The sequence below is a fragment of the Nonomuraea sp. NPDC048901 genome (assembly GCF_040649695.1).
Classification (GTDB): domain Bacteria; phylum Actinomycetota; class Actinomycetes; order Streptosporangiales; family Streptosporangiaceae; genus Nonomuraea.
Window position 1 is genome coordinate 169,861 of record NZ_JBEZFW010000003.1, and the last position, 230,686, is coordinate 400,546.

Consider the following 230,686-nt stretch of genomic DNA (forward strand, 5'->3'; position numbering starts at 1 on the left):
ACCCCGGACGACTTCTGACCCACGTCAGACCGCTTCCCTTTTCTCTCCCCCGAAGGGGGTATCTCTCAAAGGACCCCAGCCACCACGGACCGTCACACGGATCGAGACGGTCGGATGACGAGACAGCCGGGGTCCTAGGAGAACAGCTCGCGGATCTTGCCGATGACCTCGACGATGACCGACACCTCGCCAGCCCTGAGCGAGAGCCGCTTCAGGGCGTCGAGGATGCGCGACCGGTCCGGCTCGGCCTCGGCCAGCTCCCGCCGGACGTCAGCCGCGTCCCGCCGCGCCTTTCCCGGCTCGTCCACGACCGACTCGTGCTCCCCGAGCAGCCTCTCCAACTGATCCAGCAGCATCTCGGCCGTACCAGTCCCCGAAGAGCCCAGGTGGTTGACGGTGGCGCGGGCGTGCGCGCCCATCGCGATGGGCCCATTGACCTGCCCACCGGTGATGTGCAGGCCGTATTCCGTTCCCATCGAATCCTCCCCGCTAGTCACGTGTCTGGCCGTAGGTCGCCGACGCGTGCTCGCCGAACGCGATCGGCCCGTTCACCGTGCCGCCGGGCCCCACCGACATCGAGTACGAGGTCACGCTGGCCGCCTGCAGCCGGTAGGCGCCGGTCTCCACCTTCCGCTCCTCCAGGAAGTCGAGGACCGCCTCGGTGAGCCGCTGCTCGATCATCTTGATGTACTTCGTGACGTCGAGCACCTGGATGTGGGTCTGGAGGCGCTCGCTGGCGCCCAGTTCGCGGACGCTGAAGCGGGCCCCGTACGGATAGACGATGTGGTCGCGGGGGTTCGGCGTCATCGAGCTCTGCCGTACGCTCTGCACGATCGTCCGGACGACCCGGACCGGAGCCGCCAGCACGTCGCGCAGCAGCTGGAGCTTCAGGACCTTGACCGCCTCCCAGGTGATCCGCCCGCTGGTCATGGCGGGCAGGCTGTCGACTACGTGATAGAGGTCGTGGGCCGGCGGGAGCACGGTGACCACGAACTCCGTGTAGAGCATTCGGCCTTCGACGGCGAGGTAGATGAACGCGGATGTCAGCGCCTCCTGGTCCTCGGCCGGCGCGACCAGGTTGCCGTTGAGGTCGCGGATCTCCTGGCCGGCGTTGTTGATGGTGACGCGCTGGTAGTACCGAACGCCGCCCTGCGGATGGCGGGCGATTGCCGCGATCTCCTCGGGGGTGGCCAGGTAGCGGGGCAGGCCGTTGCGGTCGATCATCGGATGCGGCCCGGCCGCGCGGTCGCGCTGCCCGTCGGCGACGGTGAAGATCCCGCGCGTCACCACGTGGTCTCCGATGTCGAGCCGCTGGATGCCCTCGTTGGGCCGGAGTACGCGGTCACGCATGTCGATGAGGCGGCTGCGGACGAAGCCGTGCAGCTCGACCGGGTCGATGTCGACGGGGTCCGCCCGTCGTGCCGGCCGGTGATTCTCGCGTACGCGGTCGAGTTCGACGGCGATGGACCAGTTCCGCTGGATCGTCCCGGCGCCGAGGAACGCGTCCTCGTTCGCGTACATGGTGATGTTTCCCCACTGCGCGCCGCGGATGTAGTCGAGGCGGCGGGCCAGCTTGGGGTGCGTGGTTCTGATGATGGGTTCCGGCGCGCCCGGCTTGAGGCTCCCGACGAGGGTCAGGTAGATCGCGATCCGGTACACGAGCGCGACGCCGAGCGTGACGGCCGGAACCATGAGCGCCTGCAACAGGGAGCCGGTGCTGTCGCTCACGACATCCGGAGCAGCAGGCTCAATTCCGTATATATCGGGAAATGATGAGCGGCGTGAGGTGAGCAACCCCGTAGCCGCGGAGAAGAGCGCGCTGAAGATCGCTAGAAAGAGCAGCGAGAAGGCCGAGTAGCCGGCCCAGAGCCAGATCAGCGCCCGCAAGTACAGCGGCCCGCGCCGGATCCCGTCCACGGTGAGAAGGGCGAACGGGATGAGGGCCGTCACCCATGCGAATGTGCTCAAAGGGGCGATGAAACAGCCGATGGCGAAAAACCCGGTGATCAGGGCGTCGCGGACCACGAGCATCGTCCGGGATCGTCGGCAGTGATAGATCACCGGCATCAGGTCGAAACCCCCGTAAGAGGGAGGGATCGCCCGATACTGGTCGAACAGCAGCTCGGCCAGAACTTTGTCGCGGAAGCCACTATCCAGGTAGGCGGCGCCGCAAAGGTAACGCGTCACATTGCCCATGCGAGACGTTTTCACATTCGCGGTCCGCGTGTGCGGGGAATCCGTTCCGGAGCTGTTGAGCATCGTGGCCGCCTCCCGCTCATTCGTGCGTGGCGGTGAGCCTATAGTGGGCGAATATCTCAAGAGTGGCTCGTTATCAAATAGTCTTCTTTCGGTAATGCGGGCGGCTGTCGACACGACGAATCAGCAATAAAGCATTTGTCCTGGTTTTTCGGGATTAATTAGGGAGAGGTGCATTGGTGGATGAATCGGGCTCCGGCCGCCTTTGTGGGCGATGCGGGGCCGACGCCGGGAACCTCGACCGGTGCCCGAGGTGTGGAGCGGCCCTCGCGGAGCCACCGGCGCCAGCGGACGGTGGGGAATGGGACCCCTGGGATCGGCCGCGGCCCTGGACGTCGCTGGTCTTCCTCGGCTTGATCCTGCCGGCGCTCGCCCTCGGGCTGGTCTGGTGGCTCGCCTCCGGCCTCCCCTGGCCCTCCGGTGAAGGAGACACCCAGGCGCGGCAGGACGAGGTGCCCGTGCTCACCGATGCCACCGGCGCGACCTCAGCACCGGCGACCGACACCGGAGCACCGGCGGCCGACACCGACCAGGCCGCCCGGCAGGCCACCGGTCTGGATGATCTGCTGACCAACAGCCACTCGACCCGCGCCAGCCTGTCGGGCGCCATCGCCCGCGCGAGCAAATGCGAGCGGAGCGGCGTGAACGCCATCCAGAACATCACCGTCAACCGGCGCGACCAGCTGACCATGGCCCAGGCACTCGACCTGACCGCCCTGCCGGAGGGACCGGCGCTCAAGGAGTCCCTCGTCGCCGCGCTCCACGCCTCCTACTCCGCCGACGCCGCCTTCCTCACCTGGTCCCGGCGCCACCTGGCGAAGGGCTGCACAGGACCCATCGCCGCGGATCCCGACTACCAGCGCGGACTCGACAAATCGGGCGACGCCCAGACGGCGAAGGCCCGATTCGTCGAGGCGTGGCGCCCCATCGCGGAAACCTACGGCCTGACCCACTGGAAGGCCGACGACATCTAGACGACATCTAAAGGGGCAGAGGACCGTCCCGAAGCCCGGCGTCCGCATCGTCGAGACGAGGGGTTCGACGATGCGGACGCCGGAGTCGTCAGCGCACGCGGACCTGTGAGGCCAGCGTGCCGCCGCTCGTGGCCTGCCATCCCGCCACCACTGTCGGGTGGCCGCCCGTCGCACGGGTCAGGGGTACGGTCACGGTCGTGGTGCCCTTACCGGAGACGGTGACGACGCGGCCGCCCGCCGTGCCCTGGTCGTCGCGGACGAACAGGTGCGCCTTGCCGGCGGCGTTGGCGCGCAGCGTCACCTTCACCGCGTTCCGTCCGCTCGTGGCGGAGACCACCCGGCCGCTCTCCGACTCCTTCGCCGCGGGACCGCCGGCGAGCGGGAGGTGGACGCGGACCGCCTGCTCCAGTGACTGCGGCGAGTCCAGGCTGGACAGCCCGGTGTCGGGGATCACCGGGTCTGGTGGGGTGGTCGGCCGATCGGCCGGCGGCTGGTAGCCGGGCAGTGTCGCGACGCCCCACCGGTACGGGTCACCCTGGACGCCGCCCCAGGTCGACCAGCCGATCCGGGTCTGGCCGGTCTTGTCCTGGGTGTCGGAGTCGTACACCAGGATGTTGAGCCCGAGATGCGCGGGATCGACCGCACCCGGCAGGGTCTCCATCGGGATGGCCATCTCCACGTCGTACGCCCCGGCGGAGACCTTCGAGGCCACTCGCATGCCGGTGGCGGGTCCCTGGTGGTTGTCGGCGTCGCGCAGCGCGCAGGGCGGGCCCTCGGCCGTCACCGGCAGCACCGCGGCCTTGAACGTCGTGGAGGTGTTCTCCGACGTGCCGCGCGGGTCGAGGGTCACCTCCACCGAGTCGGTACGCCAGTGCCGCTTGCAGTCGGAGGCGGGCAGGCGGGTGCCGACGACGTCGTCCTTCACGTGGACCATCAGGAACAGCGTGTCGTCCCGCCAGGTCACCTTGGCCGTGCCGGAGCAGTCCGCGGCCGACGAGCACGCGGTGCCCTCCCACAGGCGGGAGATGTCGAGGGCGGGGCCGGCGTATTCGCCGTCGCCCTCCACGCCGTCGACGGCCGGCGCCGCCGTGGCCTGCGGGATGGCCGCCGCCGGGACCAGTTCGAGCGCGGGCTTGCTCACCGACGATCCGTCCGCGCTGGTGGTGGTGATGGTGTACGCGTAGTCGCCGCCCTGGTTCGAGGTCTTCAGCGCGGGGTCGGAGTTGGTGACGGTGAACGGCACCGTCGTCGAGGCCCCGGCCGCCAGCCCGCTGTAGGGCGCCTCGGCTCGGTCGGCGGTGAAGCCCGCGGGCAGGTCCAGCCGTACGGTGCCGGACTGGGTGGTGCCGCTCACGTTGGTGACCACGACGCCCACTTGGCGGGAGCCGCCGGACGGGAGGGTGAGCACGGGCGTGACCAGGCCACGCAGCTGCGGTACGCCGAGTTCGGCGGTCCACTTCTCGTACTGGGCGACCTGGGGGAGCAATTGCTGCCCACCTCGTACGGCCGGGCTGACCTCGACCTGCCGGTCGGTGTAACCGCGTCCATGCTCGGTGGTCAGCGTGGCCGCCAGGCGAACCCGGTCACCGGCGCTCACGCCCTGGGGCGGCGTCACCGTGAAGGTCGCGGATCCGGTACGCCCCTGGGCGATCCTGCCGAGGTCACCGGAGCCGCTGACCACCCAGCCCTGGGGGGCGCGCAGCGCGGCGGACGATCGGCCGAGCGGTTCGCCGGATGGGGCGGTCGCGGTGACCTTGACGGTGAAGGCCGTTCGCGGGCGGACGTCGAACGTACTGGGCCGCAGGTCGAGCAGGGTGCCGAGCGGCACGGTGCCGGCCGCGCGGGTCAGCGCCCCGTCGAGGATCGCCGTCGGCGCGGCCGCCGCCGCGCTCCCCGGCTCGGGGAAGGGTACCCGCGAGTCCACCTGGGTGAAGAAGTCGCAGCCCAGCTGGGCCGGGTCGGACGGCACGTCGGGGAAGACGGCCCAGCCCTGGGAGGCGTACGAGCGCTGGGCCTCGCGCTCGATGGTGGCCCAGGTCTTGCCGCCCTGGCTCTGGGAGGGGCGTCCGCTCCACACGCCGTACACGTTCTGGGCCGGGTTGGTGGGGCGGAACGTCGCGGCGCAGGCCGGACCGATCTGGGAGGTGCCGCGCCCGCCGCCGAGGAACAGCCGGGCGGGTGCGAAGGGCCGCAGCCCCTCACGGGTGAGCTGCTCGGGGAACGCCTTCGGGTCGGCCGCCGCGTAGAACGCCTCGACGGCCAGCCGGGCGGCCTGCTGGTGGTTGCCGTGGTTGCCGGGGGAGGGGGCGGGGTCCATGGTCAGCATGACCTCGGGCCGGGTCTGGCGGACGACCCGTACGACCTTCTCCAGGGTGTCGTCCCCCCAGATCTGGTCGGTGAGCGGGGCGCTGACCGTGTAGTAGAAGTCGACGTCGTCGAGGTTGAACACCTCCCGCACACCGGCCTTGCCGACCGCGGTCCGCTCCTCGGCCTCCCGCAGCAGGCCGAGCGCCGGGCCTTCCTCCGGCCCGACGGCGTTGCCGCCGCCCTCGCCCCGGGTGACGGTGACGACGCCGGTGCGGACCCGGTGGTCCTCGTTCCACTGGCCGAGCGTGGACAGGCTGAACGCCTCGTCGTCGGGATGGGCGCCGACGAACAGCGCGTCGAGGTCAATCGGGGGAGCGGGGGCATGTTCGGCCAGCGCGGGCGCCGCCGGTACGAAAGCCAGCGCGGCGGCCACCGCTACCAGCGCGTAGAGCGACCTCTTCAAGGGAACCTCCGGGGGGTTATTCGCGGACCGCCCCCTGGAGCAGTCCGCGGACGAAGTGACGCTGGAGGAACAGGTAGAAGATCACGACCGGGGTCGCGACGATGACCGACCCGGCGGCGAGGAGGGTGAAGCCGGAGGTGTACTGGCCCTGGAAGAAGGCCAGCCCCAGCGGCGCGGTCCGCAGCGACTCGCTGGTCACCATGATCAACGGGATGAGGAACTCGTTCCACGTCCACATGAAGACCAGGACGGTCAGGGTCACGACGGCGGGCCGGGCCGGGGGCACCAGCACCTGCCACAGGATGCGCCAGGTCGAGGCGCCGTCGATGCGGGCGGCCTCGACGATCGCCCGGCTGCTGGCGCGGAAGTAGGCCCGCATCCAGAACGTGCCGAACGCCACCGACAGCGCGACCTGCGGCAGCGCGACCGACCAGAAGGTGTCGATGAGGCCGAGCGAACGCAGGTCGAAGTAGAGCGGCACCGCGATGGCCTCACTCGGCATCATGATCCCGAGCATGAACAGGTAGAAGAGCACCGACTGACCGCGGAAGCGCATGGTGCCGAAGGCGTACCCGCTCATGATGGACAGCACGACGCTGACGACCACGACGAACGCCGACACCATCAGGCTGGTACGCAGGTAAGTGCCGAACCGCCCGATCTCCCACGCCGCCGAGAAGTTGCCCACGTGCAACCCCGCCACGCTGAGCCCCTGCCCGGTGGCGTCGGCGCTGTCGTCGGGGCCGAGCGCGGCGAACAGGATCGACAGGATGGGGAAGAGCGCGAACGCGGCAAACGCCGACAGGATGACGTAGTTGGCCAGCCGCTCCCCGCGCGAGATCACGAGGCCCCCCTGTCCGCGAAGCGGTTGATCATGAACGAGATCGCGAAGATGACGACCGTCAGGGTGACCCCGATCGCCGCCGCCGAGCCGATCTGGCTGAGCCCGAAGGCGCGGTGGTAGACCTCGTACGACGGCACCGACGTCGAGGTGCCGGGCCCGCCGCGCGTGGTGATGTAGACCAGGTCGAAGGTCCGCAGCGCGGCGATCACGGTCAGCGTCAGCGCGACCGCGATCTCCCCGCGCACCGAGGGCAGCGTGACCGCGAAGAACTCCTTGACCGCCCCGGCCCCGTCGAGCCGCGCCGCCTCGTACAGCTCCGAAGGGATGCGGCTCATCCCGGCCAGCAGCAGCACGGTCACCAGGCCGGTCTCGAACCACGTGCCGACCACGCCGACCGCCGGCAGCGCGAAGGTGTAGTCGCCCAGCCAGCCCCTGGTGAGCGAGTCGAGCCCGAGCGCGCCGAGCAGGCCGTTGAGTGTGCCGTCCGGGGCGTACACGCGCCGCCAGGCGACGGCCACCACGACCATGGCGACCACCTGCGGCAGGAACACCACCGTCCGGAAGAACCCGAGCCCGCGCACCTTGGCGTGGTTGAGTATCGCGGCCAGCATCAGCCCGATGGCCAGCGGCGCCAGGGCGTAGAACCCGACGAGGACCAGGGCGTGGACGAAGGCGTCGCGGAGCCCTTCGTCCGCGACGATCGCCGCGTAGTTGGACAGCCCCGCCCACGTGCCGACGGACAGCCCGTCCCAGTTGTACAGCGACAGCTGTACCGCCCGGCCGATTGGATAAAGGAGGAACGCCGCGTAGATGACGAATGCCGGAAGTATGTAAAGGTAGGCGACGCGTCTGGGCTCCCCGGGAGGTCGGCCCACGCTCACCCGTTGCTCTCCGCGAAGGTCTTGTAGTCCTTCTCCAGCGTGGCCAGGAACTCCTGCGGCGTCGCCTTCTTGGCCAGCAGGTCCTGCAGCGCCGCGCCCAGCGTGTCGGCGAAGGTCGGCGTCGCGTAGTCGAGGTAGGGCACCAGGCCGTCGTTCTTGGTCGCCGTGCCGAACGCCTTGAAGACGTCCTGCTGCGCACCCGCCGGCACGCTCTGCTGGTCCGTGTCGGCCACTGGCAGGTTGCCGGTGGCGGTGAGCACCTTCATGGCGTCGGCGTTGGTGATGAAGTCGATGTACGCGGCGGCCGCGTCGGGGTTGGGGCTCTTGGCGGTGATGGCGAACGGCAGGCCCGTGCCGCCGGTCGCGACGGGCGGCGCGTCGGGCGTGGCGCCGGGCGGCAGGATGAACCCGAGGTTCTTGCCCAGGACCTTCTCCATGTCGGCCATCAGCCAGGTGCCGCCGATCAGGAAGACGCCCGTCCCCTTGCTGAACGCCTGCCACGCCGGGTCGTAGCCCTGGCCGTTGAAGCCCTTGTTGAAGTAGCCCTTGTCGACCCAGTCGACGAGTTGCTGGGCGGCCTTGGTGTTCTCGGGGGTGTTCCAGGAGGCGCCCTTGCGGCCGAAGGCCAGCGTGCTGATCTGGGCGGCCGGAACGTTACGGCCCTGCACGGTGCCGAACACGTGGATGGCCGGCCACTTGTCGAGGTTGCCCAGCTGCATGGGCACCTCGCCGGCGCCCTTGGCCTTGGCCAGCGCGGCCTGGAACTCCTCCCAGGTCTTCGGCGGCTGCAGGCCCAGGCTGGTCAGCTTGGCGGCGTTGTAGTAGATGCCGACGACCTCGCCGACCTGCGGCAGGCCGTACAGGTTGCCCTCGCCGAACACCTTGCCGTCGGCGCTGTAGCTCGAATAGCGCAGGACGGAGTCCGGATAGCGCTTCTTCCAGCCGTACGCCTCGGCGTAGCCGTTCAGCGGAAGGAGCTGGCCGGCCTTGACGAACGCGCCCATCGAGGACCGGCCGTTGTTGGCCTCCACCACGTCCGGCGGTTCGTTGCCGCTCAGCGCCAGCCGCAGGGTGGTGTTGAGGTCGTCGAAGGAGCGGGAGACCCGCTTGAGCTTGATGTTGGGATATTTCGCCTCGAACGCGGCGTTGAGCTGCTTCATCTGGGCGGCCTGCCCCCCGCGTACCTCCTGGTCCCAGATGGTGAGCGTCACGTTGCCGAGCGCCGCGGCGTCGGTGCGCACCGCGCTGGGCGCGGCCGACGAGGCCGCCGGCGGTGGTGCTGAGGAGCCGGGCGCGCACGCGCTCGCGGCGAGAGCCACGGCGGTGGCGGCGAGTACGGCACGCGTGCGAGGCGTTGGGGGGATCATGGCGTTACTCCTTTTGCGCAGGCACGCGGGACGTGCTCGGACCCTCGGGCTCGTCGGGTGGACCGTCGGCCGTGGCGCCCTCAGGCCCGCCGGACGCCTCGGCGGCGGTCCTGGCCGGTGGCTTACCCGGCGTCCGCGGCGCCATTCCCACGTCGGCCTGCCGGGCGATGGTGGCGGCCGCCCGGCGTACCGCGCCCACCGGGTCGGTGGGCACCAGCTTGTCGAGGAAGCCGTAGCGGCGGGCCAGCGAGTCGCCGTAGGCGCCGCTGTGGCCGGCCGCCGCCCGCACCTCGTGCCACCAGTCGGCGATGTCCCCCCAGCCGGGCGCGGCCAGCGAGCCGCCGAACTGCTGTACGGCCAGCGCCGAGCAGACCCCGGCGAACGCCAGCCGGTCGGCCAGCGGCCAGCCGCACAGGGTGCCGAGCACGAGGCCCGCGCCGAAGACGTCTCCCGCGCCGGTCGGGTCCAGCGCGGTCACCCGCGGAGCCGGGACGAACGCCTCCTCACCCGTCAGGGAGTCGATGGCCATGGCGCCGTTCGCCCCGTCGGTGACCACGGCGAGGGGGACCCGGTCGGCGATCGCGTACAGCGCGTCCCGCGGGCTGTCGGTGCCGGTGTAGGCCATGGCCTCGACCGCGTTGGGCATGAACGCGTGACAGACCGCGAGCTGCTCCAGCAGGGCGGCCGACCAGGTGCCGGACGGATCCCAGCCCACGTCGGCGAAGATGAGGGCGCCGTCGAGCTGCGCCTTCTCGGCCCAGTTGCACTTGCCGGGCATGCCGAGCGGCTCCTCGGCCGACAGCGTCACGATCGCCGCCCTGGAGCGGGGCGGGGCGCCGATCATGTCCGAGGCGGCCATGGGAGCGGAGTGGCCGTGGGTCACCATGCTGCGGTCGCGGTCGACGGCCATGGAGACCGTCACCGGCGAGTGCCAGTTCTCGAAGCGCCGGGACCTGGACAGGTCGACCGATTCTTGCTCCGCGAGCGTACGCCAGCAGAAGTCGGCGTAGTCGTCGTCCCCGAACGCGGCGGCCAGCGAGGTGCGCAGGCCCAGCCGGCTGGTCGCGATGGCCAGGTTGGCGATGCCACCCGGACATGAACCCATGCCGTCGGCCCAGATCTCCGTGCCGGCCGCGGGCATGGCGGGCAGCCCGGTGAACACGATGTCGAGGAAGACCGTGCCCGCTAAGAAGACGTCGAACTGCGGCCCCTCCGGGGTTCGCTGATCGGCTAGAGGGTCATACGCCTGGGCAGACACAGAACAAGTCCTCCTCGGCAGAGCGAGATGTGCGCAATCTTGCATGTTTGCTCGCGCACTTCAAGTGTTTTGCGCGAGGTTTTGGTCAATGATGCTCACACATGAACAGATATGACTGATACGATTCCCGCGTGCTTCAGCGCCTCAGGCATGCCGAGATCATGCGCCGGGTCCGCCTCTCAGGCGCCACGAGCGTGAGCGATCTGGCCAGCCAGCTCGGCGTGAGCCCGTCGACCATCCGCCGCGACCTTGAGGTGCTCGACCGCGACGGCACGCTGCGGCGGGTGCGCGGCGGCGCTCTCGCCGAGGTCGACGCCGACGCCGACCGGCCCTTCGCCGAGGTGGCGGTGGTCGACGAGCGGGACAAGGAGGCGGTGGCCGGGCGCGCCGCGCAGCTCGTCCGCGACGGCGACGTGGTCCTGCTCGACATCGGGACGACGACCATGCAACTGGCCCGCCGGCTGCGTGGCCGCCGCGTCACCGTGGTCACCTCCAGCCTCGCCGTCCTCGACGTCCTCCGCGCCGACCCGGCGGTCGAGCTGCTGCTGCTCGGCGGCATGGTCCGCCGGCCGTACCACTCGCTGGTGGGCGTGCTGACCGAGGAGGCGCTGCGCCAGGTGTGCGCCGACCGGGTGTTCCTGGGCGTGAGCGGCGTACGTCCGGACGGCCAGCTCGTCGACACCACGCTCGCCGAGGTGCCGCTGAAGCGCGCCATGATCGCGGCTGCGGGCCAGGTGGTGTTACTCGTGGACCGGCACAAGTTCCCCGGCACCGGCGCGCTGCGGGTGTGCGGTCCGGAGGACATCGACGTGCTGGTCACGAACGCGGGCGCCGACGAGACGACGCTGCGCAACTGCGCGGCCGCGGGTGCCGAAGTGCAGGTCGTGTGAAGGGGTTTCCATGAGACTGACCGTGCTCGGTGGTGGCGGCTTCCGGGTCCCGCTGGTCTACGGCGCGCTGCTGCGCGACACCGCGAAGCCGCGCGTGGAGCAGGTGATGCTGTACGACGTGTCGGCCGACCGCCTGGCGGCCATCCGGCACGTGCTCCAACAGCTCGGCGCCGGGCACGACGACCCGCCCGAGGTGCTGACCACTACAGACCTGGACACCGCGCTGCGCGATTCCACCTTCGTCTTCTCGGCGATGCGCGTCGGCGGGCTGGCGGGCCGCACCGCGGATGAGCGGGTGGCCCTGGAGCTGGGCCTGCTCGGTCAGGAGACGACCGGGCCCGGCGGCATCGCCTACGGCCTGCGCACGATTCCGGTCGCCGTACGCGTGGCCGAACGGGTGGCCGCCCTCGCGCCCCAGGCATGGGTGATCAACTTCACCAACCCGGCCGGCATGATCACCGAAGCCATGCGGAGCGTGCTCGGCGACCGCGTGATCGGCATCTGCGACTCGCCCATCGGGCTGGTCCGCCGGGCCGCCGCCGCCCTCGGGCTCGACCCGTCCCGCGTGTCGCCCGACTATGTAGGGCTGAACCACCTCGGCTGGCTGCGCGGGCTCACCTACCAGGGCCGTGACGTGCTGCCCGAGCTGCTCGCCGACGACGCGGCGCTGGGGCGGGTCGAGGAGGCCCGGATCTTCGGCGGCGACTGGGTACGGACCTTGGAGGCGCTGCCCAACGAGTATCTGTACTACTACTACTTCACCCGCGAATCCGTCGCCGCCATGTCCGGGCAGACCCGTGGCGAGTCTCTGCTCGGGCAGCAGGATCGCTTCTACGAGGCCGTACGCGCCCGGCCCGAGCAGGCCCTCGCCGAGTGGGGCAGGACACGCAAGGAGCGCGACGAGTCGTACATGGCGGATACGCGGGAGATCACCGACGCCGGTGAGCGCGACGCCGTCGACCTGGAGGCGGGCGGCTACGAAGGCATCGCGCTCGCCCTGGTGGGCGCCATCGCGCGTGGCGAGCCCTCCACCATGATCCTCAACGTCCGCAATGGCGGCGCGGTGGCCGGGCTGCCCGCGGAGGCGGTCGTCGAGATCCCCTGCGCGGTGGACGGCTCCGGAGTCCGGCCCCTGGCCACCCGCCCGCTGCCCGGCCGTTTCCTCGGGCTCGTCCAGCAGGTGAAGGCGGTCGAGCAGACGACCATCGAGGCCGCCCTGTCGGGCTCGTCCCGCCTGGCCGTCGAGGCGTTCGCCCTGCACCCCCTGGTCGACTCGGTCGGGACGGCGCGCAAGCTGCTCGACGGCTACCGGGCCCGCATCCCGGAACTGGCCGCCGTCCTTCGCGGGTAGCACTCGCCCGCACACGTAGCACCCGCCCGCCCCTTCTTCGGTCAGTCGTGGCGCTCTTCGGGCACGTTTCCGAGCGCGCGGAGCGTGGGCAGGAGCCCGGTCAGGACGCGGGCGTAGGCGGTGAGCAGATGGGGCAATTCATCCGCCTGCTCCCACAGGGAGTCGACGAGGTCGCTCTCTTCTGACGATTGCGCACCGTCCCATTCATCGGACAGCTCCCAGGCGCGTTCCTTGGCCGCGACGGCGATCTCCACGGCCCTGGAGGCGAAGCGGACGTTGTCCACCATGGGCGGAGCGACACCGGCGGCGGTCAGGGCCTGGACGAGGTCGTCGCTCTCCGGCAGGAGCGGCATCCGGTGCTTACGCCACATCTCGCCCCACAGGCGCTGCCGCCGCCCCTCCGGAGTCCCGTCCTCGACGAGCATCGGATTGCCCTCATGGTCACGCTGGAGGATCAGCCCGAGCTCCGCCGCGAACGCCTTGCCGCCGACCGGGATGCCCTCCGGCGTCCAGCACTGATCCATGCTGCCGGCGAGCTCGGCCAGCCGGCGGTCGTCTTCGGGTATGGGGGGCAGACAGGCGAGTTCGGCCGGGCACATGCACGAGCTCGGATCGCCGGCCGCCGCGCGTCCACGGGTCAGCGGAACGCCGGTGAGCAGCGCCATCACCGCGCAGACCGCGAGGTCGACCCACCAGGCGATGAACTTCTGGGCGGCCTCCTCGTGCTCGTCGACCATGCTCTCGGCGAGGAGCACCCGTTGGACGATGAGCGACACCAGCGGTTCGAGCCTCGTCCCGCCGACCACCCGGCCGGACGAGGAGTCTTGCTGGCGCACCCGTTCGGCGAGGCTGTAGGAGTCGCGGTAGTGCTTTTCCGCGGTGGCGTGGTCGGTCACGGCATGCTCGGCGATCTCGGCCACGCCCTCGAGAAGCCGATCGATCGACTCGTCGGTCAACGGCTGCCGGGCGGGGGAGGAGTACACGGTGGGGGCCTCCTGGCAACTGGCTGTTGCCGGAAGATTACTCTCGGGCGCCGCCGCTCAGGGCGGATTCCGCTTTGATCAGCTCGACTTGCCGTGTACGACGAGCGCCCAGGCCAGCAGGCCGAAGGCGGTCGTGGAGCCGAGAACGCGGACGAGGTTCCAGCCCACCCACCGGGCCTCGTCGAACCGCGCGCGGACCGCGGCGAGGTCGGCGATGGAGTCGGGGTCGCCGGCCGCCTTGAGCGCGTCGTTGAGCGGCACGTTGATCGCGATCGTGATGACGAACGTGACGATGTAGAGGACGAGCGCGACCGCGACCCACGGCAGCTCGGGCCGCCCGATGTGGGTGATCGTGGCGACCACGGTGAAGATCAGCGCGCCCAGGAAGCCGCCGCCCATGAACCACGGGTTGATGATGGCCCGGTCCATGGCCTGGAACGCGCCGACGAAGGTGCGGTCGTCGGTCTTGGCCAGGCCGGGCATGACGGTGTGCGCGTAAAGGCCGAAGACACCGGCCACCAGCCCCATCGTCATCGTGGCGGCCATCAGCGAGACAACCCGCAACACGTCCATGGTGCTACTCCTGGGGAGACGGGGGGTTTGTGGCTCGTTGAGGATAACAAGCGGCCCCTGTCGCGCCCCTGTCGCGCGGCTGTCGTGGGGGGCGGCTGAACCCCGCGATACCCTCGAGATCGTGACGTTGTTCGGCATCCGTCCAGAACAGGGCGTACGACTCACCAACATCTTCGCCACACCCTGGCACGTGACGGACGGCGGGAAGGTGGCGTCGGCGGGCGAGCGGCCACGGCTCGGGCGGCCGGAAACCTACTTCACCGGCTCGGCGACCCCTCAGGTCCTGCACAAGCTGGCTCTCGACCATCACAAGGTCGAGTTCGAGAGCTGGGACCGGCCGCTCGCGAGTGCCCGGTTGTGGCTGTTCGCGGTGCCGTCCACGCAGATCGTGGCCGTGCTGACCCTGGACGTCGAGGACGAGCTGGCCGACACGGTCGATCTGCTGGAGGACTGCTTCTACGCCGACCTGAAGATCGACGGCCGCTCGCTGGAGGAGGTGGCCGCGGAGCTGGCGGGCGGCACCGGCGGGTTCTTCCCCGAACGCCACCAGCTCGCCTTCAGCTCCCAGCTTCCGCCCGAGACGTCCGACGACCTGGTCAAGCGGGTGATCTACCGTGGTGATCTCCCGGAGCGCGAAGAGTTCAGCACGATCACGTACCCGAGCGAGCTGAACCGGCGCCCGGAGACGACCGCCGCCGTGGGCCCGTACGTCAGCGTGCTCTGCGGTCAGCCGAAGTACGTGGAGGACGGCATCTTCCTCTCCGCCGTGCAGGGCGTGGCGAGCGCGGCGCGGCTGCGGGAGATCCGGTCGGTGGCCTACCAGGCGGTCGAGGCGTTCCGCGGCCGCGACCGGGGCTGGCAGGACACGCGGGAGCGGCGGCGGAGCCTGGAGTCACTGACCGACCAGCTCGGCGACCTGGAGCTGGACCTCAGCTACAGCGTCGAGGCGACGGCCGACCTCGGGATGATGGTGCCGTCGTTGCGGGTGGCGGGCTACCACGAGGCCCTGTACGCGACGATGGGGCTGGTGGGCAAGGCGGAGAACGTGGCACGCATGCTCGAACGGCTCGCCCGGGCGATCAGGGCCGAGCTGACCTCGATCGAGAGCCTGGAGCGGCGGGCGGACGAGGACCGGCGGCTGCGGTGGACGGTGGCGGTCGGGTTCGTGTCCACGGTGGCGATACCGGTGACCCTGGTGCTCACCTTTTTCGGGGTGAACGCGCATGAGGTGGATGCGCGGGTGTCGATGTTCGCCGGCCGATACTGGGGGATCTACGGCTTGACGGTGGCCGTGGTGGCGGTCGGGGTGGGGCTGCTGCTCGGCCTCTATCTGCGGCAACGCCACGAAATGCGCCGAGACCGCCGCTGAACCGCGGTTGGGGTCTTCCGCGGCAACCCCGAGGTTTGGGGATGCCGTCGCGCACGCTGTCCGGGTGACTGTGGGGGCTGACAGGGCGGATCACCGCCAGTTCGGCGGATGACCCCCGGGACTGCATTGGAGAGCAAGATGCGCAGATCCACGATGTTGGTGCTCCTGCCCGTCGTCACCATGCTCGGCGGGCTCTGCATCACGTCGTCCGCTTCGGCGGTGTCAACGGCGGCCCCCTCGCCGCGTACCGCTGCAGCATGTCCCCAGTCCAGGCTGTGCTTCTACGACGACACCGACTTCAACGGAACTTTGGATGTTAATCGGTCAGTTCCACTTCACCTTTGCCTCGGTAGCTCATTCGCCGCCAGATCGGTGATCAACAACACATTGTTCGCACACAACATTTGGCGAGAAAGCGGATGTGAGGGGGAAAGCATCCACGTCGGTCCAGGCGAAAGGGTTACCGACATCGGATTCGACGCTCACTACGCGTCGAGGGCCTGAACACGAGCTCCACCAGCCTCTGTACGATGGCGGTTCTGGGCATTACGGCGCCCGCCTCTGCCGAATGGCATACCCGCAACCCCCGAACAGGGCAAAGATCGGCCGAACGGCACATGGGCCGCGTCGACCCAGGCCAGCAGGCTGGTCGTATGGCAACGACAACCCCACGATCCCTGATCTCGCGCTGGCCCGCGTGGTCGGCCTACGCGGCGGCCCTGTGGTCTCTGAGCTACGGCCTGCTCGGCGCGGCCTGGGCGCTCGGCGCGCCCGGCTTCCCCTGGGGCGCCTCCGACCCCGATCTCGACGGGAAGCTGTCCATCCTCGCCGGCGCCACCCCACGGCCCGGCGGCTGGTGGATCGCCGCGTTCGGCGCGCTCGGCGCGATCCTCGCACTGACACTGACCCGTACCGGACGCGGACGCGGTCCGGCCTCTCTCACACCCCTGCTCCTGGCCTGGCCCATGGCGGCAGTACTGATCGTCGTGATCCCCGACTCCCGCCTCATGATGGGCGTGGCCTATTCACCGCTGCTGGTTGCCGCGCCGCTCTTCGACCTGAACGTGGGCGGCACCACCCTGGCCGATGCCTGGCCGTGGCCGGTGGTCAACCAGCTCGTGTGCGTGCTGGGCGGACTGCTGCTGGCCGCCGCGGCGCTCGCCTATCAGCGGCGTCGCCGTGACGCCTGCCGTACGTGCGGGCGTACCGGCCAGGACGGCTGGACCGCGCCCGAGGCGGCGGCTCGGTGGGGACGCCGGGCCGTCTCCATCGCCGCTACGGTGCCGCTGGTCTACTGCGCGACCCGGTGGTGCTGGGCGCTCGGCGTCCCGCTGGGGGTGAGCAAGGAGTTTCTCGTCGAGGGCGCGCGCGATGCTCCCGGCATCTGGCTGGCCGGTGCCTACCTCGCCACCTTTGGCGCCGGCGGCGGCCTGCTCACTCTCGGGCTGGCGCAGCGCTGGGGCGAGGTCTTCCCGCGCTGGATCCTCGGCCTGAGGGGCAGGCGTGTGCCGCCGCTGCTCGCCATCATCCCGGCGACGCTGGTCGCGATCATCATCACGGTGGCCGGCATGACGTACATCCGTGGGGCGATCGCGGGCCGGTTCTCCATGTCGGAGTGGGGCGCCTGGCTGCCGGAGACGTTGTGGCCGGTCTGGGGAGGAGCGCTGGCAGCGGCGGCCCTCGCCTACCACCTGCGCCGCCGGGGCCAGTGCCGCCACTGCGGCCAAGGCGCCGACCGCCCGTCACCTCAGCTGGTCTCCTGATCGTGAGTGCGGCGGGTGTAGGCGGGGTGGCGAGCGATGGTGCCGGGTTGCCGCGTCGTCGCGTTGCCGTTCAGAGCCGCTTGCCGAGGCGTCGCGTTGCCGGTCAGAGCCTGCACGAGCCGATCTCGTACGGCGCTCAGCTCGGCGATCCGCTCCTCCAGAGCCGCGACTTTCCTGCTCACCGCTTCCACACTGGGCGGACAGGCCGGTCCCAGCGACACCTCGCCGTCGTCCAGGCAGGGCAGGAAGCCGCGTACGTCCTGGGCGGTGAAGCCGTTCGACAACAGGAGCTGAATGTTGCGGACCTTGGCCACCGCGCTGCCGTCGTAATGCCGGTACCCGTTGACGGCCCGTTCCGGCTCAAGCAGGCCCTGCTGCTCGTAATAGCGCAAGGCCCGGACGGTGACGCCGCTCGCGCGCGCCAGCTCCCCGATCAGCACTACTGCAGCTTATGCCTTATGCTCCCGCTGCCACGGAGAGGCCGCCGTCGACGCGAACCACCGTGCCGGTGAGGTACCCGGCCTCGGGCCGCGTCACGTTCACGATCCACCAGGCGATCTCACCGGGCTGGGCGATGCGACCGAGCGGAATGCGTCCGACGAGTCCCTTGCCCGCGGCGGCGATCTGCTCCTGAGTGAATCCGGCGTGCGCCATCACGGGTGTGGCGGTGATGCCGGGCGCCACGGACACGACCCGCACACCCTTGGGCGCGAGCTCGACCGCCCAGGTGGCCGTCAGGAAGTCGAGGGCGACCTTGGTCGATCCGTAGACGGAGTTGTCCGGCCAGCCGTACGAGGGCGGGTTGGAGGACACATTCACGATCGTCCCCTTCGCGGCGGCCAGGTACGGCAGGGCGGCCTGGGCCAGGAAGAGGGGCGTGAGGAGGTTCGTGGCGATCTGCTCTTCAGCGGTGTGGCGATCGATCGTCCCGAGCGCGGCGGGCCGAGTGATCGCGGCATTGTTGACCAGGACATCGATCCTGCCCAGGCGCTCCACCGCCGCCGCGACGATGCGCTCGGGCCCATCGGCTGCCGCGCCGTCCGCGACGAAGGTACTGATCGAGGGGTACGCGGCAGCGGTCTCCTCCAGACGCGCGGCGGTGCGACCGACCACGAGCACTCGCGCGCCCTCGGCGGCGAACTGGTGAGCCGTGGCACGGCCGATCCCCGTGCCGCCTCCGGTGATGACCACGCCCTTGCCTGCCAGGCCGTCCATGAGTGTCCTCTCTGTCCACAGGTGAGTGACCGCGACGCTAAAGGCTGACCTGGGGGTCAAGGTCAAAATGGGGGCTCCGTCCTCGAGTTACGACGCGGGCGGCTGGGAAAGGCCCCCAGACGGAACGCTGCGGCGGATGCGCGTCTGGGGGCCTTCTCCTCCCTGGGGGCAAGGGAGGTCTGCACCCCACGGCAGGTAGAGGCACCGTCGTACCGACCGTGGGGAGGTCTAGCGAGGCAGCAGCGCCCACACGACGCGCTCGCCAACCGGACTGCGGTGGGTATCCCATTGGCCGTTGGTGAGGGCGTCCACGACCAGGAGTCCGCGGCCTCCGGTCTCGTTCGGTCGAGGCCGGCGCGCGCGTGGAGTTTCGCCGGAGTTGCCGGGGTCGGTGATGGTCAATCGCCAAAACCCCGACTCGGGGGTTAGGTGCATTCGGACCCATATGGCGTTCGCGTGAATGATGGCGTTGGTGAGCAGTTCTGAGGCTATTTCCTGAAGGTCGAGAAGGGTGGGATGGTCCGGGCCCACCCATTCCACGAGTTCTCGGCGGGCCAACGAGGGAATCCGGCGGGATTCCGTCTCGCCCGTCGTCCATACCTTGACACCTGCGTACGGGGGGTTAGACACAGCTGCTCGCATGGCCACCTCGGAACGTACGGATCTCTTGCGATTGTGCGGTTGCAGATCCCAAGCATGGCCATGGTCAATGCGGATGTCTTCCGGAATCCCCCTCCAAAAGCTTCACAACCTGTGGTTGTCTTTGTGCGTACGGGTGTGCACGCGGCGGTGAAAGGGTGTGATATGTCGGAAGATGGGAATAAAGCTGCGAGAAACGCCAGCGAGGAATACCGGGCACGAATGCTGAAGTATCGAACAGCAAAGGATATCACTCACGCCCGTCTCGCACCGCTCCTTCCCTGCAGTGAGAGTTTGATAGGCGCGGTTGAGCGAGGCACCCGGCTGCCCACCGAACCGTTCACCCGGCAGCTCGAAAAGGCATTGGGGCTGCATGGCGAGCTGCTGGAGCTGCTGCCCCCGATCAGAGGCTTGGGTCCGAAGTGGTTCAGGAAATGGCCGGCGGCCGAGCAGGCCGCGCGATCCATCCGGCTCTACGAGGTGGCGCTGATCCCCGGTCTCCTCCAAACTCCTGACTATGCGAGGGCGATCTTTCAAGGCGAGCCAGGCGCGCTTCCGGACGAAGTAGATGAGGACGTAAAAGTCCGGCTTCAGCGACAGACCATCCTGTCCCGACACACTCCGCCCACGCTCTCCCTCATCCTGGATGAGGGCGCCCTATGGCGGAAGATCGGTGGACAGGAGGTGATGCGGGCACAGCTAGCAAATCTGCTTGCTCTGATGGCCCGTCCATGCATTACCGTTCGGGTTGTCCCCCTGTCCTCTGGGTCTACGGCTGGGCTGGGTGGCGCATTTGCGATCGCCGAAACTGGCGATGGCACGCAGATTGGCTACATCGAAAGTGCCGATACCGGAGAGATCACGCACCACACAGACATGGTCCGGAAGCTACGCGAGCGGTGGGAACTACTGTCCGCCCTTGCCCAGCCCACCTACGAAACCGAAAAGATCATTCGGAAGGTGATGGAGTCATGATCGATAAGGAGTTCGCCACCGCTGCCTGGCGGAAGGCGACGGCCAGTAGCGGAAATGGGGGCAACTGCGTGGAGGTTGCCCCGCTCAGCGACGGACGTGTGGGAGTGCGGCACAGTCGGCATCCGGAAGGTCCTGTCCTGGTCTACACGCAGGCTGAATGGGATGCCTTCCGGGATGGGATGTCCAAGGGAGAGTTCGACTTCTAGTCGGACCGGCGGGGGCCTGCCCGGTCGGGTGGGCCCCTTGTGGGCACGGCTTGGACTTCGTCATTGCCTGGCTACTTCACCTGGAAGCCCCCGCACATACGCTTCCACATCGCCTTGATTCAACGAACTACCGCTGGGCCAGAACAAGCCGAGGTCGTGGGTCTTCACCGCCACCAAGACAGCGAGCAAAACGAGCATCGCACCCATCGCGGCAAGGTGGTATTTGCGCGGCAGATAAGCCAGAGCGAGCGCGGTGGCGCCACCCACGATGAGCCCACCGAGATGTCCCTCCCAGGAGGTGAACCCGGCCGAGATCACCAGCCAGATCAGGAAGAACATCATGAGCCGACCGCCCCCGAGCGGGTCGTGGCCAAGCCGCCGGCTGAAAACGAAGTACGCAGCCGCCAACCCGAAGATCGCTCCCGACGCGCCGACCGCTTCCGTGTCAGGGGAGATGAGGTACTCAAAGACCGAACTGCCCACGGCCGCCAGCAGGTAGAGCCCGACGAAGCGCAGCCTGCCCAGCATCTCCTCGACCGCCCGGCCCAGGGTCCACAACCAGTACAGGTTGAAGACGATGTGCAGGATGCCGAAACCGCCCTCAGTGGGTTGCAGGTGCAGGAAATTGGCCGTGATGAGCCGATACCACTCGCCGGCGGCCACACCAATGGGCGTCAGGCCGGTGTCGCTCTCGTAAACGTAGTACTGTCCGTCCGCACCCAGTAGTCCGATGCCCAGGCCGTCCAGCCGGTCCACGAGCGAGGGCATGGCGATTTCCCCGGCGTAGGCCAGGACGATGATGACGATCAGAGCGTAGGTGACCACCGGAACGGCGGACACTTTGCCACCGAAGACGGTCCTGGCCTGCCGTACCGACTTGTTGCCCTCACGTACGCATTCGACGCACTGATGACCCACGGCCGCGTCCCGCATACAGTCAGGGCAAATGTAGCGGTCGCAGCGCGTGCAGCGGACATAGGTCTCGCTCTTGGAGTGCCTGTAGCAGGTCGGCACCTCGGAAATCTGCTCTTCCACGTCACTCCACACCTTCGACGGTTCCGGCGGAGAGCGAGAGTATCGAATTACCGGTATATAGGCGTTTCATTGATCAAATCGATTGTGATCCGATTCGGCCCCGAGTTCGGTCGTTTAGCCTCCTTGCGTGGGCGTCGCGCATCTTGTCCGCGGCCATGACCACGGGTCAAGATCCTTGCGGAGTGGGCCCGTCCTGTCCTGGAGGAGGAGGGTAAGAGGCTAGCCGGGGGTCATGGTCTGGGTGCCGATGGCGCCGAGCAGGGCGAGTTTGGTCTCCGATTCGCTGCCCGGCTGCGCCGTGTAGATCACGATCCGCAGGTCGCCGTGCTGGCTGGTGAGGATGTCGCAGTCCAGGTCGATTCTGCCCACGTCGGGGTGGTCGACGCTCTTGGTTGCCTGGTGGCGGTCGGAGACCAGATGGGCGTCCCACAGCGTGCGGAAGGAGTCGCTGTGTTCGCGGAGCTGCTGGACGAACGCGTGCAGCCGCGGGTCGTCGGGATAGCGGGCGGCGGTCCGCCGGAGGTCGGCGACCATCGAGCGCCCGAAGTCCGTCCACTCGGCGGGTGTCATGATGATCCGGTGCGGCTGGCCGGTGAAGGCGAGCCAGAGCACATGGCGTTCCTGCTCGTCGAGGGCCGACGGGTCGCCCATCAGCGCCGCCCAGGGCCGGTTCCAGAGGATGAGCGTCCACATCGCGTCGTACACGGCGATCGGGTGGTCATCGAGCCGGTTCAGCAGCCTGCGTACGCTCGCCGGGATCAACTGGCCGATCCGCCCGCTGCCGACCGCGTGGCCGGCCAGCAGGAAGAGATGGGTCTGTTCGGCGTCGTCCAGTTGCAGCGCCCGCGCCAGCGCGGCGCACACCTGCGCCGACGGCGTCGAGGCGCGGCCCTGCTCAAGGCGCACGATGTAGTCGGCCGACACGCCCGCCAGCATCGCGAGCTCCTCGCGCCGCAGGCCCCGCGTGCGCCGTTGTCCGTTGGCGGGCAGGCCCGCCTGTGCGGGGGGCAGTCGCTCGCGCCAGACTCGCAGGATCGTCGCCAGTTCGCCGTTGCCACTCACCCCCTCATCGTCGCACCACCCCGCCGCTCGTGCCTGGTACGGGTGTTCCCAGGAAGACCCTTCGCTGGTACGACCTGCGACGACGGTGTGAGGCTGGAGTCATGACAACAACAGTGATCACCGGGGCCAACAAGGGCCTCGGCTTCGAGACCGCCCGCCAACTCGTCGCAGCGGGCCATACCGTCTACATCGGCGCACGCAACGAGGACAACGCCCGGCGGGCGGCGAAGGAGCTGGGCGCGTTGCCGCTGCTCATCGACGTCACCGACGAGGCGTCGGTCCAGGCGGCCGCGGAACTCGTGGACAAGGAGCAGGGCGGCCTGGACGTCCTGGTCAACAATGCGGGCATCGCCGGTGGTGCGCCTCCGGCGAGCGAGTTCACCGGGGCGGACCTGGAGACCGTCCTGAACACCAATGTCGTGGGCGTCGTCCGGGTGACCCACGCGTTCCTGCCGCTGCTGCTGCGCGGCGGGCATGGAGTCGTGGTCAACGTCGGCAGCGGCCTCGGTTCGTTCTCCCGGGTCCACGACCCCGAGCGCATCGAGTCCAAGGTGCCCGCCTTGGCCTACACCGCCTCCAAGGCCGCGCTCGCCATGCTGACCGTCCAGTACGCGAGGCTCTGCCCCGAGCTGCGGGTCAACGTGGTCGACCCCGGCTACACCGCCACCGATCTCAACGGCTTCAGTGGGACCCAGACCGTCCAGGAAGGCGCGGCCCCGATCGTACGAGCCGCGCTGCTCGGCGCCGACGGGCCCACCGGCGCGTTCTTCGACCCCGCCGGAGTGGCACCCTGGTAACGCCTGAACCGGTCGGCGGGCAGGTGACGTCTCACCTTTGTGAATCTCCGTCACGTGGCCGTCGTCGTCACAGCGATCTGCGCGGTCACCGTCCTGACAACATCCTCGGCGAGCAGCCCGCCAACCGTCCCGACGTCGTGCCCGCGACAGTGGGGAGGCCACCACGCCGGTGGCTGGGTGCCTGCCGCCGGGCAGATCGACGGGGCCGGAGACTACCTCGTACCCGGCAGGCCGGTCACCGCGATGATCTGCGCGTACCCGGGCGACAACACCCGCATGGGCGGCGAGCGGCTGGCCGGAACGCGGACCCTGACCGGGGACGCCGAGGCCATGGCCCGCGACCTCGGCTACCTTCCGGTCAGCACGGAGGAGCGCGATGTCATATGCACGCTGATGGGCGGCCCGATGACCAACTACCTCATCCGGTTCGCCTACCCTGGCGGCGGAGGGCTCTGGGTGGGCAGCGCCGAGGAGGCCAACGGCTGCGTCCGGACCACGAACGGCACGGTCCAATCCCGCTCGTACGTAGGCCGGAGCCTCACCGCCGCCTACCGGACCGGAACATGGCGGCTCGTACACCCCGACGACCCCTGCCAGATGCCCGGCGAGCGCCGGGGCCAGGACGAGCGGATGGTGCCCGACGAGCCCATCTCCGTTCTGGTGTGCAGGCGTGCGACCAGGGCTGGTGAGAGGGATCCGCGGCGTGAGCACGGCAGTCGGACGGCAGGACCTCTGGCGGAAACGCTGAACGCCCTGGACGCTGGGGGGAAGGAGATCCTTAATGAGATCAGCTGCAACCCGGCCGACTGGTTCGATCTCCTGTTCGGATACGCGGAAGGGCCACCTGTCCGGGTGTCGATCGTGCTGGGCTGTGATCATGGCATCGACAACGGGTTTCTCAATGCGGCCCTTGATGATGCCCTCCGCGACCAGATCATCCGTCTTGCCCCGCCGGGCTAGCGCTGTTGCGCGAGCCACTCGTCGAAGGTGGTCGGCGCGATGCGGGCGTCCTTGCCGGGCAGCAGCGCGTTGCCGGCCGCCTCCGGGCCGAGTGCCGCCGACCACGTGGGCACGAGCTTCACCGTACGGCCGCGCGCCTTGTTGGTGCGCCGGGCCATGTCCACCAGGTCCTGTGGGTCGGGACCGGCGACGTCGACGTAACGACCCCGCGGCTCGCCCACCGCGATCTCGGCGAGGATGTCGGCCACGTCCGCGGGCGCGATCGGCTGTACGAGCAGCGGCGGGATCGTCGCGACACCGTCCTGCTCGGTCCAGCTCGTCAGCAGCGCGGCGAAGTCGTGAAACTGCGTGGCCGGGACGATCGTCCACGGCACCGCTCCCTCGGACACGAGGCGCTCCTGCTCCCGCTTGCCGGCGTAGTGAGCGTTGCCCTCGATGCCATGGATCCCGACGATCGAGAGCAGCACATGGTGACGGACGCCGGCTCGTTCCTCGGCGGCGAGCAGGTTTCGCGTGGCGGCGCCGAAGTAGGCCACCGTCTCGGCCTCGTTGGTCGCCGGTCCGTTGGTGGCGTCGATGACCGCCTCGACGCCGGCCAGCGCGTCGTCGAGTCCGTCACCGGTCACCAGGTCCACGCCCAGCGAGCGGCTGATCCGGACGACCTCGTGCCCGCCGCGTTCGAGGGCGGCGACGGTGAGGGCTCCGATGTTCCCGGTCGCACCGGCGATCGCGATCCGCATGATGATCTCTCTTTCTCTGGCTGACCCGCGAGAACGCTATCACGGACTAAACAGGTCCATAATATCTGCGATAGGCTCGGAGGCGTGAAGCTGCCGGTGAGCACTGAATGGGTTCTGCACTGCGCCACGACGCTGGCGCAGCTCGATGCGGGAGCCAGTGCGTCGGCGGCACAGCTCGCGCAGTACTACGACCTTCCGGCGCCCTATCTCACCAAGCAGCTGAAGGCACTTGTCAGGGCCGGCCTGCTGGGCGCGACCACAGGTCCGCGAGGCGGGTTCCGGCTCGCGCTGCCCCCTTCCGAGATTACGCTCCTGCGGATCGTCGAGGCCGTCGACGGCACGTCCCCTCCGTACGAGTGCCGTGAGATCCGCCAACGAGGACGGGGCGCGCTGCCTGCCGAGGACTGCCGCCGCACCTGCGTCCTCGCCGAGAAGATGGCCGACGCGCACGAGGCATGGCGAGGCAGCCTTGCCGGGGTCACCCTCGCCGACATCCTCGCCGAGCTGCCCCCTTCGGCGCCGGCCCGCACCCGGCGGCTCCTGGCGGGGACGGCGTAGGCCGCCCCCGCAGGACGGCGAGCCGGCGCAAGCTCAACAATCTCAAAGCGCAGGTGAAGGGCTAGGCGATCGTGCCCGAAGCGGCGGGCAAACTCCCTAGCAGCGCGTCCCTGGAGGCCGCCGCGGCCTCCTCGGCTGTCGTGATCGCCGCGAGGATGGCGGCGGCCAAGCCCGTCGCGTCCAGTCGCCTCCTGCTCCGCGGGGAGATCTCCAACCGCGTGATGGTGCCGAGCGCGTCGGTGACGGCCACAATCCCACCCTCGTCGGCCACGCCGGCGAACTCGGCGGCACTCCACTCCTCCACCCTCGCCTCCGCCTGCTCGGCGGCGGCGATCAACGCCTCCAGCCGCGCCTGCGCCTCCTCCATGCCCTCCATCGCTCACTCTCCTCGCAGCACGTTGCGGATGTGGCCGTCGAGCGGGTCGGCGGCGCCCTCTGCGCTCGCGGTGTCAGGCGCTTGTCCCGTCAGATCCTGGACGACCTGAGTCAGCCGCTCCCCCATCGCGAGGTGGGCCGCGGCGATCGCCTCACAAACGGCCTGGGCGAGCTGGACGTGGTCCAGGCCGCCCAGCCCGCGCGGGTCGATGGACAACCCGCGCAGGCGGCCAGTGCCGGACACCTCCGCGCGGACGACCTCGGACGGGTCGGCCCCCGCCAGCCGTTCCTCCTCCAACTCGCCCAGCGCCCCGGCCAGGGTGCGCGCCCAGCCGTCCGTCTCGCGCAGCAGTCCGTCGACGTCGTCCTGCCGACCCCCGGCGAACGCCTCGACACGCCTCATGAGGCTTCCTTCGACATGGGAACCCAGTAGTTTTCCAGCTGGGTGGGGTCCGCGATCGCAGGAGTGAGGTGGAGATCGCGTGGCCCCAGCGCCGGGTTGCCGGACCGGTAGAAGGCGCCCCTCAGATCGTTGAGCTTGAGTTCGAGCTTGTTGAGGGTGCCCTCGTAGGAGTTGTACACGTCGGCGAACTGCTTGACCAGATTTCCTGCCGCGCTCATGAACAGGCCGACCTGGGTCATCAGGGCGACCCTCCCCACCGGGTGTGCGCTCATGGCGGCGACGGCGCGCAGTATGGGGGCCGAAGTGGCGTAGAGCCCGAACACCGACAGGTCGTACTCCAGTACCTCTTTGTACTGGCCGTGCATGGCGCCGCTCATCTCGTCAGTGATCTTGCCAAGCTGGCCGTACAAGCCGTTGACGTTAAAGCGGACGTACTGCTGGAGCGTATCCCTCGCTTGACCCTTCCAGTTGGGGGAGATGTCATCAAAAAAGGCACGCCACAAGTCGGACCGGCTGCCTTCCAGCAGTCCGGCCATGCTCTTCCACTGCTCACGCCGATCGTAGAACAGGAACGGGTTGCCCAGGTTGAGGGTGGCCGCCACGTCCAGCGCGAGCGCGGCGATGCCGAGCCCCGAAACAGCCATCGCGGCCCTGTTGGACTGGCGCAGCGGATTCAGCTCCGTGATCAGCCGCTTGTAGAAGCCGGGGTCGGTGCGCGGCTTGGGAGCGACTGTGACGGTCCGCTGTACGGTGCCGCTGGCGTTGGAGATATAGAGCTGCTGATTGGCCACAGGGGTGGTGCTGCCCGGCACGATCAGCTTCGGCGGTTCTCCAGACGGAGTCGACATCGCGAATCTCTCCTCACTCGGCGGTGCTGGCCCGCGCGGCGGCGACGTAGTTGTCCGCGGCTTTGTCAATCTTGCCGCTGTCGGTGCGCAGCACTTCGGAGAGGATGCCCGCGCTGTCCCGCCAGGTGTCGGCGATGGTGTTCAACCGGTTGACGAACATCAGCCCGACAATGGGCACTCCGGCCATGGGGGCCAGATTCCAGCCCTCGAAGCGAGGAGTCCACTGCTTGACGGTGTCCACGCCGGTGGCCGAGTCGTCCATGGTGCCGGCGAACTTCCGCACGTACCCCGCGTCGGTCTCGTAGCCTTTCGCGGGGCCGTCGGTGTCCTCGAGCAGTGGCGCGGACTTGGCCAGTGAGGCCTGCACCGGCTGCGCGCGTAGCCGCGACGGGAGGCACAGGGGCGGCGGGCACGCGGGGACGTGCGGACACGGGCTTACCAGCGACGGCGAGGGGCCGGGCGTCCCGAACGCCGGCGAGCCCGGAGAGGTGGTCGGCGAAAGGTTGCCGGGCGGTTGACTGGCCATGGATAAAGGTTTATCGGACGACACGGGACATTTTTACCACGATCATGGTCATTGTCCGCGCGAGCCCCCGTTTCCGCGGGGTGGGGGGTTTGTGTCGGTAGTGATCTCTATGGTCCCTGTCATGACGAGCTGGGTCGAGATACGCGGACCAGTTGACCAGGCTCGTCCCCGGCCAGGCCGGAAAACCAGGTGCGGCGACCGGCGGGCCGGGGGTAGAAACGGCGTCATGGACGAGCAGCCCCTGCCGGGTGGCAGGCATGTCGGCGGCGTACGCATCGGCGATACCGTCCATCGGCCCGCCAACCCGTGGACGCGCACCGTCCACACCGTGCTGAACCATCTGGAGGCGGCCGGGTTCGAGGGGGCGCCGCGGGTCCTCGGGTTCGACGAGCGAGGGCGCGAGGTGCTGACCTACCTCCAGGGCGACACGATCGGGGAGCAGGCTCCCTGGCCCGCGTGGCCCTGGTCGGACAGCGCGCTCAAGCAGGTCGGGGCCTGGATGCGGCGGCTGCACGACGCGACGGCGACGTTCGTGCCCGAGCCGGACGCAGTCTGGTTCACCGGGCGTCCCTGGCGGCCGGGGCTGGTCATCGGGCACCACGACGCCTCTCCTTACAACGCGGTATGGCAGGAGGACGACCTGGTCGGGTTCGTCGACTGGGACACGGCCGGGCCGTCCTCGCGGGAGCGCGATCTGGCCTACAGCGCGTTGACGTGGGTTCCGCTGCACGCTCGGCGGGTCGTCACGGAGCAGGGGTTCACGGCGTTCGAGGATCGCTCCCGGCGGCTGCACCTGCTGCTCGACGCCTACGGCTACGAGGGCGACCGTACGGCGTTCCGCTCCGAGGTGGTCGACCGGGCGCGGATGAACGCCGAGGTCATCCGCCGGCTCGCCGAGGGCGGTGAGCCGGTCTACCAGGCGCTACTGCCGTTCGCCGCGAACCTCGAACAGGCCGTGGTCGAGATCGAGGCGCTGCCGGAGGCCTTCTGGGAGCGCGGCTGAGGGGCCGCCCGCGGGATGCGTGACCTTTTTGTGATCCCGCGGGCGTGACATCTCCGGAAAATAGGAGATAATGAAAGCGAAGTCCAGCAGAGGGCTTCGTCTCGTGTTATCGAGGCGTGTCTCTGTCTGGGCTTTTGTCTTTGGACGGGACCGCCTGCAGTAGATATGAGGAGCAGGAATGACCGTCCAGCAGGCTCACGCTCAGCCTCAGGCACTCGTGCTCGACGAGATGACCGCCGAACAACTCCTGGTCGAAATGGTCAAGCCGGAGACCTCCGAGCTCGACAGGGTACGGATCCGCGAGCGTCTCGTAGCAATGCACGAGTGGCTGGCCAACGACATCACCCGCCGCTACCGCTACCGCGGCGAGCCCATCGAAGACCTGCGCCAGGCCGCCTACGTCGGCCTCATGAAGGCGATCAACGGCTTCGACGCCGAGCTCGGCCACGACTTCAGGGGCTACGCGGTCGTCACCATGACCGGCGAGGTCAAGCGCCACTTCCGGGACCGTACCTGGGCCATCCGGGTGCCGCGCGTCTACCAGGAGCGCCGCTCCGAGCTCAACAAGCTCGTCTCCGACCTCAGCCAGACCCTCGGGCGCGCCCCCACGGTCGCCGAGCTGGCCGAGAAGATGAAGATCTCCCAGGAGGACGTGCTGCTCACGATGGACGCCTCGGCGGCCTACAGCACGCTCTCGCTCGACGCCCCGACGGGTGTCGACGACGACTCCGCCTCCCTCGGCGACGTCATCCCCGAACACGACGAATCGCTCGACTCCCTGGTCGACAAGCACGCCGTCAAGCCGCTCATCGACGCGCTGCCCGTACGGGAGAAGAAGATCCTGTTGCTGCGCTTCTACGGCAACATGACGCAGGCCGAGATCGCCGCGGAGTTCGGGATCTCGCAGATGCACGTCTCGCGCATCCTGCGCAAGGTCCTCGACGACCTGCGCAAGGGCCTGTCGGACTGAGGTCCGCGGCCGCACCGCTTCGGCCGGCGCCACATCGCGCCGGCCGAAGCGGCGTCACCACAGGCGCCACAACAGGCGTCACCGCAACTCGACACCGATCAGGCACGTGTCGTCGTCGGTGTCGGAGTTGCAGTGCGTCAGCAGGTGGTCCAGCCGCAGGTCGAGGGTACGAGCCGGCTGCCCGGCGATGACCAGCAGGTGGTTCTGGGCGTGCTGCAGGGCGCGGTCCCGGCGTTCGATGAGCCCGTCCGTGTACATCATCAGGGTGTCGCCGGCTTCGAGCTGCAGTTGCCCCTCCTCGTACGCCGCCTCCGACACCGCGCCGAGCAGCAGTCCCTGGACCATCGGCAGCTCCGACGCGTTGGTCCCTCGGACCAGGAGCGGCGGCAGGTGCCCGGCGCGGGCCCAGCGCAGGACCTTGGTCCGCGGGTCGTACAGGCCGCAGATCGCGGTCGCGGTCACGCTGTCGGTGAGGTGGTGGGCGACCAGGTTGAGCCAGGTCAGCAGCTGACCGGGCCCCGCGCCGGTGGCGGCCAGGCCGCGCAGGGCGTTGCGCAGCACGACCATGCCGGTGGCCGCCTGGATGCCGTGTCCGGCCACGTCGCCCACGGACAGGAGCACGTGCTTGGACGGCAGTACGACGGCGTCGTACCAGTCGCCGCCGACCAGGTGTTCCTCCTCGGCGGGCCGGTAGCGGACGGCGATCCGCAGCCCGAAGGCGTCCGTCGTCGCGTGCGTCGACGGCATGATGGCCCGCTGCAGTTGCAGGGCGAGGCGGTTGCGCTCGGCGGTCTGCTGCTCGCTGTGGGCGAGCTGGTCGCGGGTCGCGGCGAGCGCCACCTCGGTCCAGTGCTGTGAGGAAATGTCCTGATAAGCACCGCGTACGGCCAGCAACCGGTCGTCGGCTCCGAAAACCGGCTCCGCCACCACGCGGATGTGCCGGGCGATCCCGTCGGGCCGCTGAAGCCGGAACGCCGTCGAAGCCGAGCGCCGATGGTGCAGCACGGTGCGCAGGAACCGGCCGATACCGGTCTCGTCGTCGGGATGGGCGTGCTCGCGCAGCCGTTCGAGGGGGATCGGCTCGTCGCCGGGAGACAGGCCGTACAGGGCGAAGAGCTGGTCGTTCCAGGTGACCCGGCCGGTGAGCGCGTTCTCCTCGAAGCCGCCGATGCGGCCCAGGCGCTGGGCGTGCTGCAGGATGCCGGCCAGCCGCGCCCGTTCGTCCTGCGGCCGCCAGATGAGCAGCACGCAGTCGCCGTGGCGGGTGGCGCTGACGCCGGCCTCGGTGCTCAGCCGTACCTGGTCCACCAGGGTGTCGAGGGTCATGCGGTCGGTGCGGAACGGCTCGCCGGTCGCGTGTACGTGCTCGACCTTGGCGAACAGGCCGCCGTTCTCGGCCGCCAGCGGGTACGCCTCCAGCAGCAGCGCCCCGGTGACCCGGTGGTGCGGGCGCCCGGCCGGGTCGGCGAACCGGCCGTTGGCGTGCACGATGCGGAAATCGGTCAGTCTGCCGCGGCTGTCGAGGTGCGGGCAGAGCACCAGGGCGGGATCGTGCAGTCCGTCGGCCAGGTCGACGAGCTCGGAGAAGGCCGGGTCGGGCGACACGGGCCCGTCCGGCGCGAACGTGTCCAGGGTATGGGCGCACAGGTCCGCCAGCGCCTCGATCTGCCGCTCTATCTGCGGCGGCTGCGGCTCCAGGTCATGCGGCCAGCCGATCTCCAGGACACCCAGGATGCGGCCGCCCGTACCGGCGGGCACCGTCACCCGCCCGCCCTCGGCCGTCGGCCGGTGCCCGATGGTGGGCAGCCCGGCCTCGCGCAGGGCCGGGAACCAGACGGTCCGGCGCTCCGAGAGAGCCTGACGAGCCGGGGTGGCCACCCCCGGAGGGACGTACCGCCACCGCATGGCCTCCTCGGCGCTGAGCCCCGCGTAGCCGGCCAGGCTGAGCGAGGCGTCGGGACCGGCGGCCCACACGGCGACCGTCGTCGCGCCGAGCGGCACCAGCGCGTGCTCCAGGAGCGACTCGGCGACCGCCTGGGTGTCGCTCGCGCCGAGCGCGCCGCTCTCGGCGGCGCGCAGCCGCAGGGAGACGGAGTGGCGCGCACGGTCGTGGTCCGTCGTCGCCAAGCGCAGGAACTCGCCGGCCGTCTCGCTGATGCGGTCCTGCGCCGCCTGATCGATGATGACCGAGGCCAGCTCCAGCTGCGACATCCCGGCCTGCTCGGCGAGCGTGGTGAGCTGGCGGGCGGCTTGGGCAGGGCCGCAGCGCAGCCGCTCGACCAGGACGCCCTTGGCCAGCTCGATCAGGGCGCGTCCGTCGGCGGCCAGGTGGGCGTCCTGGATCTCCTTGCGCAGCCGTTCGATCGTGGCGGCCAGCCGCCCGACGTTCGCGTCATCGACTGAAGCCTCCGCATGGGCGGTGCCGGGCTGCTGTGCTGGTTGCAAGGTGGGACTCCTGGGGATGGACACGGGCTTGCCCGGGGGACTGCGCTAGGAGGTCATCCAGCGCTGGATCACCTCGATGAGATGGTCGGAGTCGACCGGCTTGGTGACGTAGTCGCTCGCTCCCGCCGCGAGCGACTTCTCCTGGTCGCCCGGCATGGCCTTGGCCGTCACCGCGATGATGGGCAGGCCGACGTATTGAGGCATGGCCCGGATCGCCTCCGTGGCGGCATAGCCATCCATCTCCGGCATCATCACGTCCATCAGGATGAGGTCGGTCTCCGGGTGGGCGATGAGCATGTCGATGCCCTTGCGGCCGTTCTCCGCGTGCAGCACGTTCATGCCGTGAATCTCCAGCATGCTGGTGAGCGCGAACAGGTTCCTGGCGTCGTCGTCGACCACCAGCACCGTACGCCCGGCCAGCGTGTCGTCGACCTCCCGCCCGGCGGGCACGCCCACGTTGGCCGGGCGGACCAGGGGGAGCACGTCGCTCGGCTGGTCGGCGGTCAGGTGCAGGGCGATGCGCTCGCGCAGCTCGTCGAGGCTGGAGAGCAGCTCCAGCGGCCGGTTGCTGGCGCGGGCCTGAAGGGTCGCCTCCTGCTGCGGGTTGGTGCGCCAGTTGTTGTAGGCCAGGACCGGCACCTGCTGGAGCGCGGGGTCGCCGTCCATGGCCTCCAGCAGGCCGTACGCCGCCATATCGGGCATGTCGATGTCGAGGACGATGCAGTGGCACGGCTCGGCGGCGAGCGTGGCGGCGGCCTCCTCCGCACCCGCGGCGGTGACCACCTCGACGGTCCCGTGGAGGTGGGCCAGGTCGCGGGTGTTGGCCAGGTCGGTCACGACGCTCTCGGCGACCAGGGACAGCAGCCCGCGCTGCCGCTCCTCGATGATCAGGAGCCGCCGTTGCTGCGGCACCACGGGCGCGGCGGGCAGGCTCTGCTTGGCGGCGGACGGCAGCGGCTTGGCCTCGGGGGTGGAGTAGTCCTCGAAGTCGGGGCGCGCGATCGGCAGGTAGAGCGTGAAGACGCTGCCCTGTCCCGGAGTGCTCTGCGCGGTGATGCCGCCGCCGAGCAGGTAGGCGATCTCGCGGCTGATCGACAGGCCCAGCCCGGTGCCGCCGTACTTGCGGCTGGTGGTGCCGTCGGCCTGCTGGAACGCGCCGAAGATCACCTCCAGCTGCTGCTCGGGGATGCCGATGCCGGTGTCGATGACCCGCAGGGCCACGGCCGCGCCGTGCGGGCGCGCGGGAACGGGCAGCTCGGCCGGGCTGGCCGGTTCGATCCGTAGCTCGACGCTGCCCGTCTCGGTGAACTTGACCGCGTTGGAGAGCAGGTTGCGCAGCACCTGGCGCAGCCGCGAGTCGTCGGTGAGCAGCTCGGTCGGCACGCCCGGCATGGTGGTGATCAGGAAGTCCAGGCTCTTCTGCGTGGTCATCGGCCGGAAGGTGGCCTCGACGTAGTCGAGCAGCTGGCGCAGCGACACGCGTTCGGGGTTGATGTCCATCTTGCCGGCCTCGACCTTGGACAGGTCGAGGATGTCGTTGATCAGTTGCAGCAGGTCGGAGCCGGCCGAATGGATGATGCCCGCGTATTCGACCTGCTTGGCCGTGAGGTTGCGGGTGTGGTTCTGGGCGAGCAGCTGGGCCAGGATGAGTAGGGAGTTGAGCGGGGTGCGCAGCTCGTGGCTCATGTTGGCCAGGAACTCACTCTTGTACTTGGAGGCCAGCGAGAGCTGCTGGGCCCGCTCCTCCAGCTCCTGCCTGGCCTGCTCGATCTCCAGGTTCTTGGTCTCGATGTCGCGGTTCTGGGTGGCCAGCAGCGTCGCCTTCTCCTCCAGCTCCGCGTTGGAGCGCTGGAGCTCCTCCTGCTGGTTCTGCAGCTCCGCCGAGCGGGTCTGCAGCTCGACGGTGAGCCGCTGCGACTCCACCAGCAGCTCGTCGGTACGGGCGTTGGCCACGATGGTGTTGAGGTTGACGCCGATGGTCTCCATCAGCTGGTCGAGGAACGCGCGGTGGACCGGGGTGAAGGCGTAGACCGAGGCCAGCTCGATGACGCCGAGCACCTGCTCCTCGGCCACGATCGGCAGCACGATCACCGAGACGGGGGCCGTGCGGCCGAGCCCGGAGGAGACAGTGATGTAGTCGGCCGGGATGTCGGTCATGGCGATGGTCTTGTGGGTACGCGCCGCCTGGCCGACCAGCGCCTCACCGATGCGGAACCGGATCGGCCGCTCGGGGTCGGCGGCGAAGCCGTACGCGCTGATGAGCTGCAGCTCGGTCTCCTCGGCCAGGAAGAAGGCGCCGTATTGAGCCGAGACCAGAGGTGCCAGCTCGTCCATCACCAGCTCGGCGACCGTGGCCAGGTCGCGATGGCCCTGCATCAGCCCGGACATGCGGGCCAGGTTGGACTTGAGCCAGTCCTGCTCCTCGTTGGCCCGGGTGGTCTCGCGCAGCGACTCCACCATCGAGTTGATGTTGTCCTTGAGGTCGGCGAGCTCGCCTTCCGCGTCGACGGTGATGGAGCGCGTCAGGTCGCCCGAGGTGACCGCGCTGGTCACCGCGGCGATGGCGCGGACCTGGCGGGTGAGGTTGCCGGCCAGCTCGTTGACGTTCTCCGTCAGCCGCTTCCAGGTGCCGGAGACCCCTTCGACCTCGGCCTGGCCGCCCAATCGCCCTTCGCTGCCGACCTCGCGGGCCACCCTGGTGACCTCCGCGGCGAAGGAGGACAGCTGGTCGACCATCGTGTTGATGGTGGTCTTGAGCTCCAGGATCTCGCCGCGGGCGTCGACGTCGATCTTGCGGGTCAGGTCGCCCTTGGCCACCGCCGTGGTCACCTGGGCGATGCTGCGTACCTGGTTGGTCAGGTTGTCGGCCATCGAGTTGACGTTGTCGGTGAGGTTCTTCCAGGTGCCCGCCACGTTCGGGACCCGGGCCTGGCCGCCGAGCTGGCCTTCGGTGCCGACCTCGCGGGCGACGCGCGTGACCTCGTCGGCGAAGGCGGACAGGGTGTCCACCATCGTGTTGATGGTCTCGGCGAGCGCGGCGACCTCGCCCTTGGCCTCGACGGTGATCTTCTGCGACAGGTCGCCCTTGGCCACGGCGGTGGCGACCTGGGCGATGCTGCGTACCTGGTTGGTCAGGTTGGAGGCCATGACGTTGACGTTGTCGGTCAGGTCCTTCCAGGTGCCCGACACACCGCGCACCGTGCCCTGGCCGCCCAGGTTGCCCTCGGTGCCGACCTCGCGGGCCACCCTGGTGACCTCGTCGGCGAACGCGGACAGCTGGTCGACCATCGTGTTGATGGTCTCCTTCAGCTCCAGGATCTCGCCTCGGGCGTCCACCCGGATCTTCTGCGACAGGTCGCCCTTGGCCACGGCGGTGGTGACCTCGGCGATGCTGCGTACCTGGGCGGTGAGGTTGTCGGCCATGACGTTGACCGACTCCGTCAGGTCCTTCCAGGTGCCGGAGACGCCCTTGACGTCGGCCTGCCCGCCGAGCCGTCCGTCGGTGCCGACCTCGCGGGCCACCCTGGTGACCTCGTCGGCGAAGGAGGACAGCTGGTCGACCATGGTGTTGAGGGTGTTCTTGAGCTCCAGGATCTCGCCTCGGGCGGCGACGGTGATCTTCTGCGACAGGTCGCCGCGCGCCACGGCGGTGGCCACCTGCGAGATGTTGCGGACCTGGGCGGTGAGGTTGCCGGCCATGAAGTTCACCGAGTCGGTCAGGTCCCGCCAGGTGCCCGCCACGCCCTTGACGTCGGCCTGGCCGCCCAGCTCGCCCTCGGTGCCGACCTCGCGGGCCACCCTGGTGACCTCGTCGGCGAAGGAGGACAGCTGGTCGACCATCGTGTTGACGGTGTTCTTCAGCTCCAGGATCTCGCCGCGAGCCGCCACGGTGATCTTCTGCGACAGGTCGCCCCTGGCCACGGCCGTGGTCACCTGGGCGATGCTGCGTACCTGGTCGGTGAGGTTGCCCGCCATGGCGTTGACGGACTCCGTCAGGTCCTTCCAGGTGCCGGACACGGCCGGCACCTCGGCCTGCCCGCCGAGCCGCCCCTCGGTGCCGACTTCGCGGGAGACGCGGGTCACCTCGGAGGTGAACAGCGAGAGCTGGTCGACCATGCCGTTGAAGACGGAGGCGATCTCCCCGAGCAGCCCGTCGGCGTCGTCCGGCAGCCGGGTGCCGAAGTCGCCGTCGCGGACCGCGGTCAGGCCGGCCAGCAGCTGCCGGAGCTCCGGCTCGCCGACCTCGCCGACGTCACGTGCCCGCTTGGGACGTCCGGACGAACGTGAGGCCCCCGCTGCGTCACTCATGTTCACCCCTGGTTCTGATCCTGCAGTTGTCAAAGCTTCACCAGGAGAATAGTCAAGCGTGCGAGCTCATCATGCTGATCGCCGAGTGTCGGTCAAGCAACTGTCTGAAAGGCTTGGTGGAAGGTCAGGATTTGCGGCCGACAGCGCCATATTGCGACACTTCCTGGCCGCGATATTGGGTGGTCGGCTCGGGGCGCCACTTCGGCAGCGACACCATGCCCGGCTCGACCAGTTCCATCCCCTTGTAGAACTCCATGAGCTGCTCGGTTGTACGGATCGTGATGGGCGTGGCGCCGCTGTCGTTCCAGATGGCCGCGGCGCGGTCCATGGCCGGGCTGCTCACGCTGGAGGCGATGGTCAGATAGCTGCCCGAAGGGAGCGCCCGCATCAGCTCGGCGACGACCGTGTACGCCTGCTCGTCGTCCGGCACGAACTCCACCACGCCCAGCAGCATCAGGCCGACGGGCTGCGTGAAGTCCAGGGCCTTGGCCGCGTGTTCCAGGATCGTCTCCGGGTCGCGCAGGTCGGCGTCAATGTACGTGGTCAGGCCCTCGTCGGTGCCGCGCAGCAGCGCGCGGGCGTGGGCCAGGACGATCGGGTCGTTGTCGACGTACACGATGCGCGCCTCGGGCGCGGCGGCCTGGGCCACCTCGTGGGTGTTGTCGGCCGACGGGATGCCGGTACCGATGTCGAGGAACTGGCGAACCCCCTCCTCCACGACCAGGTGCCGCACCACGCGGGCCAGGAACTCCCGCTCGGCGCGGGCGATGATGGCCAGCTCCGGCATGACCTGGAGGATCTGCTCGCCCGTCTCGCGGTCGGCGGCGTAGTGGTCCTTGCCGCCCAGCCAGTAGTCGAAGACGCGCGCCGGATGAGCCACCGAGGTGTCTATGCGGCTGAGCTGTTCCATGACGTCGTCGTTCGCGTCCTCGGTCATCAGGGGTCCCCAGGTCGTCGCGGTAATGGAGGGCTTATCTCGGCTCAGCCTAGAGGTCATTTCACTGGCAAATCGCAAGAATTACGACATGTGATCATTTGAATACTTGACACGGATCAAAGGCCACCAGGAAACTCTCCTGCACCACCGGACAGATTGTTCGGTAAACGTTTACAGGGAGCGACCGATGCCCTTATCTCGATGGAGCGGTGTCGGTGCGCTCATAGCCCTCGCCCTCGTCGTCCTGCTGGCCGTACCGGGAGAGGCACGCGTGCGGGCCGACCGGACCGGGACGATCACCGCGGCCGCCGCGCCCTCGGCGGCGCTGGGGGAGAACATCGCCTACAACCTGTATCTGCCGTACGGCTACGCCAAGGGCGCCGATCGTTACCCGGTGCTGTACCTGCTGCACGGGCGCGGCGACACGATGCAGGCGTGGACCCGGGTCAAGGACACGCTCGACGCGATGATCCGGACCCGGCGGATACCGCCGCTCATCGCCGTCATGCCCGACGCGCCGTGGAGCGAGCGCGGCAGCTGGTACGTGGACTCCCGCTACACCGGCTCCGACCTGCCAGGACGGCCGGTCGAGACCGCGCTGACCCGCGACCTGGTCGCCCACGTGGACGCGACGTACCGCACGGCGCCGATCCGCCAGGCCCGCATGGTCGGCGGCTACTCCATGGGCGGCTCGGGCGCGCTGCGCTTCGCGCTGGCCCACCAGGACCTGTTCGGCAGCGCCATCGTGCTCAGCCCGGCCGTTTATACGCCGCTGCCGCCGGCCGACTCCTCCACGCGTGACTACGGCGCCTACGGCCAGGGCGGCGACAAGTTCGCCGACGCGGTGTACCGGGAGTCGAACTACCCCGCCCTGCTCCCCAAGCTCGACCAGGACCTGCCCGTACGGCTGTTCGTGGCCGTCGGCGACGACGAGTACGCCAACCCCGACCCCGCCGACGCCCAGCACGACCTCGACTTCGAGTCCGCCGCGCTCTACAACGCGGCCCGGCGCTCGCCCGCGATCTCGGCGCAGCTGCGCGTGCTCGACGGCGGCCACGACTGGACCGTCTGGGCGCCCGCGTTCGAGCAGGCGATGGCCGAGCTCGGCCCGGGGCTGAGCGTCACGCCGCCGGCCGGGCTGCCCGCCCCGCTGTACGGCACGGCCGCCCCGGACTGGGCCGGTGGCGTCGCGGCCCACGCCGACGGCTCGCTGACCACCGGGTTCGCGGCGAGCGGACCCGTCGGCGGCCAGCCGTACGCGGGCCGCCTCGACGCGGTGCTGGTCCGCGGCGGCGCGGACGGCTGGACCAGGCAGCTCGGCAGCGCCGCCGACGAGCGGTTGTACGGAGTCGCGGCGCTGCCCGACGGCGGCGTCCTCGCGGCCGGCTACACCAAGGGCGACCTGGACGGTCACCACGTGGGCAACGCCACGGACGACGCGTTCGTGGTCCGGCTCGACGCGAAGGGCGCGGTCCGCTGGCTCACCCAGTTCGGCGCGCCCGGCGTGGCCGACCGCCTCTACGGCCTGGCCGCCGCCCCTGGCGGCGGCGCCTACGTGGCCGGCTACACCAAGGGCGCCCTCGACGGGGCCAACAGCGGGGACAAGGACGCGCTGGTCGCCCGCCTGTCCGCCGACGGCGCGGTCTCCTGGGTCCGCCAGTACGGTGGGGTGGGCGAGGACAAGGCGTACGGAGTGGCTTCGGACGGGACGAACCTGTACGTGACGGGCAGCGCGACCTCGGCTTTGCCGGGGACGACCGCGCTCGGCGGGCTCGACGGCTGGCTCGCCGCCTACGACCCGAACGGGGCCCGGAAGTGGGCCACCGCGGTGGGCGGCACCGGTGACGACCGGCTGAACGCGGTAGCCATCACCACGGCGGGCCTCGCGGTCGCCACCGGGGGCGTCGGCGGTGATCTGGTCGCGGCGGCGTACACGGGCGCGGGCAAGCAGCGCTGGCAGGCCACCGTCGCCACCCCGGCCGCCGACGAGGGCGCCGCCGTGGTGCCGCTGACCGGGGGCGCGGTCGCGCTGGCCGGATACACCCGGGGCCGGGTGGGCGTGGTGGCGGGCGCGGCCGACGTCCTGACGGTCCGGCTGGACGGTAAGGGGAAGCAGCAGGCCGCCGCCCAGCTCGGCACCGCCCGTGACGACGGCGTCGACCCGTTCTCCGAGGTCAACCTGTACGCCGCCGCCACCCCGTCGGGGCAGGTGGCCGTCTCCGGCCTGACCTACGGCACGCCGACCGGCGGCGAGGCGCCGGGCAACGGCGACGTCTTCACCACCACGATCGACCCGGCCACCGGCCTGCCCAAGGGGTGATCCCAAGGGGTGATGAGGTCAGGCCGGGGTGAGGAGGCCCGCGTCGACGATGGCCCGGCCGAAGGGGCGGGCCAGCTCGGCGAGGCGTTCGCAGCCCTCCTCGCCCAGCGCCGAGTAGGCGGGCAGGGCCAGCGCGTCGGTGCGGGCCTCGATGTGCTGGCGCAGCGTCTTGCCCTCGGCGCTGAGCGTGTGGCCGTCGAGGAGACCGCGTTCGCGCAGGCGTTCCCCGGCCGCTGCCCACTCCGGCTCCGGCCAGGCCCGGCTCAGCTTGAGGAAGTCCACCGGGACCTCCCCGCTGGCGGCGTGCAGCACGAGCGCGTCCAGCGGCCCGACGCCCTCGGCGACCAGCATGCTGATGTGCCCGTCGCCACGGAACTCGCGCAGCAGCGTCTGCGCGTGCCACAGCTGGAGCAGCGGGTCGTCCGGCCAGGCCAGCGCGGCGTGCGCGGCGAACAGCGGGCGGCCCTGCGGATGCTCGCAGGCGGCCTCGGCGGCGCGCCGGGCCAGCTCGAGGACCGTGTCCAGTTCGGGCTGCTCGTGGATGCCCGCCCGGCGCAGGGCCTCGTCGGCCGCCTCGTACCGCGCGGCCAGCACCTGCTCGGGCGTCGCCAGGTCCCAGGCGGCGGGCAGCGCCTTCCGTACGAGGTCGGGGTGGAAGTTGTAGAAGGTCGCGATGACCAGCTCGGCGGAGGCGCGGCCGAGCGCCGCCCCGCGCGAGGCGAAGTAACCGGAGCGGGCGTTCAGCCCCAGCGCGGCGTACCGCTTCCGGCCCTCGGGGACGAAGTAGATCATGCCGTGCACCGGCTCCAGCCGCCGCCAAGCCTGTCGCGCTGCCCTCATGTCAGCGTCCCCCTTCATGACAGTGAGTCCACGAACCGCGCCATCCCGGCCAGCCACCGGTCGGGATCGTCGGCTTTGCGGCGGGCGAAGTCGGCCACCTCGGGGTGCGGGAAGATGTGGAACCGCTCCGCCGCCAGCCCCTCGACCACCGTCCCTGCCACGTCGGCCGGGTCGAGGATCGCCCCGGACGCGCCGACCGCGCGGGCCGTCAGGTGGTCCTCCGCGACGCCGCGCTCCAGCATGGCGGTCCGTACGCCCTGCGGGCACAGCACGCTGACCTTGACGCCCTTGGTCGCGTAGTGGATCGAGACCCACTCGGCGAAGGAGATGGCCGCCGCCTTGGTCACCGCGTAGGGCGCGTCGCCGGGGCAGCTGATCAGTCCGGCCGCCGAGCAGGTGTTGAGCAGGTAGCCACCGCCCCGCTCGACCATGCCGGGCACGACCGCTCGCGCGGCGTACACGTGGGCCCGCAGGTTGACCGACCACAGGCTGTCCCACTCCTGGTCGGTGGCCTCCAGCCCGTGCCCGGCGATGACGCCCGCGTTGGAACAGAACAGATCGGGCGGGCCGAAGGGCGTCTCCGCCAGCGCGGCCACCTCGGCCTCCACCGACACGTCGGTCCGTACGGCCAGGGCCCGGTCGCCGATCTCCTTCGCCACCGCGCCCGCGCCCGCCTCGTCGAGATCGGCGACCACCACTCCGGCCGCCCCCTCGGCGGCGAACCTGAGCGCCATGGCCCGGCCGATCCCGCTCGCCGCCCCCGTGACGACGACGACCTTGTCCCGCACCCGCATGAAGCCACCTTCCTAACCGACCAGCCGGTATCCAGAACGTAGTTCTACTACCGGTGGCGAGTCAACGTCTCGATGGCGCGCTTGAGGACCTTGCCGGTGGGGCTCATGGGCAGCTCGTCGGCGAAGGTGACGTGCCGGGGATACTTGTACGCCGCCACCCGCTCCCTGACGAAGGCCCGCAGCTCGTCGGCCTCGACCGGCGCGCGCAGCGTCACCACGGCCGCGATCTCCTCCCCGAGCTCCGGGTGGGGGACCCCGATGACCGCCGCCTGCCGTACGGCGGGATGCTCGTACAGGACCTCCTCCACCTCGCGCGGGTAGACGGTGTAGCCGCCCCGGATGATCACGTCGCGGCGGCGGTCGACCAGGAAGAAGAACCCGTCCTCGTCGACCCGGCCGAGGTCGCCGGTGTGGAACCAGCCGTCGCGGATCGCCTCAGCGGTGGCGGCCGGATTGTTCCAGTAGCCCTTCATCACGTTGGGGCCCCGGACGACGATCTCGCCGATGTGGCCGGTGGGCACCTCGCCGCCGTCCTCGTCGACCACCTTCATCTGGACGTCCTTGATCGGGCGGCCGATCGACCCCGGCCGGGTGCCGTTGCGGCCCCGGTTGGACGAGGCGACGGGCGAGGTCTCGCTGAGCCCGTAGCCCTCCACGATCGAGCAGCCGAACCGCGTCTCGTACGCCCGCAGCACGTCCAGCGGCAGCGCCGCCCCGCCGGAGACCAGGATGCGCAGCAGTGACATGTCGGAGGCGCCCGGATGGTCGAGCAGCGCGATGTACATGGTCGGCACGCCTTGGAAGACCGTGACGCCGTCCCGCCGGATGACCTCCAGCGCCCGGCCCGCCTCGAAGCGAGGTAGCAGCGTGAGGCGCGCGCCGGCCTGGACGGTGGCGTTGAGCGAGCAGGTCTGCCCGAAGGAGTGGTAGAGCGGCAGTGCCCCGAGCACGACGTCGTCCACCCCGAGCGCGTGCATGCGGGCGACGGCCGCGGCGTTGCCGCCGAGGTTGCCGTGGGTCAGCTCGACGCCCTTGGCCCGGCCGGTCGTGCCGGAGGTGTAGTGGATGACCGCCGTCTCGCCGTCCGCGCGCGCGGTGACGTCGTGCTCGGCGGCCAGGCCGCGCAGCAGCCGCTGGAACTCGCCCGGCACGACGAAGAAGCAGTCGGTCAGGGTGCCGGCGGTGCCCGCCTCGGCGGTCTCCGCGAAGGCGTGCCAGGCGATCAGCAGGCAGGCCCCGCAGTCACCGACGTACGCCGCGATCTCCCTCCTGCGCAGCAGCGGATCCAGCGGAACGACGACTGCCCCGATCCGCAGCACCCCGTAGTAGACGACGGCGAACTCCGGAACGTTCGGCAGCATGATCGCCACCCGGTCGCCTGCGCCGATCCCGCGCAGCCGCAGCAGGGCGGCGACGCGGGCGCTCATCAGGTCGAGCGCGCCGTAGGTGAGCGCCTCGTCGTCGAGCGTGACAACCGTCCTCCCGCCGAGCCGATCGGCGACGGTGTGGAGCCGGTCAGCGAGATTCATGGAACGACCGTACGTCCCCGCTCCCACGTCGCTCATCGGTCACGGTGGCCAGTCTTTGCCCCCCGTGGTTGGTGTTGGGCGGCTGCTTGGGGGTGAGTGGCAGGGAGTCGTGGAGGGCGATGGCCACGAGCAGGTCGAGCAGGTCGCTGATCCGGCGCAGACTGCGACCGGTGCGCTCCTGGATGCGGCGCAGGCGGTACTGAGCGGTGTTGGGGTGGATCTGCAGCCGCTCGGCCGAGGCGCGCAGGTTGAGGTCGGCGGCGGCGAAGGCGCGGATCGTGGCGGTGAGCACGCCGCCGCGCGCCCGGTCCTCGGACAGGAGCGCGGTGATCCGCGGATCCACCAGATGGCGGGCGGTGTCGTCGGCCCTCAGCGCCAAGTACTGGAACGGCGAGAGCCGGGGGAGCGCCGCCACACCGCCGTCCTCCGGCAGGAACTCCAGCACGGTACGGGCCTCGTCGTACGCCTGCGGGATCCCGGCCGTCCCGGCGACGACCGTGCTGACGCCCATCGCCAGCACGATCCCCTCGCCCATGAGGCTCTCGCGCACGGCCTGCAGCCGCTCGCACAGCTCCTCCGGGTCGCCGCCGGGGCCGAGCGCGGGGATGGCGACGATCTCCGACTGCCGCACGACCGACAGCGTCCGCGCGCCGTTCGCCCCGGCCCTGGACAGGGCCGCGCAGGCCGCGTGCCGCGCGTCCACGCCGCGGTCGGAGTCCGGGTTCCCGCCGATCACGAGCGCGCGCGGCCCGAGCAGGACCGCGATCACCACCAGCAGGGGCGAGCGGGTGTCGGACCCCAGACCGTACGCCTGGGCCGCGGCCAGTTGCCCGCCGCGCGTGGGCGCGCCGCCGGCCAGCAGGGTCTCCAGCAGGTCCCTGCTCTCGTGTACGGCTTCCGCCGCGGCGTAGTGCTGGAACTCCATGTACGCGTTGGCCGCGTGCGTACTGGCGAAGTCGCAGTAACGCATGATCGGGCCCGCCAGAGAGAGGGCGGCCTCGTGGCCGGCGGCCGAGTGGCCGGCCCGCTCCAGCACCGACCCCCAGAAGACCCGCTGGCCGACGCGGAAGGCGTTGATGTAGTCGGCCAGGGCGAGCCCGGCCCTGGCCCGCCGCATGGCGGCCCGGCGCGCGAAGGCGATGTCGTCGACGGTGACCGTGCGGTCTTCGAGCATCACGGCCAGCTTGCTGCGGTAATGGCGGACCACCTGGTCGCGTACGTCGGCGAGGAAGTTCTCGTCCTGAGCCGCGTAGGCGGGGATCTCGGCCCGCATCGTCTGAACGGCCGTGTCGGCGAGGTCGGCTAGATGATCGAGGAGCTCGGAGAGGATGCGCGTGCGCTGGACGCGGACCGTCGCCGAACCGGTGAGCGTTTCCGTGCTGAAACCACCGGACATGCCGGGATGATCCATGCACTTTGCCGGGCGGTCAACAGGTCGTAACCGGTCCGAGACAGACCCTGTGCCCGGCGGACAACAGCCGGCACGCATCTTGGGTGACCGTGCCCAATGTGGTGTCGGACGGGTGACTTCTACGCTTTCAGCACGTTGTTCGCCGCTCACCGTCAGCGGGAGGCCGGAGTGCTGGAGGTAAGCGAGCTCACGGTCCGATTCGGTGGCATCACGGCGCTCGACGGCGTGGGCTTCTCGGTGCGGCGCGGCGAGATGGTGGGGCTCATCGGGCCGAACGGCGCGGGCAAGACCACGCTGTTCAACTGCCTGACCCGCCGCCACGACGCCGACGCGGGCCGGGTCGAGTACGAGGGGCGGGACCTGCTCGCCGTACCTCCGCACGCGATCGCGGCCTTGGGCATCGCCAGGACCTTCCAGAACCTCGGCCTGTTCCCGCGCATGTCGGTCCGCGACAACACGCTGGTCGGCGCGCACCACCGCGGCCGGGCCGGCTTCCTCACCGCGGGCCTGCGCCTGCCCGGCGTGCGCCGCGAGGAGGCCGGGCTGCGCGCCGAGGCCGACGCGGTGCTCGACCGGCTGGCGCTGACCGAGGTCGCCGACCACCCGGCCGCCGGGCTCCCGTTCGGCACGCTCAAGCGGGTGGAACTGGCCAGGGCGCTGGTCGGCCGCCCCGAGCTGCTGCTGCTCGACGAGCCGGTGAACGGGCTCAGCTCGGCGGAGGTCGAGGAGTTCGCCGGCGTCCTGCGCGCGATCCGCGACGAGTACGACCTGACCATGGTCGTGGTCGAGCACCACATGGGCTTCGTCATGGGAATCTGCGACCGGATCGTCTGCCTGGACTTCGGCCGCAAGATCGCCGAGGGAGCTCCGGCCGAGGTTCAGCGCGATCCCGGGGTCATCGAGGCGTACCTGGGGACCGCCGTATGAGCGAGCTGGTGGTGACGGACCTGGTCGCCGGATACGGTGACGCGAAGGTGCTGCACGGGCTGAGCCTGTCGGTCGGTCCGGGGGAGATCTGCGCGATACTCGGGCCGAACGGAGCCGGCAAGACGACCCTGTTGCGGGCGCTGTCCGGCATGGTCCGTGGGCGCGGCAGCGTCCGGCTCGGCGGCACCGAGCTGACCGGCCGCTCGCCGGACGCCATAGCCCGGCGCGGCGTCGCCCACGTGCCCGAGGGCCGCGGCACGTTCATGCCGCTCACCGTCGAGGAGAACCTGCGCCTGGGCGCCTACGTACGCCGGGGCAGAACAGGCGTGGACGCCGACCTCGACCGCATCTACACCTACTTCCCGGCGTTGAAGCCCAGGCTGCGGCAGGCGGCGGGCAGCCTCAGCGGCGGCGAGCAGCAGATGCTGGCCATCGGCCGCGCGCTGATGCTGCGCCCCCGGCTGCTCCTGCTGGACGAGCCGTCGCTGGGCCTGGCGCCGCTGGTCACCCGGGAGCTGTTCCGCATCGTGCGGGCGATCAACGAACAGGAGCGGACCACCGTGGTCGTCGTCGAGCAGAACGCCCATCTCGCCCTCGGCATCGCCCAGCAGGCGCATGTCCTGGAGACCGGCCGGATCGTGCTGTCGGGCACGGCGGAGCGGATCAGGGCAGACGAGCAGGTCGCCCAGTCCTACCTCGGATACCGGGTCTAGCCATGGCCGGCTTCCTGCAGCAGGTCGTCGAGGGGCTCGGCGCGGGCGCCATCTACGCCAGCCTGGCTCTCGCGCTGGTGCTGATCTACCAGTTCACCGGCATCGTCAACTTCGCCCAGGGCGAGCTGGCGATGTTCTCCACCTACCTGGCCTGGCAGTTCACCGCCGCCGGGCTGCCGTTCTGGCTGGCGCTGGTCAGCACGCTCGTGGTGTCGTTCGCGGGCGGCATGCTCATCGAGCGGGTGATCATCCGCCCGGTCGAAGGCGCCCCCGAGCTGACCGTCGTGATCGTCACCGTGGGGCTGTTCATCTTCGTGAACGCCGCCGCCGGGTGGATCTGGTCGTTCACCATCAAGGACTTCCCCAACCCGTTCCCCGAGGGCGCGCTCACGGCAGGGAGCGTCAGCGTGGGGTACTCGACGCTGGGCATCCTCGGCGTCGTCGCCGTGGTGATGGGCCTGCTGTACCTGCTCTTCCAGCACACCAAGATCGGCCTGGGCATGCGCGCGGTGGCCGCCGGCCCGCAGTCCGCCCGGCTCGTCGGCATCCGGGTGGGCTGGACGCTCGCGCTCGGCTGGGGCCTGGCCGCCACGGTCGGCGCGGTGTCGGGCGTGCTGGTGGCGCCGCTGCTCTTCCTGGACCCCAACCTGATGGGCGGGGTGCTCATCTACGCGTTCGCGGCGGCGACGCTCGGCGGGTTCGACAGCCCGCTGGGCGCGGTCGTGGGCGGCCTGATCGTCGGCGTGGCCGAGACGCTGGCCGGGGCGTACGTCGGCTTCATCGGATCGGATCTCAAGATCGGGGTGCCGCTGGTCGTCATCCTCGGCGTCCTGCTGCTGCGGCCTCAAGGGCTGTTCGGGCGAGCGGTGGTGGAGCGGGTATGAGCGAGTCGGCGGAGGCGACCGGTGCGCCGGTCGCGAAGGGGCCTGGCGGGCGGGTCTTCCGGCGGTGGCGGGTGCCCGCGAACTGGCGCTGGATCGTCGTGGCGCTGCTGCTCGCGCTGGCCTGCTACGCGCCCTTCCAACTGGTGCCGTTCCGGGTCTTCCAGTTCACCATGGTGCTGATCTACGCGGTGGCGCTGCTCGGGCTGAACCTGCTCGTCGGGCACGCGGGCCAGATCTCGCTCGGGCACGGCGCCTTCTTCGCCGTCGGCGCCTACACCACGGCGATCCTGCTGCACAGCTGGGACGTGCCGTACCCGGCCACGCTGCCGGCCGCCGCCGTGGTGGCGTTCACGCTGGGACTGGCGCTCGGCGTGCCCGCCGTCCGGCTGCGCGGCCTCTACCTGGCCCTGGTGACCCTGACCATCGCGATCTTCCTGGTACCGCTGCTCAAACGGTTCGAGTCGGTCACCGGCGGCTCCATGGGGCTGACGCTGGCCAAGCCGGCGCCGCCCGCGTGGACGGGACTGGCCGAGGACCAATGGCTGTACTTCCTCACGCTGGCCGTGGCAGTCGTGGCGTTCCTGGTGACCCGCAGCGTGCTGCGCTCGCGGGTCGGCCGGGCGCTGCACGCCATCCGGGACAACGAGGCGGCGGCCGAGGTCATGGGCGTGCGGCTGTCGTTCTACAAGACGCTCTCCTTCGCCTGGAGCGCGATGCTCGCCGGGATCGCGGGCTGCCTCTACACGTGGGTGATCGGGTACGTCTCGCCGGACTCGTTCGTCGTCACGCTCTCGATCACGCTGCTGGCGGGCCTCGTCGTGGGCGGCCTCGGCTCGTACTGGGGGCCGCTGCTGGGCGGGCTGTTCGTCATGTTCGTACCGAGCATCTCCCAGAGCGTGAACGACGCCGCGCCCGGCGTCGTCTTCGGCCTGCTGATCATCGCGGTGATGTACGTCGCCCCGACCGGCCTGGCCGGGCTGGCGGGCCGCGCGGCGTACTCGATCAAGAAGTCCCTCCGGAAGGAGTAACAGGCATGCGCGTATCCGTTATCGGCTGTACGGCGATGCTCCTGGCCGCGGTGGCGGCCTGCGGGGGGCGGGGCGGGACCGAGCCGGGCACCACGGCGTCGGGGCCGTGCCAGGGCCAGCAGACGACCGGCATCACCGACAAGACCATCAAGCTCGGCGGCATCTACCCGCTGTCGGGACCCGCCTCCGCCTACGGTGACATCCCCAAGGGCATCAAGGCGTACTTCGACTACATCAACGCCGAGAAGAACGGCATCGGCGGGCGCAAGGTCGAGTTCGTGGTCCGCGACGACGGCTACCAGCCGCCCAAGGCGGTCGAGGAGGCCCGCCGGCTCGTCGAGCAGGAGCAGGTGTTCGCGCTGTTCCAGACGCTGGGCACCCCCTCGACGACGGCGACCTGGGACTACACCAACCAGCAGAAGGTGCCGCAGATCTTCGTCGCGACCGGCGCTTCCAAGTGGGGCACCGACACCAAGCACCCGTGGACCATCGGCTGGCAGCCCAACTACATCTCCGAGGCGCGCGTCTACGCCCAATACCTCAAGAAGGAGAAACCCAACGCCAAGGTCGCGGTGCTCTACCAGAACGACGACTTCGGGAAGGACCTGTTCGGCGGCTTCAAGCGGGCCATCGAGGGCAGCGGGATCACCGTCGTCGGCGAGCAGAGCTACGAGGTCACCGACCCGAGCGTCGACCCTCAGATGCGCAACCTCGCCGGCTCCAAGGCCGACGTGTTCCTCAACATCACCACACCCAAGTTCGGCTCACAGGCACTGGCCGCCGACGCCAAGAACACCACCTGGAACCCGCTGCACATCCTCAACAACGTCTCCGCCTCGATCACCGTGCTCAAGCCGGTCGGCTTCGAGAACGTACAAGGCGTCGTGTCCTCCACCTACTACAAGGACCCCAGGGACGCGACGTGGAACGACGACGCGGAGATGAAGCTCTACAAGGCGAAGATGGCGCAGTACGCGCCGGGCACCGACCCGAACGTGCCGTTCTTCACCTTCGGCTGGGCGGTGGCCGACTCCTTCAACAAGACGATGTCGGCCGCGAAGTGCCCGACCCGCGAGGGGCTGCGCGACGCGATGCGCAGCCTGAGCAACGTGCAGATCAACATGCTGCTCCCCGGGGTGACGATGAACACCGCCGCCGATGACGGCTTCCCGATCGAGTCGATGCAACTCATGAAGTTCAAGGGCGAGAGGTGGGAGCTGTTCGGGCATGTGATCGACACCCGCAAGGAGTTCGGGCCGCTGACCGGCTGAACAAGCATGGGCCTTCGCTTTGAGGGCGCTTTCGCGCTGTCGGCTCCGGGCTGCGCCCAGTGGGGGGCAGTGCCCCCCACGCCCCCACCTTCACAAGCGTGGTCCTCGCTAATCGCTCGGGCGCCTTCCAGACGCAAACGGTCCCCTAACCGGAGCGAGCCCACTCAGCTCCAACAGGGAGCTCTTTCCATCCTGACCAGGACCGTCACGATGGAAAGAGCTCAGTGAGCCTTTCTCCCATATTCTGCCGAATTTGCTAGCTTGGAGTTTTCCCGTCCGGCAAGAGCATCTGAGTGCATACCCACTTCGGCACACTGCCTGAAAGTAAAGCACACGCCTTAGCTCCGATCCTGTAGCTGTCACTATGCGCCATCGGCGAGACAAGCCAGTCAGCTTGAAGCCGTTGAGTGGAAAAGAAACGCTGGGCATTGTGGCGGTCTGGTTCCACATAGGACTGGAAATAGACCTTTTCTCTGGGGCGTGCAGCTGCCCAGAAACTTTGGCAGCGTGAACTCCACCACAGCTTGACTTCAAGATGTACCTGGCTTGCCATCCCGCTGTTGCCGCCCCCAGGAACAACGACAGCATCTTCGGTGCAGCCTTGAGCAACTGGATCCTGGTTATCGCAACTCATACCACTCGGGTGGTCGCTACATTCTGTGGCATGACTTATTGTCTCAGGCGGAGGCGAGGAAGGTGTCGCCACGAGCGAGCCTCTAGAGTTCGGGATGAAATGCTCTGTTGATGGGCGATAATAATCGCCACTGACTATAATTAGTAGAAAAACTATCCCGCAAAAAATAACTAGACGCAGCGCAGCATGACGGCAAAGCGCAGAGGCTCGCGATGTCCAGGTCCAGATGAGGTGGGTTGACGGTCTAGACGTGGGAGCCGGGGGTCGTTCCAGCGAGGGCGGCGACGCTGTCTGTGAAGCGATGCCCACGCCCGCGACAGGCATCGACCCCTCCAACTCTTGGCGACGCTGAGCATGACTCGCCTTTGCCAAGGTATTGCTCAAATCTGATACTTGATTCGATTCGAGGTTGGTGATCTGGAGATACTCGGTCAGCGCAACAGCGGCAAGGTCGAAGAGCCAGCCATCAATGGGCCCATGCAAGTTAGGGATATCCCTGCCGAGGAAGACCAATGCTGCTGCAGCGAGCGAGAGGTGGCATTGGGGAACCCAGCGGTCTCCGTAGCTCTTACTCGCCGCCCACTTATATCCAGCGTGGAAGACAGATCTGATAACTTCATGTTCTTTCTCGAAATCAGGGTCTTCATTGTCAGCCTGGTGATTGGCCAGACACCGAATGAGTGATCTGGCCTTGGATGAACTGAGATCGATGTCACGGAGCCATCGCGTGGCTAGCGACACCAGCAAGTACATTTGATCCCATGTCAGCAGCCCGTTTGCATTAAACCCGCCATAATCGATAAATATGTAGTCTTCTGGCGAGACTTTGAGATAGGTCGGTATAAGAATGTTGCGTACGTTGAAGTCGCTATGCACCCGGCCGATAAACGCGTCAAAGCGGTGCGCCCCCAGGTATGAATCAGAAGACATAAGAGCGAGCGGGTTGACCAATTTCTGATCCCAACCCTCGCGGCGAAGCCATACGTCCTGCACGCTGATGTCTGCATCTTTCGCGTAGCGGATCAAGGGACTGTCCTCGCACAATCGCTTCTCACCAATGGAGTCTCTGAGGAACTCGGAGATGCTGACGTTGGACCGGAAATCAAGGATATCCCTGTTCCAGTCGTTCAGGAGGGATCCTGTGACTGTCTCGCAGATATTAGCAAGGACGGGATTACGTACATAGTCGTCCATCGGTCTATAGTTTTCGATATCTCCGCCAGCGATCTCCATAAAGATTACTGCCCAATTCTTTAGCCTTTCGGTGTCGCCGGACTTGGCCATGTGTTTGATTCGGTATTCCTGCGGAGTCGCATTGTACGCAGTTGATATTCTGCTTGGCTCGCTTGGATCTATACAGAATTTTAGGATTACCTGTCGATGCGGGGCTCGATCCAATTGATCGCGTACAACCATTACGGACGCTCCGCTGTGCCCATCTGCCAGCAATCGCAGAAAGGAAACTTTCCGAGGGAGGCGATCTAGATATCTGTCAAACGCGACCAACTCCTCCCTTGGAATGGCATCCCACGCCTCGTTCGGCTCCCTTGAACCCATGACACGCCCCCCGATTGGCTGACACGGCCTGAGACGGCCGGGATAGAGAGAAGGGATGTCGTCGCGACATTCACGACGCACGGCTGAAAGTAATCGATCAACCGTTCGATCCTTGACAGAGGATTGTTGTCCGTCATAATGAGAAGGATAAGGCAAGGCGGTACGGAAGAGGCGCCGTTCAGATGGTTCTTGCCGATCAGCTTGCGACCCTGCTTGCGGTGATTGTGGGCGCGATTACGTCGTTCACGGTAACGACCTTAAGTGACCGCTCCCGATTTCGCCGTGAGCAGGCACGGCACTGGACTGACAAGAAGCTAGAAGTATATGGCGCATACCTCAACGCTATCAAGCACATGAATCAGTTATCTCGTAGGATAGCCGCGAGTCGTGGCATCGGTGATGGGCGTGCCCTGAAGTTGGGCCGAGAGAAAGCGCACGCGCTTTTGGACGATGCGGAGAATAGCAGGGCCACTGCCAGCGAGATGGTGGCTCTCGTCGGGGACGCGACGGTTGTCGGAGCCGTCAGGGATCTGAATCGGGAGGTCTGGCGACTCGAATGGATTGCTCGCGGTCTGCTTCAGCCGAACAACGAGATGTGGGAGGCATGCAACCAGGCGTATGTCCGAGCGCTCAACGCCCTTCACGAGGGCATCAGACAGGAGCTTAAGATCCCTGGCGTTTTCCTGCCGCGGTCTCTGGAGCGTCACCCCAGGCCCATCCTGCCGACAGCCGATCTGCCTCCTAGCCTCGATCATTCGTGATCTTGGGATGGTCGGTCGAACGGCCCGCCTGGCCGCCGGCTTCGCCATCGGCACCACCACCGCCTGGCGCTACATCCGCGAAGCCGTGGACCTGCTGGCCGCCCTGGCCGACGAGTACACGCCGCCGCCGAGCGCGCATCCCATCGGCCTACACCATCCTCGATGGCACCCTCATCCCCATGGACCGCCTTGCCGACGACCGCCCGTACTACAGCGGCAAACGCGGTATTCACACCAAGATCGACACTCTGTTCGCCGAGAAGCGTCCGCTACCGGAAACCCTGGAGGAGCGTCGACGTTGGAGTTACAGCCACTGCGGTCTACGAACCCGCATCCCACGATCGGTGCGAACGTAGGCATCTGGGTTGGTGGTCAGCAGGTGGAGTTGTTCTTTGAGATACTGTCGCCGGGCGGGGGGCATGTCATGGCAGTCATCTAGCGCCTCATCCCACCCGGAAACGGGTTGGTAGCGCTCGCCGTTGTTGATAATCGTCAAGCAGGGCGGGACCGCCACAACCCGATATCCGTCCTGTTCCTTACGCACGCACGAGAACAGAACACTGTTTTTGGCTGGGGTGAGCCGGTCAAACGACATGAGCCGTTCGCCGTCGCGGGCGAGTTCAGCCCGCTTCCCCTGTCGACGTCGAGATCTTGCGTAGTTCTCTCGCCGCCCATAGATCAGCACGTATCGGGGCTCAAGGCGCCGTCTTGCCAGGTCGGGCGGTATCTCGTAGTGCTCCAAGAACGCTGACTGATTGTGTCCGATGTTGAACCAGTGGCGCCATTCGGCGAGCTGCCCTTGGGCGTGGGTGAAAGCGCTGTGAATCTCGGCGCGGTCACCATGGAACCACTTCTTGTGAGGAGTCTCAATTTCAATCAAGATCGGATACAGCGACCCGCTATCGGTGGCGATCCACATAAAGTCGGGTTCCCGATCGCTCAAACCGGGCAACTTCGGCCGGGTGATCACAGCCGAAGGGAATGCGGAATGACCCGAATCCCCATCGACGCTGTAAGCGCCAGGCAACAGTGACGGGTGACGTTCCAAAAAAGCGTGCACCAAACGTTCATCCTGCGACTCCGGGCTATCGAGTAGCAAACGCCACTGCTCCATCACAGCGGCGTCGTAGATCTCTTGCACTGGCCGCCCTGGCGCTGTCTCCTCACTCTCCGCCAAATAACCCGGCAAATGCCCAATAAAGGGCAACCGAAAATCTTCAGCCACAGCAGGAATAATCGCATCTGTCACGAGGGCAGCGTACGCCTGACGGGGTGGCCGTTGTGCAGGTACGCGACGGTGCCAGCGTCAGCGGCGGTGATCGCGGCCTGTAGGCGTGCCCACACGTACGGCCGGAGCCGCTTCCGCGCTTGGTTGGGAGTGCAGAACTCGAACGCGCCCAACTCGGTATCGGCAAGGCGTAGCGCGGCGGTTTGGTCGGGGGTGAGGACTCCGGCGTTGAAGATGAACATCACCGAGTCGTCCCATGGGCCGTGTGGTGGCACCCAGTCCACACACACCAACGCCATGTCCTCCGGGAGGTGGAGGCCGAGTTCTTCGGTCAGTTCTCGGCGGAGGGCATCAAGCGGTGGTTCGTTGGCTTCGGCCATGCCACCGGGGAGATCCCAATTGGGTTTGTAGGTGGGGTCGACGAGCAGCACACGGCCGTGATCATCACAAATGAGGGCGTCTACTCCCACGCGCTTGCGGGCCTGGCGGGCGTTGCCCTCGGTCAGATGCGCGCGGTAGGCGGCGGGATCGCGTTCGTAGAGCGGCCGGGTGTCGGGCTCGGTCATGGGGTTGGGCTGGTCCTTGGCTGTGTGGTGTCGGTGGTGAGCTGGTAGAGCCATTCACGCTGCCGCAGCGCCTCAGCCAGGTGGTCGAGGAAGCCCCGCGCGCATGCGGTGGCGCGGTGCGGCTGGAGCTGGTCGCGCAGATCGCGTAGTTGCTGAATCACCAGATACGAGCCTAGCGACCCGGTGGTATGAAGAACATCGGTCGCGACTGCACACGCCTGGTCCAACGCGCCGCGTTCGATGAGCACACCGGCCAGGGTGAGGTGCCCGAACGCGCGGGAGCGGGTGCGGCCGGCTGGCCGCAGCTCTAGAACTCGCTGGGCGTGGCGCTGGGCTGCGAGTAGGTCGCCGAGCTGCCGCATGCACCGGGCCGCGTCTCCGGCGAGGGACGCAGCATCAAACGGTGATACCCAGGGCGACGGGGCTGCGCTGTGGCTGCCCTGCAGGACGGTCTCAGCGCGGCCCAACAGTGCGCGCGTTTCCCGTGATCGTCCTGCGGCGGCGTGCCCGCGAGCCTGCAACGCCCACAGCCGCGCCGCCAGTTCGGGGTGAGCCGGTCCCGCCGTCAACTCGCGCTGTCCCTGAGCGGCGTAGCCGATAGCGTCATCGGGGTGGGCGCGATGGTGCGCGAGGTGGGCCAGGCTCGCGAGCACGTGAACCCTCAAATGGGGGTCGTCGCCCACGCCGGACAGGTCTCGCGCCCGCGCGAAATGCCGCCCGGCGCGGTCGTCGTCTCCGGCGTCATGCGCCATCCACCCGGCCATTTCTGTGAGTGCTGCGGCCGCGGTGAACACCTGCGTCCCCTCACCGCAGAACATGCGGGGACTGAGGTGGTCGCGTAGGTAGGTGGTGACGGTCGCGTACAGGTGAGCGCCGCCAATTTGGGCGTCCACCGCCCGCCACGCCGCCACTGCCGCCGCCGCATCCTCACCCTGCCCCGAGACGGTGGCCCGCGCCGAAACCGGAACAGGGACCGGGGGCGGTTCCGCGGCCGGGGCTGAGGCATGCACTGGTGGGCGCGCTGCGCGCTGCTGCGGTACCTGAAACCACAACCGGTCAGCCGGGATGTGCAGCAGTCGCGCCCACTGTGTGAGCCTGCCCAAGTCGGTTATCGGCGGGCCGTTCTCAATCCTGGACAGCTGGGGTTGGGTGATGCCCACCCACGCCGCCACCGTTTCCTGTCGTAGGGGGCGGCCGTGGTGCGGGTGGGCGCGATAGGCCGCGATGACCTTGCCCATGTGCCACTGGTCGAGCGCTGAGCGCATGCTGGGATGGGTCCAGAACTCCGGCGGCACCCTCGGCGGCCCGGCGGGCGTACCAGTCGCCTCACGTGCGCCCGTGGTGCATGCTGCGCACCGGCCGCTGGTGTTGTCGCGCGCTAGGCGTGTCCCGCAGCGGCAGCGCCGCGCCTGCGTGTCGGTCATCTGGACTCACCGCCACATCGGAGATCCCTGCACCCCGAATGTAACCACGCGATCACGTTGCGAATCCAGGTATTCGCTGGGGCGCATATCCATATGCGTTATTGGTCATGGCCGCATGTGCGGGCTGCTGGTCACTGTGGGAGCACCCCCAGCCGACCAGCGCGAAAGGCACACCGTGACCACACAACACGCAGCACCAGAGCCGGTGATCGGTTGGAACTACCTGGCGGTCTCGGGCCGCCCCATCGTCTGGGCCGGTCCGGTCACGCATCCGGGACCGCTGCCCGGATCGGCCCTCCCACCAACAGCACGACGCCGGGCGGTGGGGTACGTGCGGCTTCGACCCGACACCGACACCGCCGCCAGCGAGCAGATCACCGCGCGCCTGCGCGGGTTCGCGGCGCGGTCAGGGCTGGACCTGGTCGACATCTACACCGAGCACCCGCACCCGTACCGGCGATCGGCGTTTGGTGAGCTTCTCCAAGCGCTGTGCCGCCCCGACATCAGCACCGTGGTGATCCCCGCTCCGGAGCATCTGTCGGAGTTCGACGGCATCTATCAGGCCATGCGCGCCCTGATCGAGATAGAGACCGGCGCTGATGTCTTGGTGATGTCCCACACCACCGAGGCCACGCAATGACCCCGGCGCCTGTCCATGAGGTCCATGACCGGCGGCTGAAAGAGTTGCTCGGTCAGGTGATCGCGGCGGAGGTTCCCGCGATCGTTGTGGACCAAGCCACCGCCGAACGGTGGCTCCTACGGCTGGCCGGTGCCTTGCTGGGGATCAACGCCCGGCACCGCGTCGACCCGCGCGGGAGGTGCCGGTTGTGCCGCCCCGGATTCCTGCGGCGATGGTGGCCCCGGGGGGCGCGGCGAGCCTGCACTGTCCAACCGACGCTCGCGCACTACCTCCGCGACGCCGAACCGTTCCTATTGCCCACCGAGGATCACGGGGCCTCATGAGCGACCGGTTCGCGCCCGTGCCGCCCACCGTGCGCGCCTCCGAGGTCACCCTGTTGGCGCTGCACACCGCGATCACCATCGGCGCGCAAGTCGCCCGCATCAGCGCCCGAGTGTGGGGCCTGCCCTACTTCGAACGCCCTGCCGAACGGACCGCTGGCCACCTGCTCGCCCGCGCCGTCGAGAACACTGGCCACCCCAACCCCAATCCCCGATACTCCGACATCAACCCCGCCACCATCGCCGCCGTGAGTATCCGGGTCCACCGCCGCGCAGACGCCCTGATCATCGACGTGTGGGATACCGACCCCACCCCGCCAGACACCACCCCACCGGACCCCCACATGAGCGCCGTAGGCGCCCTGGCGCGCCGCTGGGGCACCTACCTCTCCCCGTGTGGCGGGAAGGTCATGTGGGCCGAGATAGGCGCAGACGATCACTCACCTGCCGGGCTGGCGCAGCCTGGCGGTTCTGACCATCTCACGCCGCGCCCCGATCCCAGCGCCGATGCGTGCCCATGCCACGCCGCATAACCCCCACCGAAAGCGGAGGCTTTACTAGGTTCGTCTCTCCGCACCGACGAACACCGGGACGGAGTGCTGGTCAGCGTCGTTGGCGTTGGGCGGCGCGGGAGTGGTCAGGTGCTGAGAGGCATGCGGCACGATGGAGCGCGAGTGGGGCGGTGACGGGACCAAGCGACCCTGGCCGCGGCTCGGGAGTAGGATGCCAAGCCGCCCAAGCTAGCTCGGCCGTTGCGCCAGGGTGCAGGCGGCTGATGGGGCGATCACAAATCAGCCGCAGGCCTTCGCAGTGGTGCCGCTGCCCTTGTTGACGCGGCCGACCCCGGCCGTCACGCTGCCCGTGGCCTGGGCGCAGACGCCGCTTGGCGCGTAGACCATGTCGCCCCAGTGGTGCCCGCCGTTCCCGGCGCGGTAGGTGAAGGAGATGCTCTTGCGGCTGGTGAAGACGGTGATGTGGCCGGTCGCGTTCTTGGGCACCGTCACCTCGCCCCAGTTGGTGCCGCAACGACGGGAGTAATACAGCCGGATCGTGCCCAGGGTGTCATCGATCTCGTTGCTCAGCGAGGCCTTCTTCCCGGTGTAGACCTTGCTGTTGGCGCACCCGCTTCTGTAAGGGTCCTTTCCGTCGTACGTGTGGGCACTCGCTGGGCCCGTGGTCAGCAAGAGCGTGCCAATCGTCGCTACGGACACCGCAGCCGCTGCTACGTGGATCTTCATATTGGTCGACTCCTTTGTGAGAGGCCCGGGGTATGAACTCAATTTCTCGCCCTTATCTCTCCGCGAGAAATGATCTCTGGAAGGAGGGAGACTTCCCGATAGGCGGGGGAGGCGAGAGCAGCTCCGACTATGCCGGGCGCCTCGAACGGCGGCAACGGACATCCGCCGGATAGCCGTCCAAACATTGTCCAGACGTCCGATTTGGACAAATAGCCCAGGCCGATGAGGGGTGGCCACAGGGCGCCGCCCGCAGCGACGAGGTCTCCGTCACCCGGCAATGAGATGAAAGGACATCACTTAGGGTAACGATATGGTGACGGGCCGCAGCTGGCGGCCTGGACGGTGCTCCGGGGGACGGCCGGCCCTGTGCGAGTGTGCATCGCCTTGTCTCGGCCGAGGAGTGTCATGTCACCCACCACCGTTGAGGTCTCGACCGCCTATGGCCCGGTATCGGGGCTGATCGAAAACGGGATCGCGTCCTTCCGCGGGATCCCCTATGCCGCCGCTCCCGTCGGGCCGAACAGGTTCGGCGCGCCTGTGCCGCCCGATACGTGGAGTGCGCCGTTGCCCGCTCACGAGTTCGGACCGACCCCGCCGCAGCCGCCGCTCAAGGGCAAGCTCGGCGAGCTGTTCCACAACCCGGTCATCCCCGGGGACGGTTACCTCAACCTGAACGTGTGGACCAGCGCCGCCGGCTCCGACGCCGCGATGCCGGTGCTGGTGTGGATCCACGGGGGCGCGTTCACCACCGGCTCCTCCGCGGTGACGACCTACGACGGCGCCACCTTCGCCCGCGACGGCGTCGTCTGCGTCACCATCAACTATCGCCTCGGGGTGGACGGCTTCGCCTACATCGAAGACGCTGCCGTCCCGGCCAACCGCGGCCTGCTCGACCAGATCTTCGCGTTGGAGTGGGTGCGGGACAACATCGCCGGCTTCGGCGGCGACCCCGGCAACGTCACCGTGGCAGGCGAGTCCGCCGGCGCGATGAGCGTGCTGACCCTGCTCTCCCTCGACCGGGAGCTGTTCCACCAGGCCATTGTCGAAAGCGGCACCGCGCACATCGGCCAGACCCTCCAGGACGCCGCCCTTGTCACCGCCGCCGTCGCCACCCGGCTGGGTGTGGAGCCGACCGCCCAGGCACTCGCCGCAGTGGACACCGCCGCCCTGATGACGGCGCAGGCCGAGGTGAGCGATGATGTCACTTCCGGCGCCGACCCCGTTCGGTACGGGGCGAGCACCATCGCCTCGTGCGGCATGTCGTTCATGCCGGTGATCGACGGCGAGGTGGTTCCGCGACTGCCGATCGACGCCATCGCCGACGGCCGCGGCGCTGACGTGCCGCTGCTGATCGGCACCACGGTCGAGGAGTTCAGGACCTTCGTCGTTCCCACCGCCATGGTGGGCTGGCCCGGAGCGGCGCCGTTCAGGACCAGGACCGAGGTCTACGGTGCCCCGGCCGGCTTCTACGACCGCTACGCCGATTCCAGCGTCGAGCCGTACGTCCGCAACGCCCCCTCCGGCATCGCCTGCGCGACGCTGACCGACCGCATGTTCCGCATCCCCACCTACCGCGTCGCCGAGGCTCGCGGCGACGCGCCTGCCACCACCCACGTCTTCGAGTTCGGCTGGCGGTCACCCGCCACGCCCAACACCCTCCGGGTCAAGCTCGGTGCCTGTCACAGCCTTCCGCTCCCCTTCGTGTGGGACACGCTCGACAATCCTGACAGCGCGGAGTTCACCGGCCCGAACCCGCCGCAGGGACTGGCGGACGCCCTGCACGGGCGCTGGGTCGAGTTCGTCAAGACCGGCGACCTCGACCAGTGGCCCCCCTACAACACCACCGAACGGCCGGTGATGACCTTCTACCGCGACAACCAGCCGGACAACGTCATCGTCCACGACCCGCGCCGCGACGAACGGGAAATCTGGAAGAACGATCTCAACCCGAGTTGACCGCCAGCACAGTCCCGGCCTCCGGCGTGCGCGCTGCGCGCCGGAGGCGTGCGGGTGACCTGGGCAGCCGCGCGAGACCTCCCGCTGGATCGAGGAGACCACCCGCGAGGCCGATGGCGTCGACTGGGGGAGGGCGTGGAACGCTGGGGAATGTCAGCTGCCGCCGACGCCCAGGGCGGAGAGCAGGACCAGGACTACGGTCACGACAGCGAACAGCCCGTGTGCGCCGACCACGGCGACCGGGAAATGCCGCTCGGCGGGGGCGGTCTGCTCGCCTGCCGCCGGGGCGGTGGTGGCGCGGGCCCGGTATACCGGGATCCACCGGCTCAGCATGACGAACCCGAGCAGGGCGACGGGCACCAGCAGGACGAGGGCGATCCAGGCCAGCACATCCAGGTCGGCGATGAGATAGGCGATCCAGACGATGAGGCCGATGGCGGCCAGCGCGAAATGGCCGAAGATTACCGGGACCGGGAGGTGGCTGCCGCCGCGGGCGCCGCCGCGCGAAAGCCAGGTGCCGAGCATGTAGAAACCGCCAAGAGCGGTGATCAGCCAGGTGATCAGTGCGGCGATGTTCATGGGAACTCCAGATTGATCATGGCCGCACCGGGACGGTGCGGCAGCCGGTGCGGGGTGTCAGTGGGTACGGCCGGCGGATATGAACCCTTCGGCCTGCGTCGTCTCGTCGGCCACGCGGACGCCGTAGCGGTAGGAGAGCTTGCCGCCCAGCCATCCCGACACGGCCAAGGTCAGGAAGGCGGCGGCGTTGAGCGTGAGCGGCCCGGCGGGGACGCTGCCGGTGACGGTCTCGGAGTGCCGCCACAGGAAATTGCCGAGGTAGGCGGCGGTCACCAGCAGGTTCAGGGTCATGTGGGTGAGCGCCAGCCGGAACGCGCGCGTGCCTGCGGGGATGGCGAACAGGTCCAGGAATCCTGCCATGGCCGCGCCCAGAGCGCCGATCACGCCGACCGCGATCAGCCACATCGCCCCCTGGGACAGGAAGCGTGGATCCGCCACGAGCTGTGAGGCGATGTCGAAGACCAGGCTGGCCGCCCAGGCGCCGATCGGGATCGTGACCAGCATGGGATGGAACGGGTGCCCGTACGGGCCGGCGAGCGCGGCGCTGACCGGCTGCTTGGCTTGATGCGGCTGGGTCATCACGGCCACCTCCTTTTCACCAATGGATTTTGGTCTTATTGGGGATGGCGGTCAAGTAGGGCCGTTCAATAGGCTGCTACCCATCGTCTGGCAATGCATGCTGGCGTTATCATGAAGGCGTGACCTCCGACATGAGCCAGCCGGCGTCTCCGGCGGATGCCGCGCTCGATTCCCTCAGCGTGCTCGGCGAGGGCACCCGGCGGCAGATCTTCGCCTTCATCCGCCGTGCCCGCCAGCCCGTCACACGCGAGGAGGCAGCCGCCGGCGTCGGCATCTCCCGCAAACTCGCCGCGTTCCACCTGGACAAGCTGGTCGACGTCGGCCTGCTCCGCACTCGGTACGTGTCCCCCGCCGGAGGGCGCAAAGTCGGCCGGCAGCCCAAGGTCTACGAGCCGACCGACAGCCCCATCCAGGTCAGCATCCCCGAACGCCGCCACGAACTGCTGGCCGGCCTCCTCCTCCAAGCCGTCCTGACCGAAGGCGACGACGAGAGCGCCGCGACCGCCGCCGTACGCACCGCCAGGCAGCACGGCCACGAACTCGGCGGGCAGGATCGCGCACGCCTGCGCCCCGGCCGGCTCGGCGCCGAACGCGGCCTGACCCTGTGCGAGCACATGCTCGACCAGCACGGTTTCGAACCCACCCGGCAGGCCCCCGACCGGCTACGGCTGCGCAACTGCCCCTTTCACCCCCTCTCCGCCCAAGCCCCCGACCTCGTCTGCGGCATGAACCACGCCTTCCTCACCGGGTACCTGCAAGGACTGCAAGCCACGGCCGTTCAGGCGGTCCTGGCCCCACACCCCGGTGAATGCTGCGTCCAACTGCAGCACGCGCAGCCACAGGACCCGCCCAAGGCCGGCTGACACCAGAGAAGGGCTCTTGCCTGTCCTGCGCGCCTGGGGAACGTCGGAAGGTGTGAAACAGCCCCGGCTTTCCCCGATCAGCCGCATGATGGTGGCACCATCGCCGGAATCGCGCTGGTGCCGGAGGTTCTGCGTTTGCTGACACCCAGCGCGGATCCGCTGTCGGTGTTGCGGGCGACGCTGTTCACCATCCCTCTCGCGTTACGGGGAGGGGCAGGCGGGCCGCGGGAACCCGGCCTGCCCCAGCGGGCGGACGTGATCACGCGGGACCTTCACGGGACCTTCATTGGTGCGACCATCCGGAGAACCGCAACAGTATGCAGAAGGTGCCAGGTTGGGCCAATGCCCGGAAGGTTCGGGGCACCTTAACCAGCCAATACCGGTGCAGTCGGCGACGATTGCCCAGGTCAACCCCCCGAAAGCATGGGATGCCGGGTGCGCTGGCCGTAAGCGCACCATCAGATGTGCCCTCACGAGGCGTCAGGCCACCCGACCGAGAAAAGACGCCGAGGAGCGCTCAGGTCCGCTCAGCGGATCGACCGAACATCAACGAAGGGATCTCCCATGCGCAGCAAGCTTGCCACGGCCGGCCTCGCTCTTGTTCTAGGCGGCGTTGGTCTCGCTCTGGCCCCTGCCGCCAGCGCCGCCAGCGTGTCCTCCGCTTCGCGGACGGCGGCCGTCACGGCGCCCGAGTTCTCCGTCAATGGCACGTGGCAGTTCATTCAGAGCGGCGGGATCACAGTCACGATGAACGTGACACAGGACAGCAGCGGGAGGCTCTTCGGGACCGCCTCCTGGTCCGGCGGCGTGGGGACGATCGAAGAAGGCGCGGTGGAAGGCCGGAATATCTTCTTCACCGTTGGGTGGTCGAACGGAGCCAGAGGCCGATACACCGGCTCGCTGGGCCCGGACAGGCGCCTGTCCGGGACCACGTTCGACCTGAATAATCCGTCGAGTCAGGCAAACTGGGTCACCACCCGCACCTTCTAAGACGAAGCCGCCCTCAGGCCGCCGGCCTCGGGCAGGCCCCGCTCGGATGGTGAGCTTGGTGGCGGTGGGCGGGGTGTATGGCTGGCCACCGGAGTAGCGGATGGCAGCACCGGGCTGGCCCTTGCCGGCGTGCAGACCGTAGATCCGGCGGAGGTCCGTTCCCCAAGCCGTGGAAGAAGCACCGGGCTCGGCGCAGGATGGGTACGCGCCGAGCCCGCTGAGATCTGCGGGTCACAGGGGGAGACCGCCGGTGGCTGCGGTGGTGGAGCCTGAGTCGCGGTAGGCGGCGATGGTCCGCTCGGCGATGCGCATCTGGTGGATCTCGTCGGCCCCGTCGGCGAACCTGGCCCAGCGGGCGTGCTGGAACATACTGGCCAGCGGGGTGTCGGTGGAGTAGCCGAGCGCGCCGTGCACCTGGATCGCCCGGTCGATGATGCGGTTGAGGCTGTTGGCCACGAAGTGCTTGGCCATCGAGACCTCCGTACGGAAGTCCTCGCCCTTGTCGATCTTGTATGCGGCGTGCAGGACCATCAGTTTGCACTGGTAGAGCTCCATGGCCGAGTCGGCGATGAGCCACTGCACCCCTTGTTTGTCGGCGAGCACGGAGCCGTGGCTGTATCTGCTGAGCGCGCGGTCGACCATCATGTCGAGCGCCGTCTCCGCCTGCGAGATCCAGCGCATGCAGTGGGCCAGCCGCGCCGGGCCCAGGCGGTATTGGCCGAGCCGGTGGCCGTTGCCCCGGCCGCCGAGCACCTGGTCGTCGGGCACCCGCAGGTCGGTGATGACGATCTCGCTGTGGCCCGTCGAGCCGTGCATGGTCTCGACCTCGCGGATGTCGTTCCAGCCCGGCGAGGGCAGGTCGACGAGGAAGGCCGTGTTGGCGCCCCGCGCCCCTTCTGGCAGGTCGAGTTCGGTCCTGGCGATGAGGATGGCGAAGCCCGCCCGGCGGGCGTTGGAGATGAACCACTTGTGGCCGTTGATCACCCACTCGTCGCCGTCCTTGACCGCCCGGGTGCGGATGAGCGTGGGGTCGGAGCCGGCGACCTCCGGCTCGGTCATCGCGAAGCACGACATCTTGCTCCCCTCAAGCAGAGGGCGCAGGTATTTCTCCTTCTGCGCGTCGCTCGCCCAGTGCAGCAGCGTGTGCATGTTGCCCTCGTCGGGCGCCATGCAGTTGAGCACCCACGGCCCGAGCCGGGTCTTGGCCGCCTCGGACTGCACCATGGCCAGCTCGACGTGGCCGAGCCCCATGCCGCCCCACTCCTTCGGCATGTGCGGCAGCCACAGCCCTTCAGCCTTGGCCTTCTCGCGCAGCCGGAAGATCGTCCGGAGATAGGCGGCGCGGTCGCTCTCCGGCACCTCGTCGACGGCCGGGATGACCGTGCCCTGGATGAAGGCTCGGACCCGGTCGCGGATCTTCTCGTGCTCGGGGGCGAGGGTGAAGTCGATGGCCATAGTGCTCCTTCGGGGGATGTCCGGCCAGCGGATGGGCCGGACGCCGGGTGGTGTCAGGCCAGCGGATGGGCCGGACGCCGGGTGGTGTCAGGCCAGCAGATGGGTCAGACGCCGGGTGAGGCCGGTGTTGCGGCGGTCGCCGAGCCGGGCGACCGCCAGCTCCAGGGCCTTGCGCTCGCCGACCAGCACCACCCACGACCGGGCCCGCGTGACCAGGGTGTAGAGGAGCCGGCGGCGCAGCATGATGCCGCCGGACTCGGCGACGAGCGGCGCGACCACGAACGGGTATTCGCTGCCCTGCGAGCGGTGCACGCTGATCGCGTAGGCGTGGGTCAGGTCGTCGAGCTCGTCGAAGCCGTAGGTCACCGTCTCGCCGTCGTCGATGGCGATCTCCACGAGCCGCTGCTCCTGGACGATGCCGGTGATCGTGCCCGTCTCGCCGTTGAAGACGCCCTTGTCGTAGTTGTTGCGGATCGGCATGACCCGGTCGCCGACCCGGAAGGCCGAGGCGCCCGACCAGTGCTCGGCCCGTCCTTCCTGGGCGGGGTTGAGCCGCTCCTGGAGTCGGCGGCCGAGCTCGGCGGTGCCCGCCGCGCCCTTGCGCATCGGGCACAGCACCTGCACCTGGCCCGGCTCGACGCCCTGCTTGCGGGGGATCGCCACCGTCGCCAGGTGGACGACCCGCTCGGCGACGGCCTCGGGGTCGTCGAGCTCCTCGAACCAGAAGCCGCCACCGCCCGGGATCCCGGGCAGCTGCCCGGCCCGGATGCGGTGGGCGTTGTGGATGATGCCGCTGCCGTCGGCCTGGCGGAAGACATGCGTGAGCCGTACGCGCGGGATCTCCTCGACCCGCAGCAGGTCGGCCAGTACGCTGCCGGGCCCGATGCTGGGCAGCTGGTCGCTGTCGCCGACGAGCAGCAGGTGGCTGCCCGACGGGATGGCCGAGGTGAGCCGGGTGGCCAGGTGCAGGTCGAGCATGGAAGCCTCGTCGACCACGATCAGGTCGGCCTGCGCGGGCGTCTGGTCGAACAGCGCGTCGGGGTCGGGCTCGTAGGCCAGCATCCGGTGGACGGTCATGGCCGGCAGCCCGGTGAGCTCCGACAGGCGCTTGGCCGCCTTCCCGGTGGGCGCGGCGAGTGTCACGCGGCCGCCCATCGCCCGCGCGGTGGCCGCGATGACCCGCACCGTGTGGCTCTTGCCGCAGCCCGGACCGCCGGTGAGGACGGAGACGGTGCTGGTCAGCGCCATGGTCACGGCCGCGCGCTGGTCGTCGTGCAGCTCCGGGTCCTCACGGAAGTCGCGCATGGGCAGCGTCGAGCGGGCCTGCCAGAGCCTGCCCAGGTGCTCGGCCAGCTTGAGCTCGCGGCTGTGCAGCTCCTTGCCGTAGACCACGATCTTGTCGGCAGTCGCCTCGACGACCACCCGCCGCTCGGCGGTGAGGGCGTCGATCATCGGCCGCACCACGTCCTGATCCTGCTCGACGAGCTCGGCGGTCTGCGTGAGCAGGGCGGTGAGTGACAGGTAGCAGTGGCCGCCCCTGGCGGCGGCCGTCTCCAGCCGGTCGAGCAGCGCCGCCTTGATCCGCTGCGGGCTGTGCTCGGGCACCCCCGACTGGAGGGCGATCTTGTCGGCCGTGCCGAACGCGATGCCCCGCACCCGGCCGATGAGCTGGTACGGGTCGGAGGTGACGAGCTCGGCCGAGTCGCGGCCGAAGACCTGGAAGATCTTGGCCGCGAGCAGCGGGCTGACTCCGAAGCCCTGCAGGACCACCATCAGCGCGGCGATCTCCTTCTGCTCCCGCCACGCCTCCAGGATCTGGCTCTGCCGGGCGGGGCCGATGTTGACGACCTCCCTCAGCCGCTCGGGCTCGGTGTCGATGACGGTCAGCGTCGCCTCGCCGAAGTGGCCGACGATGGCCTGGGCGAGCCGCGGGCCGATGCCGCGGATCAGGCCGGAGCCCAGGTAGAGCTGGATGGCCCGGGTGGTGGACGGCACGATTCGCTCGCACGCCGTCACTGTGAAGCGCCTGCCGTGACGGGGGTGCTCGCCCCACTCGCCGGTGAGCGCGAGCGTCTCGCCCGGCTGTACGCCGGCCAGCGCGCGGCCGGCGGCGACGAAGCTGAGCTCGCTGTCGGCGCTCGTGCGCGCATCGGCCATTCGGGCAACGGTGTATTCGTCCTCACGGACGTACACGAGCTGCTCGACGGAGGCCTCCACGGCATTTGATCCAATCATTCGTGCTTACTGGCCGCGTAGGCACACTAAGTGACGGGACCGACAGATTACCGAAGGTCCGCAGAAAGCCTCGGCCTTCAGGACTCCATTGCCAATTCGGTGGGTCATGCGGTGGGTGCCAGGTCGAGGCCCGCGAAGTGTGAGACTCGGGTCGCGCCGAAGGGTGTCTCGGTGAGCCAGGCGTCCAGGCGGACGAGGTTGATCGCGGCTGCTGTCAGCGCGTTGGCCAGGTGGGTCTTGTTCAGGCCGTGGTATCGAGTCCGGCGGATACCGGCGCGGACGGCTTGGGAGATGGTCTCCTCGACACCGGCCCGGATCTTATAGCGCTCTTTCCCATCGTCGGTGAGTTGCTCGCGGCGGGCGCGTTCCAGAGCCTCGTGCTGAGCCTTGGGACGGAGCTGGCGTAGCCCGATGGCAGCGGTGTGCATCGCGGACGAAGCGGGCAGGGGCCGCAGTCACGTTTGCGGAAGGCAAGGCGGATCAACGGCGCACAGCGACTGGTCTCCTCGCGCCACGTGCCGCTGGTGTGGCCTGCCGGTCAGCCGCAACCCGCCGGCCTCGTCCCGGGAACGGGCCAGCAGCTCATCGAGCTGCCGATCGTCGAGCAGCTCACGGATCGGACGCTTGACAGCCTCCGAAATCGTAGACGAACCATTACTCACAGTAATCGGCGATGGGCCGTCGACATCCTCGATCACAGACACGATGGTGCTTCTCCCCCCGAAGAAGTAGTGGGTGTCCCCACGAGTCACTTGTTTTCCAAAGATCACTCCTTACACACCTGTAGAGGCTCTGCCGCTGGCACCTGCTCAAGAACCTCAGTGAGGCGATCGAGAAACTCGCTCTGGCACACCGTGGCTGCTTCCGCGACATCGCCACAGGCCAGGGCCGCGACGATGGTCCCACCGTGCAGCGCACCCGCAGTCGGCATGCTGCCATACACGCCCTGCTGGGCCAGGGCCTGTCGAACAACGAGATCGCCCGCCGGCTCAATCTCGCCTTGAACACCGTCAAGAAGTATGCCCGCGCCCAACGGGTCGAGCAGCTGATCGGCGGCTCGAAACGGGGTGCCACGCTGGTCGACCCGTTCCGCGACTACCTGCGCAGCCGCCGGGTCGCCGAACCCGGCGTGACCGTGTGGGCCCTGCTGCGAGAGATCAAGTCGATGGGGTATCAGGGCGGCTTCGCGCGCAATCCAGGTTGATGCACGCCAAGCGTCGTAACCTTAGCTCGATCACTACCGGCAGCCCGTCCACCGGGCGGTCGGTCAGGCGGCGCCGGTGACAGCCGTGCACCTTACCCGTGGTCATCCCGCATGAGGGGCAGTGCACTGGGTCGCCTCGCGTGCGGGCCGTCACCCGGATCTGGCCGTCCACGGTCTATCTGCTCGATCTCCACCGCGGCCAGGTGCGGGAAGAACATGTTCACCATGTCACGGTTGCACACCGTTCACGGTCTCATCCAGAACAGCGGAGCGTGGATCGAACGGCACAATCTGTTACCACGGGAATCTTGGCAGAGCCCCTGTAGAGATATCCCCGGGATGAATGCGGTCCCGTCATGGATGGCCCGCCGGAGGCGGGACAGCCCGGGGTCGCGTAGTGCGGACCCAGAAGCGGTCAGGTGGGGTGGCGCTGTTGTTCGATGTACGTCTTGATGATGGTGAGTGGGGCTCCGCCGCAGGAGGCGGCGAGGTAGCTGGGTGACCAGAAGGGGCCGTGCATGATGGCGGGGTCGACCTGGCCGGTGAACTCCTTGCGCAGGTAGTGCGAGGAGACGCCCTTTAACGAGTTGACGAGTTTGCTGATCGCGACCTTGGGCGGGTAGCGGATGAGCAGGTGGACGTGGTCGTGTTCGCCGTTGAACTCGCGGAGTTCGGCCTCGAAACTGTCGCACACCTCGATCATGATGTCTTCGCAGCGGCGCAGCATCGCGTCGTTGAACACGTTTCTGCGATATTTGGTGACAAAGACCAGATGGACGTCCATCGCGGAAACCACATGCCTGCCTCGCCGATATTCCACTTCCTGGCTCATAGACCGGATGATAATGTGTTCGAGTCGATGACAGGTGTGGGTGTCGCGCGGAGGAGGGGGGTTCCCTCGTGCTGGCGGGTCGCAGGTACCGGCTGGAGTTCGACTTCGGGCAGCAGATCTTCGCCGAGCGGCTGGGCGGGATCTGCCGCAGCGTGTGGAACACCGGCCTCGAACAACGCCGCGAATACCGGCGGCGCGGCGCGTACCTCAGCTATGAGGAGCAGTGCGCGCAGCTGGCCGAGGCGAAGAAGGACCCGTACTGCGGGTGGCTCGCCGACGCCCCCGCCCAGGTCATCCAGCAGACACTGAAGGACCTGGACCAGGCGTGCCGACGGCACGGCACCTGGAAGGTGCGCTGGAAGTCCCGGACGAAGTGGAAGCCGTCGTTTCGGTTCCCCACCGCGAAACACATCCCCATCGAGCGGGCCAACCGCAAGTGGGCCCGGGTGTTCCTGCCCAAATTCGGGTGGGTGAAGTTCCGGATGTCACGCCCACTGGGCGGGGTGGTGAAGTCCGGGACCGTCTCCCGCGACGGCAGGCACTGGTTCATCTCCTTCCTGGTCGAGGACGGCATCAAGGAAGCCGCCACGCACGCGCGCCCCGAGCGGGAGTGCGGCGTGGACCGAGGCGTCGTCACCGCCGCAGTCACCAGCGATGGGGAGTTCTTCGACCGCCGCCACGCCGCAACCGGCGCCGTCTCCTCGATGCAACCCCCGCCGGCCAGGAAAGACGACCGGCAGGAGGACCTCGGCTACCTCAACCCCGGTGAGAAGGGGCGCTACCTGCGACTGCAGCGTCAACTCGCCCGCACCCGCAAGGGCTCCAAGCGGCGTAAGCAGGTCGTGGCCGCGCTGGGCGACATCATGGTCCGGGTCCGGTCCCGGCGGGCCGACTTCAACGCCCAAGCCGCCCACCGGCTCACCCGCCGGTACGGGGTAGTGGTCCTGGAGAACCTCAATATCGACGGCATGACCGCAGCGGTGAAGCCGAAACCCGATCCGGAGCTGCCCAGCCGCTACCTTCGCAACGGGGCCGCCGCGAAGTCCGGCCTGAACAAGGCAATCCTCGACAAGGGCTGGTACGGCCTGGAGCGCGCCCTGCGGAGCAAGGCCCGCTACACCGGGACCATCGTCGCGAAGGTCCCGGCCCCCTACACCTCCCAGTCCTGCCCGGACCCAGCCTGCGGGAAGGTGGATGACAAGAGCCGCGAGAGCCAAGCGGTCTTCTCCTGCACCTCCTGCGGGCACACCGAGCACGCCGACATCGTCGGGGCGAAGAACACGCTGGCCAGATATCGGGCGGCAGGGCTTGCCGTCCCAGGGCGTGGAGACCCATCCGGGTCAGTGAAGCGTCAAGCACCCCGTTCCACAGCCCGCGCCGCGTAAGCGGCACGAGCTGCCGCGTAAGCGGCACGGGAATCTCCGTCCTTAGCTTTAGGGCGGAGAGCAGGTCAACCGCCGGTCCCGCCGCGACTGATCAGCCTCCGGTCTTCCACTGGGCGATGAGCTTGTCGTAGTCCAGCGTCGCCGGCTTGCCGCGCTCGTCGGCCAGCTTCGGCGCGGGGGCGCCGGGCTGGTCCAGCCAGTATTGGGCGTCGCGCTCCGGGTTCAGCTTGGGCGCGCAGTTGCCGCCGCGGCGCTCCAGCCGCGACAGGATGTCGTCCTGCTGCTTGGCCAGGTTGTCCATCGACTGCTGGGCGGTGGTCTCACCGGTGACGGCGGTGGCGACGTTCTGCCACCAGAGCTGGGCGAGCTTCGGGTAGTCGGGGACGTTGGTCCCGGTCGGCGTCCACTGCTTGCGGGCGGGGGAGTTGTAGAACTCGATCAGGCCGCCGTACTTCGCGGAGTTGTCCTTGAAGTAGTCGCTCTTGATGTCGGAGTCGCGGATGAAGGTCAGGCCGGTGATCGACTTCTTCAGCGAGACCGTCTTCGACGTGACGAACTGGGCGTACAGCCAGGCCGCCGCCCTGCGCTCCTTGGGCGTGTTCTTGAGCAGGGTCCAGGAGCCGGCGTCCTGGTAGCCCAGCTTGTTACCTTCCTTCCAGTAGACGCCGTGCGGGCTGGGCGCGACGCGCCACTTCGGCGTCCCGTCGGCGTTGACGACCGGGAGGCCCGGCTTGGTCATGTCGGCGGTGAACGTGGTGTACCAGAAGACCTGCTGGGCGATGTTGCCCTGCGCCGGCACCGGTCCGGCCTCGCTGAAGTTCATGCCCGCCGCTTCCTTCGGCGCGTACTTCTTCAGCCAGTCGACGTACTTGGTCAGCGCGTACACCGAGGCGGGCCCGTTGGTGTCGCCGCCGCGGGTCATCGAGGAGCCGACCGGGCGGCAGTTCTCCACCCTGATGCCCCACTCGTCCACCGGCAGGCCGTTCGGGATGCCCGGGTCGCCGTTGCCGGCCATGGACAGCCACGCGTCGGTGAAGCGCCAGCCGAGCGAGGGGTCCTTGCGGCCGTAGTCCATGTGGCCGTAGACCTTCTTGCCGTCGATGGTCCCGTTGCCGTTGACCTTGTTGGTGAAGAAGTCGGCGATGTCCTCGTAGGCCGCCCAGTTGACGGGCACGCCGAGGTCGTAGCCGTAGGCGTCTTTGAATTGCTTCTTGAACGTCGGATTGGTGAACCAGTCGTAGCGGAACCAGTAGAGGTTGGCGAACTGCTGGTCGGGGAGCTGGTACAGCTTCTTGTCCGGCCCGGTGGTGAAGCTGGTGCCGATGAAGTCGTTCAGGTCGAGGGTGGGCGAGGTGACCGCCTTGCCCTCGCCCGCCATGTAGTCGGACAGCGGGAAGACGTAGTTGCCGCGGAAGTGGGTGCCGATGAGGTCGGAGTCGTTGACATAGGCGTCGTAGATGTTCTGGTTGCCCTGGATCTGCGTCTGCAGCTTCTCGATCACGTCACCTTCCTGGATCAGGTCGTGCTTGACCTTGATCCCGGTGATGTCGGTGAACGCCTTGGCGAGTTTCTGCGACTCGTACTCGTGGGTGGTGATCGTCTCGGAGACGACGTTGATCTCCATGCCGCGGTACGGCGCGGCGGCCTTGGTGAACCAGTCCATCTCCGCGAGCTGCTGATCCTTGGACAGGGTGCTCGGCGTGAACTCGCTCGACACCCACTTCTGTGCCGCCGCCTTCCCCTGGGCCTCGGTGAAATCGCTCTTGGGCTTCTGCTCGCCCGCTGAGCACCCGGCCCCCAGCAGGACGAGCACGGCCAGGCCAACGGCCGTGGTCCTGCCTCTTGGACGTCTCATCGCCTCATGCCTCCTTCGGTCAGCCCCAAATCCCGATCACGATGGTCACCAGGAGCGCGCACGCCAGAGCCAGCCACATGGACAGGTCGGTGACGGCGATCCAGCCGGCGAGTACGACGGCCGCGCTGATCAGGCCGATGTACAAGCGGTCGCCACGGTCGGTCTCGATGCGCAGGAAGCCGCGCCGGGCCACCGGGGGTGAGAAGTGGCCCCAGATCGCCATGCCGCACAGCAGCAGCGCCAGGCCGATGAAGACCAGGGCCGTGGGGAGGGTCCACACCATCCACTGCATCGTCAGACCCTTCCAAGAGCGAAGCCCTTAGCCACGTAGTTGCGCACGAACCAGATGACGATGGCTCCGGGGATGATGGTCAGCACGCCCGCCGTGGCCAGGAGGCCCCAGTCCACTCCGGCCGCGCTCACCGTCCGCGTCATCGTGGCGGCGATCGGCTTGGCGTTGACCGAGGTGATGGTCCTGGCGATGAGCAGTTCGACCCAGCTGAACATGAAGCAGAAGAAAGCGGTGACGCCCACCGCGGAGCGGATCATCGGCAGGAAGATGCGCAGGAAGAATCGTGGCAGGGAATAGCCGTCGATCGCCGCCGTCTCGTCTATCTCGCGCGGTATCCCGGACATGAATCCTTCGAGGATCCAGACGGCGAGCGGGACGTTGAACAGCATGTGCGCGATGGCCACGCCCAGGTGCGTATCGAACAACCCCACGCTCTGATAAATCTGGAAAAAGGGCAGCAGGAACACGGCCGGCGGCGCCATGCGATTCGTCAGCAACCAGAAGAACAGGTGCTTGTCCCCGGCGAACCTGAACCGGGAGAAGGCATAGGCGGCCGGCAGCGCCACGATGAGCGACATCACCGCGTTCAGCGACGTGTAGATGATGGAGTTCAGATAGCTCGAATACCAGACCGGGTCGGTGAAGAAGGTCCGGTAATTGTCGAGCGTGGTCCGCTGCGGAATGAGCGAGAAACTGCCGAGAATGTCCTCGTTCGGGCGGATGGACATGCCGAACATCCACAACAGCGGCAGCATCAGGGTGGCGGCGTACAACCAGAACACCGCCCGCGCCCATGGCAGCTGCCGCCCGGCCCGCCGCGCCACGGCGACCTGCCCCTCGGCCATCGCGGTTACCTCCCTGACCTGGTCAGCACGGTGAAGAAGACGTACGAGACGATCTGTACGACGAGGAAGTACAGCAGCGAGAAAGCGCCCGCCGGCCCCAGGTCGAACTGCCCGACGGCGACCTTCGACAGCAGGATGCTCAGGAACGAGGTGGCGTTGCCCGGTCCGCCCCCCGTCACCACGAACGGCTCGGTGTAGATCATGAAGCTGTCCATGAACCGGAGCAGGATCGCGATCGTCAGCACCCCGCGCAGGCGCGGCAGCTGGATGTGGCGGAAGGTCGCCCAGGCCGAGGCGCCGTCGATCTGCGCGGCCTGGAAGTAGGGGTCGGGGATCGACCGCAGGCCCGCGTAGGCCAGCAGTGCCACCAGCGGGGTCCAGTGCCAGACGTCCATGATCAGGACCGTGATCCAGGCGTCGGTGGAGTCCAGCGTGTAGTTGAAGTCGATGCCCAGGACGTTGTTGATCGTCCAGCCGCCCAGCCCGATGTCGGCGCGGGCGAAGATCTGCCAGATGGTGCCCACCACGTTCCACGGGATGAGCAGCGGCAGCGCGACGATGACCAGGGCCACCGACACCCAGACCCCGCGGCGCGGCATCGCCACCGCGAGCGCCACCCCGAGCGGGATCTCCAGCAGCAGCACCTGGGCCGAGAACAGCAGGGTCCGGACGAACGCGGCGCGGATCTCGGGGTCGCGGGCGACGGACCTGAACCATTCCAGCCCCACGAAGATCCGGTCGTCGGGGCTGAAGATGTCCTGGACGGAGAAGTTCACGACCGTCATCAGCGGGATCACGGCGGTGAAGGCCACCGACACGACGACCGGCAGTACGAGGAGCCAGGCGCGGTTGTTCTTCGGCTTGAGGCTCACCCGGGTGTCGGGCGTGCCGTCCTGGGGGGCGGCGCCGGTGACGATCTCGCCGCCCACCTGGCTGCCCGCGACGGTGACGCTCTGCTCGGTCACGATGCGCCCTCTCCGTCGAGTTCGTCGAGCCCGTCGAGCGGTGCGCCCTTTCCATCGAGCCCGTTGAGTGGTGCGATGGACCCGCACCTGACCGAGTCCCTGAACAGGAACGCGCGACCCGGTGCGAAGCGCAGGAACTCCACGGCGTCCGGCGCGAACCGGGCGTCCGCCTCCGTCTTGGCGATCACCGGGTGGCCACCGGCCTCGACGTGCACGAGGTTGTAGGCGCCCATCCGGTCCACCCCCGTCACCCGTACGGGCAGTCCGGGCGAGGCTCCCTCACCGCCGAGCCGGGCGAACTCCGGCCGCACCCCGATGCGCACCGGCCCCGGCTCCAGCTCGCCCTCCTGGTCGCTGACCGCCTGCCCGACGTCCGTCTCCGCCACTCTGACCACCCCGTCGGCGATTTCGGCGGGCACGACGTTCATGCCGGGCGAGCCGATGAAGTGGCCGACGAACTCGTGCGCGGGCGACAGGAACAGCTCCGTCGGCTCGCCCGCCTGCACGATCGCGCCCTCGTTGAGCACGACCACCTCGTCGGCGAAGGTCAGCGCCTCGGTCTGGTCGTGGGTGACGTAGATGAGCGTGTGCCCGGTGTCGCGGTGGATCTCCTTGAGCTTGCTGCGCAGCGTCCACTTGAGCGCGGGGTCCACGACGGTGAGCGGTTCGTCGAGGAGTACGGCGGCCACCTCGGAGCGGACCAGCCCGCGCCCCAGGCTGACGATCTGCTGCCGGCCCGGATCCAGCCGCCGCGACCTGCGCTTGAGGTGGTCGTCCAGGCCGAGGAGCTGCGAGACCCGGCGTACCCGCTGGTCGATCTCCGCCTTGGGATACTTCCGGTTGCGCAGCGGGAAGGCCAGGTTGTCGTAGACCGACATCTCCTCGTACAGCACCGGGAACTGGAAGACCTGCGCGATGTTGCGGCCCGCCGTCGGCACGGCGGTCACCTCGCGGTCGTCGAAGAAGATCCGTCCCACGGTGGGGGAGAGCAGCCCCGAGATGATGTTCAGTAGCGTCGTCTTGCCGCACCCGCTCGGGCCGAGGAGCGCGTACGCCCGTGAGCTCCGCCAGGTCCACGTCATCGGCCGCAGCGCCCAGGTCCGGCCGCCGTCGTAGCTGTGTCCCACGCCTTCGAGCCGGATGTCAGCCATGCAGGTCGACCTCCGCGGCGGAGGTGGCGAGCAGGCGACCGCCGGCCTCGTCGAAGACGAAGATGTGCGCCGGGTCCACGTAGGCCATGGCCCGTTCGCCGGGGGTGAAGAGCTGGGGGCCCGGCAGCTGGGCGACCAGGTGCCGCCCGTCGATCAGCTGCAGGTGCAGGAAGGTCGAGCTGCCCGTCACCTCCGCGAGCCTGATCTCCGCCGGGAACTCCAGCACGCCGGCTCCACTTCGTTGGATCGTCACCTGGTGGGGGCGTACCGCGAGCACCACGTTCCGTCCCGAGGCATGCGCGCCGGGGGAGGGGAACGAGCTGCCCAGGCACTCGATCCGGCCCTCGCGCACGACGCCGGGCAGCAGGTTGAGCGGCGGATCGCTGAGCGTCGCGGCGACGGCCAGCGTCGGCGGCTGGGCGTACATGTCCGCCACGTCGCCCACGTCCAGCACCCGGCCCTCGCCCAGGACCACCGTCGGCGAGGCGAAGGTCAGCGCCTCGGCCGGGTCGGCCGTCGAATAGAGGACCACGCTCGGTGAGTCGCGGAACATGTTCTTCAGATCGCCCCGCAACTGCTCGCGGAGCTTGAAGTCGAGGTTGGCCAGCGGCTCGTCGAGCAGCAGTACGTCGACCGGCCGGGCCAGCGCGCGGGCGATCGCGGTGCGCTGTTGCTGGCCGCCCGACAGCTCGGCGGGCCGGCGGTCGAGCAGGTCGCCGATGCCCATGATTTCGGCGACCTCGCGCACCCGCCGATCGATGTCTTTCTTGGGAAAGGAGCGCGCCATGCGCAGCGGTGAGGCGATGTTCTCGTAGACCGAGAGCGAGGGATAATTGATGAATTGCTGATAGACGAAGGCGACCGAGCGTTTGCGCACGGAAATAGCCGTTACGTCTTTTCCGTTCACCACGACCCGCCCCGCGTCGGGTGGAAGCAGTCCTCCGACGACCCGCATCAGGGTCGTCTTCCCCGCTGCCATCGGCCCGACGAGCGTGGTCATTCCATGGGATAATTCCAGGTGGATGTCGTGCAGCCAGGTTTCCCCGCGCTGCCGTACGCGGACGCCGTCAAGAACCAGCGCCATGTGCACGAGCCTCCTTGCCGGAGTGCGATCGACTGCCGCGCCGCCCCGAAGCGTGGCCGGTCAAGACCCCTCCATCTAACATCCTTTGCCAGGACGTGCAAAGGGGGAAGTTTCCATCGGTCCACTTATTAGCGAATGGGCATATATTTATCGATGTTTATTTGGCCGCGGTGAACAAGTACGGCCCGTGCGATCGGGCACGGGCCGTACCAGATCTCAGACCTTGCTGATGCGGACGGCGTCCGCGATGACGAGGCCGGTGCCGGAGGTCCACCGGCTGACTCCCACGACGTTGGCGGTGCCCGCCGCGAGGGAGAAGGTGCCGAGGCTCTTCCAGCTGCCGCCGCCGGAGCGTTGGTCCACGTACACCGTCTGGTTGCCGCCGGAGGCGGCCACGATGTACGGCGCGGAGCTGTTGTAGCCGGGATCGTCCGGATACCAGACCTCCACGCGGTAGGTGCCCGCGCTGGGGATGGTCGCCTGGTACCAGGCCGGGTCGCTGGCGGCCACGGGGTCGGCGAACCGGTAGTCGGCGCCGTAGCGCTGGGTGGAGTAGGTGGAGGTGCCCCAGTTCGCGCTGGCGGTGAACTGGCCGGAGGTGGTGTTGTCGACCGTGGTGGTCCACGTCGGGGTGCCGCCGCCACCGGTCACGTAGTTCATGTACGTGGTCCAGTTCCAGTACTGCCCCGGGTCGGTGTGGTCGGCGCCGGGCACCTCGGAGTGGCCGATGATGTGGCTGCGGTCCTTCGGGATGCCGTACTTGTCGCAGATGTACTTGGTCAGCGCGGCCGAGGAGCGGTACATCGCGTCGGTGAACCACGAGGCCTCACTGACGTAGCCCTCGTGCTCGATGCCGATGGACCTGGTGTTGTACGTCCAGTTGCCGGCGTGCCAGGCGATGTCCTTGTCCCGGACCATCTGAGTGATCGCGCCGTTGGACGACTTGACCACGTAGTGGGCCGAGACCTGGGCGCTGGGGTTCTGGAACCAGGAGATCGTCCCGGCGTAGGAGCCCTGCGTCACGTGGATGATCACCCGGTCGATGGCGTAGCTCGACTCGCGGCTGGAGGCGGTGTAGTTGCTGGAGCTGGCGGCCGCCCAGGTGGCGTCCGGGTAGTCGGGGCTGGCCGCCTCGGCGGCGCCGAACGAGCGCGTCTCGGCGTACTGGCCGCGATCGGCCGTCACCTCCTGCGGCGCCACGCGTACGTCCTTGGCCTGGATTCCGAGGCCGAGCAGCTCGTAGACGGCGTCGGCGTAGAGGCGGGCGAGCTGGGGCGAGGCGGTGTTGCCGTACTTCGCCACGGCCTCGTACCAGCGGCCGGGGTCCTTCCTGGCGGCCTCGTCGAGGCCGAGCTCGTCGGCGTCGGCGCGCAGCAGCGCGGCACCGCCGAGGATGTTGGCCGCGGTGTCGGCGCGCAGCTTCTTGACCGGCAGCCCCGTGAGCCCGGACGCCTTCTCCAGCGCCTTCGTGGTGGGGTTGCTGACCAGGTGCATCACGCCGTATCCGCCGCTGGCGCTGGGCTCGCCGTTGTGGCCGTCGAGGTGGGTCTCGGCGTAGGCGAGCGCGACGAGCAGGTCGCGCGGGACGTCCTGGGCCGCGGCGGCGCGGGCGAAGGCGTCTGAAAGCGGCGTGTCCTTGGCCGCGACGGCGGGCTGGCCGGCGAAGACCAGGAGGGCGGCGAGGACCGTGGAGACGAGAGCCGTTAATCGCTTGGGGGAGAGTGACATGGGAGCTCCCTCGTTAAGGGTCGACGGCTGCACAGTAAGCCGGTTCCTGACAGATGTCGATAATTGACATTACTGACGAGTTAGAAGAAACTTTCCGCCCGTACTCGGACATCTGGGGCGGAAAGTTGGGTCCCCCGGATTGGCTGAAGACTATTGCGCTCAGTTCGGGAGAAGATGAAACTTCTTTTCGTGACCACGCACCCCCTGCGCACCATCCTGGCCACGGTCGCCCTTGTGCTCACCGCTCTCGTCGTCCCCTCCACGACCCCCGCCGTCTCGGCGGCGGCGTGCGTGACCGATCCCGCGACGCCCAAGCGGCAGTTACGGGGCATGTGGGTCTCCTCGGTCGCCAACATCGACTGGCCGAGCAGCGCGGGGCTGAGCGTGGCGGCCCAGCAGGCGGAGTTCAGGGCGTGGCTGGACCTGGCCGTGTCCAAGCGGATGAACGCGGTGTTCGTGCAGGTCAGGCCGACGGCTGACGCGTTCTGGCCCTCGTCGTACGAGCCGTGGTCACAGTGGCTCACCGGCACCCAGGGCAAGGATCCCGGCTACGACCCGATGGCCTTCATGGTCGCCGAGGCACACGCCCGCAACCTGGAGTTTCACGCCTGGTTCAACCCGTACCGGATCGCCAACAACGCTGACCCGAGCAAGCTGGTGGCGACCCACCCGGCCCGTACGCACCCGGCCTGGCGGTTCGCCTACGGCGGCAAGCTCTACTACAACCCCGGCATCCCGGAGGTCCGCGACTTCATCGAGGACGCCATCATGGACGCCGTCACCCGCTACGACCTCGACGGCGTGCACCTCGACGACTACTTCTACCCCTATCCGGTCAGCGGTGAGACCATCCCGGACGCCGCGACATACGCCCAGTACGGCGGCGGGTTCGGCAACATCGCCGACTGGCGGCGCGACAACGTCAACCAGCTGATGCGCGAGATGGACCAGCGCATCCACGCCGCCAAGTCCTGGGTCTCCTTCGGCGTCAGCCCGTTCGGCATCTGGCGCAACGCGAGCACCGACCCGCTCGGGTCGAGCACCTCTGGCCTGCAGTCCTACGACGCGATCTACGCCGACAGCAGGCTCTGGGTCAAGCAGGGCTGGGTCGACTACCTCGCGCCGCAGATCTACTGGAACATCGGGTACGCCCCGGCGGACTACGCGGTGCTGACCGCCTGGTGGTCGAGCGTGGTGCGCGGCACCGGGGCCCAGCTGGTCGTCGGCCAGGCCGCCTACCGCGCGGGCGCCAGCGGCCAGGACGCGGCCTGGCAGGATCCCGCCGAGCTCAGCGACCACCTCTACGACAACAGGAAGCACCCCGAGGTGGCCGGCGACATCTACTTCAGCGCCAAGGACGTCAAGGCGAACCGGATCGGCGCCATCGCCGCGCTGGTCAACGCCCACTACGCCAAGCCCGCCCTGCCGCCCGCCCGCGGCACCGCCGCCGCACCGGCGGCCCCCACGAGCGCGGCGGCGACCAGGGGCTCGGGCGGCGTGGCGCTCTCGTGGCAGGGCGCCGGCGCCACGGCCTACGCGATCTACCGGGTCGACGGCTCCCGACCGGCGGCCGATCCGTGCGCGTACGCCGACGCCCGCAACCTGCTCGGCACGACCAGGAAGACCACCTTCACCGACGCCACGGCGACGGCCACCGGCGGCTACACCTACTACGTGACCGCACTGAACCGGACGCACCAGGAGAGCGCGCCGAGCGCGGGCGCGGTGGTGACGGGCACGGCGGCGTTCAGCGTCGTGGTCGACAACTCCGACGCCGGGTTCGCCGCGAGCTCCTCCTGGGGCACCTCGTCGTTCTCGGCGCAGCTCTACGGCGCCGACTACCGCTTCGCCGACCCCGTCGCGGCCAGCGACCCGGCGTGGTTCAAGGCGGCCATCCCGAGCGCCGGGAACTACCGGGTGGAGGTCTGGTACGCCGCCAACGCGGGCTACAACAGCGCCACGCCGTATCTCGTGGCGGCGTCGGGCGGGAACCAGACCGTGGTCGTGGACCAGCGCTCGGGTGGCGGCCAGTGGCGGACCCTCGGCACCTACACCCTCGACGCGGGCACCTACAACGTGGTCGGGGTGAGCCGCTGGACCTCCACGACCGGGTACGTCATCGCGGACGCCGTACGCATCACCAGGGTCACTTCATAGGAGCCTGTCACTTCTTGAGCGCCCGGCCGTCCTCGTCCAGGTAGTCGCGCCACGAGCGCTTGGGCGCCCAGCCGAGCATGCGCACCGCCTTGGCGCAGGAGATGCCGGAGGCGTCCGGACGGCTGAGCGGCCGCAGCGCGATGGCGTCGCCGTAGTGCTCCCGCAGGGCCGTCGCGAAGTCGTGGCCACCGACGTTGTCGGGCGAGGCGATGTAGAACACCTCGTGTCCCGGCAGGTCGGATTCGGTGGCCAGCACGATGGCGTCGGCCAGGTCGTAGACGTCGATGTAGCTCCACAGCCCGGCTCCGGGCTGTCCGTCGCGGATCTGCGGGCCCAGGTTGCGCTCGTAGTTGCCCTCGTGCTGCACCCAGCTCGGCCGGATGGAGACGCATCGGATGTCTGACCGGCGCACGGCCGCGTCCATGAGCTGCTCGCCGAAGTGCTTGGCAGTGGCGTAGGGGTCCTGCGGCCGGATCGGGTGCTCTTCGTCCACGGGCGCGTAGTCGGGCAGGAACGGCCGCTCGGGGAAGAAGAAGCCGGGCACGGTCTCGCTGGAGATGTTCACGAAGCGGGTCACGCCGAACCTGATCGCCGCCTCCAGCATGTTGAAGGTGGACATCAGGTTGTTCTGGAAGACCACGTGCGGCGGGTTGGTGCTGGGCTCGGGGATGGCGGCGGCGTGGACGACCGCGTCGGCGCCGCGCACCACCGCGTACGCCGCTCCGGCGTCGGTCAGGTCGGCCTGCTGGTAGCGGGGGGCGCCGGGCTCCGTCCGCTCCCAGACCGGGCGGGTGAGGTCGACGGCCGTCACCTCGTGACCAGCGTCGAACAGCGCCTGGGTGGCCGCACGTCCGACCTTTCCGTGGGCACCGGTGACGACGACGTGCATGGGAACTCCTTAGGCGCCAGGGGTCGGACGTCCAGGATAAGGGGACGGGTCGTCGGCGTTGAAGGCTTGAATCGTTTCGCTTCAGAGCGGAAGTTTGCGGGTATCCGGGCGGATGACACGCCTTGAGTCGCTGATACGTTTCCGTTTCGTTACCGCAGGAGAGCCTTGACGGCCCCGGAACGTAAAGCCTATGTTAACGCCCTAACGAGGCCATTGAAACGATTTAAGCTTCGAGCCCCAAGGGGTGTTATGAAGACCACGCTTCACAGACTCGGGGTGGCCTTCTCCGCCGCCCTCCCCCTCCTTTCCCTGGCGGCATGCGGCTCGTCCGGCAGCACGACGGCCGCCGACGGCAGCGTCACGATCTCCTTCCTCTACGACAACAACGAAGCCACGGTCAACGGGGCCAAAGCAGTCGTCCAAGCTTTCGAGGCGGCCAACCCGAAGATCAAGATCGAGTCGGAGACCCGCCCGGCGGGCACCGAGGGCGACAACATCATCAAGACCCGGCTGTCCACGGGCGAGATGAGCGACGTCTTCTGGTACAACTCCGGGTCCCTGCTCCAGGCCCTGAACCCCGGTCAGACCCTCGTCGACCTCACCGGCGACCCGGTCATGAAGAACGTGGAGGAGTCGTACCTACCCGTTGTCACCCAGGGCGGGAAGGCGTACGGCGTGCCGACCGGAACCGCCACCGGAGGCGGCATCCTCTACAACCGCAAGGTCTACGAGAAGCTCGGGCTGCAGGTGCCCAAGAGCTGGGCCGAGTTCACGGCCAACAACGACAAGATCAAGGCCGCCGGGCTGACGCCGGTGATCTCCACGTTCAAGGACACCTGGACCTCGCAGCTGTTCGTGCTCGCGGACTTCTTCAACGTGCAGGCCGCCTCGCCGACCTTCGCGCAGGACTACACGGCCAACAAGGCCAAGTACGCCACCACCCCGGCCGCGCTGACCGGCTTCAAGCGCCTGGAAGAGGTGCACGCCAAGGGGTACCTCAACAAGGGCTTCGGCTCGGCCAACCTCGACGCGGGGATCAAGCTGCTGGCCGAGGGCCAGGGCGTGCACTATCCCCTGCTCACCGGGGTGGTGCCCGGCTTCATCAAGAAGTTCCCGCAGGTGGGCACCGACGTCGGCTTCTTCGGCCTGCCGGGTGACGACGCCGCCAAGAACGGCGCCACGGTCTGGGAGCCGAGCGCCGCCTACATCCCCAAGACGACCAAGCATCTCGACGCCGCCAAGAAGTTCCTGGCCTTCATAGCCTCCCCGGAAGGTACGGCCGCCCTTGGCAAGGGCACCCCGCCGGCCGGACCGTACCGGATCAAGGGGGCCAAGCTGCCGGACGACGCGGTCCAGGTGGCGAAGGACCTGCAGGTCTACCTCGACAACAAGGCGTCCGCGCCCGCGCTGGAGTTCGTCTCCCCGGTCAAGGGCCCGTCCCTTGAGCAGATCACCGTCGCGGTCGGCTCCGGCCTGACCACGGCGGCCGAGGGGGCGGCCCAGTACGACAAGGACGTGGAGAAGCAGGCCAAGCAACTGGGGCTCGCGGGGTGGTGACCTCGTCGAGGCCGAGCACGGCCACGTCGCCCGAGCCGCCCACCGCGGCGGCCGGGCGGCGTGCCCGCGCGCGCAAGGGGAAGGGCGGGCGCGGCGGCAACCCGTACCCCTACCTGTTCTACGTGCCCGCGGGGGTTGTCTACACGATCGTCTTCCTGGTTCCGACGATCATGGCCTTCTACTTCTCGATGACCAGGTGGACGCTGTTCGACAGCACCTTCGTGGGGCTGGAGAACTTCACCGACTTCTTCGCCGAGCAGAACCTGCGGATCGGCTTCCAGAACACGCTGATCTACGCGGTGACCACCAGCGGGCTGAAGGTCGTGCTGGGGATGGCGCTCGGCGTGCTGCTCACCTCGCGGATCAAGCTGCGCGGCTTCCTGCGCTCGGTGGTGTTCTTCCCGGTGCTGGTGAGCACGGTCGCGGTCGGCATCACGTTCAGCGTGCTGCTCAAGCCCGACACCGGGCTGGTGAACAAGGCGCTGGCCCTGGTGGGCATCTCGGGCCCCGACTGGCTCGGCGACGCCAACACAGCATTGCTGTCGGTGGCGCTCGTGGACGTCTGGAAGGGCGTCGGCCTGGCCACCGTCATCTACATCGCCGGCATGATGTCGATCCCGCGTGACTACTACCAGGCGGTCGCGGTCGACGGCGGCGGCGCCTGGCACCGGTTCAGGTTCGTGACGCTGCCGCTGAGCTGGCCCGCCACCAACTCAGTGATCATCCTGTCCTTCATCGGCGGGCTGCGGTCCTTCGACCTCATCTGGACAATGACCCGCGGCGGACCCGGCTTCACCAGCGACGTCATCGCCTCGATCATCTACAAGCAGTATCAGGCGGGGTTCTTCGGCCTGTCGACCGCCGGGAACGTGATCCTGTTCATCGTGGTCACCGCGCTGGTCGTGCCGCTCACCCGCTTCCTGAGCGCCAGGGAGGTCGCCGCATGAGGGCGCTGCGCAGATCCGGGCCCGAACTCATCGTGGTCCTCCTGGCCGTCGTCATCTTCGTCGTGCCGTTCTCGTTCATGGTGCTCACGGCGGTCAAGGACGAGGTCCAGTCGGCGGAGCTGGACTTCGGCTGGCCGACGAGCTGGCCCATAGTCCAGAACTTCGTCGAGGTGATCGAGGCGCGCGACTACGTGCTGCTGCGCGCCTTCCTCAACAGCACGATCCTCACGGTCGTGGCGGTCACGCTGCTGGTCGTCTTCTGCTCCATGGCCGGGTTCGTGTTGCAGCGCCGGGCGGGCCGCATGCGGTCGGTGGTCAATTTCCTGGTGCTGTCGGGGCTGATCATCCCGCCGGCGATCGTGCCGACCATCTGGGTGCTCCAGACGCTCGGCCTGTTCAAGACGCTGCCGGGGCTCATCTTCGTCGAAGTCGCCTTCCACATGTCGTACTCGGTGCTGCTTTATCGCGCTTTTGTGGCGGCGGTGCCGCGCGAGCTGGACGAGGCGGCGATGATCGACGGATGCACCGGGTTCCGGCTGTTCTTCAAGGTGATCTTCCCGCTGCTCCGGCCGGTGACGATCACCGTCATCCTGACCACGTCGGTCGCCGTCTTCAACGACTTCGTCAACCCGCTCTACTTCCTGCCCGGTGACGAGAACGCCACCGTTCAGCTCACCCTGTACAACTTCCAAAGCCAATACAGCACGCAGTGGAACCTGCTGTTCATGGACATCGTGCTCATCACGATCCCGCCACTGCTCGCTTTCATCTTCTTCAACCGCAAGATCGTGGCGGGGATGACCGCCGGCGCGATCAAGGGCTGACGCTCAGAGGAGCCGCATGACCATCGACCTGCGTTTCGAGCACCACCGAGAGCCGCTCGGCATCGGAGAACCCAGGCCACGGCTGTCCTGGACGGTCCGCAACGACCGTCCAGGCTGGCAACAGCACGGCTACGACGTCGAGATCCGCGACTCGGAGGGCAAGGTCGTCTCCTCGACCGGGCGCTCCGACTCCGTGCTGGTCCCGTGGCCGGGTGACGACCTGCGCTCGCGGGAGCGCCGGGCCGTACGCGTGCGGGTCCGCGGTCAGGACGGCGAGGCGAGCGAGTGGAGCGAGTGGACCTCGGTGGAGGCCGGTCTGCTGGAGGCGGAGGAGTGGCGCGCGGAGGCGGCGGCGCCGCCCGCCGAACTGCTCGGCGCGCCGGACGGGCCCGCGACCATGCTCAGGCGCGGTTTCGCCCTCCGCGGGCCGGTCGAGCGGGCCCGCCTGTACGTGACCGGCCACGGCCTGTACGAGGTGGAGATCAACGGGCAGGTCGTGGGCGATGACGTACTCGCGCCCGGTTGGTCGAGCTACGACCACCGCCTGCGCTACCGCACGCACGACGTCACCGCGCTGCTGTCGGAGGGTGACAACGCCATCGGCGCCATGCTCGCCGACGGGTGGTACCGCGGCCGCGTCGGCTTCAAGGACGGCCGGGTCGAGACGTACGGCTCGCGCACCGCGCTCATCGCCCAGCTCGAAGTCGTCTACACCGACGGCTCGACCGACGTCGTGACCACCGACGGCTCCTGGCGCTGCGCGCGCGGCCCGATCCTCGCGGCGAGCCTGTACGACGGCGAGAAGTACGACGCCCGCCTGCTGCCCGCCGACTGGTCCGCACCCGGCTTCGACGACAGCGCCTGGCTGCCCGCCGACGTCGTGGACCACGACCGCGGCCTGCTCGTCGCCCCCACCGGCCCGCCGGTGCGCCGCTTCGAGACGCTGCGCCCCGTCGAGGTCATCAAGGGGCCGGCCGACGAGACCATCCTCGACTTCGGCCAGAACATCTCCGGCCGCCTGCGCATCCGCGTCCAGGGACCGGCGGGCCACACCGTCACCCTCCTCCACGCCGAGGTCCTGGAGAACGGCGCCCTGTCCCGCCGCCCGCTGCGCAACGCGGCCGCCCGGGACGAGTACACCCTGGCCGGCGGCGCGGAGGAGGAGTGGGAGCCGCGCTTCACCATGCACGGCTTCCGCTACGCCGAGGTGATCGACTGGCCGGGCGAGCTGCGCCCCGACAGCGTCCAGGCCGTCGTCTGCCACACCGACATGCGCCGTACCGGCTGGTTCACCTGCTCGGACCCGCAGCTCCAGCGCCTGCACGACAACGTGGTGTGGAGCATGCGCGGCAACTTCGTCGACCTGCCGACCGACTGCCCCCAGCGCGACGAGCGCCTCGGCTGGACCGGCGACATCCAGGTCTTCGCCCCCACCGCGGCCTTCCTCTACGACTGCGCGGGCACACTCGGCTCCTGGCTCGCCGACCTGGCCGCCGAACAGGACGAGTCGGGCATGGTGCCCTACTACATCCCGTGGGTCGGCCTCGAGTTCCCCGCCATGCCGACGGCGGCGTGGGGCGACGCGGCGGTGATCGTGCCCTGGGTGCTCTACGAGCGCTTCGGGGACCTCGGGGTGCTGGAGACGCAGTACGACAGCATGAAGGGCTGGGTCGACCACATCGCCGGCATCGCCGGGGACGACCACCTGTGGGACGAGGGCTTCCAGTTCGGCGACTGGCTCGACCCCGCCGCGCCGCCGGACCGGCCCGGCAAGGCCCGGACTGACCCGTACCTCATCGCCACCGCCTACCACGCGTGGACCGCGCAACTCGTGGCCGACACCGCCGAGCTGCTGGGCCGGGGCGAGGACGCGAAGAAGTACGGTGAGCTGGCCGCCGAGGTCCGGGCGGCCTTCCGCCGCGAATACCTCTCGCCGTCGGGCCGTCTGGTCAGCGACACCCAGACCGCCTACGCGCTGTCCCTGCACCTCGGCCTGGCGGAGACGCCGGAGCAGCGGGCGCGGGCCGGCAAGCGGCTGGCCGAGCTGGTGGACCAGGACGACTACCGCATCGGCACCGGCTTCGTCGGCACGCCGCTGGTCTGTGCCGCCCTGGCCGCGGCGGGGGAGCACGACACGGCCTACCGGCTGCTGACGCAGCGCGAATGCCCCTCGTGGCTGTACCCGGTGACCATGGGCGCGACCACGATCTGGGAGCGCTGGGACAGCATGCTGCCCGACGGCTCGGTCAACCCCGGTGAGATGACCTCGTTCAACCACTACGCGCTGGGCGCGGTCGCCGACTTCCTGCACGGAACGCTCGCCGGCCTGGCCCCCGCCGCGCCCGGCTACCGCCGCATCCGCGTCGCGCCGCGGCCCGGCGCCGGTCTCACCCACGCCTCCGCCGAGCACGAGACGCCGTACGGCCCGGCGGCGGTGGCCTGGTCCCGGACGGGCGGCAACCTCACGGTCACCGTCTCCGTACCGTCGGGGACGACCGCCGAGGTCGACCTGCCGTCCGGGGAGCTGGTGGAGGTCGGGTCGGGGATGCACACCTTCACCACGCCGTACCGCGATCCGGCGGACGACCCGGTGGCCTGAGCAGTCCGTGTCGTGGCCCCCAGGTCTGTTTCCTGGGGGTCCGGCCGGGCCACGATAAGGTGCATGGGGTGATCTAACGGGTACGACCGTTCTGGCCGCGAGCGGACACTCGCGCGAGGAGGTCATGTGGTATCCGGGTGGATCCTGCGCGGGTTCGCGGCCGTGGCGGTGCTGGCGGCCACCGTCGTTCCTGGGACGCGGGCCGAGGCCACGACGCCCTCTCCCGCTCCTGTTGTGACGCCGGTCGACGCGGGCTGTCCGGCACGGGACACCCGGGTCGACGCGCCGTACGCGATCACCGGTTACTGGCTGGTGCCTCGCTCGGACCCGTGTGTTACGCGGCGGACCGTGGAGGCGATCCACGGGGTCGGCGGTGACACGCTCATCACGTTCGGCTCGCGCCTGGTGCCCAGCCGGGTCGACCGGGCGGGGCGGCTGCTGAAGGAGGGCGCGCCCGACCCCGACTTCACCGGCTGCGTCGAGAACGGGAAGACGTGCTACCAGGCCGCTCGGGAGGCGGTTCCCCGCATCCGCCGGGTCTACGGCTATGCGGCGAACGAGCTGTTCGGCGACGGCCTGCTGCGGTGTCCGGGCCTGGACCGGCGGATCGAGAGCGGCGAGCGGATCTACTACCGGTTACTGCTGGGCAGATCCTGCTCACGCGGCCCGTACGACCTCGTGCTGATCGCCACCGACGGCGACGGGCTGGGCAACCTGATGACGGAGGCGGCCGGGTACGGGATGAAGGTGTTCCCCGGGCTCCCCGCCGCGCCGCAGGACGTCAAGCGGCCGTGGCTGCCCGACCTCACGCACCTCGGCGCCGTGACCGCGTTCACCGAGCGGGTGGTGACGGACTATCGGGGCAGGTACGGGCCGTCGGCGGCGTTCGCCGGGGTGTACCAGTCGTTCGAGCTGGCGGTTAAGTCGCGGCCCAGCGTCGATCCGACCATCGACCTGTACCAGGCCCAGCACACCGTCGTGGCCGCCACGCTGCCGGGGAAGAAGATCCTGGTCAGTCCCTACTTCGACGCGCGCAGGGACAAGGGCTTCCCACCCGAGCGGGTGGGGCCGGGGCTGCTCGCCATCGCCGCCACCGCGCACGGCGCGCCCATGATCGTCGCCGTACAGGACGGGCGCGGGACGGGCAAGGTGCCCGTGTACGGCCGCGACGAGGTGGACGCCAAAGTCGATCGCCGGCTGGTGCCGATGGTGGGAGACATCACCAACCGGAAGGCGTACTACGGCTCGACCTACGACTACCTCCAGGCGGCGGCGCGGTCCCGGCCGCCGGGGGTGGAGCTGTGGATGAACGCGGAGGCATTCGAGCCCGCCCCGGTGGCCGGCGAGTGCGGCCGGGCCGACCCGCTGCCGCTGCGCGGCCGGACGACCAAGAAGCGGCTCGACGCCCAGGTCATGGCGGCCGGGGAGGCCGTGACCAAGGTGATCTCCTACGGCTGGGACCCGTTCCTGACCTGCCGCCTCAACTGGATGACCCCGTCGTTGAGCGACGACCTCCACGCTTCCTGGAACGCGCCGCTCATCGTCGGCGCGACCAGGAACGCGGCCGGGATCGCGATCACCGGCCGCAACCTCGCGGGCGGGACGATCAAGGTCCAGTACGCCCGCGCCGGGGCGGGGATGAAGACGGTGACCGTCGCCCAGGGGCCGGACGAGGCCGGTGCCGCCTGGGTCCCCTTCACCGCGCCCACCGACGTCGATCCCCGCCGCCCGTTCCTCTACATCACCGCCGTGAACGGCACCGGCCGGTCGAGCACCAACGCGTACGTCATTCCCTCGTAGCGGACGCGCCCCGGCTTCTGAGGCGGGTCGCCTTGCTTTGAAGACCTGAGCGATATCCGGCGACGTCGCTCAGATGGGCCCTATTACTGCCAGTTCTCGCATACGAGCCCGTCTGTGGTTCGCATGAAGGCATGGGGCAGCCAAGCTGCCGCAGGCGAGGTCTGTGTGTTGGTGATGCCGATGCCCGCGTCGATGGTATAGCCAGTCGGATTCCCGTGATCCTCCCAGACCGGATGGGTGCCGTCCCACCGACAGGCCCAGACGGAGTTGTTGCCGTCGGTCACGAAGACCAGTGCGTATTGGGAGCCGTTGTTCATGTCCAGGACGCTTCTCGCACCCAAACCGATCTTGGCGTAGTGGTCACTCGGCGGGGCGCCCATGTTGAGCCAGGTGCCGTCCTGACAGGCCCAGAGGTCGCCGTGTGATGCGCTCAGAACGAAGCAGCAGGGCTGCGAGAGCACCTCCGAGGCGCCTATGATGATCGCCGCACCGGCCGATCCACTGATCACCGCGGGAGGCCCACCAAGGGCGGTCCATCGCGTGGACACCATGTCCGTGACACCGAGCCACAGCTGCCTGTCGCCGCCCCACACATAGACCTGCAGGCTCTCCCCGCCGGTTCTCTCGTCCGGGACGGCGAGAACTCCCATCGAGGAGGCGATCGCGACGCCGGGCGAACCCATGTTGTACCAGTTCCAGGACGACACGTTCCACCAGTTCACCCACGCATTGCCGTCGCTGCCGGTTACGACGGCGAAGGGGGCGAGATCCAGCGTCCGCTTCAGCGCGACCGTCACCGCGCCGAGGCCATCGAGAACGTCGACGCTCGCCGGCTGGCCCTGATCGGACCAGATCCAAGTTGTGCCGTTCCACCAGCGCACCCAGAGATGTCCATCTCGCACGACGAACGCGTAGGGTCGATTCCCATTCGGATCGTCGCCGAGGGCGATGACACCAACGGGTCGGTCGACCTTTCCCCCTTGGTCGACCCATTCCCATATGCCGGCGGGGGTTTCCCAGAGAATGTACAGATGACTGTCATCCCCTCGCACGAATACGAAAGGACGGGAGGCCATCGAGACTGTCGTGTCCTGGACCGCCACCGCGCCGATCCCGTACGTCACCCCAGGGCCGGGCTTGCCGTGAAGAGCCCAGTGCCATGACGTCGGGATGGGGGCGCCGGCCCAGGGCAGCGAGGCCACAGCCATGGCTCCGAGGCTGCTCCCCAGAAAGGTTCTGCGAGAGAGCTCCGGCACGACGACGTCTGCTGGGAATTGTCTGCCGCTGTTGCCGCCGTCGGATAACTCCGGCTGGTCGTCAGGACGTTGCTTGTTTGCTGACATCACTTCTTCCGCTCGCAATCTGAGTGCAAATGTCACGGCAATTTGAACGCCAGTCGCTTGATACGCGATTAGTAGCGAGTTGCAGCACCAAGACCGTCCAGTTTCGCGGTTTCGCGGGTGCCCGGGGTCACCCCGTTCGGGAGAAGCGCTCCGGGCGGAAGTCCGCCAAGAGCGGATGCCCGGTGCCGGTGAGCACCTCGTACGCGGTGAGCTCCCCGGCGATGAGCCCCAGCGTCGCACCCGAGTGGGTGAACGCCACATGGCAGCCGGGCACCGACTCCAACTCGCCGAAGACCGGCTCCCCGTCCGCCGGTATCGGTTTGCGGCCGAGCCGCCACGACGCCGCCCGGAGAGTGACATCACCCTGGAGCAGGACGGACGCCTCGGCGATGAGCTCCTTGACGTACTTCTCGTCGATCGAGCAGGAGCCGTTGGCGTGCTCGGTGATGTGCTCCTCGTACCAGCTGTGGTCGATCGCGAACGTCGATCCGGGGTTGGGGCGCATCGCCGCGCGCGGCGTGTTCAGCACGGTCACGACCTCGGTCTCGACCGGCTCGGTGATGACGAGCATGGACAGGGGGGACGCGTCCGGCAGGTCCACGCCGAGCTCCGCGAGCACCGCCGGGGTCTGCGCACCGCAGGCGGCCACGACGGCGTCGCCACGCCATGACGTGCCGTCGGCGCCGCGCACTCCCCGTGCCCGGCCGTCCTCCACGAGCACCGAGCAGCGGCCCGCGCCGGTGACGAGCCGTCCCCCACGACGGACCAGCTCGTCCGCGAGCTCGCGGATCAGGTGGGGGAGGGAGACCCAGCCGTCACCCGGATTGTGGATCGCGAGGCCCGCCCCCACCTGGACCCCGCTGACCCGGTCGCTGGTGTCCGCGCGGCCGATGAGGTGCGACTCGTAGCCGCGCGCGACCTCGTGCGCGTGCCGTGCGCGGGTCGCCTCGGCCCCGTCGGGGGTCGTCCACCACAGGCCGCCGTCGAAGCGCAGCCAGCACGTTAGCTTCCGGCGGCCGAACGGGGGCAAACCTGTCTCTTCGGCGGTGCGACCGGCAGTCCCTCTTGCGGATCTGTCACTTCCGCGGCCATGCTCGAATTTCCCAGCACGAGTCGATCTCGGGAGGCGCGTTGCACACCGACGATCCCTGCGTCTCCCGCCGGAGCGGGCCATGACGGTGACAGCGGCGCCTCCGGCCCGGCGCGAGAAGTCGGTCTCCGGGCGGCTGCGTACGCTGGCCGGGCTGTCCCTTCTGACGCTGGCGCTCCTGCTGGCCGCGATCCTGGCCGGCGCGGCGAGTACGGGCGCCGGCTTACGCACCATCGGACATGACGCCGGGCCCCAGGTGCTCGCCACCACCGGCCTGTATCGGCAGATGTCGGAGATGGACGCGCTGGTGGCCGAGACCCTGCTGCTGGGCAGCGAGTACGGCCCCCAGCAGCAGGCCGACCTGACCAACTATGACCAGCGGCGGCTGGAGATCTCCGAGAGCCTGCTCAAGGCGTACCGGCTGGCCCTGGACAATCCCGCCGAGCAACGCACGGTCGAGTCGCTGATCGAGGGGCTGGGCCGCTACGAGCGGCTGGCGACCCAGGCCCGGTTGCTGGACGTGCAGTCCAAGCACACCGCGGGACAGCCGCCCGACAATGTGGTCCAGGCCTATCAGAAGGCCACCGACCTCATGCACCGCGAACTGCTTCCCCAGGCCTACAACCTGACCTTGGAAACCGGGACGATCGTCCGGCGCGCGCACGTGGCCGAGCGCTCGACCACCTCGTTGGCCCGCGTCGCCGTCATCGTCGCCGGGCTGCTCGCGCTGGCCTGCCTGCTGGGCCTGCAGATGTACCTGACCCGCAGGTTCCGCCGGGTCTTCGCGCCGGCCCTGGTGGTCGCCACCGTGCTCACCGCAGCCGGTCTGGTGACGGGCACGGTCCTGCTCAACCGGCAGGGCCAGGCGCTGGACGAGGCCAAGCGCGGCGGTTTCGACGCCGTGCTCACCTTGACCAGGGCACGGGCGATCAGCAACAGCATGCACGGAGACCAGAACCGCTACCTGCTCGACCGCTTCCGCAAGGACACCTACGAACACAACTTCCTGGACGAGTCACAGACGATCGCGGCCGTCGACTCCACCAGCCTGCCCGACTACCAGAGCAAGCTGCGGGGCAACTTCCAGGGCCTGCTCGGCAGCCTGACGGGCCAGGACCGGGAACGCCTCTTCGCCGTCTACCAGAAGTTCCAGCAGGCGGACGCGCGAATGCGGACCATGACGGCCGAAGCGGCGATCAAATACTGGGACGGCGAGCTCACCCAGACCTACGAAAGCTACGACAAGATGCTGGAGGAGCTGGTCCGGCGGCACGAGTCCGACTTCGAGCGCGCCATCGACAGCGGCGACGGGGCCCTGGAGACGCTGTGGCGGTTGATCCCCGCCGGGCTGGCCGCCGGCGCCCTGCTCATCCTGGTCGGGATCTGGCCACGACTCAGGGAGTACCGGTGAGAAAGCTGCTGATCTGCCTGATGCTGCTGCTCACCGCCTGCGGCGCGGGGCGGCCGGAGTCCCTTGTGGACAAGGACGAGCTGATCGTCGCCATCCGCTCCGACGTCCCGCTGATCAGTTTCAAGGGGCAGAACGGTGGATACGACGGCTTCAACATCGACGTGGCCAAATATCTGATCTCCCGGCTGGGCAAGAAGATCCACTGGCTGGAGATCACCGCCGGAGACCAGCTCACCGTGCTCACGCAGGGGCGTGCCGACCTGGTCTTCGCCCACATGTCGGTGACCCCGGAGCGGAAGAAGGTGATCGACTTCGCCGGGCCGTACCACGTCGACTTCCAGGACATCGCGGTGCGGCCGACCGACAAGGACGTCATCCGCGACGTCCGCGACCTGGCGGGCCGCAAGATCTGCTGGGTGCGCGGCACGAACATCGCGCAGCGGATCATCGACGAGCGCCGGGTGAAGGCGATCGCCGTCCCCGCGCCCGACTACAACGTCTGCCTGCAGATGATCAAGGACGGCAGGATCGACGCCATCTCCACCAACAGCCAGATCCTGGCGGGGCTGCTCACCAAACCGGGCGTCGACCTGCACCTGGTCGGCGCGACCTTCAACGAGCAACGTACGGCGATCGGCATTCGCAAGGGTGATGTCGACGGCTGCGAGGAGCTCAACCGGGCCATCACCGAGATGTACCAGGACGGCACGGCGAACATGCTGCTGGACAAGTGGTTCGGCAAGTCGGGCATCGACCTGTCGGTGGTCTCCGTCCCGCAGTTCGAGGGCTGCTCCTAGACGGGTGGCCGGGCTATCTCCGCGCTGAACCTGTCGACGAGTGACTGTTTGGCGCGGCCGGCGACCTCCACGTCGTACGAGACCAGCTTGACCGTCGCCGGGTCGGCCGCCTTGGAGTGCGCCGGCACCGTGGTGTTGGTGGGCAGGGCGTAGAAGTTCACCAGCGGCCCCAGCCGCTGTGACTCTCCGCTCAGCGCCCAGTCGACGTACTTGCGTGCGCTGTCGGGGTTGTGGGCCCCGGCCAGTACGGCCAGGCCGCCGAGCTCGTAGCCGGTGCCCTCCTGCGGGAAGGTCACCTGCAGGTTCGGATAGCCCTGCTCCTGGGCGGCGACGCAATCGTGGGAGAAGACCACGCCGACCGCCGCCTCCTCCTTGGCGGCCTGCAAGGCGGCCGCGCTGCCGGAGGAGTTGTACCTCAGTACGTTCGGGTGGAGGCCGCGCATGTAGCCCAGTGCCTTGTCCTGGTCGCGGCCGTTGAGTTCCACCTGTGTCCACAGGGCGGTGTAGGCGGTTCCGGAGGTGGCCGGGTGGGCGATGGCGACGCTGCCGCGCAGTCGCTCGTCCAGCAGTTCCCGCCAGGAGTGGATCGGCTGCATGCCGCGCTTGGCCAGCTCCTTGGTGTTGTTGCAGAAGGCGAGCACACCGGCGTAGATCCCGCTCCAGGCATTCTCCGGATCGGCCCACCCGTGCCGGATTTCACTCGCTTTTTCGGATTTGTACGGCGCCAGCAGTCCCTGACTCTTGGCGGCCACGTAGGAGTCGGCCGGACCGCCATGCCAGACGTCGAACTCCTGCCGCGCCCTGGCCGCCTTGATCCGCTCCAGCGCCTCCCCACTCGACAGCCGGACGAATTCGGCCTCCACGCCGGTGGAGTCGGAGAACCTCTTGACCATCATCGCGCACCACCGCTCGCTCGCGCCGCACGCCACCGTGATCTTGTCCCGTCTCGGCGTCGAACAGCCCGCGGCCAGCAGGATCGCGATCAATGCGATGACCAACGGCCTCATCTGCCACTCCAAGCGGTTCGCCGACGTCGCGCCCACGTGCCGATCCCATTCGACACTCCGTCACGAGGTCACGCAACCGATCTCCACTTGAAGCCGCCCCGCTCACGATCGAGGCAGGCCTGCTCGCGATTGAGGCCGACCCGCTCATGCTTGGCTGACCAAGCGTGAACGGGCCGGTCTGCCATGTCTACGTCAGCGTGGCGGCGTGCGGGTCCCAGCCGTCGGGGAGGGGTGGCGGGGTGGGTGATGTGGTGTGCAGGCGGCGGGCCTCGCCGTCATCTCCGGCGTCGCCGATGGCGGTCATGATCTCGAGTACGTGCTGGGCGAGCGCCCCCGAGGCCCGGTGCGGGGTCCCGGTACGCAGCGCCCTGGCCATGTCCAGGACGCCCAGGCCGCGCCCGGCCGTCGTACCCGTGACGGGCAGTTCCCGCCACTCGGCGTCATGCGGACCGCGGGCCAGCAGTTGCCCGTCGAAGTTGTTGGGGTCGGGCAGCGACAGCGCCCCCTCGGTGCCGATGATCTCGATCGTCTGCCGGCGGATGGGCGAGTCGAAGCTGAACGTCGCGGTCGCGCTGGCGCTGCCCGCGAAGTCGATCAGCGCGTTGACGTGCGTGGGAACCTCCACCGCGAACGCCGTACCCGCCTTCGGCCCCGAGCCGATCACCCGGTGGTCGCGGGCCCGCCGGGTGCTGGCCGTGACGCGGGCCGCCGGGCCGAGCAGGGCGACGAGGGCGGTCAGGTAGTAGGGGCCCAGGTCGAACAGGGGACCGGCGCCACGCTGGTAGAGGAACTCGGGATTGGGGTGCCACGACTCGGGACCAAGACTCTGGAAGGCGGCTGCGGCGCTCACCGGGGTGCCGATGACACCGGAAGCGAGCGCCCTGGCCGCCGACTGGAGCCCCGCGCCGAGGAAGGTGTCGGGGGCGTTGCCGACGAGCAGGTTGAGGTTCGCCGCCTCCGCGGTGACCTTGGCCGCCTCGTCCATGTCCAGGGCCAGCGGCTTCTCGCTGTACACGTGCTTGCCCGCGCGCAGCGCCGCGAGCGCCACGGCGGCGTGCGCGGCCGGGATCGTCAGGTTGACGACGATCTCCACCTCCGGCACCGCCAGTACGGTCTCGACGGTGCCGGAGACCGGCACCCCGTGCTCGCGCGCGGCGGTCGCGGCCCTGGCCGTGTCGAGGTCGGCGATCCCGAGCACGCGGACGTCGGGGAAGGAGGTCAGCTGACGGAGATAGGTGCCGCTGATCACACCGGCGCCGACGATGGCGACGCCTACGGGTCCGGAGCTCATGAAGCGCTCAGCTCGGTGAGGTAGTCGTGGCTGCCGGCGAGCGCCTCGAAGATGTCGCCCGCGCAGCTGTCGAGCTCCACGATCCGCCAGGTGTCCGGGCTGGCCGCGAGGATCTCCGGCACCGGCATGACGCCCTGTCCCACGGCCACGTGCGGCTCCTCCTTGACGCCCGGGCCGTCCTTGACGTGCAGCGCCAGGATCCGGGAGGAAAGACCGCGCAGCAGGGCGGGCACGTCGGCGCCGCCCACGGCGGCCCAGTAGGTGTCGATCTCCAGGAACACCTCCGGAGCCAGCAGGTCGGCGAGGGCCTCCAGGGCGTGGCGGCCGTCGATCCGCGGCTCGATCTCCCACCAGTGGTTGTGGTAGCCGATCCGCATGTCGTACGCGGCCGCCTGCTCGGCCAGGCCGTTCAGCAGGTCGGCGGTCCTGGACAGGCCGTCGCGCGTGGTGAACTCCTCCTCCTTGATGCCGCCCGGGATGATCACGAGGTCGGTGCCCACGGTGGCGATGGCGTCGAAGACCTCGGCCGGCTCCTTGCTGAGCAGCGCGTAGGCGTGCGTGCTCGAAACGGTCAGTCCCAGATCGTCGGCCACCTGCCGGAAGCCTTTGGGATCGCCGGTCGGATCGAAGGGCTCGACGGCCCCGTAACCGATTCCGGCTATTCGGCGCAGCACGTCGTTACGGTCGGCGGCCAGTTGATCCCTTACGGAGTAGAGCTGCACGCTGAGCGGCTTGGTCACTTCGGCTCCCCTGACTGCTTTTAGTCCACAATCTGTACATAATCCTCCGAGGTGGATCAGGCATCGTCAAGGGAGTACGGCCCGTCGTCCCACCAGTCGGGACACCCGCACCGGACGGGTCATCGTCGTTCTCGATGGACGGGTAAGCCTCACCGATCCGTGGCGAGCGCCGTCGCTAGGACCTCCACGAGGAGGGCGGCCTGGCTGCCGTCCTGGTCAAGGTCGGGGTCGAAGATGGTGAGCTCCAGTCCGGCGACTCCCGGGAGGCTGAGCAGGCCACGGAGCAGCCCGGCCAGTCCGTCCGCGTCGGGTCCGCCGGGCGTGGGGGAGTCGACCGCGGGCAGTACCGCGGAGTCGAGCACGTCGGCGTCGACGTGGATCCAGAAGCCGTCGAGGTCGTCGCGGACCAGCACCTTCCTGGCGAGGTCGAGGGTGCCGGGGCCGAGGTCGGCGGCGGGTACGTACGCGAGACCGGACTCCTTGACGTCCCGCAGGTCCTCCTCATCGCGGACGCCGAGCACGATCACGTCCTCGTCGGCCACGTACGGGCGCAGACCGCCGATGTCCGTCAGGTAGTCGTCGCCACGTCCGGTCACCAGGGCGAGGCTCTCTCCGCCTGCCGAGCTCACGTACGGGGAATTGCCCAGGTTGCGGAAGTCGGCATGGGCGTCCAGGTACGCCAGGCCGTAGCGTCCCCTCTCGCGCAGCGCGAGGGCCGGGCCGAGCAGGATCGAGCAGTCGCCACCGAGCACGATCGGGAAGGCCCCCGACTCGCGTACGGCGGTGACGCGGTCGGCCAGCTTCCTGGCGTACGCGGCGATGGCCGGGCCGTTGCGGACCCCGTCGCCCGGCTGCCAGGTGGCCACATAGCGCGGCGGAACCACCGCGCCCGCGTCGTCCGCGCCGATCCGCTCCCGCAGCCCGGCGTCGCGCAGCGCCCATGGGGCCTTGTAGCAGCCGGGAACCGCGTCAGGGGCGGGCGGGCGCAGGCCGAGGTTTGAGGGAGCGTCGAGAATGGCGAATCTTGTGTCAGGGGTTATAGTGCTCATAGTCCTGACGGTAGCAGGAGGAAATCGAGATGCGCCAGTACGTCGATACGGGGTTGGTGGCGTTGGACCTCGCCAACACGTGGGATGAGTATCTGGACGAGCCGGAGCGGCTGCCGGACCCTGCGGCCCTGCGGCAGTTCTGCGCGGAGTTCGGCGAGAAGGAGTTCGGCGAATCGCCTGGTGAAGAGCCCGAGTCGCCTGGTGAGCAGCCTGAGCTGGCCGCTGTCCGGGAGATGCGCGGGCGGCTGCGGGCCGTGTTGGCCTGCGAGCCGCCGGAGCGGACGCGCGCGCTGGCCAGGTTCGCGGCCGGGCTGCCGACACGCGTGGCCGTGGAGGACATGGACGGGGTGCCGGTGCTACGGCTCGCGGCACCCGACGGCGCGGGGACGGCGGACCGGCTGGCGGTGCGCGCGGTGCGCGAGCTGCTCGACGTGGCTGCCGCAGGGGATTGGACACGGCTGCGGTTGTGCGCGGCCTCGCCGTGCCGTGACGCCTTCATCGACCGGAGCCGGCCGGGGCGGCGGCAGTTCTGCTCGACCCGCTGCGCCAACCGCGCCCACGCCGCCGCCTCTCGCGCCCGCCACCACACCTGACCGGCCCTCCCTGCCCGACATCGGAGGACTCCACGCGCCGGGAATCGAGACACCGAGATTGCGGGGCGAGCGGGGCTTCTCGTATGAGACGGCAACGGGTGGTGCTGGAAGGGATTCAGGGTTCGATGACGAGGCGTTCGATGAGGCCATCGCGGAGTGTGAACTGGTAACGCAGATCGACGGTCCCGCCGGGGAAGTCGCCCTCGAGGTGGTGGGTGGCGATGTAGCGGGTTGCGTCGGTCTGCTGGGCGCCGGTGAGGTGGATGGTGTAGGTGAATTCGGTGGCCGATCGGTCGAGCCACTCTCCGATGGCCTCCGTGCCCTCATAGGAGTTGCCGTCGTCGATCACTGTGGCTTCGCGGGTGAACGCCGTGATCGCGGTGACGGTGTCGTGGGCGTGGTGCGCTGCCAGGTAGCGGGTGATCACCTCGGGCAGGGGGCCCGGGGGGCTGGTTCGGGGCTGGTTGTCGTGCATGACGCTCCTTGGGGTGGTGGCGGGTTCAGACGGTGGGGGTGGTGCCGCCGTCGATGACGTGTTCGGCGCCGACGATGGCCGAGGCGCGGTCGGAGACTAGGAAGGCGACGAGCTCGGCGACTTCCTCGGGCCGGTTTGGACGGCCCAGCGGGATGCCGCCCAGGGAGTCCATGAGCCGGCCCAGCGCCGCTTCCTGCGTGATGCCTGCGTCGTGGGCGATCCGGGCGACGAGGTTGTCGGCGGCCGAGGTCTGCACGAAGCCGGGCGAGACGGTGTTGACGCGGACGCCATGCGGGGCGACCTCGTTGGCCAGGCCCTTGCTGTAGGTGGTCAGGGCGGCCTTGGCGGCGGCGTAGGCCAGGGTTCCGTTCCACAGCGGCATGCGGCGCTGGATCGAGGTGACATGCACGATTACGCCCTTACCTGTGGCGATCATGTGCGGCAGGAGCGCGCGGTCCAGGCGGACGGCGGCCAGTAGGTTCGTATTCAGCTCCCTGGCCCAGTCGTCCTCGCCGAGCGCCGCGAACCCTCCAGCCGGTGCCTCGGACCCGCCGAGGGTGTTGACCAGGATGTCGATGCCTCCCACGCGGGCGTCCACCTCGGCGGCCACGTGAGAGGCGCCCTGGGCGCTGGACAGGTCGGCGGGGATGAACGTCTTCTCCTCGACGCCGTCGGGGCGGCTGCGGGCCGTGACCAGCACGGTCGCGCCAGCTTGGGCGAGACGTCGGGCGATGGCGGCCCCGGTGCCCTTGGTGCCGCCGGTGACCAGAGCGTGTCGGCCTTCGAGGGATTCGCTGATGGATGTGGTCACGGTGTGCTCCGCTCCCGGGCGCGGAAGGCGCCGCTCCCGTCGTTGCTGCTAAAATAGAAGCTACTAACTTCGACTTTAGCAGCAACTGAGAGGATGGCTGCCATGGCAAGCCGGATCAGGCTGGAGGACAGGGAGTGCCCGCTGTCCACGACGGTGGAACACGTCGGCGAGTGGTGGACGCTGCTGATCCTCCACGACGCCTTCGACGGCTACACCCGCTTCGACCAGTTCCAGGAGAGCCTGGGCATCTCCTCCAGCATGCTCACCACCCGGCTGAAAACCCTCGTCGCCGACGGACTGCTGGAGCGCCGGCCCTACCAGACCAACCCCGTGCGTCACGAGTACGTCCTCACCGAGCTCGGGCGCTCCCTCCGACCGGTGGTCGTCGCCCTGGCCGCGTGGGGCAACTCCCGTCTCACACCGGCCGACCGCAGCATGATCCTCATCGACGCGCACAGCGGCGAGGAAGTCGAGCCCATCGTCGTTGACGCCAAGACCGGCCGTCGACTCGACGACAGCGACACCTACGTCTTCACCGCAGGTCCTGCGGCCAGCGACGCCATGCGCCACCGATACGCGACACGACCGACCACCCCCGCGCAGGCGTAGGGCCGCCCAAGCATCGCCATCATGGGTTGGGCCCCCGGAGCCCATCTGAGCTGGAGGGAGTCATCGGCGCGGCCCAACCCGGTGAACCTTCCCGGTCACAGCACCAACCGGTGATCGGCAAGATCACGATCAGGGGTGTTTGACGAACATTTCGAAGTCGTTGAAGCCGTCGGCGAATACGTGCACATACTGTTCGTTGAACAGCTCATGCCAGTTGTTGTCGAGGTCCTGCGCGGCGATGACCTCCTTGGTTATCTTCACGTTCTTCTGGCGCCCCGGCGGCGTGTTCGGAGTGGTCACCGTAAGTGTCAGGCTCGTGAGGTCTTTCCAGCGGAAGTGATGGGTCGGCTTCGGACCGGCCAGCAGGTGGACCGTGCTGTGGGTGTTTTGAAAATCACCAAATTTCTGCAGATGTTCCTGGTCGGGGTCGCAGCCGTTGGTGTTCGTCCTGATGAGCCGGGTCCAGGTGTCGCTACCGGACGCATCCCGGTAGCGTGCGGTCACCCACACGGGAATGCATTCGTTGGTGTTGGAGAGTTCGCCAACGTCGAACCACATGCTGAATGCCTTGAAGTCCTCGTCACCGGCGGCTGACGCGGGTGCCGCGTTGAACGGGGCGGCGATCAGCGTCGCCCCCAGAAGTACCGTGGCCGCCTTGCGGAATCCTCGAATGGTGCAAATGCCCATGTGACCCTCGTTCCTCTCTCCTGAGCTGCCCCTCCAGAATCCCGTGCGTAGCGCCGCAGGAAGATCCCCAGATTTGGGGGTGTCGCTGCTCCGCCGAGGTGAATATCCGTAAGCGCATGCCCCTTTTGGAGCCGATCGAGGGCCGTAAGGCCGGCGGCACGATCAGTAACCCATACCGCCGTCCTGCCCTCGCCACCCCGGCCGGACCTCGCCGAGGTTGCGTGGGGCGTCGATCAGGTGGTCCCGGGTGTCGGCGTAGTGGCCTAGGTGGGTGGTGTTCCGGAGCACCTCGATCTCGCTGATCCAGCCGACCCGCCGCCCGGCCTTGGCGCGGACCACATCGCCCTCCGACAGGCGGCTCCACTGCTCCTCGGCCATGCCGTACGCCTTGAGCTCGCGGCCCCGGCCCTCGTCGACAGCGCACCAGTAGACGTACTTCGGCTGGTTCTCGTTGCCTCCCGAACGGCGTCTGCGCAGGCGGACGATCTGGCCTTCGATCCAGGTCTGGCCGGTGAGGTCCAGGAGGGCGCGGCCGGCGGGCACGGCGGCGATCGCGAGGCCGACGGCGAAGCCGCCGGGCTGGGCCAGGGCCTGCGGCCACAGCTCGAACGCGGACAGGGCGATCAGCACGATCCACGTCCAGAAGCCGGCGAAGAACCCCGCCGCCAGGCCGCGGCCGATGGCGTGCAGCGGCGGCCTGCCCCAGATGAGCCGCGACGGGTAGCGTACGTCCACCGCGTGCCACATGCCGCCATAGTCGGACCAGGCCCGGCGGTCGTCGGCGGGCACGCTCACCGGCAGGCTGCGCACCGCGCGCGGCGCGAGCCCGAGGGCGGCCGCGTACGCCAGGGGGCGGCCCCAGATGGTCACGCTCGCCGCGGGCTTGTCGGCGAAGCGGGAGTTCGACAGGCTCTCGCGTACGGCCAGCCAGTGCCCCGCCGCCTGGACACCCAGGTCGGTGCCGCGTTCGCCGTTCAGCCGACCCGCCAGGTAGACCAGCGCGGCGTAGGCGAGGACGCCCGCGCCGATGCCCCCGTCACGGTCGGAGCCGGTGTCGGCCACGGTGACCGCGACGGCCACCAGCGCGGCGGGCACCAGCGCCGCCGCGAACAGCAGCGTCGCGTGTGCCCGGCTCCAGCGCGCCCGCGACAGTCCCCGCCGCCGGGCGTCGGCGATGACCTTCTTGCGGAAGCTCTTCCACCAGCGGCCCAGGTTGCGCGAGCCCTCGGCCAGCGCGCCGGTCGCCACGACGCCGTCGCGCGCGAGTGAGCGCACGTGCTCATAGACAAGCTGCTCGTACGGGTTCAGCCCCTCGGCCTTGCGCAGCCGTACCAGCGACAGCTCCGGTCCGACCTCCTCGATCTGGACGGCGCCCCGCGCGGCGAGGTCGAGCAGGGTGGCCGAGGCGGCCTCGTCGCACAGGCGCCAGCCACCGGTGATGAGGTCGACCACGGCGGGCGATTCGTCCGCGAGTGCCCCGCTGGGCGGGCCGGGAGTGATATCCGGGGTGCGGGTCGCGACCGCCAGGGCCAGCAGGAGCAGCGCCCACAAGGCGGTGGCGACGGCCGCCGCGGCGAACCAGACGGCCATCAGAACCGCACCTGTACGGGCCCGCGCTCCTCGCCGGGCGCCTGGAAGTATTCGCGGGCGGTGAACCCGCCCATGCCCGCGACGATGTTGGCCGGGACGGTCTGGATCGCGTTGCTGTAGGTGAGGACGGCGTCGTTGTAGTACTGGCGGGAGTAGGCGATCCGGTTCTCGGTGGTGGCCAGTTCTTCCTGGAGTTCGGCGAAGTTCTGGCTGGCCTTGAGGTCGGGGTAGGAATCGGCGACCGCTGTAGGGGGCACGAGCTGTTGCTGGCGCTCGCTATGCAAGTCGGAGGTTACCGGTAGAACTGTTGTTGGATTCCTTCGGCTGGCTTGGTTGCGACGGATGGTAGTCGTGCGGTAATTTTCTGTCACAGCCGGGTGTCTGACTGGCGCTCGGTCCCCGCCCTCGTTGGTGTTCGCATCAACGGGACAGTGTCCGGCGGGGCGGTGGCCCAAGAGGTGCACTCCCTCCAGCAGTGCGCAGTCAGGCCCTGACAACGCGGTTCTCAACCACGGTCCGCCCGGCTTGCCGGACGGACGCGGCTTCGGCTTCCACCGGATCACTGCCCGGCCTCGGTCGGGTGCGACGAGGCTACGCCGATGTCCGTTTTACTTAGGTAAACACAGGGAACCGAAGACGCTTGCAAGCGGCTGTACGACAGGCGTTGGGCGCGCGCCCAGTCAGGCGAAGAGCGCGCGTCCCCAGTAGTCACCCGCGTCCCGCATCCCCGGCGGGCAGGCCCACAGCCCGCTGGAGATGTGCTTGATGTACTCGTTGAGCGCGTCGCTCTTGGCCAGCCGCATCTGCACCGGCACGAACTGCTTGCGCGGATCCCGCTGGTAGGCGATGAAGAACAGCCCGGCGTCCAGGCGGCCGAGCCCGTCGGAGCCGTCCACGAAGTTGTAGCCCCTGCGCAGCAGGTGGGCGTCGCCGTTGGTGCTGGGGTGGGCCAGCCGGACGTGGGCGTCGGCCTTGATGAGCGGCCCGCCGTCGGCGCCCTTGGCCGCGAAGTCCAGCGGGTCGAACTCCGCCTTCTTGCCCAGCGGCGCGCCGGCGCCCTTGTCCCGGCCGAAGATGGCCTCCTGCTCGGCCAGCGAGGTACGGTCCCAGGTCTCGACCATCATGCGGATCTTCCGGGTGACCATGTAGCTGCCGCCGGTCATCCAGGCGGGGCCGTCCTGGGCGTCCACCCACAGCTGCCGGCGCAGCAGTTCGGCGTCCTCCAGTTTGAGGTTGTTCGTGCCGTCCTTGAAGCCCATCAGGTTGCGCGGCGTCGCCTGGGCGCGCGAGGTGGAGGACGTACGGCCGAAGCCGAGCTGGGACCAGCGGACCGACACCTTGCCGAAGCCGATCCTGGCCAGGTTGCGGATGGCGTGCACGGCGACCTGGGGGTCGTGCGCGCACGCCTGCACGCAGATGTCGCCACCGGATATTTCCGGAATGAGCGCCTCGCCAGGAAATTTCGGGAGATCGGCGAGGGCGGCGGGGCGCTTGTCCGCCAGGCCGAACCGCTTGTCGAAGAGCGACGGCCCGAAGCCGATCGTCAGCGTCAAGCCGGAGGCGGGCAGGCCGAGCGCCTCGCCCGTGTCGTCGGGCGCCGCCTCGGGAACCCCGCCGAGCGTGCCGAACGTGCCCGCCTCCTTGCCCTGCACCATTCTGGCGGCCGCGGCCGTCCACTCCTGCAGCAGCTCGACCAGCTCGGCCCGCTTGTCGGTGGTCACGTCGAAGGAGACGAAGTGCAGCCGGTCCTGGGCGGGCGTGACGATGCCCGCCTGGTGCTCGCCGTAGAAGGAGACGGGGTCGGAGATCGAGGCCGCGTGCGCGACCGGCGGCTCTTCGAGCAGCGAGCGCGTGGCCACGGCGCCGACGCCGACGGCCGCCGCCCCCGCCGCGCCCATGCCGAACAGCTTCCTGCGGCTCATGCGCTCGCTCATGGTCCTGCCTCTCCTACTTCGTCACGATCGGGGCGATCTTGCTGATCGGCTCGGCCAGCGCGTTGATCGCGTCCGACAGCGCCTTCAGCTCGGCCTTGGACAGCTCGTTGTGCAACTGCCAGCCGTCGCCCTTCTGGTGCTTGCCCAAGGCGGCCTCGGCCGCGGCGAACTTCTCGTCCAGCGTCTTGACCAGGTCGGGCGCGCGCTCGTCCAGCACCGGGCGGAGCGCCTGCACGGCGGCCTTGGACCCCTGCAGGTTGGCGTCGAAGTCCCACAGGTCGGTGTGCGACCAGGTGTCCTCCTCGCCGGTGATCTTGCCGGTGGCGACCTCGTCGAGCAGCTCCTTGGCGCCGTTGGCCAGGTTGAGCGGGGTCAGCTCGGCGGAGTTGGACTTCGCCACGATGGTCTTGACGTCGGCGATCAGCTTGTCGGCCACCGGGCCGTCCTTGCTGATGTCCTTGGTGATCCAGAGATCCTTCTCGATCTTGTGGAAGCCGGTCCACTTCTCGCCGGCCGCCAGGTCGGCCTCGCGGGCGTCGATCGCCGGGTCCAGGTCGCCGAAGATCTCCGCGACCGGCTCGATGCGCTCCCAGTACGTACGCGCGACCGGGAAGAGCTCCTTGCCCTTGGCGATGTCGCCCGCCTTGACCGCGTCGACGAACTCCTGCGTCTTGACCAGCAGCGTGTCGCTCTGCGTCTTGATGTAGCGCTTGTAGCTGGCGGTGGCCTCGGCCAGCTTGGCGTTGTCGGTGAGCGGCTTGTGCTCACCGGTCACCTTGAGCGCGTTGCGCAGGCCCTTGCCCACCATGCCGGGCTTGCAGGCCGTCTCGTACGACCCGGCGGGCAGTTCGGCGATGACCTCGCGGGTCAGCCCCGGCACGATGTTCTCCACCTCGGCCATGACGCGGTCGCCCGGCGCGTACACGTAGAACTCGGTGACCTTCGTGCCGCCATTGGTGATCGTGAACGTGCTGGTACCCGCGGGCACCTCGGCGGTGGCGACCTTGCACTCGGTGTCGGAGGCGGCGACGCTGATCTTCCCCGGCTTGGCGGGTGCGGCGGAGCCGGGCGTGGCGGGCGTACCGGAGCCGCAGGCGGCCAGGGTGAACGCGCCGAACACCAAGGCGAGGCCGCGGGCGGTGGAGTTAAGCATGACGCTCCTGTTCGGGCGCGGCGGTGGACTTCGCCGGGGCTGAGGTCGACTGGGGGCGGCGCAGGAAGAGGATGAGGGTCGGGACGAGGTAGAGGACCCAGGCCAGGGCCTCCAGCACGGTCGGCTGGGGAGTGATGTTGAGCATTCCGGCCAGCAGCGCGCCGTACCAGGAGTCGGCGGGCAGGATCGCGCTGATGTCGAAGGCGTAGGTGGTCAGGCCCGGCAGGATGTTGGCCTCCTGCAGGTCGTGCACGCCGTACTTGAAGATGCCGGCGGCCACCAGGATCAGCAGCAGGCCCGTCCAGGTGAAGAACTTGGTGAGGTTGATCTTCAGGGCGCTGCGGTAGATGCCCCAGCCGATCGCCACCGAGGTGAGCAGGCCCAGGCTGATGCCGATGAGCGGCGACGCGGTGGTGGTGGCGCCTTGGACGGAGGCGAAGAACAGCAGTGCCGTCTCCAGCCCTTCACGGGCCACGGCCAGGAAGGCCATCACGACCACGGCGAGCGAGCCCATCTCGAGCGCCTCCGTGAGCTTGCCGCGCAGCTCCTTGGAGAGCGCGCGGGCCATCCGGCGCATCCAGAAGATCATCCAGGTGACGAACACCACGGCCAGCAGCGAGGTGATCGCGTCGAAGAGCTCCTGCCCCGTGTGGCCGAGGTTGGCCGCCGTGAAGGTCAGCAGCGCGCCGAACCCGACGGCCAGCGCGAGGGCGGCCACGACGCCGATCCAGACGTGAGGCAGCTTGTCCTTTCGGTCACTTTTGACCAGGAAGGCGATCAGGACGGAGACGACGAGTGTCGCCTCCAGTCCTTCACGCAGTCCTATGAGGTAGCTGGCGAACACCGACACTCCCGCACGCTGTAGGAAAGGCTTACCTAAATTAGGGCAGGTGGAGCCTACATAATGCAAGCGCGCTGTCGCACAAAAGCGCGGCTCCCCCCTGCCAGGCAGGGGGGAGCCGCGGCTGAAAATCAGGCAAATGCCCAGGTGAAGATGTGCATCGCCCCCTCCTGGGCGGGCGAGAAGGTGATGCTCTTCACCCTCTTGGCCGGGTCGAGCGCGATCGGCTGCGCCGCGAAGACGTACGAGCCGAGGGGCCGCATCATCCACGAACCGTTGTAGAGCTGATACGGCGTCGAGGCCACGACCTGGTTGCCGTATCGGGGCTGGCCGCCCCCGAAGTCCAGCATCCAGTCACTGAGCCCGAGCTTGCCGGTGCCGGTGGAGCCGTCGGTGTAGGTGATCGTCGCGGTCACCTCCGACCAGCCGTTGGTGGTCGAGCCCAGGAAGGCGATCTTCGTGGCCCCGGCGGGCGCGGCCACCTCGATCGGCTGGGTCCCCACCTTGACGTTGTCCCATTCGCCGGGCTTGCGGTTCGGCCAGGTGAACTCGAAGCCGTTCCAGGAGACCTTGCCGCCCGGCTTGAGCCCGGCGGCGGCCAGGGCCTGCCCCGAGTAGCTGAAGGCCGCCGCGTCGAGGTTGGCCAGGCCCGACTCGGCGTCGTCCCCGATGCCCGCGAGGTTGTGCGACCACTCGGGCGTGCCGCGGGTGGCCACGTTCAGCCGCACGCTGGCCGTGAGGTCGCTGACGGTCGTGGCGCCGCCGGAGTAGGTCGGCGCGGTGACGGAGATCGGCACGGTGATGAAGCCGAGCGGGGTGCCCGACGCCACCGAGACCTGGACCGCCTGGGTGGCCTTGCCCAGCGCCGGGACGGTCAGCGTGCCGCTCGCCGGGGTCACGGTGATCCCGGCCGGCGGCTTGGCCTGCCACTTGACGGTGCCGGCGGCGCCCGTGGACTGCACCGCGAGCGTGGCCGCGAAGCTCCCGCCCGGCTCGACGGGCCCGCTGCCGGGGTTGAACCCGGCGAGGTAGGTCTTGGCGCCCTCGTTGAAGCTCGGCGGCGCGTTCGTCGTGCCGGTGCCGAACGTGGTGTTCGGGGAGGCGCCGAGGGTGAAGTCGAGCCGGCCGCCCTGCAGGGCGAACGACTCGGGCAGCCACGCCTTGCCGGACGTCGTCCCGTTGACCTTGAGCGACTGGATGTAGCGGTTGGTGGAGCCGGGGGAGTAGATGTCGATGTTGCCCTGGGGCCGCTTGATGCTGATCTTGTCGAACAGCGGGGTGTTGACCAGCAGCTCGGCCCGGCCGGGGATCGCCGGGAACAGGCCCATCGCCGACCAGACGTACCAGGACGCCATCGCGCCCAGGTCGTCGTTGCCGACCAGCCCGTCAGGTCCTGGTTTGAACAGCTCCTGCTGCACCCGCCGCACCAGGTCCTGGGTCTTGTACGGCTGCCCGGCCCACGCGTACAGCCACGGCGACGGCAGCGCGGGCTCGTTGCCGAGGTAGGCGTAGGGCTCGTTCGGCCCGGCGTTGAGCGCCTTGAAGTAGGCGTCCAGCCGGGGGATGGCCTTGGCGTTGCCGCCCATCGCGTCGAACAGCCCGCGCGGGTTGTGCTGGACCATCCAGTGGTACTGGGCGCCGTTGCCCTCGATGTAGGAGTCGGGGCTGGCGGGGTCGAAGGGCGAGGTGAACGACCCGTCCGCCATCTTGGGCTGGATCCAGGAGTTGGCCGGGTTGTAGGTGTTCTGCCAGGACTGCGAGCGCTTCATGAAGGTGGCGGAGACGTCGCGGTAGCCGAGCCGGGAGGCCAGCTGGGCGATGCCGAAGTCGGCGATGCCGTACTCCAGCGTCATGGACGGGTCCGAGACGACGTAGCCCTTGTTCATGAAGGCGGCGTTGCCCGGCCGCTCGTCGTACTTGATCTGCGGGTGGCCGATGTCCATCCCGCCGACCCGCTGGGCCGCCGTGACCATCGACTTCATCGCGTCGGCCGCCGGGAAGTTCCGGGCGCCGAAGGCGTACAGGCTGGAGACGATCGAGTGGTACGGGTCGCCGACCATGACGCCGGTGATCTCGTTCTGCAGCGACCAGCGGTCCCAGACGTCGCCGAGCAGGTGCGCGTTCTCGTACATGGTCTGGGCGATGTCGCTGCCCACGGCCGGGTCGAGCAGGGCCAGGAGCTGCACCTCGCTGCGGTAGACGTCCCAGCCGGAGAACGTCGCGTAGTGGTGGCGGCCGGCGGCGACGGTGTGGAGCTTGCCGTCCGAGCCGGTGTAGGTGCCGTCGGCGTCCTCGGCGACGTGCGGCTGCAGCAGCGCGTGGTAGAGGTTGCTGTAGAAGGTGCGCCGCTGGTCGGTGGTGCCGCCGGAGACCAGCACCTGGCTGAGCCGGTCGTTCCAGATGGAGGCACCGTTCAGGGCGACCGAGTCGTACCCGGTGGTGCCGACCTCCGCGTCGAGGTTCTTCTTCGCGCCGTCCACGCTCACGTACGACAGGCCGACCCGCATCTGCACCGGCTTGGTGCCGTCGAACTCCAGGTAGGCGCCCGAGCCGGGCCCGTTCACGACGACGTCGCCCGCCGTCACGGCCTCCGCCTCGGCGACCTTGGCGGCCGAGGCGTTCTTGACGGACAGGGCGCTCGGCTGGACGAGGTCGTCCTTCCAGGTGCCGTAGGACGTGATCGGCTGGTCGAAGGTGGCGTGGAAGTAGACCTTGTAGCGCATCGGCGTGCCGCAGAAGCCGCCGGTCTGCACCCAGCCCTGGACGGTGTTGCCACTGATCTTGGTCTCGCCGTCGTCCACGCCGTTGATCGAACCGCTGGTGTTGAGCAGCAGCGTGCCCGGCTTGCCGGCGGGGAAGGTGAACCGCCCGACGCCGGCCCGCTGGGTCGCGGCCAGCTCCGCCTTCACCCCGGTGTCGAGGGTGGTGGTGTAGGAGCCCGGCGTGGACTTCTCATTGTCATGCTTGTACGTCTGGACGTAGTCCATGCCATGCGTAGCAGGCGACTTATCGATTTTTCCGGAGATCGGCATCACGGGGAAGTCCTGCGCCCCGGTGCAGCCAGGGCCGTTGATGTGGGTCATGGAGAAGCCACGTAAGCGGTTGTCCTCCCACTTGTAGCCACCTCCGGCGTTCGCCACCGTGTCGGGGCTCCACTGCATCATCCCGAACGGCAGGACGGCGCCGGGGAAGTTCATCCCGGCGCCACCGCCGTGACCGAAGTCGGGACCCGCCTCCTGAGTGCCGAGGAAAGTGTTGACCAACGCGACCGGATACGGTTCTGGGGCGGTCCCCGGAGCGGCGGTAACAGCGGCGCCTGCCGGGATCGCCGTCGCGGCCACAAGGGCGGCGACCATCGGTAAAGACCACAGAGACAAGGTCGTCCTCCAGGGTTGAGACCATTTCATGGCAGCGTGAATCGCCCTCGCGCGTCAACGCGCAGAAGTTCCGGCCACAAGTTGCCACCGGCCTGACGACCACCGGCGGAGTTGCTAGGGGTTGGCTGATAACGGCGCCCTTGACAAATTCGGCGTTACTCCTGGTCGATTCACGACTTCTGATCGATTCACGGCAGCAGGGAAATGGCCCATGTCCACTGTTCTGGTCGAGCAATCCGCAGACACCCGATCGCCGTCCGTCCGCCTCGCGAGGCTGGCGGATCCCGGCTCTCTCATGCCGCTGCACGCCGCCGACGACAGCGGTGTCCTGGCCGTGTCCGGCCTGGTCGGCGGCTCGCCCGTCGTCGCCTACTGCACCGACGCCACGCGGATGGGCGGTGCCCTGGGCGCGCCGGGCGCCCGCCACATCGTGGCCGCCATCGAGACCGCCGTACGGCTCGACTGCCCGGTGATCGGGTTATGGCATTCGGGCGGGGCCCGGCTCGCGGACGGCGTTGAATCCATGGACGGCGTGGGCCGGATGTTCGCCGCCATGACGAAGGCGTCCGGTGTTGTTCCGCAGATCTCGGTCATTCTCGGGCCCGCCGCGGGCGCCGCGGCTTATGGCCCGGCGCTCACCGATATCGTCATCATGGCCGACGCGGGGCGCGTCTTCGTGACCGGTCCCGATATCGTGCGGAGCGTCACCGGCGAGAAAATCGACATGGCCGGGCTCGGCGGTCCGGAAGCGCACGGCGGTAAATCCGGGGTCGCCCACATCGTCGTCGGAAACGAGGACGAGGCATATGAGCGGGCCCGCCGCCTCGCCGGATTCTTCGCCCGCCCCGGCAGCTTCGACCTCGATCTGCTGCAGGACGACTGGGAGGACCTGGGCGCGCTGCTCCCCGAATCGCCGCGCCGCGCCTACGACGTGCGGCCCCTGGTGCGCGGCGTCATGGACCGTGACGAGCGCGGGCCGGTGTTCGAGGAGCTGCAGCCCCGCTGGGCGCCGAACATGCTGGTCGGCCTCGGCCGTCTCGGCGGCCGGACCGTCGGCCTGCTCGCGAACAACCCCCTGCGCAAGGGCGGCTGCCTCGACTCGCTGTCGGCAGAGAAGAGCTCGCGCTTCGTCCGGATGTGCGACGCGCTGGGCGTCCCGCTCGTCGTCCTGGTGGACGTGCCCGGCTACCTGCCGGGAGTCGGGCAGGAATGGGGCGGGGTCGTCCGGCGGGGCGCCAAACTCCTGCACGCCTTCGCCGAGTCGGTCGTGCCCAGGGTCACGCTGATCACCCGCAAGTCGTACGGCGGCGCGTACATCGCCATGAACTCCCGCTCCCTCGGCGCCACGACGGTCTTCGCCTGGCCCGACGCCGAGGTGGCGGTGATGGGCGCCGAGGCGGCGGTCGGCGTCCTGCACAGGAAGGCACTCGCCGCGGCCTCCGAGGTTGAGCGGCCCGAGCTGCTGGCCCGGCTGGTCGAGGAGCACCAGCGGATCTCCGGCGGGGTCGAGCGGGCGATGTCGCTCGGCGTGGTCGACGAGGTCATCGCGCCCGCGACCACGCGCTTCCGGCTCGCCGAGGCCCTTGCCCGCGCACCACAAACGAGAGGACGGCATTCGAACATCCCCCTGTGAAGCCCACCAGAACATCCCCTGTGAAAGCCCGCAAACCGGCACACGAGAAGCCCCCGAAAGGCGTGCGATGCGCTTTTAGGGGGCTTATACGCGCTTCTCGGGGCTTTCGCGTCAGCTGAGCACCTGCGCCCGCATGGACTCCTCGCCCGTGAGGCTGGCCGGCAGCTCGGTGCGCCGGGTGACATTGAGCTTGCGGTAGATCCGCGTCAGATGCTGCTCCACCGTGCTCACCGTGATGAACAGCTTGGCGGAGATCTCCCTGTTGGTGTAGCCCTCGGCCGCCAGCGCCGCCACCCGCCGCTCGGCGTCGCTGAGGATTCCCGTCACGCCGGCGGAGTTCGCGGCGCTCCGGTCGCCCTTGCCGCCCCGGTTGAGCGCCAGGGTCAGCGGCTCAGCCTGGCATTCCACCGCGAGCAGCCGGGCGCGCCTGCCGAACATGCCCGCCCGCCGGTACTCGCCGTTGGCGTGGTAGGCCGCCGTCAGGTCGAACAAGGTCCTGGCCAGCTCGTACCGGTCGCCGCCCGATTGCAGCAGGTCGGCCGACTTGCGCAGCAGCATCGGGCGGTGCCGTGTCTCGCTCACCGCGGCCAGCAGGCGCATCGCGATGCCCTGGACCCGCCTGGACTGCTGCCCGCACCGGGCGAGCTGCTCGTCGATCAGGCGGCGCGCCTCCTCGTGGTCGCCCAGGCGGATCAGCGCCTCGGCCGCGTCCGTACGCCACGCGATGAATCCCGGCACGTCCAGCTCCCACCTGCGCATGAGCTCGCCGCAGAGCTGGAAGTCGCGCAGCGCCTGGTGCGGCTGGCCGGCCATGAGGTTGAAGCGGCCCTTGCCGTGCAGGTACTGCAGGCCGAACCGGGTCTCCAGCATCGCCTCGGGCACCGGCTGGTTGAACTGCCGCACATGGTCGTCCAGCCGGCCCATCGCCGCGCCCGCCTGCAGCAGGCTGCCCAGCGGCCCGCCGACGGCCACACCCCAGCTGGTGGCCGGGATGATCTCCAGGGCCCGCTGCGCGTCGTAGGCCGCCGCGGCCAGGTCGCCCCTGCGCAGGCCGATCTCCGCCCGGATGGCGGACAGCCGGGCCTGCCTGCTCGGCGCGCGCCGCGAGGCCGCCTCGTCGATGAACGCATCGCACCAGGGCGCCGCCTTGCCCGGCCGGTCCGTGTACGTCAGCGCCAGCAGCGCGGTCTCCACCGTGTCCATCGTCATCTCGTCCAGCCGGGAGCCGCGCAGGATGCGCTCGGCCGTCGCCACGGTCTCCTCACGGGGACCCTGGGTCAGGACGCTGGCCAGCACCCCGGCCGACTCCATCCGGCGGCCGACGACGACGGACGAGGCGGCGCTGCTCGCCTGCTCACCGCTGACCTCCGGCAGATGCGGCAGGAACGAGGGGTACAGACTGCGGAACCAGGGGCGGGCCGCGGCCAGCTCGGCCACGGTCTCCTGGTCCAGCTCGGCCAGCTCGTTGAGGTGGGCCAGGACGTCCTTCGCGTCCGCCACGTGCCCGTGCCACAGCAGCGCCTTGGCCAGCACCACCGTGTCGCCGCCGCCCAGGTAGCCCTTGTGCAGGGCGTCGGTCAGCTCGGCCAGGTGCGTGGCGGGGGCACTCGGGTTGATCCGCCACTCCGCCCGTACGAGCGTGGTGGTGATCCTGGCCCGCCGCCGCTCGTCCACGCAGGCCCGCCAGGCGAGCTTGAGGTACTCGATGGCCGACTCCACGCCGTCGTCGCGGAGCGCCTGCCGCGCCGCCTCCTCCAGGACCGAGATGGCCCAGGGGTCGCCGGCGTGGCTGGCCTGCAGCAGGTGCTCGGCGACGACGGCCGCCGGGGCACCGCTCTCGTACGTCAGCTCGGCGGCCCGGCGGTGCAGGTCGATGCGCTCGGCGGCGTCGAGGTCGGCGAGCACGGCCGCCCTGGCCGCCGGGTGGCGGAAGTGACCGTGCTCCAGCACGCCCGCGCCGGTCAGCGCCTGGATCGCCTTGGCGACCGCCGCCTCGCCCTCGTCCAGCAGCCGGTCGGCCGCCGTCTCGCCGCCCGGAGACCGGCCGCCCGGCAGGTCGCCGCTGCTCAGCAGCTTGATGACGGCGCTCTCGCCACCGCCGAGCAGCGGGCCGATCGAGGCGGGTTCGCCCAGTACGGCCAGCGCCCTGGCGACGACCGTCATCCGACGATCGGCGCGGCGCAGGCAGGCCACCGTGCCCTCGCCGTACCTCGCGCCAGGGGCGCCGGTGGCCTGGAAGTCCTCCACGAGCGCGGTCACCAGCAGCCGGTTGCCGCCGCTCAGCGCGTAGCAGTCGGCCGCGAACCCGTCGGCGGCCGCGGCGCCCGCCCGGACGGTCACCCAGTGCGCCACCTCCTCGGCGGACAGGTGGGTGAGCCGGATGGGCCGGCAGTGCGGCTGCCGCAGCACCTCGGTGTGGAAGAGCGTCTGGACGTGCGCGCTGTGGTCCGGCGCGCTGAAGACCAGCATGACCTGGGCGAACTTGACCCGCCGCGCCAGATAGGCCAGGCAGAGCTGCGAGGCCCGGTCGGCCTGGTGGACGTCGTCCACGACGATCACCAGCGGGCAGCGCTCGGACAGTTCGAGCAGGGCCGCGCAGAGCGCGTCGACGATCTGCACGTCCATGTGGTCGATGGCCTCGGCCTGGGGGTCGCTCGACAGCTGCGAGCTCATGCCCTCGTGCAGCAGGTCCATGGTCGCGGCCCGCTGCTCCTCCGTCAGGGGCGCGTTGTGCAGCAGCTGGGCCAGTACGCCGAGCGGCAGGCCGCTCTCCGCCAGGGATCCCGTGGCGGTGAGCGGTAACGCGCCGTGCTCGAAGGCCTGTTCCGCGAACGCGTACAGGAGCTCGCTCTTGCCGGTCGCGATGGCGCCGGTCACCATGGCGATCCTGCCCTTGCCGGCCACCGTCTCGCGCAGCAGTTCCTCCAGGGAGGTCAGGCCCTCCCGCCGTTCGTCCATGGCCATGATCGGCCTCCCTTTTTCGTTCGTCGGATGTCAGAGTCGGCTGGGTGTCAGAAGGGCAGCCTGCGGCCGGACGGGGTGCGCAGGTCCAGACGGCCTCGGGTACGGGGGCCGCGCGGGCGCTGCCGGTGGATTCTCTTCAGCATCACGGGTCTCCTTCTCCTCGGTGGGTCGTGCGTCGGGGGTGAGGCGGGCGCGGGCGGCGCGGACGGCCGAGTAGGCGGCCGTGGCGATGTCGGCGTCGATGCCGGCGCCCCAGGTGACGGCGCCGCCCATCCGGCACTCGGCGTAGATCACGGTCTCGTCGCCCGAGCGGTCGCCGAGCCCGCTCGGCCGCTCGTGGTCGAGCGGGCGGCCGGTGCGGTGCACGACGCGGACCTGGATGCCCCAGGGCGCCAGCACCGAGCCGAGCGCGCGGCAGGCGTCCGCCCGGTCGCCGCCGACGTCGAACCGCCCGTCGATGTACAGCGCCGCCGTCACCGGCTCCCGCCCCACGGGCAGGGGCTCCGACGGGTCGCCGTGGAAGAGGTACTCGGTGCGGAAGATGGCCCCGATCCGGCTCGGCGACAGCTCGCCGCCCACCGCGTCGGCCTGCGCCTGCACCTTGGCCGACAGGTCGGCCTGCATCCCGCGTGGCAGGTTGAGCCCGTGCCAGGCGCTCATCACGTAGGCGACGCCGCCCTTGCCGGACTGGCTGTTCACCCGCACGACCGCCTCGTATGTACGGCCCACGTCCTTGGGGTCGACGGGCAGGTACGGCATGCGCCACGGCAGCTCGGCGACGTCGGCGCCGCTCTCGTCGGCCGTCCGCTCCAGGTCGTCGAAGCCCTTCTTGATGGCGTCCTGGTGCGAGCCGGAGAAGGCGGTGTAGACGAGGTCGCCGCCGTAGGGGTGCCGGGGATGCACCGGCAGCTCGTTGCAGAGCTCGACCGTGCGCCGGATCGCGTTGATGTCGGAGAAGTCGATGCCCGGGTCGATCCCGTGGGCGTACATGTTCATGCCCAGCGTCACCAGGCAGACGTTGCCGGCGCGCTCGCCATTGCCGAACAGGCAGCCCTCGATCCGCTCGGCGCCCGCCAGCAGGGCCAGCTCGGCGGCGGCCACCCCGGTGCCGCGGTCGTTGTGCGGGTGGATGGACAGGCAGACGTGCTCGCGGCGCGACAGGTTGCGGTCGAGCCACTCGATCTGGTCGGCGAACACGTTGGGCAGCGACCGCTCGACCGTCGTCGGGAAGTTGAGGATGATGCCGCGCCCCCGCTCCGGCTGCCAGACGTCCATGACGGCCTCGCACACCTCAAGGGAGAAGTCGAGCTCGGTCTCGTTGAAGAGCTCGGGGGAGTACTGGTAGCCCAGGTCGCAGTCGCGCAGCGTCCGCTCGGCGTACTTCATCATCAGGCGCGTGCCCTGGACGGCCAGGTCCTTGCACTCGGCGCGGCTCATGTCGAAGACCACCCGCCTGAAGAGCGGCGACGTGGCGTTGTACACGTGGATCATGGCGCGCGGCGCCCCTTCGAGGCACTCCACGGTCCGCTCGATCAGCTCGTCGCGGGCCTGCGTGAGCACGGTGATCCGCACGTCGTCGGGGATCCGGTCCCGCTCGATCAGCAGGCGGACGAAGTCGTAGTCGTTCTGGCTGGCGACGGGAAAGCCGACCTCGATCTCCTTGTAGCCGATTTCCACCAGGAGGTCGAACATCTTGAGCTTGCGCTCAGGCGTCATCGGGTTGGCCAGCGACTGGTTGCCGTCACGTAGATCGGTCGATAACCAGCGGGGCGCCGCCACTATCCGATTGCTCGGCCAAGTGCGGTCGGTCAGGTCTACGGGCGTGAATCCGGCGTAACGCTCAAAGCCTTTCATCGTCAGACGTCCTTTCCTGAATGACTTCCTGCTGGAGCGGTCAAATGGAGGTTTTGGATGTCGAAGGCGGGCTCCACACCCAGCTCGGCTTCCAGCAGCGCGCGCAGCCCTTCATAGGCGCGCCAGGCGTCGGCGCGCCGGCCCGCGCGGCCGAGTGCCGTGATGAGCTGGGTATGGAAGTTCTCGTTCAAGGGATAGGCGGCCACGAGCACGCGGAGTTCGTCGATGAGTTCGCCGTGCAGGCCCAGCCGGATCCTGGTCTCCAGGTGCATCTCCACCGCCCGCAGCCGCTGCTCGTCGAGCGCGGTGGCGCGCGGGCCGAGCACCGCGCCCCTCGGCACGTCGGCCAGCGGGGGGCCGGACCACATGGACAGCGCTTTCCGAAGGACCAGGTCGGCGGCCTCGTGGTCGCCCGCGCGGTGGTGCCCGGCGGCCCGCTCGACCAGCCGGGGGAAGACGAGCGCGTCCACCCGTCCCGGGTCTGCGCGCAGCAGGTAGCCGGGCGCTCGGGTGACGACCAGCTGGGCCACGGCCGGCCCCATTCTCAGCAGAATTCGGCGGAGGTGATAAATGTGCGTCTGAAGGGTCTTGACGACGTCTTTCGGCTCGTTCTCGCTCCACAATTCATGGATAAGGAGATCGACCTCGACGACCTTTCCAGCGTTGAGCGCGAGTAGCGCGAGAACCTGCCGGACCTTAGGCCCCACCGGGATATGGGACTGGCCGCGGTCGTCGACCATCTCCATCGGTCCCAGTAACTTGAAATCCGGCATCAGATTCCCTAACGTGAGGATTCTCAGTCCGGTGAGGTGGAAATTGGATTCCGTGCCCCGACCGGCGATCTCAAGCTATAGGGGCGGTCGTGACCGGACAAGGCGGATCCCCAGGAGTTCGGGGTGGCGCGCCGAGAGTAGTACGGGGGGTATCTAAAGTACCAATGCCGACTACAACTTTCGGATACCGCCCTTACCGGATCCCTTACCGAAGGCGACAATCCGGTCATGGTCAGCTTATCGGTGTCCAATCAAGCGCCAGGTGTCACCGCCCTGCGATCCAGTGCGCGGGTGCTCCGGCTGTGCTTCGTCGAGGCCCGTCCTGCCGTACTCGCCGTGTCCACCCTTCGATTCATGGCCGGAGCCGTGCTCGCCCTCCCGGTCTCGCCGGTGCCGGAACCGGCGAAAGTGCTGCAGGGGGCCGCGGCCTGGGTTCTGTCGATCTTCGCCATCTACCTGCTCAACGGCGTCACCGACGTCACGGAGGACCGGGTCAACGGGTCCGGCCGGCCGATCGCCCGGGGTGACCTCGCCCCGCGGACCGCGGCCGTCGTCGCCGCCGTCGCGGCCGCTCTCTCGATCGCCGCGACCGCCGGACTGCCCCCGGCGCTGACCTGGATCGTCGGGCTCAACCTGGTGCTCGGCTACCTCTACTCGGCGCCGCCGTTCCACCTCAAGAGCGGCTCGACCGGCACGGTCGTGGTGCTGTGCACGTCGGGGCTGCTGTCGTACTGGGGCGGGCTGACCGCCGTCACCGGCGGCGAGAGCCTGTCCACGCCGAAGGGCCTGATCGTGTTCGCGGTCGCCGCCACCTGCTGGATGGCCTTCGTGGGCGTACCCGCCAAGGATCTGTCCGACATCGAGGGAGACGCCGCGGCGGGCCGGCGGACCATCGCGGTGACCTGCGGAGAGCGGAAGTCACGTCATTGCATGTACGTCGCCGCGCTCACGCTGGCCGCCGCGCTCGGCGTGGCCGTCGTGTTCTTCCGCGTGCCGCTCGCCGGTGTATGCCTCGCCATGGCGGCGGGGACGGTCGCGGTGATCGCGGCGGGCCAATCAGCCGCCAAGGGCGGAAGTGATCAACAACGCCGGCCTTACAGGGCGTTCATGGTGACGCAGCACCTAGTTCACATTACCGCGCTGATCTCTAATATCTGACCTTATATGTTGCTTTGGTGAGGCACCTGCGAGATAGTTGGGGCACGCGCGTCCCATGGCCAAGGGGGCTCCTTGGATGCGGCATACGATGCTGAGAACGACCCTGCGAGATTCGTTGATGCTTGTCGAGAAGAAATCCTCAGGGAATTCGAGTCGCAGCTCCAGGCCACCGGCAACGCGCTCTCCGCAGATCCGCGCGCCACGCACCAAGCCGTAATGACCGCCGAGTTCGTCCTCGACGATGTGGCGGCCACGCTCCGTGCCGGAAAAGTGCAGGTCAACGAGCTCTATAAGTTCCACGCATGGGAAGTCGGCACTACTCGCGCCTCGACCGGAGTTCATCCGAAGGCCTCACTTGAGGCGGGCTCGCTTTTTTTCCGAGTAGCTCTGAGTCACCTCGCGCGGCTTATCGCCGTCGAGGCGGACTCGCCGGCCGAAGCATTCACACTCGTGGCCACCGGAATGGAGGAGAGCCTCTCCCGGCGAATCCGCGAGTCCGCCGAGAGCTATCACCGCTTCCTGCTCAACCAGGTGCAGGAGGCCCAGGGGGAGGAGCGCCGTCGCATCGCCCGTGAGCTGCACGATCGCATCGGCCATGGGATCAGCGTCGCGCACCAGCAGCTCGCTCTGTCGGAGGTGCACCGGGCCAGCGACCCGGCGCGGGCGGAGGTCAAGGTCGGGGTCGCTCAGCAGGCCATCCAGGAGACGATGGAGAACCTGCGGCAGATAACCTCCGAGCTGCATCCCCAGGTCCCCGTGAGGAGTCTGGAGAAGGCGCTGCTCGGTTTCCTGGAGGCGGTCGAGGACGATGTCGTGTCCGTCGGCCTCGATGTGAACGGTGACGAGTCATGGGCGGAGCCGAGGGTCCTCGACGAGGCGTTCCTCATCATCCGGGAGGCCGCCCGCAACGCGCTCAGCCACGCCGGGCCCTCGGTGATCCTCATGCGGGTGGACATCGCGCCGCACGAGCTCAGCGCGACCGTCCAGGACAACGGGCAGGGCTTCGACCCGTCGTGCGCCCGCGAGCGTGGCGGCGTGGGCCTGACGTCCATGCGGGAGCGCGCCGAGTTACTCGGGGGCACTGTGGCCATCTCCAGCGTCCCGGGCAACGGCTGTCTCGTCGAGCTCCTCATCCCTCTCAAGAGACAGTCCCATGAACCGGACCGACCGTAACACCAAGATCAGCGTCGCCATCGTGGACGACCATGCGCTCTTCCGGGAGGGCCTGCGCGAGATCCTTGAGGCTTCCGGAGAGATGAGCATCGTCGGCGAGGCCGGCGACTCCGCGACCGCGCTGGCCGTCGTCGTCGAGACCCGGCCCGACGTGGTCCTGCTCGACGTGGAGATCCCCGGTGACGAGGTGACCGAGACGGTCACCCGGATCCGGTGCCTGTCCCCGGAGACGCAGATCATCATCCTGAGCATGTACGACGGGCCGCAGCTCCTCACCAGGCTGCTGGCCGCGGGCATTCGCGGTTACCTGCTCAAGAGCGTCCATCGGCACGAGCTGATCGCGGCGATCAGGAGCGTGTACGAGGACCCGGCGCGGGTGGTGCTCGCGGTGTCGCGCCACAGCCTCGCGCACGTGGAGGGGCCGGCGCCCGGCGTGCTGTCGCAGAAGGAGCAGGAGGTGCTGCAACTGGCCGCGCAGGCGCTCAGCAACGGGCAGATCGCCCGCCGGCTGGGGCTCGCCGAGGCGACCGTGAAGCGGCACATGCGCAACATCTTCGTCAAGCTCAACGCCGTGTCCAGGATCGACGCCGTCAACAAGGCGCTCGCCGCGTCCCTGATCTCGCCCCAAAGCCGGAACGATCCCGACTGAGCCGCCTTGACCCCGTGCCCCGAGCCAATCGGGCCCCGAGGTCTGGGCGCTGAACTCGGCTGGGCGCCTGGGTCAGAGCAGGAGTGAGCCCGACTGGTTCGCGCCGCCGGCCGGGAGGATGCCGGCCAGCCGGTCGCGGGTTTCTGGCGTCAGGCGTACACCGGAGGCGGCCAGGTTCATCTCCAGGTGCACCTGGTCGCGGGTGCTCGGCACGGGCACCACGTGATCGCCGTGGGAGAGCAGCCAGGCCAGCGCCAGCCGGCCGGCGCCCAGGTCGAGCTGGGCCGCCGCGGCCTCGATCTGCCGCAGCGGACGCGTGCTCAGTCGCAGGTGTTCCTGCTGGAAGCGCGGGTCCTCGTGCCGCCAATCGGCGGCGCCGAGCTGGAGCGACGACCTGATCCGGCCGGTGAGGAAGCCGCGGCCGAGCGGGCGGGCGGCGACCACGCCGAGGCCGAGCCGCCGCGCCTCGTCGAGGAGCTCCGGCGGGGCGTGCGGGCCCCAGAGCGAGTACTCCAGGGCGAGCGCGGTGACGGGATGTACGGCATGCGCCCGCCGTACCTGGTCGACCGTGGCGTTGGTCAGCCCGAGATGGCGGATCTTGCCCGACCGCACGAGCTCCGACAGCCGGGACACGGCCTCCTCCACCGGGGCGCGGTCGTCCTGGCAGTGCAGGTAGTACAGGTCGACGCAGTCGACGCCGAGGCGTTGCAGCGACGCCTCGCAGGCCCGCGCCAGATGGTCGGGGCTCGCGTCGAACTCGATCGGCTCGCCGGGGGCGCCGCGGCGCACGCCGCCGCGCGTCGAGACCACCACCTCGTCGCGCCGCCCGGCGATGGCGCGGCCCACGAGGCGCTCCACCTCTCCGGCGGCGTAGAAGTCGGCGGTGTCCAGGAGCGTCACGCCGCCGTCCAAGGCCCGGCGAATAAGCCCGAGCGCCTCATCGCGGTCGATGGGGCCATAGGCGCCGCTGAGCGCCAGCGAGCCGAGTCCGATGTTCGAGATGTCCGGTCCATCTCGTCCCAGCCTCGTGTAACGCAATTGGGCCGCCTTAGTGTGCCAATCGCAGACTGCTGCATTTCTATTGATACCTAGCATCACTCAAAGCGCGGTCAAAGACCGGTCAAAGTCGGATCCAGCGTTACGGATCGGCTTTGCGCTGAGGTGGAAGCTAGGTATTTATCCTCTTGTATATACGTTTTGCGGGGCCCCCTGGATGACACGAGTTCCGCCCGTACCCGCTGACCTGGGAACTCCTTGAGATAACGCCCTGACCTGCGACAACCCCTAGGCGTCCCCCCTACTTCCGGGGATGGCGCCCCATAAAGTAGTTATGTCGGCTTTCGCAGAGATATGCTGCTGTATAAGCTGTGCTGGTGGTCGTTGGAGGGTCGGGTGGCGGGAGGTTGCTGGCGGTCAGCGACCTCCATGTGGCCTTCTCCGAGAACAGGACCGTCGTCCAGAACGTCTTTCCGTATTCGGCCGACGACTGGCTGCTGATCGCCGGAGATGTCGCCGAGCGGTTCGCCGACATCGAATGGGCGCTGACCCTTCTCAAGAGCCGTTTCTCCACGGTCGTCTGGACGCCGGGAAACCACGAGCTGTGGACACCGCGCGACGATCCGATCCAGTTACGGGGCGAGCACCGCTACCTCGCCCTGGTGGAGATGTGCCGGGGCCTCGGCGTGCTGACGCCGGAGGATCCCTATCCGGTCTGGACGGGACTCGGCGGTCCGGTGACCGTCGCCCCGCTGTTCCTGCTCTACGACTACACCTTCGGCGCGAACGGCGCGGGCAAGCGCCTGGCACTGGAACGCGCGCACGAGGCGGGCGTCGTCTGCACCGACGAGTATCTGCTGCATCCGGACCCCTACCCGACCCGCGACGCCTGGTGCCGGGCGCGGCTCGCGGAGACCCGGCGCCGCCTCGGCGAGCGGGATCCGCGCCTGCCCACCGTCCTGGTCAACCACTATCCGCTCGTCCGCGAGCCGACCCGGATCCTGCGGCACCCGGAGTTCGCCCTGTGGTGCGGGACCGAGCGGACCGCCACCTGGCCCCTGCACTATGACGCGGTCGCGGTCGTCTATGGGCACCTGCACATCCCTCGCACGACGTTCCACGACGGGGTGCGCTTCGAAGAGGTCTCTCTGGGCTATCCGCGCGAGTGGGTTCCGCGCGGGCGCACCGGCGGCCCGCTCAGGACCGTACTTCCAGCTCCGGAGTGAAGATGATCGAGCACATCCTGCCCGCGACGGTCAAGGCGTACGACACCTTCGACGACCCGCCCGGGACGATGCTCTTCCCGGAGGAGGAACGGCTGATCCAGCGGGCCGTGGACAAGCGGCGCAAGGAGTTCACGACGGCGCGGCTGTGCGCGCGCAAGGCGATGGAACGGCTCGGCGTGGCGCCGGTGCCCGTGCTGTCGGGGCTGCGCGGCGAGCCGCTGTGGCCGCTGGGCGTCATCGGGAGCATCACCCACTGCGCCGGCTACCGGGCCGCCGCGCTCGCCCAGGCGGCGGGGACGATCGGCATCGACGCCGAGCCCGACAAGCCGCTGGCCGCAGGCGTGGTGGAAGCCATCTCGCTGCCGCAGGAGCGCGAGATGCTCCGCGCTCTGGCCGCCGAGCATCCGGCCGTCTGCTGGGACCGGCTGCTGTTCTGCGCCAAGGAGTCGGTGTACAAGGCGTGGTTCCCGCTGGCGAAGCGGTGGCTCGACTTCCAGGACGCGGCGATCACGGTGGACCCGGTGCGGCGGACGTTCACCGCGCGCCTCCTGGTTCTCGGGCCCCGCTGGCAGGGGCAACGGCTGGGCGGTTTCACCGGCCGGTGGATGACCGGCAACGGCCTGATCGTGACCGCCATCGCCGTCCTGGCCCCGCAGCCGGCCGTCCAGAGCAGCGGCCCGGCCCGGTGAACTTCCCCCGGTGAGCTTCTTGCGCCGAGCACAATGCGGAAGGCCATCACACCGAATGGTGTGATGGCCTCTCGCGTTCCGGGGGTGCAACGGCGGAGAACTGTGCATCGCCTCCCGAGCGGACAAAGTGCCGGTCAATCCGTCTGAGTTGAATCCTAGGACTGCCGGAATAGGTTTCCGACCCCTAGGTGACCCCTGGAGACGGCCATGGGGTGCGGATTCGGCGGCACCCCTATCGAGTGGGTTCGGCCTTCCGTCAGGGGCCGCTTAGGGGTGACTCGGCCCGGGAGCCGTTACTAGCTTTGTGAGTAGTGCGTATCCCGAGTTATCGGCGGGAGAGATTCCCACATGGCGCGACATTATCTTTATCTGGCCGGGACGGAACGCTGATGGCACTCGAATTTCACGTCCTCGGCCCGCTCCGGGTGTTCGACGACGGCGAAGAGCTACAGATCTGCGCGAACAGGGAGCTGGCGATCCTGGCCAGCCTGGTCCTGAACGCCAACCGGGTCGTCAGCGTCGACCGGCTGATCGAGACCGTCTGGGCCGGCTCGGCGCCGCAGAGCGCAGGGCGGCAGATCGCCATCTGCGTGTCGCGGCTGCGCAGGACCCTCGGAGCCGCGGCGATCGAGACCTCCAGCCCCGGCTACCTGCTGCGGGTCTCGGCCGAGGACATCGACTGGCTGCGGTTCGGGGCGCTGGTGGCGCGGGCGCGCGGCCAGGCGGCGGGCGGAGCCCGCGAGGACGCCGTCCTGCTGCTGCGCGAGGCGCTCGCGCTGTGGCGGGGCAACCCGTTCGAGGACATTCGCGGCCTGCGGTACGACGTCGCGCGGATGGAGGAGTCCCGCCTTGAGGCGCTGGAGGCGTGCCTTGAGCTGGAGATCGACCTGGGGCACCACCACCGGGTGATCCCCGAACTGCTGGCCCTCGTGGCGGAATGCCCGTTCCGGGAGCGGGTCCGGGCCCAGCTCATGCTCGCGCAGTACCGGGCCGGCCGGCGGGCCGAGGCGCTGCGCACCTACCAGGAGACGCGCCGCTACCTGCTGGAGCAGATCGGCCTCGAACCGGGCCCGGCGCTGCGGCGGCTGCACGACCAGGTCCTCCGCGACGAGTCCGGGCTCATGCGGCCCGCCGCCCACCGCCCGTCCGGCGCGGGGCCGGTCGTACCGTCGCAGCTGCCCCCGCAGGTGCTGCCGTACGTCGGCCGCACGGGTGAGCTCGCCGCGCTGGACGCGGCGCTGCGGCCCGAGCCCGAGGTGGCGGTGCCGGGGACGATGGTCCTGAGCGGGCCGCGCGGGGTGGGCAAGTCGGCGCTGGCGCTGCGCTGGGCGCACGCCAGGATCGACTGGTTCCCGGACGGACAGCTGTACGCCGACATGCGCGGCGTGTCCGCCGGCGCGGTGGTCGACCGGTTCCTGCGGGCGCTCGGCGTGCCCGCCCAGGACATCCCCCTCGACCCCGCCGAGAAGCTGGCGCTCTACCGCAGCTGTACGGCGCGCAGGCGGCTGCTCGTGGTGCTCGACGATGTCAAGGACAGCGCTCAGGTGCTGCCGCTGCTCCCCGGCGGCGCGAACTGCCGGGTCATCGTCACCAGCGCCGACCCGCTCGACGACCTTGTGGCCAGGCAGGGCGCGCACCGCGAGTTCGTCCGCCCGCTCCCGGCCGAGGCGGCGCGGGAGCTCGCCGACATGCTCGTCGGCGCGCCCTACACGCCGACCGTGGCCCAGGCCGTCACCGACCTGGTCGCCACGTCGTCAGGCAACCCCCTGTCCGTACGACTCGGGGCGGCGCAGATGCGTTCGCGGGCCCGCCACCATCACGACCTGGCCAGGATGGCGCCCAACGCGCCGGCCAGCGCGTCCTGCGACGCCGCGCCGCCGGGCGAACGCCAGCCGACATGACCGTCAGGGCGGACCAGCACGGCCCCGGTGTCGCCGACGCCGTACTCCTCCGCCCAGGTCGGGGAGGTGAGCGGCGCGTCGGGCTCGCTCTCGCCAGCGCGGGAGATCTCGACGACGGACAGCGTGACGCCGAGCCGGTGCGCCGCCTCCTTGGCGGGCTGGACCCACCCGCTGCCGGTCGGGGTCATGAGCGTGAAGGCCGGGCCCAGCAGATCGAGCGTCGACACCCTGCCCTCCCGGGAGGCCAGCCAGACGTGGGGGGCGCGGTGGCCGGGGCGGGCGGTCGGGACGTAGGTCCGATAGGGATCCGCCGGTGCCGGGTCCGGTGTGCCGTCGGGCACCACGGCGGCCGACTCGTAGCGGAAGCCCAGGATCAGGCCCTCGGAGCTGCGGCGCTCGGCCTGCTGCTCGATCGCCTGGCTCATCGACAGCTGTCCCTGCATCATGCGCAGCGTGATCAGGGCGTTGGTCAGGCTCTCGTCCACCGTCCTGGCGGCTATGGGGCGGCGCTCGGCGTCGTACGTGGCCAGCAGCTCCGCACCGGCCGACCCGTTAAGGACGGCGGCCAGCTTCCAGGCGAGATTGTGCGCGTCCTGGATGCCGCAGTTCATCCCGAACCCGCCCTGCGGAGTGGTCGCGTGCGCGGCGTCGCCGGCCAGGAAGACCGGCCCGCCGCCGAACCCGGTCGCCACCACCGCCTGCTGCAGCCACGGCATGACCCCGACGATGGTGACGGGCAGGTCGGGCAGGCCGACGGCCGAGCGTACCGCCGCCACGCACGCCTCCTCGGTGAAGTCGGCCGCGCTGCCGCCGGTGCTCGGGTCGTAGCCGGTCTGGATCATCCAGCGCCGCTTGTTGTCGACCGCCTCCACCGCGCACGGCGGGTCGCTGCGCAGGAACGACAGCGCCACCCGGCGGTCGGCGGGCAGCTCGCCGAGGTCGGCGTCGAACATGACACTGACCATGTGCCCCAGCGGCGGCGGCCCCACGACCTCGATCCCGAGCCGTTCTCGGATCCCGCTGCGACTCCCATCGGCCGCCACGAGATAACGCGCCCGCACGAGCACAGGCCCGCTATCCGACGCGGCCGTGGGCTCGATCACCGCCTCCACGCCGTCGGCGGTGACGCGGAGGTCCGTCATGGCGGTCGCGAAGCGGACGTCGGACCGTGGGTGGGACTCGGCGACCCTGCGGAGGATCACTTCGAGGATGTCCTGCGAGCAGAGGTAGGTGTACGTGGGGCTCTGCGGCGCGTCGCGGTCGATCGCCGCCGCGGCCCGGACGAAGTCATCGGCGGCCAGCGAGGTGCCGACGCCGACCGCCAGCACGTCCTCGCGGGGCATTCCCGCGCCCTCCACCTCCTCGGCGATTCCCCAGGACCGGAAGATTTCCATGGTTCTGGTGGAAATGAGGCGCGCTTTCGGGAAAATCGCGGTCCCCGGATGCCTCTCCACGAGAAGGGAGGATATTCCGTGCCGGGAGAGCTCGATGGATGCCGCCAGGCCGACGGGCCCGCCACCGACGATAAGAACCTCAACATCGACCTCGTGCATGTTGTTAGCGTCGTATATCTGCTTATCGCCGTCAATGCATGGATAACCGGATGATACAGGCGTGATATCCGGCTTTAGTAGCTTTATCGGTGCAGGTACCAATTGTTTGGTATGCGCATTGTCAAACCCCTGGAGACGATGATGCTCTTTGCCGAAGGCTCCGTGGCCCTGGTTACGGGCGGGTCGCGCGGCATCGGCCGGGCGGTCGCGCTCGACCTGGCCCGGGAGGGTGCCCACGTCGTGGTCAACTACGCCCGTTCGGAGGCGGACGCCGAGGAGGTCGTCGCCCTGATCGGGAAAGAGGGCGGCAGCGCGACGGCCGTGCGCGCCGACGTCACGGACGAGGCCGAGGTACGGCGGATGTTCCAGGGCGTACGAGCCGAGCACGGCCGCCTGGACGTGCTGGTGACCAGCGCCGGCATCACGCTGGACCGCTATCTCGTCGCCATGAGCCTGGAACAGTTCCGCGGGCCCATCGACACCAACGTCACCGGCACCTTCCTGACCTGCCGGGAGGCGCTGCGCATCATGCAGCACCAGCGGCGGGGCGCGATCGTGACCGTGTCCTCGACCAGCGGGCTGGACGGCGGCTTCCCCGGCCAGACGAACTACGTGGCCTCCAAGGGCGCGATCATCGCCTTCACCCAGGCGCTGTCGAACGAGGCGGCCCCGCACGGTATCCGGGCCAACGTGGTGGCGCCCGGGTTCGTGACCACCGACATGACACGGAAGGTGCCCGCCAAGATCAGGAAGGACTACGAGACGCGCATCCGGCTGGGCCGCATGGGCCGGCCGGAGGAGATCGCGACGATCGTGAGCTTCCTCGCTTCCGACAAGGCGTCGTACATGTCCGGCGCGGTGGTGGTCGCCCACGGCGGCGGCCTCGGCTGACCCGCCGCGTCGCGAGTCCACCCGCCGCGAAACCACCCGCTGAGCCCCACTCGCTGAGTCCCCGCTTGCTGAGCCCACCCGCTGTGAGCCGATCCCGGCACGAACCGTGAACCAGTCCCCGACCGCAAGCCCCTGTCACGAGGCACATGGAGGATGGATGACCCTCGACCAGCTCCGCGCGAAGGCCGCCGAGCGCCGGCAGACGTGCACCCAGATTAAGAAGATGATCGTGTCCCGGCTCGACCTGGAGATCGAGCCGGACTGGATCACCGACGACCAGCCGCTCTTCGGGCGCGGCCTCGAACTCGACAGCCTCGACGTCCTGGAGTTGTACGTCGCCATCGAGGCCGAGTTCGGTGTGGCGCTGTACGACAGCGAGATGGCCGTCTTCGGCTCGGTGTCGCGGCTGGCGGACGAGGTCAATCCCGCTCTGCGGGCGACGCCATGACGATCGGCGCCACCCAGCTCGCCTCGGCCACGGCGACCGGGCTGAACCATGACCAGATCAGGCAGGTGCTCCCGCACCGCTGGCCGATGCTGCTGCTCGACCGGGTCAGCAGGGTGGAGCCGGGCGTCAAGGGCACCGCGACCAAGAACGTCGCCGGGACCGAACTCTGGTTCCAGGGCCACTTCCCGACCGCGGCCGTGCTGCCCGGCATCGTGATCATCGAAGCGCTGGCCCAGCTCGCCGGGGTGGTCTTCGCCCTGGCGGGCGCGAGCGAGATCAGCTACCTGGCCGGGGTCAGGTCGATGCGGTTCCGCCGTCCCGTCGTCCCCGGCGACCAGCTGACCCTGTCGGCCGAGCGGACCGGGGGCGGCGCCGGGTTCGCCGAGTACCGGGTGTCGGCGCGGGTGGACGGCCAGGTCGCCGCCGAAGGAAACCTCACGATCGCCGATCCGGCGGGTCAACGTTCCGTACGAAAGGTGTGAAGCATGGCTACCGTCCTCGCGAACCTGCATCCGGAGGGCACCGTCTACGGCGAGGTGGGTGACAGCTCGGTCCCGCTGCGCTTCTCCGAGTCGGCCGACGAGTACCGGGTGCTCAGGGAGCGCGCCGCCGTCCTCGACCTGGGCGGGAACCGCCTCATCGAGATCACCGGGCCCGCGGCCGTGGACTTCGCGCAGCGGCTGCTCGCCCGCGACGTGGAGTACCTCACCTCGGAGCGCTGCATGATGAGCCTGGTCCTGGACGAGTCCGGGCAGGTCGTCGACCAGGTGCTGGCCTTCGGCCGGGAGAACGGGATCCTGCTGGAGAGCTCCTGCGGCGCCGGTACGCGCCTGCTGGAGCACCTGGAGGAGCACAACGACGAGGGCGTGGTGATCACCGACCGGTCGGCCGACCTCACGGTCCTGGCCCTGGAGGGGCCGTATGCCTGGGGCGTGGTCGGGCGGCTGATCGACGGCGAGCTGGCCTCGCTGCCGTTCGAGTCGGTGGTGGAGACCGAGTGGAACGGCACCGAGATCATCTTCGCCCGGACCGGCTTTACCGGCGAGTACGGCTACCAGATGATCGTGCCCATCGAGTCCGCGGCCGAGCTGTGGTGCCAGGCGCTGGAGCACGCGGGAGCGGCCGGCCAGGAGGCCCTGGAGCTGGCCATGCTGGAGGTACGCCAGCCGATCCCGCGCCACGAGGCGACGGCGGGCGCGAGCGTGATCGAGATCGGCGCCAACTGGCTGGTCGACGTCACCAAGGACGAGTTCGTCGGCAGGGAGGCGGTGCTGGCGGCGTTCGAGTCGGGCCAGGGCCGCCGCACGGTCGGCTTCACCGGCGGCGACGCCATCCCCGAGGCGGGCGCCAGGGTGCTGGCGGGCGGCCAGGACATCGGCGAGGTGGTGCACGCGGTGCACAGCGCCGGTCTGGGCGCCACGCTCGGGCTGGCCAGGGTCGACGCCGAGCTGGCCGCCGCCGGTCTGGACTTCACCGTGGACGGCGTCGAGGTGACCACGCTGACCAGCCCGTACATCGTGCCCAAGAGCTGGAGCATCCCGATCATCTGATCGGCCTTCTGAGAAGGAGACAAGCATGGCGCTGCGGCCTGTCGTCGTCACCGGCCTGGGCATCATCTGTGCGATCGGCCGCGATCCCGCGGAGTTCTGGCAGCGGCTCGTGTCGGGCACCGGCGGCCTCACGCCGGTCCTGGACGAGAACTTCGCGGTGTTCGAGGCGCGGCACGCGGGCCAGGTCCCCGACGAGTGGATCGACGGAGGGCTACCGGACTCCGACGCCGGCCTGGACCGTACCGCCCGGCTCGCGCTGATCGCCGCCCGCCAGGCGATCGAGCAGGCGGGCCTGACCGGTGCGGACCCCGACCGGTTCGGCATCATCCTCGGCAAGTGCCAGGCGACCCCCGACGCCGTGGGCCGCTACCAGCCCATGCACCGCACCGAGGACGTGGTCGCGGACCGGCTCGGCATGCGCGGCCCGCGCATCCTGGTGTCCACCGCGTGCGCGGCGGGCGGCAACGCGGTCGGGCTCGCCAAGGACAAGATCCTCACCGGCGAGGCCGACGTCGTCCTGGCCGGGGGCGTGGATCCGCTGCTGTTCGGTACGTACGCGGGCTTCGCCGGGCTCAAGGCGCTCAGCACCGGCCCGTGCCGCCCGTACAGCCACTCCGACGGGCTCAACCTCGGCGAGGGAGCGGCGTTCCTGCTGCTGGAGCCGCTGGACCGGGCGCTCGCGAGAGGCGCCACGCCGCTGGCGGAGGTCGCCGGCTACGGCCTGTCGGCCGACGCCTACCACGCCACCGCGCCCGACCCCACCGGGCGGGGAGGGGCGAGCGCGGTACGGCGGGCGCTCGCGGACGCGGGCCTGACCACGGACGACGTGGGCTACGTGAGCGGCCACGGCACCGGCACCCCCGCCAACGACGCGATGGAGGCCAAGGTCATGCGGGTGGTGTTCGGCGAGCGGGCCGGACGGGTGCCCACCAGCAGCATCAAGTCGTTCGTCGGCCACACGCTGGGCGCCGCGGGCGCGGTGGAGGCCGTCGCGAGCGTGCTGGCCCTGCGGCACGGCACGGCGCCGCCCACCATCGGCTTCGACGCCGACGCCGTACCGGGTGACCTGGACTTCGTGCCCAACGTGGCACGGGAACTGCCGATCGACACGGTGGTGTCGAACAACTACGCGTTCGGCGGCAACAACGTCTCGCTCGTGCTGACGACGCCACGAGCCGCGCGGGAGTACGACGAGCTGCCGGAGGCGGCGGCCGTGATCACCGGGCTTGGACCCGTCACCGGGCTGGGCACCGGCATCGGCGAGGTGGCCGAGGCGATCGTCACCGGGCGCCAGGCGGCCGGGCAGGCGCCGTCGCTCGACGGGCGGACGTTCGCGCCGCGCTCGCTGTGGCGGCACATGAACCACCTGTCCAGGATGGCTATCGCCGCCTCCCGGCTGGCCTGGGAGGACGCCGGGCTGCAGCTGCCCAGGAAGGAGCTCGACGACGTCGGGCTGGTGTTCGCCACGGGCGCCGGGTCGGCGGAGAGCACCGGCGGGTTCGACGAGAGCATCGCCGCCAACCCGAACAAACCGGCCGTGCTGAGCTTCTCCAACGTCGTGCTGAACGCCACCGGCGGCGCGGTCTGCCAGACGCTCGGCCTGCGCGGGCCCACCACCACGATCTGCAACGGCGGCGCCTCGGCCTCGATCGCCCTCGACTGCGCGCTGGAGATGATCAGGGCGGGCAAGGCGGACGTGGTGCTGGTGGTCGCGGCCGACGAGACGGTCACCACGACCGTCGGGGACGCTGTGGTGTCGCCGTACGACCGGCGGCACTCCGGCACGGTTCCCGGGTCGGCGGCGGTGGCCTTCCTGGTGGAGTCGGCCGAGCACTGCACGAGACGCGGCGGTCGGCCGTACGCCCGGGTCATGGGGACCGGCCACGCGAGCGGCGGGGATCTGGTGGCGCGGGTGCTCGCCCGGCTGCCCGAAGCCCGGCCCGAGCTGGTGGTCGGCGCGGGCACCGGGGTCCCTGGCGACGCCGAGGAGTCGGCCGCCGTGCTGACGGCTCTGCCCGACGCCGTGCTCACCACGTCGGCGGGCCTCACCGGCGACTGCCAGGCCGCGACCGGCGCGATGAACATCGCCATGGCCGCCCTGGCGATCCGTGACGGGATCGCCCCCGCCCTCACCGGGCTCGTCGAGCCGCACGCGGGCGAGCCGACTTCGTACGTGACCAAGCCGGACCTGCCCGACCCGATCGGCCAGGCGCTGGTGCTGACCGCCGCGCCCGGCTCGGTGCGCGGGGCCGTACTGCTGGGGGCGCCATGACTGTGATCCTGAAGTCGGAGATCCTCGGGCCCGCGCAGGCACCGCCCTTCGACGTGGCCGAGACGGACCGGTTGCTGACCACCACCCGGTCCGTGCGGCGGCGGCTCGACCTGGACCGGCCCGTGCCCCGCGAGGTCGTACAGGAGGCTCTAGAGGTCGCCGTCCAGGCCCCGACAGCCAACAACCACCAGAACTGGCGCTGGCTGGTCATCACCGATCCGGCGGTCAAGGAGCGGATCGCCGAGATGATCTCGACGTCCTGGACGTTCCACCGCAACGACATGTGGACGAACGCGGGCAGACGCCGCAACAACCGGCAGGCCCGCAAGAACTACGACTCGGCCGAGGCGCTGGTCGAGACCATCGGGCGGGTGCCCGTCCTGGTCATGCCCTGTGTCCTGGGCCGCCCGCCGGACATCGAGGCCATCAACACGGCCTGGGACCGGCGGATGGCCGACAAGGTCCCCGAGGACCCGGGACACCTGGTCCAGCACGGCCCGATGCGGGCGAGCATCTTCTACGGCTCCATCTTCCCGGCGATCTGGTCGTTCCAGCTGGCACTGCGCAGCCGGGGGCTCGGCAGCACGATCACCTGCATGCACGTCCCCCACGAGCGTCAGGTGGGCGAGCTGCTCGGCATCCCGACCGGGGTCACCCAGGTGTGCCTGATCCCGGTCGCCTACACGCTCGGCACCGAGTTCCGGCCGGCGGATCGGTACGGGGCCCACGAACGTACGTACTGGGAGAGGTGGGAGGCATGACCGTCGACTACGCCGACGTCGTCATTGCCGGAGGCGGCATCGCGGGCGCCTCGGCGGCCTGCAAGCTGGCCGCCGGCGGGCTGTCCGTCGTGCTGCTGGAGAAGCAGGAGGAGTACCGGGACCTGGTCCGCGGCGAGTGGCTGGCCCCCTGGGGGATCAGGGAGGCGCAGCGGCTGGGCGTCTACGACTGCTTCGGGGCGGGCGGCGGCTGGGAGATCCGGGAGTGGATGACCTGGGACGAGGCCGTCACCGAGGACGAGGTCGAAGCGGTGGACATGACCCGCTTCATCCCCGGCATCGGCGGGCCGATGTCGTTCCCGCACCACCAGGTGTGCGAGCTGATGGCGGCGCAGGCCGTGGACAGCGGCGCCCGGCTGGTGCTGGACGCGGCCAGGGTCACCGTCACGCCGGGTCGCGAGCCGGTGGTGACCTACCAGACCGAAGAGGGCCCGCAGGAGATCCGGGCCAGGATGGTGCTCGGCGCCACGGGCCGGGGCAACACCGTCGGCCGTCAGATCGGCGTCCGGATGCGCAACTCCATGCACCACTGGGGCGGCGGCATGATGGTCGAGGGCATGGACGGCTGGCCCGCCGACGTCCAGGCCATGGGCACCGAGGGCGACGTCATGTTCATGGTCTTCCCCCAGGGCTACGGCCGGGCCCGCCTCTACCTGAACTTCCCCACGGTCAACAAGCTCCGCTACCGCGGCCCCGGCGGCGTCGAGCGTTTCCTGGCCGCCTTCGAGCTCGACTGCCTGCCCGACAGGGGCAAGGCGGTGACCGAGGCGGTCCCGGCGGGCCCGCTGTCGGTGTGGCCGTCGGTGTCCAGCGTTCCCGAGGGGCCGCCGCTGACCGAGGGCGTGGTGCTGATCGGCGACGAGGCCGGCAACGCCGACACCGTGCTCGGCACCGGGCTCTCCTGCGCCCTGCGCGACTCCCGTACCGTCTGCGACATCCTGCTCGGCGGCGACGACTGGTCGCCCGCGGCGTTCGCGCCGTACCTGGAGGAGCGGGACTTCCGCCTGGAGCGCCTCGACTTCGGCGCGTCGATCATCAGCAGGCTGCACGTGGAGTTCGGGCCCGCGGCCACCGAGCGGCGGCGCCGGGTCCGCAAGCTCATGGCCAAGAACTTCGCCGCGCAGGTGACCGGGCTGCTCAACATGGTCGCCCCCGAGGACGTGCCGGAGTTCGGTTTCAGCGAGTTCTTCGCCGAGCGGTTGTTCAGGGAGACGGCATGAACAAGAAGAGAGTCCAGGTCAACGACGTCGAACTCGCCTACGTGGACGAGGGCGAAGGCGATCCCGTCATCCTGCTGCACGGCTTCCCCGACTCCTCCTACCTGTGGCGGCACCAGATCCCGGCCCTGGTCGAGGGCGGTTTCCGGGTGATCGCGCCGGACCTGCGCGGGTTCGGCGACTCCGGCAAGCCGCAGGAGATCGAGGCGTACGGGATGCAGACGATCGTCAACGACGTCGTCGCCCTGACCATGAAGCTCGGCATCCGCCGGCCGCACATCGTCGGCCACGACTGGGGCGCGGCCATCGCCTGGATGTACGCCTTCCTGATGCCCCGCAGGCTCGACCACCTCGCGGTGTTGTCGGTCGGGCACCCGGGCGTCTTCGCCACTCCTTCGCTGGAGCAGCGGGCGGCCTCCTGGTACATGCTCTTCTACCAGTTCCCCGGCGTGAGCGAGGAGCTGCTGCGGCGCAACGGTTGGCGGCTGTTCAAGGAGATCATGGGCCGCGACGGCGACTACGACCGTTACCTGCGCGACCTGGCCCGGCCCGGCGCCCTGACGGCGGGCCTGAACTGGTACCGCGCCAACCGCTCGCCCGAGGCCGAGCTGCGGCCGGCCCGCCCCTTCCCGCCCGTGCTGGCGCCCACGCTCGGCATCTGGGGAGCGGGGGACAAGGCGCTGCTGGAGGAGGGCATGTCGGCCTCCGGCAAGTACGTGAAGGGGCCCTGGCGCTATGAGCGCGTCGAGGACGCGGGCCACTGGCTCCCGCTCGACGCCCCCGATGAGGTGAACAAGCTGCTCCTCGGCTTCCTCGGCACCGAGCAGGCCGCGCACGAGGAGAGGCGACCGCGCAGGCGGCTGTAGGCGAAAGGAGAGTTTAGGCGAGAGGGAGTTTAGGCGAAAGGAGTGCTGCGCAATGCTTGGATTTCTCTTCCCAGGACAAGGCACGGTCCGTGTCGGTATGGGTGCGTGGCTGCGTCGCAGACCCGTGGCGCGAGCGCGGCTCGACGAGGTTGACGCGCTGCTCGCACAGCCCATCACCCCGCTGTGCGCTCGCGGGCCGCTGGAGCGGCTGGTGGCGACCGAGCACGCGCAGGTCGCGGTGACCGCGTGCAACCTGGCGGCGCTGACCGTGCTGCTGGAGGAGGGATTCGAGCCGCTCGTGGTCGCCGGGCACAGCGTCGGCGAGCTGAGCGCGCTGCACGCGGCGGGCGTGCTCACGCTCGCCGACACTGTACGGCTGGTCGAGCTCAGATCCCGGCTGATGGCCGAGGTCGGCGACACGGGCGGGATGCACGCGGTGATGGGGCTGCCGGTCGAGGACGTCGAGGCGCTGGCCGCAGAGGCGGGCTCCGCGGACGAGCCGCTGGTCGTGGGCCTGGAGAACGCGCCCGGCCATGTGGTGGTCTCCGGCGCGCTGCCGGCCCTGGACCGGCTGGGCAAGCTCGCCACCCGGGCCAGCAAGATCGTGCCGCTGCGGGTGGGCAACGCCTTCCACTCACCGCTGATGGCGGCGGCCGTTCCCGCCTGGGCCGAGGCGGTGCGGGCCGCGCCGATGAGCGAGCCCCTCGTACCCGTGGTCCCGAACGTGACCGGCGAGCCCACCACCGACCTCGCCACGCTCAGGGACGCGCTGATCGCCCAGCTCACCGGCCGGGTCCGGTGGACGGACACGGTGAACGCGGTGGAGGAATTCGCCCCTGGCGTCGAGGTGGGCGACAGCAAGGTACTCGCGGGCCTGTCGCGCCGGGCGGGCGCGCGCTGCCTGAGCCTGGCCGAGCCCGCCACCCTCCGGCGATTGTCCAGGGAGATCGCGGCATGAACCGGTGGGGCAGCGCGATGGTCGGCTTCGCCGGGCTCTCCCGGCCTCAGGAGCTGGTCGGCGACATGCGCCTCGAAGAGGTGTACACGGCGGCCGAGCGCCTCAGGTCCGGGTACGGCCGCACGCTCCAGCACTGGGCCGGGCGTCTGGCGGGCAAGTACGCGGTGCTCCGCCTCCTCGGTGTCTCTCCTACGGCCGAGCACCTCGGCCAGGCGGAGGTGCTGCCCAGGCCCACCGCCAACTGCGCGAAGACCGCCGTCTGCCACACCGGGCACCCGCCGGCCGTCCGGCTCGCCGGGGCGCTGCGCGCGGCGGCGGGGTCCGGCCAGCAGATCCGGCTCTCGCTCAGCCACACCGACGGCAAGGTGCTCGCGGTGGCCGTCGCCTCCGCGCGCCTGCCCGAAGACGAAGACGAGGCATGACATGGACGCCAGGAAGGCCGCCGAGCGGCACCTTGAGGCGTGGCAGGCCGGTGACCCCGAGGCCGTGGCCGCCACCGCCGCCTCCTACAGCGACCCCGATTCCGGCGGTGAGTTGAGCGGGGCCGCGCTGGCCGCCCACGCCGCCGACACGCTGGCCCGCTTCCAGCGGCCGAGATTCCTGGTGGACGAGGTCGTCGGCGACGGCGAGGCCGTCACGCTCTGGTGGACGCTCCAGGCCGACCATCGGGCCCCCTACCTGGGCATGCCGGCGGTCGGCGGGAGCGTCGGCGTCCAGGGGAGCGACCTGGTGACCCTCGGCCCGGACGGTCCGCGCGTGCGGCGCCGCTTCGACCGGCTGGCGGTCGCGGAGGCGCTCGGCTACTCGGCCCGGTTCGTGCCGGCGGCCGACGCGGAGACGGGCGGGGTCAGGCAGTTCGGCGTCAGCGCGCGCGTCCCCAGCGGGCGCACCGAGCCGCCGGGCGTACTGACCCTGACCTGGCTGGAGGTCCGCGACGACGCGGAGGCGGCGGACGTGGACCTGCTCAGCGTGGAGGTCGTCAAGTCGCTGCGGGCCTCCAAGGGCTTCCTCGGCCTGGCGACGTTCGACGTCGGCGACCGCAAGTTCACCGTGACCGCCTTCGACCGGCCCGAGTCCGTCCGCGCGGTGCACGCCCGGCCGCACCAGCGGAGCATGCGCCGCTTCTTCAAGGGCGGCCTGTGCACCCGGGTGCTCACCAGCGTCTGGATCCCCTCCGACATCCGCGAGTACGCCCGCTGCCCCGACTGCGACACCGTCCTCCGGGTCGGACCGGACGCCGCCTGCGGCTGCGGGTGGATCCCGGGCGACGCCTCCCTACTGTGACTGGAGCCTTCATGTCCGACTTCACCACCGAGCACCGGCTCGGCGACCGCGAGGGCGGGCCCGCCGTGGTCTTCATGTCCGCGCTGTTCGCCGGCGGCTGGATCTGGGAGCACCCCTACCGCTACCTGGCGGAGGCCGGCGTGCCGGTGCTGCGTACGCACGAGGCGATCTGCGCGCTCGACCGCCGGGTGGCCGGCTCGATCGAGCGGCTCGGCGACGCGCTGCTGGCCGCCTGCGACGAGGCCGGCGTCGAGGACCTGGTCCTCTGCGCCAACTCGCTCGGCGGCCTGGTCGCCATCGACCTGGCCGGCCGCCGCCCCGAGCGGATCAAGGGCATCGTGGTGAGCGGCGCCCCCGGACTGACCCCCGACCCCGACGTCGGGCTGAGCTTCGACCGGCGGGCCAGCGTGCAGCCGTTCGGCGACGACTTCGGCGTCCGCATGGTGTCCGCGCTCTTCCACGGTACGGAGCCCTACTTCACGCGGGCGCAGATGGACGAGGTCGGCACCATGCTCCGGCAGCCGGAGTCCATGGTCAGCATGGCCCGCAGCCTCAAGGCCACCCGCCGCTACCAGGTGAAGCCGGCGCTGGACAAGGTCCGCTGCCCGTCCCTGTACGTCTGGGGCCGGCACGACCGGATGACGCCGGTCGGCCCTTGGCTGGAGCTGCTGGCCGACTATCCGGAGAACGACGTGGTGGTGGTCGAGGAGAGCGGGCACATTCCGATGATCGAGCGGCCGGACGAGTACAACGCGGTGCTCGAACCATTCGTGGCCCGCTGCGCGAAGGTCGCGGCATGACGCTGTCAGCCGGGCAACAGCTCATGCGGCCGGCCACCCCTCCCATGTTCCCTCCCGTGCTGGTCGGGGTGGACATTGTGGACGCGGACCGGCTCGCCAGGGCGGCCGGGCGCGGTGGTGCCGTGTTCACCGAGCACCTCACCACGCCCGCCGAGCGCGAGCTGGGCGCTGAGGAGGTGGCCTTCTCCGTCAAGGAGAGCTTCATCAAGGCGGTGGGCGGGCGTCCGCCCGGCTTCACCTGGCACGACTTCGAGGCCCGCGCCGGGCGGCCCGCCGCCTGGGCGCGGCGGCTGCTCGACGAGGCGGCCGCGGAGCTGACCGCCTCGACCGGGCTCGCGCTGACGGGCGGCTCGTCCTTCGCCGTCCGGGGTGCGAGCGAGCAGGCGGCCCTGGTACGGCTGGCGCCGCGCCGGAGCCGGGTGGCCGGGGCGGCCCGGTGGGGGATGGGCGCGGGGCTGCTCGTCTCCCTGGCGATCGTGTACGCCGACGGTCTCGGCGACGGTGATGGCGACGTGCATGCCGACAGCATCGGCGACGGATACGCCGACGGTGACGGCGACGTCTACGGCGGTTTCGGCGACAGGGAGGGAGACCCAGGATGTCCCAGGTGAAGCCCGGTGAGTCGATCCAGCGGGCGCTGGACGAGGCGGGCGCCGGAGCGACGATCGAGCTGGCGGCGGGCATGTACGCGGAGAACGTCTGGATCAGGCACCACGGCGTGACGCTGACCGGCGCCGGGGCGGGCCGTACGGTGCTGGTCCCGGGAGACGCCGTCCCGGCGGGGATCCCGAAGCTGCACGACGCGGCGGCGGACGTCGTCAGCGGCATCAGCCTGCACGGCGTCGGCGACGTCACGATAGCCGGGCTGAGCGTGCACGGCTCGACCGGCGCGGGGATCTACGCCCACACCGTGACCGGCCTGACCGTACGGAACGTCGAGACGGCCGGCAACGCCGTCTGGGGCGTCTACGTACGCGAGTCGAGCCGGTGCGAGGTGACCGGCTGCACCACGTCAGGCAGCCAATACGGCGGCATCGCGCTCAGCTTCTGCCCCGAGGCCGATGGCCTGGTGGCGGACAACGAGAGCTTCGCCAACGCCTTCGGCATCTTCGTCGACAACTCCTCCCGCGTCCGGGTGCTGCGCAACTCCTGCCACGGCAACGCCGCCGGGCTGCTGATGCTCAACCAGACCTACGAGGGCGAGCCCGACGGCGGCGTGCGCGACTGCCTCGTCTCGGGCAACGATCTGTACGGCAACGGCCTGGCCGCGGGCGGCGACGCCTCCGACGCGCTGGGGGCCGCGGGCCCGCCGATCTCCGGCGTGGGCCTGGCGCTGATCGGGACGCACCGGGTCAGCGTCGTGGACAACCGGATCCACGACAACCATCCCAGCGGCGAGTCGGTCATGGGCGCCGCGTTCGTCATGGGCTCGTCCAAGGACTGGGGAGGCGACGACGCCGTGGACAACCACATCCTGTGGAACCGGGTGACCGGCAACAGCCCGCTCGACCACCAGCTCGGCGTCGACCTGGAACGCCAGGTCTGCGCGGGCAACACCAGCGACAAGGGCGAGCCGGACGGGTGGGGCCGATGACCGCCACCCTGGCGTGTACCGGCCTGAGCAAGCGGTTCGGCGACGTGCTCGCCGTACAGGACGTGGGGTTCGCCATCGCCCCCGGCGAGGCGTATGGCCTGCTCGGGCCGAACGGCGCGGGCAAGACGACCACGATCTCCATGCTCGTCGGCCTGCTCAAGCCCGGCACCGGGAACGTGACGGTATGCGGCACGGACCTCGCCGCCGAGCCGCTGGCGGCCAAGGCGAAGATCGGCTACGTACCGCAGGAGATCGCGCTCTACCCGGAGCTGACCGGGCGGGAGAACCTGCGCTTCTTCGGCCGGCTGTTCGGCCTGCCGCGACGGGAGCTGGCGGCGCGCATCAGCGAAGTGCTCGACCTGGTCGGGCTTTCCGACCGGGCCGACGGCAAGCTCGGCACGTACTCGGGCGGCATGAAGCGGCGGATCAACATCGGCGCGGCCCTGCTGCACCGGCCCGAGGTGCTCATCCTCGACGAGCCGACCGTCGGCGTCGACCCGCAGAGCCGCAAGGCCATCCTCGACGGCGTGGAACGGCTGGTCGCCGACGGCATGGCCCTGCTCTACACCTCGCACTACATGGAGGAGGTCGAGCGGGTCTGCGACCGGGTCGGGATCATCGACCACGGCCGGATCGTCGCCGAGGGCACCCGCCACGAGCTCGTCGCCATGGTCGGCAGCGCCGACAAGATCGAGCTGATCCTGGACGGTGACGTGGACGGCGCGTTCGACAAGCTCCAGGCGCTGGAAGGCGTCGTCGAGGCGGTCAGGACCGGCACCGGCTCGGTGCGGCTGCTCGCGGAAGGCGGCCGGTACGTGCTGCCCGCGATCATCACCGCCGTGGACGGCCGCGCCACCGTGACCGCCGTCGAGGTCATCGAACCCGACCTGGAGGCCACCTTCCTCCACCTCACCGGCAGCAAGCTGCGGGACTGATCATGCTGAGACCCCTTCTGTCCGTCGCCGCGCTGGAACTGCCTACCCGCCTACGCGATGGAACGGCCCTGGTGGTCGCGCTGATCGTGCCCATCGCGCTGGCCACCCTGTTCGGCCTCGCCCTGGGCGGGGACGACCCGCCGCTACGGGCCACGATCGGCTTCGTCGACCTCGACCGCGGCGAGTTCTCCGCCAGTGTGCGGCGGGAGGTCATGTCCAACGAGCAGCTCAAGGGCACGCTGACGCTGCGCGACCTGCCCAGCAGGCAGGAGGCGCAGCGCTCGCTCGACGCCGGTGACATCGGGTCGGCCATCGTGTTCCCGCAGGGGTTCACGAAGAGCGTCGGCGCGGGCTCGGGCGGTCAGGTCGCGGTGCTCACCTCCGCCGAGTCGCCGCTGGCCGGCGTGGTGGCGAACGCCATCGTCGACCGCATCTCCTCGGTGGTGGACGCCCGCACGCTCGCGGTCCGCGCCTCGCTGGCGTACGGCGTGCCCGGTGACCGGGTGAAGGAGCTGGTGGAGCGTAACGGCGCCGCCGGGCCCGGACTGAGCCTGGCCGACGACCCCATGGAGGGCGGCAAGATCGACCTGTCGGTGTACTACGGCTCCGGCATGGCCGCCCTGTTCGCCTTCTTCGTGGTGGGCGCCTCGTTCAGGAGCCTGCTCACCGAGCGGCGGCAGGGCACGCTCGACCGGATGCGGGCCGGGCCGATCCCGCAGTGGACGCCGATCGCCGGCAAGGCCATGGTGGGGTTCGGGCTGGGCGTGGTCAGCGTCGTCGCCACCTGGGCGTCCTCCTCGCTCATCTTCGGCACCAGCTGGGGTGACCCGGTGGCGGTCTTCGCGCTGCTGGTCGCGCACGTGCTCGCCGCCGCCGCGATCACCATGCTGGTGGCCAGCCGGGCCAAGACCGACGCCCAGGCCGACGGGGTGACCATGGTCGTCTCGTTCGTGATGGCGTTCTTCGGCGGCAGCCTGGTGCCGCTGTACAACCTGCCCGGCTTCCTGCAGAAGGTGGCGCTGCTCACCCCGAACGGCTGGACGTCGACCGGGCTGATCCGGCTCGCGGGCTCCGGCGGGGGACTGACCACGGTGATCGTCCCGATCGGCGTGCTGTGCGCGATCGCGCTGGTGGCGGGCGGCCTGGCCGCGGCCGGCTTCAGGAAGGGGCTGCTCGGATGAGGCCACAAGAGGCCGTGCGGATTCGGATCAGGCCACGTCCCATCCTCGCGCTGGTGGCGGCGAACCTGCGCCGGCTCTCCCGCGACAAGGTCGGCCTGTTCTTCATGGTGATCATGCCGTTCGTCAACATCGTGTTCGTCGGCATGGCGCTCGGCGGAGGCGCCGTGGGGGCCGCCAAGCTGCCCGTCGGCGTCGTGGCCGACGGCTCCGACCCCGTCTCGGCCGCCGTGCTCAAGGAGCTGCGCGCGCACCCCGACCTCGCCATCACGACCGTGGCGACCAAGCAGGACCTCCAGTCGGGCGTACGCGAAGGGTCCCTCGCCGCCGGGCTGGTGATCCCGGCCGGCTCGACCAAGCTCGAACTCGTCATGACCCAGATGAACGGCAGCGGCATGGCGGCCCGCAGCGCCGTGGACGTCGCGGTCGGCCGGGTGGCCGCCGTACTCGAGGCCACCAGGGCCGTCGAGGCCGCGGGCGCCACGCCCGCGCAGGCCGCCGCGCGCGTGCGCGAGGCACAGGCCGACTCGGGCCGCGTCGCGGTCGTCGGCTCCGGTACGCCCGGCGCCACACCCAGGGGTTTCGCCTACACGGCCCCGGCCAACCTGCTGCTGTTCACCTTCATCAACTCCATGGCCGTGGCCGCCGCGCTCGCCGAGAGCAGGCGGCTCGGGATGATCCAGCGCGCGCTCACCGCCCCGGTCAGGCGCCGGTCGGTGCTCGCGGGGGAGGCGCTGAGCAGGTTCGTCGTGGCCGTCGCGCAGTCGCTGTTGATCATGGTGGTCAGCTCGCTGGTGTTCGGCGTGTCGTGGGGTGACCCGCTGGGCGTCGCCGCGGTGGTCGGCTCGTTCTCGCTGGTGGCGACCGGTGCCGCGATCCTGGTCGGCAGCCTCGTACGCTCGCCCGCGCAGGCGCCCGCCATCGGCCCGCCGCTGGGCATCGTGCTCGGCATGCTGGGCGGCTGCCTGTGGCCCAGGGAGTCGGCGGGGGACTTCCTCAACTCGCTCGGCTATCTGTTCCCGCACGCCTGGGGCATGGACGCGCTGCTGGCGCTGACCAAGCCGGGCACGGGCATCGGCACGGTGCTCCCCGAGGTCGCCGTGCTCTCCGGGATGGCGGCGGCGCTGCTCGGCCTGTCGCTGTTCCTGTTCAACCGCCGCACCCGAACCTTCACCTGAGAGTTCCGTTGAGTTGATGGGAGACCATGATGACGACTATTCCATTCTTTCCGGGAATGGCCCCCGTGGGCGGCGACCACGCCACCGACGTTTATCGTTACGCGGCCCGCAAGGGCGCGATCGAGGCGCTTGAGGTGGCCGCCGTCGATCTCGGCATTGGCCTGCATGAGATGCACGAGGCGGTGGCCCATCTGGTGGAGAACCGGCTGCTCATGATGGAGGACAGGGCGGGCCGCCGGTTCGTCCCCGTGGATCCCGAGGTGGCCGCGGCTTCGCTGGTGTCTTCCGTCGAACGGGAGATCTACCAGCGCCGGGAGCTGATCGACCAGATCCGCGAGCGGATCAACGTGTTCCGGCAGGACTACACCGGCAGGACCTCGGCGCCCAGCGCGATCGAGTATCTGGTGGGGTCGATGGAGGTCCGGGGCTTCCTCAAGACGGCCGGCGACTCGTGCCGGGACGAGGTGCTGGTGCTCCAGTCGAGCTTGACGGACGCGGACGAGCTGTCGCAGGCGTACTCACCGCTGCTCGGGCGGGGGATCACCGTGCGCATCATCTGCCAGCACCGCAACCGGGCCGATCTCGCCACCCGGATGCGGATGAAGAAGCTGACCGACGCGGGGGCCTCGGTGTGCACCGTCAGCCACATCCCGCGCTCGGCCGTGGTGTTCGACCGGTCGCTGGTGGTGCTGTTCGGGCTGTCGGACGGGGAGACCAACGTGGCGCGGGTGCACAACCATGGGGTCGCGCAGTTCCTGCTGGACCTGTTCAACCACCTGTGGGAGACGGCCACGCCGCTGGAGGGCGTCGAGGCCGGGTACGCCGACGTGGCCGACGACCTGCAGCAGGCCATCGCGGCGCTGATGGCCAAGGGCTACACCGACGAGGTCGTGGCACGCAAGCTGGGCATGTCGGTACGCAGCTGCCGCCGGCACATCGCCACCCTGATGCGCGACCTCGACGCGACCAGCCGATTCCAGGCCGGGGTGCAGGCGGCCAGGAAGTTCCTGCCCAACGGGGCATGACAAGTGTTCGGTCGTCTGTGCGGGCCCGCCCCCGGCGGGCCCGCTGCCGTACGTCATGTGGCCTGCATCGCGACCGACACCTCGGCCAGGTCCAGGGCCCGCTCGCAGACCAGCTCCACCCCCCGCACCAGCTCGTCGAACGCCATGCGCGGGTCGAGGCACATCCGGATGGAGCTGTTCGCGTCCTCGGCGCTCACCCCGATCGCCGTCAGGACGTGTGACGGCTCCTGGGAGTCGGAGTTGCACGCGGACCCGGTGGACACGGCCACGGTACGCAGGCTGGAGACCAGGCTCTCCCCCCGGACCCCGGGCAGCACCAGGTTGAGCACATGAGGCACTCCGTTGAGCGGATCGCCGTTGATCCGTACACCCGGAAGACGGGTGGTGATCAGTTCGAGGGCCGCCTCGCGCAGCCGTACGGCCCGCATCCAGTCGTCGTCGAGCCGCCGCAGCGCCAGCTCGCACGCCTTGCCCAGCCCGACCACGAGGTGCGTCGGGATGGTCCCGCTGCGCAGCTCGTACTGGCCGCCGCCGTACGTGATCGGCCGCAGGCGTACGCCGGGCCGCACGTATAGGGCGCCGATGCCCTTCGGGCCGCGCACCTTGTGCCCGGAAATGGACAGCGTGTCCACGCCGGCCTCGACCACGTCGATCGGGATCCGGCCGGCCGCCTGGGCGGCGTCCACGTGCAGCAGGCAGCCGACCTCGTGGCAGAGTGCGGCCAGCTCCGACATCGGCTGTATGGTGCCGATCTCGCTGTTGACCAGGGCGGCCGTGGCGACACGGGAGTGGACGTCGAGCTGGTCGGTCAGCCGGGTCAGGTCGATCAGCCCGTCCTGGCGTACCGCCATCGTGCGGGTCTCGATGCCCCGCCCGGCCAGCGCCCGGCCGATGGCCAGCGCGGACTTGTGATCGGTCGGGCAGAACAGCGCGTTGACGGGCGCGCGCTCCTCATGGGCGAACATGCCCAGCAGCGCGATGTTGTTGCTCTCGGTCGCGCCGGAGGTGAAGACGATGCCGCGCGGATCGGCGCCCAGGAGCTCGGCCACGGACACGGCGGCGAGGTCCACCGCGCGGCGGGCCCGCTTGCCGAGGACGTGCGGCGAGGACGGGTTGCCGAAGTCCTCTCTCAGGTACGGCAGCATCGCGTCGACCACTTCGTCGTCCACGCGGGTGGTGGCGCAGTTGTCCAGATAAATGATCTTCATGGGCGGCCCGTCACTTTCGGTGGTCCGTCTCGCGCCGCGTCAGCTCCTGAACGTGCTGACCGTCACGAGCTTCGAGTAGATCTCGTCCGTGGACATCTCCCCGCTCCCGCCGGGGTCGGCGATGATCACCAGCATGTCCGAGAGGCGGTAGAGCTCCAGGGCGATGTCGACGCCCGTCTGGACGGGTGCGAGACACTCGCCAGGCGCGAAGATGACGATCGCCCGGTAGCCGGCGTTGTGCACCTCGGAGATCATCTCGGTGATCTCGCCGGCGCATCCGGTGATGCCGCAGCTGATCAGCGTGCGGTAGTTGCCCTCGTCGTCGAGGAAGGCCACCTCGGTGTCCTTCGTACCCGAGTCGAGGAACCGCTTCTCCAGCCGCCCCTGCTTGACGAACCGGTCGGCGGCCTTCTGGAAGCGGTACTTGAGCCAGGTCTCGGGGAAGGCCAGCGGGTGCTTGCGGCTCGGCAGCACGCGGTCAGTCCCGAATCCGGCCTCGCCCAGGATCCGCTCGTACTCCGCTGGCAGTCCGGTGAAGCGCTCGAAGAACTCCGCCCGCAGCTCGCTCGCCGGGCGGCCCGACGTGGGGACGTACTGCCAGTCGTTGACCAGCAGGAGCAGCCGTGCGTCGGTGCGGGTCCGCGCGTACGACTTGAGGAGGTCGGTCGACAGCTGCCAGCTGTACTCCGGGAAGATCCCCACCCGGCCGGCTATCCGACGCCGCATCACCTCGGACTCTTGCGCCCCGATGACGCCGGGGACGAGCTTCCCCTCGTCCTCGAAAAGCATGAAATGGCCGCCCATGACGACCAGGTTCTCTATGCCGGAGGCGGTCAGCTCACGGTCTATCAGCCGGCGCAGCTCCTCTTCGGAGCCGACGAGCTGGTGGCTCTTGGATACTCGGGCGGCGAGCGCGTCTGTCATGGTGGACCACTCCAGGGTGGGTCAGGGCTGGGTGAGTACGTGCCTCGGAGACTCGATGACGGCTTCCGGGGTGATCTCAGGGGTCAGCTTGCGGGCCAGCGCCCGCAGCGGCTGGGGGCCGGTCAGGTGGTGGACGGAGGCGCCCGCCCATCCGTGGGCCGCCAGCAGGGCCAGGACCCGGGGGATCCGCAGGGCCCGGCCGCCGGCGAGCGTGTAGCTGTCGGACAGATCCACCTCGCCGAGCCCGTTCACCTGCCGGACGACCTCGGCGAGCGCCTGCTCGGCCTCGGGGGCGCTCTCGGGTGTTGTGCCGGGGGCGGGTGTGCTGCGGGTCGCCGGTGCGCTGAAGGCGGCGAGGCGCGTGACGTCGCTGATCCGGATGTCGGCACCGGCGAGCAGGACGGTCTCGTAGCCGCGCAGGAAGCGCTCCATGTCACCGGCTCCCATGACCGAGGACCGGGCGTGGAAGCCGACGACGACCGCGTCACGCCACTCGTCGATCCTGAAGTACGTGTCCATCTCCTCATACGCCCAGGCCGTCGGCACCGTCTTCCAGGCGAACGTGGTGCGCCGGGCCCGGGCCTCGCTGGAGCGCTGCTTGATGAAGTTGACCTCCGACCCGAGGCGTACCGGCCGGCCACGCCGCGATCCCTCGCGCGACACCAACTCCACGACCTGGTCGTAGGGCACGGACGAGTGCGTCCGGGCGAGCTCGAAACGCTCGGCCACCCGGCGCAGCAGCTCCTCGAACGTCGGGTCGTCGTGGCAGTCGACGGTCACCAGCATCGGCGCGAACATGCACGTCATCACGCCCGCGTACGGGCCGGGCTCGCGGTTGCCGGAGAACGACAGGTGCGCGACCGTCCCGAGGCCGGTGTAGGCGGCCATCATGGCGGTATAGGCGGTCACGTGGACCAGCGACGGCCACACCTGGTCCGCGGCGGCGATCCGCCGCACGGCGTCGAGCAGCGAAGGAGACGTCAGGGTCGCACTCCGCGCCACCGGCTCACGATCAGGCGTCAGCGGTCTGCCGTCGAGCGCGACCGGCTCGCGGTCGGGGAGCGTCGGGTCGCCGTCGGGGGTGCGTCGGGCGGCGAACGGGTCGGCCGGGAGACGGCCTATCTCCGTGCCCCAGTACGCCAGGGAGCGGGCCGCCACCGCGGTGGCCTCGGCCGACGACTCGTGCCGGGCCAGGTCCGACGGCTGGTTGCGGACGGGTTCCAGCGCGGCCGGTCGCCGGGAGCTGAAGCCGGCGCACTGGACGGTGAGCTCGCGCTTGATCTCCCGGACCGTCCACGCGTCCACGGCCAGATGGTTGAGCACCAGGACGATCTGCTTGGGGACGCCGCCCGTGGTGATGACGCAGGCGCGGATCGGCCAGTCGACGTCGAGGCGGAAGTCAGTGGTGCCGAGCCGTTCGACGATCTCGGCGGGAGCGGGGGTGCCGTCGCGTTCGGTGGTCGCCAGGAGGATCGGCAGCGCGGCCGGCGGGTGCACCTGCCGGCGCGGCTCCGGCCCGGGGTCGAGGTGGTACGTGGTCCGCAGCGACTCGTGGCGGCGCGTCAGGTAATTGATCGCCGCGCGGCAGTTCGCCACCGTGACGTCGTGCGGGATGGCGAGCCGCAGCACGATGTGCGTGTCATGCCGTTCGCCCGGCGGCAGCCGGTGGTATTTCAGCCACATGTAACGCTGGCCCCAGCACAGATTCGCGTTCTTCGCGGCGGACAACTCAGCCTCCCCATGTGCGCCGGTCGCCGGTTAATGTGTTTCATAATCTGCGCCGGTCAGGGGTGCGACAACCGGGCGCCGATGACCGGCTCCGGAAGGCGATTACCTGCCAATGGCTGCGGCGGCTTTTCCAGAATGGCGGTCTTGACGCGTCGTCGCGCATTCGGCCAAGCTCGGAGCGAACAGCATGGAGCGGCTCGGCTTTCGGCCTGAGGTGGCGCGGTGACTATGTTGGAAATACCACCCGAGTTTCAGAATATTCTGCGCTCGCATTTGCCGTACGCGGACGCGGGCGACTTCTCCGCCTCCGACGAGCTGGCGGGCCTCGGGCTCGACTCGATGGGCGTCGTGCGGTTGCTGGCCGACATCGAGGACCGCTACGACATCGAGCTGCCCGACGACCTCCTCAACGAGGAGACGTTCGACACCGTCGGCTCGCTGTGGCGGGCCCTGTCCGCGCTCCTCCACCCCGAAGGAACCGTCGGTGACGAGCGAGCGCCGTTACGATTGTGAGGATCGCCGATGCTGACGCGAGTCGACGACGTGGTGCGGTGCGGTGACCCTGATCGCCCCGCCGTGACGTACCAGGACGAAACGCTCAGCTACGCCGAGCTGGCCCGCCGCGTCGGCCAAGCCGCGAGCGGGCTGCGCCGCCTCGGGCTGCGCCGGGGTGAGCGGGTCGTCGTCTACCTGGAGAAGCGGATCGAGACCGTCGTCGCCATGTTCGCCGTGTCCGCGGCCGGCGGGGTGTTCGTCCCGGTCAATCCGCTGTTCAAGCCGCAGCAGGTGGGCTACGTGGCCGCCGACTGCGGGGCGGTCGCGGTGGTCACCTCGGTCGAGCGGCACCGCCTGGTCGGCGCCCGGCTCCAGGAGGTGGAGTCGCTGCGTCACCTGATCCTCATCGGCGACCGGCCGCGCGTCCCAGAGCCGTTGCCGATCACGACCTGGTCCCAGCTGTGCGCCTCCGACGACGAGGTACCGGCTTCTGAGGAGGCGATCGACGCCGACGTGGCCGCGATCCTCTACACCTCGGGCAGCACCGGCAACCCCAAGGGCGTCGTCCTGTCGCACCGCAACCTGCTCGCCGGCGCCCAAAGCGTCGCCCACTACCTCGGCCACACCCGCGACGACGTGGTGCTCGGCGTGCTCCCCCTGAGCTTCGACACCGGCTTCAGCCAGCTCACCACCTCCTTCATCGCGGGCGCGCACGTCGTCCTGATGAACTACCTGGTGCCCGGCGCGGTCGTCCGCCTGTGCGCCCGCCACGGCGTCACCGGGCTGACCTGCGTACCGCCGCTGTGGCTGCAGCTCGCCACGCAGACCTGGCCGGAGGCGGCCACCCGTCGCCTGCGCTACTTCGCCAACACCGGCGGGCGCCTGCCCAAGCCCGCGCTGGACTCGCTGCGGGCGACGTTCCCGCAGGCCAGGCCGTACCTCATGTACGGGTTGACGGAGGCCTTCCGCTCCACCTACCTCGACCCCGAGCAGGTCGACCGCCGGCCCGACTCGATCGGGAAGGCGATTCCCAACGCGGAGATCCTCGTCGTACGCCCGGACGGCGGCGTCTGCGAGCCCGGCGAGAAGGGGGAGATCGTGCACCGTGGCGCGCTCGTGGCGCTCGGCTACTGGAACGACCCCGAACGCACCGCCGAACGGTTCCGCCCCTACCCGCCGGGCGGCAGCCCATGGGGGAGCGAGCTCGCGGTCTGGTCAGGCGACGTCGCCTACCGCGACGACGAGGGATTCATCTACTTCGTGGGACGTACCGACGAGATGATCAAGACTTCCGGATACCGGGTCAGCCCCAGCGAGATCGAGGAGGCGGCCTACGCCACCGGGCTGGTGGGCGAGGCGGTGGCGTTCGGCGTCGCCGACGACACGCTCGGCCAGCAGGTGGTGCTCGTCGTCAGCGGGCCGGGCGGCGCGTCGTGCGACACCGAGACGCTGGTCAAGGCGCTCGAACGCGATCTGCCGCGCTACATGGTGCCGCGCCGGGTGGTGGCGCGCGACCGGCTGCCGAGATCGGGCAACGGCAAGTTCGACCGTACGGAGCTGCGCAGGTCGGTGACCTGGTGACCGCCATCCCGAGCGGCTGGTACGGCAGGTACGACAGCCAGCTCACCGTGGGCGGTATCCCTGTGGAGCGGCTGGCCGCCCGCGTGGGGAGCACGCCGTTCTTCGCCTATGACCGGGAGCTGGTCAACCGGCGGGTGGCGTCGGTGCGCGCGGCCCTGCCCGTGGAGGTAGAGCTCAGCTACGCGGTGAAGGCCAATCCGATGCCGGCCCTGCTCCAGCACATGAGCGGCCTGGTCGACGGCTTCGACGTGGCCTCGGCGCAGGAGATGCGGCACGCCCTCGACACCCCGGCGCCCGCCTCGCGGATCAGCTTCGCCGGGCCCGGCAAGTCCATGGCCGAGCTGACGCAGGCGGTCGCCGCCGGAGTCACCGTCGAGCTGGAGTCCGAGCTGGAGGTGGAACGGGTCCGGTCGGCGAGTGCCGCCGTGGGCGTTCCCGCGCGGGTCGCGCTGCGTGTCAATCCCGACTTCGCGATCCGCGGCTCCGGCCTGCGGCTGGGCGGCGGGCCGCAGCAGTTCGGCATCGACGCGGAGCGGATCCCCGCCGTCCTGGCCGGGCTGACCGGCGATGACCTCGACTTCCAGGGCTTCCACGTGTTCGCCGGGTCGCAGAACCTGCGGGTCGACAACATCTGCGAGGCGCAGCGCCGTACCGTCGAGCTGATTCTCGGCTTCGCGGACGCGGCGCCCGGGCCCGTGCGCTACGTCAACATCGGCGGCGGCTTCGGCATCCCGTACGCGCTGCGCGACCGGCCGCTCGACCTCGGCCCGATCGGCGACAACCTGGCGCGGCTGGTCGACGCGCTGGTCCGGCCGCGGCTGCCGGAGGCGCGGCTCGTCGTCGAGCTGGGGCGCTATCTGGTCGGCGAGGCCGGCGTGTACGTCACGCGCGTGGTGGACCGCAAGGAGTCGCGCGGCAAGGTGTTCGTCGTCGTGGACGGCGGCCTGCACCACCAGCTCGCGGCCTCGGGCAACTTCGGTCAGGTGATCAGGCGCAACTACCCGATCGCGGTGGGGAACCGGATGGACGACCCGCCCGAGGAGCCCGTGACCGTGGTCGGCTGCCTGTGCACCCCGCTCGACCTGCTGGGGGACGACGTCTCGCTGCCCAAGGTGGGGGTGGGGGATCTGATCGTGCTGTTCCAGGCCGGTGCGTACGGGCTGACAGCGAGCCCCACCGCGTTCCTGAGCCACCCGGCGCCGGTTGAGGTGCTGGTCTGAGCCCGGAATGAAAGCAGGCCCGCAGTGTCACTGCGGGCCCTTTGGCGGGTGCTTTGTCGCTGTGAGCGGAATCCGTGGGCCGGCGCGGCGGGGGCTGTCGCGCCGGCCCACGGACGTCTAGTGCGGCGGCGCCGGTACCTCGGAGGGGAACAGCGACGGCGGCAGGCCCTCGCTCCTGGCGCTCCACAGGTCCTTCAGGCACGTGTCCGGGTCGGTCGCCGCGAGCTGTACGCCGAGCGCCATCGCCCGCAGGATGTCGGTCGCGGCCTCAGGCGGGATGACCGTCGGATCCGCGAGCAGCATGACGCTGGTGAGACCGCCCTGGACCGCCACCCGCACCCGGAACGCCTGGCCGTACTGCTGAGCCAGTGGCGTCCAGACCAGCTCGGCGGGGGTCGGGTCGGCGGGGTTCAGCGGGGCGCGGTCGATCTGCATGTAGTTGAACCAGCTGCGGAACAGGTGGTTGAACCAGCAGTCGTGCCCCGGCTCCTGCCCGCTGTGCGTGGCCGCGTCGGCGGCCAGCGCGGCGACGCGGTCGAAGTCGTAGCAGGAGTAGCGGTACGTGCGCGCGCTCGCCCAGTGCCAGCGCTTGACGTGCTCGGCCAGCGTGGCGCCCGGATCGACGGTGGCGCTGACCGGGATGAGCTGGTTCATGGTGCCGACGACGTGCTGGTGCTCCTCGGCGAACCGGTTGGAGGCCATCAGGCTCATCGTGACCCGGTCGGTGTCGGTGTGCCGGGCCAGGCCGGCGGCGATGAAGGCCATCAGCACCGCGGGCGGTGTCACGCCGTGGCGCTTGGCGGCCTCGGCGGCGAGCCCGCCCAGGCGGCGTGAGTGCAGCGTGGCCTCGATCCGGTTCCGCTCGGCGCGGGCGGGGAGCGTGGGCAGCTCGTCCATCAGGCCGTCGGTGAGCACGCGCCGCCAGTAGCGTTCTGAGCTCTCCTGCTGGCCGCGCCACGACTCGTCGCGCTGCCGGTGGGCCAGCTCGCGCAGGGTGGGACCCATCTGCGCGTCGGCATCCGGATCGACCACCAGGGCGCGGAACTGGTCCTGCAGATGATGGATCGACCACACGTCCACGATCAGGTGGGAGAACGACAACGCCAGGAAGACCGGGGCCCCGTCGGTCGTGACGAGCACGCCGCGCCAGGGCAGCGCGTCGGTCATCGGGAACGGGATCGTGGCCAGCTGCTCCTTCGTACGCTCCGGATCGCCGCGGTCGGTGATCACGCGGTCCACATGCTCGACCGGCGGCGTCACCGTCCGGTGGACGCGCTGCACGGGTTGTCCGTCTCGTACGTGGTAGGTGGTGCGCAGGCATTCGTGCCGGTCGACGAGCCGCCGCAACGCCGTCGTGACCCGGTCCAAGGGAAGGCCGCGCAGGTCCCAGGTCGTGGGCAGGTTGGCGTCCCGCATCCAGTCCTCGGGGTAACGCTCCACTTCTCGCCAGCTCCATAGCTGGCCGTTGCTCAGGGGGGCGTCGACGGGCATGTGGTCTCCTCGTGAGCTGTTGCGGACCGCTGACAGTGGCCCCGCCGACGGCTCTCCACCGCGCACGTACTGCGGATCGCACCGAGCGCCCGGTAAAAGGCTTTATCTATTTCGGCTCGGCAGAACTCTCAGGCCAATGTCGCTACCTGTCCCACACAGGATGCGAACCGCCTACACCTATGTCAACGCGCCCGCGCTGACAGCTTCTGCCGGAAACAATGTGCCAGCCCGCGGCCGTGGTCCGGAAAGGGCGCGGCGATTAGGGTCACAGCAACTATTCAAAGCGATCGTCTTTATGGAAACCGGCACTGTCTTGTTGGTGATGCCCGAAGCTTGAGGTGGCGCATTGATGGTTGGTGAGTCGATTCAGCCAAACGGCATGACGGCCGGGGAAACCGGCCGGTCGCGGACCGGTCGCGTTTCGTCCGCCGTGGAGCCCGTCGCCGTGGTCGGTGTTTCCTGCCGGCTTCCTCAGGCCGCCGATCCCGGACGGTTCTGGCAATTGCTGCGCGATGGCGTGGACGCTGTGACGGCCGTGCCCGAGGGCCGGTGGCCGGACGGGTCGGACGCCGTGTACCGGCGTGGTGGCTTCCTCTCCGACGTGGATCGCTTCGACGCCGCCTTCTTCGGGATCTCGCCGAACGAGGCCGCCGCGATGGACCCCCAGCAGCGGCTCGTGCTGGAGCTGGCCTGGGAGGCGCTGGAGAGCGCGCGCGTGGTGCCGTCCCGGCTGAGCGGGAGCGGCGCCGGGGTCTTCCTGGGGGCGATCTCCAACGACTACGCGGCGCTGCAGGACCGCGTGGGGGCCGATGGCCTCGGACGACACGCCTACACCGGGGCGAACCGGGCGATCATCGCCAACCGCGTCTCCTACTTCCTCGGCCTGCGGGGGCCCAGCCTGACGCTCGACGCCGGGCAGTCCTCGTCGCTGCTGGCCGTACAGATGGCCTGCGAGAGCCTGCGGCGCGGCGAGACCGGGCTGGCACTCGCGGGCGGCGTGAACCTCAACCTGCTGGCCGAGACCACCGCCGCCATCGGCAACTTCGGCGCGCTGTCGCCGGACGGCCGCTGCTACGTCTTCGACGGCCGGGCCAACGGCTACGTGCGCGGAGAGGGCGGGGCGCTCGTCGTACTCAAGCCGCTGTCCGCGGCGCTCGCCGACGGCGACCCCATCCGGTGCGTGATCCTCGGCGGCGCCGTCAACAACGACGGCGGCGGCGACGGACTCACGGTGCCGAGCCGGCGGGCGCAGGAGGAGGTCATCCGGCTGGCCTGCGAGCGCGCCGGCGTGGAGCCGGGCGACGTCCAGTACGTCGAGCTGCACGGCACCGGCACGAAGGTCGGCGACCCGATCGAGGCCGCCGCCCTCGGTGCCGCCTACGGCCCCGACCATGCGGATGGCGAGTCGCCGCTGCTGGTCGGGTCGGTAAAGACCAACATCGGACACCTCGAAGGCGCCGCCGGGATCGCGGGCCTGGTCAAGGTCGTACTGAGCCTGGAGCAGCGCGTACTGCCGCCCAGCCTGAACTTCGAGACGGCCAACCCGGACATCCCGCTGGACGAGCTGGGGCTGGAGGTCGTACGCGACACCCGCCCGTGGCCGCGCGCCGACCGGCCGCTCGTCGCGGGCGTCAGCTCGTTCGGCATGGGCGGCACGAACTGCCACCTGGTGCTCGGGGAAGCGCCGCGGAGCGAGTACGGGGTTCGGTCGGCGAGCGAGGACACGCCTTGGGTGCTGTCGGCACGCTCCGCCCGAGCCCTCAGCGCCCAGGCCGAGCGACTGCTCGCCCACGTCGGCCCGCCGGTCGGCTCGCCTGCTGGCTCACACATCGGGCCCCATACCGGTGTCGAGGGCGGTGCTGTGGCGCTGGCGTTGTTGCGGAGTCGGGCCGTGTTCGAGCACCGGGCGGTGCTTCTGGGCACCGACCGGCAGGCGGGGTTGGCGGCGCTGGCGGCCGGGCGACTGGACGAGTCCGTGGTCACGGGGTCGGTGGTCACCGGGTCCGTGCCTGGTGGGCGCCGGGTGTTCGTTTTTCCGGGGCAGGGGTCGCAGTGGCCGGAGATGGCTCGTGATCTGCTCGCCGGTTCGCCGGTGTTCGCGGCGCATGCCGAGGCGTGCGCGGGAGCGCTCGAACCGTTCGTCGACTACGCGCTGCTCGACGTGCTGCGTGGGGCGCCGGGCGCGCCCGGTCTCGACCGGGTCGACGTGGTGCAGCCCGCCCTGTGGGCCGTCATGGTGTCGCTCGCCGGCCTGTGGCGCTCGTACGGCGTCGAGCCCGAGATGGTGATCGGCCACTCGCAGGGCGAGATCGCGGCCGCCACCGTCGTCGGCGCGCTGTCCATGCCCGACGCGGCCAGGGTCGTGGCTCTGCGCAGCCGCGCCATCGCCGGGATCGCCGGGCGCGGCGGGATGATGTCGATCGCCGCCCCCTTGGACGTGGTCGAGTCGGCGATCCGCTCGCTGGCGGGGCACGTGTCCATTGCCGCCTACAACGGGCCGAGGTCCGTGGTCGTCTCCGGGCGGCTTGAGGCGCTCGACGACCTGGGGCGGCGGCTCACCGACGACGGGTACCGCACCAGGATCATCCCGGTCGACTACGCCTCGCACTCGGCCGAGGTCGAGGAGATCCGCGACGAGGTGCTGGCGGCGCTGGCACCCGTACGGCCGGTAAGCGCGGGGACGCTGTTCATCTCGACGCTCACCGGCGAGCCGATCGACACGGCCGAACTCGACGCCGACTACTGGTACCGCAGCCTCCGGCAGCCGGTCAGGTTCGCGCAGGCGACCCGGCGGGCGCTCGACCACCAGGGCGGCCTGTTCGTGGAGTGCAGCCCGCATCCGGTGCTCGGGGCCGGGATCGAGGAGACGGCCGAGGAAGCGGACCGTGAAGCCGCGGTCATCGGGACGCTGCGGCGGGGTGAGGGCGGGCTGACGCGATTCCGGCGCTCCCTCGCCGAGGCGTACACGCGAGGAGCCGAGGTCGACTGGACCGGACCCGATCCGGTGGCGGGGGCAGAGCTGGTGGAGCTGCCGACGTACGCGTTCCAGCGCGAACGTCACTGGCCGTCGCTGCCCGCCGACGCCCGGCGCCCCACGGCACAGACGCTCCCGGGGGACACCCGGCGCTCGACGACAAAAACAGGCCCCGCAGGTGGCGGCGCCAGCGGCCATGGCCCCGGTTCGCTGGGTGGCGGGCTTTCGCCGCGTGAGGTGCGTGAGCTGGTGCTGACTGTCCTGGCCGGGCTGCTCGGGTACGAGGACGCGGCCGGTGTGGAGCCGGGCAGGACGTTCAAGGACCTCGGGCTCGAATCGGCCACGGCGGAGGACCTCAGGCACCGGCTGCGGAGCGCGACCGGGCTCCGGCTGCCGACCAGCCTGCTGTTCGACCACCCGACCCCCGATCTGCTGATCGCCCATCTGCGGACGCTCCTCGACGACGGCGGATCCGCAGCGTCGGCCGCCCGCCAGAGCGACTCCGCCACGCCCATGCCTCTCGACGACGCGCCCGCAGACGATCTCGTCGGGGACCCCGGTGGCGGTCTCGTCGGCGGCCTCAACGGTGACCTCGCCGCCGATCCCGACGCGATCGCCATCGTGGCCATGGGATGCCGGTACCCCGGTGGAGCCGACTCGCCCGAGGAGCTGTGGCGGCTGGTCAACACCGGCACCGACGCGATCACCGAGTTCCCCGTCAACCGAGGCTGGGATCTGGACGCGCTGTTCGCGGCCGGGTCCGACCGGTCGGGCACCAGCGACACCAGGTACGGCGGGTTCCTGCACGACGCCGACCGGTTCGACGCCGCGTTCTTCGGCATCAGCCCGCGCGAGGCCACCGCCATGGATCCCCAGCAGCGGTTGCTGATGGAGGTCAGCTGGGAGGCCGTCGAGCGGGCCGGGCTCGACCCGGCGGGGCTGCGCGGGTCGGCCACCGGTGTGTTCGTGGGCGCCATGGCCTCCGACTACGGTCCCCGGCTGCACCAGGCCACGGGGACGGTCGACGGGCACCTGCTGACAGGCACCGCGCTCAGCGTCGCGTCCGGGCGGATCGCGTACGCGCTGGGCCTGCGCGGGCCCGCCATCACCGCCGACACGGCCTGCTCCTCGTCGCTGGTGGCGATCTTCCTGGCTATGCAGGCGCTGCGGCGCGGTGAGTGTTCGCTGGCCCTGGCCGGCGGCGCGACCGTGATGTCCAGCCCGGGGATCTTCGTCGAGTTCAGCCGCCAGTCGGGGCTGGCTCCCGACGGCCGGTGCAAGGCGTTCGCGGCGGGCGCGGACGGTACGGGCTGGGGCGAGGGCGCCGGGATGCTGCTGCTGGAGCGCCTGTCCGACGCGCGCCGCCAGGGGCATCCGGTGCTCGCCGTGATCCGGGGCGGCGCGGTGAACCAGGACGGCGCCAGCAACGGCCTCACCGCACCGAACGGCCAGGCCCAGCAAGAGGTGATCCGGCAGGCGCTGGCCGACGCCGGGCTCGCCGCCGCCGAGGTCGACGCGGTGGAAGCGCACGGCACCGGCACCCGGCTCGGCGACCCGATCGAGGCCGAGTCGATCATCGCCGCGTACGGCGCGGACCGCGACCCCGGACGGCCCGTCTGGCTCGGCTCCCTCAAGTCGAACATCGGCCACACACAGGCCGCGGCCGGAGTCGGCGGCGTCATCAAGATGGTGATGGCGATGCGGCACGGGACGCTGCCGCGCACACTGCACGCCGACGAGCCCACGCCGCACGTGGACTGGAGCGGTGGCGCGGTACGACTCCTCACCGAGCCCGTCGAACTGCCCGACGACCGGCCGACCCGGGCCGCGGTCTCCAGCTTCGGCATCAGCGGCACGAACGCCCATCTGATCCTGGAGCGGGCCCCCAAGACGGGGTACGCGGTCCCGGAGACGGGGCGTGCGGTCCCCGAGTCGGCGTACACGGTTCCCGAGACCGGGCGTGCGGCACCCGAGTCGGCGTACGCGGCCCCTGAGACGGCGCGCGCGGACGCCGAGACGGCCGCGGCGCCGCTGGTTTGGGCGTTGTCCGCGAAATCGGCGGCCGCGCTCGAAGCGCATGCCGCGCGCCTGCGCGACTACGCCACCGACGCCCCCCAAGTCGACCTGGCCGCCGCCGGATACCTGCTGGCCCGCCGGGCCCGGTTCGCGCACCGTGCGGTGGTGGTGGCCGGGGACCGGGACGAGCTGGTGGCGGCCCTGGCGGCGTTGGCCGCGGGCGAGTCGCATGCGGCGGTGACCAGCGGCACGGCGCTGCCGGACATTCGGCCGGTGTTCGTCTTCCCCGGCCAGGGCTCGCAGTGGACAGGCATGGCGGTGGACCTGCTGGACTCCAGTGAGGTGTTCAGCGAGTGGATGACCCGCTGCGACGCCGCGCTCGCCCCGTACACCGGCTGGTCCGTCGTGGCGGCCCTGCGCGCGGGCGAGCTGGTGGGCTCTGAGGTCATCCAGCCGGTGCTGTTCGCGGTGATGGTGTCGCTGGCGGAGGTGTGGCGGTCGCTGGGCGTGGACCCGGCGGCGGTGGTGGGGCACTCGCAGGGGGAGATCGCGGCGGCCTGTGTCGCCGGGGCGCTGACGCTCGACGACGCGGCGAAGGTGGTCGTGCTCCGCAGCCAGGCGCTCGTCAAGCTGGGCGGAACCGGCGGGATGCTCGCCGTGGCGCTGCCCGCCGATGAGGTCCGGTTGGAGCCGTGGGCGGACCGCCTGTGGGTGGCCGTGCGGAGCGGGCCGGCCAGCACGGTGGTCGCCGGGGAACTGGCCGCGCTCGACGAGTTCGCGGCGGCGTGCGGCGAGACGGTCCGCGTACGGAAGATCGGCATCGACTACGCCTCGCACACCCCGCACGTCGAGGTGCTCCGCGACGAACTGCTCGCCAGCCTGGCCGAGGTCGCGCCGCGGCCGACCGACGTGGCCTTCTGCTCGTCCATGGCCGCCGACTTCGTCGAGCCGACCGGGCTGGACGCCGACTACTGGTTCCGCAGTCTTCGCAATCCCGTACGTTTCGAGCAGGCGATCAAGGCGTTCGCCGGAGACGGCGCCCCGCTGTTCATCGAGGCCAGCCCGCATCCGGTGCTGACCGGCCACATCCAGGACACCCTGGCGGCCACGGGCGCCCCCGGCGGCGCCACCGGGACGCTCCGCCGCGACGACGGCGGCCGGCGGCGCCTGCTGCTGGCGGCGGCCCAGGCGTACGTGGCGGGCGCCGACGTGGACTGGGCGGCCGTCGCTCCGGCCCCACACCATCACGTGGATCTGCCGACCTATCCCTTCGAGCACACCAGGTACTGGATCAACGAGAGCCCACGGGCCGGTGGGCCGCGGCACCCGATGCTCGACGCGGTCGTGCCCGTGGCGGGCGACGACGGGTTCCTGCTCACCGGGCGGTTGTCGCGCGGCGCGCTGCCATGGCTGGCCGACCACGCCGTGGACGGCGGCGTACTGCTGCCTGGCACCGCGTTCGTCGAACTGGCCCTGGAGGCCGCCGCGACGGCCGGGTGCGACGAGATCGAGGACCTGACGCTGGAGGCGCCGCTGCCGCTGCCCGAGACGGGCGCGGTCCAGGTACAGCTCGCGGTCGGCGGCGCCGACGCCGAGGGCCGCCGCGACCTCACCGTCTACGGCAGGACGGCGGACGACGACGAGGCCCGATGGACCCGCCACGCCAGCGGCACCCTGACCGCAGGCGCGGTTGGCGCCGGTGAGTGGCTTGCCGTCTGGCCGCCCGTGGACGGTGTCGAGATCGACCTGGACGACGCTTACGAGCGGCTCGCGGAGCGCGGCTACGAGTACGGTCCCGCCTTCCAAGGGCTGCGCGCGGCCTGGCGCGTGGACGGCGACGCGTACGTCGAGGTGGCGCTGCCGGAGCCGATCCGCACGGACGCGGGCCTGTTCACGCTCCACCCAGCCCTGCTGGACGCGGCGCTGCACCTGCTGGTGCTTGAGTCGGCCGAGGACAGCGGGGCGTTGCTGCTGCCGTTCGCGTGGAGCGGGGTGCGGGTGTCCGCGCTCGGCGCCGAGGTGTTGCGGGTACGGATCGCGGCCGGGGACGGCGACCGGGTCTCGCTCGACATCCATGACAGTGCGGGCGACCGCATCGCCGGGGTGGACGCGCTGACCCTGCGCCCGGTGCCGAGGCACGGGGCCGTCACACGCGGCCCGTCCGACGCCGCCTCGTACACGCTCGACTGGATCGACCTGGCGGTGTCCGCGATGGACCCGGCCGAGCAGCGCTGGGCCGTGGTGGGCTACGACGAGTTCGCCGACGAGATCGGCGCGGCGGTGGACGCCCCGCGTTACTACGACCTCGCGTCCCTGACCGAGATGACCGTCGGGGAGATGCCGAGCACCGTCCTGGTGCCGTACCTGCCCGAGGCCGACGCCGACGACGTGCCCTACGGCGTGCGCGACGGCATCTACCAGGCGCTCGACCTGGTGCAGGGCTGGGTGGGGGACGAGCGGTTCGCCGGGTGCCGGATGGTGTTCGTGACCAAGGGTGTGTTCCGGCCCGGGGGAGCGGACGTGGCGGGCGTGGTGGCCGGGCCGGTGTGGGGACTGGTGCGGTCGGCGCAGGCCGAGCATCCCGGGCGGTTCGTGCTGGTGGACGTCGACGCGGCCACCGTCGACTGGGGACTGGTGGCGGCGGCGGTCGCGGCGGGCGAGACACAGTTGGTCGCACGGGATGGAAAGGTCCTCGTCCCGCGCCTGATCCGTCGTACGGCCGACGCCCCCGAGTTGTTCGACGCCGGTACGGGCACCGTACTGGTGACGGGTGGCACCGGCAGTCTCGGCGCCCTGGTGGCGCACCGCCTGGTGGAGCGGCACGGCGCCAAGGACCTCCTGCTGGCCTCCCGCCGCGGCCCCGAAGCGAGTGGCGACCTGGTGGCCCGGCTGGAGGCGCTCGGCGCGCGGGTGACCGTGGCGGCGTGCGACGTGTCGGACCGCGACTCGCTCGCCCGGCTCCTGTCCGGCGTCCCGGCGGAGCGCCCGCTGGTGGCCGTGGTGCACGCGGCGGGCGTACTTGACGACGCCACGGTGGAAGGGCTGTCGGCGCAGCGGCTCGACTCGGTGTTCGCCCCGAAGTCCGACGCCGCCTGGTACCTGCACGAGCTGGCCCCGGAGGTCCCGCTGGTGACGTTCTCCTCCGTGGCGGGCGTGATCGGCAACTCCGGGCAGGCCAACTACGCCGCCGCCAACGTGTTCCTCGACGTACTCGCGGCACACCGGCGCGGCCTCGGCCTGCCCTCCGTGTCGGTGGCCTGGGGCCTGTGGGAGACCGCGGACAGCGGGATGACCGGAGCGCTGTCGGCGGCCGACACGGCCAGGCTGGCCCGGTCGGGCATCGCGCCGCTGACCGCCGAGCAGGGGCTGGAGCTCTTCGACAGCGCGATCACCGCCCCGGCCGAGCTGGTCGTCGCCGCCAGGTGGGACACCGCCGGGCTGCGCGCCAGGGCCGAGGCGGGCGAGCTGCCGCCCGTACTGCGCGGCCTGGTCCGTACGCCCCGCCGGACCGCCGCCGCGAACGCCACAAGTGCCCCCATGCGGGCCGGGGCGGCCGGCATGGCCGAGCGCCTGGCGAAGATGGCGGAGGCCGAGGCCCGCGTCCACCTGGCGGACATGGTCCGCTCGCACGTCGCGGCCGTGCTCGCGCATGGCAGCGCCGGCAACGTGGACATGGACCGGGCCTTCAACGAGCTCGGCTTCGACTCGCTGACCGCGGTGGAGCTGCGCAACCGGCTGAACAGCGACACCGGGCTCCGGCTGCCCGCGACCCTGGTCTTCGACCACCCCACGGTCACGGCGCTGGCCGAGTACCTCTTCCGTACCCTCGCCCCCGCCGCGCCGTCGCCCGAGGACACGCTGCGCGGCGCGGTCGAGCGGGTCGAGTCGATGCTGACCAGCGCGCACGGCGACGCCGAGGCCATCCGCGGCAAGCTCGTCGCCATCGCGCAGAGTGCCGTCACCAGGTTCGGTGCCGGGCTGATGACCAGGTTCGGCGCCGGGTCCAACGGTGCCGCGGAGAAGATCGATTCCGCCTCGGACGAGGAGATCTTCGCGTTGATCGACGACCAAACAATGACGTCTCCTCTGAGGTCCTCTCTGGAAAGGCCCGACCATGGCGACTGAGGAACAGCTGCGCAATTACCTGAAGAGGGTGACCGTCGAGCTCACGGAGACTCGGCAGCGCCTCACCGGGATGGAAGACCGTCGCCACGAGCCCATAGCGATCGTCGGGATGGGATGCCGGTTCCCCGGCGGGGTGGCGGGGCCCGAGGACCTGTGGGAGCTGGTGGCCTCCGGTGCGGACGCGATAGGCGACCTCCCCACCGACCGGGGCTGGGACGAGAACCTCTATGACCCCGACCCGGAGGCCCTCGGCAAGTCGTACACCCGGCAAGGCGGCTTCCTGCCCGACGCCGGCGACTTCGACGCGCCCTTCTTCGGGATGAGCCCGCGCGGCGCGCTGGCCACCGACCCCCAGCACCGGTTGTTCCTGCAGACCTGCTGGGAGGCGTTCGAGCGGGCGGGGATCGACCCGGCCACGCTGCGCGGCAGCCAGACCGGCGTGTACGCGGGCAACATGTACAACGACTACTCCCTGCGCTACACCGGCGGTGCCGTGCCGGAGTCGGTCGAGGGCGTCCTGATGGTCTCCAGCGCCTCCAGCGTGCTGTCCGGGCGGGTCTCGTACACCTTCGGCCTGGAGGGCCCGGCGATCTCGGTCGACACGGCCTGCTCGTCGTCGCTGGTCGCGATGCACCTGGCGGTCCAGGCGCTGCGGCGCGGCGAGTGCGCGCTGGCCCTGGCGGGCGGCGTGACCGTGATGGCCACGGCGGACCCGTTCATCGAGTTCTCGCGGCAGCGCGCGCTGTCGCCGGACGGCCGGTGCAAGTCGTTCTCCTCCTCGGCGGATGGCGCCGCATGGTCGGAGGGCGCCGGCGTACTGGTGCTGGAGCGGCTGTCGGACGCGCGGCGCAACGGCCGCCGGATCCTCGCGCTGATCCGCGGCTCGGCCGTCAACCAGGACGGCGCCAGCAACGGCCTCACCGCCCCGAACGGCCCCTCCCAGGAACGCGTCGTCCAGCAGGCACTGGCCGACGCCCGGCTCGACACGCGGGACGTCGACGCCGTCGAGGCGCACGGCACCGGCACCCGGCTCGGCGACCCCATCGAGGCCCAGGCGCTGCTGTCCACGTACGGCCGCAACCGCGCGGCCGACCGCCCCCTCTGGCTCGGCTCGGTCAAGTCGAACATCGGCCACACCCAGGCCGCCGCCGGCGTCGCCGGGGTGATCAAGATGGTGATGGCGATGCGGCACGGCGTGCTGCCGCCCACCCTGCACGTGGACGAGCCGACCCCGCACGTCGACTGGTCGGCCGGCGGCGTCGAGCTGCTGACCGAGGCCAGGGAGTGGGTCCGCGGCGAGCAACCGCGCCGGTTCGGCGTCTCGTCCTTCGGCATCAGCGGTACGAACGCGCACCTCGTCATCGAGGAGGCCGAGGAGAGCCCGCGTACGGACCAGGAGCCGCCCATCGTCAACGGCCCGCTCGCCTGGGTGATCAGCGCCCGCGGCGGCCGGTCGCTGCGCGCGCAGGCCGCCCGGCTGCACGAGCTTGTAACCTCAGCCGACGCCCCCGAGGCAGTGGACGTGGCTCGGTCGCTGGTCACCGGTAGGTCGCTGTTCGAGCACCGCGTCGTCGTGGTCGGCGAGGACCGGGACGCCCTGGCCGCCCGGCTCGGCGACTTCCTGGCCGGCCACCCGGTGGCCGAGGTGGTCGCGGGCGCCGCCCGGGAGAAGCCCAAGCTCGCCTACCTGTTCACCGGCCAGGGCGGGCAGCGGATCGGCATGGGCCGCGAGCTGGCCGCCGCGTCGCCGGTCTTCGCCGAAGCGCTCGCCGAGGTGTGGGCGGAGCTCGACGAACACCTCGACCGGCCGCTGCGCGAGATCGTGTGGGCCGAGCCCGGCACTCCCGAGGCCGACCTGCTGAACGAGACCCGCTACACCCAGCCGGCGCTGTTCGCCTTCGAGGTGGCCGCCTTCCGGCTGCTCGCGGCGCTCGGCGTGACGCCCGACCACGTCGCCGGGCACTCGGTGGGCGAATACGCGGCCGCGTACGTCGCCGGGGTCTGGTCGCTGGCCGACGCCGCCCGGCTCATCACCGCGCGCGCCCGCCTGATGCAGGAGCTGGACACGCCGGGCGCGATGGTCGCGATCGAGGCGACCGCCGAGGAGGTGGCGCCGACCCTGGCCGGACAGGAACACCTGGTGTCCGTCGCCGCCGTCAACGGACCGGCCGGCGTCGTCGTGTCCGGCGCGGAGGAGCCGTGCCTGGCGGTCGCCGAACACTGGCGCGAGCTCGGCCGGCGGACCAGGCGGCTGGCGGTCAGCCACGCCTTCCACTCGCCGCTGATGGAGCCCATGCTGGCGGACTTCGCCACCGAGCTGGCGGGCGTGGAGTTCCACGAGCCGCGCATCCCGTACGCCCCCAACCTCCCCGACGGCTCCTGGGCCGAGCCCGGCTACTGGGTGGAGCAGATCCGGCGGGCCGTCATGTTCCACGCCACGATCGGCCGGCTCGAAGCGGACGGCGTGGACACGTACCTGGAGGTAGGCCCCGCCGCGGTGCTCTCGGCCATGGCGCATGAGTGCGTCACCGAGGCGGACACTCCGATCCTCGCCCTGCACGGCAAGCGGCTCGCCGAGCCTGAGGCGCTGATCGGCTGCCTGGCTCGGGCGTGTGTGGCGGGGGTGGCGGTCGGCTGGTCCGCGCTGTTCGGCGGCGGGGCGCGGGTGGACCTGCCGACGTACGCGTTCGACCGGGAGCGGTACTGGCTCGCCCCGCCCGCGCGCGCCGCCGACGTGTCGTCGGCCGGGCTGCGCCAGGTCGGTCACCCGCTGCTGGGGGCGGCGGTCGACGTGGCCGACGACGGGGCGATGGTGCTGACTGGGCGGCTGTCGCTGGCCGACGCGCCCTGGCTGGCCGATCACGTGATGCTGGGGGCGGCCGTGCTGCCTGGTGCCGCGCTCGTGGACCTGGTGTTGGAGGCGGGTGGTCAGCTCGGCAGCGATCTGGTCGAGGAGCTGATGTTCGAGGCGCCGCTGGTGCTGCCCGAGCGGGGTGGCGTGGCGGTACAGGTCGTCGTGGGGCGGCCCGAGAGCAGCGATGTGCAGGGTGGCCTCCAGGGTGGAGGATCCCGGTCTGTGCGGATCTACTCGCGGCCGGCCGGAGAGCCGGAGGCCGCGTGGACCTGCCACGCCTCGGGCATGATCGGCGCGGACACGGCCCCCGACGCGAGCGTGCTCGCCTGGGCGACGGCCTGGCCGCCCGCGGGCGCCTCGCCGGTCGCGGTCGAGGGCGCCTATGAGCGGCTGGCCGACGCGGGCTACGACTACGGGCCCGCCTTCCAAGGTTTGCGGGCGGTGTGGCGCCAGGGCGAGGAGCTGTTCGCCGAGGTCGCGCTGGCCGATGACGTGGACGTGGCCGGGTTCGGCCTGCACCCCGCGCTCTTCGACGCGATGTTCCACCCGATGCTGATCGCCGATCCGAGTGACGAGCTGCGGCTGCCGTTCGAGTTCCGCGGCGTGCGGCTGCCCGCCGCCGGGGCCAGGGCGCTCCGGCTCCGCCTGTCGCGGTCCGGCCCCGCCATCGAGGCCGCCGACGCCGCTGGCCGGCCGGTCTTCTCGATGGAGTCGCTGCGGGTACGTACGGTCCCGGCGGCGGCGCTGTCCGGTACGACCGGCGGCCGCACGGACCCCGTGCCGCACGGCGTCGACTGGACCGAGGTCACGGTCGAGCCGGTCAACGACGGCGCCCGGTGGGTCTCGGCCGGGGAACCGGCGCCGGGGCTGGATGCGTACCCGGATCTCGGCGCGTTCGGTGCCGGGCAGGACGGGGCCGGTGCCGGGGAGCCGGTGCCGGACGTCGTGGTCGTTTCCCTCGCGGCGGCTCCGGGAGCGCCGGTGCCTGTCGCGGTGCGTGAGCTGACCGGGCGGGTGCTCGGGCTGGTGCGGCAGTGGGTGACCGAGGAGCGGTTCGCCGGCAGCAGGCTGGTGTTCGCGACTCACGGAGTCTTCGACCCCGCCGGTGGCGGGGCCGGGAGTGTGGTGGCCGCGGCGGCGTGGGGGCTGGTGCGGTCGGCGCAGGCCGAGCATCCGGACCGGTTCGTGCTGGCGGACGTGGAGGCGGACTTCTCCGCCTGGAAGCTGGTGGCCGCCGCCGTCGCGGCGGGTGAGTCGCAGCTGGCCGTACGCGAGGGGAAGGTGCTCGTCCCGCGCCTGGCGCGCAGGGAGATCGGCTCCGCCGCCCCGGACATGGGCCTTTCCCAGGGCACTGTGCTGGTCACCGGGGGGACGGGCGGTCTCGGTGCGCTGGTCGCGCGGCGGTTGGTGGAGCGGCACAGCGTGACGGACCTGCTGCTGGTCTCGCGGCGCGGACCCGAGGCGCCAGGGGCAGGCGAGTTGGTGTCGACCCTGACGGGCCTCGGGGCGCGGGTCGCGGTGGCCGCGTGCGACGTGTCCGATCGCGACGCTCTGGCCGTACTGCTGGCCTCGATCCCCGAGGACCGCCCGCTGACCGGCGTCGTACACACCGCGGGCGTGCTGGACGACGCGACGGTCGAGGGGCTGTCGGAGCGGAAGCTGGAGACGGTGTTCGCCCCCAAGGCGGACGCGGCGTGGCACCTGCACGAGCTGACCAGGGACGTCCCGCTGACCTCGTTCGTGCTGTTCTCGTCGCTGGCGGGCGTGCTGGGCAACGCCGGGCAGGCCAACTACGCGTCGGCGAACGTGTTCCTGGACGCCCTGGCGGCGCACCGGCGCGGGCTCGGTCTGCCCGCCGTGTCCGTGGCCTGGGGCCTATGGGACACCGGCTCGGGCATGGGCGGCACGCTCTCGGCGGCCGACACGGCCAGGCTGGCCCGCTCCGGTATCGCGCCGCTGAGTGTCGAGCAGGGCTTGGAGCTGTTCGACGGCGCGCTCGAAGCGCCCGAGCCGCTGGTCGTCGCGACCAGGTGGGAGGCGGCCGGGCTCAGGGCCAGGGCCGAGGCGGGTGACCTGCCGTCGATGCTGCGCGGCCTGGTCCGCGCGCCACGCAGGACGGCCGGCGCCGCGCCGGGCACAACGGGCGGAGCGGGCGCGCTGACGGAGCGGCTGGCCGGTCTGACCGAGGCCAACGCCCGGCGGCAGGTCACCGACCTGGTACGCGGGCACGTGGCCGCCGTCCTGGCGCACGGCAGCGCGGACGCCGTCGACGTGGACCGGGCCTTCAACGAGCTGGGCTTCGACTCGCTGACCGCCGTCGAGCTGCGCAACCGGCTCAACGCCGACACCGGGCTGCGGCTGCCCGCGACCCTGGTCTTCGACCACCCCACGGTCACCTCGCTGGCCGAACACCTCTACAAGACGCTCGCCCCCGCCGCGCCGTCACCCGAGGACACGCTGCGCGGCGCGCTCGAACGGGTCGAGACCATGCTCACGAGCGCCAACGGCGACGCCGAGGCCATCCGCGGCAAGCTCGTCACCATCCTGCAGAGCGCCCTGACCAGGCTCGGCGCCGGTCCGAACGGCGGGGACGGCGTGGTGGAGAAGATCGACTCCGCCTCCGATGAAGAGATCTTCGCACTGATCGACAACGCACTCTAGATCACCGGTACCTGCGAAAGGCGACAGATGTCGACCGAGGACAAGCTTCGCGACTACCTCAAGCGCGTGACCGTCGAACTGACCCAGACACGCCGCCGCCTCGCCGAGATCGAAGACCGTCGCCACGAGCCCATCGCGATCATCGGGATGGCCTGCCGTTACCCCGGCGGCGTGGCCGGACCCGAGGATCTGTGGGAGGTGGTGTCCTCGGGCGTGGACGCGATCGGCGAGTTCCCCGCCGACCGTGGCTGGGACCTCGACGGTCTGTACGACCCGGCCCCCGACGCGTTCGGCAAGTCGTACACGCGGCACGGCGGCTTCTTGTACGACGCCGGCGACTTCGACGCGCCCTTCTTCGGGATGAGCCCGCGCGGCGCGCTGGCCACCGACCCGCAGCACCGGCTGTTCCTGGAGGTGAGCTGGGAGGCGTTCGAGCGGGCCGGCCTCGACCCGGACGCACTGCGCGGCAGCAGGACCGGGGTCTACGCGGGGACCATGTACGAGTACTACGCCGACCGCTACCTCGGGGCCATCCCCGAGTCCGTCGAGGGTACGCTGCTCACCTCCAGCACGCCGAGCGTCCTGTCGGGCCGGGTGGCGTACACCTTTGGGCTGGAGGGCCCGGCCGTCACCCTGGACACCGCGTGCTCGTCGTCGCTGGTCACCGTACACCTGGCGGTCCAGGCCCTGAGGCGCGGCGAATGCGCCCTGGCGCTGGCCGGTGGCGTGACGGTGATGGCGGCGCCGGACCCGTTCGTGGAGTTCTCGCGGCAGCAGGCCCTGTCGCCCGACGGCCGGTGCAAGGCGTTCTCGGCCGCCGCCGACGGCGCCGCCTGGGCCGAGGGCGCGGGTGTGATCCTGCTGGAACGGCTGTCGGACGCGCAGCGCGACGGCCGCCGGATCCTCGCGGTGATCCGCGGCTCGGCCGTCAACCAGGACGGCGCCAGCAACGGCCTGACGGCGCCGAGCGGTCCGGCGCAGCGGGAGGTGTACCGGCAGGCGCTGGCCGACGCCCGGCTCGAACCCCGCGACGTGGACGCCGTGGAGGCCCACGGCACCGGCACCCGGCTCGGCGACCCGATCGAGGCCGAGTCGATCATCGCCGCCTACGGGCAGGACCGGCCGGCGGACCGCCCGCTGCGGCTCGGCTCGGTGAAGTCGAACATCGGCCACACCCAGGCAGCCGCCGGCGTCGCCGGGGTGATCAAGATGGTGAAGGCGCTGGAACACCGGACCCTGCCGGCCACCCTGCACGTGGACGAGCCGACGCCGCACGCGGACTGGTCGGCCGGGGCCGTGGAACTGCTGACGGAGGCTGTGGCCTGGCCGGTCTCGGACCGGCCGATGCGGGCCGCGGTCTCGGGGTTCGGCATCAGCGGGACCAACGCTCATGTGATCTTGGAGCAGGCGCCGGAGGTGGTGCCCGAACCTGTGACGGTGGATGGCCCGCTGGTGTGGGTGTTGTCCGCCAAGACGGAAATGTCGCTACATGCGCAGGCGGGCCGTTTGCGGACGTACGCGGCCACCGCGGCAGATGAGGATCTGGCCGTCGCGGGAGCCGTACTCGCTCGGCGGGCGCGGTTCGCGCACCGCGCGGTCGTTGTGGCCGCGGACCGGGATGAGCTGGTGGCGGGCTTGGCGGCGTTGGCGGCGGGTGAGTCGCATGCGGCGGTGAGCAGTGGTGCGGCGCTGGCTGATGTGCGGCCGGTGTTCGTGTTCCCGGGTCAGGGTTCGCAGTGGACGGGCATGGCGGTGGACCTGCTGGACTCCAGTGAGGTGTTCCGGGAGTGGATGAGCCGGTGCGATGCCGCGCTCGCCCCGTACACGGGCTGGTCTGTGGTGGCGGCTCTGCGTGCGGGTGAGTTGGTGGGCTCTGAGGTCATTCAGCCGGCGTTGTTCGCGGTGATGGTGTCGCTGGCGGAGGTGTGGCGGTCGCTGGGTGTGGATCCGGCGGCGGTGGTGGGGCACTCGCAGGGGGAGATCGCGGCGGCCTGTGTCGCCGGGGCGCTGACGCTCGACGACGCGGCCAGGATCGTGGCGCTGCGCAGCCAGGCCGTGGTGCGCGGGCTGGCCGCCACGGGCGGGATGCTCGCGGTGGCGCTGCCCGCCGAAGAGGTACGGCTGGAGCCGTGGGCGGACCGCCTGTGGACAGCCGTGCACAGCGGGCCCGCGGGCACGGTCGTGGCGGGAGACGTGGACGCGCTCGACGAGTTCGCGGCGGCGTGGGGTGAGACGGTCCGGGTGCGCAGGATCGCCGTCGACTACGCCTCGCACACCCCGCACGTGGAAGTGCTGCGCGAGGAGTTGCTCGCCACGCTGGCCGGGATCGCGCCGCAGGCGACGGACGTGGCCTTCTGCTCGTCCATGGCCGGCACCTTCGTCGAGCCGACCGAGCTGGACGCCTCCTACTGGTACGACAATCTGCGCAACCCCGTCCTCTTCCGCGAGTCCATCGGGGCGTTCGCGTCGTTCGGTACGCCGCTGTTCGTCGAGGTCAGCCCGCATCCCGTGCTGGGCGGCGACATCGAGGACATCTGCCATGAAGCGGGCATGACCGCCGGGGTCTGCGGGTCGCTGCGTCGTGGTGCCGGTGACTGGCGCCGATTCCTGGCCGCGCTGGCGCAGGCGTGGGTGCTCGGGGCCGAGGTCGAGTGGCGGGCGGTGCTGGCCGACGTGCCGTACCGGCAGGTGGACGTGCCGACCTATGCCTTCGACCGGCGTACGTACTGGCTCAAGACCGCCGAGCGGCGCGCGCAGCACGCGGGCGGCGCGGGGATCGGCGGCTCGCGGCATCCGCTGCTGACCGCCGTCGTCCCGGTGGCCGACGACGGGTTCCTGCTCACCGGCCGGCTGTCGGCGGCTGTACTGCCGTGGCTCGCCGACCACTCGGTCTCCGGGAGCGTGCTGCTGCCCGGGGCCGCGTTCGTCGAGTTGGCGCTGGAGGGTGCCGCGGTCGCGGGCTGCGACCTGCTGGAGGAGCTCACGCTGGAGGCGCCGCTGGTCCTGCCCGCGACGGGTGAGGTCGGGCTGCAGATCACGGTGAGTCCGTCCGACGCCGCCGGGCGGCGTGCGCTGACCGTCTTCTCTGCCTTGCCGGACTCCGAGTGGGTACGTCATGCGTCGGGCACGCTCCTCGAAACGTGCGTTTCCGCTGGAGAGTTCGGCTGGGCCACGGCCTGGCCGCCCGCGGGCGGGTCGCCGGTGAACGTCGACGGCGGGTACGAGCGGCTGGCGGACTCCGGTTACGAGTACGGTCCGGCGTTCCAGGGCGTGCGGGCGGTGTGGCGGCGTGACGAGGAGCTGTTCGCGGAGGTCGTGGCGCCCGACGGGGTGGAGCTCGACGGGTACGGGATGCACCCGGCGGTGCTCGACGCGGCGTTCCACCCGTTGCTGCTCGCGGGCTCCGGTTCCGGCTCCGGGGAGCTGCGGCTGCCGTTCGTGTTCCGGGGAGTGCGGCTGGGTGTGCCGGGGGCCTCGGTGCTGCGGGTACGGCTGGCGTGGGCGGGCGATGACGCCGTGGTGGAGGCGGCCGACGTCTCCGGCCGGGCGGTGCTGTCGATCGAGTCGCTGCGGGCCAGGGCGGTACCGGTCGAGCCGTCGGCCTCGATGGGCGCGGTCCCGCAGGGGCTCGACTGGGTGAAGGTGCCCGCGGAACTCGGCGGCCCTTCATCGAAGGACGGTGGCTCGCGCTGGGCCTGGCTGGACGACGAGGGTGCGGCGTTGGAGGCGGACTTCGTCGCGGTGCGCTGCTCGGTTGCCGCCCCGAGCGTGACCGCCGGGGCGCGGGAGTTGTTCGGCCGGGTGCTGGATCTGCTGCGGAGCTGGCCGGCCGACGCGCGGGCCCGGCTGGTGTTCGTCACCCAGGGTGTCCTGGCCACGGATCGTGTCGACGCCGCGGCCGTGGCCGCCGGGGTCGTCTGGGGTCTCGTCCGGTCGGCGCAGGCCGAGCAGCCGGGGCGGTTCGCGCTGGTGGACGTGGAAGAGGGTGCCACGGACTGGGACCTGGTGGCGGCGGCGATCGACGCCGGTGAGCCGCAGCTGGCGATACGCGACGGAGTGCCACTGGCGCCCCGCCTGACCCGCCGCCCGGCCGCATCGTCCGCCCATGGCACGGACACGACCCATGGCACGGACACGACCGGCGCGCACACGACCCATGGCGCGGACACGACCCACGGCGCGGGCGTGACCTCTCCTCAAGGCGCGACCACGGCCTCTCCCCAGGGCACAGTGCTGGTGACCGGCGGGATCGGTGGGTTGGGCGCGCTTGTCGCGCGGCGGCTAGTGGAGCGGCACGGGGTCCGGGACCTGCTGCTGGTCTCGCGGCGCGGCCCCGAGGCGCCGGGGGCAGGCGAGCTGGCGTCGAGCCTGGAGGACCTCGGGGCGCGGGTCACGGTGACCGCCTGCGACGTGTCCGACCGCGACGCTCTGGCCGTACTGCTGGCCTCGATCCCCGAGGACCGGCCACTCACCAGCGTGGTGCACACCGCCGGAGTCCTGGACGACGCCACCCTGGAGGGGCTGTCGGAGCGGAAGCTGGAGGTGGTGTTCGCGCCGAAGGCGGACGCGGCGTGGCACCTGCACGAGCTGACTCGTGGCCTGCCGCTGACCTCGTTCGTGGTGTTCTCGTCGCTGGCGGGCGTGCTGGGCAATGCCGGGCAGGGCAACTACGCCGCCGCGAACGCGTTCCTCGACGTGCTGGCCGCGCACCGGCGCGGGCTCGGACTGCCCGCGGTGTCGGTGGCTTGGGGGCTGTGGGACACCGGCTCGGACATGACCGGTGCGCTGACGGCGGCCGACACCGCCCGCCTGGCCCGCGCGGGCGTCGCGCCGCTGAGCGTGGCGGAGGGGCTGGAGCTGTTCGACGCGGCGCTCGGCGGTGAGGAGGCCCTTGTCGTCGCCTCCGGCTGGGACGCTCCCGGGCTGCGGGCCAGGGCCGCGGCGGGTGACCTGCCGCCCCTGCTGCGGGGACTGGTTCGCGCGCCGCGCCGTACCGGATCCGGGCAGCACGCGGGCAATCCCGGGCTGGCGGCCCGGCTGCCCAGCCTGTCCGAGACCGACGCCCGCCGGCTGATCACCGACGTCATCCGCGCGCACGTCGCCGCCGTACTCGCGCACGACAGCGTGGACGCGGTCGACGTCGGCAGCGCGTTCAACACGCTCGGCTTCGACTCGCTGACCGCCGTCGAGCTGCGCAACCGGCTCAACTCCGATACGGGGCTGCGGCTGCCCGCGACCCTGGTCTTCGACCACCCGACCGTCACGACGCTGGCCGACTACCTGTTCAGGAAGCTCGCCCCGGCCGCCCCCTCGGCGGAGGACACGCTGCGCGGCGCGCTGGAACGCGTCGACTCGATACTCGCCCGCGCCAACGGCGACGCCGAGCGCATCCGCGGCAAGCTCATCCCGATTCTGCAGAGTGCCCTGGCCAGGCTCGGAGCCGATCCCGACGGCATGAACGGCGCGGCGGAGAAGATCGACTCCGCGACCGATGAAGAGATCTTCGCGCTCATCGACAACGACTTCTGACCATGACTCTCGTTACCGGAAAGGCTCGTCCGATGGCGACCGAGGACAAACTTCGCGACTATCTCAAGCGCGTGACCGTCGAACTGACCCAGACGCGCCGCCGCCTCGCCGAGGCCGAAGATCGTCAGCACGAGCCCATCGCGATCGTCGGGATGGCGTGCCGCTACCCCGGCGGCGGCGACACGGTCGAAGGTTTCTGGAACCTGCTGTGCGACGGCGGCAGCGCGGTCACCGAGGTGCCGTCCTCCCGGTGGGACATCGACGACTACTACGACCCCGACCCGCGTACCCCCGGCGGCATGTACACCAGATACGGCTCCTTCCTGCCGGACATCGCCGGCTGGGACGCCGAGTTCTTCGGTCTTTCGCCGCGCGAGGCCCTGCGGATGGACCCGACGCAGCGCCTCCTGCTCGAACTGGCCTGGGAGGGCCTGGAGGACGCGGGCGCGCCGCCGTCGCGCCTGTCGGGCAGCCGTACCGGCGTGATGGTCGGCTACATGGACAGCCTCCAGTACGGCAGGCTCCAGCTCGAACGGCACGGCGCGGAGGCGCTCGCGGACCCGTACCTGGGCCAGGGCTCGTCCATGAGCGTCGCGGCCGGGCGCATCGCGTACCTGCTCAACCTGTGCGGCCCCACCATGGCCATCGACACGGCGTGCTCGTCCTCGCTGATCGCGGTCCACCTCGCGGCGGAGGCGCTGCGGCGCGGCGAATGCGACCTCGCGATCGCTGCCGGGGCGTCTATGACGTTCCACCCGAGCACCTTCATCCAGGCGTGCGCGGCGTCGATGCTGTGCGCGGACGGGAAGTGCAAGACGTTCGACGCGAGCGCCGACGGCTACGTCATGGGCGAGGGCGGGGGCGTCGTGGTGCTGGAGCCGCTGTCCAAGGCGATCCAGAACGGCCGGCGCATCCGCGCGGTGATCCGCGGCTCGGCCGTCAACCAGGATGGCCGCAGCAACGGTCTCACCGCCCCGAGCCGGAGCGCCCAGGCCGACGTGATCGGCCGCGCCCTGGACGCCGCGCGGGTCACCCCCGAGGACATCTCGTACGTGGAGGCGCACGGCTCGGGCACCCACCTGGGGGACGCCATCGAGCTGTCGGCCCTGCACGACGTCTTCGGCCGGCGCCCCGGCACTCGACCGCTGCGGGTCGGCGCGGTGAAGACCAACATCGGCCACACCCAGGCGGCGGCCGGGGTGGCCGGACTGATCAAGACGGTCCTGGTGCTGGAGAACGAACTGATCCCACCGAACCTGCACCTGTCGCAACCGGCGGCGGCGATCCCGGAGGACGGGACGGTAGTGCCGATGGCCGGGACACCACAGGCGTTCACGGGGCCGGGGCCGCGGCTGGCGGGGGTGAGCTCGTTCGGCTGGTCGGGCACGAACGCCCACGTCATCCTGGAATCCGCCCCCGAGCCCGGCGATTCCCAGAGGTCGTCCAACCACCTGCCGGAAGCCACCGTCGCCGGGCACGGCGTTGCTCGGGCACTGGTGCTGCCCGTGTCGGCGGCCAGTGACGCCGCCCTGCGAGAGCACGCCGGGCGCCTGTCCGCGGCGTTGGCGGCCCGGCCGGACACGGCCCGGTCGGCAGCGGCCCTGGCCGCCGTGGCTCGCACGCTGCAGGCCGGTCGCGCCGAGCATGATCACCGGCGCGCCCTGGTCTGCGCCGACCTCCCGGACGCCGTACGCCTGCTGGGCCGCGTCGCCACCGAGGGCGGGGTGCACCGGGTGAAGGGCCGTCCCCGGGTCGCGTTCCTGCTGCCCGGCGTCGGCGACCAGTACGTCGGCCTCGGCAGGGAGCTGTACCGCACCGAGCCCGTCTACGCCGAGGCGGTAGACCGCTGCGTCGAGCTGGCCGCCGACCGGTGCGGCGTGGACCTGCGCCCCCTGTTCGGCCCCGCCGACGACCGGAGCGACGATGCGAAGCCCGCCGCCGACCAGGCACGGCCCTCGGGAGTGGACCCGTCACGGCCATCGGGCGGGGACCCGGCTCGGCCTGCGGGCCTGGACCGGGCGCGGCCCTCGGACGGGGACCTCGTGGCGCTGCTGGGTCGTGACGGTTCTGGGCAGGACCGGGCCGACGACCCGCTCAGCCACGCCGAGATCGCGCACCCGTTCCTCTTCACCGTCGAGTACGCGCTCGCCCGGCTCCTGTCCCACTGGGGCGTCACCCCGGACCTGCTCATCGGCTACAGCCTCGGCGAGTACGTGGCGGCCTGCCTCGGCGGCGTGTTCACCCTCGAGGACGCCCTGTACGTGGTGGCCGAACGAGCCCGCCTGATCGCCGCCGCCCCGCCGGGCCGCATGGTCGCCGTCGCCGCAGGCGAGGACCGCGTGCGGGAACTGCTTGTCGGCGCCGAGGCCGAGGTGGACGTCGCGGCGCTCAACGGGCCTTCGATGACCGTGCTCAGCGGGCGCCCCGAGGACATCGAGGCCCTGACCCGGCGCCTCACCGCCGAGGGCATCGCCTGTCGGCCGCTGCGGTCCGCGCACGCGTTCCACTCGTCGCTGCTCCAGCCCGCCCGCGAGAAGCTGGCCGCGCTGCTCGACTCCGTGCCGCGCCAGGCACCGGCCACCACCATCGTGTCCAACCTCACCGGCGTCGCGCTGACGGCCGAGCAGGCCACCAGCTCCCAGTACTGGGCCGATCAGCTGGTCAGCCCGGTCCGGTTCGCCGACGCCGTACGGCACTGCGTCTCGCAGGGAGTGGACGTATTCGTCGAGCTCGGCCCCGGTCAGACCCTCGGTGGGCTGGTCCGGCAGAACCTGTCCGACCGGCCGGCCACCGTACTCGGCACCCTGCCGCCGCTGTGGACGGCCGGGGAACGGCGGGACGCGCGGTCCGAGCTGCTGGAGGCGTGCGGGCGGCTGTGGGAGCTGGGCGTCACGCTGAACTGGGAGCCCACCCGCCCCACCGGCGCCCGCCTCGTCGACCTGCCCGCCTACCCGTTCCAGCGCACCCGCTTCTGGCCGGACCAGGGCCGGGACGTCCCCCGAACCGACCGGCCCGCCAAACCGGCCGACTTCGCCTTCGCCCCGATCTGGCAGCAGGACACCACCCGCCCCACCCCGACGCACCTCGCCTCCCGCCCTGGCCCGGTGCACCTCGCCTCTGGCGACGGCCGTCCTGGGGGCGTCGCACCTGCTGTACGGCTCAGTGGGCCGTTGGTGGTGTTCGCCGACTCAGCGGGGGTCGGTGCCGCGCTCGCCGAGTCGGTCGCAGCAGCAGGGACCCAGGTGATCGAGGTCGTCGCCGGGACCGGGCTGCGGCAGGACGGTCGCCGTATCGTCATCGATCCCGCTGTGCCCGAGCACTACGCCCAGGTGTTCGCCGCCGTCACCGAGCCGGGGCCGGTGCATGTGGTCCATCTGTGGAGCCGGCTCGCCACGGCCACCACCCCGGTGTACGCCAGCGACGCGGAGCTGCGGGCGGCCATCGGGTACGGGTTCGACAGCCTGCTGCTGGCCGTACAGGCGCTGGGTGAGCTGCCCGCGCGCCAGGGGGTACGACTGCTGACGGTGACCCAAGGGGCCGCCGAGATCCTGGGCGGCGACGCCCTCGCGCCGTACCGGGCCGTGGCACACGGGCTCGGGCGGGCGGCGCACCACGAGTACACCGGACTGACCTGGAGCGGTGTCGACCTCGACCCGGAGGACGACGCGCAGGCGGCCGGGCAGCTCGTCCACGAGCTGCTCAGGGAGCCCGACGAGGCGCACGACCGGCTGACCGGCTGGCGGCGCGGCCGTCGCTGGGTGAAGAGCTGGGGCGAGGTCCCGGACCAGGGTGAGCCGATCGGGAGCCCGTGGCGGGCCGACGGCGTCTACCTGATCACCGGTGGTGCCCGGGGACTCGGCATGGGGCTGGCCAAGCACCTGGTGCGAGCCGGAGTACGGCGGCTCGCCCTCGTAGGCCGTACCCCCCTGAACGCCACCCCGCACGGCGGCTCCCAAGCCGCTCCGCACGGCAGCCCGGACGCCGCACCACACGGCGGCCCGCCTGAGGCTGGGGCGGGAGCCGGTGCGCCGGACGTGCCCGAGCCGGGCGGGAAGGTGGCGCGGAGTCTGGCAGACGTTGCCGAGCTGGAGGCAGCCGGAGCCGAGGTGTTGTTGCTGACCGCCGACGCCGGTGTCCCCGACGAGCTGCGGCGGGCGCTACGCCAGTGCCGGGAGCACTTCGGCACGCTCACCGGTGTGGTCCACGCGGCCGGCGTACCGGCGGGTGGGATGGTGCAGCGGCGGACCGTGGCCGAGGCGGGGGCGGTGCTCGCGCCCAAGGTCCTGGCGATGGGACCCCTCGCCGAGCTGGTCGGCCCGGACACCCCTGCCGAGGAGCGGCCCGAGCTGCTGGTCCTGTACTCCTCCGCCGTGACCGCGTTCGGCGGCATCGGCGAGGGCGACTACTGCGCCGCCAACACCGTGCTCGACGCGTACGGCGAGGCGCTGGCCGCCACCGCGCCGTCCACCAGGGTGGTGTCGGTCGCCTGGGGCCCGTGGCAGCACGACGACTGGCAGGCCGACTCCCTCAAGGGCGCCTCCAGCCTCGCCCAGCGGGTGACCGCCTACCGGGAGAGGTACGGGTTCGCCGAGGAGGCGGGCTGCGCGTTCCTCGACCGGATCGTGACCGGCGGCCACGACAGCGTCCTGGCCGCGCGCCAGCCGTTGCGGGACGTCCTGCGCGACTGGTCGTCCATGATCGACCTCGACGCCCTGGTCGGCGCGGCGTCGGCGCCTCGTGGGGAGCGGTTCCCGCGGCCGCTGCTGCGGACCGAGTACGTGGCGCCCAGGACCGAGACCGAGACCAAGATCGCCGACCTGTGGGGCGCCTATCTGGGCATCGAGCAGGTCGGCGTGTACGACCCGTTCTTCGACCTCGGAGGCAACTCCCTGGTCGGCATGGCCATGGTGCTCGCCATCGAGAAGGAGCTCGGCGTGGCCATCGCGCCCGCGGTGCTGTTCGAGCACCCGACGGTCGCGGAGTTCGCGACCGCGCTGGAGCGGTCGGACGACGGCTCCGCACGGCAGGCACTCACCACCAGCTCGGCTCGGGGGCAGCGACGGCGCCGGGCCCGTTCCGGGGGCGGACGGAAATGAAGCCCGACTTGAGCTTGAGTCCCGAGATAAGGACCGTTGACGTGACTGATGAGCTGGCCGGCGAGGTCTCCGGCAATGACATTGCGATAGTCGGGATGTCGGGGCGGTTCCCCGGCGCCGCCGATGTGGCCGGATTGTGGGCGAACATCCGTGATGGCCGTTCCGGCATCACCCGGTTCACCGATGACGAGTTGCGGGCCGCCGGAGTGCCCGAGGACCTGTTGGCCGATCCCGGGTACGTGAAGGCCGGGGCGGTGATCGACGGCGTCGAGCTGTTCGACGCGGGCTTCTTCGGGTTCAGCCCGAAGGAGGCGCAGATCCTCGACCCGCAGCACCGGTTGTTCCTGGAGCACAGCTGGGAGGCACTGGAGGACGCCGGGTGCGACCCCACCCGCTTCGACGGCGCGATCGGCGTCTTCGGCGGGTCCGGCTGGAGCTCGTACCTGCAGCACAACCTCATGCCGAACGACATCGCCGCCACCATGGGCGAGCTGGCCCTCGGCCTGGCCAACGACAAGGACTCGCTGACCCTGCGCGTGGCCCACACCCTGGGTCTGTCGGGCCCGAGCTACGCGGTGCAGAGCTATTGCTCCACGTCGCTCGTCGCGGTCTGCGCGGCGGCCTCCAGCCTGGCCGGGTTCGAGTGCGACCTGGCGCTGGCGGGCGGCGTCGCGGTCAACGTTCCGCACCGGGTCGGCTACCTGTACCAGCAGGGCGGCATCGCGCCGCCCGACGGCGAGTGCCGGGCCTTCGACGCGGGCGGCCTGGGCAGCCCGCTCGGCAGCGGCGTCGGCGTGGTGGCGCTGCGTCGGCTGGAGGACGCGCTGGCCGCCGGTGACCAGATCTACGCCGTCATCCGGGGCTGGGCCGTCAACAACGACGCTGGTAGGAAGGTGGGCTTCACCGCTCCCGGCGTACAGGGCCAGGCCGCCGTCATGGCCGAGGCGCTCGCCAGTGCCGGGCTGATGCCCGCCGACATCGACTACGTCGAGGCGCACGGCACCGGCACCGCGCTCGGTGACGCGGCCGAGCTGGCGGCGCTGCAGCAGGTGTTCCACGACGAGTCGTGCCTGATCGGCTCCGTCAAGACGAACCTCGGCCACCTCGACCGGGCGGCCGGCGTCACCAGCCTCATCAAGACCGCCCTCGCCCTACGCCACGACGAGATCCCGCCCACTCGCAACCTCACCGAGCCCAACCCGCAGCTCAGCGCCGGTGAGGCCGAGCTGGAGGTGGTCACCAGGCTCATCGCCTGGCCGCGCAGGCCCGGCCGGACCCGGCGGGCGGGGGTGAGCGCGTTCGGCATCGGCGGGACCAACGCGCACGTGGTGCTGGAAGAGGCGCCCGCTGTTCCGGTGCCCTCCGTTCCGGTTTCGGCCGCGGCGTCGCGTCCGGAACTGCTGGTGTGGTCCGCGCGGTCCGCCGCCGCGGCCGACGCCATGACCGAACGCCTCGCCGACCACCTCACGTCCGCCGCGGCCGACGCGACGACCGGCCATCTCGCGGGAGCCTCCGACACCCCTCACCTGCCCGACGTCGCCCACACGCTGCAGTCCGGGCGGCAGGTCTTCGGGCATCGCCGGATGCTGGTCGCCGCCACCGTGGACGAGGCCGTCGCCGGGCTGCGCGACGCCGGGGCGCTGGCCCGCGCGGACAGCCGCGCGGACCGGCCCGTCGCGTTCCTCATCGCGGGCACCGGCGAGCAGTACCCGGGCCTGGCCGCCGAGCTATACGAGACCGAGCCGGTCTTCCGGCAGACGCTCGACGAGTGCCGGGCCACGCTCCGCGACCACCTCGGTGGGGTCGACCCGCTCGCCGAGCTGCTGCTCCCCAGGCAGCCCGGCCAGGCCGCCGGGCTCGACCGGCTGCTCGGGCGGGAGGCGGCGCCGGTCGACACCATGCCCACGGCGGTGTTGCAGCCCGCCCTGTTCGCGGTCGAATACGCCCTGGCCCAGCTCGTACGCTCCTGGGGCATCGAACCGGCACTGCTGGCCGGCTACAGCCTCGGCGAGTACGTGGCCGCCTGCCTGGCGGGCGTCCTCACCCTGGACTCGGCGCTGGCGCTGGTCGCCTACCGCGCGCGGCTGATCGACGCGCTCCCGGCCGGCGCGATGAGCGCCGTGCCGCTGGCCGCCGACGACCTGCGGACCCGGCTGGAGCGGGCGGGCATCGCCGACGTGGACGTGGCCGCGGTCAACGGCCCTGAACTCACCGTGCTCGCCGGCCCGCCCGCCGCGATGGAGGCGGCCAGGGAGTTCCTGGCGGGCGAGTCGGTGCCGTGCCGGCCGCTGGCCACCAGCCACGCGTTCCACTCGCGCATGATGGAGCCGGTACGCGACGAGCTGACCCGCTGGATCGCCACCCACATCACGCTCGAAGAGCCGCGCATCCCGTACGTCTCGAACGTCACCGGCGCCCTCATCACCGCCTCCGAGGCGACCGACCCCGGCTACTGGGCGCGGCACATGTGCGGGCCCGTGCTGTTCGACGCCGTGCTCGGCACGCTGCTCGAACAGGGGGAACTCGCGCTGCTGGAGATCGGCCCCGGACAGTCGCTCGGGGCGATGGCCCGTGGTCACCGCGACTGCCCCCGGGACCGCTGGCCGCTGGTGGTCTCCACGCTCCCCGCCGCCGCCGACCCCCGCCCGGCCGGCACCGTGCTGGCAGAGGGCCTGGGGCGGTTGTGGCTGGCGGGCGTGCCGGTCGACTGGGCCGGATACCGGCAGGATCGTCCGGTACGCAAGGTGGGGCTGCCCAGCTACCCGTTCCAGCGGGAGCGCTACTGGATCGACCCGCCCCGCCACCAGGCCAGGCCCGCCCCGGTCGCCGCCGCTCTGGCTCCCCCTCCTGAGGAGGCGGCTCCGCACGTCCAGCTCATGGTCCCGCGCTGGATCGCGGCCGACGTACCGGCTGCTCCCATCGCCTCGAGTGCGGCCGGGCGCTGGGTGGTGCTCGCCGACTCCGGCGGGGTCGCCGACGCGGTCGTCGAGTCGCTGGGCTCCGACGGCGCCGAGATCGTGCTGGTACGGCCGGGCGGCGCGTTCGCCGAGATGACCGGCGGCTACACGATCGACCCCGAGTCGGCGGCCGACCACGCCACCCTGGCCAGGAGCCTGGCGAGCGAGACCCCGACGGTCCTGCTCGACCTGCGGCTGCTCGACCACGCCGGCTCCGGTGGCGACGGGCGCCAGGTGGTGCTGCCGCTCTCCCGGATGCTGGACGCCTGGGGCAGCGAGGGCGGTGACAGCACCAGGATCATCGTGGCGACCCGAGGCGGCCAGGCGGTCGTCGACGGCGAGGTGCCGAACCCCGGCCACGCCGCCGCCGCCACGCTGCCGCTGGTCGCCAACCAGGAGTACCTCAACCTCGACTGCCGCTGCGTGGACGTCGAGGTGGGAGCCGACGTCGCCGCGACGGCCCGGGACCTGGTGGCCGAGCTCCGCGATCCGGCGACCGACGCTCTGGTGGCCTACCGCGACGGACGCCGCCACACCCGCGACTACGTCCCCGCCGACCGGGGCGAGGCACAGACCGGTCTGGGGGTGCGGCCCGGTGGGACGTACCTGATGACCGGTGGTCTCGGGGACGTCGGGCTGCTGGTGGCCGAGCACCTGGTGCGCGCCGGAGCCGCCCGGCTGATCCTCACCAGCCGGGGCGGCGTGCCCGCCACGGCCGGTGACCCGCGCCACGAGGGCGTCCAGCGGTTGCGGGCGCTCGGGGCCGAAGTACTGACACCGCAGGCCGACGTGACAGACACCGACGCGATGCGCGCCCTACTGGCCGAGGTGCTGCGGGAGGGCGGGCGGCTCGACGGGGTGATTCATGCCGCGGCCGAGACCGGCCGGGACACGTTCCTGTCGATGCGCGACCTCGACCAGGAAGCCGTCGCGAGGCACTTCGGCGCGAAGGTGACAGGCGCGCTGGTCCTGCGTGAGGTGCTCGCCGAGCTCCCCGCCGAGCGGGCCCCCGGTTTCTGCCTGCTGTTCTCCTCGACGTCGTCGCTGCTGGGCGGCATCACGTTCGGTAGCTACGCGGCGGCGAACGCCGCGCTGACGGCGGTCGCGCACGACACCGCCGCCTCGCCCACCCGGTGGGTGGCCGCGAGCTGGGACACGTGGTCGCGGACGCTCGAAGGCATGGAAGGCGGCATCGGCGCCGCCATGGCCGCGCACGCCATGAGCACCGAGGAGGGGCTGGCGGCGTTCGACCGGCTGGTGGCCGACGACCGGCCGAGCCTTGTGGTGGCTGCTGGCGGTCTCGACGACCGGCTGCCCCGGGCGGTGAGCGGGCCGGAGCCAGGGGCGGACGGCACGAGGTTTCCTCGTCCCGAGCTGCCCCAGCCGTACAGCCCGCCATTGACCGCGACCGAGCGGGCGCTGGCCGAGCTGTGGTCGGACGTGCTCGGCATCGAGCCGGTCGGGACCAGGGACAACTTCTTCGACCTCGGCGGCAACTCGCTCGTCGCGCTGCAGATGCTGGCCCTGGTGAAGAAGCGGTTCGGGATCGCGGTGCCGACGGTGATGCTGTTCGAGGCGCCGACGGTGCACACGCTCGCCGGAATCCTCGACGAGAAGGGCGCCGGCGCCGGCCGTACCGGGAAGACGAGTGCCCGCACCGCGACGGTGGCCAAGCGGGTCGCCCGGAAGGCCGTGGAAGGCGCCTCCGGACCTGTCGACCGCTCCGGCATCGGCTCCGGCTCCGGCAGCGACATGGACGACGACCGGCGGATCGCCATCGTCGGCATGGCCGGCCACTTCCCGGGCGCCACCGACGTGGGTGCGTTCTGGAACAACCTCCGCGAAGGCGTCGAATCCATCAGCTTCTTCTCTGAGGAAGAGCTCCTGGCCGCCGGAGTGGCCCCCGACCTCATCCACGACCCCTCGTACGTCCCCGCCCGCCCCGTGCTCGACGACGTCAGCGGCTTCGACGCCGCGTTCTTCGGCCTGAGCCCCCGGATGGCCGCGATCACCGATCCGCAGCAGCGGGCGTTCATCGAGGTGTGCTGGGAGGCGCTGGAGCAGGCCGGGTACGCGGTGCCGGAGAGCAGGGGCCGGGTCGGCGTGTTCGGCGGCAGCAACATCAGCACGTACCTGCTCCGCATGGGCGAGCACCTCCTCAACGACGAGGAGGAGGTCAGCCACTACGAGATCATCATGGGCAACGACAAGGACGCGCTCACCACGACGGTCTCCTACCTGTTCGACCTGTACGGGCCGAGTGTCGCGGTGCAGACGTTCTGCTCGACCTCGCTGGTCGCGGCGCACCTGGCGGTGCAGAGCCTGCGCAACGGCGAATGCGAGCTGGCGCTGGCCGGAGGCGTGTCGATCCGGGTGCCCGATCGGGTCGGGCACAAGTTCGGGCCCGGGGGGCAGGAGTCGCCCGACGGTCACGTGCGGACGTTCGACGCGCGGGCGCGGGGCAGCATGTTCGGTGACGGGGCCGCGGTGGTGCTGCTCAAGCGGCTGTCGGACGCGGTACGCGACGGCGACCACATCTGGGCCGTGATCCGCGGTTCGGCGATGAACAACGACGGCGCGCTCAAGGTCGGCTTCACCGCGCCGAGCGTGGTCGGCCAGGCCAGGGTGATCGCCGACGCGATGGCCGACGCCGGGGTGACCGGCGAGGACATCAGCTACATCGAGGCGCACGGCACCGCCACCGAGCTCGGCGACCCGATCGAGCTGGCGGCGCTGACGCGGGCGTTCGGCGACACCGAGCAGACGCAGTACTGCCCGATCGGCTCGGTGAAGACCAACATCGGGCACCTGGACCGCGCCGCGGGCGCGAGCGGCCTGATCAAGACCTCGCTCGCGCTGCGCGAACAGGTGATCCCGGCCAGCCTGCACTACACCAGCCCCAACCCGGAGATCGACTTCGAGAACAGCCCCTTCTACGTCAACGCCGAGCTCTCTCCGTGGCGGACCCGCGACGGGCGGCCGCGCATCGCGGGCATCAACTCGCTCGGCATGGGCGGCACCAACGTGCACATGGTCGTCGAAGAGGCGCCTGTCCGGCCCCCGGCGCCGCCCGTTTCGCCCGAGTCCTCCCGCAGGTACCAGGTGCTGCCCGTGTCCGCGCGCAACGCCACCGCGGCCGACCAGGCGAGCGAGCGCCTCGGGCGGCACCTGGCCGCGTCGCCCGATATCCGGTTGGCGGATGTGGCGTTCACCCTCCAGGTGGGGCGCAAGACGTTCGAGCATCGGCGCGTCGCCGTCGTCGACAGCGTTGAGTCGGCCGCCGCCGTGCTGGGCGGGGAGTCGCCGACGCCCGGCGTGTTGAGTGGGGGATCGCCGAACCTCGGTGTGCGGTCGGCGAACCCTGGCGTGCTGAGCCGGGTCGACACGGTTCAGGGGCGTCCGGTGGCGTTCCTGTTCGCGGGGGCGGGGGAGCAGTATCCCGGGCTGGTCACCGAGCTGTACCGGCGCGAGCCGGAGTTCCACGCGGCGCTCGACGAATGCCTGGAGCTCCTGCGCGGGCCGCTGGGCGAGGTGGACCTCGCGGACCTGCTCGCGGGCGGCCGCGGCAGCGCACCGGACCTCGCCGCCCTGCTGGGCCGCACGGGCTCGGGCGGTTCCGTTGGCTCGGGTGGGGACGAGCGGGTCGGCGTGTTGGAGCGTACGGAGGTCGTCCAGCCGGCCCTGTTCGCCGTCGAGTACGCCCTGGCCCGCACGCTGATGACCTGGGGCGTACAGCCACGGATCATGCTGGGCTACAGCCTCGGCGAGTACGTCGCCGCCTGCCTGGCCGGAGTCCTGTCGCTGCCGGACGCCATCGCGCTGGTGGCGTACCGGGCGAAGCTGATCGACGGTGTGCCGCCCGGCTCGATGGCCGCCGTGTCGCTGCCCGCGAGCGAGCTGCGCCGCCGGTTCAGGCTCGATGAGCGGGGACTGGACCTGGCCGCCGTCAACGGCCCACAGGTGACGGTCGTCGCCGGTCCGGTCGAGGCGATGGACGGGCTCCTCGCCGACCTGCGGCGGGCCGAGATCCCGTGCCGGCCGCTGCAGACCACCCACGCCTTCCACTCCAGGATGCTGGCCCGGCTGAGTGACGAGCTGACCGCCTGGGTCGAGGCGAACGTCCAGCTCAACCCGCCCGCCCTGCCGTACATCTCGAACGTGACCGGCGGGATCGCCGACGCGGACCTGGTGTGCGAGCCGGGCTACTGGGCCCGGCACATGTGCGGGACCGTACGGTTCGCGGACGGGGTCGACGCGCTGCTCGCCGACCCGGAGCTGGCCGTGGTCGAGATCGGCCCGGGGCAGTCGCTCGGCGCCCTGGTGCGCGCCGCCGGATGCCCGCCGCAGCGGTGGCCGCTCATCCTCAACGCGCTGCCCGGCGGCAGCGACAGCCGCCCGGACGACGAGGTGCTCGCGGGCTGCCTGGCCCGGCTGTGGCTGCTCGGCGCCGACCTCGACTGGGCCGCCCACCACGGCAGACACCAGAACACCGGGCACACCACAGGGTCCGATGCCGGGCTCGCCGCCGGGGCGGCTGATGTGTCCAGCGCCGGGTTGCCGGGGCGGATTCCGTTGCCGACGTACCCCTTCCAGCGTCAGCGCTACTGGATCGACCCGCCCGCGACCGGTGCGCGGCGGCAGCCGGTCGGCGCGTTGCCGGCGCTCGACCCGGACAACCTGTTCGAGGCGATCACGAACCTGCCCAGGCTGCCGGAAGACCAGTGGATGTACCTGCCCGTGTGGCGGCAGACCGCCGCGCCAGCGCCGGGTGAGCAGCCGGGCTCGTGGCTGGTCTACACCCGCGACGGGCTCGCCGACCAGGTCGCCGCCGAACTGCGGCGGACTGCGGGCGCCACCGTCACGCTGGTACGTCCTGGCGACGCGTACGCCGCCACCCCCGACGGCTACACGGTGCGGCCGGGCAGCGTGGGCGACACGCTCTCGCTGCTGCGCGATCTGCGCGCCGCCGGTCGGCCCCTGGAGCGGGTGGTCCACCTCTGGACGCTGGACGCCGCCACCGGCGACACCACCATCCGGTACGGCCTGCACACGCTCGTCGCACTGGCCAGGGCGGCGGCGGAGTCCGGCACCGACGACTGGTCCCTGGACGTCGCCGTCACCGGCACGCAGCAGGTACTGGGCGACGACGTGTCCAACCCGGACGGCGCGACGCTGATCGGTCCTTGCCTGGTGATCCCCCTGGAGTATCCGAAGGTCGCCACCCGCCTCATCGACCTGGCAACCAGCGGCAGGGGCGGTTCGGTGGTCGGTGGGTTGGCGGCCGAGTTGCGGAGGCCGCAGGCCGACCGGATCGTGGCGCTGCGCAACGGTCGACGCTGGGTGCCTGGTTACGAGACCATGGCGGCCGATCCGGACCTGGAGACGCTCCGCGAAGGCGGTGTCTACCTGATCACGGGCGGGCTCGGCGGCATCGCCCTCGGCCTGGCCGAACGGCTGGCCCGCGACTGCCACGCCAACCTCGTCCTGCTCGCCCGCCGCGGCCTGCCACCCCGAGCGGAGTGGTCCCGCATCCTGGCGAGCGCGGGGCCCAACGGTGTGGGGACGGCCGAGGAGGCGACCCGGCGGCGAATCGCCCAAGTGCTCGAGATCGAGAGACTCGGCGGCCGGGTCGAGATCGTCACCGGCGACGTCAGCAAGCCCGAGGACGTCCGCCGGGCCGTGGACACGGCGGTCGAGCGGTTCGGTGCCCTCCACGGTGTCCTCCACGCAGCGGGCGTCCCCGGCATGGGGTTGATGCAGTTCAAGCGGTCCGACGAGCTGGACCAGGTACTCGCCCCGAAGATCGGCGGCACCCTGGCCATCGCCGAGGCGCTGCGCATCGGCCGGCCCGATGAGGTCGAGCTGGACTTCCTGGTGCTGTTCGCCTCCATCACCTCGGCGACCGGCGGCGGGCCGGGGCAGGTGGACTACTGCGCCGCCAACGCCTTCCTCGACGGGTACGCCCATCAGCTCGCCGACACCGGCAGGCGGGTCCTGGCCATCGACTGGGGCGAGTGGACCTGGAACGCGTGGGAGGAGGGCCTGGCCGGGTACGACGGCGCGTTGCAGCAGTTCTTCCGCGACAACCGGGCCCGTGTCGGCATCGACTTCGAGGACGGCTGGCGGGCGCTGCTGCGCGCCCTGGCCAGCGGTGAGCCCCGGGTCGTGGTGTCCACGCAGGACTTCCCGACGGTGGTGCTCGGCAGTTCGCGCTTCAACCTGGAGGCGGTCACCTCGCCCGCCGTGGGTGGCGTGAGCGGTGAGCGGCACCCCCGTCCCGAGTTGGTCACCCCCTTCCAGGAGCCGTCGGGGTCGGCCGAGGAGCAGATCGCCGGCATCTGGTGCGATTCGCTCAAGCTCGACCGGGTCGGCGTCCTGGACAACTTCTTCGAGCTCGGCGGCAACTCGCTGCTCGGCGTCAGCATCGTGGCCGCGATGCGCCGGGCGTTCGAGCTGGACGAGCTGCCGCCGCACATCCTCTACGAGGCGCCGACCGTGTCGGCCCTCGGCCAGACCATCGAGGCCATGTCCTCGGGCGCGGGCCACGTGCTCGGGACCGGCGCCGACGGCGGCAGCCACGTACGTGCCCAGCTGCGCCGATCGGGACTCGAAGCCTCCGCCGCCCGCAGACGCGGCCGGTGAGACACAACCCAGTGAATGGAGCAGAGTCATGACAGTGATCGGCGTAGTGGGCGCCGGTGTGATGGGCGTAGGAGTGGCCCAGAACCTGGCCCAGACCGGCCACGACGTGGTCCTGGTCGACAAGGACGAGCAGATCCTCAAGCAGGCGCTCGCCAACATCGAGCGCAACAGCCGGATGAGCCGCCTGATGGGCGGCCCGGCCCTGGACGCGGACGCGATCCTCGCCAGGATCACCACGGCCGTCGGCGCCGACGCCCTGGCAAAGGCGGAGATCGTCATCGAGAACGTGACCGAGAACTGGGACGTCAAGCGGGAGGTCTACGAGGCGCTCGACGCGGCCTGCGGACCCGACACCGTGTTCGTCGTCAACACCTCGGCCATTCCGATCACCAAGGTCGGCGCCGTGACGGGCCGTCCGGACAAGGTCATCGGCGTACATTTCATGAACCCGGTGCCCGCCAAGCCGGCCGTCGAGCTGATCCCTGGCTTCCACACCACTCCCGACACCATCGAGCGGACCAGGAACCTGCTGGCCGCGATGGGCAAGCGGGCCGTCGACGTCAAGGACTCGTGCGGCTTCATCTCCAACCGGGTGCTCATGCTCACCGTCAACGAGGCCGCCTACCTCGTCCACGAGGGCGTGGCCACGGCCGAGTCTGTCGACGAGGTGTTCCGCAGCTGCTTCGGCCACCCCATGGGGCCGCTGGAGACCGCCGACCTGATCGGCGTCGACACCATCCTCTACAGCGTCGAGGTGCTGTACGAGCACTACGCCGACAGCAAGTACCGGCCGTGCCCGCTGCTCAAGCAGATGACCGACGCCGGCCTGCACGGACGCAAGTCCGGCCGCGGCTTCTTCACCTACGCCAACTAACCAAAACACCGAAAAGGAGCTCAGCCATGTCGAACACCGCTGAGGCGCAGATCCTCGCCTTCGTCCGCAGCCGCTACCCGCAGGCCGAGATCACCGGGGACCAGGACATCTTCTCCCTGGGCTTCGTCAACTCGCTGTTCGCGATGGAGCTGGTGATGTTCGTGGAGAAGACCTTCGAGGTCACCATCCCGAACGAGGAGCTGCGCATCGACAACTTCCGGACCGCCGGCTCGATGGCCGAGCTGGTGGGCCGCCTGTCGGAGGAGCTGGCCGCGTGACGATCGTCACCCAGGCGCCGGTCGCGCAAAAGACGCTCCCGGTCACCGACCGGGCCAGCGCCCGCGCGTTCGTGGACACCTTTATCGTTCCGTACGCCGAGGCGTACGACCAGGCCGGCTACATCCCCGAGGAACTGCTGGACCGGATGGCCGAGGCGGGTCTGTGGGCCCCCTTCCTGCCCGAGGAGGTGGGCGGCGCCGGAATGGACCTGGTCACCCTCGGCGAGGTCCACGAGGAGGTGGGCCGCGGCTGCTCGTCGGTCCGCAGCCTGCTCACGGTCCACACCATGGTGTCGTGGGCGGTGCAGCGGTGGGGCAGCGCGGCGCAGCGGCAGAAGTGGGCTCCGGCCCTGGCCAAGGGTACGGTCCTGGGCGCGTTCTGCCTGTCGGAGCCCGGCGCGGGCAGCGACACCTCGGGCATCACCACGACCGCCGTCCAGTCCGGTACGGGCTGGGTGCTCAACGGCGGCAAGAAGTGGATCACCGGTGGCCAGCGGGCGGACCTGTACCTGGTGTTCGCCCGCACCGCGTCGAGCATCGGCGCGTTCCTGGTGCCCAGGGAGAGCCCCGGGGTCGAGGTGCGCCCGATCGACGACATGCTGGGCACCCGCGCGTCGATGCTCGCGGAGGTGACGTTCGACGACGTACACCTCGAGGCCGACGCGCTGCTCGGGCCCAGCGGGTTCACCGCGGGCATGGTGCTCACCGGCACGCTCGACCTCGGTCGCTACAGCGTGGCGGCCGGGTCGGTCGGCATCATCCAGGCGTGCCTGGAGGCGTCGGCGACGTACACCTCGGCTCGCGAGGTCGGCGGCTCGGTGCTGCGGGACCTGCCGCTGATCCAGGCCAAGCTGTCCGACATGGTCACCGACGCGCGGGCAGCCCGGCTGCTGCTGGCCGAGGCGGGGCGGCTCAAGGACGCCGGCGAGGCGTCCACGATCATGGCGACCTGGGTGGCGAAGTACTTCGCGTCCACCGCGGCCGCCAGGCACGCGTCGGAGGCGGTCCAGATCCACGGCGCCAACGGCTGCAGCCCCGACTACCCCGTGGCCCGCTTCTACCGGGACGCCAAGGTCATGGAGATCATCGAGGGCAGCAACGAGATCCAGCGGATCACGATCGCCGGCCAGGCGGACCGGGAGGTGACGTCATGAGTGTGGCCGTACTCCACGAGAAGCCCAAGCAGGGCCGCATCAAGTGCGTCGTGTGGGACCTCGACAACACGCTGTGGGACGGCGTGCTGCTGGAGGACGAGAACGTCAAGGTACGCCCGGCGGTCGTCGAGCACATCAGGCGGCTGGACCGCATGGGCGTGCTGCACTCGGTGGCCAGCAAGAACGACCACGAGGCGGCGTTCGGCAAGCTGCGCGAGCTCGGCCTCGACGACCTGTTCCTCTACCCGCGGATCAACTGGAACGCCAAGTCCGACTCCATCCGCCAGATCTCCAAGGCGCTCAATCTCGGGCTCGACGCGTTCGCGTTCGTCGACGACCAGGAGTTCGAGCGCGCCGAGGTGGCGCACGAGGTGCCGGAGGTGACCTGCGTCGACGTCGCCGACGTGGACGAGGCGCTGGTACGACCGGAGTTCACCCCTCGCTTCGTCACCGACGAGTCGGCGCAGCGGCGCGGCATGTACCAGGGGCAGATCGCCAGGGACGAGCTGGAGAGCGAGTTCGTCGGCACCAACGAGGAGTTCCTGGCCGGGCTGAAGATGGCGTTCACCATCGCGCCGGCCCGCCGGGAGGACCTTCAGCGGGCCGAGGAGCTGACGGTACGCACCAACCAGCTCAACTCGACCGGGCGTACCTACTCCTACGAGGAGCTCGACGAGCTGCGCGAGTCGCCGGACCACCTGCTGCTGGTGGCCTCGCTGACCGACCGGTTCGGCAGCTACGGCAAGATCGGGCTCGCGCTGGTGGAGAAGGAGGAGTCGGTCTGGCGGCTCTGCATGATGCTGATGTCGTGCCGGGTGATGTCGCGCGGGGTCGGAATGGTCATGCTCAACCACGTCATGCGACTGGCGAAGGAGGCCGGCGTCTCGGTGCGGGCCGACTTCGTGGAGACGGGACGTAACCGGATGATGCAGGTCACCTACGCGTTCGCGGGTTTCAGGGAGGTGGAGCGGAACGGCGCCCACGTGGTGCTGGAGGCCGATCTGACGAACGTGCAGCCGCCTCCGCCGTACGTGAAGCTAGAGATCGTGGATTGAGGCACGATGACCGTCAATGATGTGACCAGCGAAGACGCGATCCAGCGGTGGCTGCCGTTCCGGGCCCAGACCGGCGCGGCGGCCGACGCGCTCGCGCTGTTCTGCCTGCCGCACGCCGGGGGCGGGGCCTCCGCCTACCGGGCGTGGCAGCACCGGTTGCCGGGTGTGGCGGTGCTGCCGGTCCAGCCGGCCGGCCGGGAGAACCGGCTGCGCGAGCCTCCGTACGAACGGATGGCGCCGTTGGTGGCCGACCTGGCCGACGTCATCCTGGCCGAGGTGAGCGGAGGTCGCCGGTACGCCGTCTATGGGCACAGCCTGGGCGCGCTGGTCTCCTTTGAACTGCTGAGGGAGATCCGCCGCCGAGGCGGCCCCGCGCCGGTGCACCTGTTCGTCTCCGGCTGCGTCGCCCCGCACCGGTCGTTCGACGACGGGCCGCCGGTGCGCGGCATGAGCAGCGCCGAGCTGGTGGAGCTGCTGCGCAAGCTCGGCGGAACCCCCGACTGGCTGCTGAACGACCCGTCCGTGCTGGAGATGATCCTGCCCGCCATGCAGGCCGACTTCAGCGTCAAGGAGACCTACACGTACTATCCAGAGCCCCCGCTGGACGTCCCGATCACCGCGCTGCCGAGCACCGACGACCCGCGGGCCGGCCGGGAGCTGGTGGCCGCGTGGCGGGAGCAGACGACCGGGCGGTTCGACCTGCACACGTACGTCGGCGGGCACTTCGCCGTCTTCGAGCAGGCGAAGCTGACGTACAAGCACGTCTCGGAGGCGCTGCGCGCGTGGGTATGACGCAGCCCAGAGTGTGGAAGATCCACCTCGACCGGCCGCTGGCGCCGGGCGGGTGGCGGTCGCTCTCCGACGCCGAGCGCGAGCGGGCCCGACGGCTCGGCTCGGCCCGGGAGCGGCACCGGTTCATGGTCGCGCACGCCGCGCTCCGCGCCATACTCGGCGAGGTCTGCGGCGTGCGCGCCGCACGTCTGGCCTTCGGCGCGGAGGAGAGTGGTCGGCCGTACGTAGCTCTGCTCCGCGGCCGGGGAGCGCCCGACTTCAACCTGTCCCACTCCGAGGAGTGGGCGCTGGTGGCGGTGGCGCCGCCGGGCTCCAGGGTCGGCGTCGACGTCGAGCGGATCCGCGACGACCTCGACTGCCTGGCGATGGCCGGCAGCATGTACCAGCCGGAGGAGGTCGACCGGCTGCGCGAGGCGGGCCCTTCCGGCCTCCGTACCGGATATTTCCGCCTCTGGACGGCCAAGGAGGCGTACGTCAAAGCCGTCGGCGTGGGCCTGGCCGGACTCCGCAATGTCCTGGTACGCGAGGAGAGCACGACCCATGGGGCCGTGCTCTCCCTTCCCTCGCCGCCCGGCGCCGCCCTGCCTGTCCGCTGGCTCGGCGTCGCGCCGGGCTACGCCGCGGCGGTCGTCACCGCCACGGCCGCCTCATGAGCGCTTCGACACCGGCACCACGTACCGGCTGAACACCAGGTCACGCAGTACGTCGTCACCACCCTCGACGATCGACACATAGCGCACGTCCCGCAGCAGCTTCCCGATGACCGAGTCGTGCGTGTAACCGAGCCCGCCGAACATCTCCGAGGCCGTGGACGCGATCTGCCACCCCGTCTGCCCGCAGAACATCTTCGCCGTGAGCGCCGACTTGAGCGTCCCGACCCGCAGGAACTCCTCGCCGGCGTCCGGCCGGGCCGCGACCGCGTCGTACGCGCGCGCCGCCGCCAGGCACTGGTTCACCATCACGTCGATCTGCATCTCGAACTGACCCAGCCGGCTGGCGAACACCGCGTTGTTGGCCAGCGGCGAGCCCTTCACCGACTTGGACTTGCCGTACTCCATGCACACGTCGCGCACCCGGCGGGCGATGCCGAGCGCGGTCGTGGCGATGAGGATGCGGCTGGCGTTCAGGCCGACCTCCAGCAGCCGCAGGCCGTTGCCGCGCAGCACGTTCGCCGCGGGCACCCGGCAGTCGGTGAGCGAGACCTGGTAAGTCGCCGACGAGCGCAGCCCGATGACGTCCCACCGCTTGTCCACGCGGATGCCGGGCGTGTCGCGCGGCACCAGGACCGCGAGGTAGCCCGCCGGGTCGTCCTGGGCCCGCGCGATCACCACGATGAACTGCGCGAAGTCGGTGTTGGTGGAGAACGCCTTCTGGCCGTTGAGCACGATCTCGTCGCCGTCGCGGGTCGCCGTGGTGGAGATCCGGGCCAGCTCGCTGCCCGCCGCGTGCTCGCTGCCGAGGGTGGCGCAGAACCCGTTCTCCGCCGCCATACGGCCCAGGTGGCGCTCCCGGAGCTCGGCGGAGCCGTACCACTGGACCATGCTCGTCGTGAGCACCGGGATGAACAGCGTGAACGCCACGCCCGCGTCGGCATAGGCCAGCTCGGAGACGATGCGGACGCTCTCCTCCAGGCCCAGCCCGAGCCCGCCCGCCTCCTTGGGCAGCCACCAGTTCGCCAGGCCGGTGTCGGCGAAGCGCTTGTAGAGCGGCATCGGCGCCTCGGCCAGCGAGTCCAGGTAGGCGTCCTTGTCGAGCAGCTCGCGCCGGGCGAAGCTCTGGATCTTGCGCAGATACTCTGGCTGCTTCACGCGTCCTCCCTTGAGTCCAGCAGGGCGGCCAGCTGGCGGATCGTCGGGCACTCCAGCAGCCCGGTGACCGGCACCGAGGCGTTCAGGGCCTTGCGGATCCGGGTGGTCAGCTCGATCGCGAGCAGTGAGTGGCCGCCGAGCTCGAAGAAGTTGTCCGTGGCGCCGATCGGGTCGATGCCCAGCACCCTCGACCAGATGCCGGACAGCGTGGTCTCGGTGCCCTCGTTCGGCTCGACGTACGGGGTGCTCAGGTCCGGGCGCGGGTGGCGCTCGCGGTCGTCGTCGAGATCATCGTCGCCGGCGTCATGGATGTCACCGGTGACCCACTGCGCGATGCGCGCCTCCAGCGAGCCGGTCGAGATGACCAGGTGCCCGACGCGGTCGGCGGCCGACAGCGCCCGCTCGAACACGTCCACGCCCTCCGCGGGCGTCATCGCGTAGTCGATCACCGCGCCGCTGTGGCCTTCGAGCCGGTCGGGGTCGATGTTCCAGGTGTCCCAGTCGACGGTGACCCATCGGCCGCCGTGCAGCCGGGCCACGCGGATGTAGGCGTCCAGCGCCGCGTTCGCCGACGCGTACGGCGCCAGCGTCATCCCGCCGAGCACCGCCGCGATCGACGACAGCGTGACGCGCCGGTCGCGGGCCTGCTCTCCCAGTACGGCCTCCAGCACGTGGAAGCCCTTGACCTTGGCGGCCAGGTGGGCGTCGCACTGGTCGCGGTCCATGAGGTGGGCGAAGTTGAAGTAGCCGCCGTCCTGGACGCCCGCGCCGTGCACGGCCACGTCGATGCCGCCGAAGCGCTCGACCGCCGCCTCGACGACCGTCCGCATCCCGGCCTCGTCGGCCACGTCGGCCGACAGGGCGAGCACGGTCGCGCCGCGCTCCTCCAGGTCGCGGATGTTGCGGATGTGCCGGGCCGTACGCTCCCCGCCGTGCGGCACCGCGGCCAGGAAGGCGTCCCACTCCTCGCGGGGCGGCAGCGGGGCGCGGGCGGTGAGCACCAGGCGGCAGCCGTACCGGCCGGCCAGGTGGCGGGAGAGCACGAGGCCGACGTCGCCGAGACCGCCGGTGATCAGCACGGTGTCGCCGTCGCGGAACGGCCGCTCCTCCGGGCCGGGCTCGTCGATGGGGTACTGCTCGTACTGCCGCAGCCACGTCTCGCCCGAGCGCACCGCGACCGGCCCTTCGTGCGGAGCTACGGATGCGGCCAGGATCTGTGTGGCCAGTTGCTCAGGATCGATGTCGGAGCCGACGTCGATGTGGCGGCAGCGCAGGCGCGGGTTCTCCTGCTGCAGGCTCGGCGCCAGCGCCGCGAGCGTCGCGTGCTCGGGGTGGCGCAGGTCCGAGCCGACCACACCCACCGCTCCCGACGTCAGCAGGACCAGCTCGGCGCGCGGCGCGGAGCCGGTGTTGTCGACGAGCTCGCGGGCCAGCGCGAGGGCGGAGTAGAAGCCGCGGCTCTGCTCGGCGTCGAAGTGGGCGACCGGGTCCGGTCCCGCCTCGGCGGCGGACAGGCTGAAGGCGTGAATGATCGAGCGCGGATTGACCACGAGCGAGTAGAGCACTTCGGCCATGTCGTCCGCCTTGTCGGGGCGGATCGTGAAATGTCCGGCGTCGTCTTCGTCGAACCGGTCGCCCCGGCGCACCGCGGTCACCTCGGCGCCCGCCTCGGTCAGCCGCTCGACCAGGGCCTCGCCCCGGGCGTCGTCGGTGAAGACCAGCCAGGGACCGGCCAGGCGGAGCTGCTCGTCCAGGCCGTTGAGGGTAAGGGGCCGCTGCCGCCACGTCGGCAGGTGGGTCCACTTCGAGCGGTCGAACGTCTTGCCGGTGCTCGGCGGCGCGGCCAGCATGCTCGGGTTGGCCTTGACCCAGAACCGGCGCTTCTGCCAGGGGTAGGTGGGCAGCTCGACCCGCAGGCCCGTGCCCTGGTGCAGGACCGCCCAGTCGATGGCGCTACCGGCCTGCCACAGCTTGCCCAGAGTGGCCAGGAGCCACTCGGCGGCGCTCTCGCCGCCGGCGGGGGCCACGGCGATCTCCTCGACGCCGGACGTGTCCGTCCCGTCGTGGAGCAGGCGAACGCTGAGCGCGGTGAGCGCCTCGGCGAGCGCCGCGACCGCGTCCTCGGGGGAGGCGGTGGCGCCGATGGAGGCGGCAGCGCCGGCGGTGCCGGGGCGGGTCAGCCGGTCGGCCGTCGCGCGCAGGTCCGCCCACCAGGCGGCCGGTACGTCGCCGCCCGGCGTGACCAGCCGGACCTTGGGGTTGCGGCGCTGCGTCTTGGCGTCGATCCAGCGCGCCGGGTCGCCCAGCGCCGCGACCGCGTCCTCCCGGTCCCGGACCACGACCGCCCGCCGCGTCGCGAAGCCGCCGCGCGACACCTGGAGCGTGTACGCCACGTCCGCAAGGTCGTCGGCCAGGTCACCGGAGAGGTGCTCCCGCAGCAGCCCGGTGAGGTCGGACAGCGCCTGCCCGTCGGCGGCCGAGAACGTCAGCAGGTGCGGTCCTGGCCGGGCCGCCCGCGCCGGACGTACCGGCGCCTGCTCCAGCACCACGTGCGCGTTGGTGCCGCCGAGCCCGAACGAGCTGACCCCGGCCCGCCGCGGATGCGGACCGGCGGGCCAGGCCCGGTGCTCGGTGAGCACCGTGAACCGGTCCCGCGCCGTCGCCAGCGCCGGGTTGGGCGTCTCGTAGTGCGGGGTGCCCGGCAGCAGTTCGTGCTTGAGGGTGAGCGCGGCGCGCATCAGCCCGGTGACACCGGAGGCGCGGTCGAGGTGACCGATGCTGGGCTTGAGCGAGCCCAGCACGCACGGCGTCTCGCGGGGCTGGGCGAACACCCGGTTCATCGCGGCCAGCTCGATCGAGTCGCCCAGCATGGTGCCGGTCGCGTGGCACTCGACGTAGCCGACGGTGTCGGGCTTGACCCCGGCCACGCCCAGCGCGGACTCGATGACCTCTGCCTGCCCGTCGACGCCGGGCGCGGTGTATCCGGCGCGGGTCCGGCCGTCGTTGTTGGCCGCGGAGCCGAGGATGACCGCGTGGATGACGTCGCCGTCCTTGAGCGCGTCGGACATGCGCTTGAGCGCGACCGTGCCGACGCCGCTGCCCATGACCGTGCCGCCCGCCTCGGCGTCGAAGCTGCGCACCCGGCCGTCGGGCGACATGATCCCGCCCTGCTCGTACAGGTAACCGGCGGGCTGGGGGAGCGGCGTGAACGCGCCGCCGGCCAGCGCGATGTCGCACTCGTACGTCAGCAGGCTCTGGCAGGCCAGGTGCACCGACACCAGCGAGGTGGAGCAGAAGGTCTGCACGGTGACGGCCGGGCCGCGCAGCCCGAGCTTGTAGGAGACGGTCGAGGCCAGCGAGTCGCGCTCGTTGCCGGTGGCCATGAGCAGTGCGCCGCCCGGCTGGCCGGCGAGGTGCTGGATGTTCTGGACGATGTAGTCGGGGAAGCCGCAGCCGGCGAAGACGGCGACCTGCCCCGGCGTGTCGGTCGGGCAGTAGCCGGCGCTCTCCAGCGCCTCCCACGAGCATTCGAGGAACAGCTTGTGCTGGGGATCCATCGTCTCGGCCTCGCGGGGGTTGATCCCGAAGACCGTGGCGTCGAACTGGTCGAGGCCGTCGATCGGGCCGCCGACGCGGACGTAGCGCGGGTCGGCCACCTTGCCCGGCTCGACGCCGGACTCGGCCAGCTCCTCGTCGGTGATCTCGCGCAGCCCCTTGATCCCGGCGAGCACGTTGCGCCACAGCTCGCCGACGCTGCTCGCCCCCGGAAAGCGACCGGACATCCCGATCAGGGCGACCGCCGAGTCGTAGTCCGTCTCAGTGTCCGTCATGATGCCGCCTTCCCGCGGAGCATGTTGCGTCGCTGTTCGATGCGGGACCGCCGCTGGTCAAGGGCCCCGAGGGTCTGCTGGTCCTGCTCGCCTCCCGAGGTCGCGGCTTCGGCGAGCGAGGCGACCGTGGGCGACTGGTAGAGGATGTGCGGCGGCAGGTAGGACAGTTCGAGGGCCTTGCGGACCTCGGCGATGATCTCCATGCCGAGCAGCGAGTTGCCGCCGAGCTCGAAGAAGTTGTCGTGGATGCCGACCTGCTCCAGGCCGAGCGCCTCGGCCCAGACCGCGGTGATGGCCTCCTCGGCCGGTGACTGCGGCTCTACGTAGGCGGTCGACAGCTCGGGCCGCGGGTGGCGGCCGAAGGCGTCGCGGATCTTCTTCACCGTGGCCTGGTGGCTCTCGATCGACGAGCGGCGGCTCATCGCGACCAGCGGGGCGAAGTCCTGCGTCGAGGTGATGACGTGGGCCTCGCCGCTGGCCAGCACCCGCAGCAGCGTCTCGTAGCCCTGGTCGAAGGTGATGCCGAAGTTCTCCCGGTACCAGGTGAAGTAGTGCTTGGAGCCCTCGTCGTAGTTCTCCAGGCCGTCGGTCCAGCCGTTCCAGGTCCACTCGCACCAGTCGATCGCCGTCACGGTCACGCCGGGCAGCGGGTCGCTCAGCGCGTACGCGTCGAGGAAGGCGTTGGCCGCGCAGTAGTCGACCTGGCCGGCGCCGCCGCCGGTCGCCGACGTGGTGGAGGAGAACAGCGCGACGAAATCAACCGGTATGTCCTTCAGCGCCTCACCGATGGCCAGCGTGCCCGCCACCTTCGGCGCCAGCGTCCGCTGGATGTCGGCGACCGTCTTGAACTGCATCAGGCCGACGGCCGGCACCCCGGCGCAGTGCAGCACGCCGTTCAGCTCGCCGAACGTCTCGATCGCCGCGCCGACCGCCCGGCGCACGTCGGCGGGCTGGGAGACGTCGCCGGCGACCGTGACGACCTCGATACCCGCGGCCTCCAGCCGCCGCAGCCCCTCGATCCGCCGGCGCACCTCGTCGGCGGTGCGCTCCGAGGCCAGGATGGGGCCCCACTGGTCCTTGGGCGGCACGGGGGTGCGGCCCATCAGGACGAGGCGGGCCTGGTAGTGCTCGGCGAGCCGTTCGGCCATGGCCAGGCCGATGCCGCCGAGGCCGCCGGTCACGAGGTACGTGCCGCCCCGGCGTACCTGGGCCTTGGGGGCGTCCTGGTCGATGCACGACGCGTCGAGCACCTCGTACTCCGGAACCCAGCGCCGGCCACTGCGCAGCCCCACGACCTGGTCGGCGGGTTCGGCGCGCAGCTCGGTCAGGAGGTCGCGCGGCGACGACGCCGTGTCGATGTCGATCAGGCGGGTGCGCACGCGCGGGTACTCGACCGGGATCAGGCGGGTCGGGCCGAGCAGGGTGCCGCGTTCCGGGATGACCCGGTCGCCGGGGAGCACCCGCTGGCCGCCGATGGTGACGATGTCGAGCGACCACCGCGTGATGCCCATGTCGCCCGCGGCCCGCGCGAGCGCGACCAGGGTGTGCAGGCCGCGCCGCAGGCACTCGTCGGTCGAGTCGGGGTTCTCCTCGGCGGTCCACAGGTGCACCACACGCTCGGGCTCGAAGTCCCGCTCGGCCAGGGTCCGCAGCGCGCTGACGGCGTCCTCCGGTGAGCCGGGCCGGACAACCAGGCCGTCGGGCCCGGCGGCGAACCGCTCACCGGGACGGACCAGCACCACCTCGTGCCCCGCCGCCTCCAGGTGCGCGCGCAGCGCGTTGGCCAGCGTGTCGGCCCGGCCCGCGTCGGTGTAGACCAGCCAGCGGGCCGCCTCCTCCTCGCGTGCCGGGCGCGGCGCGGTCTGTCGCCAGGTCGGCACGTTGATCCAGCGCTCGTCGGGCAGCCGGGGGAGGGCGTTCAGGATGCTGGTGGGGTCGCTGTCGTCGATCGCGGGCGCGCCGGTGCTCGCCGCGGTCTGGTCGATCTCCAGCCAGTAGTCCTGGTGCTCGAAGGGGTACGTCGGCAGCGGGATCCGGCCGGGCGCCCAGCCGGCGTGCAGCGCCGCCCAGTCGACGGAGACGCCGGCCAGCCAGAGCTTGCCGATGGCCGTGGCGGTGGCGGCGTGGGTGTCGACGCGGTCGTTCGCGGCGGGCAGTGTGGTGACGATCAGCGGCCACTGGGCGCGGTCGCACTCCGGGTGGCCGCGGGTGAGCGCGCCGAGCGACTGGCCGGGGCCGATCTCCACCAGGGCGAGGTCGCCGGAGCCGAGCACGTGCGCGAGCCCGGCGCCGAACTCCACGGTCTCGCACATGTGCCGCGACCAGTAGCCGGGGTCGGTGACGACGTCCGCGGTGGCCAGGCGGCCGGTGACGTTGCTGACGTACGGGATCACCGGGGGATGCAGGGTGACGTTGTCGCTGATCCAGGCGGTCAGCTCGGCGGCCACCGGCTCCAGCATCCGGGAGTGGAAGGCGTGCGTGGTGTCCAGGCGGCGGCAGCCGATCTTCGCCTCCAGCAGCAGCGCGCCGGCCGCCTCGACCGCCGCGACGGGCCCGGCCAGGACCAGCTGCGAGCCGGTGCGGACCGCCACGTCCAGGTCGCGGGTCAGCAGGTCGCCGAGCACCGCGCGCAGCCGCCGCTCGTCGGTGGCCACCGCGAGCATGGCGCCCTCGGGCTGCGAGGTGATCAGCTTGGCCCGGTAGGCGACCAGCCGCAGCGCGTCGGGGAGCGAGAGCACGCCGGACAGGCAGGCGGCCACGTACTCGCCGAGGCTGTAGCCGACCATGACCTCGGGGGCGATGCCCCAGCGGATGAGCTGGCGGGCCAGCGCGTACTCCGCCACGAAGACGGCGGGCTGGATCAGGTGCGCCTCGACCGTGGAGGGAGTCGCCGCCTCGCCGGTCCGGCCCAGGAGCCGGGCCAGGTCGCCGCCCGTGTCCTGGCGCTCGGCGGCCACGAAGACGTCGGACAGCTGCGCGGCCTCGGTGAGGCCGAGGACGGTCAGGCACTCGTCGACGTCGTCGCGGAAGGCGGGCTCGTCGGCGTAGAGCGCGGCCACCATGCCGGGGTACTGCTCGCCGACCCCGGCGATCAGGAAGCCGACCCGGCGGCCCACGGTCGCGTCGTTACGGCCCAGCCGCCCGGCCGGGTCGGCCAGCAGGGTAGCGGCCTTGCCGGTCGAGTCGGCCACGACGACCCTGCGGTGGTTGAAGACCTTGCGGCCGACCTGCAGCGTGTAGGCGACGTCGCCCAGTTCGAGGTCGGAGTCGATCTCCAGCCGGTCGGCGAGCCTGACGCAGGCGTTCTCGGCGGCCGACTCGGAGCGGGCCGACAGCGGCAGCACTTGCCAGCGGCGGGACCGCTCGGGGCGGCGCTCGGGCCGCGGGGCCTCGGTGACGATGGCGTGCGCGTTCGTGCCGCCCATGCCGAGCGAGCTGATGCCCGCGATCCGGGGCCGGTCGTCGTCACGCGGCCACGGCGTGACCTCGGAGGTGACGCGGAAGGGGCTGCTGTCGAAGTCGATCTCCCGGTTCGGGGAGGTGTAGTGCAGGGTGCCCGGGATGAGTTCGTTGCGCAGGGACTGGACGACCTTGATGAGCCCGGTGACGCCCGAGGCCCGGTCGAGGTGGCCGACGTTCGGCTTGATCGAGCCGAGCAGGCAGTACTGCTTGTCCTTGGTGGGGCCGAAGGCGCTGGTCAGGGCGGCGACCTCCATCGGGTCGCCCACCTCGGTCGCGGTGCCGTGCGCCTCGACGTACGAGATCTCGGACGGGTCGACCCCGGCCCGCTCGATCGCCTTGCTGACGCACCTGCGCTGCCCGTCGATGCTGGGCGCGAGGTAGCTGAACTTGAGCGCGCCGTCGTTGTTGATCGCGGAGGCGCGGATGACGGCGAGCACGGTGTCGCGGTCGGCGATCGCGCGGTCGAGGCGCTTGAGCGCGACCACGGCGGCCCCGTCGCCGAACATGCTGCCCTTGCCCTCGGCGTCGAACGTGCGCACGTGGCCGTCGGGCGACTCCTGGCCGCCCTCCTCCCACAGGTATCCGACCCGGTCGGGGATGCGTACGGACACGCCGCCGGCCAGCGCGATCTCGCAGTCGCCCCGGCGCAGCGCGTCGCTCGCCAGGTGCACGGCGACGAGGGAGGTCGAGCAGAACGTCTGCACGGCCACGCTCGGGCCCGAGAGGTTCAGGCGGAAGGAGACGTTCGTGGTGAGCGCGTCCTTGTCGTTGCCGATCATCAGGGCGGACGGGTCGATGCCCATCTCGAACGCCCTCAGCCGGGTGAGCAGGTAACCGCTGATGTTGGTGCCCGCGAACACGCCCACGCTGCCCCGCGCGTCGGGCGAGCCGTAACCGGCGGCTTCGAGGACCTCCCAAGCGACCTCCAGGAAGATCCGCTGCTGCGGATCGGCCAAGGTCGCCTCACGCGGGTTGTAACCAAAGAATCCGGCGTCGAATCCCCGGATGTCCTCGAGGATCGGCCGGCTCCTGACATAGTTCGGCTGCTGGAAGGTCGCCGGACTGACCCCCGCGTCGATCAGCTCCTCGTCGGAGAATCGGGTGAACGATTCCACGCCGGTGCTGATGTTGCGCCAGAACGTCTCGACGTTGTCCGCCCCGGGGAATCGGCCGGCCATGCCGATGATCGCGATATTCGACTCGTCCGCCGAGTGTTTCGAGTCGCCGGGTGAATGCTGCTGATCCATCAACATGCCTCAATTCCGTACATGTCACTGAATTACCGATAGAAAGGCGAGCGACCCGCGGCCCCCTGGCCGCGGGTCGGCACTTCAGAGCAGGTGTCCGCGCCCCCATCCGCGCGTGAGCCTGCGGACGGCGAACGTGCCGGCGACGAGGCCGATCGCCAGCAGCACCCCGGCCGGTGCCAGAGTGCCCGCCGCGTCTCCGCGGACCGCGGCCTGCATCATCGTCAGGGCCCAGTAGCCGGGCGAGATGTGCGCGGCTACCTGGGCCCACTCGGGCATGATGCTCAAGGGCACCAGGGCACCGCCCAGCGAGCTGAGCGTCAGGGCGCCGACGTCGGAGATCACGCTGAGCTCCCCGTGGCTGCGGACGATCGTGGCGAGTGCCGCGCCGATCGACAGCAGCGCGAAGGCCCAGATCGCGATCGCGAAGACCACGTACTGCGGGGCCCTCGGGATCGGCAGCCCGATGACGAGGCAGCCGTACACCAGCAGGATCGACTGCTGCACGACCATCACCACGAAGATCGGGATGGTCTTGCCGAGCAGCAGCTCGGTCGCCGGGGCGCGGCTGGCGCGCAGGCGGTCCCAGGTACGCCAGGTGCGCTCGACGAGGATCGCGTTGCCCGCGATGGAGATCGCGAACACCGAGAACATCACCATCAGCCCGGTCGCCACCTGCGTGGCGCCGCCTTCGACGGCCCGGACGTACAGCGGCTTGAGCACCAGCATGAGCACCATCGGCATGGCGACGTAGCTGATCATCTGGCCCGGGTCGCGCAGCCGGATGAGCGTGTTGTGCTTGGCCAGCGCGCCGATGCGGTACGCGGCGCCGCGCAGGTTCTCGACCAGGCCCGCGGGCGGCGGGGGTTCGATCCGCTGTTGGGTGTGGGGGGTGTCAAGGAGCATTGCTGACCGCCAGGGATCGGTAGAGGTCGTCGAGGGAGGGGTTGCGCACGTCGACGGTGCTGATCGGGCGGTCGGCACGGCTGAGCAGGTCGATCAGGGTGTTGGCCGGGTGGGTCGTCGAGACCGTGATCTCCTCTTCGTTGTCGAAGGTGAGCTGCACCTCGCCGGGCAGGCCGTCGACCAGCTCCTCGTGGGTGCCCCTGGCGATGACCCGGCCGTCCCTGACGACCGCGATCGTGGCCTGGAGCTCGGTGAGCTCGGGCAGGTAGTGGGTGGTGTAGACGACGGCGGCGCCCTCGCCCGCGCGCTGCTTGACCACGTCGAGCATCGCCTGCCTGGTCTCCAGGTCGGCGCCGGCCGTGGGCTCGTCGAGCAGCAGCAGCGCCGGCCGGTGGATGAGCGCGGTGGCCGCCTGGGTCCTGCGCTGCTGGCCGCCGGACAGGACCGCCGCGTGCCGGTCGATGAAGTCGGTCAGCCGCAGGGCGACCACGATGTCGTCGATGGCGGTGGTGAGCGCCTGGCCACGCAGCCCGGCCAGCTTGCCGAACAGCTCCAGGTGCTCCCTGACGCTGACGGACGGGTAGAGCGCGATGTGCTGCGGTGCGACTCCGACCTGGCCTTTGACGGCGGACGGTGGCTTACCGTCGATGGTGACGTGGCCGCCGTCCGGTCGGGTCAGGTACGACACGATCTCCACGAAGGTCGTCTTGCCCGCGCCGTTGTGCCCCACGAGCCCGACGATCTCGCCCGCGGCCACGCTCAGGCTGAACTCGTCGAGGGCTCTGACCGGGCCATAACACTTGACAAGATCGATTGCCTCCAGCAATGTGTCACCTCCTCCAGGTATTCACACCGAATGCGACGTCTGCTCTTTGTCGGAAATTAATCGGTTGAATACGATTAACTGGTGCTGGTGGCTACGATAGCGGTAGCTGACCTGGGTGGCCGATGGCAAGAAGTTCCGGAAACAGTAGGCCACTGACCTTCTGCGGGATTTTGTCGCCACAACTGGTAAATCCGCACTACAGGTCCACTGTCATCAAATGACGGTAATTTGCTGCCAGTGCGCCAGTTATCGCACAACTAGAATGACTCACCTTTACCGCATAATCTGACCACCATGCGTGTGGGAACGTTGCTCGCGGCAGGGCAGGACTGCGACGTGTACGAGGCCGGGACCGGCAAGGTGATCCGGCGGGCCCGCGACGGCCGCAGCCTCGAACGCGAGGCGTCGGTCATGCGGCACGCCCGCAGGCAGGGCTTTCCGGCGCCCGAGGTCTTCGACGCCGACGGGGCCGACATCCTCATGGAGCGGGTCGTGGGCGTCAGCGTGTCGCGCGACGCCACCCGGCGGCCGTGGCGGGCGCCCGCGTACGGGCGCCTCCTGGTGGAACTGCTCCAGCGGCTGGCCACCGTACGCGCGCCCGGCTGGCTGCCAGCCGCCGAGGGGGCGCCCGGCAACAACCTGCTCCACCTGGACCTGCACCCCGGCAACGTGCTCGTCACCGGCGACGGCCCCCGGGTCATCGACTGGGCGAACGCCGGCCGTGGCGCGCCGGCCGCCGACGTGGCGTGCACCTGGCTCATCATCGCCGCCGCCCCCGTGTCCGGGCCGGTCCGGCGAGCCGGGCGCCTTCTCATGGCGAAGGCGTTCGCGGACGCCGTCGACCGGCCGGCCGTGCTGCCGTACCTGACCGCGATGGCCGAGCGCCGCCGCGACGACGACAACACCCACGACGCCGAGCGGGCCGCCATCGACCGCCTGCTCGCCCGCGAGACCGCGACATCCTCCCCACGGCTCACGCCGAAAGACTCCACGCTCAAGGAGAACCGATGAACGAGCGGCGAAAGATCCGGGCGTCGGACGGCGATCGCGAGGTGGTCGCCGAGCGGCTCAGCTCCGCGCTGGCCGAGGGCCGCCTGAGCATGCAGGAGTACGACGACCGGCTGGGCCGGGCCTTCCAGGCGGTGACGTACGGCGAACTGGCGGATCTCCTGGGCGACCTGCCCCGCGCGAAGGCGAAACCGCAGCCCGCGCCGCGGGGGGCGGCGGTCCCGGCCGGACTACTGGCGACGCTGCCGAGATGGCTCAGGATCCTCTGGGCGATCTGGGCCGTGAAGGTGTCGATCAACGTCGTGGTCTGGGTCATGCTCAGCGTGTCCGACGCGTCCCTGGTGTACTTCTGGCCCATGTGGATCATCGGTCCGCCGGGCGCCGCGCTGTTCGGGTTGTCGGCCGCGACCACCATGATGCGCCGTGGCCGTGCCCCTATGGAAGCCGCCGCGACGCCCTCACCCCTCGACGGCGGCTGACTGCCCGGAAAGCGGTGTCGGCAACCCTTAATTTCCTACCAAATGTGTGGGATAATGGGCGGCATGAGCTTGGATCGGACGCGCTCATCGAGCGAGCGTGCTGAGACACCGCTGAACGCCGCCATCATGGCCGGCCGCTGGATCCGCTCGGCGGCCGTTGACGACGAGCGCGGCCGGCACTGGCGGGCCAACCCCGACCCCCGGGGCAGGTCGGCCCTCGCCGCCGAACCGGCCTCGCTCTACGCGGGGGCGGCGGGCATCATGCTGTTCTTCTTGGAGCTGGCCGCCGCGACGGGCCACGAGGCGTACCTCGAAGAGGCCCGTGCGGGCGCCCGCTACCTCTCCGCGACCTGGGCGAACCAGACCAGCCTGTCGCTCTATCACGGTCTGTCCGGCACGGTGGTCGCGCTCGCCGAGGCCGGTTGGGTGCTCGGGGACGGGGAGTTCGAGGCGGCCGCCGTGGCCGCCGCCGACCGGATCGTCCGCTCCGCCCGCCCGCTCGACGGCGGCCCCGGCTGGTCGCGCGATCCCGCGCAGAGCGGTGACGGCGGCGTGGTGCTCGGTCTGCTGCACGCGTCCTCGATGCTCGGCATGCCCGCCTATCAGGACCTGGCCGTCGAGGCGGGCGCCCGCATCGCCCGCCTGGCCGTCCCCGGCCACCGATTCGGTGACTCCACCGGCCTGCCTGACGCGCAGGCCTGGCCCGGCGACTGCTCCGACCTGCCGGGAAAGCCCGGTGACGCGGCCGGTGGCCGGGCCGATCTGCCGGTGGACGCCGTCACCCCGGGCTTCCTGTCCGGTACGGCGGGCACGGCGTTCCTGCTCGCCCGCCTGTACGGCGTCACCGGCGACCCGCTCTTCCTCAACGCGGCCCGCAGAGGCGCCGGCTTCGTCCAGATGGTCAGCGTCGTGGCCGGGAGGTGCGCCGCCGTGCCGCACCACGTGCCGCAGGGCCGGGGGCTGCACTACCTGGGCTTCTGCTCGGGCTCGGCGGGGGTGGCGCGGTTGTTCTACGAGCTGTACCGGGTCACGGGCGAGGCCGACGACCTGGCCTGGTGCGAGCGGCTGGCCCACGGCATCGTCGAGAGCGGCGTCCCGCACCGCCGTACCCCGGGCTTCTGGAACGTCTCCTGCCAGTGCTGCGGGACGGCCGGACTACTGGAGCTGTTCGTGGGGCTGTGGGCGGCGACGGGGCGCAAGTCGTACCTGGACTTCGCGAGCGTGCTCGCCGAGCACCTGATCGGCCGCGCGGTCGACCACGACGGGCGGGGACTGCGCTGGTACCAGGCGTATCGGCGGCTGCGCCCCGGCGAGGTGTCGGCGGACACGGGCTACATGGTCGGCGCGGCGGGCATCGGCGCCGCGCTCCTGCACCTGGACGCCGCCCTCCAGGGCGACCAGGCCCGCCGGGTGATCCTGCTGCCGGACAACCCGTTCCCCCCGATCCCCGTGCCCGCGCACCGTCTGGGCAAGAATCAAGGCAGCTGACGGCGCCAGGGTCATCTGACGGCGGATGGGACGATGTCGATGGCCTCGATCGACACGGCGGGGCGGAAGGTCAGGAAGGGACGCTCGTCGCTGTCGTTCAGGTCGGTCGTGACGAACCGCTCGGGCGAAGATCCCGGACGCACGACCCGGCCACCGGTGATGGCGAGGTAGCCGCTGAAGTTCCGCCTGGTGAAGCGGCGCTCGGTTCCGGTCGGGACGTCGATCGCGATGAGGGGGCTCTCGTCGTCGGGCTCCGGGTAGACGATGAGTTCGCGGTCGGATGTCCAGACGGAGTGCGCCCCGGGTAGGGCGACCCGGTCCTCGTGGACGCCGATCACCTTGCCGGAAAGGTCGAGGACGACGGTGGTGATGACGTCGTCCAGTGTCAGATAGGTGGCGGCGAGGAGTCGCCCGTCCGGGGACCAGCTGATGGCGTCTTCCTGCCAGTAGCCCTCGGCCGACCAGAGCGGTTGCCGGGCGCCGGTGGCGGTCTCGATCAGCACGATGCCGACGATCTCGTCGCCCACGCCGGGGATTCCGGGTCCGTTCGACAGGTCGGCCAGGACGGCGATCCGGCTGCCGTCCGGTGAGAGCGCCGCCCGCACGAAACCGTCCGAGACGAACTCCTGCCGCGCTCCGGTGGCGAGCGCGTGCAGCACCACCCGCGTGGGTTCGGCGCCGTCGTCCTGCCGCGACAGGAACACCAGCCGGGTCCCGTCGGACGACAGCGACACCGTATTGCGGGAGAGGTGGCCCGGGAGCCCCGGGACGGTCACGAACTCGTCGCTGTCGGCGTCCAGCACGAGCACGGCGTCCCGATCGAGGCCATGAGCCGCGACGACCATCCGAGCCGCCCGCACCGGCCGTGAAGCCGGCGCGTCGAATGCGATCTCCCACGACCGGTGGACGACCACGGTACCTCCCAAGAGCGGATCCGAACCGCAGCCTAGTCAATGATCACGGAACGTGGTGATTCCAGATCTGCCGCAAGCCGATCTTCATGGTGTACGTTCCCCGCTGCGATATTTATGCCCCATTTATCCGAGGTGAGTGCATGCGGCGTCTCTGCGTAATCATGGTGGGCGTGCTCGTGGCGTCCTTATTAGGACCCGTCCACGAGACATTAACCGCCAGAATGGCGGCAGCGGCAGCGGCGGTGAACGCAGCCGCCGCCCCCTGCCCCCCGAACAGCGACGACTGGTCGAACGCCGGCAGAGGTGACAAACGCTGCGTGTTCAACGCCATGTACGCCACCCGCCGCCGCATCAACAGCAGCTGCTTGACCGCCCGTCCCGCGCTCGGCACCTACATCTACCAGCAGCCCAACGAGTGCAGCAGCGGCGGCGGCATCGAGGCCATCGGGCAGGCGCGCGCCATCAAGTACGTGAACGACCACCTCGGCGTCCGGCCGCCCGCACAGCCCGGCGCGGTCATCAACCCGAACGTCCAGTGGGAGACGTACCTCAACAACGGCCGCGATCGGCCCGACATCGTCTACTACGACCGGATCGGCACCAGTTTCGCCGAGGTGGTCGAGGCCAAGGTCAAGGGCAACCCGGACTATGAGGGCTGGGGACGCCAGGTCGGCCGGTACGTCGCGGCGATCGCCGCCAACGGCGTCAACGGCGTCCGCGCCGGGTCGGTCCTCGACCGCTGGGGCGGGTACGAGGACTGGTTCCAGGTCTACGGCAAGGGAAAGACGTGCCCGCTCAGTGGCGGCGACAAGGGATACCAGCTGTCCACCTACCGGGCCACCTCGCCGGCCTCCGGCCTCCTGGACATCCGGGAGGTGAAGAAGGAGCGCAAGTGCGAGAGGCAGAAGGACCCGGCGGATCCCAACAGCCCGCCCGCCAAGATCCCCAACGTGGACGAGGACGACGACGACTTCAAGTGGGACCCCCCGGACTACCTTCTGCCGCTGATCAGGGGCATCCGGACCGTCGGTCCGACCACGCTCGCCCAGGACATCGGCGCCTATGGCAGCGTCGAACTCGCCGCGGCCGAGCTGACCGCTGAGATCGAGCTGTTCCTCGCAAGCCAGGCGGGCAGGGCGTTCCTGATCGACGCCGGCTTCATCACGGCCGAGGCGGCGCTGGCGTTCGGCATTGTGGGGCTGGTCGGCCTCATCCTGTGGTGGTATTTCAGCCACCACGGCAGTCTGGTGAAGGGCGAACCGCACTTCACCACCCCGGACAGACTGGGCTACGACCTGCAGTCCGTCGGCGAGTTCATCCTCGCCCAGTCGGACAAGTGGAACCTGGAGATCCAGGGCCGGCTCAGCCCCGCCAGCGGTGGCAGGGACGTTTCGGTGATGTTCGACGCCGCGATGGAGGCCGGCGACCACCTGGTCGAGTTCCACGAGGACGACCTGTACATCGACAACCAGAAGCGCACGCTCGACACCGGCAAGCTCCTCCACCTGGGCAAGAACGCGTTCATCCTGCGCAAGGACGACAAGTGGGCCGTCATGTTCGACGGCGTGGCCGGTCCTGCTCTGTCCTGGAGGAGAGGCGCCGCCAGCCTCTACGTGCCGCCGACCCCCGACAGCGACCTCGTGGGCCTGCTCGGCAACGCCGACGGCGACCCGAAGAACGACCTGCGTCTGCGGGACGGCACCCAGCTGCCCGCCAACGCCTCGCCGACCGTGCTGCACAGCAGCTTCGCCGACTCTTGGCGGATCGACGACAACGAGTCGCTGTTCACCTACGGTCCGGGCCAGAGCACCGCGACCTTCACGAACAAGCAGTTCCCATCCAAGATCGTCTCGGTCGCCGACCTGACGCCCGAGCAGGTCCAGTTGGCGACCACTCAGTGCGAGGCGAACGGCGTCCCCGCGGGCCTCCAGTTCAACGACTGCATCCTGGACATCGCGCTCACGGCGGACACTTCGTTCGCGAAGGCCGCCGCCGAGCAGACGAAGGCCATCCTCGACCCGACGGCGCAGGTAGCCAACGAGAACGGGGACCTGGCGATCGACTTCCAGGGGGCGCTCAGCTCGAACGTGCGGCCGTCGCGGGTGTCGACCGATCCGACGGTGAGCACGTTCGCCGGGCCGTTCAGCGGGACGGACTCGTACCGGTTCTACGCGCAGTCGCTACCGTCTCACAAGAGCGGGACGCTGAGCTTCGACCTGCTGGCCGTCGGCGACTGGGCGTCCGACACCGACACCGAGACGGTCCAGGTCGAGACCGACCGCGGCACCCCGTACACGATCACGCCGAGTACGCTGACGCCCGTCGCGACCGGGAAACTGGCGACCGGCCTGCCGTGGGCCAAGTACCGGATCACGATGCCGGTCACCCACAACAAGAGCCAGATCGAGTTCAAGACCACGGCCACCGGGGTGGCGGGCATCTCGAACCAGGCGTTCGGCATCGACAACGTCAACCTCGATCTGGACGTCACGCCGCCACAGACGTTCACGGTGTCGCTGCCGTTCGCGGCCTCGGACGGCGTCCCGGCCGCGGGAGCGGGCAACCTGGAGAGCGAGGTCGCGCGCGACGAGTACCAGTTCACGCTGGGCCAGCAGGGTTCGATCTTCGTTGACGCGCAGGAGTGCCCGGGGCTCTGGCTCAACTGGGAGCTGTTCAACGCCGCGGGCGCGAGCGTTGCCGCCAACTCTCTGTGCGGTGACAAGCGCCTCGACAGCCTCGCGGCGGGCGCGTACCGGCTACGCGTTTCACCGCACGAGGACGAGTTCGGCGCCTACAAGCTCAGCGTGAGCACGATCGCGCCCGATGTCGTCAAGACCGCGGCGATCGGCGGGCCGAAGGTGTCGCTGGCGACCACCCAGCCGGGCCAGTACGGCACCTGGACGTTCGCCGGAACAGCCGGCCAGAAGGTCTCCTTCGAGTTCACCGACGGCACCCTGAGTTCGAGCAGTGACGCCACCCTGCGGGTGAAGCGACCCGACGGGGCCGTCCTGGCGTCGCAGAGCTGCGGCAAGACCTGCTTCATCGACACCGAGACCCTGCCTGCCACCGGCACCTACTCGGTGGTGTGGGATCCGAAGGACGCCAAGACCGGCTCGCTCGCGCTGCAACTGTTCGAGGTGACCGACCTCACCGGGACGGTCGCGCTCGGAGCGCCCTCCACACTGACGAGCACGGTTCCCGGACAGGACGCGTACTGGTCGTTCGCCGGTAAGGCCGGGCAGCAGATCGCGTTCGGGGTCAGCGGGCTGACCAGCTCCGCCTACGCCTCGGTCCGCAAACCGGACGGAACCCCGCTGTACGGCTCCACCTACTGCTCGACGGCCTGCGCCTTCAACACCATCACGCTTCCCGCGGACGGCACCTACACGATCATCGTCGATCCGACCGTCGCGCGGCCGGGGCCGATGACGGCAGGGGTGATCGCGGGCGATGTCACCGGCTCCCTGACCGTCGGCGGGGCACCGGTCAAGCTGACCACCACCGGGCCGGGGCAGAACGCCATCTGGTCGTTCGCCGGGACGGCCGGTCAGCGTATCGCGTTCGCCTTTACGGGCGGGACGTGGGACAACAACGGGTACGCGCGCGCCTCGGTGCGTAACCCGGATGGAACGGACCTGTTCAAGCCGACCTACTGCAAGTCGTCGTGCACGTTCGACACGGTCACGCTGCCAGTGACCGGGACCTACACGGTGGTCGCCGACCCGTACGGGGCGGCCGTGGGCTCGATCTCCGCGCAGGTCGTCGCGGGCGACGTCACCGGCTCCCTGACCGCCGGCGGGGCACCGGTCAAGCTGACCACCACCGGGCCGGGGCAGAAAGCCACCTGGTCGTTCGCCGGGACGGCCGGTCAGCGCATCGCGTTCGTTCTGACGGGCGGGACGTTCGACAACAACGGGTACGCACGCGCGTCGGTGCGCAATCCCGACGGATCGGACCTGTTCAAGCCGGTCTACTGCCAGCCGTCGTGCGCGTTCGACACCTCCACGCTGCCGGAGACCGGAACGTACACAGTGGTCGCCGACCCGTATGGAACGGCCGTGGGCTCGATCTCCGCGCAGGTCGTCGCGGGCGACGTCACCGGGACGCTCACGCCGGGCGGCGCCGCGGTCAAGCTGACCACCACCGAGCCGGGGCAGAACCCGACCTGGTCGTTGGCAGGAAAGTCCGGGCAGCGGATCTCGATCGCGATCTCGGGCGGAACGTTCACCAGCGCGCAGGCGTTGGTGCTCGGACCGGACGGCTCGGTCTTCCTGCCGAAGAAGTCCTGCTCCACCTCCTGTTTCTTCGATGCGACCGTACTGCCGGCGGACGGCACCTACCAGGTGGTGGTCGACCCGGCCGGTATCTACACCGGCTCGGCCTCCGCCCAGGTGAACCTCGTGGCGCAGGACGTGGCGGCGCAGGTCACCGTCGGCGGGCCGGCGTCCACGCTGACGACCACGATCGCCGGACAGCACGGTGTGTGGACGTTCGCCGGGACCGAGGGCCAGCAGGTGTCGTTCAACTTCACCGGTTCGACGTTCACCTCCAGCTCGGACATCAAGGTCAAGGTCAAGAAGCCGGATGGAACCGACCTGGTCGCCGACACCCGCTGCGGCGTCAACTGCCTGCTCGAGCCGACCGTGCTGCCGGTGACCGGCACCTACACGGTCGAGCTCAACCCGCAGAACGCCAAGACGGGTTCGCTGACCCTGCAGCTCTACACGGTGACTCACCTGACCGGCAGCGTCATCGTCGGAGGCGCCGCGTCCAGTCTCACGACGACGACGCCGGGCCAGAACGGAACCTGGTCCTTCTCCGGCACCTCGGGCCAGCTCGTCTCGTTCAACTTCACCGAAGCGAGTTTCGCCAGTGCGACCGGTGCTCGGGTGTCGGTGAAGAAGCCTGACGGCTCCGTGCTGGTGGCGGCCACTTACTGCGGTCGTAACTGCTTCCTGGAACCGGTTGCTCTTCCGGTGGCGGGTACCTACACGGTGGAATTCGACCCGCAGGATGGGAATGTCGGAAAGCTGACCGCTCAGCTCTACACGGTGACTCACCTGACCGGCAGCGTCACGGTCGGAGGCGCCGCGTCCAGTCTCACGACGACGACGCCGGGCCAGAACGGAACCTGGTCCCTCTCCGGCACCTCGGGCCAGCTCGTCTCGTTCAACTTCACCGATGCCGACTTCGCCAACAGCACCGGCGCCCAGGTGACGGTGAAGAAGCCTGACGGCTCCGTGCTGGTGGCGGCCACCTACTGCGGCCGCAACTGTTTCCTCGACCCAGTGGCCCTGCCAGCCACAGGCACCTACACCGTCGAATACAACCCGCGAGAGGAACAGGTCGGCAAGCTGACGCTGAGGACCTACTCGGTCGCCGACCTCTCTCCGGTGAGGATCACCATCGGTGGTGCCACCTCGACCCTGACCACCATGACCCCGGGCCAGAACGGAACCTGGACCTTCAACGGCACCACCAACCAGAAGGTGACCTTCACCTTCACCAACTCCAGTTTCGGCAGCTCCATCGACGCCCAGGTATCGGTGAAGAAGCCCGACGGCACCGCATTGGGCTCCACCACCTATTGCGGCCGCAACTGCACCATCTCCGCGACGACTCTGCCCGCCACGGGCACCTACACCATCCTCTTCGACCCCAAGGCCGATAAGACCGGCGCCCTGACCGTCAAACTCGCGCTGGCGAGCTAGATCGGCACGACGAACCGGCGGCGTGGGCTCGGTGGTGAAAGCCACCGAACCCACGCCGCCGTGGCGTTTACGGGTGTTGGGACCTGGGCCGCCGGCAGCGTGTCCGGAAACGGCAGCCTGACGGCGGGTTCAACGGTGAAGGAACATCGCCGTTCAACACGATTTCCTGCCGCAGGTAGACGCTCTCCTTCGCACCGATCGTGGGGCTGTAAGTGACTTGTAAGTCAGATGTGAGCGTTGAGGCTTACGTTCCTTATGCACCAAGCACAGGCGGAACATCCTGAACGGAGCGCATCCAATGCGACTGAGGGCCAAGAGCGTCCGCATCACCTGAGCATGAGGGTGACCACATAGCCGGTGGGGGCCGGAAGGTGCAGGTCCGGCCCCCACCTCATGCGACCTGTGCCAACGGATCTTTCCAGCTTATTTGAAGCATCCATCCAGAGATGTCAGCTTTGCCTACAGTACGACCCGTGGGGGCTCCGGTAATCAGAACGAACGTGTGGAGCGAGCTACGAGTGACCTCCGCTCCTCAGCTGTCCGTGTCGATCTCTCCGAACCTGACCGCTCTCGCCATGATCGCCGACGCGCTGGCCGGCCGCCGGCGTGGCCTGCCCGAGCTGTGGCGGCGCGCGGTCCAGTCGAGGGTGAGCCCGCTGGGACGCGAGGCGGTCCTTCCGCTCGCCGCTCCCGGCTACTCCGTCGTGCCCGACAGCGTCGCGCCGATCACCCCCATGGACGACATGTCCGTGTCGGCCCAGGTGAGCGCGCTGAGCGACATACCGCCCGAATCCCTGATCAAGGACCTGGAGCAGGCGTTCGGCGACGGATCGCTGCCGACGCACTGGAGGGCCGCCGCCGAGCGGCCCGGCCGCTGGCTGCGCGGGTACGCCACCGCGCTCAACGACGTCTGGCACACCACCGAGCCGCTCTGGCAGCGGGCGCGGCCCCTGCTCGACCGGGAGATCGAGCGCGTCGGCATCACCTCCGTCCGCGGCGGCCCCGAGCTGCTGCTGGGCTCACTGAACGACCGCATCCGATACGGCGAGCGCGGCCTGCTGATCGCCGACATCGAGGCCAGCACGTACGAGCTGGGCAACCGGCGGATCATCCTGGTGCCGATGCTGGCGGGCAAGGACGCCGTGATCGTCAGCCTGGACCATCCCGACGCGGTGTGGATCGCCTACCCCGTCCCCGGTGCCGAGTCGCTGTGGCGCCGGCCCGTCGCGCCCGCCGTGGACGAGCTGTCCGCCCTGGTCGGCCCGGTACGCGCCGAACTGCTCTGCCAGCTGGACCAGCCCATGACGATGAGCATGCTGGCCGCCAACGTCAAGATCGCGCCCAGCGGGATCACCTATCACTGCGACCGGCTGCACGCCGCGCGGCTGATCAGCAGGGAGCGGCGGGGACGCGAGGTCTGGATCGCCCGCACCGACCGGGCGGAGGAACTGCTGTCGCTCTTCCGCCGCTGAGTGCTGACCGAGGAGATCTACTGTGGTCCTGAAATATCACCGTGAAGCGCTCGACGGGTGCGGAACGGCGGCGAAGAACGCCTCCGGTGCCTACGCCGAGGTCGCCGCGTCCGTGTCCGGCGCGGCGATCGACCAGGCCGCCTTCGGCCGGCTCGACAACTCCGGGGCGCTGGCCGCGGCGGTGAGCGAACTGAACGCGGCCGCCGGGACCACCGCGCGGACGCTCGGCGGGCATCTCCAAGCGGTGGAACAGGCGCTGGACGCCGTGGAGCGGACGTTCACGGACGCCGACGGGGCCGCGGTGCGCCGGTGAGCGCCATCGACGACGTGCGGGGCGTCCCCGGCGGCGCCGAACTGGCCACGCTGGCCGCGACGTTGGTGGGCGACCCCGGCGCTGTGGGCCGCGTCGTCGGTGTGTGGCAGGCGACGGCCGACACCGGCCGGGGCCAGACCGCCGCGGTCAGGTCGGCCGTCGGCGATCTGGACGCCGCCTGGCAGGGGGCGAGCGCCGACGCGTTCGTCACGTACATGGACCGGGCCGGAAAGATCGGCGACACGCTGCACAGCGTGCTGTCGCAATGCGCCACGCACCTGGCCACGGCCGCCGAGGCCCTGCGGACGGCCGAGTCCCAGGCGAACGGGATCTGCCAGAACTACGCCGCCGCCGTACGCGACTTCCAGGCCAGGAACCCGCAGGCCACGCAGGAACAGATCCTGGAAGGCGTGCAGGGGTTGGTCGGGGACGCCCGCAAGCAGCTGGAGGAGCAGCGGACGGCCGCGAACAACGCGCTGGGCACGGCCGCGGCCGGTATCCGGGGCCTGCTGGGCGGGCTGGGCAAATCCACCGAGAACTGGCCGGAGCCGGACACAGAGCCCTTCGCCCCAGGCGCGGGGAAGCCCTTGGACTGGACCCCGTCGCGACAGCAAACCGGGAGCGGCACTTCCCTCGCCCAGGCCAGTGGAAAGGGAGGCAGCCTGCCCGGTTTCGGGGGATACGGGCCGAGCGGTCCGCCCCCGGCGGGCGGCGGACCAGCCCCGCAGGGACAGGTGGCCGACTGGATCACACAGGCCGTCAACGTCCTCAAGGCGCAGGGCTACCCGGTCGAGAAGATGAACGCCAACGACATCTGGACCATCATCCGGCACGAGTCGGGCGGCAACCCCAACGCGATCAACAACTGGGACTCCAACGCCGCCAAGGGCACGCCGTCCAAGGGGCTCATGCAGACGATCGACCCCACGTTCAACCGGTGGAAGCTGCCGGGGCACGAGAACATCTACAACCCGGTCGACAACATCATCGCCGGCGTCCGCTACGCCATCGAGCGCTACGGCTCGGTCTCGAACGTGCCCGGCGTCGTCGGCACGAAGACCGGCGGCGGCTACCGGGGTTACTGACTCGTTGCCGCTGAGCCGATTTGTTGTCACTGAGCCGATTCGTGGTCACTGAGCCGGCGAGGCGGTGGCCACCGGCTTGGCGGCGCGTGCGGGATCCAGCACCGGCCCTTCGGGAATGAGCTGCAGCACGTTGGCGGGCACCGGGGTGGCGCGCTTGGCGTCGTACCCCAGCTTGCCCAGCACGTCCGCGTTCGGCACGGCGTAGCGCCGCCCCTCGTCCGTCACCAGGTAGTACGACTGCACCGCGTCGAGCTGGCCGTCACCGGGCAGGACCCCGGCGACGATCGCCCGGCCGGGCGGCAGACGTACCAGATCCGTGGCGTCGCCGCGTGGCGCGGGTAGCGTGCCGCCCGACATGAGCCGGGCGCGGGCCGAGCCCTTGTCGGCGTCGGCGTAGACCGCGCAGAGCGGGCTCGCCGGGTCGTAGGCCGTCATCTTCGGCATCGACGCGGGCAGGCCGCCGGCCGGGAGCTTGGTGCGGGAGCGCGGGGCGGCGTTGGCCGTCGCCGCGTCGATCTTGACCTCGGCGGTCGTGCCGCCGCTGTACGCCGCCGGGTCGCTCAGCAGGAGCGTCGCCTGCGTACGCGTGACGGGCGCCAAGCCGTCGGCCAGCTGCACGTACCAGCGCGGCTCGCCCCCGGCGACGGCCGTGGCCCGGAAGACCTGCCCCACGGCGGCCTTCTCACCACCGGGCCCGGTCACCGGCCGCCCCCGCCCCTCGATCGCGGGCGCGGCCAGGTCGGGCCCTTCCGGAAGCGCGTTCAGCCAGGCCACGGGCACGGCCGCCGGGTCGGTGCCGCTGAGGCCGCGCGCGATCCCGGCGGGCACGCGCATCCGCGCGCCGCGCCAGATCGCCCAGGTCTGCCCGCCGACGTCCACGAGCATCGCGCTGTCCTCGGCGAGCGGCCGGTCGCCCGCCTGCCGCCCGGCGATCAGCGTCACGTACGGCTTGCGCCCCGTGTCGCTCTCGCGCTCCTGTACGCAGACCGACCAGGGACCGCCCGCGAGCCGATCGGCGGCCGGCAGCGAGTCGGGCGCCCCGGGGATGCCGACCGGCGTGCCGCGCTCGTACGAGCTCAGCGCGTCCCTGGCGACCACCCGCTCGGTGATCTGCGGCGAGTCGAGCACGAGCCGGGCCGAGGCGTAGTTGACCACCGGGATCAGCCTGCGCTGGGGCTGGCTGTAGACGTAGCGGGCCCCGGTCTCGCGCTCGATGATCAGCGTCCCCGGGTCCCGCAGCGCCTTCGTACCGCTGGGCCGGAGCAGGCCGACGACCGCGAACCCGACACCCAGCAGCACGGCGACCATGGCGCCGGCCAGGAAGCCGATGTTCTGGCGGCGCAGCGGCCACTCGGGCTGGTTCGGCTGGGCCCGCATCAGCGCCAGGCCGATGCGCTGGACCGTGAGCCGGTACGCCTGGTAGAGGTCGCGCTGGCTGTGCACGCCCACCTCCCCGGAATTCGCCCGGCCTAATTTATCCAGATAAGAACGGCAAAGGCGTGACACTTCAACAGTTCTGTAATGGACATACTCGCCGCGCACCCTCGGCTGCCGGCGTCCGCCACCAGGCGTTTGCACCCGCGACTCCGGCTCGGCGCCAATCCTGCCGGTCTTGAGCCGGGGACGTCGTGTGTCGGCGCGCGCCTGGGCTGCGTATGGTCGTGCGCCCCTGGCCGAGCATCCGCACCGGCGGGCACCCCTGACAGCAGCACCCGCACTGGCGAGCACCCCTGACAGCAGCACCCGCACCGGCCAGTGGAATCGGCACCTCCGACATGATTGTCGGAGCGCCACCCGCCCGATACCAAACCGAAGATCGACGGCGGAGGCGGTTCTTACGCGATCGATGGACGATCACGCGGTATTGTCTGTCGATCGTCGGCCAATGGCCGCTTTATCGGACGCATGGTATTTGATGGCAAGACATCGAAATGAGGCGGGTTGGAGTGTCTTCAGAGGCTGAGGAGCGGATCGCCGCAGCGCTGGATAGCGGCGCTACTGAATTGGACCTTGCTGACTTCGGTCTTGATACTCTTCCTGAGGCGCTGGGCGACCTCACCGGTCTTACCAAGCTCAACCTGAAGGGTAATCGGCTCACTGAATTACCCAGGTGGTTGGGCAGCAAACGTTGGCGACCGGCCGACAGCCCGGCCCGACTGCGCGCCACCTACAACCGCTGCTTCGGCGTCATGCACATGATCTCCGCACTCGACGTGGCCACCGGCAAGCTGTACTACCGCATCTGCAGGCGCAAGCGGTGGCGGGAGTTCTTGTCCTTCCTGAAGACTCTTCGCGCTCGCTGGCCTGGCGAAAAGCTGTACGTGATCATGGACAACTACTCGCCGCACAAACATTCCGAGGTCCGCTCCTGGGCCGCCGACAACAACGTCGAGCTGGTGTTCCTGCCCACCTATGGCTCGTGGTTGAACTGGATCGAGTCCGAGTTCGCCGCACTGCGCTACTACGCCCTCACCGGCACCGACCACCGCACCCACGACGAGCAGAACGCCGCAATCGGCGCCTACGTCCACTGGCGCAACACCCGCGCCCAACCCAAGACCAGCTTCGCCGCCAGCTCACCCATCCGAAGCTGGACCAGTTACCCGGCCAAGGCTGCGTGACGGGCCGCTAGCCCGCGAGGATTCTGTCCCAGTCCACCGTCTTGGCCCACTCGGCGTAGCTGTGCCAGCGCACGGCGGGGTACCTGGCATGCAGGGTCTCGATGTCAAGGAAATCGGTGTTGTTCTCGAAGTTCTCGAACATCGTGGCCACCTCCTCGCCGGCCCACTGCCGCACCATGTCCAGCGGCATCTGCTGGTAGGGGATCTCCCGGCCGAGCACCTCGCTCAGAATCCGGGCCGCCTCCTGCCCGGTGACGCGATCGGAGGCGATGTCGATCCGCTGGCCGATGAGCTCGTCGGGGTTCTCGACGGCATGTACGGCCATGCCGGCGATGTCCAGGACGCTCACCTGGTCGAGCGGCTTGCCCGGAGTCAGCGGGTTGGCGAGCAAGCCGTCCCCGAGCTGACTGAAGCCGAGGTTGAGCACGTTCTCCATGAAATACACCGGGCCGAGCACCGTCGCGCGCACCGGCCGCTCGCGCAAATACGCCTCGATGAGCTGCTTGCTGTCGGCGTGGTCGACGTTGGTGGCCACCAGCCGGTCGCCGCCCCGCACAGAGGAGTACACCAGGTGGATGTCGAGGCGAGCGGCGGTGTCGACGAGCTGGCGTCCCTGCGCGACCTCCTCGTCCTTGCCACCCTCCCCGAACGGCACCGACAGGCCAAAAACCGCGTCGGCGCCTGTGCAGGCCCGCTGGAGCGCGTCGGGATCGGCGAGGTCGCCGGTGGCAAGCCGTGCTCCCTGGGTTAACAGCGTCTTGGCGGCCGGCGACTCGGGCGAGCGCACGTACGCCACCACCTCGTGGCCGCGCTCCAAGAGCAGGTCGGCGACTGCGCCGCCCTGCTTGCCGGTGGCGCCGGTAACGACGACTTTGGTCATGAAACATCTCCATGGTTGGGCTGGATTCGATCCAGGACATGCGGGCGCGTTTTGACCGGCCCATCCGGCCGCGCCGCCCGCATCAGCGATTCTGGGACCTCAACCACAATTGAGGTCAAGCGCCGGACAGCCTGACGCTGCCTTGAGCATCACCCGTCGGGCTGGCCACCCGCTGGTTCTTGGCGATGAAGTGCGGGTCGTTGGACGCCTTCCAGATCGTGGTGGGCTGTCAGCTCACTACGCTCGCGTGCAGGATGCTTCGCAGGCCCTCTCGACTGATCGCCGCCACCACACCCCGGGGAGATGAGGTGTTCGGCCAGGGTGCGCAGGCTCCAGGTGGAATGACCGGTTATATCCCACTCGGCGGGAACCGTCCGGGCGATCAGGCAGATGTGCCCACGCACCCGTCAATTACCGGGTCAACGTTCCGGGACGGGCCACTAGTACCGCCGCACTCAGTCGCGGCCGGGCGGTGCTGGACCGGGGTGCCTGGGGAGGCGTGCTCCCCACGGCAGGCAGAGGCACCGACCTGCCGACCGTGGGGATGTCTAGTGGCGGGACACCAGAGCCCAAACGACCCGCTCGTTGCGGGTGTTGTAGTAATGACCCCACGAGCCGTCGGTGATCTCGTGCACTACGTGCAGCCCACGGCCGGACTCGATCGCCGTGTCCTCATCGTCGGGGCCGGGGTCGTTCACGGGCTGTCGAAGCTGAGGGAAGGTACTGGCGTGTCCAGGATCAACCACGACCAGCCGGATGAAGCCTTTCTCCGCCTCTAGCCTCATGCGCACCCACCGCGCCGCCGGCATGGTCCCGAGGCCGTACCTGATGGCGTTGGTGACCAACTCCGTGGCGAGCGTCTGAAGGTCATAGGCCCGGGGGTGGTCCGCTCCCACCCACGACGCGATGGTGTCGCGCGCTCTGGCGGGGATCACGCGGGGATCCAGATCCTTCATCTCGAAGGTGTGGCATTGGGCGGGGGAGTGGAGCGCCGCATTCATGATTATTCACCGACTTTGTCCGTGTCGTGCTCGCCTCTGGATTTATTCAGGCTGTGTCACCACGGGTGGAGGGTGTGGTGAACCGCTAGCCAGAATGGCATTGGGGCGATATTTTTCTCAGTGGTCGGCGAAGTCTGTAGCGACACAGTTTCCAGGCTGCGGAGTTTCGCCGCAGTGGCACGTAAGGAGGGGTGTGGCGTGGGAATCGAGGTAAAACTAGACCCCGAAACAAGCCCAGACGCGCGATATGGTTATGAATTGCGTAAACGGCGTAAAGAGGCGGGATTGACGTTGGCTCAGCTGGGGGCCCGGGTCGCCCTCACGGGTCAGCAGATCGGCAACATCGAGCGGGCCGACCGCCGGATGGATGAGAACAGGGCGCGCCGGTGCGAGGAGGCCATGGGACTCCCGCCAGGTGATCTCGTGCAGCACCTTCCCCGTAGGTCTCGCAGCAACGTGACCTTTCGCAACTTCCTGCCGTGGCTGGACAGGGAGAAGCGGGCCACGGAGCTGTGCGCCTATGAAGGGTTGATCATTCCGGGACTGCTCCAAACTCGGGAGTACGCGGAAGCTGTCTGTCAAGGCAGACCCGGTACAACCCCTGAGCAGGTGAAAGAAGCCGTGGAGGCGCGGATGCAGCGACAAGCCATTTTGCGCCGGGAGAACCCTCCGTTCCTATATGCCGTTCTCGACCAGTGCGCACTGCTACGCCCCGTAGGAAGCGAGGAAATCACCCGGGATCAGCTTCAACATCTCCTCATGATGGGTAGAAGTCCGAACATAGTGATTCAGATCGTCCCCCTACGCGCTATGTCTACGCGTGGCCTGGTGGCAGGGTTCGTGATCGCTCGGACCGCTGGAGATGGCGACGAAGCCGTCTTCATCGACACCCCTGACGGGGGCCGCATGGTGGACCGGCTCGAGTCTGTGGAGATGCTGAAGGCTTGGTTTCAGACGATCAGGGCGGATGCGCTGTCCCGGGCAGACTCGATGGCGCTGATCGAAGAGAGGCTGACACAAGAATGGATCTGGCACTGAGCGAAGAACTCAGGAACGCGGCGTGGCGAAAGAGCCCCCTCTCGGACGCTCAGGGGAACTGCGTACAGGTGGCTCCCCTGTCGGCCGGACGCGTCGCGGTGAGAGACAGCAAGGACCCCGATGGGCCTGCTCTGGTGTTCACCGATCCGGAGTGGAAGGCGTTCGCCGGTGGGGTGAAAGAGGGAGTATTCGACTTCTAGACACCGGTGGAGGGGGTCTGGCCTTTGGTCAGGCTCCCTGCTACGCATGGCCGGTTCCTGCTCTTCCAGGTCGTTGACCCGCTGGCTCCGGCCATCGCGGCGGTGCCGGAAAGCATGCGGCCGTTGCCGACAGCCCGCTGCCGAGGTCGAGAAGAAGCCAACAGACAATGGTGCACATGACACGTGCGGTGTACGTCGCGGCGGACGAGGCGGGAAGCAACAAGGGCGTGGTCGCCCTGGGCATGGTGGCGCTGCTGTCCCGGCAGGTGGGGACCGTGGGCGTGTTCCGTCCGCTGGTGCGGGCAGGCCGTGAGGACAACCTGATCAACACCATCCGGAGCAGGTTCCAGCTCAGCCTGCCCTACGAGACGTACGCCGGCGTCACCTACGACGAGGTGCACGCCGACGCCGAGCGTGCGGCCGGTGACATCGTGGCTCGTTACCGTGCGCTCGCGGGGCGATGCGACGCGGTGGTCGTGGTCGGGACCGATTACACCGATGTGGGCGCGCCGACCGAGTTCGAGTTCAACGCCAGGCTCGCCGCAGACCTGGGAACGCCCGTGCTGAACGTGGTGAGCGGGAGAACCAGGACGGTCTCGGAGATCAGCGCCGCGATCGAGCTGTCGTCCCGGCAACTGGCGCAGCACCACGCCCAGGAACTGGCGGTCGTGGTCACCCGGGCGGCTGCCGAGCGCATCGCGATCGACCACCCTACGCCGGTGTTCGTCCTGCCCGAGGCTCCCTCCCTGCGCGCGCCCACGGTCGCCGACCTGCTGGATGCCTGCGACGGCAGGTTTTTCCTCGGCGAGCGCGACGGGCTGGGCCGGGAGACGAGCGCGCTGATGGTGGGCGCGATGTCACTGCCCGGCATCCTGGACCGCTACACCGAGGGCGCCGCGGTGATCATCCCGTCCGATCGGGCCGCCGCGCTACTCCCAGGGCTGATCGCGGCACACGCGGCGCCGGGCTTCCCCGCCCTGTCGGCGGTGATCATGACGGGTGGCACGGACCTGCCCGCCCCGGTGGACCGGCTGCTACGGAGCATGACCATTCCCCTGCCGGTCATCGCCACCGACCATGACACCTTCGACACCGCGACCCGCCTGTCGGCCGTGGAGGGCCGGTTCACACCAGAAGCCGGCGGGAAGATCGACACAGCGCTGCGCCTGTTCGCCGAACACGTCGACGGCCGGCTGCTGCTCGATCGACTGGCCATCGCCAAGACCGACGTCGTCACGCCGCTGATGTTCGAGTACGAGCTGCTGGATCGGGCACGTACCCGGCGTCGGCACATCGTGCTGCCAGAGGGCGAGGAGCCGCGCATCCTGCGCGCGGCCGACGTCCTGCTGCGCCGTGGCGTGGCCGAGCTCACTCTGCTCGGCGACGAGGAGCGGATCAGGGTACAGGCCGCCCAGCTCGGCCTGGATCTGGACGAGGCCAGGGTGCTCAGCCCGTTCGACGCGCAGCTGCGCGAGCGGTTCGCCCGCGAGTACGCGAGAGTCCGGGCGCATCGGGGGATGACCACCGAGCTGGCCCGCGACACGGTCACCGACGTGTCCTACTTCGGCACGCTGATGGTTCACACCGGCATGGCCGACGGCATGGTCTCGGGCGCGGCGCACACCACCGCGCACACCATCAGGCCGGCGTTCGAGATCCTGCGCCTGGGGCTGGTCTCCAGCGTGTTCTTCATGTGCCTGGCCGATCGGGTGCTGGTCTACGGCGACTGCGCGGTCAACCCCGATCCGAGTGCCGAGCAGCTTGCCGACATCGCGATCTCCTCGGCTCGCACCGCCGCCCTGTTCGGCGTCGACCCTAAGATCGCCATGCTTTCGTACTCGACGGGTGCCTCGGGTGCCGGCGCCGACGTCGACAAGGTCCGCACCGCCACCGAGCTGGTCCGCGAGCGCCGTCCCGACGTGATGGTGGAGGGGCCGATCCAGTACGACGCCGCGGTCGACCCCTCGGTGGCGCGGACCAAGATGCCCGGCAGCCAGGTGGCCGGCCACGCCACCGTCTTCGTGGTGCCCGACCTCAACACCGGCAACAACCTTTACAAGGCCGTCCAGCGCAGCGCCGGCGCCGTCGCGGTGGGACCGGTGCTGCAAGGACTGCGCAAGCCCGTCAACGACCTGTCTCGCGGTGCCACCGTCGCCGACATCGTCACCACCGTGGCCATCACCGCCGCCCAGGTGCGAGACGACGATGCGGACGCCCCTTCATCGGTGGAGCGCGTCCGGAGTGTTGTCCTCCACTAGGAAGCCGCCGGACTGGTGACGCCAGAGCCGGGCGTAGGGGCCGTCGGACTCAAGCAGCTCGCCGTGGGTGCCCTGCTCCACGATCTCGCCCTGGTTCAGCACGACGAGCCGGTCCATGCGGACGACGGTGCTCAGGCGGTGCGCGACCACGAGCGCGGTGCGCTCCTGCATCAGTTCCCACAGCGCTTCCTGGACGAGGATCTCGCTTTCCGAGTCGAGGGCGCTGGTCGCCTCGTCCAACAGCAGGATCGGGGCGTCGCGCAGAATGGCTCGGGCGAGGGCGACCCGTTGCCGCTGGCCGCCGGACAGCTTGACGCCACGCTCGCCGACCAGGGTGTCGAATCCCTTCGGCAGCGACTCGACGAACTCCGTGACGTGCGCCGCCCGCGCCGCCTGCATGATCTCCGCGTCGGTGGCGCCCGGCCGGGCGAAGGCGATGTTGTCGCGCACCGACCGGTGGAACATGGCCGGCTCCTGGGGCACGTACGCGATGAGGCTGCGCAGATCGGCCTGCCGCAGGCGGGCGATGTCCTGGCCACCGATCAGGATCCGGCCACCGTCGACGTCCATGAGGCGCAGCAACAGCCGGGTGAGCGTGGTCTTGCCGCCGCCGGACTGGCCGACCAGTCCGATCTTGGTGCCACTGGGGATGTCCAGGTCCAGACGCTCGAACAGGGACGAGCCGCCGGCGTGCGCGAACGTCACCCGGTCGAAGCGGATGCTCGCGTCCGCCCGGCGCAGCGGCTGCGGGTCGGCCGGATCGACCACACTCGGCGGTACGAGCAGTAGCTCGGTGAACTGGGCGGCTTCGGTGAGCACGCTCTCGATGCGCCGGTATACCTGGTTGAACTCGAACATGACGCTGATCGTGTTGGAGTAATAGGTGAACGTCACCACGACGGCCTCCACGCCCAGACCGCCCCGGAGCGCGACGGCGAGCAGCAGGCCGAGGGCGCTGGTGAGGATCGAGATGGGGGCGACCACGGTGTCCACGCGCAGGTTGCCGTAGTCCCAGGAGCGCAGCGACAGTTTCCGCAGCTCGGCGACCCTGACGCGATGCTCGGTGGCCTCGCGGTCCTCGGCGGCGAACGCGCGTACGGTGTCCATGTTCGACAGGACGTCGGCGACGTGGCCCGAGACCCGCACCTTGGCGGCCTCACGCTGGTCGACCAGCGCCTGGCGGCGGCGGATGAGCGGCGCGACGAGGCAGCCCGTGACGACGATGAGGCCCACCAGAACGAAGACCAGCAGCGGGTGATACGTCCACAGCACCACCGAGGCGAAGGCGATCGGCACCACCTTGGCCATGATGGAGAAGGTCAGCGTGTCGACGAAGTCCTCGAACCGGGAGGAGAACCCTAGCACCCGTTTGGTCAGCGACCCGGCGAAGTTGTTGTGGAAGAACGCGGTGTCCTTGGTCAGCAACTCGTCCATGCCCATCACGCCGAGGCGCTCGATGCCGCGGGCGTCCGTACGGTTCAGGAAATGCAGCCCGATCCGCCACAGCACCTCACCGGCCAGCAGCAACCCGGCGAAGCCGAGCACGTACGGCAGGAGCGCGCCGACGGAGCCGTCGCCGCCCGCGGACAGTCGCCCCACAATGCCGGCCACCGCCAGCGGCGCCAGGTAGAACAGGCAGATGTTCCCGAGCGCGGGCGTCATCAGCGCGGGCACCGCGACGCGCCACTGGCGCACCAGCTCACCGGAGTAGTGACGCAGCGCGAGCAGGACCGCCGACTTTCGTACGGATGAAACGCCTTCGGAGCCCTGAAGCGATCCGAGCACAGCCATCCGCCCCTCCCGAACCCCGACAACCGGCCGTGACCATGCTGCCGCAGGGCGTACGCGGAGGCGACTGGTTTTCCGGCCGTTAGGCCCTGGGCCTCAGCTGACCAGCCCGCGGATCGTCTCGTACACATCCAGTACGGCCAGCGCCAGCGGCAGCAGGGCGATCATCAGCACGATGTCGAGGATGTCGGCCAGCCGCCCCCAGAACGGAGTGGGCCGCGAGGCCGAAAGCCAGAGCGCCACCCCGGCCACCAGCAGCGCCAGCAAAACCAGCCCGGGCACCACCCCGAACAGCACCACCTCGCGAGCCGACCCCACCGCCACGGCCAGGATCGGCAGGCCGGAGCCGAACAGGGCCGAGGTCAGCAGCCACAGCCGCTGGGCCCGGCCTTCGAAGACGCGGGCGCGTAGCAGCAGGGCGGCCGAGAGTGACAGGCTCATCGCGACCGCCGGCCAGGTGCCCGCCACCGCCAGGAGGATCTGGGCGCTGAGCGTGAGGAGCGACACCCCGCCGAGCAGGCCCGTGCAGAAGGCGTCCGCGACGACCGTCCGGTCGATCACCATCCGGCCGTCCAGGTCGCCGCCCTCGCGGCGCAGTTCGTCGGCGGTCGTCGGCAGGGCGGGCAGCGGCAGCCCGGCCAGCCGGAACGAGACCGAGGGCACCACCGTCGTCATGCCCACGGCCAGGGTGGCCAGCAGCGCGGCCACCCCGGCCGCCGGTACGGCGAGGACCATGACCGCCAGCGCGCCGAGCAGGCCGCAGAACGCGGCGAACGCCACCCCGAGGAACGTCGGCAACCCCTGGGCGACGGCGAACCCGATGGCCGTGGCCAGCATCAACGTGACCCCGAACGCCGCCAGCAGGTGCGGCGCGCCCAGCCCGGTCAGGCCGGTCGGCGAATCGGGTCCGAGCAGCCCCGCGACGAACCCGTACGGCAGGGCCGCGTACCCGATCGCCGCTCCCGCGCCCGCGTCACCCAGGGCCCGCGACAGCGCCGCCGCGGCCAGCAGCAGCACCAGCGCGATCCCCGCCGCGACCATGGCGGCGGGCGTCCACGGCGGGCCGGTCAGCAGCAGGGCGGCGGCGCCCGCGCCCAGCGCCACCGCGGCGGTCCGCAGCCCGTACGACCTGGTGACGGCGGGCTGCCACCGGCTGGTGCGTTCGAGCACGCCGGTCGCGACGGCGTCGGCCACGTCGTCGAAGACGGTCTCGGGCAGCTCGTGCCCCCGGGGCCGCAGGTGCAGCAGTTCCCCGTCGTGCACGGCCAGGTCCGACAGCGTCACGTTCACGTCGAACGGCTGCCCGCCCACGCGCTGGAGCACCCAGCCGCCGTGGGCCAGCCCGGCCTCCGCCAGCCCTTCGCCGGCGATGCGCAGCAGCGTCGGCAGCATGCTCGCCAGCGGCATGTCCGAGGGCAGGCCGAGATCGAGGGACCCCCGAGGGGTGACGATCGTGACCCGGCACAGGTCGGTTCCGGTGGCGCTCACTTGGAGGAGTGTATGGACTGGCTCCCCGCCGCGCCGCCGTAAATATGTCGAGAAAATTTGAAATGTCGCTGAATACGTGGTCTGACGGGCTTTTATGAGGGTTGTTTGGTGGCCGGTTCGGTGAGGTGCGGTGAGCGGCAACACATGGGTGGTGCGTCGGCCCGACCGGCGCAGGCCGCCGGAGCAGCCGAGCGGTGAGGTGCTGCTGGAGCCGCCACCCGAGATCCCCGAGACGGTCACGGGCGGTGGCCTGACCCAGATCCTGACGTACCTGCCGATGATCGCCGGGGCGGGCGCGATGGCGCTCATGTTCACCGGCGGCGGCACGGGAAACCCGATCATGATGGTCTCCAGCGGCCTGTTCGCCGTCTCGATGGTGGGCATGACGATGGGCCAGATGCTCAGGAACACCGGCGAGCGCAAGAACCGCATCAACGGTCAGCGCCGCGACTACTACCGTTACCTGGAGCAGGTGCGCAAGCGCGTACGCAAGGCCGCCGAGCAGCAGCGCAAGGCCATGACCTGGAACCATCCCGACCCCGTCACGCTGTGGTCGCTGGTCATGACCTCGCGGCTGTGGGAGCGGCGCCCCCGCGACGACGACTTCGGCCAGCTGCGGATCGCCACCTCCGCGCAGCGTCTCGCGCTGCCGCTCATCCCGCCCGAGAGCCGGCCGATCGAGGACCTCGACCCGATGTCCGCTGGGGCGCTGCGCCGCTTCGTCCGTACCCACGCCACGGTCCCCGGCCTGCCGGTCGCGCTGGCGCTGCACTCCTTCGCCCGCATCACGCTCGCGGGCGAGCCCGAGGCCGTCCGCGGCCTGGTCCGCGCCGCGCTGGCCCAGGCGGTGGCCCTGCACTCGCCCGAGGACCTGCGGGTCTCGGTGTGCACCGGGCCCGAGCACGCGGCCGAGTGGGAGTGGGTCAAGTGGCTGCCGCACGCCTTCCACCCCGAGGAGGAGGACGGGGCGGGCCCGGTCCGGCTGGTCACCAGGGACCTCGGGGAGCTCGACGACCTGCTCGGGTTCGAGCTGAAGGATCGGCCGAGGTTCAGCAGGGGCCTGTCGCAGGACGTACTGCCGTACCACGTGGTGATCCTGGACGGCGGCCGGGTGCCCGCGGGCAGCCAGCTCGGCACCGACGCCATCGAGGGCGTGACCGTGATCGACCTCAGCGGGTCGGCGGGACAGGCGCCCGCGCAGCTGTCGCTGAATCTCGACGTCACGGCCGACGAGGTGGTCCGGGTCGTCGAGGACGACATGGGCAAGCAGGTCAGGAGCGCGCTCGGCCGGCCCGACGTGCTGGGCCTGCCCGCGTTCGCCGCGCTGGCCAGGCAGCTCGCGCCCATGCGGGCCGGCGCGGCCGGCGGGGCCGAGGAGGAGGGCGACGCGTTCGCCACCAACACCACGCTCACCGACCTGCTCCGCATCGGCGACGCCCGCCGGATCTCGGCCGCCGTGACCTGGCAGGCCCGGCCGGTCAGGAACCGGCTGCGGGTGCCGCTCGGCCTGGGCGCCGACGGCCGGCCCGTCGAGCTGGACATCAAGGAGGCCGCGCAGGGCGGCATGGGCCCGCACGGGCTCGTGGTCGGCGCGACCGGCTCCGGCAAGAGCGAGCTGCTGCGTACGCTGGTGCTCGCGCTGGCGATCACCCACTCCTCCGAGGTGCTGAACTTCGTCCTGGTCGACTTCAAGGGCGGCGCGACGTTCCTGGGCCTGGACACGCTGCCGCACGTCTCGGCCGTCATCACCAACCTGGAGGACGAGCTCCCGCTGGTCGACCGCATGCACGACGCGCTCCACGGCGAGCTGGTACGCCGCCAGGAACTGCTGCGCTCGGCCGGCAACTACGCCTCCGTACGCGACTACGAGCAGGCCCGCGAGCAGGGCGCCCGGCTGAGCCCGCTGCCGACGCTGTTCATCGTGCTGGACGAGTTCAGCGAACTGCTGTCGGCCAAGCCGGAGTTCATCGAGCTGTTCGTGATGATCGGGCGGCTCGGCCGCTCGCTCGGCGTGCACCTGCTGCTCGCGTCCCAGCGGCTGGAGTCGGGGCGGCTGCGCGGGCTGGACACGCACCTGTCGTACCGGATCGGGCTGCGGACCTTCTCGGCGGCCGAGAGCCGGGCGGTGCTGGGCGTCGCCGACGCGTACTCGCTGCCGCCCGAGCCGGGCAACGCGTACCTGATGTTCGAGACGACCGGGATGACCAGGTTCAAGGCCGCCTACGTGTCCGGCCCCTACCAGGTGGCGCAGCGGGAGAACCGCGCGGTCGCCGCCCGTCCCGGCCACCAGGGCAAGATCGTCTGGTACGGCACCGAGCGGGTGCCGCTGCCGCCGCCGCTCGCGGTCGAGCCCGAGCCCGTCGCCGAGGACCGGGAGCAGCAGGACAGCCTGCTCAATATCGTGGTCGACCGACTGACCGGGCAGGGACCTGCCGCCCACCGGATCTGGCTGCCCCCACTTAAGGAACCGGCCCCGCTCGACCGGCTGCTGCCGCCGCTCCAGGCGACCGCGTCGCACGGGCTCACCGCCGCCGGCACCGGCCAGAACCGCCCTGGCCGGCTGCACGCCGTGGTGGGCATCGTGGACAGCCCGTTCGACCAGCGGCGCGACCCGTACTGGCTGGACCTGTCGGGCGCGGCGGGCAACGCCGCGATCATCGGATCGCCGCAGACGGGCAAGAGCACCCTGCTCCGTACGCTGATCGCCGCGCTCGCGGTCACCCACACGCCCAAGGAGGTGCAGTTCTACTGCCTCGACTTCGGCGGCGGCACGCTGTCGGCGCTGGCCGGGCTGCCGCACGTCGGCGGCGTGGCGACCAGGCTGGACACCAACCGGGTCAGGCGTACGGTGGCGGAGATGACGGCCCTGCTGGCACGCAGGGAACGGCTGTTCGTGGAACGGGGCATCGACTCGATCGCCACCTACCGCCGGCTCGTGGCCTCAGGGGAGTACGAGGGCGACGGCTGGGGTGACGTCTTCCTCGTCGTGGACGGCTGGGCCACGATGCGTCAGGAGTTCGAGTCGCTGGAGGCGCCGCTGAGCGAGCTGGTCTCCCGGGGGCTCGGCTTCGGCATCCACGTCGTCGGCACGGCCAACAAGTGGTCGGAGTTCCGGTCCAACGTACGCGACATGTTCTCCACCAGGCTGGAGCTCAGGCTGGGCGACTCCTTCGAGTCGGAGATCGACCGGAAGGCCGCCGCCAACGTACCCGAGGGAGCGCCGGGCCGCGGCCTGACCCGCGAGGCGCTGCACTTCCTCGCCGCGCTGCCCCGCGTGGACGGCAAGGCCACCGTGGACGACCTGGCCGAAGGGGTCGCCGCGCTGGTGGCGGACGCGGCGAACGCCTGGCACGAGCCACCGGCGCCGCCCGTACGGCTGCTGCCCGACCTGTTCCCCGTGCACACGCTGCCCGGACCGGACGAGAGCGGCCCGCGCATCCCGATCGGCATCGACGAGGCCGCCCTGGCGCCCGTCTCGCTCGACTTCGACGCCGACGCGCACTTCGTCGTCTTCGGCGACACCGAGAGCGGCAAGACCAACCTGCTGCGCGTCGTCGCCGAGGGCATCGTCGACAGGTTCACGCCGCTGGAGGCGCGGATCGTCATCATCGACTACCGCCGCTCACTGCTCGACACGGCCGACAACGAGCACCGGATCGGGTACGCCGCCTCCAGTACCGCCGCGGCCACCGTGCTCAAGGGCATCCACGAGGTCATGCAGACCCGGCTGCCGCCGCCCGACCTCACCTCCGAGCAGCTGCGGACCAGGAGCTGGTGGACCGGCCAGGACCTGTACGTGATCGTGGACGACTACGACCTGGTGGCCACGTCCGCCAATCCGCTGGCCGTGCTCGGGGACCTGCTGCCACAGGCCCGGGACATCGGGCTGCACCTGATCCTGGGGCGGGCCATGGGAGGTGCGGGGCGCAGCCTGCTCGACCCGGTCGTGCGGCGGTTGAAGGAGATGAACACCCCGGCCGTGCTGCTGTCGGGGCCTCGGGACGAGGGGGCGCTGTTCGGCAACGTGCGGCCACAGCAGCTTCCGCCGGGGCGGGGGTTCTATGTGGACCGGCGCTCGGGGGCGCGGCTCATCCAGACGGCGTATCTGACGCCGCCGGAAGCGGGCTAGAAGATCGTGGCTGCTCAGTGGCTGATGACGACCTTGCCGAAGTGGGCACCGCCGGCCAGGTAGGAGGCTGCGTCGAGGGCCTGATCGAAGGGGAAGACGCGGTCGATCACCGGCCGCAGCTTGTGCGCCGCGATGACCCTGTTCATGTCCTCCAGGTCGCTCCTGTGCCCTGGCCGCGGCCATGAGTGGCTCCGGCAGCCCGCTGAAGGCGCTGAAGTAGTCCTCCATAGCCCGCAGCCACTGCCGCAACGCCTCGGAGGCATCGCCGAGTTGCGCGATGTCCGCCTGGCGGGCCACCAGTTCCTCCGAGCGCGTCTGCAGCACGGCCGCCAGCAGCGCCTCCCGGGTGGGGAAGTGCCGGTACAGCGTGCCGGGCCCGACGCCGGCCTCCTTGGCCACCGCCTCCAAAGAGGTGCCGACCCCATAGTCCAGAAAGTGACGCTGCGCTGCAGGCGGCATCCGGTCAAATTGGGGCGGCGCACCCGGCATGCCGGCGCCGAGACGAAGCCTGAGGAGAGCGCCGTCCCGGCATGGCGGAGCGCGACTCACCCAGGATCGGGGGCCACGGTGCGAAGTGGTCCCGGTGTGTCGCCTCATGGAA

The 230,686-nt window shown here is 70.2% G+C and carries 172 protein-coding genes and 2 pseudogenes (2 of these 174 running past the window's edge); 90 read left to right on the forward strand and 84 right to left on the reverse strand.

Annotated features, from left to right (window positions below; all coding sequences use genetic code 11):
- A protein-coding gene (locus AB0C30_RS10485; protein ID WP_357943096.1) for a cellulase family glycosylhydrolase crosses the window boundary here: on the forward strand, positions 1-18 show its 3' portion. The gene continues 1,179 nt to the left of window position 1, outside the view; 18 of the gene's 1,197 nt are visible here — the last part of the coding sequence; the start codon falls outside the window, past its left edge; it ends in the stop codon at positions 16-18.
- 116 nt (positions 19-134) lie between these two features.
- Here AB0C30_RS10485 and AB0C30_RS10490 read toward each other — a convergent pair whose 3' ends face one another.
- Entirely contained in the window at positions 135-476 is a 342-nt protein-coding gene (locus AB0C30_RS10490) for a hypothetical protein (RefSeq protein WP_357941815.1), read from the reverse strand.
- 13 nt (positions 477-489) lie between these two features.
- Positions 490-2,187, reverse strand: coding sequence for a hypothetical protein (locus AB0C30_RS10495; protein WP_357941817.1), 1,698 nt, complete (start codon positions 2,185-2,187; stop codon positions 490-492).
- Positions 2,188-2,609: 422 nt separating this feature from the next.
- On the opposite strand from AB0C30_RS10495, the gene AB0C30_RS10500 reads away from it, so the two are divergent.
- Positions 2,610-3,230, forward strand: a complete 621-nt coding sequence (locus AB0C30_RS10500; protein WP_357941819.1) for a hypothetical protein — start codon at positions 2,610-2,612, stop codon at positions 3,228-3,230.
- Between the two features lie 88 nt (positions 3,231-3,318).
- Here AB0C30_RS10500 and AB0C30_RS10505 read toward each other — a convergent pair whose 3' ends face one another.
- From AB0C30_RS10505 to AB0C30_RS10525, 5 genes are read right to left on the reverse strand one after another with little or no spacing between them, the layout of a single operon-like run.
- Positions 3,319-6,000, reverse strand: coding sequence for a sugar-binding protein (locus AB0C30_RS10505; protein ID WP_357941821.1), 2,682 nt, complete (start codon positions 5,998-6,000; stop codon positions 3,319-3,321).
- A gap of 16 nt (positions 6,001-6,016) precedes the next feature.
- Entirely contained in the window at positions 6,017-6,844 is an 828-nt protein-coding gene (locus AB0C30_RS10510; RefSeq protein WP_357941824.1) for a carbohydrate ABC transporter permease, read from the reverse strand.
- Complete coding sequence (locus AB0C30_RS10515) at positions 6,841-7,719, reverse strand: sugar ABC transporter permease (protein ID WP_357941826.1); 879 nt, start codon at positions 7,717-7,719, stop codon at positions 6,841-6,843. The genes AB0C30_RS10510 and AB0C30_RS10515 overlap by 4 nt, the downstream gene beginning before the upstream one ends.
- Positions 7,720-7,721: 2 nt before the next feature.
- Positions 7,722-9,092 carry an extracellular solute-binding protein gene (locus AB0C30_RS10520; protein WP_357941828.1) on the reverse strand — a complete coding sequence of 457 codons (1,371 nt, stop codon included), beginning with the start codon at positions 9,090-9,092 and terminating at the stop codon, positions 7,722-7,724.
- A gap of 4 nt (positions 9,093-9,096) precedes the next feature.
- Complete coding sequence (locus AB0C30_RS10525; protein WP_357941830.1) at positions 9,097-10,350, reverse strand: PfkB family carbohydrate kinase; 1,254 nt, start codon at positions 10,348-10,350, stop codon at positions 9,097-9,099.
- Between the two features lie 131 nt (positions 10,351-10,481).
- On the opposite strand from AB0C30_RS10525, the gene AB0C30_RS10530 reads away from it, so the two are divergent.
- Together AB0C30_RS10530 and AB0C30_RS10535 are read left to right on the forward strand one after the other, a co-directional pair.
- A complete protein-coding gene (locus AB0C30_RS10530) occupies positions 10,482-11,240 on the forward strand; it encodes a DeoR/GlpR family DNA-binding transcription regulator (RefSeq protein WP_357941832.1) in 759 nt (252 codons plus the stop codon).
- Between the two features lie 10 nt (positions 11,241-11,250).
- Positions 11,251-12,591 (forward strand): 6-phospho-beta-glucosidase, encoded by a 1,341-nt coding sequence (locus AB0C30_RS10535; protein WP_357941834.1) that lies wholly within the window; start codon positions 11,251-11,253, stop codon positions 12,589-12,591.
- Positions 12,592-12,632: 41 nt separating this feature from the next.
- Here AB0C30_RS10535 and AB0C30_RS10540 read toward each other — a convergent pair whose 3' ends face one another.
- Together AB0C30_RS10540 and AB0C30_RS10545 are read right to left on the reverse strand one after the other, a co-directional pair.
- Positions 12,633-13,574: a hypothetical protein gene (locus AB0C30_RS10540; RefSeq protein ID WP_357941836.1), complete on the reverse strand. Its 942-nt coding sequence runs from the start codon at positions 13,572-13,574 to the stop codon at positions 12,633-12,635.
- A 78-nt stretch (positions 13,575-13,652) separates the two neighbouring features.
- Positions 13,653-14,147 (reverse strand): DUF1772 domain-containing protein, encoded by a 495-nt coding sequence (locus AB0C30_RS10545; RefSeq protein WP_357941838.1) that lies wholly within the window; start codon positions 14,145-14,147, stop codon positions 13,653-13,655.
- 121 nt (positions 14,148-14,268) lie between these two features.
- On the opposite strand from AB0C30_RS10545, the gene AB0C30_RS10550 reads away from it, so the two are divergent.
- From AB0C30_RS10550 to AB0C30_RS10560, 3 genes are all read left to right on the forward strand, one after another.
- Positions 14,269-15,516 (forward strand): hypothetical protein, encoded by a 1,248-nt coding sequence (locus tag AB0C30_RS10550; RefSeq protein WP_357941840.1) that lies wholly within the window; start codon positions 14,269-14,271, stop codon positions 15,514-15,516.
- A 180-nt stretch (positions 15,517-15,696) separates the two neighbouring features.
- On the forward strand, positions 15,697-16,020 hold the full coding sequence (locus tag AB0C30_RS10555) for a peptidase inhibitor family I36 protein (RefSeq protein WP_357943098.1): 324 nt from the start codon (positions 15,697-15,699) through the stop codon (positions 16,018-16,020).
- 149 nt (positions 16,021-16,169) lie between these two features.
- A complete protein-coding gene (locus AB0C30_RS10560) occupies positions 16,170-17,279 on the forward strand; it encodes a hypothetical protein (protein ID WP_357941842.1) in 1,110 nt (369 codons plus the stop codon).
- Here AB0C30_RS10560 and AB0C30_RS10565 read toward each other — a convergent pair.
- The 3 genes from AB0C30_RS10565 to AB0C30_RS10575 form a co-directional block, all read right to left on the reverse strand.
- Positions 17,264-17,719 (reverse strand): MerR family transcriptional regulator, encoded by a 456-nt coding sequence (locus AB0C30_RS10565; RefSeq protein ID WP_357941844.1) that lies wholly within the window; start codon positions 17,717-17,719, stop codon positions 17,264-17,266. The two genes, AB0C30_RS10560 and AB0C30_RS10565, sit on opposite strands and share 16 nt — an antisense overlap.
- 16 nt (positions 17,720-17,735) lie before the next feature.
- Entirely contained in the window at positions 17,736-18,494 is a 759-nt protein-coding gene (locus tag AB0C30_RS10570; protein ID WP_357941846.1) for an SDR family oxidoreductase, read from the reverse strand.
- A gap of 228 nt (positions 18,495-18,722) precedes the next feature.
- On the reverse strand, positions 18,723-19,136 hold the full coding sequence (locus AB0C30_RS10575) for an ATP-binding protein (RefSeq protein WP_357941848.1): 414 nt from the start codon (positions 19,134-19,136) through the stop codon (positions 18,723-18,725).
- A 33-nt stretch (positions 19,137-19,169) separates the two neighbouring features.
- On the opposite strand from AB0C30_RS10575, the gene AB0C30_RS10580 reads away from it, so the two are divergent.
- Together AB0C30_RS10580 and AB0C30_RS10585 are read left to right on the forward strand one after the other, a co-directional pair.
- Positions 19,170-20,108: a DUF5753 domain-containing protein gene (locus AB0C30_RS10580; protein ID WP_357941850.1), complete on the forward strand. Its 939-nt coding sequence runs from the start codon at positions 19,170-19,172 to the stop codon at positions 20,106-20,108.
- A complete protein-coding gene (locus AB0C30_RS10585; RefSeq protein ID WP_357941852.1) occupies positions 20,105-20,314 on the forward strand; it encodes a DUF397 domain-containing protein in 210 nt (69 codons plus the stop codon). The genes AB0C30_RS10580 and AB0C30_RS10585 overlap by 4 nt, the downstream gene beginning before the upstream one ends.
- Positions 20,315-20,374: 60 nt before the next feature.
- Here AB0C30_RS10585 and AB0C30_RS10590 read toward each other — a convergent pair whose 3' ends face one another.
- Positions 20,375-21,349 (reverse strand): rhomboid family intramembrane serine protease, encoded by a 975-nt coding sequence (locus AB0C30_RS10590; RefSeq protein ID WP_357941854.1) that lies wholly within the window; start codon positions 21,347-21,349, stop codon positions 20,375-20,377.
- 219 nt (positions 21,350-21,568) lie between these two features.
- Positions 21,569-22,411, reverse strand: a complete 843-nt coding sequence (locus AB0C30_RS10595) for a helix-turn-helix transcriptional regulator (RefSeq protein WP_357941857.1) — start codon at positions 22,409-22,411, stop codon at positions 21,569-21,571.
- Positions 22,412-22,512: 101 nt separating this feature from the next.
- Between AB0C30_RS10595 and AB0C30_RS10600 the strand changes: the two genes are divergently transcribed.
- Positions 22,513-23,208 (forward strand): SDR family NAD(P)-dependent oxidoreductase, encoded by a 696-nt coding sequence (locus AB0C30_RS10600; RefSeq protein ID WP_357941860.1) that lies wholly within the window; start codon positions 22,513-22,515, stop codon positions 23,206-23,208.
- 54 nt (positions 23,209-23,262) lie between these two features.
- Positions 23,263-24,168, forward strand: coding sequence for a hypothetical protein (locus AB0C30_RS10605; RefSeq protein ID WP_357941862.1), 906 nt, complete (start codon positions 23,263-23,265; stop codon positions 24,166-24,168).
- Here AB0C30_RS10605 and AB0C30_RS10610 read toward each other — a convergent pair.
- Positions 24,165-24,908 carry an NAD(P)H-binding protein gene (locus tag AB0C30_RS10610; RefSeq protein ID WP_357941864.1) on the reverse strand — a complete coding sequence of 248 codons (744 nt, stop codon included), beginning with the start codon at positions 24,906-24,908 and terminating at the stop codon, positions 24,165-24,167. The two genes, AB0C30_RS10605 and AB0C30_RS10610, sit on opposite strands and share 4 nt — an antisense overlap.
- A gap of 84 nt (positions 24,909-24,992) precedes the next feature.
- On the opposite strand from AB0C30_RS10610, the gene AB0C30_RS10615 reads away from it, so the two are divergent.
- Complete coding sequence (locus AB0C30_RS10615) at positions 24,993-25,466, forward strand: Rrf2 family transcriptional regulator (RefSeq protein ID WP_357941866.1); 474 nt, start codon at positions 24,993-24,995, stop codon at positions 25,464-25,466.
- 61 nt (positions 25,467-25,527) lie between these two features.
- Here the strand turns inward: AB0C30_RS10615 and AB0C30_RS10620 are convergent, their stop codons facing one another.
- Genes AB0C30_RS10620 through AB0C30_RS10635 form a run of 4 tightly spaced genes read right to left on the reverse strand, consistent with a single transcriptional unit; the run spans position 25,528 to position 27,618 of the window.
- Positions 25,528-25,842, reverse strand: a complete 315-nt coding sequence (locus AB0C30_RS10620) for a YbaB/EbfC family nucleoid-associated protein (protein WP_357941868.1) — start codon at positions 25,840-25,842, stop codon at positions 25,528-25,530.
- Between the two features lie 3 nt (positions 25,843-25,845).
- Positions 25,846-26,244, reverse strand: coding sequence for a YbaB/EbfC family nucleoid-associated protein (locus AB0C30_RS10625; RefSeq protein ID WP_357941871.1), 399 nt, complete (start codon positions 26,242-26,244; stop codon positions 25,846-25,848).
- Positions 26,241-27,056: a hypothetical protein gene (locus AB0C30_RS10630; protein ID WP_357941873.1), complete on the reverse strand. Its 816-nt coding sequence runs from the start codon at positions 27,054-27,056 to the stop codon at positions 26,241-26,243. Before AB0C30_RS10630 ends, AB0C30_RS10625 begins: the two co-directional genes overlap by 4 nt.
- Positions 27,057-27,105: 49 nt before the next feature.
- Positions 27,106-27,618 (reverse strand): hypothetical protein, encoded by a 513-nt coding sequence (locus AB0C30_RS10635; RefSeq protein WP_357941875.1) that lies wholly within the window; start codon positions 27,616-27,618, stop codon positions 27,106-27,108.
- A 226-nt stretch (positions 27,619-27,844) separates the two neighbouring features.
- Between AB0C30_RS10635 and AB0C30_RS10640 the strand changes: the two genes are divergently transcribed.
- Together AB0C30_RS10640 and AB0C30_RS10645 are read left to right on the forward strand one after the other, a co-directional pair.
- A complete protein-coding gene (locus tag AB0C30_RS10640) occupies positions 27,845-28,621 on the forward strand; it encodes a phosphotransferase (RefSeq protein WP_357941877.1) in 777 nt (258 codons plus the stop codon).
- Between the two features lie 178 nt (positions 28,622-28,799).
- Positions 28,800-29,591: a SigB/SigF/SigG family RNA polymerase sigma factor gene (locus tag AB0C30_RS10645; protein ID WP_357941879.1), complete on the forward strand. Its 792-nt coding sequence runs from the start codon at positions 28,800-28,802 to the stop codon at positions 29,589-29,591.
- Positions 29,592-29,669: 78 nt separating this feature from the next.
- Here the strand turns inward: AB0C30_RS10645 and AB0C30_RS10650 are convergent, their stop codons facing one another.
- From AB0C30_RS10650 to AB0C30_RS10660, 3 genes are all read right to left on the reverse strand, one after another.
- A complete protein-coding gene (locus tag AB0C30_RS10650) occupies positions 29,670-32,036 on the reverse strand; it encodes a SpoIIE family protein phosphatase (protein WP_357941881.1) in 2,367 nt (788 codons plus the stop codon).
- Between the two features lie 45 nt (positions 32,037-32,081).
- Positions 32,082-36,344: a HAMP domain-containing protein gene (locus tag AB0C30_RS10655; protein WP_357941884.1), complete on the reverse strand. Its 4,263-nt coding sequence runs from the start codon at positions 36,342-36,344 to the stop codon at positions 32,082-32,084.
- A 124-nt stretch (positions 36,345-36,468) separates the two neighbouring features.
- A complete protein-coding gene (locus AB0C30_RS10660) occupies positions 36,469-37,281 on the reverse strand; it encodes an SAM-dependent methyltransferase (protein ID WP_357941886.1) in 813 nt (270 codons plus the stop codon).
- A gap of 187 nt (positions 37,282-37,468) precedes the next feature.
- On the opposite strand from AB0C30_RS10660, the gene AB0C30_RS10665 reads away from it, so the two are divergent.
- Positions 37,469-39,601: an alpha/beta hydrolase-fold protein gene (locus tag AB0C30_RS10665; protein ID WP_357941888.1), complete on the forward strand. Its 2,133-nt coding sequence runs from the start codon at positions 37,469-37,471 to the stop codon at positions 39,599-39,601.
- 18 nt (positions 39,602-39,619) lie between these two features.
- Here AB0C30_RS10665 and AB0C30_RS10670 read toward each other — a convergent pair whose 3' ends face one another.
- Genes AB0C30_RS10670 through AB0C30_RS10685 form a run of 4 tightly spaced genes read right to left on the reverse strand, consistent with a single transcriptional unit; the run spans position 39,620 to position 44,160 of the window.
- Positions 39,620-40,441, reverse strand: coding sequence for a hypothetical protein (locus AB0C30_RS10670; RefSeq protein WP_357941889.1), 822 nt, complete (start codon positions 40,439-40,441; stop codon positions 39,620-39,622).
- 14 nt (positions 40,442-40,455) lie between these two features.
- Entirely contained in the window at positions 40,456-41,235 is a 780-nt protein-coding gene (locus AB0C30_RS10675; protein ID WP_357941891.1) for an SDR family oxidoreductase, read from the reverse strand.
- Positions 41,236-41,282: 47 nt separating this feature from the next.
- Positions 41,283-42,764, reverse strand: coding sequence for a long-chain fatty acid--CoA ligase (locus AB0C30_RS10680; protein ID WP_357941893.1), 1,482 nt, complete (start codon positions 42,762-42,764; stop codon positions 41,283-41,285).
- Positions 42,751-44,160 (reverse strand): helix-turn-helix domain-containing protein, encoded by a 1,410-nt coding sequence (locus AB0C30_RS10685; protein ID WP_357941895.1) that lies wholly within the window; start codon positions 44,158-44,160, stop codon positions 42,751-42,753. The genes AB0C30_RS10680 and AB0C30_RS10685 overlap by 14 nt, the downstream gene beginning before the upstream one ends.
- Positions 44,161-44,343: 183 nt before the next feature.
- Between AB0C30_RS10685 and AB0C30_RS10690 the strand changes: the two genes are divergently transcribed.
- The 5 genes from AB0C30_RS10690 to AB0C30_RS10710 are packed head-to-tail and all read left to right on the forward strand — an operon-like array spanning position 44,344 to position 48,998.
- Complete coding sequence (locus AB0C30_RS10690) at positions 44,344-45,102, forward strand: ABC transporter ATP-binding protein (protein WP_357941897.1); 759 nt, start codon at positions 44,344-44,346, stop codon at positions 45,100-45,102.
- Positions 45,099-45,815 (forward strand): ABC transporter ATP-binding protein, encoded by a 717-nt coding sequence (locus AB0C30_RS10695; protein WP_357941900.1) that lies wholly within the window; start codon positions 45,099-45,101, stop codon positions 45,813-45,815. The genes AB0C30_RS10690 and AB0C30_RS10695 overlap by 4 nt, the downstream gene beginning before the upstream one ends.
- A 2-nt stretch (positions 45,816-45,817) precedes the next feature.
- Positions 45,818-46,699: a branched-chain amino acid ABC transporter permease gene (locus AB0C30_RS10700; RefSeq protein ID WP_357941902.1), complete on the forward strand. Its 882-nt coding sequence runs from the start codon at positions 45,818-45,820 to the stop codon at positions 46,697-46,699.
- Positions 46,696-47,727, forward strand: a complete 1,032-nt coding sequence (locus AB0C30_RS10705) for a branched-chain amino acid ABC transporter permease (protein ID WP_357941905.1) — start codon at positions 46,696-46,698, stop codon at positions 47,725-47,727. Before AB0C30_RS10700 ends, AB0C30_RS10705 begins: the two co-directional genes overlap by 4 nt.
- A gap of 5 nt (positions 47,728-47,732) precedes the next feature.
- Positions 47,733-48,998 carry an ABC transporter substrate-binding protein gene (locus tag AB0C30_RS10710; protein WP_357941907.1) on the forward strand — a complete coding sequence of 422 codons (1,266 nt, stop codon included), beginning with the start codon at positions 47,733-47,735 and terminating at the stop codon, positions 48,996-48,998.
- A 256-nt stretch (positions 48,999-49,254) separates the two neighbouring features.
- On the opposite strand, the gene AB0C30_RS10715 is transcribed toward AB0C30_RS10710, so the two are convergent.
- Positions 49,255-50,916 carry a hypothetical protein gene (locus tag AB0C30_RS10715; RefSeq protein WP_357941909.1) on the reverse strand — a complete coding sequence of 554 codons (1,662 nt, stop codon included), beginning with the start codon at positions 50,914-50,916 and terminating at the stop codon, positions 49,255-49,257.
- A 455-nt stretch (positions 50,917-51,371) separates the two neighbouring features.
- Between AB0C30_RS10715 and AB0C30_RS10720 the strand changes: the two genes are divergently transcribed.
- Together AB0C30_RS10720 and AB0C30_RS10725 are read left to right on the forward strand one after the other, a co-directional pair.
- Positions 51,372-51,950: a hypothetical protein gene (locus AB0C30_RS10720; RefSeq protein WP_357941912.1), complete on the forward strand. Its 579-nt coding sequence runs from the start codon at positions 51,372-51,374 to the stop codon at positions 51,948-51,950.
- 22 nt (positions 51,951-51,972) lie between these two features.
- Positions 51,973-52,171 (forward strand): annotated as a pseudogene (locus AB0C30_RS10725) (IS5/IS1182 family transposase); the annotation flags it as partial.
- Between the two features lie 83 nt (positions 52,172-52,254).
- Here the strand turns inward: AB0C30_RS10725 and AB0C30_RS10730 are convergent.
- The 3 genes from AB0C30_RS10730 to AB0C30_RS10740 are packed head-to-tail and all read right to left on the reverse strand — an operon-like array spanning position 52,255 to position 54,982.
- Positions 52,255-53,199, reverse strand: coding sequence for a Shedu anti-phage system protein SduA domain-containing protein (locus tag AB0C30_RS10730; RefSeq protein ID WP_357941914.1), 945 nt, complete (start codon positions 53,197-53,199; stop codon positions 52,255-52,257).
- Positions 53,196-53,744 (reverse strand): NUDIX hydrolase, encoded by a 549-nt coding sequence (locus AB0C30_RS10735; RefSeq protein ID WP_357941915.1) that lies wholly within the window; start codon positions 53,742-53,744, stop codon positions 53,196-53,198. Before AB0C30_RS10735 ends, AB0C30_RS10730 begins: the two co-directional genes overlap by 4 nt.
- Entirely contained in the window at positions 53,741-54,982 is a 1,242-nt protein-coding gene (locus AB0C30_RS10740) for a helix-turn-helix transcriptional regulator (RefSeq protein ID WP_357941917.1), read from the reverse strand. The genes AB0C30_RS10735 and AB0C30_RS10740 overlap by 4 nt, the downstream gene beginning before the upstream one ends.
- A 361-nt stretch (positions 54,983-55,343) precedes the next feature.
- Between AB0C30_RS10740 and AB0C30_RS10745 the strand changes: the two genes are divergently transcribed.
- On the forward strand, positions 55,344-55,808 hold the full coding sequence (locus AB0C30_RS10745; protein WP_357941919.1) for a hypothetical protein: 465 nt from the start codon (positions 55,344-55,346) through the stop codon (positions 55,806-55,808).
- Positions 55,809-56,127: 319 nt separating this feature from the next.
- On the forward strand, positions 56,128-56,661 hold the full coding sequence (locus AB0C30_RS10750; RefSeq protein ID WP_357941921.1) for a hypothetical protein: 534 nt from the start codon (positions 56,128-56,130) through the stop codon (positions 56,659-56,661).
- Between the two features lie 258 nt (positions 56,662-56,919).
- Here the strand turns inward: AB0C30_RS10750 and AB0C30_RS10755 are convergent, their stop codons facing one another.
- Positions 56,920-57,366, reverse strand: a complete 447-nt coding sequence (locus tag AB0C30_RS10755) for a DUF2690 domain-containing protein (protein ID WP_357941923.1) — start codon at positions 57,364-57,366, stop codon at positions 56,920-56,922.
- Between the two features lie 405 nt (positions 57,367-57,771).
- Between AB0C30_RS10755 and AB0C30_RS10760 the strand changes: the two genes are divergently transcribed.
- Entirely contained in the window at positions 57,772-59,322 is a 1,551-nt protein-coding gene (locus AB0C30_RS10760) for a carboxylesterase family protein (RefSeq protein ID WP_357941925.1), read from the forward strand.
- A 153-nt stretch (positions 59,323-59,475) separates the two neighbouring features.
- Here AB0C30_RS10760 and AB0C30_RS10765 read toward each other — a convergent pair whose 3' ends face one another.
- Together AB0C30_RS10765 and AB0C30_RS10770 are read right to left on the reverse strand one after the other, a co-directional pair.
- On the reverse strand, positions 59,476-59,901 hold the full coding sequence (locus AB0C30_RS10765; protein WP_357941927.1) for a hypothetical protein: 426 nt from the start codon (positions 59,899-59,901) through the stop codon (positions 59,476-59,478).
- Between the two features lie 57 nt (positions 59,902-59,958).
- Positions 59,959-60,480: a DUF2231 domain-containing protein gene (locus tag AB0C30_RS10770; protein WP_357941929.1), complete on the reverse strand. Its 522-nt coding sequence runs from the start codon at positions 60,478-60,480 to the stop codon at positions 59,959-59,961.
- A 119-nt stretch (positions 60,481-60,599) separates the two neighbouring features.
- Here AB0C30_RS10770 and AB0C30_RS10775 point away from each other — a divergent pair, with 119 nt between their 5' ends.
- Positions 60,600-61,343 carry a helix-turn-helix domain-containing protein gene (locus tag AB0C30_RS10775; RefSeq protein ID WP_357941932.1) on the forward strand — a complete coding sequence of 248 codons (744 nt, stop codon included), beginning with the start codon at positions 60,600-60,602 and terminating at the stop codon, positions 61,341-61,343.
- A 564-nt stretch (positions 61,344-61,907) separates the two neighbouring features.
- Positions 61,908-62,333, forward strand: a complete 426-nt coding sequence (locus AB0C30_RS10780; RefSeq protein WP_357941935.1) for a hypothetical protein — start codon at positions 61,908-61,910, stop codon at positions 62,331-62,333.
- Positions 62,334-62,564: 231 nt separating this feature from the next.
- Here the strand turns inward: AB0C30_RS10780 and AB0C30_RS10785 are convergent, their stop codons facing one another.
- The 4 genes from AB0C30_RS10785 to AB0C30_RS10800 form a co-directional block, all read right to left on the reverse strand.
- Positions 62,565-63,788 (reverse strand): acyl-CoA dehydrogenase family protein, encoded by a 1,224-nt coding sequence (locus AB0C30_RS10785; protein ID WP_357941937.1) that lies wholly within the window; start codon positions 63,786-63,788, stop codon positions 62,565-62,567.
- 87 nt (positions 63,789-63,875) lie between these two features.
- The gene (locus AB0C30_RS10790; protein WP_357941939.1) at positions 63,876-66,005 is read right to left on the reverse strand and encodes an ATP-dependent RecD-like DNA helicase; all 2,130 of its coding nucleotides are present in this window, start codon (positions 66,003-66,005) and stop codon (positions 63,876-63,878) included.
- Between the two features lie 122 nt (positions 66,006-66,127).
- Complete coding sequence (locus AB0C30_RS10795; protein ID WP_357941940.1) at positions 66,128-66,451, reverse strand: transposase; 324 nt, start codon at positions 66,449-66,451, stop codon at positions 66,128-66,130.
- 27 nt (positions 66,452-66,478) lie between these two features.
- Entirely contained in the window at positions 66,479-66,721 is a 243-nt protein-coding gene (locus AB0C30_RS10800; RefSeq protein WP_357941942.1) for a hypothetical protein, read from the reverse strand.
- A 209-nt stretch (positions 66,722-66,930) separates the two neighbouring features.
- Here AB0C30_RS10800 and AB0C30_RS10805 point away from each other — a divergent pair, with 209 nt between their 5' ends.
- A complete protein-coding gene (locus AB0C30_RS10805) occupies positions 66,931-67,227 on the forward strand; it encodes a LuxR C-terminal-related transcriptional regulator (protein WP_357941944.1) in 297 nt (98 codons plus the stop codon).
- On the opposite strand, the gene AB0C30_RS10810 is transcribed toward AB0C30_RS10805, so the two are convergent.
- Both AB0C30_RS10810 and tnpA read right to left on the reverse strand, forming a co-directional pair.
- Positions 67,181-67,399 (reverse strand): transposase family protein, encoded by a 219-nt coding sequence (locus tag AB0C30_RS10810; RefSeq protein ID WP_357941946.1) that lies wholly within the window; start codon positions 67,397-67,399, stop codon positions 67,181-67,183. The genes AB0C30_RS10805 and AB0C30_RS10810 overlap by 47 nt on opposite strands.
- 243 nt (positions 67,400-67,642) lie before the next feature.
- Positions 67,643-68,059 (reverse strand): IS200/IS605 family transposase, encoded by a 417-nt coding sequence (gene tnpA, locus AB0C30_RS10815; protein WP_357941948.1) that lies wholly within the window; start codon positions 68,057-68,059, stop codon positions 67,643-67,645.
- 68 nt (positions 68,060-68,127) lie between these two features.
- Here tnpA and AB0C30_RS10820 point away from each other — a divergent pair, with 68 nt between their 5' ends.
- Entirely contained in the window at positions 68,128-69,444 is a 1,317-nt protein-coding gene (locus AB0C30_RS10820) for a transposase (protein WP_357941950.1), read from the forward strand.
- A gap of 91 nt (positions 69,445-69,535) precedes the next feature.
- Here the strand turns inward: AB0C30_RS10820 and AB0C30_RS10825 are convergent, their stop codons facing one another.
- From AB0C30_RS10825 to AB0C30_RS10855, 7 genes are all read right to left on the reverse strand, one after another.
- Complete coding sequence (locus AB0C30_RS10825) at positions 69,536-71,299, reverse strand: ABC transporter substrate-binding protein (RefSeq protein WP_357941952.1); 1,764 nt, start codon at positions 71,297-71,299, stop codon at positions 69,536-69,538.
- 19 nt (positions 71,300-71,318) lie between these two features.
- Positions 71,319-71,591 (reverse strand): DUF2160 family membrane protein, encoded by a 273-nt coding sequence (locus AB0C30_RS10830; protein ID WP_214639318.1) that lies wholly within the window; start codon positions 71,589-71,591, stop codon positions 71,319-71,321.
- A gap of 2 nt (positions 71,592-71,593) precedes the next feature.
- Positions 71,594-72,346, reverse strand: coding sequence for a carbohydrate ABC transporter permease (locus AB0C30_RS10835; RefSeq protein ID WP_357647321.1), 753 nt, complete (start codon positions 72,344-72,346; stop codon positions 71,594-71,596).
- A 95-nt stretch (positions 72,347-72,441) separates the two neighbouring features.
- The gene (locus tag AB0C30_RS10840; RefSeq protein ID WP_357941954.1) at positions 72,442-73,401 is read right to left on the reverse strand and encodes a sugar ABC transporter permease; all 960 of its coding nucleotides are present in this window, start codon (positions 73,399-73,401) and stop codon (positions 72,442-72,444) included.
- Positions 73,398-74,552 (reverse strand): ABC transporter ATP-binding protein, encoded by a 1,155-nt coding sequence (locus AB0C30_RS10845; RefSeq protein ID WP_357941956.1) that lies wholly within the window; start codon positions 74,550-74,552, stop codon positions 73,398-73,400. The genes AB0C30_RS10840 and AB0C30_RS10845 overlap by 4 nt, the downstream gene beginning before the upstream one ends.
- On the reverse strand, positions 74,545-75,636 hold the full coding sequence (locus AB0C30_RS10850; protein WP_357941958.1) for an ABC transporter ATP-binding protein: 1,092 nt from the start codon (positions 75,634-75,636) through the stop codon (positions 74,545-74,547). The genes AB0C30_RS10845 and AB0C30_RS10850 overlap by 8 nt, the downstream gene beginning before the upstream one ends.
- Positions 75,637-75,852: 216 nt before the next feature.
- Complete coding sequence (locus tag AB0C30_RS10855; RefSeq protein ID WP_357941960.1) at positions 75,853-77,364, reverse strand: N-acetylmuramoyl-L-alanine amidase; 1,512 nt, start codon at positions 77,362-77,364, stop codon at positions 75,853-75,855.
- 189 nt (positions 77,365-77,553) lie between these two features.
- On the opposite strand from AB0C30_RS10855, the gene AB0C30_RS10860 reads away from it, so the two are divergent.
- Entirely contained in the window at positions 77,554-79,521 is a 1,968-nt protein-coding gene (locus AB0C30_RS10860; RefSeq protein ID WP_357941962.1) for a family 10 glycosylhydrolase, read from the forward strand.
- Between the two features lie 7 nt (positions 79,522-79,528).
- Here the strand turns inward: AB0C30_RS10860 and AB0C30_RS10865 are convergent, their stop codons facing one another.
- Positions 79,529-80,410 (reverse strand): NAD(P)-dependent oxidoreductase, encoded by an 882-nt coding sequence (locus AB0C30_RS10865; RefSeq protein WP_357941964.1) that lies wholly within the window; start codon positions 80,408-80,410, stop codon positions 79,529-79,531.
- Positions 80,411-80,659: 249 nt separating this feature from the next.
- Here AB0C30_RS10865 and AB0C30_RS10870 point away from each other — a divergent pair, with 249 nt between their 5' ends.
- The 5 genes from AB0C30_RS10870 (at position 80,660) to AB0C30_RS10890 (ending at position 88,137) form a co-directional block, all read left to right on the forward strand.
- Complete coding sequence (locus tag AB0C30_RS10870; RefSeq protein WP_357941966.1) at positions 80,660-81,967, forward strand: extracellular solute-binding protein; 1,308 nt, start codon at positions 80,660-80,662, stop codon at positions 81,965-81,967.
- A complete protein-coding gene (locus AB0C30_RS10875) occupies positions 81,964-82,914 on the forward strand; it encodes a sugar ABC transporter permease (protein ID WP_357941968.1) in 951 nt (316 codons plus the stop codon). Before AB0C30_RS10870 ends, AB0C30_RS10875 begins: the two co-directional genes overlap by 4 nt.
- Positions 82,911-83,738, forward strand: a complete 828-nt coding sequence (locus AB0C30_RS10880; RefSeq protein ID WP_357941970.1) for a carbohydrate ABC transporter permease — start codon at positions 82,911-82,913, stop codon at positions 83,736-83,738. Before AB0C30_RS10875 ends, AB0C30_RS10880 begins: the two co-directional genes overlap by 4 nt.
- Before the next feature lie 16 nt (positions 83,739-83,754).
- A complete protein-coding gene (locus AB0C30_RS10885) occupies positions 83,755-86,337 on the forward strand; it encodes a glycoside hydrolase family 78 protein (RefSeq protein WP_357941972.1) in 2,583 nt (860 codons plus the stop codon).
- Between the two features lie 126 nt (positions 86,338-86,463).
- A complete protein-coding gene (locus AB0C30_RS10890; protein WP_357941974.1) occupies positions 86,464-88,137 on the forward strand; it encodes a DUF4434 domain-containing protein in 1,674 nt (557 codons plus the stop codon).
- An 83-nt stretch (positions 88,138-88,220) separates the two neighbouring features.
- Here AB0C30_RS10890 and AB0C30_RS10895 read toward each other — a convergent pair whose 3' ends face one another.
- Both AB0C30_RS10895 and AB0C30_RS10900 read right to left on the reverse strand, forming a co-directional pair.
- On the reverse strand, positions 88,221-89,480 hold the full coding sequence (locus tag AB0C30_RS10895; protein WP_357941976.1) for a hypothetical protein: 1,260 nt from the start codon (positions 89,478-89,480) through the stop codon (positions 88,221-88,223).
- 127 nt (positions 89,481-89,607) lie between these two features.
- The gene (locus AB0C30_RS10900) at positions 89,608-90,510 is read right to left on the reverse strand and encodes an FAD-binding oxidoreductase (protein WP_357941978.1); all 903 of its coding nucleotides are present in this window, start codon (positions 90,508-90,510) and stop codon (positions 89,608-89,610) included.
- A 142-nt stretch (positions 90,511-90,652) separates the two neighbouring features.
- Between AB0C30_RS10900 and AB0C30_RS10905 the strand changes: the two genes are divergently transcribed.
- The gene (locus AB0C30_RS10905) at positions 90,653-91,981 is read left to right on the forward strand and encodes a hypothetical protein (RefSeq protein WP_357941980.1); all 1,329 of its coding nucleotides are present in this window, start codon (positions 90,653-90,655) and stop codon (positions 91,979-91,981) included.
- Positions 91,978-92,778 (forward strand): transporter substrate-binding domain-containing protein, encoded by an 801-nt coding sequence (locus AB0C30_RS10910; RefSeq protein WP_357941982.1) that lies wholly within the window; start codon positions 91,978-91,980, stop codon positions 92,776-92,778. Before AB0C30_RS10905 ends, AB0C30_RS10910 begins: the two co-directional genes overlap by 4 nt.
- Here the strand turns inward: AB0C30_RS10910 and AB0C30_RS10915 are convergent.
- From AB0C30_RS10915 to AB0C30_RS10930, 4 genes are all read right to left on the reverse strand, one after another.
- Positions 92,775-93,785, reverse strand: coding sequence for an ABC transporter substrate-binding protein (locus tag AB0C30_RS10915; RefSeq protein WP_357941984.1), 1,011 nt, complete (start codon positions 93,783-93,785; stop codon positions 92,775-92,777). The genes AB0C30_RS10910 and AB0C30_RS10915 overlap by 4 nt on opposite strands.
- 187 nt (positions 93,786-93,972) lie before the next feature.
- Complete coding sequence (locus AB0C30_RS10920; RefSeq protein ID WP_357941986.1) at positions 93,973-95,076, reverse strand: Gfo/Idh/MocA family oxidoreductase; 1,104 nt, start codon at positions 95,074-95,076, stop codon at positions 93,973-93,975.
- A complete protein-coding gene (locus AB0C30_RS10925) occupies positions 95,073-95,816 on the reverse strand; it encodes a sugar phosphate isomerase/epimerase (protein ID WP_357941988.1) in 744 nt (247 codons plus the stop codon). Before AB0C30_RS10925 ends, AB0C30_RS10920 begins: the two co-directional genes overlap by 4 nt.
- 149 nt (positions 95,817-95,965) lie before the next feature.
- A complete protein-coding gene (locus AB0C30_RS10930) occupies positions 95,966-96,865 on the reverse strand; it encodes an arginase family protein (RefSeq protein ID WP_357941990.1) in 900 nt (299 codons plus the stop codon).
- A 29-nt stretch (positions 96,866-96,894) separates the two neighbouring features.
- On the opposite strand from AB0C30_RS10930, the gene AB0C30_RS10935 reads away from it, so the two are divergent.
- Positions 96,895-97,458, forward strand: coding sequence for a CGNR zinc finger domain-containing protein (locus tag AB0C30_RS10935; protein ID WP_357941992.1), 564 nt, complete (start codon positions 96,895-96,897; stop codon positions 97,456-97,458).
- Positions 97,459-97,573: 115 nt separating this feature from the next.
- On the opposite strand, the gene AB0C30_RS10940 is transcribed toward AB0C30_RS10935, so the two are convergent.
- Entirely contained in the window at positions 97,574-97,933 is a 360-nt protein-coding gene (locus tag AB0C30_RS10940; protein WP_357941994.1) for a nuclear transport factor 2 family protein, read from the reverse strand.
- A 25-nt stretch (positions 97,934-97,958) separates the two neighbouring features.
- Entirely contained in the window at positions 97,959-98,744 is a 786-nt protein-coding gene (locus AB0C30_RS10945; protein WP_357941997.1) for an SDR family oxidoreductase, read from the reverse strand.
- 102 nt (positions 98,745-98,846) lie between these two features.
- Between AB0C30_RS10945 and AB0C30_RS10950 the strand changes: the two genes are divergently transcribed.
- Complete coding sequence (locus AB0C30_RS10950) at positions 98,847-99,353, forward strand: helix-turn-helix domain-containing protein (RefSeq protein WP_357941999.1); 507 nt, start codon at positions 98,847-98,849, stop codon at positions 99,351-99,353.
- Positions 99,354-99,482: 129 nt separating this feature from the next.
- On the opposite strand, the gene AB0C30_RS10955 is transcribed toward AB0C30_RS10950, so the two are convergent.
- From AB0C30_RS10955 to AB0C30_RS10985, 7 genes are all read right to left on the reverse strand, one after another.
- On the reverse strand, positions 99,483-100,040 hold the full coding sequence (locus AB0C30_RS10955) for a hypothetical protein (RefSeq protein ID WP_357942001.1): 558 nt from the start codon (positions 100,038-100,040) through the stop codon (positions 99,483-99,485).
- Positions 100,041-100,202: 162 nt separating this feature from the next.
- Complete coding sequence (locus tag AB0C30_RS10960; protein WP_357942003.1) at positions 100,203-101,630, reverse strand: hypothetical protein; 1,428 nt, start codon at positions 101,628-101,630, stop codon at positions 100,203-100,205.
- Positions 101,630-102,193: a LemA family protein gene (locus AB0C30_RS10965; RefSeq protein ID WP_357942005.1), complete on the reverse strand. Its 564-nt coding sequence runs from the start codon at positions 102,191-102,193 to the stop codon at positions 101,630-101,632. Before AB0C30_RS10965 ends, AB0C30_RS10960 begins: the two co-directional genes overlap by 1 nt.
- 117 nt (positions 102,194-102,310) lie before the next feature.
- Positions 102,311-103,564 (reverse strand): iron uptake transporter deferrochelatase/peroxidase subunit, encoded by a 1,254-nt coding sequence (efeB, locus tag AB0C30_RS10970; protein WP_357942007.1) that lies wholly within the window; start codon positions 103,562-103,564, stop codon positions 102,311-102,313.
- A gap of 13 nt (positions 103,565-103,577) precedes the next feature.
- Positions 103,578-104,717, reverse strand: coding sequence for an iron uptake system protein EfeO (efeO, locus tag AB0C30_RS10975; protein WP_357942009.1), 1,140 nt, complete (start codon positions 104,715-104,717; stop codon positions 103,578-103,580).
- On the reverse strand, positions 104,710-105,567 hold the full coding sequence (efeU, locus tag AB0C30_RS10980; protein ID WP_357942011.1) for an iron uptake transporter permease EfeU: 858 nt from the start codon (positions 105,565-105,567) through the stop codon (positions 104,710-104,712). Before efeU ends, efeO begins: the two co-directional genes overlap by 8 nt.
- 122 nt (positions 105,568-105,689) lie before the next feature.
- Complete coding sequence (locus AB0C30_RS10985) at positions 105,690-108,965, reverse strand: GH92 family glycosyl hydrolase (RefSeq protein WP_357942013.1); 3,276 nt, start codon at positions 108,963-108,965, stop codon at positions 105,690-105,692.
- A gap of 181 nt (positions 108,966-109,146) precedes the next feature.
- On the opposite strand from AB0C30_RS10985, the gene AB0C30_RS10990 reads away from it, so the two are divergent.
- The gene (locus tag AB0C30_RS10990) at positions 109,147-110,568 is read left to right on the forward strand and encodes a carboxyl transferase domain-containing protein (RefSeq protein WP_357942014.1); all 1,422 of its coding nucleotides are present in this window, start codon (positions 109,147-109,149) and stop codon (positions 110,566-110,568) included.
- Positions 110,569-110,679: 111 nt separating this feature from the next.
- Here the strand turns inward: AB0C30_RS10990 and AB0C30_RS10995 are convergent, their stop codons facing one another.
- From AB0C30_RS10995 to AB0C30_RS11005, 3 genes are read right to left on the reverse strand one after another with little or no spacing between them, the layout of a single operon-like run.
- On the reverse strand, positions 110,680-113,532 hold the full coding sequence (locus tag AB0C30_RS10995) for an AAA family ATPase (RefSeq protein ID WP_357942016.1): 2,853 nt from the start codon (positions 113,530-113,532) through the stop codon (positions 110,680-110,682).
- Between the two features lie 30 nt (positions 113,533-113,562).
- Entirely contained in the window at positions 113,563-115,386 is a 1,824-nt protein-coding gene (locus AB0C30_RS11000; RefSeq protein WP_357942018.1) for a 2-isopropylmalate synthase, read from the reverse strand.
- 2 nt (positions 115,387-115,388) lie between these two features.
- Complete coding sequence (locus AB0C30_RS11005) at positions 115,389-116,159, reverse strand: AfsR/SARP family transcriptional regulator (protein WP_357942019.1); 771 nt, start codon at positions 116,157-116,159, stop codon at positions 115,389-115,391.
- A 228-nt stretch (positions 116,160-116,387) separates the two neighbouring features.
- Here AB0C30_RS11005 and AB0C30_RS11010 point away from each other — a divergent pair, with 228 nt between their 5' ends.
- The 3 genes from AB0C30_RS11010 (at position 116,388) to AB0C30_RS11020 (ending at position 119,139) form a co-directional block, all read left to right on the forward strand.
- A complete protein-coding gene (locus tag AB0C30_RS11010) occupies positions 116,388-117,317 on the forward strand; it encodes a UbiA family prenyltransferase (RefSeq protein WP_357942020.1) in 930 nt (309 codons plus the stop codon).
- A 450-nt stretch (positions 117,318-117,767) separates the two neighbouring features.
- Positions 117,768-118,490 (forward strand): sensor histidine kinase, encoded by a 723-nt coding sequence (locus AB0C30_RS11015; RefSeq protein WP_357942021.1) that lies wholly within the window; start codon positions 117,768-117,770, stop codon positions 118,488-118,490.
- Complete coding sequence (locus tag AB0C30_RS11020) at positions 118,471-119,139, forward strand: response regulator transcription factor (protein WP_357942022.1); 669 nt, start codon at positions 118,471-118,473, stop codon at positions 119,137-119,139. Before AB0C30_RS11015 ends, AB0C30_RS11020 begins: the two co-directional genes overlap by 20 nt.
- Before the next feature lie 72 nt (positions 119,140-119,211).
- Here the strand turns inward: AB0C30_RS11020 and AB0C30_RS11025 are convergent, their stop codons facing one another.
- Positions 119,212-120,177, reverse strand: a complete 966-nt coding sequence (locus AB0C30_RS11025; protein ID WP_357942024.1) for an aldo/keto reductase — start codon at positions 120,175-120,177, stop codon at positions 119,212-119,214.
- Between the two features lie 335 nt (positions 120,178-120,512).
- Here AB0C30_RS11025 and AB0C30_RS11030 point away from each other — a divergent pair, with 335 nt between their 5' ends.
- From AB0C30_RS11030 to AB0C30_RS11040, 3 genes are all read left to right on the forward strand, one after another.
- Positions 120,513-121,361 carry a metallophosphoesterase gene (locus tag AB0C30_RS11030; RefSeq protein ID WP_357942026.1) on the forward strand — a complete coding sequence of 283 codons (849 nt, stop codon included), beginning with the start codon at positions 120,513-120,515 and terminating at the stop codon, positions 121,359-121,361.
- Positions 121,362-121,363: 2 nt separating this feature from the next.
- Positions 121,364-122,050 (forward strand): 4'-phosphopantetheinyl transferase superfamily protein, encoded by a 687-nt coding sequence (locus tag AB0C30_RS11035; protein WP_357942028.1) that lies wholly within the window; start codon positions 121,364-121,366, stop codon positions 122,048-122,050.
- A 389-nt stretch (positions 122,051-122,439) separates the two neighbouring features.
- Positions 122,440-123,951, forward strand: a complete 1,512-nt coding sequence (locus AB0C30_RS11040) for a BTAD domain-containing putative transcriptional regulator (protein ID WP_357942031.1) — start codon at positions 122,440-122,442, stop codon at positions 123,949-123,951.
- Here the strand turns inward: AB0C30_RS11040 and AB0C30_RS11045 are convergent.
- Entirely contained in the window at positions 123,867-125,504 is a 1,638-nt protein-coding gene (locus AB0C30_RS11045) for an FAD-dependent monooxygenase (protein WP_357942033.1), read from the reverse strand. The genes AB0C30_RS11040 and AB0C30_RS11045 overlap by 85 nt on opposite strands.
- 111 nt (positions 125,505-125,615) lie before the next feature.
- Here AB0C30_RS11045 and AB0C30_RS11050 point away from each other — a divergent pair, with 111 nt between their 5' ends.
- From AB0C30_RS11050 to AB0C30_RS11135, 18 genes are all read left to right on the forward strand, one after another.
- Complete coding sequence (locus tag AB0C30_RS11050; protein ID WP_357942035.1) at positions 125,616-126,395, forward strand: 3-oxoacyl-ACP reductase family protein; 780 nt, start codon at positions 125,616-125,618, stop codon at positions 126,393-126,395.
- A 157-nt stretch (positions 126,396-126,552) separates the two neighbouring features.
- Entirely contained in the window at positions 126,553-126,843 is a 291-nt protein-coding gene (locus AB0C30_RS11055; RefSeq protein WP_225290089.1) for a phosphopantetheine-binding protein, read from the forward strand.
- Complete coding sequence (fabZ, locus tag AB0C30_RS11060) at positions 126,840-127,325, forward strand: 3-hydroxyacyl-ACP dehydratase FabZ (RefSeq protein ID WP_357942037.1); 486 nt, start codon at positions 126,840-126,842, stop codon at positions 127,323-127,325. Before AB0C30_RS11055 ends, fabZ begins: the two co-directional genes overlap by 4 nt.
- 3 nt (positions 127,326-127,328) lie before the next feature.
- Entirely contained in the window at positions 127,329-128,393 is a 1,065-nt protein-coding gene (locus AB0C30_RS11065) for a glycine cleavage T C-terminal barrel domain-containing protein (RefSeq protein WP_357942039.1), read from the forward strand.
- Positions 128,394-128,418: 25 nt separating this feature from the next.
- Complete coding sequence (locus AB0C30_RS11070; protein WP_357942041.1) at positions 128,419-130,665, forward strand: beta-ketoacyl-[acyl-carrier-protein] synthase family protein; 2,247 nt, start codon at positions 128,419-128,421, stop codon at positions 130,663-130,665.
- Positions 130,662-131,426 carry a nitroreductase family protein gene (locus tag AB0C30_RS11075; RefSeq protein WP_357942043.1) on the forward strand — a complete coding sequence of 255 codons (765 nt, stop codon included), beginning with the start codon at positions 130,662-130,664 and terminating at the stop codon, positions 131,424-131,426. The genes AB0C30_RS11070 and AB0C30_RS11075 overlap by 4 nt, the downstream gene beginning before the upstream one ends.
- Entirely contained in the window at positions 131,423-132,664 is a 1,242-nt protein-coding gene (locus AB0C30_RS11080; RefSeq protein WP_357942045.1) for an FAD-dependent oxidoreductase, read from the forward strand. Before AB0C30_RS11075 ends, AB0C30_RS11080 begins: the two co-directional genes overlap by 4 nt.
- A complete protein-coding gene (locus AB0C30_RS11085) occupies positions 132,661-133,527 on the forward strand; it encodes an alpha/beta fold hydrolase (RefSeq protein ID WP_357942047.1) in 867 nt (288 codons plus the stop codon). The genes AB0C30_RS11080 and AB0C30_RS11085 overlap by 4 nt, the downstream gene beginning before the upstream one ends.
- Before the next feature lie 52 nt (positions 133,528-133,579).
- A complete protein-coding gene (locus tag AB0C30_RS11090; protein ID WP_357942049.1) occupies positions 133,580-134,485 on the forward strand; it encodes an ACP S-malonyltransferase in 906 nt (301 codons plus the stop codon).
- Positions 134,482-134,907 (forward strand): phosphopantetheinyl transferase, encoded by a 426-nt coding sequence (locus AB0C30_RS11095; RefSeq protein ID WP_357942051.1) that lies wholly within the window; start codon positions 134,482-134,484, stop codon positions 134,905-134,907. Before AB0C30_RS11090 ends, AB0C30_RS11095 begins: the two co-directional genes overlap by 4 nt.
- Before the next feature lies 1 nt (position 134,908).
- On the forward strand, positions 134,909-135,769 hold the full coding sequence (locus tag AB0C30_RS11100; RefSeq protein WP_357942053.1) for an ester cyclase: 861 nt from the start codon (positions 134,909-134,911) through the stop codon (positions 135,767-135,769).
- 11 nt (positions 135,770-135,780) lie between these two features.
- Entirely contained in the window at positions 135,781-136,569 is a 789-nt protein-coding gene (locus tag AB0C30_RS11105) for an alpha/beta hydrolase (RefSeq protein ID WP_357942055.1), read from the forward strand.
- Complete coding sequence (locus AB0C30_RS11110) at positions 136,566-137,180, forward strand: hypothetical protein (protein WP_357942057.1); 615 nt, start codon at positions 136,566-136,568, stop codon at positions 137,178-137,180. The genes AB0C30_RS11105 and AB0C30_RS11110 overlap by 4 nt, the downstream gene beginning before the upstream one ends.
- Positions 137,168-138,163: a right-handed parallel beta-helix repeat-containing protein gene (locus AB0C30_RS11115; RefSeq protein ID WP_357942059.1), complete on the forward strand. Its 996-nt coding sequence runs from the start codon at positions 137,168-137,170 to the stop codon at positions 138,161-138,163. The genes AB0C30_RS11110 and AB0C30_RS11115 overlap by 13 nt, the downstream gene beginning before the upstream one ends.
- The gene (locus tag AB0C30_RS11120; RefSeq protein WP_357942061.1) at positions 138,160-139,098 is read left to right on the forward strand and encodes an ABC transporter ATP-binding protein; all 939 of its coding nucleotides are present in this window, start codon (positions 138,160-138,162) and stop codon (positions 139,096-139,098) included. The genes AB0C30_RS11115 and AB0C30_RS11120 overlap by 4 nt, the downstream gene beginning before the upstream one ends.
- Before the next feature lie 2 nt (positions 139,099-139,100).
- On the forward strand, positions 139,101-140,279 hold the full coding sequence (locus tag AB0C30_RS11125; RefSeq protein WP_357942063.1) for an ABC transporter permease: 1,179 nt from the start codon (positions 139,101-139,103) through the stop codon (positions 140,277-140,279).
- Positions 140,276-141,454 carry an ABC transporter permease gene (locus tag AB0C30_RS11130; RefSeq protein ID WP_357942065.1) on the forward strand — a complete coding sequence of 393 codons (1,179 nt, stop codon included), beginning with the start codon at positions 140,276-140,278 and terminating at the stop codon, positions 141,452-141,454. The genes AB0C30_RS11125 and AB0C30_RS11130 overlap by 4 nt, the downstream gene beginning before the upstream one ends.
- A gap of 56 nt (positions 141,455-141,510) precedes the next feature.
- Positions 141,511-142,479 carry a hypothetical protein gene (locus tag AB0C30_RS11135; RefSeq protein ID WP_357942067.1) on the forward strand — a complete coding sequence of 323 codons (969 nt, stop codon included), beginning with the start codon at positions 141,511-141,513 and terminating at the stop codon, positions 142,477-142,479.
- Between the two features lie 53 nt (positions 142,480-142,532).
- Here the strand turns inward: AB0C30_RS11135 and AB0C30_RS11140 are convergent, their stop codons facing one another.
- Genes AB0C30_RS11140 through AB0C30_RS11150 form a run of 3 tightly spaced genes read right to left on the reverse strand, consistent with a single transcriptional unit; the run spans position 142,533 to position 146,339 of the window.
- Positions 142,533-143,687, reverse strand: a complete 1,155-nt coding sequence (locus tag AB0C30_RS11140) for a cysteine desulfurase family protein (protein WP_357942069.1) — start codon at positions 143,685-143,687, stop codon at positions 142,533-142,535.
- Between the two features lie 39 nt (positions 143,688-143,726).
- Complete coding sequence (locus AB0C30_RS11145) at positions 143,727-144,611, reverse strand: LPD16 domain-containing protein (protein ID WP_357942071.1); 885 nt, start codon at positions 144,609-144,611, stop codon at positions 143,727-143,729.
- Positions 144,612-144,632: 21 nt separating this feature from the next.
- The gene (locus tag AB0C30_RS11150) at positions 144,633-146,339 is read right to left on the reverse strand and encodes a condensation domain-containing protein (protein ID WP_357942073.1); all 1,707 of its coding nucleotides are present in this window, start codon (positions 146,337-146,339) and stop codon (positions 144,633-144,635) included.
- 273 nt (positions 146,340-146,612) lie between these two features.
- On the opposite strand from AB0C30_RS11150, the gene AB0C30_RS11155 reads away from it, so the two are divergent.
- Genes AB0C30_RS11155 through AB0C30_RS11165 form a run of 3 tightly spaced genes read left to right on the forward strand, consistent with a single transcriptional unit; the run spans position 146,613 to position 149,635 of the window.
- Complete coding sequence (locus AB0C30_RS11155) at positions 146,613-146,852, forward strand: phosphopantetheine-binding protein (protein WP_357942075.1); 240 nt, start codon at positions 146,613-146,615, stop codon at positions 146,850-146,852.
- A gap of 9 nt (positions 146,853-146,861) precedes the next feature.
- Positions 146,862-148,415, forward strand: a complete 1,554-nt coding sequence (locus AB0C30_RS11160) for an acyl-CoA ligase (AMP-forming), exosortase A system-associated (RefSeq protein WP_357942077.1) — start codon at positions 146,862-146,864, stop codon at positions 148,413-148,415.
- The gene (locus AB0C30_RS11165; protein ID WP_357942079.1) at positions 148,412-149,635 is read left to right on the forward strand and encodes a pyridoxal-dependent decarboxylase, exosortase A system-associated; all 1,224 of its coding nucleotides are present in this window, start codon (positions 148,412-148,414) and stop codon (positions 149,633-149,635) included. Before AB0C30_RS11160 ends, AB0C30_RS11165 begins: the two co-directional genes overlap by 4 nt.
- A 117-nt stretch (positions 149,636-149,752) precedes the next feature.
- Here AB0C30_RS11165 and AB0C30_RS11170 read toward each other — a convergent pair whose 3' ends face one another.
- Positions 149,753-151,126 carry a condensation domain-containing protein gene (locus AB0C30_RS11170; RefSeq protein ID WP_357942081.1) on the reverse strand — a complete coding sequence of 458 codons (1,374 nt, stop codon included), beginning with the start codon at positions 151,124-151,126 and terminating at the stop codon, positions 149,753-149,755.
- A gap of 379 nt (positions 151,127-151,505) precedes the next feature.
- On the opposite strand from AB0C30_RS11170, the gene AB0C30_RS11175 reads away from it, so the two are divergent.
- Genes AB0C30_RS11175 through AB0C30_RS11225 form a run of 11 tightly spaced genes read left to right on the forward strand, consistent with a single transcriptional unit; the run spans position 151,506 to position 190,786 of the window.
- Positions 151,506-160,241, forward strand: a complete 8,736-nt coding sequence (locus AB0C30_RS11175; protein WP_357942083.1) for an SDR family NAD(P)-dependent oxidoreductase — start codon at positions 151,506-151,508, stop codon at positions 160,239-160,241.
- Entirely contained in the window at positions 160,231-165,756 is a 5,526-nt protein-coding gene (locus AB0C30_RS11180) for a type I polyketide synthase (RefSeq protein WP_357942085.1), read from the forward strand. The genes AB0C30_RS11175 and AB0C30_RS11180 overlap by 11 nt, the downstream gene beginning before the upstream one ends.
- Before the next feature lie 27 nt (positions 165,757-165,783).
- Positions 165,784-171,285 (forward strand): SDR family NAD(P)-dependent oxidoreductase, encoded by a 5,502-nt coding sequence (locus tag AB0C30_RS11185; RefSeq protein ID WP_357942087.1) that lies wholly within the window; start codon positions 165,784-165,786, stop codon positions 171,283-171,285.
- 32 nt (positions 171,286-171,317) lie between these two features.
- The gene (locus AB0C30_RS11190; RefSeq protein ID WP_357942089.1) at positions 171,318-176,381 is read left to right on the forward strand and encodes a beta-ketoacyl synthase N-terminal-like domain-containing protein; all 5,064 of its coding nucleotides are present in this window, start codon (positions 171,318-171,320) and stop codon (positions 176,379-176,381) included.
- Between the two features lie 41 nt (positions 176,382-176,422).
- Positions 176,423-185,980 (forward strand): SDR family NAD(P)-dependent oxidoreductase, encoded by a 9,558-nt coding sequence (locus tag AB0C30_RS11195; RefSeq protein ID WP_357942091.1) that lies wholly within the window; start codon positions 176,423-176,425, stop codon positions 185,978-185,980.
- Positions 185,981-186,008: 28 nt separating this feature from the next.
- Positions 186,009-186,854: a 3-hydroxyacyl-CoA dehydrogenase NAD-binding domain-containing protein gene (locus tag AB0C30_RS11200; RefSeq protein ID WP_357942093.1), complete on the forward strand. Its 846-nt coding sequence runs from the start codon at positions 186,009-186,011 to the stop codon at positions 186,852-186,854.
- Positions 186,855-186,880: 26 nt separating this feature from the next.
- Entirely contained in the window at positions 186,881-187,132 is a 252-nt protein-coding gene (locus AB0C30_RS11205; RefSeq protein ID WP_357942095.1) for an acyl carrier protein, read from the forward strand.
- The gene (locus AB0C30_RS11210; RefSeq protein WP_357942097.1) at positions 187,129-188,286 is read left to right on the forward strand and encodes an acyl-CoA dehydrogenase family protein; all 1,158 of its coding nucleotides are present in this window, start codon (positions 187,129-187,131) and stop codon (positions 188,284-188,286) included. The genes AB0C30_RS11205 and AB0C30_RS11210 overlap by 4 nt, the downstream gene beginning before the upstream one ends.
- The gene (locus AB0C30_RS11215) at positions 188,283-189,341 is read left to right on the forward strand and encodes an HAD-IIIC family phosphatase (protein ID WP_357942099.1); all 1,059 of its coding nucleotides are present in this window, start codon (positions 188,283-188,285) and stop codon (positions 189,339-189,341) included. The genes AB0C30_RS11210 and AB0C30_RS11215 overlap by 4 nt, the downstream gene beginning before the upstream one ends.
- Positions 189,342-189,347: 6 nt before the next feature.
- On the forward strand, positions 189,348-190,133 hold the full coding sequence (locus AB0C30_RS11220; protein WP_357942101.1) for a thioesterase domain-containing protein: 786 nt from the start codon (positions 189,348-189,350) through the stop codon (positions 190,131-190,133).
- Positions 190,130-190,786, forward strand: a complete 657-nt coding sequence (locus AB0C30_RS11225) for a 4'-phosphopantetheinyl transferase superfamily protein (protein WP_357942103.1) — start codon at positions 190,130-190,132, stop codon at positions 190,784-190,786. Before AB0C30_RS11220 ends, AB0C30_RS11225 begins: the two co-directional genes overlap by 4 nt.
- On the opposite strand, the gene AB0C30_RS11230 is transcribed toward AB0C30_RS11225, so the two are convergent.
- The 5 genes from AB0C30_RS11230 to AB0C30_RS11250 form a co-directional block, all read right to left on the reverse strand.
- A complete protein-coding gene (locus AB0C30_RS11230) occupies positions 190,781-191,941 on the reverse strand; it encodes an acyl-CoA dehydrogenase family protein (protein WP_357942105.1) in 1,161 nt (386 codons plus the stop codon). The two genes, AB0C30_RS11225 and AB0C30_RS11230, sit on opposite strands and share 6 nt — an antisense overlap.
- The gene (locus AB0C30_RS11235; RefSeq protein WP_357942107.1) at positions 191,938-195,771 is read right to left on the reverse strand and encodes an SDR family NAD(P)-dependent oxidoreductase; all 3,834 of its coding nucleotides are present in this window, start codon (positions 195,769-195,771) and stop codon (positions 191,938-191,940) included. The genes AB0C30_RS11230 and AB0C30_RS11235 overlap by 4 nt, the downstream gene beginning before the upstream one ends.
- Positions 195,768-200,480, reverse strand: coding sequence for an SDR family NAD(P)-dependent oxidoreductase (locus AB0C30_RS11240; RefSeq protein WP_357942109.1), 4,713 nt, complete (start codon positions 200,478-200,480; stop codon positions 195,768-195,770). The genes AB0C30_RS11235 and AB0C30_RS11240 overlap by 4 nt, the downstream gene beginning before the upstream one ends.
- 84 nt (positions 200,481-200,564) lie before the next feature.
- Complete coding sequence (locus tag AB0C30_RS11245) at positions 200,565-201,386, reverse strand: ABC transporter permease (RefSeq protein ID WP_357942111.1); 822 nt, start codon at positions 201,384-201,386, stop codon at positions 200,565-200,567.
- Positions 201,376-202,212 (reverse strand): ABC transporter ATP-binding protein, encoded by an 837-nt coding sequence (locus AB0C30_RS11250; RefSeq protein ID WP_357942113.1) that lies wholly within the window; start codon positions 202,210-202,212, stop codon positions 201,376-201,378. Before AB0C30_RS11250 ends, AB0C30_RS11245 begins: the two co-directional genes overlap by 11 nt.
- Before the next feature lie 294 nt (positions 202,213-202,506).
- Between AB0C30_RS11250 and AB0C30_RS11255 the strand changes: the two genes are divergently transcribed.
- From AB0C30_RS11255 to AB0C30_RS11265, 3 genes are all read left to right on the forward strand, one after another.
- Positions 202,507-203,223, forward strand: coding sequence for a phosphotransferase (locus tag AB0C30_RS11255; RefSeq protein ID WP_357942114.1), 717 nt, complete (start codon positions 202,507-202,509; stop codon positions 203,221-203,223).
- Complete coding sequence (locus AB0C30_RS11260) at positions 203,220-203,699, forward strand: DUF1707 domain-containing protein (protein WP_357942116.1); 480 nt, start codon at positions 203,220-203,222, stop codon at positions 203,697-203,699. Before AB0C30_RS11255 ends, AB0C30_RS11260 begins: the two co-directional genes overlap by 4 nt.
- 63 nt (positions 203,700-203,762) lie before the next feature.
- Entirely contained in the window at positions 203,763-205,187 is a 1,425-nt protein-coding gene (locus AB0C30_RS11265) for a lanthionine synthetase LanC family protein (protein WP_357942118.1), read from the forward strand.
- Between the two features lie 11 nt (positions 205,188-205,198).
- Here the strand turns inward: AB0C30_RS11265 and AB0C30_RS11270 are convergent, their stop codons facing one another.
- The gene (locus tag AB0C30_RS11270) at positions 205,199-206,101 is read right to left on the reverse strand and encodes a hypothetical protein (protein ID WP_357942120.1); all 903 of its coding nucleotides are present in this window, start codon (positions 206,099-206,101) and stop codon (positions 205,199-205,201) included.
- A 317-nt stretch (positions 206,102-206,418) separates the two neighbouring features.
- Between AB0C30_RS11270 and AB0C30_RS11275 the strand changes: the two genes are divergently transcribed.
- From AB0C30_RS11275 to AB0C30_RS11290, 4 genes are all read left to right on the forward strand, one after another.
- Positions 206,419-211,812: a VWD domain-containing protein gene (locus AB0C30_RS11275; protein WP_357942122.1), complete on the forward strand. Its 5,394-nt coding sequence runs from the start codon at positions 206,419-206,421 to the stop codon at positions 211,810-211,812.
- 473 nt (positions 211,813-212,285) lie between these two features.
- Entirely contained in the window at positions 212,286-213,284 is a 999-nt protein-coding gene (locus AB0C30_RS11280; protein ID WP_357942124.1) for a winged helix-turn-helix domain-containing protein, read from the forward strand.
- 22 nt (positions 213,285-213,306) lie between these two features.
- Complete coding sequence (locus tag AB0C30_RS11285) at positions 213,307-213,597, forward strand: hypothetical protein (RefSeq protein WP_357942126.1); 291 nt, start codon at positions 213,307-213,309, stop codon at positions 213,595-213,597.
- Complete coding sequence (locus tag AB0C30_RS11290) at positions 213,594-214,682, forward strand: transglycosylase SLT domain-containing protein (protein WP_357942128.1); 1,089 nt, start codon at positions 213,594-213,596, stop codon at positions 214,680-214,682. The genes AB0C30_RS11285 and AB0C30_RS11290 overlap by 4 nt, the downstream gene beginning before the upstream one ends.
- Positions 214,683-214,727: 45 nt before the next feature.
- Here AB0C30_RS11290 and eccB read toward each other — a convergent pair whose 3' ends face one another.
- Positions 214,728-216,125, reverse strand: coding sequence for a type VII secretion protein EccB (gene eccB, locus AB0C30_RS11295; RefSeq protein WP_357942130.1), 1,398 nt, complete (start codon positions 216,123-216,125; stop codon positions 214,728-214,730).
- A 503-nt stretch (positions 216,126-216,628) separates the two neighbouring features.
- Here eccB and AB0C30_RS11300 point away from each other — a divergent pair.
- The gene (locus AB0C30_RS11300) at positions 216,629-217,303 is read left to right on the forward strand and encodes a transposase (protein ID WP_357942132.1); all 675 of its coding nucleotides are present in this window, start codon (positions 216,629-216,631) and stop codon (positions 217,301-217,303) included.
- A 7-nt stretch (positions 217,304-217,310) separates the two neighbouring features.
- Here AB0C30_RS11300 and AB0C30_RS11305 read toward each other — a convergent pair whose 3' ends face one another.
- Both AB0C30_RS11305 and AB0C30_RS11310 read right to left on the reverse strand, forming a co-directional pair.
- The gene (locus AB0C30_RS11305; RefSeq protein ID WP_357942134.1) at positions 217,311-218,183 is read right to left on the reverse strand and encodes an NmrA/HSCARG family protein; all 873 of its coding nucleotides are present in this window, start codon (positions 218,181-218,183) and stop codon (positions 217,311-217,313) included.
- Between the two features lie 548 nt (positions 218,184-218,731).
- Positions 218,732-219,184: an ATP-binding protein gene (locus tag AB0C30_RS11310; protein ID WP_357942136.1), complete on the reverse strand. Its 453-nt coding sequence runs from the start codon at positions 219,182-219,184 to the stop codon at positions 218,732-218,734.
- A gap of 198 nt (positions 219,185-219,382) precedes the next feature.
- Here AB0C30_RS11310 and AB0C30_RS11315 point away from each other — a divergent pair, with 198 nt between their 5' ends.
- From AB0C30_RS11315 to pta, 3 genes are all read left to right on the forward strand, one after another.
- Complete coding sequence (locus AB0C30_RS11315; RefSeq protein ID WP_357942138.1) at positions 219,383-220,222, forward strand: helix-turn-helix transcriptional regulator; 840 nt, start codon at positions 219,383-219,385, stop codon at positions 220,220-220,222.
- On the forward strand, positions 220,207-220,422 hold the full coding sequence (locus tag AB0C30_RS11320) for a DUF397 domain-containing protein (protein ID WP_357942140.1): 216 nt from the start codon (positions 220,207-220,209) through the stop codon (positions 220,420-220,422). Before AB0C30_RS11315 ends, AB0C30_RS11320 begins: the two co-directional genes overlap by 16 nt.
- Before the next feature lie 176 nt (positions 220,423-220,598).
- Complete coding sequence (gene pta / locus AB0C30_RS11325) at positions 220,599-222,680, forward strand: phosphate acetyltransferase (RefSeq protein ID WP_357942142.1); 2,082 nt, start codon at positions 220,599-220,601, stop codon at positions 222,678-222,680.
- Here the strand turns inward: pta and AB0C30_RS11330 are convergent.
- Entirely contained in the window at positions 222,642-224,471 is a 1,830-nt protein-coding gene (locus AB0C30_RS11330) for an ABC transporter ATP-binding protein (protein WP_357942144.1), read from the reverse strand. The genes pta and AB0C30_RS11330 overlap by 39 nt on opposite strands.
- Before the next feature lie 93 nt (positions 224,472-224,564).
- Positions 224,565-225,956 carry a type VII secretion integral membrane protein EccD gene (eccD, locus tag AB0C30_RS11335; RefSeq protein WP_357942146.1) on the reverse strand — a complete coding sequence of 464 codons (1,392 nt, stop codon included), beginning with the start codon at positions 225,954-225,956 and terminating at the stop codon, positions 224,565-224,567.
- 130 nt (positions 225,957-226,086) lie between these two features.
- Between eccD and eccCa the strand changes: the two genes are divergently transcribed.
- Positions 226,087-230,085: a type VII secretion protein EccCa gene (gene eccCa / locus AB0C30_RS11340; protein WP_357942148.1), complete on the forward strand. Its 3,999-nt coding sequence runs from the start codon at positions 226,087-226,089 to the stop codon at positions 230,083-230,085.
- 14 nt (positions 230,086-230,099) lie between these two features.
- Here eccCa and AB0C30_RS11345 read toward each other — a convergent pair whose 3' ends face one another.
- Complete coding sequence (locus tag AB0C30_RS11345) at positions 230,100-230,510, reverse strand: zinc-binding dehydrogenase (protein WP_357942150.1); 411 nt, start codon at positions 230,508-230,510, stop codon at positions 230,100-230,102.
- Positions 230,419-230,686 (reverse strand): annotated as a pseudogene (locus AB0C30_RS11350) (helix-turn-helix domain-containing protein) (its annotated part continues 26 nt past the right edge of the window); the annotation flags it as partial. The pseudogene AB0C30_RS11350 and the gene AB0C30_RS11345, both read right to left, overlap by 92 nt.

Coding starts and splice junctions, on each gene's coding strand:
- AB0C30_RS10490 (WP_357941815.1), bottom strand. CDS start 476: ATGGGAACGGAATACGGCCTGCACATCACCGGTGGGCAGGTCAATGGG.
- AB0C30_RS10520 (WP_357941828.1), bottom strand. CDS start 9,092: ATGATCCCCCCAACGCCTCGCACGCGTGCCGTACTCGCCGCCACCGCC.
- AB0C30_RS10535 (WP_357941834.1), top strand. CDS start 11,251: ATGAGACTGACCGTGCTCGGTGGTGGCGGCTTCCGGGTCCCGCTGGTC.
- AB0C30_RS10545 (WP_357941838.1), bottom strand. CDS start 14,147: ATGGACGTGTTGCGGGTTGTCTCGCTGATGGCCGCCACGATGACGATG.
- AB0C30_RS10555 (WP_357943098.1), top strand. CDS start 15,697: ATGCTCGGCGGGCTCTGCATCACGTCGTCCGCTTCGGCGGTGTCAACG.
- AB0C30_RS10560 (WP_357941842.1), top strand. CDS start 16,170: ATGGCAACGACAACCCCACGATCCCTGATCTCGCGCTGGCCCGCGTGG.
- AB0C30_RS10570 (WP_357941846.1), bottom strand. CDS start 18,494: ATGGACGGCCTGGCAGGCAAGGGCGTGGTCATCACCGGAGGCGGCACG.
- AB0C30_RS10575 (WP_357941848.1), bottom strand. CDS start 19,136: ATGCGAGCAGCTGTGTCTAACCCCCCGTACGCAGGTGTCAAGGTATGG.
- AB0C30_RS10585 (WP_357941852.1), top strand. CDS start 20,105: ATGATCGATAAGGAGTTCGCCACCGCTGCCTGGCGGAAGGCGACGGCC.
- AB0C30_RS10600 (WP_357941860.1), top strand. CDS start 22,513: ATGACAACAACAGTGATCACCGGGGCCAACAAGGGCCTCGGCTTCGAG.
- AB0C30_RS10610 (WP_357941864.1), bottom strand. CDS start 24,908: ATGCGGATCGCGATCGCCGGTGCGACCGGGAACATCGGAGCCCTCACC.
- AB0C30_RS10620 (WP_357941868.1), bottom strand. CDS start 25,842: ATGGAGGGCATGGAGGAGGCGCAGGCGCGGCTGGAGGCGTTGATCGCC.
- AB0C30_RS10625 (WP_357941871.1), bottom strand. CDS start 26,244: ATGAGGCGTGTCGAGGCGTTCGCCGGGGGTCGGCAGGACGACGTCGAC.
- AB0C30_RS10635 (WP_357941875.1), bottom strand. CDS start 27,618: ATGGCCAGTCAACCGCCCGGCAACCTTTCGCCGACCACCTCTCCGGGC.
- AB0C30_RS10640 (WP_357941877.1), top strand. CDS start 27,845: ATGGACGAGCAGCCCCTGCCGGGTGGCAGGCATGTCGGCGGCGTACGC.
- AB0C30_RS10645 (WP_357941879.1), top strand. CDS start 28,800: ATGACCGTCCAGCAGGCTCACGCTCAGCCTCAGGCACTCGTGCTCGAC.
- AB0C30_RS10655 (WP_357941884.1), bottom strand. CDS start 36,344: ATGAGTGACGCAGCGGGGGCCTCACGTTCGTCCGGACGTCCCAAGCGG.
- AB0C30_RS10660 (WP_357941886.1), bottom strand. CDS start 37,281: ATGACCGAGGACGCGAACGACGACGTCATGGAACAGCTCAGCCGCATA.
- AB0C30_RS10665 (WP_357941888.1), top strand. CDS start 37,469: ATGCCCTTATCTCGATGGAGCGGTGTCGGTGCGCTCATAGCCCTCGCC.
- AB0C30_RS10670 (WP_357941889.1), bottom strand. CDS start 40,441: ATGAGGGCAGCGCGACAGGCTTGGCGGCGGCTGGAGCCGGTGCACGGC.
- AB0C30_RS10675 (WP_357941891.1), bottom strand. CDS start 41,235: ATGCGGGTGCGGGACAAGGTCGTCGTCGTCACGGGGGCGGCGAGCGGG.
- AB0C30_RS10680 (WP_357941893.1), bottom strand. CDS start 42,764: ATGAATCTCGCTGACCGGCTCCACACCGTCGCCGATCGGCTCGGCGGG.
- AB0C30_RS10685 (WP_357941895.1), bottom strand. CDS start 44,160: ATGTCCGGTGGTTTCAGCACGGAAACGCTCACCGGTTCGGCGACGGTC.
- AB0C30_RS10695 (WP_357941900.1), top strand. CDS start 45,099: ATGAGCGAGCTGGTGGTGACGGACCTGGTCGCCGGATACGGTGACGCG.
- AB0C30_RS10700 (WP_357941902.1), top strand. CDS start 45,818: ATGGCCGGCTTCCTGCAGCAGGTCGTCGAGGGGCTCGGCGCGGGCGCC.
- AB0C30_RS10705 (WP_357941905.1), top strand. CDS start 46,696: ATGAGCGAGTCGGCGGAGGCGACCGGTGCGCCGGTCGCGAAGGGGCCT.
- AB0C30_RS10710 (WP_357941907.1), top strand. CDS start 47,733: ATGCGCGTATCCGTTATCGGCTGTACGGCGATGCTCCTGGCCGCGGTG.
- AB0C30_RS10715 (WP_357941909.1), bottom strand. CDS start 50,916: ATGGCCAAGTCCGGCGACACCGAAAGGCTAAAGAATTGGGCAGTAATC.
- AB0C30_RS10720 (WP_357941912.1), top strand. CDS start 51,372: ATGGTTCTTGCCGATCAGCTTGCGACCCTGCTTGCGGTGATTGTGGGC.
- AB0C30_RS10735 (WP_357941915.1), bottom strand. CDS start 53,744: ATGACCGAGCCCGACACCCGGCCGCTCTACGAACGCGATCCCGCCGCC.
- AB0C30_RS10740 (WP_357941917.1), bottom strand. CDS start 54,982: ATGGGCAAGGTCATCGCGGCCTATCGCGCCCACCCGCACCACGGCCGC.
- AB0C30_RS10750 (WP_357941921.1), top strand. CDS start 56,128: ATGAGCGACCGGTTCGCGCCCGTGCCGCCCACCGTGCGCGCCTCCGAG.
- AB0C30_RS10755 (WP_357941923.1), bottom strand. CDS start 57,366: ATGAAGATCCACGTAGCAGCGGCTGCGGTGTCCGTAGCGACGATTGGC.
- AB0C30_RS10760 (WP_357941925.1), top strand. CDS start 57,772: ATGTCACCCACCACCGTTGAGGTCTCGACCGCCTATGGCCCGGTATCG.
- AB0C30_RS10765 (WP_357941927.1), bottom strand. CDS start 59,901: ATGAACATCGCCGCACTGATCACCTGGCTGATCACCGCTCTTGGCGGT.
- AB0C30_RS10770 (WP_357941929.1), bottom strand. CDS start 60,480: ATGACCCAGCCGCATCAAGCCAAGCAGCCGGTCAGCGCCGCGCTCGCC.
- AB0C30_RS10780 (WP_357941935.1), top strand. CDS start 61,908: ATGCGCAGCAAGCTTGCCACGGCCGGCCTCGCTCTTGTTCTAGGCGGC.
- AB0C30_RS10785 (WP_357941937.1), bottom strand. CDS start 63,788: ATGGCCATCGACTTCACCCTCGCCCCCGAGCACGAGAAGATCCGCGAC.
- AB0C30_RS10795 (WP_357941940.1), bottom strand. CDS start 66,451: ATGCACACCGCTGCCATCGGGCTACGCCAGCTCCGTCCCAAGGCTCAG.
- tnpA (WP_357941948.1), bottom strand. CDS start 68,059: ATGAGCCAGGAAGTGGAATATCGGCGAGGCAGGCATGTGGTTTCCGCG.
- AB0C30_RS10825 (WP_357941952.1), bottom strand. CDS start 71,299: ATGAGACGTCCAAGAGGCAGGACCACGGCCGTTGGCCTGGCCGTGCTC.
- AB0C30_RS10830 (WP_214639318.1), bottom strand. CDS start 71,591: ATGCAGTGGATGGTGTGGACCCTCCCCACGGCCCTGGTCTTCATCGGC.
- AB0C30_RS10835 (WP_357647321.1), bottom strand. CDS start 72,346: ATGCTGCCGCTGTTGTGGATGTTCGGCATGTCCATCCGCCCGAACGAG.
- AB0C30_RS10845 (WP_357941956.1), bottom strand. CDS start 74,552: ATGGCTGACATCCGGCTCGAAGGCGTGGGACACAGCTACGACGGCGGC.
- AB0C30_RS10850 (WP_357941958.1), bottom strand. CDS start 75,636: ATGGCGCTGGTTCTTGACGGCGTCCGCGTACGGCAGCGCGGGGAAACC.
- AB0C30_RS10855 (WP_357941960.1), bottom strand. CDS start 77,364: ATGTCACTCTCCCCCAAGCGATTAACGGCTCTCGTCTCCACGGTCCTC.
- AB0C30_RS10865 (WP_357941964.1), bottom strand. CDS start 80,410: ATGCACGTCGTCGTCACCGGTGCCCACGGAAAGGTCGGACGTGCGGCC.
- AB0C30_RS10870 (WP_357941966.1), top strand. CDS start 80,660: ATGAAGACCACGCTTCACAGACTCGGGGTGGCCTTCTCCGCCGCCCTC.
- AB0C30_RS10880 (WP_357941970.1), top strand. CDS start 82,911: ATGAGGGCGCTGCGCAGATCCGGGCCCGAACTCATCGTGGTCCTCCTG.
- AB0C30_RS10885 (WP_357941972.1), top strand. CDS start 83,755: ATGACCATCGACCTGCGTTTCGAGCACCACCGAGAGCCGCTCGGCATC.
- AB0C30_RS10895 (WP_357941976.1), bottom strand. CDS start 89,480: ATGTCAGCAAACAAGCAACGTCCTGACGACCAGCCGGAGTTATCCGAC.
- AB0C30_RS10905 (WP_357941980.1), top strand. CDS start 90,653: ATGACGGTGACAGCGGCGCCTCCGGCCCGGCGCGAGAAGTCGGTCTCC.
- AB0C30_RS10915 (WP_357941984.1), bottom strand. CDS start 93,785: ATGAGGCCGTTGGTCATCGCATTGATCGCGATCCTGCTGGCCGCGGGC.
- AB0C30_RS10920 (WP_357941986.1), bottom strand. CDS start 95,076: ATGAGCTCCGGACCCGTAGGCGTCGCCATCGTCGGCGCCGGTGTGATC.
- AB0C30_RS10930 (WP_357941990.1), bottom strand. CDS start 96,865: ATGAGCACTATAACCCCTGACACAAGATTCGCCATTCTCGACGCTCCC.
- AB0C30_RS10935 (WP_357941992.1), top strand. CDS start 96,895: ATGCGCCAGTACGTCGATACGGGGTTGGTGGCGTTGGACCTCGCCAAC.
- AB0C30_RS10940 (WP_357941994.1), bottom strand. CDS start 97,933: ATGCACGACAACCAGCCCCGAACCAGCCCCCCGGGCCCCCTGCCCGAG.
- AB0C30_RS10950 (WP_357941999.1), top strand. CDS start 98,847: ATGGCAAGCCGGATCAGGCTGGAGGACAGGGAGTGCCCGCTGTCCACG.
- AB0C30_RS10955 (WP_357942001.1), bottom strand. CDS start 100,040: ATGGGCATTTGCACCATTCGAGGATTCCGCAAGGCGGCCACGGTACTT.
- AB0C30_RS10960 (WP_357942003.1), bottom strand. CDS start 101,630: ATGGCCGTCTGGTTCGCCGCGGCGGCCGTCGCCACCGCCTTGTGGGCG.
- efeB (WP_357942007.1), bottom strand. CDS start 103,564: ATGAGCGAGCGCATGAGCCGCAGGAAGCTGTTCGGCATGGGCGCGGCG.
- efeO (WP_357942009.1), bottom strand. CDS start 104,717: ATGCTTAACTCCACCGCCCGCGGCCTCGCCTTGGTGTTCGGCGCGTTC.
- AB0C30_RS10985 (WP_357942013.1), bottom strand. CDS start 108,965: ATGAAATGGTCTCAACCCTGGAGGACGACCTTGTCTCTGTGGTCTTTA.
- AB0C30_RS10990 (WP_357942014.1), top strand. CDS start 109,147: ATGTCCACTGTTCTGGTCGAGCAATCCGCAGACACCCGATCGCCGTCC.
- AB0C30_RS10995 (WP_357942016.1), bottom strand. CDS start 113,532: ATGGCCATGGACGAACGGCGGGAGGGCCTGACCTCCCTGGAGGAACTG.
- AB0C30_RS11000 (WP_357942018.1), bottom strand. CDS start 115,386: ATGAAAGGCTTTGAGCGTTACGCCGGATTCACGCCCGTAGACCTGACC.
- AB0C30_RS11005 (WP_357942019.1), bottom strand. CDS start 116,159: ATGCCGGATTTCAAGTTACTGGGACCGATGGAGATGGTCGACGACCGC.
- AB0C30_RS11010 (WP_357942020.1), top strand. CDS start 116,388: ATGGTCAGCTTATCGGTGTCCAATCAAGCGCCAGGTGTCACCGCCCTG.
- AB0C30_RS11020 (WP_357942022.1), top strand. CDS start 118,471: ATGAACCGGACCGACCGTAACACCAAGATCAGCGTCGCCATCGTGGAC.
- AB0C30_RS11035 (WP_357942028.1), top strand. CDS start 121,364: ATGATCGAGCACATCCTGCCCGCGACGGTCAAGGCGTACGACACCTTC.
- AB0C30_RS11040 (WP_357942031.1), top strand. CDS start 122,440: ATGGCACTCGAATTTCACGTCCTCGGCCCGCTCCGGGTGTTCGACGAC.
- AB0C30_RS11045 (WP_357942033.1), bottom strand. CDS start 125,504: ATGCACGAGGTCGATGTTGAGGTTCTTATCGTCGGTGGCGGGCCCGTC.
- AB0C30_RS11050 (WP_357942035.1), top strand. CDS start 125,616: ATGCGCATTGTCAAACCCCTGGAGACGATGATGCTCTTTGCCGAAGGC.
- AB0C30_RS11055 (WP_225290089.1), top strand. CDS start 126,553: ATGACCCTCGACCAGCTCCGCGCGAAGGCCGCCGAGCGCCGGCAGACG.
- fabZ (WP_357942037.1), top strand. CDS start 126,840: ATGACGATCGGCGCCACCCAGCTCGCCTCGGCCACGGCGACCGGGCTG.
- AB0C30_RS11065 (WP_357942039.1), top strand. CDS start 127,329: ATGGCTACCGTCCTCGCGAACCTGCATCCGGAGGGCACCGTCTACGGC.
- AB0C30_RS11070 (WP_357942041.1), top strand. CDS start 128,419: ATGGCGCTGCGGCCTGTCGTCGTCACCGGCCTGGGCATCATCTGTGCG.
- AB0C30_RS11075 (WP_357942043.1), top strand. CDS start 130,662: ATGACTGTGATCCTGAAGTCGGAGATCCTCGGGCCCGCGCAGGCACCG.
- AB0C30_RS11080 (WP_357942045.1), top strand. CDS start 131,423: ATGACCGTCGACTACGCCGACGTCGTCATTGCCGGAGGCGGCATCGCG.
- AB0C30_RS11085 (WP_357942047.1), top strand. CDS start 132,661: ATGAACAAGAAGAGAGTCCAGGTCAACGACGTCGAACTCGCCTACGTG.
- AB0C30_RS11090 (WP_357942049.1), top strand. CDS start 133,580: ATGCTTGGATTTCTCTTCCCAGGACAAGGCACGGTCCGTGTCGGTATG.
- AB0C30_RS11095 (WP_357942051.1), top strand. CDS start 134,482: ATGAACCGGTGGGGCAGCGCGATGGTCGGCTTCGCCGGGCTCTCCCGG.
- AB0C30_RS11100 (WP_357942053.1), top strand. CDS start 134,909: ATGGACGCCAGGAAGGCCGCCGAGCGGCACCTTGAGGCGTGGCAGGCC.
- AB0C30_RS11105 (WP_357942055.1), top strand. CDS start 135,781: ATGTCCGACTTCACCACCGAGCACCGGCTCGGCGACCGCGAGGGCGGG.
- AB0C30_RS11110 (WP_357942057.1), top strand. CDS start 136,566: ATGACGCTGTCAGCCGGGCAACAGCTCATGCGGCCGGCCACCCCTCCC.
- AB0C30_RS11115 (WP_357942059.1), top strand. CDS start 137,168: ATGTCCCAGGTGAAGCCCGGTGAGTCGATCCAGCGGGCGCTGGACGAG.
- AB0C30_RS11120 (WP_357942061.1), top strand. CDS start 138,160: ATGACCGCCACCCTGGCGTGTACCGGCCTGAGCAAGCGGTTCGGCGAC.
- AB0C30_RS11125 (WP_357942063.1), top strand. CDS start 139,101: ATGCTGAGACCCCTTCTGTCCGTCGCCGCGCTGGAACTGCCTACCCGC.
- AB0C30_RS11130 (WP_357942065.1), top strand. CDS start 140,276: ATGAGGCCACAAGAGGCCGTGCGGATTCGGATCAGGCCACGTCCCATC.
- AB0C30_RS11135 (WP_357942067.1), top strand. CDS start 141,511: ATGGCCCCCGTGGGCGGCGACCACGCCACCGACGTTTATCGTTACGCG.
- AB0C30_RS11140 (WP_357942069.1), bottom strand. CDS start 143,687: ATGAAGATCATTTATCTGGACAACTGCGCCACCACCCGCGTGGACGAC.
- AB0C30_RS11145 (WP_357942071.1), bottom strand. CDS start 144,611: ATGACAGACGCGCTCGCCGCCCGAGTATCCAAGAGCCACCAGCTCGTC.
- AB0C30_RS11160 (WP_357942077.1), top strand. CDS start 146,862: ATGCTGACGCGAGTCGACGACGTGGTGCGGTGCGGTGACCCTGATCGC.
- AB0C30_RS11170 (WP_357942081.1), bottom strand. CDS start 151,126: ATGCCCGTCGACGCCCCCCTGAGCAACGGCCAGCTATGGAGCTGGCGA.
- AB0C30_RS11175 (WP_357942083.1), top strand. CDS start 151,506: ATGACGGCCGGGGAAACCGGCCGGTCGCGGACCGGTCGCGTTTCGTCC.
- AB0C30_RS11180 (WP_357942085.1), top strand. CDS start 160,231: ATGGCGACTGAGGAACAGCTGCGCAATTACCTGAAGAGGGTGACCGTC.
- AB0C30_RS11185 (WP_357942087.1), top strand. CDS start 165,784: ATGTCGACCGAGGACAAGCTTCGCGACTACCTCAAGCGCGTGACCGTC.
- AB0C30_RS11190 (WP_357942089.1), top strand. CDS start 171,318: ATGGCGACCGAGGACAAACTTCGCGACTATCTCAAGCGCGTGACCGTC.
- AB0C30_RS11200 (WP_357942093.1), top strand. CDS start 186,009: ATGACAGTGATCGGCGTAGTGGGCGCCGGTGTGATGGGCGTAGGAGTG.
- AB0C30_RS11205 (WP_357942095.1), top strand. CDS start 186,881: ATGTCGAACACCGCTGAGGCGCAGATCCTCGCCTTCGTCCGCAGCCGC.
- AB0C30_RS11215 (WP_357942099.1), top strand. CDS start 188,283: ATGAGTGTGGCCGTACTCCACGAGAAGCCCAAGCAGGGCCGCATCAAG.
- AB0C30_RS11220 (WP_357942101.1), top strand. CDS start 189,348: ATGACCGTCAATGATGTGACCAGCGAAGACGCGATCCAGCGGTGGCTG.
- AB0C30_RS11225 (WP_357942103.1), top strand. CDS start 190,130: ATGACGCAGCCCAGAGTGTGGAAGATCCACCTCGACCGGCCGCTGGCG.
- AB0C30_RS11235 (WP_357942107.1), bottom strand. CDS start 195,771: ATGACGGACACTGAGACGGACTACGACTCGGCGGTCGCCCTGATCGGG.
- AB0C30_RS11240 (WP_357942109.1), bottom strand. CDS start 200,480: ATGGATCAGCAGCATTCACCCGGCGACTCGAAACACTCGGCGGACGAG.
- AB0C30_RS11245 (WP_357942111.1), bottom strand. CDS start 201,386: ATGCTCCTTGACACCCCCCACACCCAACAGCGGATCGAACCCCCGCCG.
- AB0C30_RS11255 (WP_357942114.1), top strand. CDS start 202,507: ATGCGTGTGGGAACGTTGCTCGCGGCAGGGCAGGACTGCGACGTGTAC.
- AB0C30_RS11260 (WP_357942116.1), top strand. CDS start 203,220: ATGAACGAGCGGCGAAAGATCCGGGCGTCGGACGGCGATCGCGAGGTG.
- AB0C30_RS11265 (WP_357942118.1), top strand. CDS start 203,763: ATGAGCTTGGATCGGACGCGCTCATCGAGCGAGCGTGCTGAGACACCG.
- AB0C30_RS11305 (WP_357942134.1), bottom strand. CDS start 218,183: ATGACCAAAGTCGTCGTTACCGGCGCCACCGGCAAGCAGGGCGGCGCA.
- AB0C30_RS11310 (WP_357942136.1), bottom strand. CDS start 219,184: ATGAATGCGGCGCTCCACTCCCCCGCCCAATGCCACACCTTCGAGATG.
- AB0C30_RS11320 (WP_357942140.1), top strand. CDS start 220,207: ATGGATCTGGCACTGAGCGAAGAACTCAGGAACGCGGCGTGGCGAAAG.
- pta (WP_357942142.1), top strand. CDS start 220,599: ATGACACGTGCGGTGTACGTCGCGGCGGACGAGGCGGGAAGCAACAAG.
- AB0C30_RS11330 (WP_357942144.1), bottom strand. CDS start 224,471: ATGGCTGTGCTCGGATCGCTTCAGGGCTCCGAAGGCGTTTCATCCGTA.
- AB0C30_RS11345 (WP_357942150.1), bottom strand. CDS start 230,510: ATGGGGTCGGCACCTCTTTGGAGGCGGTGGCCAAGGAGGCCGGCGTCG.